This is a genomic window from Devosia sp. (assembly GCF_048261455.1).
GTDB lineage: Bacteria > Pseudomonadota > Alphaproteobacteria > Rhizobiales > Devosiaceae > Devosia_A.
On the sequence record NZ_JBLXGA010000008.1, the window covers coordinates 1 to 172,735 of the forward strand.

Annotated in this window: 174 protein-coding genes and 3 tRNA genes; 98 read left to right on the forward strand and 79 right to left on the reverse strand. The window is 64.0% G+C overall.

The window, feature by feature from the left end; all coding sequences use genetic code 11:
- Positions 1 to 95 precede the first annotated feature (95 nt).
- Both ACN0TK_RS10030 and ACN0TK_RS10035 read left to right on the forward strand, forming a co-directional pair.
- Entirely contained in the window at positions 96 to 692 is a 597-nt protein-coding gene (locus tag ACN0TK_RS10030) for a helix-turn-helix domain-containing protein (RefSeq protein ID WP_417309349.1), read from the forward strand.
- Between the two features lie 119 nt (positions 693 to 811).
- Positions 812 to 1,066, forward strand: a complete 255-nt coding sequence (locus tag ACN0TK_RS10035) for a hypothetical protein (RefSeq protein ID WP_417309350.1) — start codon at positions 812 to 814, stop codon at positions 1,064 to 1,066.
- Here the strand turns inward: ACN0TK_RS10035 and ACN0TK_RS10040 are convergent.
- Positions 1,063 to 2,256, reverse strand: a complete 1,194-nt coding sequence (locus tag ACN0TK_RS10040) for an ROK family transcriptional regulator (protein WP_417309351.1) — start codon at positions 2,254 to 2,256, stop codon at positions 1,063 to 1,065. The two genes, ACN0TK_RS10035 and ACN0TK_RS10040, sit on opposite strands and share 4 nt — an antisense overlap.
- A 309-nt stretch (positions 2,257 to 2,565) precedes the next feature.
- Here ACN0TK_RS10040 and ACN0TK_RS10045 point away from each other — a divergent pair, with 309 nt between their 5' ends.
- The 7 genes from ACN0TK_RS10045 to ACN0TK_RS10075 all read left to right on the forward strand — a co-directional run bounded on the left by ACN0TK_RS10045 (position 2,566) and on the right by ACN0TK_RS10075 (position 9,928).
- A complete protein-coding gene (locus ACN0TK_RS10045) occupies positions 2,566 to 3,519 on the forward strand; it encodes an NAD-dependent epimerase/dehydratase family protein (protein WP_417309352.1) in 954 nt (317 codons plus the stop codon).
- 56 nt (positions 3,520 to 3,575) lie between these two features.
- Positions 3,576 to 4,883, forward strand: coding sequence for a nicotinate phosphoribosyltransferase (gene pncB / locus ACN0TK_RS10050; protein ID WP_417309353.1), 1,308 nt, complete (start codon positions 3,576 to 3,578; stop codon positions 4,881 to 4,883).
- Between the two features lie 28 nt (positions 4,884 to 4,911).
- Positions 4,912 to 5,646 carry a TIM barrel protein gene (locus ACN0TK_RS10055; protein ID WP_417309518.1) on the forward strand — a complete coding sequence of 245 codons (735 nt, stop codon included), beginning with the start codon at positions 4,912 to 4,914 and terminating at the stop codon, positions 5,644 to 5,646.
- Positions 5,647 to 5,754: 108 nt separating this feature from the next.
- The gene (locus ACN0TK_RS10060) at positions 5,755 to 6,702 is read left to right on the forward strand and encodes a VOC family protein (RefSeq protein WP_417309354.1); all 948 of its coding nucleotides are present in this window, start codon (positions 5,755 to 5,757) and stop codon (positions 6,700 to 6,702) included.
- Positions 6,702 to 7,313, forward strand: coding sequence for an alpha/beta hydrolase (locus ACN0TK_RS10065; RefSeq protein WP_417309355.1), 612 nt, complete (start codon positions 6,702 to 6,704; stop codon positions 7,311 to 7,313). The genes ACN0TK_RS10060 and ACN0TK_RS10065 overlap by 1 nt, the downstream gene beginning before the upstream one ends.
- A gap of 199 nt (positions 7,314 to 7,512) precedes the next feature.
- A complete protein-coding gene (locus ACN0TK_RS10070; RefSeq protein WP_417309356.1) occupies positions 7,513 to 9,204 on the forward strand; it encodes a GGDEF domain-containing protein in 1,692 nt (563 codons plus the stop codon).
- A gap of 13 nt (positions 9,205 to 9,217) precedes the next feature.
- Positions 9,218 to 9,928 (forward strand): hypothetical protein, encoded by a 711-nt coding sequence (locus ACN0TK_RS10075; RefSeq protein WP_417309357.1) that lies wholly within the window; start codon positions 9,218 to 9,220, stop codon positions 9,926 to 9,928.
- A 5-nt stretch (positions 9,929 to 9,933) separates the two neighbouring features.
- On the opposite strand, the gene ACN0TK_RS10080 is transcribed toward ACN0TK_RS10075, so the two are convergent.
- Together ACN0TK_RS10080 and ACN0TK_RS10085 are read right to left on the reverse strand one after the other, a co-directional pair.
- Entirely contained in the window at positions 9,934 to 10,929 is a 996-nt protein-coding gene (locus ACN0TK_RS10080; protein ID WP_417309358.1) for a L,D-transpeptidase family protein, read from the reverse strand.
- 103 nt (positions 10,930 to 11,032) lie between these two features.
- Entirely contained in the window at positions 11,033 to 11,329 is a 297-nt protein-coding gene (locus ACN0TK_RS10085; protein ID WP_417309359.1) for a GNAT family N-acetyltransferase, read from the reverse strand.
- Positions 11,330 to 11,583: 254 nt separating this feature from the next.
- Between ACN0TK_RS10085 and ACN0TK_RS10090 the strand changes: the two genes are divergently transcribed.
- Positions 11,584 to 11,979, forward strand: coding sequence for a RidA family protein (locus ACN0TK_RS10090; RefSeq protein WP_417309360.1), 396 nt, complete (start codon positions 11,584 to 11,586; stop codon positions 11,977 to 11,979).
- Here the strand turns inward: ACN0TK_RS10090 and chrA are convergent.
- The 9 genes from chrA to ACN0TK_RS10135 form a co-directional block, all read right to left on the reverse strand.
- Positions 11,976 to 13,151, reverse strand: a complete 1,176-nt coding sequence (chrA, locus tag ACN0TK_RS10095) for a chromate efflux transporter (RefSeq protein ID WP_417309361.1) — start codon at positions 13,149 to 13,151, stop codon at positions 11,976 to 11,978. The genes ACN0TK_RS10090 and chrA overlap by 4 nt on opposite strands.
- Positions 13,152 to 13,229: 78 nt before the next feature.
- Positions 13,230 to 14,189, reverse strand: a complete 960-nt coding sequence (locus ACN0TK_RS10100; protein WP_417309362.1) for an ABC transporter permease — start codon at positions 14,187 to 14,189, stop codon at positions 13,230 to 13,232.
- A gap of 8 nt (positions 14,190 to 14,197) precedes the next feature.
- Entirely contained in the window at positions 14,198 to 15,247 is a 1,050-nt protein-coding gene (locus ACN0TK_RS10105; protein WP_417309363.1) for an ABC transporter permease, read from the reverse strand.
- Between the two features lie 11 nt (positions 15,248 to 15,258).
- Positions 15,259 to 16,791 (reverse strand): sugar ABC transporter ATP-binding protein, encoded by a 1,533-nt coding sequence (locus tag ACN0TK_RS10110; RefSeq protein ID WP_417309364.1) that lies wholly within the window; start codon positions 16,789 to 16,791, stop codon positions 15,259 to 15,261.
- A gap of 122 nt (positions 16,792 to 16,913) precedes the next feature.
- Complete coding sequence (locus ACN0TK_RS10115; protein WP_417309365.1) at positions 16,914 to 18,059, reverse strand: sugar ABC transporter substrate-binding protein; 1,146 nt, start codon at positions 18,057 to 18,059, stop codon at positions 16,914 to 16,916.
- Between the two features lie 150 nt (positions 18,060 to 18,209).
- Complete coding sequence (locus ACN0TK_RS10120; protein WP_417309366.1) at positions 18,210 to 18,929, reverse strand: FadR/GntR family transcriptional regulator; 720 nt, start codon at positions 18,927 to 18,929, stop codon at positions 18,210 to 18,212.
- A 299-nt stretch (positions 18,930 to 19,228) separates the two neighbouring features.
- Positions 19,229 to 20,080, reverse strand: coding sequence for a fumarylacetoacetate hydrolase family protein (locus ACN0TK_RS10125; protein WP_417309367.1), 852 nt, complete (start codon positions 20,078 to 20,080; stop codon positions 19,229 to 19,231).
- Between the two features lie 105 nt (positions 20,081 to 20,185).
- Positions 20,186 to 20,617, reverse strand: a complete 432-nt coding sequence (locus ACN0TK_RS10130) for an RbsD/FucU family protein (RefSeq protein ID WP_417309368.1) — start codon at positions 20,615 to 20,617, stop codon at positions 20,186 to 20,188.
- 26 nt (positions 20,618 to 20,643) lie between these two features.
- The gene (locus ACN0TK_RS10135; protein WP_417309369.1) at positions 20,644 to 21,399 is read right to left on the reverse strand and encodes a GntR family transcriptional regulator; all 756 of its coding nucleotides are present in this window, start codon (positions 21,397 to 21,399) and stop codon (positions 20,644 to 20,646) included.
- 144 nt (positions 21,400 to 21,543) lie between these two features.
- On the opposite strand from ACN0TK_RS10135, the gene ACN0TK_RS10140 reads away from it, so the two are divergent.
- Both ACN0TK_RS10140 and ACN0TK_RS10145 read left to right on the forward strand, forming a co-directional pair.
- Positions 21,544 to 23,094 carry a UxaA family hydrolase gene (locus ACN0TK_RS10140; protein ID WP_417309370.1) on the forward strand — a complete coding sequence of 517 codons (1,551 nt, stop codon included), beginning with the start codon at positions 21,544 to 21,546 and terminating at the stop codon, positions 23,092 to 23,094.
- Entirely contained in the window at positions 23,094 to 23,372 is a 279-nt protein-coding gene (locus ACN0TK_RS10145; protein WP_417309371.1) for an acylphosphatase, read from the forward strand. The genes ACN0TK_RS10140 and ACN0TK_RS10145 overlap by 1 nt, the downstream gene beginning before the upstream one ends.
- An 11-nt stretch (positions 23,373 to 23,383) precedes the next feature.
- On the opposite strand, the gene ACN0TK_RS10150 is transcribed toward ACN0TK_RS10145, so the two are convergent.
- On the reverse strand, positions 23,384 to 24,292 hold the full coding sequence (locus ACN0TK_RS10150) for an SMP-30/gluconolactonase/LRE family protein (protein ID WP_417309372.1): 909 nt from the start codon (positions 24,290 to 24,292) through the stop codon (positions 23,384 to 23,386).
- Positions 24,293 to 24,439: 147 nt separating this feature from the next.
- Here ACN0TK_RS10150 and ACN0TK_RS10155 point away from each other — a divergent pair, with 147 nt between their 5' ends.
- A complete protein-coding gene (locus ACN0TK_RS10155) occupies positions 24,440 to 25,912 on the forward strand; it encodes an NAD-dependent succinate-semialdehyde dehydrogenase (protein ID WP_417309373.1) in 1,473 nt (490 codons plus the stop codon).
- Here the strand turns inward: ACN0TK_RS10155 and ACN0TK_RS10160 are convergent.
- Positions 25,902 to 26,240 (reverse strand): GNAT family N-acetyltransferase, encoded by a 339-nt coding sequence (locus ACN0TK_RS10160; protein WP_417309374.1) that lies wholly within the window; start codon positions 26,238 to 26,240, stop codon positions 25,902 to 25,904. The two genes, ACN0TK_RS10155 and ACN0TK_RS10160, sit on opposite strands and share 11 nt — an antisense overlap.
- A gap of 49 nt (positions 26,241 to 26,289) precedes the next feature.
- Positions 26,290 to 26,694 carry a Cu(I)-responsive transcriptional regulator gene (gene cueR, locus ACN0TK_RS10165; protein ID WP_417309375.1) on the reverse strand — a complete coding sequence of 135 codons (405 nt, stop codon included), beginning with the start codon at positions 26,692 to 26,694 and terminating at the stop codon, positions 26,290 to 26,292.
- A 77-nt stretch (positions 26,695 to 26,771) separates the two neighbouring features.
- Between cueR and ACN0TK_RS10170 the strand changes: the two genes are divergently transcribed.
- Positions 26,772 to 29,279: a heavy metal translocating P-type ATPase gene (locus ACN0TK_RS10170; protein ID WP_417309376.1), complete on the forward strand. Its 2,508-nt coding sequence runs from the start codon at positions 26,772 to 26,774 to the stop codon at positions 29,277 to 29,279.
- Between the two features lie 14 nt (positions 29,280 to 29,293).
- Here ACN0TK_RS10170 and ACN0TK_RS10175 read toward each other — a convergent pair whose 3' ends face one another.
- Positions 29,294 to 30,466 carry an alpha-hydroxy acid oxidase gene (locus ACN0TK_RS10175; RefSeq protein ID WP_417309377.1) on the reverse strand — a complete coding sequence of 391 codons (1,173 nt, stop codon included), beginning with the start codon at positions 30,464 to 30,466 and terminating at the stop codon, positions 29,294 to 29,296.
- 303 nt (positions 30,467 to 30,769) lie between these two features.
- On the opposite strand from ACN0TK_RS10175, the gene ACN0TK_RS10180 reads away from it, so the two are divergent.
- The gene (locus ACN0TK_RS10180; RefSeq protein ID WP_417309378.1) at positions 30,770 to 31,504 is read left to right on the forward strand and encodes an SRPBCC family protein; all 735 of its coding nucleotides are present in this window, start codon (positions 30,770 to 30,772) and stop codon (positions 31,502 to 31,504) included.
- Positions 31,505 to 31,534: 30 nt separating this feature from the next.
- On the opposite strand, the gene ACN0TK_RS10185 is transcribed toward ACN0TK_RS10180, so the two are convergent.
- From ACN0TK_RS10185 to ACN0TK_RS10195, 3 genes are read right to left on the reverse strand one after another with little or no spacing between them, the layout of a single operon-like run.
- On the reverse strand, positions 31,535 to 32,350 hold the full coding sequence (locus ACN0TK_RS10185; RefSeq protein ID WP_417309379.1) for an anti-sigma factor family protein: 816 nt from the start codon (positions 32,348 to 32,350) through the stop codon (positions 31,535 to 31,537).
- Positions 32,347 to 32,856, reverse strand: a complete 510-nt coding sequence (locus tag ACN0TK_RS10190; RefSeq protein ID WP_417309380.1) for a sigma-70 family RNA polymerase sigma factor — start codon at positions 32,854 to 32,856, stop codon at positions 32,347 to 32,349. The genes ACN0TK_RS10185 and ACN0TK_RS10190 overlap by 4 nt, the downstream gene beginning before the upstream one ends.
- Positions 32,857 to 32,874: 18 nt before the next feature.
- On the reverse strand, positions 32,875 to 33,264 hold the full coding sequence (locus ACN0TK_RS10195; RefSeq protein WP_417309381.1) for a hypothetical protein: 390 nt from the start codon (positions 33,262 to 33,264) through the stop codon (positions 32,875 to 32,877).
- Between the two features lie 183 nt (positions 33,265 to 33,447).
- On the opposite strand from ACN0TK_RS10195, the gene ACN0TK_RS10200 reads away from it, so the two are divergent.
- The gene (locus ACN0TK_RS10200; protein ID WP_417309382.1) at positions 33,448 to 34,431 is read left to right on the forward strand and encodes a PfkB family carbohydrate kinase; all 984 of its coding nucleotides are present in this window, start codon (positions 33,448 to 33,450) and stop codon (positions 34,429 to 34,431) included.
- Between the two features lie 75 nt (positions 34,432 to 34,506).
- Positions 34,507 to 35,388 carry a c-type cytochrome gene (locus ACN0TK_RS10205; RefSeq protein WP_417309383.1) on the forward strand — a complete coding sequence of 294 codons (882 nt, stop codon included), beginning with the start codon at positions 34,507 to 34,509 and terminating at the stop codon, positions 35,386 to 35,388.
- 3 nt (positions 35,389 to 35,391) lie between these two features.
- Here ACN0TK_RS10205 and ACN0TK_RS10210 read toward each other — a convergent pair whose 3' ends face one another.
- Positions 35,392 to 35,757 carry a YegP family protein gene (locus tag ACN0TK_RS10210; protein ID WP_417309384.1) on the reverse strand — a complete coding sequence of 122 codons (366 nt, stop codon included), beginning with the start codon at positions 35,755 to 35,757 and terminating at the stop codon, positions 35,392 to 35,394.
- Between the two features lie 196 nt (positions 35,758 to 35,953).
- On the opposite strand from ACN0TK_RS10210, the gene ACN0TK_RS10215 reads away from it, so the two are divergent.
- Genes ACN0TK_RS10215 through modB form a run of 5 tightly spaced genes read left to right on the forward strand, consistent with a single transcriptional unit; the run spans position 35,954 to position 39,314 of the window.
- The gene (locus tag ACN0TK_RS10215) at positions 35,954 to 36,760 is read left to right on the forward strand and encodes a hypothetical protein (protein WP_417309385.1); all 807 of its coding nucleotides are present in this window, start codon (positions 35,954 to 35,956) and stop codon (positions 36,758 to 36,760) included.
- A 59-nt stretch (positions 36,761 to 36,819) separates the two neighbouring features.
- Positions 36,820 to 37,455, forward strand: a complete 636-nt coding sequence (gene eda, locus ACN0TK_RS10220) for a bifunctional 4-hydroxy-2-oxoglutarate aldolase/2-dehydro-3-deoxy-phosphogluconate aldolase (protein ID WP_417309386.1) — start codon at positions 36,820 to 36,822, stop codon at positions 37,453 to 37,455.
- A 7-nt stretch (positions 37,456 to 37,462) separates the two neighbouring features.
- Positions 37,463 to 37,843, forward strand: coding sequence for a winged helix-turn-helix domain-containing protein (locus tag ACN0TK_RS10225; RefSeq protein ID WP_417309387.1), 381 nt, complete (start codon positions 37,463 to 37,465; stop codon positions 37,841 to 37,843).
- A gap of 39 nt (positions 37,844 to 37,882) precedes the next feature.
- On the forward strand, positions 37,883 to 38,641 hold the full coding sequence (modA, locus tag ACN0TK_RS10230) for a molybdate ABC transporter substrate-binding protein (RefSeq protein ID WP_417309388.1): 759 nt from the start codon (positions 37,883 to 37,885) through the stop codon (positions 38,639 to 38,641).
- The gene (gene modB, locus ACN0TK_RS10235) at positions 38,616 to 39,314 is read left to right on the forward strand and encodes a molybdate ABC transporter permease subunit (protein WP_417309389.1); all 699 of its coding nucleotides are present in this window, start codon (positions 38,616 to 38,618) and stop codon (positions 39,312 to 39,314) included. Before modA ends, modB begins: the two co-directional genes overlap by 26 nt.
- Here the strand turns inward: modB and ACN0TK_RS10240 are convergent.
- A complete protein-coding gene (locus ACN0TK_RS10240; protein WP_417309390.1) occupies positions 39,300 to 39,728 on the reverse strand; it encodes a hypothetical protein in 429 nt (142 codons plus the stop codon). The genes modB and ACN0TK_RS10240 overlap by 15 nt on opposite strands.
- A 162-nt stretch (positions 39,729 to 39,890) precedes the next feature.
- Between ACN0TK_RS10240 and ACN0TK_RS10245 the strand changes: the two genes are divergently transcribed.
- From ACN0TK_RS10245 to hemH, 3 genes are all read left to right on the forward strand, one after another.
- Positions 39,891 to 40,790: a LysR family transcriptional regulator gene (locus ACN0TK_RS10245; protein ID WP_417309391.1), complete on the forward strand. Its 900-nt coding sequence runs from the start codon at positions 39,891 to 39,893 to the stop codon at positions 40,788 to 40,790.
- A 25-nt stretch (positions 40,791 to 40,815) separates the two neighbouring features.
- On the forward strand, positions 40,816 to 42,447 hold the full coding sequence (locus ACN0TK_RS10250; protein WP_417309519.1) for a DUF1007 family protein: 1,632 nt from the start codon (positions 40,816 to 40,818) through the stop codon (positions 42,445 to 42,447).
- Between the two features lie 82 nt (positions 42,448 to 42,529).
- On the forward strand, positions 42,530 to 43,549 hold the full coding sequence (hemH, locus tag ACN0TK_RS10255; RefSeq protein ID WP_417309392.1) for a ferrochelatase: 1,020 nt from the start codon (positions 42,530 to 42,532) through the stop codon (positions 43,547 to 43,549).
- Here the strand turns inward: hemH and ligD are convergent.
- Together ligD and ACN0TK_RS10265 are read right to left on the reverse strand one after the other, a co-directional pair.
- Complete coding sequence (gene ligD, locus ACN0TK_RS10260; protein WP_417309393.1) at positions 43,546 to 46,125, reverse strand: DNA ligase D; 2,580 nt, start codon at positions 46,123 to 46,125, stop codon at positions 43,546 to 43,548. The genes hemH and ligD overlap by 4 nt on opposite strands.
- 3 nt (positions 46,126 to 46,128) lie before the next feature.
- Positions 46,129 to 47,070 (reverse strand): Ku protein, encoded by a 942-nt coding sequence (locus tag ACN0TK_RS10265; RefSeq protein ID WP_417309394.1) that lies wholly within the window; start codon positions 47,068 to 47,070, stop codon positions 46,129 to 46,131.
- Positions 47,071 to 47,253: 183 nt separating this feature from the next.
- Here ACN0TK_RS10265 and ACN0TK_RS10270 point away from each other — a divergent pair, with 183 nt between their 5' ends.
- Both ACN0TK_RS10270 and ACN0TK_RS10275 read left to right on the forward strand, forming a co-directional pair.
- Positions 47,254 to 48,225 (forward strand): SPFH domain-containing protein, encoded by a 972-nt coding sequence (locus ACN0TK_RS10270; RefSeq protein ID WP_417309395.1) that lies wholly within the window; start codon positions 47,254 to 47,256, stop codon positions 48,223 to 48,225.
- Between the two features lie 9 nt (positions 48,226 to 48,234).
- On the forward strand, positions 48,235 to 48,681 hold the full coding sequence (locus ACN0TK_RS10275) for an NfeD family protein (RefSeq protein ID WP_417309396.1): 447 nt from the start codon (positions 48,235 to 48,237) through the stop codon (positions 48,679 to 48,681).
- Positions 48,682 to 48,748: 67 nt separating this feature from the next.
- Here the strand turns inward: ACN0TK_RS10275 and dps are convergent, their stop codons facing one another.
- A complete protein-coding gene (dps, locus tag ACN0TK_RS10280) occupies positions 48,749 to 49,222 on the reverse strand; it encodes a DNA starvation/stationary phase protection protein Dps (protein WP_417309397.1) in 474 nt (157 codons plus the stop codon).
- Between the two features lie 408 nt (positions 49,223 to 49,630).
- Here dps and ACN0TK_RS10285 point away from each other — a divergent pair, with 408 nt between their 5' ends.
- The gene (locus ACN0TK_RS10285; protein ID WP_417309398.1) at positions 49,631 to 50,644 is read left to right on the forward strand and encodes a MerR family transcriptional regulator; all 1,014 of its coding nucleotides are present in this window, start codon (positions 49,631 to 49,633) and stop codon (positions 50,642 to 50,644) included.
- Between the two features lie 115 nt (positions 50,645 to 50,759).
- Here ACN0TK_RS10285 and ACN0TK_RS10290 read toward each other — a convergent pair whose 3' ends face one another.
- Positions 50,760 to 51,218 (reverse strand): Hsp20 family protein, encoded by a 459-nt coding sequence (locus tag ACN0TK_RS10290; protein WP_417309399.1) that lies wholly within the window; start codon positions 51,216 to 51,218, stop codon positions 50,760 to 50,762.
- A gap of 388 nt (positions 51,219 to 51,606) precedes the next feature.
- On the opposite strand from ACN0TK_RS10290, the gene ACN0TK_RS10295 reads away from it, so the two are divergent.
- Entirely contained in the window at positions 51,607 to 52,581 is a 975-nt protein-coding gene (locus ACN0TK_RS10295) for an alpha/beta fold hydrolase (RefSeq protein WP_417309400.1), read from the forward strand.
- Positions 52,582 to 52,646: 65 nt separating this feature from the next.
- Here ACN0TK_RS10295 and ACN0TK_RS10300 read toward each other — a convergent pair whose 3' ends face one another.
- The 4 genes from ACN0TK_RS10300 to ACN0TK_RS10315 all read right to left on the reverse strand — a co-directional run bounded on the left by ACN0TK_RS10300 (position 52,647) and on the right by ACN0TK_RS10315 (position 55,216).
- Positions 52,647 to 52,850, reverse strand: a complete 204-nt coding sequence (locus ACN0TK_RS10300) for a GNAT family N-acetyltransferase (protein WP_417309520.1) — start codon at positions 52,848 to 52,850, stop codon at positions 52,647 to 52,649.
- 3 nt (positions 52,851 to 52,853) lie between these two features.
- Positions 52,854 to 53,123, reverse strand: a complete 270-nt coding sequence (locus ACN0TK_RS10305) for a hypothetical protein (protein ID WP_417309401.1) — start codon at positions 53,121 to 53,123, stop codon at positions 52,854 to 52,856.
- A 33-nt stretch (positions 53,124 to 53,156) separates the two neighbouring features.
- Positions 53,157 to 53,981: a histidinol-phosphatase gene (hisN, locus tag ACN0TK_RS10310; RefSeq protein WP_417309402.1), complete on the reverse strand. Its 825-nt coding sequence runs from the start codon at positions 53,979 to 53,981 to the stop codon at positions 53,157 to 53,159.
- Between the two features lie 326 nt (positions 53,982 to 54,307).
- Positions 54,308 to 55,216, reverse strand: coding sequence for an N-formylglutamate amidohydrolase (locus tag ACN0TK_RS10315; protein ID WP_417309403.1), 909 nt, complete (start codon positions 55,214 to 55,216; stop codon positions 54,308 to 54,310).
- Positions 55,217 to 55,402: 186 nt separating this feature from the next.
- Here ACN0TK_RS10315 and cpdR point away from each other — a divergent pair, with 186 nt between their 5' ends.
- The 3 genes from cpdR (at position 55,403) to ACN0TK_RS10330 (ending at position 56,112) form a co-directional block, all read left to right on the forward strand.
- A complete protein-coding gene (gene cpdR, locus ACN0TK_RS10320) occupies positions 55,403 to 55,762 on the forward strand; it encodes a cell cycle two-component system response regulator CpdR (RefSeq protein ID WP_417309404.1) in 360 nt (119 codons plus the stop codon).
- Between the two features lie 117 nt (positions 55,763 to 55,879).
- A tRNA-Val gene (locus ACN0TK_RS10325) sits at positions 55,880 to 55,954 on the forward strand.
- Positions 55,955 to 56,037: 83 nt separating this feature from the next.
- Positions 56,038 to 56,112 (forward strand) — tRNA-Val (locus tag ACN0TK_RS10330).
- Positions 56,113 to 56,131: 19 nt separating this feature from the next.
- On the opposite strand, the gene ACN0TK_RS10335 is transcribed toward ACN0TK_RS10330, so the two are convergent.
- A complete protein-coding gene (locus ACN0TK_RS10335; RefSeq protein ID WP_417309405.1) occupies positions 56,132 to 56,401 on the reverse strand; it encodes a putative quinol monooxygenase in 270 nt (89 codons plus the stop codon).
- A gap of 105 nt (positions 56,402 to 56,506) precedes the next feature.
- Between ACN0TK_RS10335 and ACN0TK_RS10340 the strand changes: the two genes are divergently transcribed.
- Genes ACN0TK_RS10340 through ACN0TK_RS10350 form a run of 3 tightly spaced genes read left to right on the forward strand, consistent with a single transcriptional unit; the run spans position 56,507 to position 59,490 of the window.
- Entirely contained in the window at positions 56,507 to 57,994 is a 1,488-nt protein-coding gene (locus ACN0TK_RS10340; protein ID WP_417309406.1) for a sensor histidine kinase, read from the forward strand.
- On the forward strand, positions 57,991 to 58,437 hold the full coding sequence (locus ACN0TK_RS10345; protein WP_417309407.1) for a response regulator: 447 nt from the start codon (positions 57,991 to 57,993) through the stop codon (positions 58,435 to 58,437). Before ACN0TK_RS10340 ends, ACN0TK_RS10345 begins: the two co-directional genes overlap by 4 nt.
- A complete protein-coding gene (locus ACN0TK_RS10350; RefSeq protein WP_417309408.1) occupies positions 58,438 to 59,490 on the forward strand; it encodes a sensor histidine kinase in 1,053 nt (350 codons plus the stop codon).
- 12 nt (positions 59,491 to 59,502) lie between these two features.
- Here ACN0TK_RS10350 and ACN0TK_RS10355 read toward each other — a convergent pair whose 3' ends face one another.
- The gene (locus ACN0TK_RS10355; protein ID WP_417309409.1) at positions 59,503 to 60,309 is read right to left on the reverse strand and encodes an IclR family transcriptional regulator; all 807 of its coding nucleotides are present in this window, start codon (positions 60,307 to 60,309) and stop codon (positions 59,503 to 59,505) included.
- 29 nt (positions 60,310 to 60,338) lie between these two features.
- Positions 60,339 to 63,017: a GNAT family N-acetyltransferase gene (locus ACN0TK_RS10360; protein WP_417309410.1), complete on the reverse strand. Its 2,679-nt coding sequence runs from the start codon at positions 63,015 to 63,017 to the stop codon at positions 60,339 to 60,341.
- Positions 63,018 to 63,434: 417 nt separating this feature from the next.
- On the opposite strand from ACN0TK_RS10360, the gene ACN0TK_RS10365 reads away from it, so the two are divergent.
- On the forward strand, positions 63,435 to 64,106 hold the full coding sequence (locus tag ACN0TK_RS10365; RefSeq protein ID WP_417309411.1) for an outer membrane protein: 672 nt from the start codon (positions 63,435 to 63,437) through the stop codon (positions 64,104 to 64,106).
- Here the strand turns inward: ACN0TK_RS10365 and ACN0TK_RS10370 are convergent.
- The gene (locus ACN0TK_RS10370) at positions 64,096 to 64,287 is read right to left on the reverse strand and encodes a hypothetical protein (RefSeq protein ID WP_417309412.1); all 192 of its coding nucleotides are present in this window, start codon (positions 64,285 to 64,287) and stop codon (positions 64,096 to 64,098) included. The genes ACN0TK_RS10365 and ACN0TK_RS10370 overlap by 11 nt on opposite strands.
- Positions 64,288 to 64,529: 242 nt before the next feature.
- Between ACN0TK_RS10370 and ACN0TK_RS10375 the strand changes: the two genes are divergently transcribed.
- On the forward strand, positions 64,530 to 66,125 hold the full coding sequence (locus ACN0TK_RS10375) for a peptide chain release factor 3 (protein WP_417309413.1): 1,596 nt from the start codon (positions 64,530 to 64,532) through the stop codon (positions 66,123 to 66,125).
- A 185-nt stretch (positions 66,126 to 66,310) separates the two neighbouring features.
- Here ACN0TK_RS10375 and ACN0TK_RS10380 read toward each other — a convergent pair whose 3' ends face one another.
- Positions 66,311 to 66,895, reverse strand: coding sequence for a TetR/AcrR family transcriptional regulator (locus ACN0TK_RS10380; RefSeq protein ID WP_417309414.1), 585 nt, complete (start codon positions 66,893 to 66,895; stop codon positions 66,311 to 66,313).
- 74 nt (positions 66,896 to 66,969) lie between these two features.
- Between ACN0TK_RS10380 and ACN0TK_RS10385 the strand changes: the two genes are divergently transcribed.
- Positions 66,970 to 67,599 carry an NAD(P)-dependent oxidoreductase gene (locus ACN0TK_RS10385; protein WP_417309415.1) on the forward strand — a complete coding sequence of 210 codons (630 nt, stop codon included), beginning with the start codon at positions 66,970 to 66,972 and terminating at the stop codon, positions 67,597 to 67,599.
- A gap of 20 nt (positions 67,600 to 67,619) precedes the next feature.
- A complete protein-coding gene (locus ACN0TK_RS10390; RefSeq protein WP_417309416.1) occupies positions 67,620 to 68,105 on the forward strand; it encodes a DUF1772 domain-containing protein in 486 nt (161 codons plus the stop codon).
- A gap of 56 nt (positions 68,106 to 68,161) precedes the next feature.
- Here the strand turns inward: ACN0TK_RS10390 and ACN0TK_RS10395 are convergent, their stop codons facing one another.
- Positions 68,162 to 68,566, reverse strand: a complete 405-nt coding sequence (locus ACN0TK_RS10395) for a hypothetical protein (RefSeq protein ID WP_417309417.1) — start codon at positions 68,564 to 68,566, stop codon at positions 68,162 to 68,164.
- A gap of 98 nt (positions 68,567 to 68,664) precedes the next feature.
- On the opposite strand from ACN0TK_RS10395, the gene ACN0TK_RS10400 reads away from it, so the two are divergent.
- Together ACN0TK_RS10400 and ACN0TK_RS10405 are read left to right on the forward strand one after the other, a co-directional pair.
- Positions 68,665 to 69,642 carry an aldo/keto reductase gene (locus tag ACN0TK_RS10400; protein WP_417309418.1) on the forward strand — a complete coding sequence of 326 codons (978 nt, stop codon included), beginning with the start codon at positions 68,665 to 68,667 and terminating at the stop codon, positions 69,640 to 69,642.
- A gap of 105 nt (positions 69,643 to 69,747) precedes the next feature.
- The gene (locus ACN0TK_RS10405) at positions 69,748 to 72,663 is read left to right on the forward strand and encodes an insulinase family protein (protein WP_417309419.1); all 2,916 of its coding nucleotides are present in this window, start codon (positions 69,748 to 69,750) and stop codon (positions 72,661 to 72,663) included.
- Between the two features lie 46 nt (positions 72,664 to 72,709).
- On the opposite strand, the gene ACN0TK_RS10410 is transcribed toward ACN0TK_RS10405, so the two are convergent.
- Positions 72,710 to 73,303 (reverse strand): YbjN domain-containing protein, encoded by a 594-nt coding sequence (locus ACN0TK_RS10410; RefSeq protein WP_417309420.1) that lies wholly within the window; start codon positions 73,301 to 73,303, stop codon positions 72,710 to 72,712.
- Positions 73,304 to 73,451: 148 nt separating this feature from the next.
- Positions 73,452 to 74,462 (reverse strand): alpha/beta hydrolase, encoded by a 1,011-nt coding sequence (locus ACN0TK_RS10415; RefSeq protein WP_417309421.1) that lies wholly within the window; start codon positions 74,460 to 74,462, stop codon positions 73,452 to 73,454.
- Between the two features lie 486 nt (positions 74,463 to 74,948).
- Here ACN0TK_RS10415 and ACN0TK_RS10420 point away from each other — a divergent pair, with 486 nt between their 5' ends.
- The 3 genes from ACN0TK_RS10420 to ACN0TK_RS10430 are packed head-to-tail and all read left to right on the forward strand — an operon-like array spanning position 74,949 to position 77,812.
- On the forward strand, positions 74,949 to 75,977 hold the full coding sequence (locus tag ACN0TK_RS10420) for a ligase-associated DNA damage response exonuclease (RefSeq protein WP_417309422.1): 1,029 nt from the start codon (positions 74,949 to 74,951) through the stop codon (positions 75,975 to 75,977).
- Entirely contained in the window at positions 75,974 to 77,551 is a 1,578-nt protein-coding gene (locus ACN0TK_RS10425) for a cisplatin damage response ATP-dependent DNA ligase (RefSeq protein WP_417309423.1), read from the forward strand. The genes ACN0TK_RS10420 and ACN0TK_RS10425 overlap by 4 nt, the downstream gene beginning before the upstream one ends.
- Positions 77,552 to 77,554: 3 nt before the next feature.
- Positions 77,555 to 77,812 (forward strand): UvrB/UvrC motif-containing protein, encoded by a 258-nt coding sequence (locus tag ACN0TK_RS10430; RefSeq protein ID WP_417309424.1) that lies wholly within the window; start codon positions 77,555 to 77,557, stop codon positions 77,810 to 77,812.
- 9 nt (positions 77,813 to 77,821) lie between these two features.
- Here the strand turns inward: ACN0TK_RS10430 and ACN0TK_RS10435 are convergent, their stop codons facing one another.
- From ACN0TK_RS10435 to ACN0TK_RS10445, 3 genes are read right to left on the reverse strand one after another with little or no spacing between them, the layout of a single operon-like run.
- Positions 77,822 to 78,421 (reverse strand): hypothetical protein, encoded by a 600-nt coding sequence (locus ACN0TK_RS10435; RefSeq protein WP_417309425.1) that lies wholly within the window; start codon positions 78,419 to 78,421, stop codon positions 77,822 to 77,824.
- A complete protein-coding gene (locus tag ACN0TK_RS10440; RefSeq protein ID WP_417309426.1) occupies positions 78,418 to 78,840 on the reverse strand; it encodes a MerR family transcriptional regulator in 423 nt (140 codons plus the stop codon). The genes ACN0TK_RS10435 and ACN0TK_RS10440 overlap by 4 nt, the downstream gene beginning before the upstream one ends.
- Positions 78,827 to 80,533 carry a long-chain-fatty-acid--CoA ligase gene (locus ACN0TK_RS10445; RefSeq protein ID WP_417309427.1) on the reverse strand — a complete coding sequence of 569 codons (1,707 nt, stop codon included), beginning with the start codon at positions 80,531 to 80,533 and terminating at the stop codon, positions 78,827 to 78,829. The genes ACN0TK_RS10440 and ACN0TK_RS10445 overlap by 14 nt, the downstream gene beginning before the upstream one ends.
- Positions 80,534 to 80,780: 247 nt before the next feature.
- On the opposite strand from ACN0TK_RS10445, the gene ACN0TK_RS10450 reads away from it, so the two are divergent.
- The 9 genes from ACN0TK_RS10450 (at position 80,781) to ACN0TK_RS10490 (ending at position 92,432) form a co-directional block, all read left to right on the forward strand.
- Complete coding sequence (locus tag ACN0TK_RS10450) at positions 80,781 to 83,255, forward strand: acyl-CoA dehydrogenase (protein ID WP_417309428.1); 2,475 nt, start codon at positions 80,781 to 80,783, stop codon at positions 83,253 to 83,255.
- A gap of 21 nt (positions 83,256 to 83,276) precedes the next feature.
- Positions 83,277 to 85,244 carry a 3-hydroxyacyl-CoA dehydrogenase NAD-binding domain-containing protein gene (locus ACN0TK_RS10455; protein WP_417309429.1) on the forward strand — a complete coding sequence of 656 codons (1,968 nt, stop codon included), beginning with the start codon at positions 83,277 to 83,279 and terminating at the stop codon, positions 85,242 to 85,244.
- A complete protein-coding gene (locus ACN0TK_RS10460; protein ID WP_417309430.1) occupies positions 85,244 to 86,527 on the forward strand; it encodes an acetyl-CoA C-acetyltransferase in 1,284 nt (427 codons plus the stop codon). Before ACN0TK_RS10455 ends, ACN0TK_RS10460 begins: the two co-directional genes overlap by 1 nt.
- 2 nt (positions 86,528 to 86,529) lie before the next feature.
- On the forward strand, positions 86,530 to 86,700 hold the full coding sequence (locus ACN0TK_RS10465; protein WP_417309431.1) for a hypothetical protein: 171 nt from the start codon (positions 86,530 to 86,532) through the stop codon (positions 86,698 to 86,700).
- Between the two features lie 198 nt (positions 86,701 to 86,898).
- Positions 86,899 to 88,491, forward strand: coding sequence for a peptide ABC transporter substrate-binding protein (locus ACN0TK_RS10470; protein ID WP_417309432.1), 1,593 nt, complete (start codon positions 86,899 to 86,901; stop codon positions 88,489 to 88,491).
- A gap of 96 nt (positions 88,492 to 88,587) precedes the next feature.
- The gene (locus tag ACN0TK_RS10475; RefSeq protein ID WP_417309433.1) at positions 88,588 to 89,514 is read left to right on the forward strand and encodes an ABC transporter permease; all 927 of its coding nucleotides are present in this window, start codon (positions 88,588 to 88,590) and stop codon (positions 89,512 to 89,514) included.
- Positions 89,514 to 90,434, forward strand: coding sequence for an ABC transporter permease (locus ACN0TK_RS10480; RefSeq protein ID WP_417309434.1), 921 nt, complete (start codon positions 89,514 to 89,516; stop codon positions 90,432 to 90,434). The genes ACN0TK_RS10475 and ACN0TK_RS10480 overlap by 1 nt, the downstream gene beginning before the upstream one ends.
- A 1-nt stretch (position 90,435) precedes the next feature.
- Positions 90,436 to 91,422: an ABC transporter ATP-binding protein gene (locus tag ACN0TK_RS10485; protein WP_417309435.1), complete on the forward strand. Its 987-nt coding sequence runs from the start codon at positions 90,436 to 90,438 to the stop codon at positions 91,420 to 91,422.
- A complete protein-coding gene (locus ACN0TK_RS10490; protein ID WP_417309521.1) occupies positions 91,422 to 92,432 on the forward strand; it encodes an ABC transporter ATP-binding protein in 1,011 nt (336 codons plus the stop codon). The genes ACN0TK_RS10485 and ACN0TK_RS10490 overlap by 1 nt, the downstream gene beginning before the upstream one ends.
- A 19-nt stretch (positions 92,433 to 92,451) precedes the next feature.
- On the opposite strand, the gene ACN0TK_RS10495 is transcribed toward ACN0TK_RS10490, so the two are convergent.
- Positions 92,452 to 92,940: a response regulator gene (locus ACN0TK_RS10495; protein WP_417309436.1), complete on the reverse strand. Its 489-nt coding sequence runs from the start codon at positions 92,938 to 92,940 to the stop codon at positions 92,452 to 92,454.
- 220 nt (positions 92,941 to 93,160) lie between these two features.
- Between ACN0TK_RS10495 and ykgO the strand changes: the two genes are divergently transcribed.
- Complete coding sequence (gene ykgO, locus ACN0TK_RS10500; protein ID WP_417309437.1) at positions 93,161 to 93,286, forward strand: type B 50S ribosomal protein L36; 126 nt, start codon at positions 93,161 to 93,163, stop codon at positions 93,284 to 93,286.
- Positions 93,287 to 93,392: 106 nt separating this feature from the next.
- Here the strand turns inward: ykgO and ACN0TK_RS10505 are convergent, their stop codons facing one another.
- From ACN0TK_RS10505 to ACN0TK_RS10515, 3 genes are all read right to left on the reverse strand, one after another.
- Positions 93,393 to 94,778 carry a M20/M25/M40 family metallo-hydrolase gene (locus ACN0TK_RS10505; protein ID WP_417309438.1) on the reverse strand — a complete coding sequence of 462 codons (1,386 nt, stop codon included), beginning with the start codon at positions 94,776 to 94,778 and terminating at the stop codon, positions 93,393 to 93,395.
- Positions 94,779 to 94,864: 86 nt separating this feature from the next.
- Positions 94,865 to 96,301, reverse strand: a complete 1,437-nt coding sequence (gene pyk, locus ACN0TK_RS10510; protein WP_417309439.1) for a pyruvate kinase — start codon at positions 96,299 to 96,301, stop codon at positions 94,865 to 94,867.
- 15 nt (positions 96,302 to 96,316) lie between these two features.
- The gene (locus ACN0TK_RS10515) at positions 96,317 to 96,934 is read right to left on the reverse strand and encodes a DUF1036 domain-containing protein (protein ID WP_417309440.1); all 618 of its coding nucleotides are present in this window, start codon (positions 96,932 to 96,934) and stop codon (positions 96,317 to 96,319) included.
- A gap of 201 nt (positions 96,935 to 97,135) precedes the next feature.
- Between ACN0TK_RS10515 and ACN0TK_RS10520 the strand changes: the two genes are divergently transcribed.
- From ACN0TK_RS10520 to ACN0TK_RS10545, 6 genes are all read left to right on the forward strand, one after another.
- The gene (locus ACN0TK_RS10520) at positions 97,136 to 97,408 is read left to right on the forward strand and encodes a DUF2312 domain-containing protein (protein ID WP_417309441.1); all 273 of its coding nucleotides are present in this window, start codon (positions 97,136 to 97,138) and stop codon (positions 97,406 to 97,408) included.
- A gap of 96 nt (positions 97,409 to 97,504) precedes the next feature.
- Positions 97,505 to 98,254 (forward strand): GntR family transcriptional regulator, encoded by a 750-nt coding sequence (locus tag ACN0TK_RS10525; RefSeq protein ID WP_417309442.1) that lies wholly within the window; start codon positions 97,505 to 97,507, stop codon positions 98,252 to 98,254.
- Positions 98,255 to 98,284: 30 nt separating this feature from the next.
- Positions 98,285 to 99,844: a putative N-acetylmannosamine-6-phosphate 2-epimerase gene (locus tag ACN0TK_RS10530; RefSeq protein ID WP_417309443.1), complete on the forward strand. Its 1,560-nt coding sequence runs from the start codon at positions 98,285 to 98,287 to the stop codon at positions 99,842 to 99,844.
- 30 nt (positions 99,845 to 99,874) lie between these two features.
- The gene (locus tag ACN0TK_RS10535; protein WP_417309444.1) at positions 99,875 to 101,197 is read left to right on the forward strand and encodes an ABC transporter substrate-binding protein; all 1,323 of its coding nucleotides are present in this window, start codon (positions 99,875 to 99,877) and stop codon (positions 101,195 to 101,197) included.
- Between the two features lie 70 nt (positions 101,198 to 101,267).
- Positions 101,268 to 102,161, forward strand: coding sequence for a carbohydrate ABC transporter permease (locus ACN0TK_RS10540; protein ID WP_417309445.1), 894 nt, complete (start codon positions 101,268 to 101,270; stop codon positions 102,159 to 102,161).
- Entirely contained in the window at positions 102,158 to 102,979 is an 822-nt protein-coding gene (locus tag ACN0TK_RS10545) for a carbohydrate ABC transporter permease (protein WP_417309522.1), read from the forward strand. The genes ACN0TK_RS10540 and ACN0TK_RS10545 overlap by 4 nt, the downstream gene beginning before the upstream one ends.
- A 153-nt stretch (positions 102,980 to 103,132) precedes the next feature.
- On the opposite strand, the gene ACN0TK_RS10550 is transcribed toward ACN0TK_RS10545, so the two are convergent.
- The 6 genes from ACN0TK_RS10550 to ACN0TK_RS10575 form a co-directional block, all read right to left on the reverse strand.
- Positions 103,133 to 104,629, reverse strand: a complete 1,497-nt coding sequence (locus tag ACN0TK_RS10550) for a helicase HerA domain-containing protein (protein WP_417309446.1) — start codon at positions 104,627 to 104,629, stop codon at positions 103,133 to 103,135.
- A 139-nt stretch (positions 104,630 to 104,768) separates the two neighbouring features.
- Positions 104,769 to 106,682, reverse strand: a complete 1,914-nt coding sequence (gene dxs, locus ACN0TK_RS10555; protein ID WP_417309447.1) for a 1-deoxy-D-xylulose-5-phosphate synthase — start codon at positions 106,680 to 106,682, stop codon at positions 104,769 to 104,771.
- Between the two features lie 74 nt (positions 106,683 to 106,756).
- A complete protein-coding gene (locus ACN0TK_RS10560) occupies positions 106,757 to 108,400 on the reverse strand; it encodes a DUF882 domain-containing protein (RefSeq protein WP_417309523.1) in 1,644 nt (547 codons plus the stop codon).
- A gap of 283 nt (positions 108,401 to 108,683) precedes the next feature.
- Complete coding sequence (locus ACN0TK_RS10565; protein WP_417309448.1) at positions 108,684 to 110,357, reverse strand: L,D-transpeptidase family protein; 1,674 nt, start codon at positions 110,355 to 110,357, stop codon at positions 108,684 to 108,686.
- Positions 110,358 to 110,529: 172 nt separating this feature from the next.
- Positions 110,530 to 111,987, reverse strand: a complete 1,458-nt coding sequence (locus ACN0TK_RS10570; protein WP_417309449.1) for a sigma-54-dependent transcriptional regulator — start codon at positions 111,985 to 111,987, stop codon at positions 110,530 to 110,532.
- A gap of 108 nt (positions 111,988 to 112,095) precedes the next feature.
- Positions 112,096 to 112,746 carry a carbonic anhydrase gene (locus ACN0TK_RS10575; protein WP_417309450.1) on the reverse strand — a complete coding sequence of 217 codons (651 nt, stop codon included), beginning with the start codon at positions 112,744 to 112,746 and terminating at the stop codon, positions 112,096 to 112,098.
- 73 nt (positions 112,747 to 112,819) lie between these two features.
- On the opposite strand from ACN0TK_RS10575, the gene ACN0TK_RS10580 reads away from it, so the two are divergent.
- Entirely contained in the window at positions 112,820 to 113,029 is a 210-nt protein-coding gene (locus ACN0TK_RS10580) for a DUF1737 domain-containing protein (protein ID WP_417309451.1), read from the forward strand.
- Here the strand turns inward: ACN0TK_RS10580 and ACN0TK_RS10585 are convergent.
- Together ACN0TK_RS10585 and ACN0TK_RS10590 are read right to left on the reverse strand one after the other, a co-directional pair.
- Entirely contained in the window at positions 113,020 to 113,277 is a 258-nt protein-coding gene (locus tag ACN0TK_RS10585) for a YdeI/OmpD-associated family protein (protein ID WP_417309453.1), read from the reverse strand. The genes ACN0TK_RS10580 and ACN0TK_RS10585 overlap by 10 nt on opposite strands.
- 133 nt (positions 113,278 to 113,410) lie before the next feature.
- The gene (locus ACN0TK_RS10590) at positions 113,411 to 113,986 is read right to left on the reverse strand and encodes an NUDIX domain-containing protein (protein WP_417309454.1); all 576 of its coding nucleotides are present in this window, start codon (positions 113,984 to 113,986) and stop codon (positions 113,411 to 113,413) included.
- Between the two features lie 149 nt (positions 113,987 to 114,135).
- Between ACN0TK_RS10590 and ACN0TK_RS10595 the strand changes: the two genes are divergently transcribed.
- The 24 genes from ACN0TK_RS10595 (at position 114,136) to lpdA (ending at position 135,199) form a co-directional block, all read left to right on the forward strand.
- Complete coding sequence (locus tag ACN0TK_RS10595; protein ID WP_417309455.1) at positions 114,136 to 114,372, forward strand: hypothetical protein; 237 nt, start codon at positions 114,136 to 114,138, stop codon at positions 114,370 to 114,372.
- A gap of 141 nt (positions 114,373 to 114,513) precedes the next feature.
- The gene (sdhC, locus tag ACN0TK_RS10600) at positions 114,514 to 114,900 is read left to right on the forward strand and encodes a succinate dehydrogenase, cytochrome b556 subunit (protein WP_417309456.1); all 387 of its coding nucleotides are present in this window, start codon (positions 114,514 to 114,516) and stop codon (positions 114,898 to 114,900) included.
- Positions 114,897 to 115,280 carry a succinate dehydrogenase, hydrophobic membrane anchor protein gene (gene sdhD / locus ACN0TK_RS10605; protein WP_417309457.1) on the forward strand — a complete coding sequence of 128 codons (384 nt, stop codon included), beginning with the start codon at positions 114,897 to 114,899 and terminating at the stop codon, positions 115,278 to 115,280. Before sdhC ends, sdhD begins: the two co-directional genes overlap by 4 nt.
- Positions 115,281 to 115,285: 5 nt before the next feature.
- On the forward strand, positions 115,286 to 117,094 hold the full coding sequence (sdhA, locus tag ACN0TK_RS10610) for a succinate dehydrogenase flavoprotein subunit (RefSeq protein ID WP_417309458.1): 1,809 nt from the start codon (positions 115,286 to 115,288) through the stop codon (positions 117,092 to 117,094).
- 10 nt (positions 117,095 to 117,104) lie between these two features.
- Positions 117,105 to 117,533 carry a DUF3052 domain-containing protein gene (locus ACN0TK_RS10615; protein WP_417309459.1) on the forward strand — a complete coding sequence of 143 codons (429 nt, stop codon included), beginning with the start codon at positions 117,105 to 117,107 and terminating at the stop codon, positions 117,531 to 117,533.
- On the forward strand, positions 117,533 to 117,820 hold the full coding sequence (locus ACN0TK_RS10620) for a hypothetical protein (RefSeq protein WP_417309460.1): 288 nt from the start codon (positions 117,533 to 117,535) through the stop codon (positions 117,818 to 117,820). Before ACN0TK_RS10615 ends, ACN0TK_RS10620 begins: the two co-directional genes overlap by 1 nt.
- Before the next feature lie 8 nt (positions 117,821 to 117,828).
- A complete protein-coding gene (locus ACN0TK_RS10625) occupies positions 117,829 to 118,077 on the forward strand; it encodes a DUF2164 domain-containing protein (protein WP_417309461.1) in 249 nt (82 codons plus the stop codon).
- A 21-nt stretch (positions 118,078 to 118,098) separates the two neighbouring features.
- Positions 118,099 to 118,878, forward strand: a complete 780-nt coding sequence (locus tag ACN0TK_RS10630; RefSeq protein WP_417309462.1) for a succinate dehydrogenase iron-sulfur subunit — start codon at positions 118,099 to 118,101, stop codon at positions 118,876 to 118,878.
- Position 118,879: 1 nt separating this feature from the next.
- Positions 118,880 to 119,107 carry a hypothetical protein gene (locus ACN0TK_RS10635; RefSeq protein ID WP_417309463.1) on the forward strand — a complete coding sequence of 76 codons (228 nt, stop codon included), beginning with the start codon at positions 118,880 to 118,882 and terminating at the stop codon, positions 119,105 to 119,107.
- Between the two features lie 171 nt (positions 119,108 to 119,278).
- Entirely contained in the window at positions 119,279 to 119,860 is a 582-nt protein-coding gene (locus ACN0TK_RS10640) for an AprI/Inh family metalloprotease inhibitor (RefSeq protein ID WP_417309464.1), read from the forward strand.
- A gap of 45 nt (positions 119,861 to 119,905) precedes the next feature.
- The gene (zapE, locus tag ACN0TK_RS10645; protein WP_417309465.1) at positions 119,906 to 121,039 is read left to right on the forward strand and encodes a cell division protein ZapE; all 1,134 of its coding nucleotides are present in this window, start codon (positions 119,906 to 119,908) and stop codon (positions 121,037 to 121,039) included.
- A 153-nt stretch (positions 121,040 to 121,192) separates the two neighbouring features.
- Positions 121,193 to 122,155: a malate dehydrogenase gene (mdh, locus tag ACN0TK_RS10650; RefSeq protein ID WP_417309466.1), complete on the forward strand. Its 963-nt coding sequence runs from the start codon at positions 121,193 to 121,195 to the stop codon at positions 122,153 to 122,155.
- 19 nt (positions 122,156 to 122,174) lie between these two features.
- Positions 122,175 to 122,732, forward strand: a complete 558-nt coding sequence (locus ACN0TK_RS10655) for a hypothetical protein (protein ID WP_417309467.1) — start codon at positions 122,175 to 122,177, stop codon at positions 122,730 to 122,732.
- A gap of 39 nt (positions 122,733 to 122,771) precedes the next feature.
- Positions 122,772 to 123,971 (forward strand): ADP-forming succinate--CoA ligase subunit beta, encoded by a 1,200-nt coding sequence (sucC, locus tag ACN0TK_RS10660; RefSeq protein WP_417309468.1) that lies wholly within the window; start codon positions 122,772 to 122,774, stop codon positions 123,969 to 123,971.
- The gene (locus ACN0TK_RS10665; RefSeq protein ID WP_417309469.1) at positions 123,971 to 124,636 is read left to right on the forward strand and encodes a hypothetical protein; all 666 of its coding nucleotides are present in this window, start codon (positions 123,971 to 123,973) and stop codon (positions 124,634 to 124,636) included. Before sucC ends, ACN0TK_RS10665 begins: the two co-directional genes overlap by 1 nt.
- Before the next feature lie 35 nt (positions 124,637 to 124,671).
- On the forward strand, positions 124,672 to 125,583 hold the full coding sequence (sucD, locus tag ACN0TK_RS10670; RefSeq protein WP_417309470.1) for a succinate--CoA ligase subunit alpha: 912 nt from the start codon (positions 124,672 to 124,674) through the stop codon (positions 125,581 to 125,583).
- A gap of 159 nt (positions 125,584 to 125,742) precedes the next feature.
- Positions 125,743 to 128,736 carry a 2-oxoglutarate dehydrogenase E1 component gene (locus tag ACN0TK_RS10675; RefSeq protein WP_417309471.1) on the forward strand — a complete coding sequence of 998 codons (2,994 nt, stop codon included), beginning with the start codon at positions 125,743 to 125,745 and terminating at the stop codon, positions 128,734 to 128,736.
- Between the two features lie 29 nt (positions 128,737 to 128,765).
- Positions 128,766 to 130,127: a 2-oxoglutarate dehydrogenase complex dihydrolipoyllysine-residue succinyltransferase gene (odhB, locus tag ACN0TK_RS10680; protein WP_417309472.1), complete on the forward strand. Its 1,362-nt coding sequence runs from the start codon at positions 128,766 to 128,768 to the stop codon at positions 130,125 to 130,127.
- 155 nt (positions 130,128 to 130,282) lie between these two features.
- On the forward strand, positions 130,283 to 130,897 hold the full coding sequence (locus ACN0TK_RS10685; protein WP_417309473.1) for a LysE family translocator: 615 nt from the start codon (positions 130,283 to 130,285) through the stop codon (positions 130,895 to 130,897).
- Between the two features lie 67 nt (positions 130,898 to 130,964).
- Positions 130,965 to 131,837 (forward strand): hypothetical protein, encoded by an 873-nt coding sequence (locus ACN0TK_RS10690; protein WP_417309474.1) that lies wholly within the window; start codon positions 130,965 to 130,967, stop codon positions 131,835 to 131,837.
- 21 nt (positions 131,838 to 131,858) lie between these two features.
- On the forward strand, positions 131,859 to 132,617 hold the full coding sequence (locus ACN0TK_RS10695; protein ID WP_417309475.1) for an SDR family oxidoreductase: 759 nt from the start codon (positions 131,859 to 131,861) through the stop codon (positions 132,615 to 132,617).
- Between the two features lie 53 nt (positions 132,618 to 132,670).
- Positions 132,671 to 133,177 carry a hypothetical protein gene (locus ACN0TK_RS10700; RefSeq protein WP_417309476.1) on the forward strand — a complete coding sequence of 169 codons (507 nt, stop codon included), beginning with the start codon at positions 132,671 to 132,673 and terminating at the stop codon, positions 133,175 to 133,177.
- A gap of 65 nt (positions 133,178 to 133,242) precedes the next feature.
- Entirely contained in the window at positions 133,243 to 133,632 is a 390-nt protein-coding gene (locus ACN0TK_RS10705) for an MAPEG family protein (protein ID WP_417309477.1), read from the forward strand.
- 160 nt (positions 133,633 to 133,792) lie between these two features.
- Positions 133,793 to 135,199 (forward strand): dihydrolipoyl dehydrogenase, encoded by a 1,407-nt coding sequence (gene lpdA, locus ACN0TK_RS10710; protein ID WP_417309478.1) that lies wholly within the window; start codon positions 133,793 to 133,795, stop codon positions 135,197 to 135,199.
- Positions 135,200 to 135,265: 66 nt separating this feature from the next.
- Here lpdA and ACN0TK_RS10715 read toward each other — a convergent pair whose 3' ends face one another.
- Positions 135,266 to 136,246: a DMT family transporter gene (locus ACN0TK_RS10715; RefSeq protein WP_417309479.1), complete on the reverse strand. Its 981-nt coding sequence runs from the start codon at positions 136,244 to 136,246 to the stop codon at positions 135,266 to 135,268.
- Positions 136,247 to 136,447: 201 nt separating this feature from the next.
- Positions 136,448 to 137,371 carry a tyrosine recombinase XerC gene (locus ACN0TK_RS10720; protein ID WP_417309480.1) on the reverse strand — a complete coding sequence of 308 codons (924 nt, stop codon included), beginning with the start codon at positions 137,369 to 137,371 and terminating at the stop codon, positions 136,448 to 136,450.
- Positions 137,372 to 137,503: 132 nt separating this feature from the next.
- Between ACN0TK_RS10720 and ACN0TK_RS10725 the strand changes: the two genes are divergently transcribed.
- From ACN0TK_RS10725 to ACN0TK_RS10740, 4 genes are all read left to right on the forward strand, one after another.
- Positions 137,504 to 137,818, forward strand: a complete 315-nt coding sequence (locus ACN0TK_RS10725; protein WP_417309481.1) for a hypothetical protein — start codon at positions 137,504 to 137,506, stop codon at positions 137,816 to 137,818.
- 61 nt (positions 137,819 to 137,879) lie between these two features.
- On the forward strand, positions 137,880 to 138,545 hold the full coding sequence (locus ACN0TK_RS10730; RefSeq protein WP_417309482.1) for a L,D-transpeptidase: 666 nt from the start codon (positions 137,880 to 137,882) through the stop codon (positions 138,543 to 138,545).
- 78 nt (positions 138,546 to 138,623) lie between these two features.
- A complete protein-coding gene (locus tag ACN0TK_RS10735; protein ID WP_417309483.1) occupies positions 138,624 to 140,792 on the forward strand; it encodes a primosomal protein N' in 2,169 nt (722 codons plus the stop codon).
- 138 nt (positions 140,793 to 140,930) lie between these two features.
- Positions 140,931 to 141,326: a hypothetical protein gene (locus tag ACN0TK_RS10740; protein ID WP_417309484.1), complete on the forward strand. Its 396-nt coding sequence runs from the start codon at positions 140,931 to 140,933 to the stop codon at positions 141,324 to 141,326.
- Here the strand turns inward: ACN0TK_RS10740 and ACN0TK_RS10745 are convergent.
- From ACN0TK_RS10745 to ACN0TK_RS10755, 3 genes are all read right to left on the reverse strand, one after another.
- Positions 141,323 to 142,573, reverse strand: coding sequence for an RNA polymerase sigma factor (locus ACN0TK_RS10745; RefSeq protein ID WP_417309485.1), 1,251 nt, complete (start codon positions 142,571 to 142,573; stop codon positions 141,323 to 141,325). The two genes, ACN0TK_RS10740 and ACN0TK_RS10745, sit on opposite strands and share 4 nt — an antisense overlap.
- Positions 142,573 to 142,926 carry a YciI family protein gene (locus tag ACN0TK_RS10750; RefSeq protein WP_417309486.1) on the reverse strand — a complete coding sequence of 118 codons (354 nt, stop codon included), beginning with the start codon at positions 142,924 to 142,926 and terminating at the stop codon, positions 142,573 to 142,575. Before ACN0TK_RS10750 ends, ACN0TK_RS10745 begins: the two co-directional genes overlap by 1 nt.
- Positions 142,927 to 143,015: 89 nt before the next feature.
- Positions 143,016 to 143,402, reverse strand: a complete 387-nt coding sequence (locus tag ACN0TK_RS10755; RefSeq protein ID WP_417309487.1) for an MAPEG family protein — start codon at positions 143,400 to 143,402, stop codon at positions 143,016 to 143,018.
- Between the two features lie 292 nt (positions 143,403 to 143,694).
- On the opposite strand from ACN0TK_RS10755, the gene ACN0TK_RS10760 reads away from it, so the two are divergent.
- The 8 genes from ACN0TK_RS10760 to ACN0TK_RS10795 all read left to right on the forward strand — a co-directional run bounded on the left by ACN0TK_RS10760 (position 143,695) and on the right by ACN0TK_RS10795 (position 153,805).
- Entirely contained in the window at positions 143,695 to 144,255 is a 561-nt protein-coding gene (locus ACN0TK_RS10760; RefSeq protein ID WP_417309488.1) for a F0F1 ATP synthase subunit delta, read from the forward strand.
- A complete protein-coding gene (gene atpA / locus ACN0TK_RS10765) occupies positions 144,255 to 145,790 on the forward strand; it encodes a F0F1 ATP synthase subunit alpha (RefSeq protein ID WP_417309489.1) in 1,536 nt (511 codons plus the stop codon). Before ACN0TK_RS10760 ends, atpA begins: the two co-directional genes overlap by 1 nt.
- 42 nt (positions 145,791 to 145,832) lie before the next feature.
- On the forward strand, positions 145,833 to 146,717 hold the full coding sequence (locus ACN0TK_RS10770) for a F0F1 ATP synthase subunit gamma (protein ID WP_417309490.1): 885 nt from the start codon (positions 145,833 to 145,835) through the stop codon (positions 146,715 to 146,717).
- Positions 146,718 to 146,791: 74 nt separating this feature from the next.
- Positions 146,792 to 148,333, forward strand: a complete 1,542-nt coding sequence (atpD, locus tag ACN0TK_RS10775; RefSeq protein WP_417309491.1) for a F0F1 ATP synthase subunit beta — start codon at positions 146,792 to 146,794, stop codon at positions 148,331 to 148,333.
- Between the two features lie 95 nt (positions 148,334 to 148,428).
- The gene (locus ACN0TK_RS10780) at positions 148,429 to 148,851 is read left to right on the forward strand and encodes a F0F1 ATP synthase subunit epsilon (RefSeq protein WP_417309492.1); all 423 of its coding nucleotides are present in this window, start codon (positions 148,429 to 148,431) and stop codon (positions 148,849 to 148,851) included.
- A gap of 267 nt (positions 148,852 to 149,118) precedes the next feature.
- On the forward strand, positions 149,119 to 151,164 hold the full coding sequence (locus ACN0TK_RS10785) for a methyl-accepting chemotaxis protein (RefSeq protein WP_417309493.1): 2,046 nt from the start codon (positions 149,119 to 149,121) through the stop codon (positions 151,162 to 151,164).
- A 43-nt stretch (positions 151,165 to 151,207) separates the two neighbouring features.
- Positions 151,208 to 151,789, forward strand: a complete 582-nt coding sequence (locus ACN0TK_RS10790; RefSeq protein ID WP_417309494.1) for a hypothetical protein — start codon at positions 151,208 to 151,210, stop codon at positions 151,787 to 151,789.
- A gap of 30 nt (positions 151,790 to 151,819) precedes the next feature.
- Positions 151,820 to 153,805 (forward strand): methyl-accepting chemotaxis protein, encoded by a 1,986-nt coding sequence (locus ACN0TK_RS10795; RefSeq protein ID WP_417309495.1) that lies wholly within the window; start codon positions 151,820 to 151,822, stop codon positions 153,803 to 153,805.
- A 118-nt stretch (positions 153,806 to 153,923) separates the two neighbouring features.
- On the opposite strand, the gene ACN0TK_RS10800 is transcribed toward ACN0TK_RS10795, so the two are convergent.
- The 18 genes from ACN0TK_RS10800 to ACN0TK_RS10885 form a co-directional block, all read right to left on the reverse strand.
- Complete coding sequence (locus tag ACN0TK_RS10800) at positions 153,924 to 154,616, reverse strand: aspartate/glutamate racemase family protein (protein ID WP_417309496.1); 693 nt, start codon at positions 154,614 to 154,616, stop codon at positions 153,924 to 153,926.
- A 2-nt stretch (positions 154,617 to 154,618) separates the two neighbouring features.
- A complete protein-coding gene (locus tag ACN0TK_RS10805; RefSeq protein WP_417309497.1) occupies positions 154,619 to 155,146 on the reverse strand; it encodes an RNA pyrophosphohydrolase in 528 nt (175 codons plus the stop codon).
- 2 nt (positions 155,147 to 155,148) lie between these two features.
- Positions 155,149 to 156,261, reverse strand: coding sequence for a divergent polysaccharide deacetylase family protein (locus ACN0TK_RS10810; RefSeq protein ID WP_417309498.1), 1,113 nt, complete (start codon positions 156,259 to 156,261; stop codon positions 155,149 to 155,151).
- A gap of 97 nt (positions 156,262 to 156,358) precedes the next feature.
- Positions 156,359 to 157,699: a S41 family peptidase gene (locus ACN0TK_RS10815; protein ID WP_417309499.1), complete on the reverse strand. Its 1,341-nt coding sequence runs from the start codon at positions 157,697 to 157,699 to the stop codon at positions 156,359 to 156,361.
- Between the two features lie 6 nt (positions 157,700 to 157,705).
- Positions 157,706 to 159,196, reverse strand: a complete 1,491-nt coding sequence (locus ACN0TK_RS10820) for a murein hydrolase activator EnvC family protein (protein ID WP_417309500.1) — start codon at positions 159,194 to 159,196, stop codon at positions 157,706 to 157,708.
- A 79-nt stretch (positions 159,197 to 159,275) separates the two neighbouring features.
- Positions 159,276 to 159,755 (reverse strand): 23S rRNA (pseudouridine(1915)-N(3))-methyltransferase RlmH, encoded by a 480-nt coding sequence (gene rlmH / locus ACN0TK_RS10825; RefSeq protein WP_417309501.1) that lies wholly within the window; start codon positions 159,753 to 159,755, stop codon positions 159,276 to 159,278.
- A 28-nt stretch (positions 159,756 to 159,783) separates the two neighbouring features.
- Positions 159,784 to 160,167 carry a ribosome silencing factor gene (rsfS, locus tag ACN0TK_RS10830; protein WP_417309502.1) on the reverse strand — a complete coding sequence of 128 codons (384 nt, stop codon included), beginning with the start codon at positions 160,165 to 160,167 and terminating at the stop codon, positions 159,784 to 159,786.
- 177 nt (positions 160,168 to 160,344) lie between these two features.
- On the reverse strand, positions 160,345 to 160,968 hold the full coding sequence (locus ACN0TK_RS10835; protein WP_417309503.1) for a nicotinate-nucleotide adenylyltransferase: 624 nt from the start codon (positions 160,966 to 160,968) through the stop codon (positions 160,345 to 160,347).
- Between the two features lie 19 nt (positions 160,969 to 160,987).
- A complete protein-coding gene (locus ACN0TK_RS10840) occupies positions 160,988 to 162,271 on the reverse strand; it encodes a glutamate-5-semialdehyde dehydrogenase (protein WP_417309504.1) in 1,284 nt (427 codons plus the stop codon).
- On the reverse strand, positions 162,271 to 163,413 hold the full coding sequence (proB, locus tag ACN0TK_RS10845) for a glutamate 5-kinase (protein WP_417309505.1): 1,143 nt from the start codon (positions 163,411 to 163,413) through the stop codon (positions 162,271 to 162,273). The genes ACN0TK_RS10840 and proB overlap by 1 nt, the downstream gene beginning before the upstream one ends.
- The gene (gene obgE, locus ACN0TK_RS10850) at positions 163,413 to 164,456 is read right to left on the reverse strand and encodes a GTPase ObgE (protein WP_417309506.1); all 1,044 of its coding nucleotides are present in this window, start codon (positions 164,454 to 164,456) and stop codon (positions 163,413 to 163,415) included. Before obgE ends, proB begins: the two co-directional genes overlap by 1 nt.
- Positions 164,453 to 165,031 carry a GNAT family N-acetyltransferase gene (locus tag ACN0TK_RS10855; RefSeq protein ID WP_417309507.1) on the reverse strand — a complete coding sequence of 193 codons (579 nt, stop codon included), beginning with the start codon at positions 165,029 to 165,031 and terminating at the stop codon, positions 164,453 to 164,455. The genes obgE and ACN0TK_RS10855 overlap by 4 nt, the downstream gene beginning before the upstream one ends.
- A gap of 31 nt (positions 165,032 to 165,062) precedes the next feature.
- Positions 165,063 to 165,686 (reverse strand): GNAT family N-acetyltransferase, encoded by a 624-nt coding sequence (locus ACN0TK_RS10860; RefSeq protein ID WP_417309508.1) that lies wholly within the window; start codon positions 165,684 to 165,686, stop codon positions 165,063 to 165,065.
- Positions 165,683 to 166,351 carry a Type 1 glutamine amidotransferase-like domain-containing protein gene (locus tag ACN0TK_RS10865; protein ID WP_417309509.1) on the reverse strand — a complete coding sequence of 223 codons (669 nt, stop codon included), beginning with the start codon at positions 166,349 to 166,351 and terminating at the stop codon, positions 165,683 to 165,685. Before ACN0TK_RS10865 ends, ACN0TK_RS10860 begins: the two co-directional genes overlap by 4 nt.
- Positions 166,352 to 166,488: 137 nt before the next feature.
- Positions 166,489 to 166,755, reverse strand: a complete 267-nt coding sequence (rpmA, locus tag ACN0TK_RS10870) for a 50S ribosomal protein L27 (protein WP_417309510.1) — start codon at positions 166,753 to 166,755, stop codon at positions 166,489 to 166,491.
- A 12-nt stretch (positions 166,756 to 166,767) separates the two neighbouring features.
- Entirely contained in the window at positions 166,768 to 167,541 is a 774-nt protein-coding gene (locus tag ACN0TK_RS10875; RefSeq protein WP_417309511.1) for a 50S ribosomal protein L21, read from the reverse strand.
- A 228-nt stretch (positions 167,542 to 167,769) separates the two neighbouring features.
- A complete protein-coding gene (locus ACN0TK_RS10880) occupies positions 167,770 to 168,513 on the reverse strand; it encodes an MBL fold metallo-hydrolase (RefSeq protein WP_417309512.1) in 744 nt (247 codons plus the stop codon).
- Positions 168,514 to 168,533: 20 nt separating this feature from the next.
- On the reverse strand, positions 168,534 to 168,980 hold the full coding sequence (locus tag ACN0TK_RS10885) for a gamma-glutamylcyclotransferase family protein (RefSeq protein ID WP_417309513.1): 447 nt from the start codon (positions 168,978 to 168,980) through the stop codon (positions 168,534 to 168,536).
- Between the two features lie 103 nt (positions 168,981 to 169,083).
- Between ACN0TK_RS10885 and ACN0TK_RS10890 the strand changes: the two genes are divergently transcribed.
- Positions 169,084 to 169,173: transfer RNA gene (locus ACN0TK_RS10890), tRNA-Ser, on the forward strand.
- A gap of 269 nt (positions 169,174 to 169,442) precedes the next feature.
- Here ACN0TK_RS10890 and ACN0TK_RS10895 read toward each other — a convergent pair.
- The 4 genes from ACN0TK_RS10895 to ACN0TK_RS10910 form a co-directional block, all read right to left on the reverse strand.
- Positions 169,443 to 170,147, reverse strand: coding sequence for an aspartate/glutamate racemase family protein (locus ACN0TK_RS10895; RefSeq protein WP_417309514.1), 705 nt, complete (start codon positions 170,145 to 170,147; stop codon positions 169,443 to 169,445).
- Positions 170,144 to 171,121 (reverse strand): ABC transporter ATP-binding protein, encoded by a 978-nt coding sequence (locus ACN0TK_RS10900; protein WP_417309515.1) that lies wholly within the window; start codon positions 171,119 to 171,121, stop codon positions 170,144 to 170,146. Before ACN0TK_RS10900 ends, ACN0TK_RS10895 begins: the two co-directional genes overlap by 4 nt.
- Entirely contained in the window at positions 171,118 to 172,143 is a 1,026-nt protein-coding gene (locus ACN0TK_RS10905) for an ABC transporter ATP-binding protein (RefSeq protein WP_417309516.1), read from the reverse strand. The genes ACN0TK_RS10900 and ACN0TK_RS10905 overlap by 4 nt, the downstream gene beginning before the upstream one ends.
- A partial coding sequence (locus ACN0TK_RS10910) for an ABC transporter permease (RefSeq protein ID WP_417309517.1) occupies positions 172,143 to 172,735 on the reverse strand: 593 nt, incomplete at its 5' end. The genes ACN0TK_RS10905 and ACN0TK_RS10910, both read right to left, overlap by 1 nt.

Sequence of the window (172,735 nt, forward strand, 5' to 3'; positions counted from 1 at the left end):
TACATTGACCTGCTGGCCATTCATTCGCCGAACGCCCACTCCGGCTCAGGCCTCCGTCAGCCCGAACGAGATTGATCGAAGAGGAGTGTTTTGCGATGGGATTGCACTGGATTCCCTCATTGCCCGCCGAAGGCGACGCGGCGGGACAACTGCCCGGCGCCGAGCCGGTCGTTGTTTCGCAGCGTCACGGTATCGGATTTGATCTTGCCGACCCCGCGCTTGAACGGCTTCTGCACGAGCTCGTGGTCGGGCGTGCGGACCTCACCATCTCGGATCATGAGGCTGCCGATGTCATTATCACCGATCGCCAGTCGACCGATGACCTGAAACCCCGCCACGGTCGCGTGTTGCGCCTCGGGGCAGAGCATGGCCGGCGCAATGCGCTGGACAGCGTCGAACCGCAAATGATCCTGGCAGCTGCCTCGCTGATGGCCGCAGGCTATTCGCTCGATCGCGACGCTGCCAACTCCGACGATCCGTCTTCAGTCGCAGCGCCACGTCTCAGTCAGCGTGAACGGCAAGTCGCTGAACTGCTTGTCGATGGGGCCTCGAACAAGGTGATTGCGAGGTCACTGGACATCTCGGTGCATACCGCGAAGTTCCACGTCACGGGAATTCTCGACAAGCTCGGAGCGCGCAATCGTGCGGACGCTGTCGCCATTCTGCTGAGGGGCGGACTCATCCAGAGCTGAGCCGCTTCAGACATTTGGGCTATTCGAGTGGATCCTCGGACTGGCCGCGTTGGGCGTCTATCGCGAAGCTCGGGCGGCTGCTAAGTGAAGGCCAATGGATTACATCGGGCTAGATCTGTATGGCGGATGACCGCAAGCTCAGCATTTGGCGACACCCCCGCCGGTTGGGGTTCATCCTGTTCAATCTGGCAGCTCTGAAGCTGCTGACCATGTGGTTTGAATGGCGCGCCGCGCCGATCGACCCCGATGTCGGGGGCGTGCTCGACACGGTGCTGATTTCAGCCGGCATGGCAGTGCTGGTAACGGTGTGGGTCGGCATGTGGGTGGCCTGGGGCGTGTTTCTTTACCTCAGGCACCGCCGACATAAGACCTAGCGGCCGAGTTCCGAAGCGTCCCTGGAGTAGAAGCGCGACGAAAAAGTCAGAACCGCGGCGCCGAGCGCAGGCGCCTTCTGACCTTGCGCGCCTGCAGTCAAAGCCGGCTGGGCGAAGGGACCGGCTGGCTTCATAGCGAGCTTTTGCTGTGTCGCACTGACCAGTCGCTCGAGGATGTCCCGTGGGATGGCACCATCAATCACTACAGTGGGTACGCCCAACGCCGCGCCGGCGTTGAGGACGAGTTCTGCGAACGCTTGGGCGCTGTCGTCCAGCCATTCGTCCACCTGCGGGGCGATAGCGTTCCAGTCCCAATCCATGGGATTACCATTCGGCATGGGTAGCCCGGCGTTCCCGATGCGATCGCTCAAGGCACAGAGCGAGGCAATATCGTGGCCATAGTGCTGCTGTCCGGAACTATCGCAAACGCGCATGAACCCGAGGTTTGACGCGACGTATGCCGGCGTCCCCCACAGTGAGTCCCCTGTGATGATGCCGGAAGAAATGCTGCAATCAATGAAGAAGTAGGCGAAGCTGTTCGGGGAGTTGGTGGGATTGGACAGCATTTCCGTCCACGCGGCCGCGTTGCCATCGTTGAACCAGAATGTCTCGAAGCCGGTGGTTTCAGCCAGATCCTTGCGCAGGTCGAGATCGCGCCACGGCAGCGGAAGATCGCTGGGCGTCATTGGGCGTTCTATGCCTTCCAGCGAGGCCATGGGCGAGGCGATGCCGATGCCAGCGAAGCGCTCACGCTCTTCCGGGGTCAGGCGATCGACCAGATCCGCAATGGCGCCAGCACACTCGGCAACCACGGTTTTGATGTCCGGCGCGTCATAGTCGCGTCGATAGTGACCGATCTGGCGCATGCCGAGGCTGACCAATACAATATCGATATGGTGCCACGACACCTCGCAGCCAATCGCGAACATCGCGTTGTGGTTGAGGTACAAAGGGGTTGCTGGCTGGCCGCGTCGACCGCGCAATACTTCGCCGCGGAGGATCATGCCCTCGTCTTCGAGCTCAGTTACAATCGCAGATGCTGTCTGTGGCGCGAGACCAGTGTGACGGGAGACATCAGCATTCGACATGCCGGGATTAAATGAAATGGTTGTCATAACCGCCCGTCGATTAGCGGCGCGCAGCGCTGCGTGCTGCACTCCTCGCTCCACTGGGGCGAAAAAGTTCGTCATTCAGCCTTTTCCTGTTTTGATCGGGTGGGGGGACTCGATCGGGCGGAACTCTACTCAGAGCTAACCCTCTTACTGAGTTGCAATAAGTTCAAGCCCTAGCAAGAACGTCAACCAAAAAGTTGCGTTTACCAGTCAGCTAAAGCCGCATACGCTTCTGATCAGCGATTCCGCCACCCCAGCCGGGCCGGTGTGCAAGGTGTGCGGCACATGTGCGGGCAACTTCTCAAGATCATCCTGCAAAACTGCAGATGTTGTCGTCAACTTGCCTAGGCCGCAGTGTTATTTGATCGCAACTATAGGCGGTGTTTGATGAGCGTCCTGGTCACCGGTGCGTCGGGATTCGTGGGTCGAGGGCTGACTGCGGCGCTTGCCGGTCGCGGAATGTCAGTTCGTCCGGCGAGCCGGCAGGCAAGCGAGGGTCACCTGGCCATGGCGCCGCTGTCGACGCAAGCCGATTGGCGTCCGCTGCTTGCGGGCTGTGACGCTGTTGTCCATCTGGCAGCACGCGTCCATCACCGAGGAGAGCGTGGTGATGCCGCAGAAGCGCTCTATGCCGAGGAGAATGCTGCAGCGACACTTGCCCTCGCCCGTCAATCCTTGGAGCAGGGCGTAAGAAGGTTCGTTTTCGTCTCGAGCGTCAAGGTGCACGGTGATCGATCGACGCGGGAAAAGCCCTTACGTGAGGATGATCCTCTGGCTCCTGAGGATGCCTATGGGCGTTCGAAACTGGCTGCGGAGCGGCAGCTGTTTGAATTTGGTGACAAGACCGGCCTGGAGATCGTTGTCGTGCGGCCGCCGCTGGTGCATGGACCGGGTGTCGGAGCCAATTTTCGGAGCCTGATGCAGGCTGTCACTCGCGGTATGCCTCTGCCGTTTGGCGCGGTCGACAATCGGCGCTCGTTGGTCGGGCTCGACAACCTGTGTGACTTTCTGGCGCTGACGCTCATTCATCCGGCAGCGCCAGGCGAGGCCTTTCTCGTTTCGGACGGGGAAGATGTCTCGACGGCGCGTTTGGTTCGGCTCATGGGAGACGCAGTGGGCCGAGAGGCGCGCCTGATGCCGGTCCCGAAAGGTGTGTTGTCAGCCGGACTGCACGCCATTGGTCGGGGCGGTATGGCGACACGTCTGCTCGGGGACCTGCAGGTCGACATCGGCAAGGCGCAACGTCATCTGGGCTGGGTTCCACCTGTCAGTCTGTTCGACGGGCTGCGTCAGGTTGCCAGCGCGCCGCTTGGTGCCGCGGACGGATCACGTCGCGCCTGAACTAGATTTTTCGGCTCAATCCGCATAAGTCACCCGGTGCGAGAGGGAGAGTTGCCATGCCCAAGACGGATATTGCCAGACGGGTTTACAATCATGCCTGGAAGCTGGACCCGATCGTCCGCAGCCTGCTCGACACCGATTTTTACAAGCTGCTGATGTTGCAGATGATCTGGGGACTGTACCCCAAGGTCAATGCCACATTCTCGCTTATCAACCGCAAGACCAGCGTCCGGCTTGCCGATGATATCGACGAGGGCGAGTTGCGCGAGCAGCTGGATCATACCCGCTCGCTGGGTTTCACGAAAAAAGAAATGATCTGGCTGGCGGGTAACAGCTTTTACGGGTCGAAGCAGATCTTCGCGCCTGAGTTCCTGCGCTGGCTCGAGGACTTCCGGCTGCCGGACTACCACCTCGAAAAGCGAGACGGGCAGTTTGAACTGAGCTTTTCCGGCCCCTGGATGGAAACCACGATGTGGGAGATTCCGGCGCTGGCGATCATCAACGAGTTGCGGTCCCGTACGGCGCTCCGGGAATATGGCCCGTTCGCGCTCGATGTTGTCTATGCTCGTGCCAAGGCCAAGATGTGGGAGAAGGTCGAGCGTCTGAAGCTCCTTCCCGACCTCAGGATTTCCGACTTCGGTACGCGTCGGCGGCACTCGTTCCTGTGGCAGCGCTGGTGCGTGGAAGCGCTAAAGGAAGGCCTCGGGCATGAGGTGTTTACCGGCACCTCTAACGTCCTGCTCGCCATGGATACCGATCTCGAAGCGTTGGGTACGAATGCCCATGAATTACCGATGGTCCTCGCCGCCATTGCCCCGAACGATGAGGCCTTGCGCGCTGCGCCCTACCAGGTCCTGCAGGACTGGGAGAGTTACTATGGCGGCAATCTGCTGATCGTTCTGCCAGACGCCTTCGGAACGGATTCCTTCCTGCGCAATGCGCCTGACTGGGTGGCTGACTGGACCGGTTTTCGCCCTGACAGTGCCCCGGCCATCGCCGGCGGTGAGCGGATCATCCAGTGGTGGCGTGAGCGGGGACGGGATCCGTCAGAGAAACTGCTGATCTTTTCGGACGGGTTGGACGTCGACATGATCGAGGAGGCCTATCACCACTTCCACGGGCGTGTGCGCATGGCCTTCGGCTGGGGCACGAACCTGACAAATGATTTCGCCGATTGCTCGCCTTGGCCGAATCCGCAACTTGATCCGATTTCGCTGGTTTGCAAGGTGAGTGTCGCGGATGGGCACCCGGCGGTGAAGCTGTCCGACAATCCGGAAAAGGCCACTGGCACGCCCGAAGAAATTGCGCGTTATGTGAAGATCTTTGGTGACAAGGGCCGCGTCTCGCACGCGGTAACGGTGTAGCGAAGTGCAGTATTCCGCCTGTATTGAAATGTTATTCACGGACGCGGGAGAGGATCTGCCTGATCGTATCCGCGCCGCGAAGGCCGCCGGATTCGACGCGGTCGAGTTCTGGCGCTGGTCGCACCGGGACCTTTCGGCCATTCGGTCCGTGCTGGATGAAGCGGCGATCGGCCTGGCAGGCATTCTATGCGAGCCGATCCTTCAGCTCGGCGATCCAGACACGCATGAGGCGTTCCTGGCTGGTGTCGGTCAGTCGATGCGGGCGGCGCAGCAATTGGGCGCGCCGGTGATCATCGCTCAGACCGGCAACGAGATCGTCGGCAGCTCGCGCGTTTCCCAGCATGCTGCAATCGCGCGCGCTTTCGCGCAGGCCGCGGAATTGCTGGTTGGCAGTGGGGTGACCCTGGCGATCGAGCCGCTGAACGACCGCGTCGACCATCCCGGTTATTACCTCACTTCGACGGAGGAGGGCCTGGATATTGTCGACGAGGTCAACCAGCCACAGGTTCGGCTTTTGTACGATATCTATCATTCTGCGGTGATGGGTGAGCAGACTGACGAGGTGCTTGCCGGCCGGGTCGATCGCTTGGTGCATGTGCATCTCGCCGATGCGCCCGGTCGTGGCGAGCCGGGGTCGGGCAGTATGGATTATCGCGAGCGGCTCGATTGGATCGTCGGTGCTGGCTATGACGGCCTCGTCGGTCTTGAATATCGTCCGACGGGAGCAACGCTGGATAGTCTACGTTTCCGCGAAACGCTCTAAATCGTTCGGCAATGTCGAACGATCCGTGCTCGTGCGGCGGCTTTAATGCTTGTATGAAGAACATATATACCTGCCTGGCACAGCGACACAGGTCGCAAGGAGGCAGTCATGCTCAAGCAGATTCAAGGATTGCACCACGTCACTGCGATGGCGCGTGATGCGGCCCTCAACAATGATTTCTTCACCCGGGTTCTTGGTCTACGCCGGGTCAAGCAGACGGTGAATTTCGACGAACCCAGCGTCTACCACCTCTATTACGGGGACGAAGCAGGCTCGCCGGGCACCGTGATGACCCATTTCCCGTTCCCCAACATCGTTCGCGGCCGGACCGGCACGGGTGAGGTGGGCACAACCGTGTTCTCGGTCCCGCAAGGTTCGCTTGCCTATTGGCAGGCCCGCCTGGCCAGTGAAAGCGTCGGCGATCTGGTCTTATCGGAGAGCTTCGGGCAGAAGCGGCTGAGCTTCCGGGCGCCCGAAGGTGATGCTCTGGCGCTGGTCGAGGTGGCGGACGACCCGCGTAAGCCGTGGACTGGCGGTGACATCGGGACTGATGAGGCCATCCGCGGTTTCCACTCCGCCTCGCTGCGGTTGCGGGACGGCGGGGCCACCAGCGAATTGCTGACCTATATGGGCTACGAAGGCGAAGAGACTCGCGACGGCATCAGCCGCTTCATTCGGCCTGATGGCAATGGTGCCGACCGGATCGATATCGAAGTCCTGCCGCAGGTCAGCCACGCTGATCTCGGATCCGGCTCCGTGCATCATATTGCTTTCGCCGTTGCAGACCGCGCGGCACAAGACGAAGTAAGATCAGCGCTGGTCGACACCGGCTATCAGGTCACTCCGCCGATTGATCGTGATTATTTCCATGCGATCTACTTTCGTACGCCGGGCGGTGTGCTGTTCGAGGTCGCGACAAACGAACCCGGTTTCGATAGGGACGAGGACACAGCGCATCTGGGCGAAGCGCTCAAGCTGCCGACGCAGCACGCGCATTTGCGGGCGCAGCTGGAGCGTGTGCTGCAGCCGCTCGAAGATGGAAAGAAGGTGGCGTAATGGCTTCGCATGAGGATTACCAGACCGCCGATATTCCTGGTGGGTCGGATGACGCTCCGCGGTTTTTCCTGCTGCATGGCACCGGCGGCGACGAGCATCAGTTCATTGATCTCGCTGCAGAGTTGAAACCGGGCGCACGCCGGATCGGCGTGCGTGGCGATGTGTCGGAATCCGGTGCCTTGCGCTATTTCAAGCGCACCGGCGAAGGCCAGTACGACATGGCAGATCTGGCACGCGCGACCGAGAAGCTGGCGGCTTTCGTGCGGCGGATCAACGCCGCCGCGTCAGGTGGCGAAAGCCTCGGCCTTGGCTATTCGAACGGCGCCAACATCCTTGCGTCCGTTCTGTTTGCGCAGCCGGATCAGTTTGACAGGTCGGTGCTGATGCATCCGCTCATCCCTTTCACGCCGCCGCCTCAGCCGGGGCTAAAGGGCAAGAGGATACTCGCAACGGCGGGGCGGAACGATCCGATCGCACCGGCTCAGTCAGCAGAAGCGCTTGCGGCATACTTCACCGCCCAAGGCGCCGATGTGGAGATATTCTGGCATGATGGCGGCCATGAAATCCGCCGCGAGGAATTGCTTGCGATACAGGCCTTTCTCGCCAAATAATTCTATTTGCCGCGAGGGTCAAACGTCTCGCGGCAAAGCATTTTTTGCTAAGGCTTAGCGGTATCTTTACCCGCGGATTGCTAGCTTTCCTCTGCAATTGAGGACGGCGCCGCAGGGTGTCGCAGATATCGTGTTTTTGTGGAGCAAGTTCAGGCGCGCCTTGGCGTCGAGCCTGCGCCTGAGATGGGCGCTGCTCATCATGGTCTCCCTCGCTGCCGTATCGGTGCCGGCCTATGTCGGGTTCGCCGCGGTGGTTCACGCGACGGCTGAAACGCTCGGCAAGTTGTTTGCCGAAAAGCAGATCCTCTACGACCGCTATCGCGGGCTCAATTCGCTGATGCAGGAGGTCAAGCTGGCGGAGACGCTGGCAAGCTCGGACCCAATCAGCGACTGGGCGAAGAACGAGTTCGACCCCGTTGCCAAGGCGCGCGGCATCGCGGCGCTCGAGCACTTCCGCGACGTCTTTGCGGATCACTCGTACTTTTTCGTCATCGACAAGTCTGCGAACTACTATTTCAACGACGCCGACAACTCCTACGCCGGCCGTCAGCTGAGCCACAGCCTCAGCGCCGACAACCCACGCGACAGCTGGTACTACTCCACCATCAAGCTTGATGGTGGTTGCCACCTGAATGTGGACCGTGACGATGTGCTGTCGGTCACCAAAGTCTGGATCAATTGCGTCATCCGTGAAGGTGATGCGGTTCTCGGCGTTCTTGGTACGGGCCTCGACCTGACCGCCTTTGTTCAGGATGTCGTCGACGTTCCGCAGCCCGGCGTCACGCCCATGTTCGTGGACAGAGCAGGTGCCATCCAGGCGCATCGTGACCGCAGCATGGTTGATTTTCATTCGATCACCAAGGCCGACGGCAGCAAGAAAACCGTCTTCTCGCTCCTTGACCGGCAGGCGGATCGGGACCGTCTGCGCGAGATGATGACGAATGTGGCCACCAAGGATGTACGGGTCGAGAGCCAGTTCATGCTCAGCCAAGGCCACGAGGTGCTCGTAGGCGTTGGCTATCTCGATCAGATCGGCTGGTTCAATGTCACCGTGATGGACATCAACACGATCATCGATCGCAGCGTCTTTATCCCGATTGCCATCCTGCTCGCTGTTGTCGTTGCCCTGTGTGTTCTGGTGCTAGGGGTGATCTTCAAGAAACAGGTGCTGGATCGGCTTGCGCGTATGGAGGTCAACTTCAAACGCCTGGAAGCGGGGGTGTTCGAAAAGGGACAGGTCGATACCGCGGATGACGAGATCGGCCGTATGTCGCGCTCTTTCGCAGCAATGGCATCTGCCGTCAGCGATCATACGCGCAAGCTGGAAAGCGCTGTGGCCGAGCGGACGGCCGAGCTGCACGCGCTAGCCTATCGCGATCAATTGACGGAAATCTCGAACCGGCGCGCCTTTGTCGACGACTTCCGTCGTATTGCGGCGGAAGCACGGATCAACGGTTCCCGTCTCGGCCTGCTGTTGGTCGATATCGACAACTTCAAGAGCATCAACGACGCCTTTGGCCACCGTGTCGGCGATCAGGTCGTGGTCGAGGTGGCCCGACGGCTCCAGGGGGTCTCGCGCGACACCGACCTTTGCGCGCGCTGGGGTGGCGACGAATTTATCGTTCTGATCAATGGCACCGGATCATATCGCTTGCGCCAGATTGCCGAAACTGTACTCGCCGCTATCGCAGGCCATCCCGTGATCACCAATGACGGTGCAGAGGTGCGGATGACCGTTAGTATCGGTGCGAGCATCGCCAGCCCCAGCGAGTCGATCGACTTTGCGGTCGAGCTTGCAGATGCGGCGCTCTATCGCGCCAAGGCCGAGGGCCGCAACCGGGTCATGGTACTTGACCCGGAAGAAACGCCGACTGTCCGAAAGAGTGCATAGGAACCGAAGCCGCATGAACTCGCCTGCAAGAGCACCGGGAACACTGAACCTGCGCGTTGGAAGCGAATTGTCCGGGTTGCCGGATCAGCGCATCGAGCAAATCTTCCGTGTCTCCGGTTCAGGTGCGCCTGCCGCTGTTGCTGTGGCGGATGCCACCACGGTGCGCATCCTGCTGCAGGACTCCGCATCCGATCTGGCCGTCGATCCGCGTTCCGAGCTGCGCTTTTTCAGTGAAATTGTTGCTTATGTTGCGCGGCACATAGTCGGTCATCGGATAGATGTCGTTGGTCCAGGTGCGACCGGCATTGCGGCCCGGCGGGTAATGGTGGAGCTGGCGAGAGAATTTCCGAACCTGCGCCGGCATCTGGTGCTGTGCGTCGAGCCCGGCGTTCAGTCCGACAGAGCCTTGTCGCCCGCGGCGCGCCAACTGCTGTCTCAGATTTCCCAAGTCCCTTTGGCGCCAGATGGACGCTCAGGGACTGGTGTGGCTCCGGCCGAAGCCCCGGCGCAACGGAACGAGCCAATATCCGAGCTTGGCCTGGAACTGCGCGATGCGCTGGAGGCGGTTCCGCATACTGCGGAACCGATCAGTGCGTTTGGCGAGATCACTCGGCTGGTGACCCCGCTGCCGGAGACACAATCGTCGTTCGTTCGCTTAGTCCGCACGATGCGCGAACGGCTGGCGGATGCCTTGACGTCTCGTACGGCAGCGCCGGGACGCTAGCGCCCTTAGTTCACGAAGACCACTTCGACGCCCGGCTTGACCATTTTGGCCAGCTCCGTGGCATCCCAGTTCGTCAGTCGGACGCAGCCATGGGAGTTGGTCTTGTCGATCAGGGCCGGCTCGGGGGTTCCGTGAATGCCGTATGTCGGCTCGGACAGATCGATCCACATCGAGCCGACAGGGCCGTTCGGTCCAGGGGGGATCACCAGCTTTTCGGCGTTGTCGCCCTGCTGGAAGTTCTCATCCGGATTGTAGGTGTAGTTCGGCATCTCAGCGACGCCCAGGACCTCGTGCGTACCGGAAGGCGAAGGGTTGCTGCTGGAACCGATCGTCGCGGGATAGGCGACGACGAGCTTGTCGTTGGCATCATAGGCGCGCACCTGGCGCAGGCCCTTGTCGGCCTCGATGCGGGCAACCTCGCCGCTCAGGTCGGGCCCGTAGGCGGTTACGACCACCTGCTCGCCCTCTGCGAAACTGGCGTCCGGATTGAGCTTTTTCAGCAGGTCGATGTCCATATGGAAGCGTTCGGCGATATCTTCCTGAATGGTGACGTAGCCAAGAAAATCGCGCTCGGACATATCCTCATAGTCGTCTGGTATCGGCTCACCGATTTCACCCAGGTCCTCGGCCGTGATCTGATAGGTGCCGGCTACAGGGTCGCCAGTGTTTTCCAAGGCTGCGACAACGTCCGCATCCAGAACGCCATCAGCGTTAAGGCCCTGCATGGTCTCAAATGCGCGGACCGCCTTGCTGACGTTTTCTCCATCATAGCCATCAATCACGCCGGGAGATGCGCCGGCCCTGTCCAGCAGCACCTGGAGCCGGATCATGGCGGGGTCGGGTGCATCTGTCTCCACCGGCGTCGTGCCGCTTTCCACGCTGGCGGAACCCGTCAGCCTGCTGAGGTCGGCACTATTTATCGCGTCTGCTGAGAGTTCAGTCTGAGCAAATGCCACAGATGGCGATACGGCGATGATGAATGCAGTCAGGGCGATGCGCATGATGTTTGTTCCTTTTGAGAACTAACGACGCTCAGCCGCTCAGGTTGCTCCGGCGAAGACAAAAGCGTGTTTTCGTCTTTGAGCCGGTCAGCACATCTTGTCGCTAACCGCGCAGATCTTGCCACTCGGGATGGCGGCGGAACTGCGCCTCGACATAGGAGCATTGGGGGACGATCTGATATCCACCGGCGCGCGCGTCTTCGACCGCCCGCAGGACCAACTGCAAAGCGATATTGCGGTTCCGATGCTGAGGGGGGACGCCTGTATGATCCGCCACGATGACATTGGTGTTGGGGCGGGAATAGGTGAGTTCGGCTTCGCTGCCGTCCTCAAACGGTATGAAGTAACGTCCGCGGCGATTGAATTCTTCGGTCTGGATTTCAGGGGTATCGGTCGTCATCAATGCCTCACGTCTCGGTGTCGCAGCCGATCAGGCACGACCACGCTTCTAGATACGGGTAACGTTGCGGGAAAGTTCCGGGAAAACGCAGCATGGACTGAAGTCGGTGAAACCCGACCGACTTAGGTCGGTAAACCCCTACCAACTGGGGGCTGTGCATTTGCGCCGTAGGGGCCAATCCGTGGGGCTATCTGCGGGCGGATTGCGTTGACTGTGTGGGGATGCTTTAGACGGTTCGAACCAGGAGACACTTCATGAGCTTGCCCGTCCACCACATGATTGCAAGCGGTCCGCAGCCGGTCGCCCCCTTCAGCCATGCCGTAGAGGCCGATGGCTGGGTGTTCGTGACCGGTCAGATGCCAACAGACCCTGAGGCGCCCGATGCGCCTTTGCCTGAGGGCATCGAGGCGCAAACGCGGCGCGTCATGGCGAACCTGAAGATCGTGCTGGACGGCGTCGGTCTGGGGTTCGAGCACATCACAATGGCCCGAATCTATCTCACCGAATTTCAGCGCGACTACGCGGGGCTCAACGCCCTGTGGCCGAGTTTCTTCGCGCCGGGCAAGCTGCCGGCACGGACGACGATCGGCGTTTCCGGTTTGGCAGTCGGTGCGCTGGTCGAGATCGATCTGGTCGCGCGACGCCCCTAGACCAGTGCAACACCGGCGCCGACCACTGCGCTGGCGATGACGACCAGCCATGGCGGCCAGCGCCAGAGCAGTAGTGCAAGCGCGATCGCTGCCCAGATCACGTGCCACCATTGCTCCACGGCGCCGGTGAAGACCGGGTTGTAGAGCGCCGCCAACAGCAGGCCGACCACTGCGGCATTGGCGAGGTTGAGCCCTGCGCGCAGCCGGGTATTGCCGCGCAGCGATTGCCAGATGGGCAGCAGGCCGAAGACCAGCAGAAAGCTCGGCACATAGATCGCAACAATGGCGAGGGTGGCGCCGGCGACGCCGCTGGGCTCGACATTCAACATGGCGCCGGCATAGGCGGCAAAGGAGAACAACGGCCCCGGCACGGCTTGTGCAGCGCCATAGCCGGCGAGGAAGGCATTCTCCGATATCAGGCCGGGGCGGACCAGTTCGGCATCGAGCAGGGGCAGGACGACGTGACCGCCGCCAAAAACCAGCGCGCCGGCGCGATAGAACTTCTCTGCGATCACCAGGGGTGACCACCCTGCGAGGGCGAGGAGCGGGAGACCGATCAGCAAGACGAAGAAGGCCCCAAGCCAAATGAGACTGGAGCGACCGGCTTTTCCTGGCGGCACGTCTGTGCCGGTGTTCGGTGTGCGCAGGTAGCCGGCCAGGGCCGCGGCGCCGATGATCAGCACCTGCGTCCAGCTGAACGGCAGCGCCAGCATGAGCCCAGCGGCCAAGAGCGCGATCGCCCGGCGCGTCCAGTCTGGTGTGAGGGATTGCGACATGGCCCAGACAGCCTGTGCCACGACGGCGAGCGCGGCGAGCTTCAGACCATGCAGCGCCCCTTCAGCTATTGGGCCTGACAGGCTGGCGGCTCCGAACGCCACGAGCAGCAGCGCAACCACCGAGGGTAGGGTGAAAGCAACCCAGGCCGCAAAGGCGCCGGGATATCCCGCGCGCAGTTTGCCTATGGCTATCCCGACCTGACTGGAGGCCGGGCCCGGCATGAACTGACAAAGCGCGACAAGATCGGCATAGGCCGGCTCATCGAGCCATTTGCGCCGCCCGACAAACTCGCTGCGGAAAAAGCCGATATGGGCGACTGGCCCCCCGAAGCTGGTGAGCCCCAGCTTGAGGAAGGCGAGGAAGACCTCGGCGGTTGTGCCCTGCGGCCGATCCATAGGTGCGTCCTGTCGGGCGAAAGGCCCATTCACACCGACGTGCCTCAGGCTTTTGTCACAATCAACCGGTTGAACTCATCAACTGGTGATGCGGGCCGTGCGGCCATAGACCAACAGCATCACGACGATGACCGCACCGTAGATGACCTGGCGGCCGGCCTCTGGCATCTGTGCGATCGACAGCACCGAGTTGAGCAGCACAATCAGGATGACGCCCACGAGGGTGCCGATATATCGCCCCTGGCCACCAAGGATGCGGGTGCCACCTAGTACTACCGCGGCGATGGCGGGCAGCAGATAGGCTGTACCCATGCCCTGATAGGCCTTGGCGGAGTAGCCGGCGAGCAGCACGCCGGCGATGGCCGCGCAGGTGCCGGAGGTCATGAACGCGCCGATGATGACGAGGCGGGTACGAATGCCCGACAGATAGGCGGCGCCCTCCCTGTTGCCCGTGGCATAGACCGCCCGGCCAAATGCCGTGCGCGTCAGCAGCACAGTGATGGCGATCGATACGGCCGCCCAGACATAGATGGCGACCGGAATGCCCAGCACCTTGTCGGCCGCCAGAAACCGCATCAGCGGCGTCGCCCTGTCCTGTGGTGCGAAGCCGCCGGTGTGCGCAACCATCAGTCCGCGCATCACCGAATCGACGCCAAGCGTGAAGATCATCGACGGAATGCGGAGCCAGGCAACGCCGAGGCCGTTGACCAGGCCCACCGCAAGGCCCACGGCGATCCCGGCTGGGAGCGCCATATCCCCGCCAACGGTGGTCGCCATCATGGCGGCCGCGGTCAGAGTCCAGGGGATCGACAGGTCGATATGGCCGAGCAGAATGACGACCATCATGCCCGCCGCGACGATGCCCAGAAACGAGCCGGTCTGCAGCTGCTGAAGGAGATAGTTCGGCGACAGCAAGGGTGCGCTGCCTTGGGTGGCCAAGGTGTAGACGGTGCCCACGCACAGGATCGCCAGCACGAATAGCGCCGCGATGATCACCGGCTTGTCTTCGGGCTTGATGGCTGAAAGGTAGCTTTTCATCTCATCCTCTACCGAAAGAGCTCAAGGCGGTTCTTGACGCGCAGGGTGCGGATCGCCCCAAGGCTGACAGCGGCCAGCAGGACAAAGCCCTCGATCAGCGGCTGCAGCAGGGGGTCGATTGAGACAATGCGAAAGTAGAACGAGATCACCCTGAGGATCAGCGCCCCGACCAGAGAGGCGATCGCTCCGCCGATCCCGCCAAGCAGCGAGCTGCCGCCGACGACCACGGCAGCGATGGAATTGAGCGTATAGGCGCCGGCCTGGGTGACGTCTGCATTGCCGGTCGATGTCTGGATCGCAAGATAGAGACCACCACAGCCCGCGAAGAAGCCGGCGAGGGTGAAGGCCGCGAGTTTCGCGCGGTTGATCGGCAGGCCAGACATGAAGGCGGCGCCTTCCGCCGACCCGACGGCGTAAACCGTCCGGCCGGTCACCGACTTTCGAAACGGGATCCAGACAAGAAAGGCGATGCCGAAGAGCAGGATCAGCGGGACGGGAATCCAGGCGAACGGGGCAAACCATGCCGCGTCCGGATCGAACAGCCCGTAGGTGTCGACGAAGTCCCATAGGCTGTTGGTCAGCGCCCAGTTGAGATTGCCATCGATATCGCCGCCCGGTTCCGGCCGGATGAACAGGGCGAGGCCGATGGCGATGGCGCCGGTCGCGAGTGTGGCGATGATCGGTTGCAGGCGCCCGTAGACCACGATGACGCCGTTGAGCAGGCCAAAGGCCGTGCCTGAGAGCACCGTGACGATCATGCCGAAGATGATCTGTGTCGGCGAGCCATTGACCAGCACCGAGGCGATGCATGCGGTCAGGGTCATTATCGCGCCGACGCTGAGATCGAGGCCGCCGATCAGTACGGGCACAGTTTGGGCCATGGCGATGAAGGCGATGGCGACCGCCTCGTTGGCGTTCTGCACGAGTACGGCGGAAGAAAATCCGCGCGGATGCATGATGTTGTAAACGAGATAGAGCACGATCAGCAGGAGCAGGGCGCCGTAAAAGCCCCGGCTGCGCCGCACTGTGCCCAGAACATTTTTGGTCAGGTTGTTCATCGGGCTCCCCGCTACGCGGCTGTCTGCGTGCTGATATTGAGCGAAGCGGCGACGATGGCCTCTTCACTGACGTCCGTGCCGGAGAACTGGGCGGTGATGGCGCCGTCATACATGATGGCGATCCGGTCACAGCACCCGATCAACTCGGCATAATCGGTCGAGTAGAACAGGATCGTTTTGCCTTTATCGGCCAGGTTGCGCATCAGCCGATAGAGTTCCTGCTTGGTGCCGACATCGATGCCGCGGGTCGGATCGTTCAGCAAAATGATGTCCGGATCGGTCATGAGCCATTTGGCGATCACCACCTTCTGCTGGTTGCCGCCGGACAGCGTCGCGACCGGATCGCTGACATGGCCCACCTTGATCTGCAACTGGCGAATGCCATCGGCGACCGCAGCACGTTCCTTGGTGGCGTCGATCAGTGGACCGTTGGACACGCGGTCGTAGGATGCGGCGAGCAGATTGTCGGAAATCGACATTGGCAGCATCAGGCCCTCGGTCTTGCGATCCTCGGGCACCAGCGCGATCCGCGACTTGCCGGTCTTGGCGGCAAAGGGTGAGCCGGGGCGGGAGCGGATGTCACCGGCGGTCACGTCGCCGGTGACCCCGCGCAGCACGCCGAACAAGGCGAGCAGCAGTTCTTTCTGGCCCTGACCATCAAGGCCCCCGAGCCCGACGATCTCGCCCTGTGAAATGTCGAGATCAACGCCGTTGAGCCGGTTCTCCCAGCTCAGATTGCGGATCGACAGATAGGGCGTTCGCTCGACAGGTTCAGGTTTTTCGGGAAAGTAGGCGTCGACATCCCGGCCGATCATCAGCCGGACGATGTCGCGGTCCGAGTGGGCTCCGGCCGCAAAGGTTTCGATGTGCTGGCCGCTGCGGAATACCGAAAGCGTATCGCAGAGCTTTTCGACTTCATGCATGCGGTGCGAAATGAACAGGGCTGCGACATTGTCGGCCTTCAACTGCCCCAGCAGCTCGTAGACGGTTTCGACATCGCGGCTGGTCAGCGCCGAAGTGGCTTCGTCGAGGATCAGTACCCTTGGCTGCTTGCCGAGCGCTTTGGCAATCTCGACCATCTGGCGACGGGACAGCGACAGGTCGCGCACTAGCGCGTTGGGGTCGACGTCCTCGCACTTGATCCGGGCAAGCAGTTCCTCGGCCCGCCGCCGCTGCGCGCGACCGTCGATCAGGCCGAACCGTCTTGGCGGATCGGCAATGCAGATATTGTCCGCCACCGTGAGGTCCGGCAGCAGCGAGAGTTCCTGAAAAATGCAGACGATCCCGTGGGCGGCGGCGTCAGATGGCGAGCTGAAATTCACCTCGCGACCATCGACCTGGATGGTGCCAGTGTCGGGGCGAAGCACGCCGGAGAGCATCTTGATCAGGGTCGATTTGCCGGCGCCATTTTCACCCAGGATGGCGTGAATGCTACCGCGGCGGCAGGCGAAGTCGACGTCCTGCAGCGCTCTTGTGCCGGCAAAGGCCTTCGAGACGCCGTTCAGTTGCACATAAGGCGCGCCGGACGGTGCGGCAGTGTCCACATCAACCCCCTTGGGGCGCGGCTCATGCCACGCCGCCAAATCTCAGATAGAAGAAGTGTCGCCGCGCCGGATCGCCCCACCGACGCAGCGACGGGGGCGCACCGCAGTGCGCCCCGTGACGGTCAGCTCAGGTCGGATTCATCCTGAGCCATAATGGCAGGACCCGAGATGTTCACGCCGCACGGCGGAAACTCGTTCACGGTGAAGAAATTGTCCGGCAGGTCAGACCAGTAGTTCTTGCCGTCCTCGAGATCCTTATAGGTCGCGACCGGCAGCGGGACCGAGATCAGCTGCGGCATCACATTGCCTTCGAGCGCGGAAATCGCCGCCTTCATCGCAATAGCGACGAGCCCGGGCGACTGCCCGATGGAAATGCCCTTGAGTCCTTCGTCGGAATACTCGGCAATCGCCTTGCGGAAGCCGTTCTCAGACTCGCCGGCAACCGGCACCCATGGGTGATCGGCGTCCATCAGTGCCTGGATGACACCGTTGGAACCGCCCTGGCCGACCACGGCGTCGAATTCGCCATGCACGGCGATGGCATCGGCGACGACCTTCTGTGTGGTGCCGTCATCCCAATTGCCGACCACCGAGACCATTTCCCAGTCGCCACCATCGGCTTCGAAGACCTCGTTGATGCCGATCGAGCGGTCGCGGTCAACGGAATTGCCCGGCAGGCCGCGCACTTCGAGGATCTTGCCGCTGGTGACGCCCTTCGCCTTGAGCTCGTCGAGGGCGAACTGGCCCCACATGCGCCCCATCTCCAACTGGTCTTCGTTGACCTGCATGACGGCATCGGTGTCGAGCACGTTGTCGAACGGCACCAGCACCACGTTCTCACGGTCGGCAAGGCGAATGACGCGATCGAAGCCATCCGGCGCCACCGCGATGGTGACGATGGCGTCATAACCCTGGTTGATGAAGTCCTCGATCGCGCCGAGCTGTGCCGGGGCATCGGTGCCGGTCGAGACCACCTTGAACTCAGCGATCTTGTCCTTGATCGCGGCATCCTCGGCGAAGGCCTTGGCGGTCTTGATCATCTGGATGCGCCAGGTATTGCCCACAAAGCCATTGACGATGGCGATACGGTACGGGCCTTCCTTGGCGGGCCACTGCATATACTTGGTGTCGGCATTCCAGGGTGCGAAGCAGCTGGGCTCGGCACCCGGGCCGGACACGACGTCCGGGCCGGCAAAGCTGGGTGTAGCAAAACTGGTCGTCATCATCAGGCCCGCGAGCGCGGCTGATGCAATGCGAGATAACGTCATTGTCTCCTCCCAGAGAACGTCTGTTGCAGTCCGTTCACGATCAAAACCGATCCCGACGCGCCGTCTTGTCCGCGGTCCTGTCCGGTGGTCGATCGTCCCTCCCGTGGCCATCGGCCACGACTGACACCCGATTCAGGTGCCAATTTCTCCCTAGTTGCTCTTTTCCTCGTCTGGCGCATCGACAAGGCCAAGGCCCGCCTGAAGATGCCGTGACATGCGATATTGATAGGCAATCCGGTCGGACGCCTCGAGCGCCTGGATGATCCCCAGATGCTCGGAGTGATTGTCCGCCCAGGATTTGCCGTGCAGCACCCGGTTTTCCATGATGCGCAGCATGACAGGCATCATGATCCGGTAGATTTCGGTGATCTGGCGGTTGTCGAGCACGGCGATCAGTCTGGCGTGAAAGCGATAGTCCTGAAGCGCGCAGCGTTCCGGTTCAGTCTCGGCCTGCATCGCGTCGTTGAGCGCATGCAGGTCCTCGATATCCGTCGAGGTGATCCGGTCCACAAGCGTATCGAAGCCGCCGGCCTCGATCAGGTTGCGGAACCCCTGGGTGTCGAGGAACGACTTGCGGTCGAGCTTGATCGTGCCGAACGAATAGAGATCGAACACCGTGTCCATGCGCCGGTCGATCAATACAGCCCCGACCTTGGGGCGGACATCAACGACGCCGTAGGTTTTCAACATGCGCATGGCTTCGCGTACCGTGTTGCGGCTTGACGAAAACATGTCGCAAAGCTCGCGCTCGGACGGCAGCCCGTCCCCCACGCCGAGGCCGCGCGTATCGATCAGACTCCGGATCTGCTGGACAAGGTTTTCGACGGCCGAACCGTTCAGATCCTCGTCGCGATGAGAATGATCGACCACGTCATCCGCCCGCGTTTGCAGGCAGGTCAGTTGCGTCAGTCATGCGCCTCCACCCGAATACGTATAGTATTGTAGTTCGTAGGTCCCATTCTTTATTTGTGGGACCAGATGAAGCGTATGAATTTATATTAATGAAGTCAAGCGGGCGCGTGACTTCATAGTTCGGCGCCCACTTCGCAATCCGAAAGGCGCGGGCCCTGCATGTACTGAGAGCTTTGTTGCCTGTCTTGGCGCAGCCCCAAAAAAAAGCGGCGCACCAAGAGGTGCGCCGCTGGAGATCTGTAGGGCTGATCGGGTGGTCAGGCAGACCAGGCCTTGGTGACCTGGGTCTGCTCGCCGAGACCTTCGATCGACAGCTTCATGGTCTGGCCCGGCTTCAGCCAGACGGGTTCCGGCTTGATGCCCATGCCGACGCCCGGGGGCGTGCCGGTGGAGATCACGTCGCCCGGCTGCAGGCTCATGAACTGGCTGAGATAGGAGATGACGTGGGCAACGCCAAAGATCATCGTCTTGGTCGAGCCGTCCTGGTAGCGATGACCGTCGACGTCGAGCCACATCTTGAGGTTCTGCGGGTCGGCGACTTCGTCGCGTGTCACCAGATAGGGGCCGATCGGTCCAAAGGTGTCGCAGGACTTGCCCTTGGTCCACTGGCCACCGCGCTCGGTCTGGAAGTGGCGTTCACTCAGGTCGTTGATGACGCAATAGCCGGCGACATAGTCGAGCGCGTCTTTTTCATCGACGTATTTGGCTTCCTTGCCGATGATGACGCCGAGTTCGACTTCCCAGTCGGGCTTCAGCGTGTTCTTGGGCAGGATGACGTCGTCGTTCGGGCCGATGATGGCACTGGTGGCCTTCATGAACAGGATCGGCTCTTCGGGGATCGGTGCGCCGGTTTCGGCCGCGTGATCGGCGTAGTTGAGACCGATGCACATGAACTTGCCCACCTGACCGACGCAGGGGCCGATGCGCTGGGACTTATCCAGCTCGGGCAACGCATCGATATTGGCAGCTGCGATCTTGGCCAGACCAGCGTCCGAAAGCGTTTCACCAGAGATGTCGTCGACCACGGAGGAAAGGTCGCGGTAGGTGCCGTCCGAATGCAGGATTGCCGGCTTTTCAGAGCCCTTGGCCCCGACGCGCAGAAGTTTCATGGATGATGTCTCCCGGAATTGTTGAGCGGGTGATAGCCGCGTAGGGCTGAGAAAGTCGAGGCCAACTTAGGTCTGAACCGTTCGGAGCGCTCGAGACTGAGTGAGCTATTGCGGGCGGATGATGCCCTTTTTCAGCAGGATGTTGCCGTAGAGGCGGCGTTCGCCTGTCTGTACGACCGCAAAGGCAGAATTGACGCGCTCGTAGAACGCGAAGCGTTCGAGCAGGGTCAGATGCATGTTGGGTTCGTACCGTTTCACGATCGCATCGAAATCGAGATGCGTCTGCTCGCGGCGCTCCGGGTCGTCGACCACTTCCATGCCGATGGCCTGTTCGTCGACGAAGGTGTCGAGCGGCATGAGGGTGAGGATGGCATCGAGCGCATCCGTCGCGCTGATGCCGTCGAGCCGCACCAGCTCGAGCCCTGACGTTTCGGCCGGGTAGTTGGCGTCAACGATGGCGATTTCGTCACCGTGACCCATGGCGCGCAGAATACGCAGAAGGTCTGGACCGAGGATCGGCGGGATGCCCTTGAGCATTGTAGGTTCTCCTTGAAGAAAGTCGGTCAGCCGAACGGGAAGGTTGCGTAGGCAGGGTCTTCACGCAGCATGGCGCCATCCGCGAAGAGTTCGCTGTGTGCGGAGGCGAACTCGATAAGTTCGGCCATGACGGAATCGATATGGCTGCGCATGGCGGCGGAAGCGCGGGGCGCGTCCCCCGCGATGATGCCGTCGAGGATCGCCTGGTGTTCGGCCAGCGTAACGCTCAGGCGGCGGGGGGTGAGGATCAGTCTGCGGGCACGGTCAAGATTGGCGCGTGTCTGCTCGATGACGCCCTTGACCTTGGCAAAGCGCATGTCGCCGAAGATGAAGTCGTGAAATTCGAGGTCGCGCTCGTGAAAGCCGTTCTGGTCATCGATCTCGACCGCGGCTTTCTGGTAGCTGACGGAACGCTGCAGCGCCTCGATCAGCTCGTCGGAATGATTGTCGGTCACGACCCGCACAGCCTCGGCCTCGAGCGCCTTGCGGATCAACATGTACTCGAGCACGTCAGCAATCTTGACCAGCGAAACGATCGAGCCGCGTTGCGGCAGGATATCGACCAGACCTTCGGTCTGCAGGCGCGCCAGAGCCTCGGAAACGGGGAAGCGCGACACGCCGAGCCGCTCGCAGATGGCGCCCTTGTCCAGCACCTCCCCGGGCTCGATATCGAGCGTCACAATGGCCTGGCGCAGCGCATCGGTCACGAACACGGTGACATTCCCGCGCGTGGGCGTGGCGGGGACACTCAGAAAGTGATAGGGACTTTCGCTCGGCTTCATGCTAACATGTTAGTTGGGCCGGCTAGGGAATTCAACCACGCAGGTTGTGCCTGTCGCCGCTCCTGCCCGCAAGCCGAACTTGAATCGCGCCAATCCGCCGGCGCCGACCTCAAGTTGCAGCAGCACCAGAATGAAGAGCTCTCAATGTCCGAAGTCATGACCCCACCCGCCGCCCGCACACTGCTGCTCAACCCCGATGACAATGTCGCCGTAGCGCTCACCACGCTTGATGTGGGCACCGATACGCCGCTTGGCGTGCGGACCGCCAAGCGCGTCCCCAAGGGGCACAAGTTCACCGTCAAGCCGATCGGCGCGGGCGAAGCGATCGTCAAGTTCGGGCAGATCATCGGTTTTGCGAAGGAAGCCATTCCCACCGGCGAGTGGGTGCATGAACATAATGCCGGCATCGGCGAGCAGCATGGCGCGTTCGAGCGCGACTATGCGTTCTGTGAAGGCGTGGTGCCGGTGGACTTCGTGCCGGAAGCGCAGCGCGCGACCTTTCAGGGCTTCAAGCGGGCGAACGGCCAGGTCGGGACGCGCAACTACATCGGCATTCTGACTTCTGTGAACTGCTCGACCACGGTTGCCGGGTTCATCGCAAAGGAAGTCGAGCGTTCCGGCATTCTGGACGACTATCCGAACATCGACGGCATCGTTGCGCTGAAGCAGGCCAATGGTTGCGTGATCGATTATCGTGGCGTCATCTTCGATACACTCAAAAAGACGACCTGGGGCTACGCCACCAACCCGAACATGGGCGGGGTGATCATGGTCGGGCTCGGGTGCGAAGGGTTCCAGATTCCCCGGCTGAAAGAAGCCTACGGGGTCACCGAGAACGAGACCTTCCGCACCATGACCATTCAGGAAGTCGGCGGGACGCGCAAGACGGTCGAAGCCGGCGTCGAGGCGGTCAGGCAGATGCTGCCCATCGTCAACCGTGCCGAGCGCACGACGCAGCCTGCATCCGAGCTGACGCTGGCCCTGCAGTGTGGCGGCTCGGACGGCTATTCGGGCATTACGGCAAACCCGGCGCTCGGCGTCGCAGCCGATATTCTGGTGCGCAACGGCGGTACGGCCATTCTGTCGGAAACGCCGGAAATCTACGGCGCAGAGCACCTTCTGACACGGCGCGCCAAGTCGCGCGAAGTCGGTGAGAAGCTGGTGGATATCATCCACTGGTGGGAAGACTATGCCGAGCGCAACAACATGGAAATGAACAACAATCCCTCGCCGGGCAACAAGCTGGGCGGGCTCACCACCATCCTTGAGAAGTCGCTGGGCGCCTCTGCCAAAGGCGGCACGACGCCGCTCAATGCGGTCTACAACTATGCCGAGCCGGTGACCGAGAAGGGGTTCGTGTTCATGGACACCCCCGGCTATGACCCGGTGTCGGCAACCGGTCAGGTTGCAGGCGGCGCAAACATGCTCTGCTTCACCACCGGCCGTGGTTCGGCCTATGGCTGCAAGCCGACCCCGTCCATCAAGATCGCCACCAATTCGGACATCTATCACAAGATGATCGACGACATGGACATCAACGGCGGTGACGTGCTGGACGGCAAGTCGCTGGAGGAAAAGGGCCAGGAGATCTTCGAAAAGATCCTGCGCGTCGCATCTGGCGAAAAGAGCAAATCCGAAGAGCTCGGCTATGGCGACAACGAGTTCGTGCCCTGGCAGATCGGCGCCACGTTCTGATGCAGTCGTCTGCCCGCGTCATCGTTACGGGCAAGGTGCAAGGTGTCGGTTATCGCGCCTTCGTCGTGCGCCAAGCGACGGCGCTGGGCATGGATGGCTGGGTGCGCAACCGGCGCGATGGCAGCGTTGAAGCTGTCATCGCTGGCGATCCCGCCAAACGCGCGCAGTTGCTGGCACGGTTGCGCGTGGGGCCATCCCATGCACGGGTCACCGACGTCCAGTCCTCCAGCGACGACGAAGAGGTCGTAGCCGGCTTCGAGGTGCGGCCGACCGCCTAGTCGCCCATTTCCTAGGGTCGGGCGCAGCCGTTGGCCGCAACGTAGATCGACATCAGCCGCTGCGTAGCACAGATGAACAGCCGGTTGTGGCGCGGGCCACCGAACTCGACATTGGCCACCGTATCCGGCGTCAGGATCTTGCCGAGCACGACACCCGAGGGCGTCAGGATGTGGACGCCGTCGGGCGCCGAGGTCCAGACATTGCCGTTGGTATCGAGACGGAAGCCATCCGGCACGCCGGTTTCCATCGTGTAATAGTCGCGCAGGTTGGACAGCGCGTTGTCACTGCCGACATCGAAAACGCGGATGTTCCGGCGCTCACCGCCGGTCGACTCGGTGGCGGAATCTGCGACATAGAGCAGCTTCTCATCGGGCGAGAAGGCGAGCCCGTTGGGGCGGATGAAGTCGTCGGTGACGACCTTCAGGTCACCGGTCGCCGGGTCGATACAGAAGACATATTGGCCGGCCTGCTCGAACTCGCCCTTGTAGCCCTCATAGTCCGACATGATGCCGTAGCCGGGGTCGGTGAACCAGATCGTACCATCGGACTTCACCACCACGTCGTTTGGCGCGTTGAGCTTCTTGCCCTCGTAGGAATCGGCCAGCACGGTGATCGACCCGTCGTGTTCGGTGCGCACGACATTGCGCCCGCCATGCGAGCAGGAGACCAGGCGACCTTCACGATCGCGCGTGTTGCCATTGACGTAGTTCGAGGGCGAGCGGAACTCGGACACATGTCCGTCCGGCGTCCAGCGCAGCATGCGGTTGTTCGGAATGTCGCTCCAAACGAGCTGGTTGGCGTCGCCGAACCAGCAGGGACCCTCGGCCCAGCGGCAGCCCTCGTACAGCGTTTCGAGTTTGGCGCTGCCCTGGATCAGCGACGCATATTCCTTTTCGAAGCTTTCATAGATGCCAGTCATCGACCGATCCCCCTTTTGGTGCGACTGATGTCGTCATTGCGTTTTGGCGCATCCAATAGCATGTCGCGGGAGGCGGCAAGCGGCCGATGCTGCTACGGTTGTGCCAAAGGCCAGTGTGGGCTGAGATCACGCACGAGGAGACCTGCCATGTCCATATTCGAACCCATGATCCGCCATCTCTCCGATCCGACGCTGCTGCGCCCTGCGGCGCGTATCGGCGACGCGTGGGTGGCGGCCGCAAGCTCCGGCGCCGTGTTCGAGGTCACCAATCCGGCGACTGGCGAAGTGCTGGCCAGTCTGCCCGATTGCGGCATGGTTGAAGCCAAAGCGGCGATCACCGCCGCCCATGCCGCGCAGGCAGAATGGAAAGCAAAAACCGGCAAGGCGCGGGCTTCCGTGCTGCGCAGACTGTACGATCTGATGGTCGAAAATGCCGACGATCTTGCAAAGATCATGACCGCCGAGCAGGGCAAGCCGGTCGCCGAGGCCAAGGGCGAAATCATGTATGGCGCGTCCTATGTCGAGTGGTTCGGCGAGGAAGCGAAGCGCGTCTATGGCGATACGATCCCGGGTCACCAGGAGGACAAGCGGATCATCGTCATCAAGCAGCCGGTCGGCGTGGTCGCGACCATAACGCCGTGGAATTTCCCCAATGCCATGCTGGCGCGCAAGATGGCCCCGGCGCTGGCGGCCGGATGTGCAGTCGTCAGCAAGCCGGCCGCTGAAACCCCCTTGTCTGCGATCGCGCTGGCGGTGCTGGCCGAGCGGGCCGGTTTGCCGGCCGGGTTGTTCAACCTGTTGCCGTCCACGCAGTCGTCAGATCTCGGCAAGGAATTCTGCGCCAACGATCTGGTGCGCAAGCTGAGCTTTACGGGCTCTACCGAGGTGGGTCGCATCCTGATGCGGCAAGGCGCGGACCAGATCATGCGGCTCAGCCTCGAACTCGGGGGCAATGCACCGTTCATCGTTTTCGACGATGCCGACCTCGATGCAGCCGTCGAAGGGGCAATGGTCTCGAAATACCGGAACAATGGTCAGACTTGCGTCTGCGCCAACCGGATCTACGTGCAGGCCGGGGTTTACGACGCGTTTGCCGAAAAACTGGCTGTCGCCGTTGGCAAGCTCAATGTCGGCGACGGGTTTGGCGACGGCATCACCACCGGGCCGTTGATCGACGAGAAGGCCGTCGAGAAGGTCGAGCGTCATTTGCAGGATGCGCTCGACAAGGGCGGTCAGGTCCTGACGGGCGGCAAGCGCAAGGAGGGGCTGTTCTTCGAGCCAACCATCGTCACGGGTGCGACCGCAGACATGCGGCTGGCCCGCGAGGAAACCTTCGGCCCGCTGGCGCCGCTGTTTCGCTTCGAAACCGAGGACGATGTCATCCGGCTGGCCAATGCGACCGAGTTCGGCCTCGCGAGCTATTTTTACGCGCGTGACATGAGCCGCGTGTTCAGGGTCGCCGAGGCGCTGGAATATGGCATGGTCGGCATCAATACAGGGCTGATTTCCACCGAGATGGCGCCATTTGGTGGAATCAAGCAGTCCGGTCATGGTCGCGAAGGCAGCAAGTACGGCATCGAGGATTACCTCGACATCAAGTACCTGTGCCTCAGCGTGTGAGGGCAATCAGACCGGCGGCTGTCGGGCGGAACCCGCAGGCCTCATAAAAAGGTCCGAGCCGCGCCTCGAAGTCGACATGCAGCCAGGACGCACCTCGCGCCTGAGCCGCCGCCGTCACCATCCGGACGAGAGCGGTGGCAATGCCGCGCCGCTGGTAGTCCGGATCGACGGTCGTATCGAGCAGGAAGGCGTGGGTGCCGCCATCCCAGGCGACGTTGACATAGCCGACCAACCGCCCTCCGTCATAGGCGCCGGCATGGACGAGGCTCCGTGAGAGGATCATTGCAAGATCGCCATGCCAGTCGCTCCCCCATGCGGCGCGCCACATCGGCGCAAACTGCTCTGGGCTCGGGAGGGAATCGAGGCGGTAGGTGATCTCAGTGCTGGTGATGGGTCTCTCCCGCGAGGCTCTCGATGATCGGGCAGTCCGGCCGATTGTCGCCGTCGCACGCACTGGAGAGGCCAGCCAGCGTCGCCCGCATTTCGCCGAGCAGTGCGATGCGGCGATCAAGTTCGGCAATGTGGTTTTCGGTCAGTGCCTTCACATCCGCGCTGGTGCGCTGCGTGTCGTCCCACAACCGCAGCAGGTCGCGGATCTCGTCGATCGAAAAGCCCAGATCGCGAGCGCGGCGGATAAAGCCGAGCCGATGCAGATCGTGGTGGCCGTAATCGCGATAGTTCGACTCGCGCCGGTCAGCGCTGGGTATCAATCCGATCGCTTCATAGTGGCGGATCATCTTCGCCGACACGCCGGTCAGCCGGCTGGCTTCACCAATCTGCATGGTCGTCTCCCGAAAGCACTTGACCTTGCCATGATGGGAAGGTGCACACACGGTTTCAATAGTGAAGGAGCATGACCATGGCGCAGCACACGCACCCCACCTCCGATGCCGCACCGACCCGCGATCCCGTTTGCGGCATGGTCGTCGATATGGACAAGACGGCGCACAAGAGCGCGTACGAGGGCCGCGCGTTCGGCTTTTGCTGCAATGGCTGCAAGACCAAGTTCGATGCCGATCCCGAGCTCTATCTCAGCGCGACCGATCCGGTTTGCGGCATGAAGGTGGACCGGGCGACGGCGCAGCACATGGTGAAACACGAGGGCACGCGGCAGTATTTCTGTTCGGCTGGCTGCAAAGCGAAGTTCGAAGCTGAACCCGCGAAGTTCCTGGCGCCTTCTGCAGGTAACGCGTCGGGGCACGGGGGACATGCCCATCATCATGGTGCCGGCGCGAGTGAGGACGTTCCGGACGACGCCAAGTGGACCTGTCCGATGCACCCGGAAATCGTAAAGGACAGCCCGGGGGATTGTCCGCTGTGTGGCATGGCGCTCGAACCCATGGTCGCCTCGCTTGATGACGGGCCGAACCCGGAACTTGTCGATTTCACCCGGCGATTGTGGGTTAGCGCGCTGCTGAGCGTGCCGCTGATGCTGATCTCGATGGGGCCGATGATCGGCCTGCCGTTCCGGACATGGCTGGGCGAAGGCGTGGCGCGCTGGGTCGAGTTCGCTCTCGCGACGCCAGTGGTGCTTTGGGCTGCGCTGCCGTTCTTCCGGCGCTTCTGGTCGTCGCTGCGCAACCGCTCGCCCAATATGTGGACGCTGATCGGGCTCGGCGTCGGTGCAGCTTATCTGTTCTCGGTCGTGTCGCTGCTCTTTCCGCAACTCATCCCGATGCAGTTCGGTCATGGTGGGCCGCCGCTCTATTTCGAGGCCGCATCGGTGATCATCACGCTGGTCTTCGTCGGCCAGGTGCTTGAACTGCGGGCCCGGGACGCGACAGGAAAAGCCATCCGCGCGCTGCTGGATCTGGCGCCGAAGACAGCCCTGCGGGTCTGGGAAGGCAAGGATCACGAAGTGCCGCTCGAAGAGGTGGAAGCCGGTGACTGGCTACGGGTCAAGCCGGGTGGGTCTGTGCCGGTCGATGGCGTTGTCGTCGAGGGCGAAAGCCATGTGGACGAGTCGATGCTGACGGGCGAAGCAGCGCCGGTCCGCAAGGGTGTCGACGACCCGGTGACGGGCGGCACGATCAACGGGCAGGGGGGCTTTGTGATGAAGGCGACCCATGTCGGCAGCTCCACCCGGTTGAGCCAGATCGTTGCGCTTGTCGGCAAGGCGCAGCGTAGCCGTGCACCGATCCAGGCTCTGGCCGATCAGGTTGCCGGCTGGTTCGTGCCGCTGGTTGTGGCCGTCGCTGTGCTCGCCTTTGGGGCATGGATGGTGTTCGGACCGGATCCGAAGCTCTCCTTTGCCACAGTCGCCGCGATCTCCGTGCTGATCATTGCGTGCCCCTGTGCGCTCGGCCTGGCGACGCCGATGTCGGTGATGGTTTCAATCGGTCGCGGTGCGCGCGACGGCGTCCTGGTCAAGGATGCCGCGGCGCTCGAGGCGCTGTCGCGCGTCGACACGCTTGTGATCGACAAGACTGGCACGCTGACCGAGGGCAAGCCGGAGCTCGGCCATGTCATCGGCATGCCGGGCGTCGACGAGGGTTTTGTGCTCGCCGTCGCGGCCGCGCTCGAACGGCATTCGGAGCACCCTATCGCCAGCGCGATCACCAAGGGCGCGGAAGCGCGCGGTGCGCGCGAATATGAAAGCACCGGCTTCAGTTCGGTTACCGGGCTCGGGATCAAGGGCGAGGTTGGCGGTCGGCCCGCGCTCGTCGGCAACCCGGCGCTGTTCAAGCAAGAAGGCGTCGCAGTCGAACCCAAGCTCGCCGAGTTGTTGCAGCAACAGGCCAGTCAGGGACGCACCGCCGTTCTGGTTGCGCATGAGGGACGGGCGATCGGTCTTGTCACAGTGGCGGACGCGGTCAAGGCCGGGGCCCGAGAGGCGCTGGAGGCGCTCGATCGCGAAGGCATCAGGGTGGTGATGGCGACCGGCGATGCGCCTGGCACTGCGGAGGCGGTCGGCAAGGAGCTCGGTCTCACCGATGTGCGGGCCGGGCTGTCGCCCGAGGACAAGCACGAGATGATCGAGGCCCTGCGGAAGGAAGGTCGCGTGGTTGCCTTTGCTGGTGACGGGATCAACGACGCGCCGGCGCTGGCTGCTGCAGATGTCGGCATCGCCATGGGCGGTGGGGCCGACGTAGCGATCGAGTCGGCGGGCATCACGCTGCTCGGCGGTGAACTGTCGGGGCTGTTGAAAGCGCGGCGGCTGGCCAAGGGTGCCATCCGCAACATCAAGCAAAACCTCGGCTTTGCCTTCGGCTACAATGCGCTGGGTATTCCGGTGGCGGCGGGCGTCCTCTACCCAGTGACCGGGTGGCTGCTGTCGCCGATGATCGGAGCTGCCGCGATGGCGCTCAGTTCGGTCAGCGTCATCGCCAATGCGCTGCGGCTCAATGCAGAAAAGCTGGACGGCTAGCGCGCTCGGCGCCGTCAGTAGCCCTGACGGCGCAGCAATTCGTTGGAATAGATGTTGTGCGGGCCGACATTGCGGATGTCGCGCTCGCCCATCAGCGCCATGGTGGTGTCCATCTCCTTGGTGATGATTTCGAGCGCGCGCGTCACGCCCTCTTCACCACCCGCGCCGAGACCATAGTTCATGGCGCGGCCGACGAATGTGCCGTGGGCACCGAGCGCCAGGGCCTTGATGACGTCCTGACCCGAGCGGATACCGGAATCCATCAGCACTTCGGTCTTATTGCCTACTGCATCCACAATCTCGGGCAGCACCCGGATCGATGACGGTGCCCCGTCGAGCTGCCGCCCACCATGGTTGGAGACGACGATCGCATCGGCGCCGTGATCGACTGCCAGTTGCGCGTCCTCGGGATCGAGAATGCCCTTGACCACGACCGGCCCGCCGAAGCGGTCCTTGATCCAGCCGATGTCCTTCCAGTTGAGCGTCAAGTCGAACTGCGTGCCGGTCCACTTGCTCAAGGACGCCAGATCGATCGCATCCTTCACGTGCCCGTGGATGTTGCCGAAGGTATAGCTCTTGGACCCCAGCATGCCGAAGGCCCAGGCGGGCTTGGTCGCGAGCTCAAACAGGAACTTCGGGGTGATTGGCGGCGGTGCACGCAAGCCATTGCGGAGGTCCTTGTGCCGCTGACCGAGGATCTGCAGGTCCATCGTCAGCACGAGCGCCGAACAGTTGGCGGCCTTGGCGCGGTCAATCAGGCGATTGATGAAATCGCGGTCCTTCATCACGTAGAGCTGGAACCAGAACGGCTTGGTGGTGCCTTCGGCAACCTGCTCGATCGAGCAAATGCTCATTGTGGACAGGGTAAAGGGAATGCCGAACTTTTCGGCGGCCCGTGCCGCCTTGATCTCGCCGTTGGCGCTCTGCATGCCGGTCGAGCCGACCGGGGCGATACCAACCGGAATCGAGACGGGTTGGCCAAGCATGGTGCTGGTGAGGTTGCGGTTCTCGAGATTGACCGCCACGCGCTGGCGCAGCTTGATCTTGTCGAAATCGGTCGTGTTCTCGCGATAGGTGCTCTCGGTGTAGGAGCCAGAATCCGCGTAGTCGAAGAACATCTTCGGCACACGGCGGCGCGCCGCCTTCATCAGGTCGTCGATCGTCAGGTATTTTTCGAGATTGGGCATAGGCGCCTCGCGGGGATACTGGCGTCGTTCTATGCAACTGACATGTCAGTGGTCAATGCGACGCTTGGGGGATGCGGTTAAAGGCGGAAGTTGTGCTAGAAGCGCAGCGGATGCGCGATGACGTGAGACATTCTCGGTTTCGCACTACGTCTGGTTGCCGTCGCGCAGATGGCAGTCGCTCATCACGGGCTCCGCGTTCAGGTTTCTGAGCGATCAGATGCAGCCGAAAGCCTAGTGTCGACTGCTGGCCATCCGGACTGCGCCGTGATCATAAAGCTGGAATTGAGTCGACGGGGCATGATGATGAGCAGTGAGCAGACGTCCGAAGCGGTGATTGTCGACATCACCATCGCCGCCCCGGTCGGAGAAGTGTGGCGGGCGTTGCGCGAGCCGGAACAGCTGAAGAACTGGTTCGGCTGGGATGCGGACACGCTGGAAGAGGAGATCCGTTTCATCTTCGAGCAGAGCGCGACCCCAAATGCCGAGCAAACCGTGTTGCAGTTCGGCGGGTACCAGGGCGTTTCGGATCGATTTGAACTGGCCCCAGAGGGTGCCGGAACGCGGTTGCGGGTGGTCCGTTCAGGGCCGGTTCCGACGGGCGGCTGGGGCAATGTCTATGACGACATGGTCGAGGGCTGGATCAGTTTCGTGGCGCAGCTTCGCCTGCTTCTGGAACACCATCCGGGAGAGCCGCGCCGGACGATCTATCTATCGGGGCAGAGGACGGATTCGGGGGCGTTGCCGCGCGCGGCGCTGCAGCTCGGCAAGACCGAGGTCGATGCCGGCTATGATGCTGCCTTGCCGACCGACGACTGGGTCGCAGGTGAAATCTGGCATCAGTCCAGGTTTCAGACGGGCGTGACCGTGTCGTCGTGGTATCTGGGGCTGATGATCGCTACCGACATTCCCGATGCCGGAGAGTATGGGGGCGGCTCACTCCTGGTGACGACTTTCGGTCTGCACGATGGCGCTTTTGACCAGCTCAAGGGTCGGTTGGAGAGCTGGTGGACCGCCAACTATCCCGAAAAGCGCGGCTAGCCTCGCGCTGGTCGCAATTCCAGAGGCTGATTAGCTGGCGCGCCAGTTGCCGGATGTGGAGTCGGGACGCCAGGACAGTTGCTGGTAGACCTTGCGGGCGACGGTCTTCATCTCGTCTTCGGGCAGATCACCGACCACGGTGCAGGTGATCAGGTCATTGCCCCAGAAGAAGGCGTCTAGCCTGTCGCGATTGGCAAACTTGGAGACGTCCTCTTCGCCGTTGACGGCGGCGGTGATGTAGACGGTGACGCGCTGGTCGGCAGCATTTTCATACATCAGCTGTGCCGCAGGCCCGGCGCCCACTTCGTCGGTCGCGGGCAACAGCCGGCCACCGACCAGCGTGAAGCCCTCCTGCGCCAGATCCGGTGTGCTGATCGGGCGCTCTATGCGGTTGGAGAGCCAGGACACGAGATGCTCGCGGTCCGTTGCGGCAACCTCGACGGCGTGACGGTTCTCGCGCACGAAGAGGGAATGGGCGGAAACCGCGCTGGCAATCAGCGCCTGGCTCGCGTCGGGACGCAAATATTCGCGTGTCGCCCAGCCCATGGCACCGCCGAGAGCAATGAGCACCATCGCCGCGGCCGCCAGTTGGGGCCAGGCAAATGCCGGTCCGCGCGGTCGGCGCGCCAGAGCGCGAACATCGAGGCGGCTCGGGATCGGTTCGGCGGCGACCGGCGCGAAGAGCGTCGCCAGCGCTTCGTTCTGCTGTGTCCAGCTGGCGATTTCAGCCGCCTTGTCGGGATTGGCGGCCAGCCAGGCTTCGACCTCGGCGGCGCGCTCAGCAGGCAGCTGCCCGTCGACAAAGGCGTGCAGATCGGTTTCCGAGATGGGCAGTGTTTCGCTCATTTCACCGATCTCAATCTGGGTTCGTTTCCATTGCCGGTCAACGATCGCAATGTCGCACGGGCCCGGCTCAACCGGGACATCACAGTTCCGACAGGGATGTCCAAAATGGTGGCGACTTCGCCGTAGCTGACGCCTTCGAGCGCGACCAGCAGCAGCACTTCGCGCTGGTCCGTGGGCAGCTTGTCGATCGCCCGAGACATCTCGCTAAGGGCGATCCGCCCATGCTGTGCGGCCGGCACCGAGGGTTCGACGAGCATTTCATCGAGCGCCATGTGGTCGCCGCGCCGCCGCTGGGAACGGGCCTGATTGCGCCAGTGGTTGACCAGGATGCGAAACAGCCAGCCCCGGACCGTGCCGGGGCTGGCAAAGAGACTGCGCTTGCGGATGGCCCGCTCGAGACAATCCTGGACGAGATCGTCGGCGCGATCAGCGTCGCGCGTCAGTGCTCTGGCGTAGCGGCGCAATGCCGGCACGCAGCTCTCGATCTCATCCAGCAGTTGCGTCATGGGCCCGCGCCGTCCGGCTTACTCAGTCGCGGTATGCCAGACTCCGCCCACCATGTCGCCCGTGGTGTCGCCCGGCTGGGAATCTTTAACCCAGTAATACAGCGGCCAGCCCTTGTAGGCCCAGACCTGGGCGCCGTCAGCACGGTCGACGAGGGTGAAATCACCTTCGGGGGTGGCACCGGCATCGGCAATGGCCGGCGGCCAGTTGGCGGCGCACTGTGCGTTGCAGTTGGACACGCCAGGCTCATCCTTGTCGAAGGTGTAGAGCGTCATGCCGTTGGCGCCGGTCAGCACCTCGACCCCATTGATCTCCATCGTCTTGATCGCCCCGCCGACATAGTCCTCGGCAAACGCAGCAGTCGACAGCACGGTCAGCGCAGCGGCGCCGGCAAGAATTGCGAGTTTCATTGTTTTCCCTTTCGCTTGAGCCGTCGAATGGCGGCCCTCGAAGGTGTCAACACCGCCAGACGGCGGTTATTCCCTGCCGGTCCGAAAAAACTTTCGTCGCTCTTTTTCGCCCGCGTGTGCTTCACGCTTGAACAGGGCGCGCCGCGCATTGTAACGGTCGCCACGGTTCGGGAGAATGTGCGCATGTTTGTGGTTGGTGGCGAGAGCCTGGTCGATCTGGTTCCGACGGGGGATGGGGACACACGGGCTGCGCATGCAGGGGGATCGCCATTCAACTGTGCGATCGCACTGGCCAAGCTGTCGAACCCGACGGGCTTTTTGTGCCCGATCAGCACCGATGACTATGGCGATCAGCTGCTGGGGCCGCTGCAGGCCGCCGGCGTCGAGCTGCTTTTGAAAGAGCGGGTCGAAGTGCCGACGACCAAGGCGATCGTGACCTACAATGCCCGTCGCGAGGCAAGTTACGAGTTTCAGCGCGGCGCAGATCGCGCGTTCTCGACCGAGGGGCTCATCGACGCTTTGCCCGAGCAGCTCGAGCTGTTCCAGATCGGCGGTTTCTGCCCGATCCTGCCCGAGGACGCCGAGGCCTGGCTGTCCGTGGCGAAAGATGCAGCGGCGCGCGGCGCGGTGCTGACGATGGATCCGAACGTGCGCCCGTCGCTCGTCGACGATTTTGCCGCCTATACGGCGCGGCTCAATCTCTTCCTCGATCAGGTCAATCTGGTGAAGCTGTCGATCGAGGATCTGGCTGCACTGGCGCTGGGGCGCGCCGTGAAGGTTGAAGAGCTCGCGCCGGCGCAGATCGAGCGGATCTTCAATGATGCGACACGCGATCTCTTGGGGCGGCCGCAGTGCAAACTGGTGATCGTCACCTTTGGAGAGGCCGGAAGTCGCGCGGTGACCCGCAGCGGCGCGGCGACGGCTGACGTCTTCGAGGCCGTGCCGTTTGGGGACACCGTTGGGGCTGGCGACAGCCTGATGGCCGGGGTGCTGACCTGGCTCTCCGACAATGGGGCGCTGTCGGCCGAGGGCCTCGGGGCTCTGGGAGACGAGGCGCTCGCAAAGATGTTGCGCTTCGGCGCCGTGGTCGCCGGTCTGAACTGCCGGCACGTCGGCTGCGTGCCGCCGACGCGTGCCGAGGTGGACGCGGTTCTATCCGCAAGCTGAGCACCGCCCAAAAGTCTATAGTTGCGCCGCGCGCCAGTGTCTGGCCCAATGGGTCGATCCGGCAGGGAGGCGAGCATGCGGACGTTCCTCATCTTGGTGGCGGTCGTGGTGGTCGTGGGGCTGGGCGTTGCCATTTACATGCTCAAACCGGTGACCGGCCCGGCGCGTGATCTGACGTTGACGGCGAACGCGGAGCGCGGCGCCTATCTGATCCGGCTTGGCGGATGCATCGGCTGCCACACCGATACTGCCAATGGCGGGGCCGAACTGGCCGGCGGTGAGGGGCTGGTCACGCCCTTCGGTACTTTCCATGCGCCCAACATCACTCCGGACCCAAATGCCGGTATCGGCAATTGGACACTGGCGGAATTCTCCAAGGCGATGAGCGATGGCGAGGGTCCGCAAGGCCATCTCTACCCGGCCTTCCCCTATGAGAACTACACGCTGATGAGCGATCAGGAGATCGTTGACCTGTTCGCGGCGCTGCAGGCGGTTCCGCCGGTATCGACACCGGCGCCGCCGCACGAGATCGGGTTCCCGTTCAATATCCGGCTGGCGCTGGCCGGCTGGAAGAACCTGTTTTTCCATCCGCATCGCTATGAGGCCGACACCAGCCGCTCTGAGCGGTGGAACCGCGGCCGCTATCTGGTCACAGGTCCCGGGCATTGCGTCATGTGCCACTCGCCGCGCAATGCGCTGGGGGCGATCGAGGCCGGACAGGAACTGACCGGCAATCCGGATGGCGGCACGGGCGGTCGGGCGCCATCATTGCTCGCAGCCTCGCTCGTCGACGAAGGCTATGACCTCGATACGCTGGCGCAGACGCTTGCGGATGGTTTCACGCCGGGCTTTGACGTGCTGGGCGGCGCCATGGGTGAGGTGATCTCGGAAAGCACGGCCTATTGGACGCAGGACGACCGCGAGGCCGCCGCTGCGTATCTGCTCGAAGAGGACTAGAGGTCAGCTCTCGTCTTCGACGGGCGCGTCCGGGCCATTCTTCTTGACCGATTCGATGCAGTTCTTGGCGCTGGCTTTCGAGGTGTAGGTTTCGGACCGCACCATGGTTTCGCCGTTGGAAGCCACAAAGCGCACGAAGAACTGGCCATCCTTGGAACCGGCGATCTCGAACCGGTAGCCCTTGCCGTCCTCGTCATTGGTCAAGTCGACAACCACCGCGTCCGGCGCGTTCTTTTTGATCGACTCAATGCAGTTCTTGGCGCTGGCCTTGGAGGCGTAGCTCTCCGACCAGACCATGGTCTCGGCGTTGTAGACGAATTTGGCGATGAACTGATCGTTCTTGGCGGCAGTGATCTTGAACTTGTGCATGACGCGGCGGTCTCCCCTATGCGAGGCGCCCTCCGCCTCGGTACCCGGACAGGTTAGTCGCAACTTTGTGCAAGGCAACAGGGCATTACTATTGGTCCGGAAGTTTCCCAATGGGAGAATTTCTTAGAGGTGACTCGTCAGCATCCGGATAGACCCTTATCCTGTGCTCCAGAACCTGATGAGGTTGGAGGCACGGTTGGCCAAGCTGGCGCTGGCGGTCGAGCAGGAAAACTGGATCGGTGCCGGGCAGGTTTCGGTGCCGATTGATCGGCGTACGCAATCGTCTGCAGCCCGTCAGTTGGCCAATTCCGTGCTGCTTTATCGCCGTCTCGACACTGCCGGCATTATATACGTCGGCGAAGGTCGCGTGGCGGCGCTGCACGCTCACGACGACGACCATGTTGAAGTGGTGCTGAACCCATATCGGGCGTTCGATGACGAAATACTGGCAGGATCGGAGGCCGGTGGTCCGGGCGCCCGGCGGTCGATAGAACTGACCAATGCAGAGTATGCGCGCATCGTCTCGGCGGCGCCACTTTCAGGGTCCGAGGGCGCGCTGGAAGACGCGGTGGCGCATTCCGACGGCGGATTGAGCGCTTACACGACCCTGCATGACGAAGTGCTGCGGCGATGGGACTATCGTTGCGCCATTACCGAACTGTCCTTTGCTCGCGAGGGGCGACCGCATCCGAACCTCAGAATCGTCGCCATACGGCCGCGCGAATGGGGTGGGCCGCTCGATCCCGCCAATTATCTGCCTCTGGTGCCGCTGGCCGAGCAGGCGTGGCGCAACGGGGTCATTTCGCTCACCGACAGCTTCGAGATCGTCACTGTGCTCAGCCAGTTGGGCGACGATCTGCGCGAGGCGCTGCCGCAGTCGCGCTGTTTGCTGCTGCCGGAGGATTCGGCCTTCTGGCCGGCGGTGGAACATGTGAGCTTTCATCGTCTGCACGTGTTCGGCGAAGACCCGCTGGCTGGCGATCGACAGGACTTTCCGGCTTGATCGTACGGCGACAACCGCCTAACCCTCAGCGCAAAGCCATGCCTGCCAAGGAGTGTTTCATGCCGCAAGATGTCGCCGCGCTGCGCCAGACCCTGTCCATCGCGCCGGTCATTCCGGTTATCGTCCTCGATGACGTCGAAAAGGCGCGGCCGCTTGCCGAGGCGCTGGTCGCTGGCGGGTTGCGGGTGCTGGAAGTGACCTTGCGCACGCCGAATGCGCTTCGTGTGATCGAGGAGATGGCCAAGGTCGAGGGTGCGATCGTCGGCTCGGGCACCGTACGCACGCCGCTGCAGATGGGCCATTCTGTCGACGCCGGTTGCCAGTTCATGGTGTCGCCGGGCGCATCGCCGCGCCTGCTCGAGGCCGCCGAAGCGCATGCCATTCCGCTGTTGCCGGGTATCGGGACACCGACCGAGGCAATGACGGCGTCCGAGCACGGCTACAGCTTTTTGAAGTTCTTCCCGGCCGAGGCGCTGGGTGGCGCCAAGGTGCTGAAGGCCTACGCCTCGCCGCTGTCCGACATAACCTTCTGCCCGACGGGCGGCATCGATCTCGAGAAGGCCAAGACCTATCTTTCGCTGCCCAATGTGATCTGCGTCGGCGGATCCTGGGTGATGCCGGCTGATGCGATCGAGGCGAGCGACTGGGCCCGTATCGAGAGCCTGTCGCGGGACGCGGCGGCGCTGAAATCCTAGGGCACCAATGGCGGGACAACGTCAGCGCAGGACCGAAACCGGGCTGACGCACCTGAGGATCACACTGTCCGAGAGCTTCTACATGGGGCCGGGGCGTGCCGATCTGATGAGCCTTGTGACCGAGACCGGCTCGATCTCCGAGGCCGCCAAACGCATGGGCATGAGCTACAAGCGCGCCTGGAGCCTGGTGCAGGCCCTGAACGAGGGGTTCGGCGCGCCGCTGATCGAGACCATGCGTGGCGGCAAGGAGCAGGGCGCAACGCTCAGCGCGGCCGGGCGCGAGGTGCTGGAGCGCTATCGCGGCATGCAGGCGACCGCCCGCCAGGCGATCGAGCGTGACTTCGATGCCCTGACGCGGCTTCACACGGATATGTCCGAACGGAAATAACGCTTGTTTGCCGCTGCCTGCAAAGGCAGGGTGAGCGTTATGAATGCGTGGATATATCGAGCGCTGATCCTGCTAACGCTGCTGGCCGGTGGCGGTAGTGTCCATGCGGGCGAGGTCAGCGTGGCGGTGGCGGCGAACTTCATCGCGCCAGCGCAGGAAATTGCCGACGCGTTCTCGGCCCAGAGCGGCGATGACGTGATCCTCAGCAGCGGCGCGACGGGCGGTCTGTTCGCCCAGATTTCACAGGGCGCGCCCTATGAAGTGTTTCTGGCGGCCGACGCCGCGCGGCCACAACTGGCGATCGACCAGGGCCTGGCGGTCGCTGGCAGTGCCTTCACCTATGCCGTCGGGCGGCTGGCGCTTTACGACCCGGCGATGCGCGACGGCGATGGAATGGCATGGCTTTCGGCTGTCGGCTTCGCCCATCTCGCCATCGCTGACCCGGTGTCCGCGCCCTATGGGACGGCCGCCTTTCAGGCGCTGGAGCGGCTGGGCCTGCTGGAGGCCGTGCGGCCCAGGCTGGTGACCGGGCAGAACATCAGTCAGGCGTTGCAGTTTGTCGAAAGCGGCAGTGCCGAACTGGGCATGGTGGCTCTGGGGCAGGTGCTCGACCGGGCCGAGGGTTCGGTCTGGCAAGTGCCGGAGACCCTGTATGACCTGATCCGTCAGGATGCCGTTCTGCTCACCGTCGGTGCCGACAATCCGGTCGCCAGCGCCTTTCTCGCCTATCTCGCCGGCCCCGAGGCGCGCGCCATCATCGTAAGCCATGGCTATGCGGAGGTGGCGAGCGGTGAGTGAGGATCTGCTGCAGCCGGTGTGGCTGACGCTGACGCTGGCGAGTGTGGTGACGGCAATCCTGCTCGTCGTCGCAACGCCGATCGCCTGGTGGCTGGCGCGCTCAGCGCGCGGCTGGAAGGAGGCGGTGGCGGCCGTCGTGGCGCTGCCACTGATCCTGCCGCCGACGGTGCTCGGGTTCTACCTGCTGATTGCCCTGGGGCCAAACGGACCCGGCGGTGCGCTTGCCGGAATGTTCGGGCTCAGAACGCTGGCTTTCTCGTTCCCGGGTCTGGTCATCGGCTCGGTGATCTATTCGCTGCCCTTCATGGTGCAGCCACTACGCGCTGCCTTTGCGGCGATCGGTGACGATCAGCTGGAGGCGGCGGCCTCTGTTGGCGCGGGGGCGTGGCAGAGGTTCTTCTGGATCGCCATGCCGATGGCGCGCGCCGGCTATCTCAGCGGCGCGGTGCTCAGTTTCGCGCATACGGTGGGCGAGTTCGGCGTGGTGCTGATGATCGGCGGCAATATCCCGGGCCAGACCAAGCTGGTGTCGGTGGCCATCTATGATCACGTCGAGCGGCTCGAATGGGGGCAGGCGCATATGCTATCCGCCGGCATGGTGGTTTTTGCTTTTATTGCGATCACCGCGACCATGCTGATTGACCGGCGTCTCGGCCGTTCAAGTCATCCGTAGCAGGTCGACCAGCCGTTTCAGCGCCTTGCGCAGGTGCTTTTGCTGCTTCTTCGGCAGGTCCGAAAAGAGCGCGTCTTCGAGCTGCTGCCAGTTGCCAGCCAGCAGTTCGCGAATGCGGTCGCCGCGTTCGGTAAGGGCGAGACCCGGGGCCAGTTCGGGGCCGATTGCCTGGCGGCCGATGATGTCGCGGTCCATGAGACGCGCCAGTCGCGGATCGAGCGCGGCGCGGTCGAGCCCGAGCGCTTCCGCCAGCGCATCCTCGGTGGCGCCGAGGCTCGCATGCAGCGCAAAGATCACGGCGTCGTCGCCGGGTTCGAGCCCCCGATCGCGCAATGGGACCAGCAGCGCCTGGTGCGCCAGCTGACCGGCCTCTATCAGCCGGTAGAGTGTCGAACGGGACTTGGGTTTGGTCATGGTCGGAAAATTCGTCCGTAGCAGCGGGTCCAACGACATCAAACGCATCCTATCGTTAAATGAGCTTTGACCAAGCCCCGGCATTGTTCACCCGGCACGAATGACATAAGCGTCGAGCGAACGGCCTGCACCTGTCGCCGTTCCCGGCGGCTGGAGGAAGCAATGAGCCAGGACCTGTCCCGCATCCGCGCCTTTGTGCAGGTGTTCGACGCCGGTGGCTTTTCCGCTGCGGCGCGGCAGCACGGCCGGTCCAAGGCCCTGTTGAGCAAGTATGTCACCGATCTCGAGGATTATCTCGGGGTGCGGCTGATGAACCGCACGACCCGCAAGCTGGGGCTGACCGAGGCGGGTGAAGCCTATTACCGCGAGGCCAGCCAGTTGCTGATGCAGCTCGACGAGCTCGACGCGACGATCTCGGATCAGACGGCGGAGCCGCGCGGGCTGGTGCGGGTTTCGGCGCCGCGCAATCTGGGGGAGACGACGCTGGCACCCGCCGTGTTCAGCTTCATGCAGTCCAATCCGATGATTTCTGTCGATCTCAGGCTGGAGGACCGGTTCGTCGATCTGGTGGAAGAAGGTATCGACGTCGCGCTGCGGATCACCACGCTGGCCGACTCCTCGCTGATCGCGCGGAAGATCAGTGACATCAAGCATCTCGTTTGTGCCTCTCCAGAGCTGGTGGCCAAGCATGGCATGCCGACGTCCGGAGAGGAATTGCGCAATATGCCCTGCATCGTCGATACCAACATGCCATCGCACAACAGCTGGCGGTTCATCGAAGACGGCAAGGTGATGTCGGTGCATGTGTCGGGGCCGGCGCGGGTCAATTCGCCCGTCGCCGCCATGCAGGCTGCCTTGCATGGTCTCGGGTTTGCCGTATTGCCGGTCTATCTGGCCGAACCGCATTTTGCGGCTGGCCGGCTGGTCTCGGTGCTGGAAGATCGTATGCCGGAAGGGCCCAGCCTGACGGCGGTCTATCCGCATCGCCGACACCTGGCCGGCAAGGTGCGTGCGCTGATCGACCATCTCGTGCACTGGTTCGAGACTCAACCGCTGCGTTGACCTGACGGAGATTTCCTTGCCCATCGTGCGATTTCTGACGCTGGTCGCGAGCCTTTTGCTCGCGCTGATTGGCCCAGTGATGGCGCATCCGCATATCTGGATAGATGCCAAGGCGACGCTGGTGTTCGACGACAACGGCACTCTGGTCGAGATCCGCAATGCGTGGACTTTCGACGAAGCGTTCTCGGTGTGGCAGGTGCAGGGGCTCGATGTCGATGGCGACGGGATCACGACCTCCGCCGAGATGCAGGAATTGGCAGACGAGAATGTCGCCGGCCTGGCCGAGTACAGGTTCTACTCCTCGCTGGTGGATGACGGCGAACAGATCGGTCTCAGCTATGCCGGCGGGGCAAAATTCGTTTACGAGCGCAATCGCTCGACCCTGAACTTCAACGTCGCGCCAGAAGCCCCGGTCAGCGGCGCGTTCTCGTTGGCCATTGCCGATCCCGAGTATTACGTCGCGATCAACTTTGCCGGTCCGCAGGACATCGTGCTCAAAAATGCCCCGGCTGACTGCACGGTCCGGCTGGATCCCGGACACGATGTTCCGCCGGACGTCCAGGAGCGGCTCGGTCAATTGCCGCCTGACGTGGTTGAACTGCCACCGGACCTCGCTGCGGCACTGCGTGGGGCGCAAGGCGCGATCGTCGTGTCGTGCCCGAGCCTTGGCGGTGCGGAGCCGGAGACGGCGCTGGAGGCCACGCAGCAGGTAGCGGAGTCCCGGCCATCTCTGCCATTTGGCGGACCGCCTGCCGAACCGGGGTTCAAGCTGCCGCGGACCGGCTTTCTGGGGTGGATCCAGATTACGCAGGAGAATTTCTACCGCTCACTCAGCGGCGCGCTATCGGCGATGAAGAGTGACTGGACCGGCTTCTGGTTGCTTGGCGGGCTGAGCTTTCTCTACGGTGTTTTCCACGCCGCCGGGCCGGGGCACGGCAAGGTGGTGATCGGCTCCTACATGCTGGCCAATGAGCGGCAGGCGAGGCGCGGCATAAGGCTGAGCGTCATGGCGGCGATGCTGCAATCGGTTGTGGCGATCGTTTTCGTCGGCATCGCTGCGGCGATACTCGGGCTGTCGGCGACGGTGATGGATCTGGCGGTCGGCTGGATCGAGATTGCGGCCTATGGCTTGCTGACGCTGCTCGGCCTGTGGCTGATCGCGCGCAAGCTGTTCGGCTGGGGCCACTCGCACACGCATGATGGTCACGGGCATGACCATGACCACCACCATGCGCATCACCACGAACACGACCACGCTCACGACCATGACCACGCGCCGCACGGACATGGTGCCGACGATGATCATGGGCACCACCATGTGGTGACGGCCGATCAGGTGCGTGGCGACTGGCGGGAGCAGTTGGGCGTGGTGCTGGGTGTCGGGTTGCGGCCCTGCTCAGGAGCGCTGCTGGTGCTGGTCTTCGCGCTGACACAGGGGATTTTCCTTGCCGGTGTCGGGGCCGTGTTCCTGATGGGGCTGGGCACGGCGCTGACCGTATCCGTTCTGGCAACCATGGCTGTCGGCGCCAAGGGCCTGGCGCGGCGTTTCGCCGGCGCGGACAATCCAAAGCTTGGTATTGCGCTGTGGTGGCTGGAGCTGGCGGGGGCCGTACTGGTCTTCGCTTTCGGGGTGCTGATGCTGCTCGCTGCATTGTGACGCAGAGGGGCTGCCCGCACTTGTGTTCAGGGCGCGCCGGACTATTTTGCGCCTCCTGGAATGTTTCCAAACTGGATATGCCATGACCACCGGTCTCCCCCCCGGCCATCCGCCGGTCAAAACCCCAAAGATCGGGGTGCTCGTGCTCAATCTGGGGACGCCTGACGCGACCGACTACTGGTCGATGCGCCGCTACCTGAGCGAGTTCCTGTCGGATACGCGGGTGATCGAGTCGCCCAAATGGATCTGGCAGCCGATCCTGCAGGGCGTCATCCTCAGCATTCGTCCGCAAAAGAGTGGCGCGAACTACAAGCGCATCTGGGACATGGAAACCAATGAGAGCCCGTTGCGGGTGATCACACGGCGCCAGACGGAAAAGCTGCAGGAGCAGCTGGGCGACGACGTCGTCGTCGAGTTCGCCATGCGCTACGGCAATCCTTCGACCAAGTCGGGCATCGAGAAGCTGCAGGCGGCGGGCTGCCAGAAGATCCTGCTCGCGCCGCTCTATCCGCAGTATTCTGCGACGACGACCGCTACGGCCAATGACAAGGCGTTCGACGCGCTGAAAAAGATGCGCTGGCAGCCGGCCGTTCGCACGCTGCCTGCCTATTTCGAAGATCCCACCTACATCAAGGCGCTGGCGACGAGCATTGAGCGGGGCGTAGCGGCGCTCGATTTCACGCCCGACGTGGTGCTGACCTCGTATCACGGGATGCCGGTCGAATATCTGGAAAAGGGCGACCCCTACCACTGCCAGTGTTTCAAGACGACGCGGCTGGTGCGCGAGTATCTCGGCTGGGCGCCCGAAAAGCTGAAGGTGACCTTCCAGAGCCGTTTCGGGCCGACCAAATGGTTGCAGCCCTATACGGACAAGACGCTGGAAGAGCTGGCGCATCAGGGCACCAAGCGGGTCGCCGTCGTGGCGCCGGCCTTTTCGGCCGACTGCATCGAAACGCTGGAAGAGATCGCCATCACCGGCCGCGAGCAGTTCGAGGAAGCGGGCGGCGAGCAATATGCCTATATCCCGTGCCTCAACGATTCCGAGCTCGGCATGGAAATGCTCGAAGCGGTGGTGCGGCGCGAACTGGCCGGCTGGATCTAGACACCTACCGCCTTAAGCATCTTGTCGGTCAGGGCCTGCTTCAGCTTGAAATAGTCGGGCCAGGGGTCCGGTCCGGCCGCGTGGGCCGCTGCGCCTTCGAGGCTAAAAAGGTTCGCCGCCTCGAGCGTTTCGAGTTCGTCCCAGGTCACCGGCACGGCGCAGGGCGCGCCTTCGCGCGAGCGCGTCGAAAAGGGCGCGATGGCGGTCGAGCCGCGCTCGTTGCGCAGATAGTCGATGAACATACGGCCCTTGCGCTTCGCCTTGCTCATCGTGGCGGTGAAGCGGTCGGGTTCGTCGCCGGCCAGGGACTGGGCGAAGCCCTTGCAGAAGGCCTTCACGTCGGGCCAGTCGCGGGTCGGGCGCAACGGGGCGATGACGTGGATGCCCTTGCCGCCGGTGACCAGCGGAAAGGTCTTGAGGCCAAGCTTTGCGAGCCGGTCACGGATATCGCGGGCAGCGTCGCGGACATTGCCGAAATCGAGACCCTCGTCGGGATCGATATCGAATATGATCCTGTCGGCTTTCTCGACATCGGCGATGCGGCTGCCCCAGATGTGAAATTCGAGGCTGTTCATCTGCACGCCGGCGATCACCCCCGCGAGGTCCTCGGCGTACATATAGTCTTCGGTCTTGCCGTCCTTTTCAGCGATCGGCACGTCCTTGAGCTGGGACGGAAAGCCGCCCGAGGCGTGCTTTTGAAAGAAGCAGTATTTGGCCCGGCCCTGCGGACAGCGGACGAGGCTGAGCGGACGATTGACCAGATGCGGGAGCATGCGCTCGGCGACGGCTTCGTAATAGGCGACGATTTCCGATTTGGTGACGCCCTGGTTGGGGAAGACGACGCGGTCGGGACTGGTAAGGCGGACGCCGAGACGCTCTGCGACGGCGATGCCGTCCTCGTCGGTCAGCGGCACGTCGGGGGTCTCTGCTGCTGACTTGCTGGCCGGCGTTTTTGCCTTCGATTTGTCGGTAGGCGCCGCCTTGGGCGTCTCCAGTTTGACCTGATTGGCGGGCTTATCCTCCCGCAGGCCAATGAAGCTGGGGTGCCGCAGGTGGCCGTCCGGGGTCAGCTCGGTGAAGGCGATTTCGGCGACCAGCTTCGGGGTGACCCAGTTCGCCTCGCGTTTGACGTCGCGGGGCACCTCACCAAAGGGGCTGGTTTTGCGGGAGAGTTTATCGAGCTGGCCCTGCAATGCTGCCGCATCATCCATCGAAAAGCCGGTGCCGACGCGACCGCGATAGACCAGTTCGTCTCCCTCAAACGCACCCAGCAGCAGGGACGCGAAGGTCTTCTTGCGGGTCGAGGGGCGCCAGCCGCCGATGACGAACTCCTGGCGCTTGAGGCACTTGATCTTCAGCCAGTTGCGACTGCGGGTATGGCGATAGGGCGCGTTGGCGCGCTTGGCGATGATGCCTTCCTGGCCGGACTGGCAGACCGATTTGAACACTTCCTCGCCATGGGCGCGGACATGTTCGGAAAACTGGATGAAGTCATCCTTCTTACGCTTGCCGAGCAGCGCTTCGAGCCGCTGCTTGCGCTCGATGGTCGGCAGCTTTTCGAGGTTCTCGCCATCCTGCTCGAGGATGTCGAAGACGAAGTAGACCAGTTGCCCGCCGTTCGACAGCGCGTCCTTGAGGGTCGAGAAATCGGTGCGGCCATCCTTGAAGGCGCAGATTTCACCGTCGAGCAGCACCGAGCCTTTAGTGAGTTTGGACAGCGGTTCGACCACGGCGCCGAACTGCTCGGTCCAGTCATTGGCGTTGCGGGTGAAGAGCTTGACCTCGCCGCCCGCGACCGCGGCGAGGCAGCGGTAGCCGTCGTATTTCAGCTCGAACAGCCAGTCGCTGCCGGTCGGAATCTCGTCCGTCAGGGTGGCGAGTTGCGGGGCGCGGAACTCCGGCAGGGTGGCGCTCGCATCGCTGTGCCAGACCTCTTTGGGCTTGTTCCTGGCGCTCTTCTTCTTCGGCTTGAGGCCCTTGGCGATACCCGCCATGTCGCGGTCGGAATCGACGCTGGTCGTATGTTTGTCGGTGAGGTCGCTGCCTTCGGTGGCGTAGCGGTCGCGGTGCTTGATCAGCAGCCAGTTTTCGCGCGTGCCGTTCCTGGTCTTGGTGTCGCGGCCCTTCATGTGGACCAGCACCCACTCGCCCTTCATCCGCTTGCCGGAGAGGCGGATTTTCAGATCGCCTGACTCAAGGCCCTCGTGCGGGTCGCCGATCGGCTCCCAGGTGCCTTCGTCCCACAGCATGACGGTGCCGCCGCCATATTCGCCTTCCGGGATGGTCCCTTCGAAGTCGCCGTAATCAAGCGGGTGATCCTCGACGCGGACGGCGAGGCGCTTGTCGGCGGGATCGGTCGATGGGCCCTTGGTGACGGCCCAGCTCTTGAGGACGCCATCGAGCTCGAGGCGGAAGTCATAATGCAGGCGGGTGGCGTCGTGCATCTGGACGACGAAGCGTGGTGGAGTGTCGGTGCCGGCGCCGTTCGCGGCCTTGTCACCCGAGGGTTCGGCGGTCTTGGCGAAGTCGCGCTTCTTGCGATAGTCGCGCAGCAGTTCGTCGGCAGAGACAGACATGGATCAGCTTGCCTTGCGGCGTGGCGTGGTTGTCTTGGCCGCCGGCTTCTTGGTTGTGCCGCGCGACGATGTCGACTTGGTGCTTGCGGATTTGGAGGAAGAGCGCGCCGTGCGGGCGCGGCTGGCCTTGGAGCCGGGCTTGGCGTCGCTGCCTTCGAGACTCTTTTTGAGCGCAGCCATCAGGTCGACGACATTTCCGCCGGTGGTTTCGCGCGGCTTGTCGTCCTCGTCGATGCTGACGCGCTGTTTCTTGGACTTCAGCTTTTCGGCCAGCAGTTCCTTGAGCGCGACCTGATAGTGATCCTTGAACTTGGCGGGATCGAATTCGGCGGTCTTTTTCTCGATCAGCGCCGTCGCGACATCCACGAGTTCGGCGTCCGGCGCCTTGGTGGAGATGTCGGAGAAGTAGGGGCCGGGCTCGCGCAGTTCGGTATCGTAATGCAGGGTTTCGAGCAGCAGGCCCTTGCCTGAGGGTTTGACGCAGACAAGGTATTCCTTGCCGCGCAGCGCCAGCTGGCCGAGACCGACGCGCTTGGTGGCGCGCAACGCATCACGGATGACGCAGAAAGCATCCTCGGCGAGATCGTCGGCCGGGGAGATGAAATAGGGCGAGTCGAAATAGAGCGGCGGGATCTCGCACTCTTCGACAAACTGCACCAGTTCCAGCGTTTTGCGGGTTTCGAGCTTGATGGCGTCCAGCTCTTCATCCTCGAGCAGGACGTATTCGCCCTTTTCGTATTCATACCCCTTCTTGATGTCGTCCTTATCCACCGGGCCGACGCCCTCTGCGACTTTTTCGTAGTGAACGCGCTTGCCGCTTGGGGCATGAATCTGCCGGAAAGACGGGCGGGCGCTGGCGCGGGTGGCGGTGAACAGTTCGACGGCGATCGACACCAGCGACAAGCGCAGCTGGCCTTTCCATATGGGTCGGCTGACGGCTGGCATGGCGTTTTACTCACGAACTGGTGGAACTGGCCGAGTCAACGAGTCTGTGGATCGAATGTTCCCAAAGGTCAGGCTTTCGGGAAACGTCGAATATTTTGTGCCAAACAGTGCATAATCACGATGATGGAGTCGCCGCGATGTTGTCGTGGGCGAAACAACGGCCGGGAGGCCACGGAGGACAGTATGGATCTCGACGGATTGAGCATCACGCTGATCGCGCTTGGCGTGCTGGCGATCATGGTGCTGTTTGCGGGGGCCAAGGTTGTCCCGCAGGGTTTCAACTACACGGTGGAGCGGTTCGGGCGCTATATCCGCACACTCAAACCCGGCCTCAACCTGATCATTCCGTTCGTCGATGGCATCGGCCAGAAGATGAACATGATGGAACAGGTGCTCGACGTGCCCCATCAGGAAGTGATCACGCGCGACAATGCCTCGGTGACCGCCAACGGTGTGACCTTCTACACGGTGCTGGACGCGGCGGCGGCGGCCTATGAGGTCTCCGGGCTCGAGAATGGCATTCTGAACCTGACGATGACCAATATCCGCTCGGTAATGGGGTCGATGGATCTCGACGAGTTGCTGTCGAACCGCGACGAGATCAACCTGCGTGTCCTGCGCGTCGTCGATGCGGCCGTTTCGCCCTGGGGCATCAAGATCACCCGCATCGAGATCAAGGACATCGATCCGCCCAAGGACCTGGTCGAGTCGATGGGCCGGCAGATGAAAGCCGAGCGTGAAAAGCGCGCGCTGATCCTCGAGGCCGAGGGCAAGCGGCAGGCGGCGATCCTGCAGGCCGAGGGCGAGAAGCAGAGCCAGGTGCTGGAATCGGAAGGGCGCAAGGAAGCCGCATTCCGCGACGCCGAGGCGCGAGAGCGGTCGGCCGAGGCCGAGGCCAAGGCAACGCAGGTGGTGTCGCAGGCCATCGCGGCCGGTGACGTGCAGGCGATCAACTACTTTGTCGCCAACAATTATATTAAGGCATTGGAGGGGCTGGCGAAATCGCCGAACCAGAAGGTGCTGATGCTGCCGGTGGAAGCGTCGAGTGTGATCGGCGCGATCGGCGGTATTGCCGAGATCGCCAAGGAAACCTTCGGCCCGGATCGCGCGGCGCGCAGCTCGACACGGCCACCCACCACTTCTCGCGGCAGTTAGGGGGCGGGGATGGAAGTCATCTCCTTTGTCGCGAGCTACGGGGCCTGGTCCTGGGTGGTGGCCGGGCTGATCCTGCTGGGGCTGGAACTGGTGCTGCCCGGTGGCGTGCTGGTGTGGCTCGGCGCGGCGGCGCTGGTGACCGGCGGGCTGGCGCTGACGCTGCCGATCTACTGGCCGCTTCAGTTCGTCATCTATGGCGTTCTGGCGCTGGGCAGCATCTGGCTGTGGCTGCGGTTTCGCGGCGAGGGCGTCGAAAGCGACCGGCCGCTGCTGAACCAGCGGGCGGCGCGGTTCATCGGGCAGGAGATCACGCTGGACGAGCCGATCCACGATGGCAGCGGGCGGTTGATGCTGGGCGACACCGTTTGGCGGATCGTCGGGCCGGACCTTGCGGCAGGGGCGCGGGTGCGGATCATTTCGGCCGATGGGGCAGTGCTGAAAGTCGAGCCGGTCTGAACGGACCGCGCAAAAAGGGCGGCCCCGAAGGACCGCCCTTTCCGACTACGCGACTGGGATATCGCGATTATTCGAGGTGGCTCTTCAAGAACCACAGGTTCTTGTCGAGCACCCGCGAATAGGCTGTGAAAATGTCGGCCGTGTCGGCATCGCCGGCTTCCTCGGCCGTATCGATGGCGTCGCGCACCGATTTGGCGGAGGCGCCGAAGCGCTCGACCAGGGCTTCGAGGTGGTCGGTGATCTTGCGGATGTCAGTGGGATAGGCCGGAAGGCTCGTGTCCTTTCCGACGGTCTGCACCGTGCCCATGGCAATGCCATCGAGCTGGGCGACGCGCTCGGCGACGATATCCACATGGGTGTCGATTTCGGCCCGCACCACATCAAGCAGTTCGTGCACGGCGATGAAGGTCGGGCCCTTCACGTTCCAGTGCGCCTGCTTGGTGACAAGGGCGAGGTCGATGGCATCGGCCAGACGGGCATTGAGCAGATCGATCATTGCCTTCTTGGTGTTGGACTTGATGCCGATATCGGGGGTCTTCATCGTCTACTCCTGACGCTGTCGTTCGGTATTGCCGACACAACGGCTGCCCCGTGCCCAAGTTCCGGTTGAGTCCGTGCGACACAGTGTTCGCTGATCGTGAAAGCTCGTTTCCCCATTTTCTGCTGCCGCCGGTTTGTGACGACCGAGAGGACTTTAGGCCGGTGGACGGGCGCGGGGACAAGTTTCTCAAAAGACGCGATGGATCAACGTGCTGCAGCGAGGCGATGTGCGAGGGGTGGGCGCGTGCCGAGCTGGTGGATTGGCGCGTGCTGCATTTTCGCCGCGAGAAAGCCGTGCCGATGAACGGCGATGAACGGCGGGCGGCTGGGCCACCGGCACGTTTTGGCTTGCACCGGCCCCCGGGTCCGGACTGATGAAGGGTGCGGTCAATACGCCAACAGGTGATTCATGAACGCATCAGATCGGTTTTACTCACCCGCCGAAGCGGCAGCGCGGCTCGGGATTTCGGGCAAGGCGCTGCGGCTTTACGAACAGCATGGGCTGCTGGCGCCAGTGCGCAGCGCTGCCGGGTGGCGCAGCTACGGGCCGGAGCAGATGGCACGGGCCGGTGAGATTGCTGCGCTGCGCGGCCTGGGGCTGAGCCTCAAACAGGTCGGGTGCGTGCGGGCCGGCGAGGGCGCGGCGCTGGAGCCGGCGCTGGCGGCGCATCAGACATTGCTGGAGCGCGAGGCGCAGCGGCTGGCGGCGTGCCTGACGCAGGTGCGCGGGTTGCGCAGTGCGCTGCTGGCCGGGCAGGCGCCCGAGCTCGAGGCGCTGGCCGGGGTGCTGCCCGCGCGCGGCACTGTGCAGGTGGCGTTCGAGCTGCCGTGGCCCTGGGGCGGCGAGCGGTTCGAACTGCGCGACATCCGGCCACTGACCTATCTGGTCGGCCCGCTGGGCAGCGGCAAGACGCAACTGGCGCGGCGGCTGGCGGCGGCGATCAGCGGCGCCGTGTTCATCGGGCTCGAGCGGACGAGCGCCGCGCTGGACACGGCCGATGATGCGCAGCGCCAGCGGGTCGAAGCGGCGCTGGAGTGGCTGGAGGGCGAAGGCGCGACGCCGTCGGACGCGCTGGTGGCGCTCCTCGTCGCGATGGAATGCGCGGCGACGGCGGTGGTCGTCGATCTAGTGGAGCAGGGGCTAGACCAGGCCACGCAGGAGGCGCTGGGCGCATGGCTGCGACGGCGCGCGACGGTGGAGCGGCCGCTGTTCGTCATGACCCGTTCCAGCACGCTGCTCGACATGACGGGGCTCAGCGATGACGAGGCCGTGCTGTTCTGCCCGGCCAATCACAGCCCGCCGGTGCTGGTGCCGGGCGTGCCGGGTGCGCCGGGATATGAGGCGGTGACGAGTTGCCTTGCGACGCCGGAGGTGCGGGCGCGCACGGAGGGCGTCGTTGTGATGCGGCAGGATCGCGCCTGATTTCGAAACGAATTCCAGACACGGAAAAGGGCGTGAACCCCGCGGTTCACGCCCTCGATTCCGTTCTCCGTTTGCCGCCGGAGGCCCGGCGGCACCCGGGCGTTCGTGAGCGGAATTAGTTGACCGTCTGATCCTCGATGGTCTTGGTGCTGCCCGAGTTGATCGGGATCTGCCGGGCCTTCTTGGACTCGGGCAGTTCGCGCTTCAGCTCGACATGCAGCAGGCCGTTCTCGAGGTTGGCGCCGGCGACTTCAACGTAGTCGGCGAGCTGGAAGCGCAGCTCGAAAGCGCGCTCGGCAATGCCGCGATGCAGGAACTCGCGCGACTTGTCCTCGCCTTCGGCGGCCTTGGCACCTTTCACCACAAGGTTGTTTTCCTTGCTCTCGATGGCGATGTCGCCATCCGAGAAGCCGGCGACGGCGATCGAGATGCGGTAGGCGTTCTCGCCCAGCTTCTCGATGTTGTAGGGCGGGTAGGACTTTGCTTCCTGCCCGACCATGCTGTCGAGGCGGGTGAAGAGCCGATCGAAACCGACGGTGGAACGATAGAAGGGCGAAAAATCGTAGGTTGCCATAGTCACATTCTCCTTTGAGCAACGTGTATTTCGGGTGTCCCATGAACGCTCCCCTGTTGGGCAAGCGACATTCCCGGGTGGCCCGGTTCCCGGCGTTTGCCGGCGAACAGCACTGATTTAGGTGCGCCAGATCGCGGTTCAAGAGGGGACGCTGCGATGAACCGAAAATGAACAGCACCCTCAATCGGGGTTCAGGCGGGGCAGCCTAAAAGGGGGAATGTGCTGACTGTCTGCTGCAGGGCACACACTGAAGGCGCCGCCTTCACCCGCCCCCCGCAAGGCGGCCTTCAATGGAAAGCCAGTGTCTCGCAAGAGATGCTGGCTTTTTCATTGCGCAGGGCGGCCGGCTCGTTCACGTTCGGCGCGAAATCCGCTATGGGCCGCTTTCATGAACGCCATCGTCGATCCCAATGCCCCAACGCTCGCGGTTGTCGAGTCCAACCCGGTGCCCGAGGGGGCGCAGGTCGGCTGGTTCGAAACCGCCGACCGGATGAAGCTGCGCTATGCGCGGTTTCCCAAAGGCGAGGGCGCGCCCAAGGGCACGGTATGCCTGTTGCATGGGCGGACGGAGTTCATCGAAAAATACTTCGAGACGATCGCGGATCTGCAGGCGCGCGGCTTTGCCGTCGCGACCTTCGATTTTCGCGGGCAGGGCGGCAGCCAGCGCGTCGGCGCCGAGCGCCGGCTGGGCCATGTCATTGCCTTCGACGATTACTGGGAGGACCTGAGGGCCTTCCACTCCTCGGTGCTGCTGCCCGATTGCCCGGCGCCCTATTATCTCGTGGGGCATTCGATGGGCGGGCTGGTGGCGCTGCTGGCCGGGGCGCGCGACCGGATGATGTTCGAGCGCATGCTGGTGAGTGCGCCGATGGTGGGGCTCGACAAGCAACCGTTCGGCCCGGTGGGCATGGCGCGGCTGACCGGGGTGGCCTCGATGCTCGGGCTGGGCCGGCTGCCGGTGGCGCGGCAGGAAGACAAGCCGCCCAGCGAAGCGAACTTTGCCGGCAATCCGCTGACCTCGGACCTGACCCGGTTCATGCGGCAGGTGGACGTGCTGAACGCGCGGCCGGAGCTGATGGTGGGGGCGCCGACGGTCCGCTGGGCACACGCAGCGTTTTCCGGCATGGCCGAAGCGCAGCGCGACAGCTTTCCCAATGCGGTGAAAATTCCCGTGCTGATGCTGGCGGCGGCGCGCGACGAGATCGTTTCGACCGGGGCGATCGAGCAACTGGGGCTCAGAATGCGCAGCGGCCGGCATGCGGTGATCCCCGGGGCGCGGCACGAGCTGTTCATGGAAAACGACGCCATCCGCGGCCAGGTGCTCGCGGCGTTCGACGCGTTCATCGGGACGGCGGGGGATTAGGGACGGGCCGGGCTGATCGCCTCGCCCTTCGACACGCTCAGGGTGAGGCGTGCCGGGTTCACCGTTCACAGGGCGCGGTGATAGCGAGAATAGGTGTCGAAGGTCTCGGTGCGGGTGAAGCCGGTGCGGCCTAGCAGGGCGGCGCTGCGGGTATTGCCGTGGGTGACGCCCGCGTAGATGTCGGTGGCCCTGAGGGTCGTGGTGGCAAAGCCGAGGAGGGCCTCGAGGGCGGCGGTGGCATGGCCCTGGCCCGTTGCCTCCTGCGCCAGCCATTAGCCGAGGCCGTAACGCGGCGGGGCAACCGGGACGAGGTCGATGCGGCCGATGAGCTGGCCATGGAGGACAATGCCGTAACGCAGCTCACGGACCTCGGGGCTGTCGAGTTCGGCGGCGAGGGCGGCCGGGGAGAGGGCGACGAGGTCGGCATAGTCCCCGTGCGCCGTCAGGTGAGCGCGATTGCGGGCGACGAGATGATGCAGCGCGATTGCATGATCGCGGGTGAGGGGGCGGAGCACCAATCCGGGTGTCGCGGTCTCGATCATCGCGTTCCCCCGCCCGTCGCTTCCGACGGCGCCTCAGCCTGCCAACAACTCCATCGTTGCGGCATGGAGTTGCGGGGTGGCGGCGGCGATGATGTTGCCGCCGTTTTCGGCCGGGCTGCCATCCCAGGTGGTGACGATGCCGCCGGCGTTGCGGATGATCGGGATCAGCGGGCAGATATCGACATCCTTCAAGCCGGCTTCGACGACGAGATCGATGTGGCCGGCGGCGAGCAGCGCATAGCCATAGCAATCGAGCCCGTAGCGGGTGGTCAGCGCCTGGCTGCTGACGGCTTTCCACTGCGCGGCGAGGCTGGTCCCGGGGCGGTCGAAGAGATCGGGCGAGGTGGAGGTGAGCTTGGCCTCGGCCAGATCGGTGACGGCCGAGGTGGCGAGCGGCAGATGCTGGCCGCCGCGGAAATAGCCGGCTTCGCCGGGCAGCGCGAGATAGACTTCGCCGGTGAAGGGTTGCGCCATCAGCCCGGCGACGGCGGCGCCGTTGACGGTGAGGCCGATCAGCGTGCCCCAGACCGGCACGCCGGTGATGAAGGCGCGGGTGCCGTCGATCGGGTCGATGATCCAGGCGAAGGTGCCCTCGCCGGCGGTGTCGTCGAACTCCTCGCCGATGATGGCGTGGGCGGGGAAGCGCTCGGCCAGCAGCTTGCGGATCGCCTGCTCGGCCTCGCGGTCGGCGTCGGTGACCGGGTCGAAGCCGTCGCTCAGCTTGTTGTCGACGGCAAGGCCGGAGCGGAAGCGCGGCAGGGTGTGGCTGGCGGCGAGGTCGGCGGCGTCGAGCAGGGCGGCGCGGACGGCGTCCGGGTCGAGACCACCGAGATGGCTGGCGTCCTGTGCGGCTGTCATGGCAAGTCCTTAGCGGCTAACAATAAGTTGGGATGCGTTGGGTAATAGGCACGCAATAGTGCGGGCAAAATTGATTCATTTTTGCAACATCCGGCGCTGTTTGCTTGTTGAATGCAGTCTGCCGACTTGTTGAAAGGCGCAAATCAGTTCACCCCGGTAAGTGCATGATGGATGGGTAGCTCGCGACTTTCTCTGCGGACCCGGGCAATTCTGGCCGAGACCTACGGGCACGTTTCTGGCTGCCAATCGTTTCCTCCCTTGACTGGGGCCGCTCCGGCGGCCCCTTTTCTGTGTGAGGGAACGGCTGGGCGCGGGGAAGGCTCCCGCTATTCGGCGGCGTAGCGCTCGTCGTATTTTTCGGCAGGCGTCGCCGGGGTGGCGAGCCGGCCGAGATCGAGCGAAATCAGCGATGCGACCAACTGGTCGACGAGCCGCCGCATGACATCGAAGCCCTCGTGTTTTTCCAGCGTGACCTCATTCATATAGAGGTGCCGGCTGATTTCGATCTGCAGGGCGTGCATGCCGTGCTGCGGGCGGCCATAGGCGCGGGTGGCGAAGCCGCCGGCATAGGGGCGGTTGCGGGTGACGCGCAGGCCGGCGCTGGTGAAGACGGTTTCGGCGAGATCGATGAGCGCCGGGGCGCAGGTGGTGCCGTAGCGATCGCCGAGGACGATATCGGGGCCGATGCGGTCGCCCGAGCGGCCGAGGCGCGGCATGGAGTGGCAATCGATCAGCACCGCGACGTCGAAGGCGGAATAGGCCTCGGTCAGCAGGCGCTGCAGGGTGGCGTGATAGGGCTGGTAGACGCCCTCGATGCGCATGCGCGCGTCATCCAGGGTCAGCCGGTTGCGATAGATCGGCTTGTTCTCGGCGACGACGCGGGCGATTGTCCCCAGCCCGGCGGCGACCCGCGGGCTATCGGTGTTGAACCGGTCCGACAGCGGCTCGACGAACATCTGCGGGTCGAGTTCCCAGGGTTCGCGATTGACGTCGAGATAGGCGCGGGGGAAATGGGCGCGCAACAGAGGCGTACCCATATGCGGCGCGCGGGCGAAGAGCTCATCGATCCAGGCATCCTCGGACTGGCGGATCGACAGATGGTCGAGCCGGGTCATCGCCAGAAAGCGCTCGGGATAGTCGCGGCCGGAATGGGGTGAGTTGAATACCAGCGGCGCCGTCAGCCGGCGGGGCCTGACGGTTTCAAATGCTGGCCTGTCCCAGTAATCGGACTGCACCGGACCTCCCATTGGCGGCGAAGCAAGCCGCTCATGACAATTTGCCGCGCGCCGCGGCGATTGTCCACATACCCAAAGGGTTGTGAGCAAAAGCGTGATAATCGCGCGGGGTTCTCGAATGCGCAAACATCCATTAAAGAAGCCCCACGTATTGTGCAGCGGACAGAAGACCGCCCAGAGGACCCCATGAAGCGCATTTTGCTTGCCGAAGACGATAACGATATGCGGCAGTTTCTGACGCGCGCATTGAAGCAGGCGGGGTTCGACGTGGTGTCGTTCGACAATGGCAAGTCGGCCTATGAGCGGCTGCGCGAGGAACCGTTCTCGCTGCTGCTCAGCGATATCGTCATGCCGGAGATGGATGGCATCGAGCTGGCGCGGCGCGCCACCGAGCTCGACCCGGACCTCAAGGTGATGTTCATCACCGGTTTCGCCGCCGTGGCGCTGAACCCCGATTCCGATGCGCCCAAGGATGCATCGGTGCTGTCCAAGCCCTTCCACCTCAAGGATCTGGTGGGCGAGGTGGAGCGGCTGCTGGCCGCCTGATCCACAGGCTGCGCAGCGTTCGTGCGACAAGCGCGATTGGCCTCTTGACCGGCAAACGGGTTTTATGGTCTATCGCGCGCACCGACGACCTTTCGGGTTATCGGCACACAGAGAGATGGGTGTATAGCTCAGCGGGAGAGCACTACCTTGACATGGTAGGGGTCACAGGTTCAATCCCTGTTACACCCACCATCTCTTTGATCTACCTCCGCTTTTCGCGGAAGAACGACCACCGCGGCGCGCCCTGAGGGGCACCCCGAGCCGCGGCGTGGAATGGGTGCGTAGCTCAGCGGGAGAGCATCGCCTTCACACGGCGGGGGTCACAGGTTCAATCCCTGTCGCACCCACCATTCCTTCTCCAAAGCTTCGTCAGCCGGCTTCGAGTTCGCGGATGTGATAGGCCGCGATCATGGCCGACAGGTCCTCGCCCGGCCCGGCGTCGCGAAATGCGTCGAGGGCGGCGCGGTCGTCCCACAGTTCGAAAATGTTGACGCGATCGGGCGCGACGAGGTCGTCGCTGACGGCGAAATCGCTGCATGCCGCATTTTCGCGGGCCGCGACTACTGCCGGCCGGGACGCGGCCAGGAAGGCGTCGCGCTGGCCGGGATGGATTTGCAGATGACCGCAGACGACAATCATGGGAGCCCCCTTGCTTTGCCAGCTGGATGGCGCCGGCGTCAGCCCTTTTAAAAAAGCAGTAGTCAAGCGCGCCTGGATAGGGCATTTCCGCTCGTTGGAGAGATCATGCCACAAACCCGTAAACGTGTATTCCGGAATACCCTGGCGCTGCTGGCCGTCGGGCTGCTTGCCCTGATCGCGATCGTGGGGACGGTCATCTATCTCGGTGAAGAGAGCCAGCGCTATTTCGATGACGTCATCGAGGCGGTCGATGCCCGCGCCGCGGCGGTCGATCTGCGCGATGCGATGCGCATGGCGGAAACCAATCAGCGCGGCTATCTGATCACCGGTGATTCCGGCTATCTCGACGACTATCAGCTCGCCAAGACATCGATGATGCCGCGGTTCGAGGATCTGAGGACGATCCTGAGCCGCTATGCAGAGGCCGAAGCACCGCTAGCGGCCTTGCAAGCCACGCTCGAAGCGAAACTGGCAGAGATGGACCAGACGATCTCGCTTTATGAGTCCGGACAGCAGGATGAGGCGACGGCGCTGGTGCGCACCGGGCGCGGCAGCAATCTTTCAGAAACGGTGATGGAGTTCGTCAACGGCGTGGTGGTTCGCGCCGACGGCCGGATGAAGGAGGGGGTGTCGCATCAGGTCAATACGGCGCAATGGCTGCGCGTCGTCTCGGTGATCGGCGGGTTGCTGATCATTGTCGTGGTGGGCGGCTCGGCGCTGACGGTGTGGCGCTATACCCAGGAAATCAGCGCGACCCGCGACCGGTTCGCCGCGTTCAATACCGAGCTCGAAAAGCGGGTGCAGGCGCGGACGGCCGATCTCGAGGAGGCGAACGAGGAGGTGCAGCGCTTCGCCTATATCGTAACGCATGATCTTCGGGCGCCGCTGGTCAATATCATGGGGTTCACCGCTGAACTCGAAGAGGGGATCAAGACGCTGCAGACGCTGATCTCGCCCGACGAAGCGGTGAGCGAGGACGGCATGGAACAGGCGCGGCTGGCGGCCACCGAGGATTTGCCGGAGGCAATCCAGTTCATCCGCTCGTCGACCAACAAGATGGACGGGCTGATCAACGCCATCCTGAAGCTGTCGCGCGAGGGCCGGCGCACGCTGAAGGCCGAGCCGATCGATCTCGAAGAGATGCTGGAGAATGCCGGCAGCGCCATTGCGCATCAGCTGGCCGACGGCGAAGGCGAAATGGTGACCGACGTTTCGGTGAAGCAGATCACCTCGGACCGGCTGTCACTGGAGCAGGCGATCGGCAATCTGCTCGACAATGCCTCTAAATATCGCTCGAAGTCGCGGCCACTGCGCATCGAGGTGCGTGTGGTCGAGGCGCCGGGCCAGATGGTGCGCATCGAAGTTGCCGATAATGGCCGCGGCATCGCCGACCAGGACAAGGCGCGCGTGTTCGAACCGTTCCGGCGCTCGGGCGTGCAGGATCAGGCGGGCGAGGGGATCGGGCTTGCCTATGTCCGCACCATAGTGCGAAACCTCGGCGGCGAAATCACCATGAGTTCGGTGCTCGGGGAAGGTACCACTTTCCGGATCACCCTTCCAAAAACCCTGCAGATTGTCGGGAGTACAGCATGAGCGACGGAATCAAGCCGGTCACGATCGTCATGGTCGAAGATGACGAGGGCCACGCCCGGCTCATCGAAAAGAACATTCGCCGTGCCGGGGTGAACAACGAGATCAAGGCGTTTACCGACGGCACGAGCGCGCTCGAGTTTCTGTTTGGCGAGGATGGTTCGGGTGCGGTGAGCGCCGGCCGGCAGCTGCTGGTGCTGCTCGATCTCAACCTGCCCGACATGACGGGCATCGACATCCTGGGCAAGATCAAGAGCAATGAGCATCTGAAGCGCTCGCCGGTCGTGGTGCTGACGACGACCGACGACACGCGCGAAATCCAGCGCTGCTATGATCTGGGGGCCAATGTCTACATCACCAAGCCGGTGAACTACGAAGGCTTCGCCAATGCCATTCGGCAGTTGGGGCTGTTCTTTTCCGTCATCCAGATTCCGGAAACCGACTGAGTGCGATCGCCTGGCGTTATCCTTTATGTCGACGATGATCCGGCGCTGCAGCGGCTGGTCGAGCGCACGCTCAAGCGGCGCGGGCACACGGTGGTGCTTGCCAGTGATGCCGAGCAGGGCCTGGCCGCGCTGAAGGCCGGTGGGATCGATGTCGTGGCGCTCGACCACAACCTGCCGACCGGCACGGGCATCGATCTGATGGCGGAACTGCCCCGCCTCAACCTGACGCCCACCGTTGTCTATGTGACGGCGTCGGCCGAGATGGCGACCGCGGTGGCGGCGCTGAAAGGTGGCGCATCGGATTTCGTTCTGAAAACGGTGGGCGAAGATTTCCTGTTGCTGCTGACCTCGGCGATCGAGGGCGCACTGGAAAAGACCCGGTTGCGCGCGGCGCGGGATGCGGCGGAACGTGAAATGCGGGTCGCCCGCGAGCGGGCCGAACTGCTGCTGGGCGAGGTCAATCATCGGGTGGCGAACAGCCTGGCCATGGTGTCGTCGCTTGTCGGGCTGCAGGCCAATGCCGTCAGTGACCAGGTGGCCAAGGACGCGCTGGCGGAAACCAAAGCGCGGATTTTCGCCATCGCCTCGGTGCATCAGCGGCTCTACAGCTCGGGCGAAGTGGGTGTGGTGGAATTGCGCGAGTATCTCGAGGCGCTGCTGAACCAACTCGACACGACCATGCGAGGCGAAGGGGCCGTGGCCTCGATCGTCAAGGCGATGGACCCGGTGAACGTGGCGACAGAGCAGGCGATTTCGCTCGGGATCATCGTCACCGAGCTGGTGACCAATGCCTTCAAATATGCCTATCCCGACGGCCACAAGGGCGAAATCCGGGTGCGCATGGAAGTCGACGGCAATGACGACAGATCGGTGCGGCTGAGTGTGGCCGATGACGGGCCGGGCTGGGACGGCGAAGGGCCGGCCAGGGGCACGGGCCTGGGGAGCAAGATCATCGCGGCCATGGCGCAGCAACTGGGCGGCACAGTGAGCTATTTCGCCGATGGTGGCACCACGGTCGTGGTGGCTTTCAGCCCAAGGCTGGCCCACACCTAGTCCGGCTCAGATTCAGGGCGCGTTCTGGCCGGGCATGCGACCACCCAGGGCATGGGTCAGATCGCGCGCCGTTTCGTTGAGCAGTTGGCCGATATTGGCGAGGCGTTCGGTCGTCAGCCGCTGGGCGAGACCCGAGACGGAAATGGCGCACAGCGCCTCGGCCTGGGCGTTGTAGACGACCGCAGCGACGCAGCGCAGGCCCGGCACGAAGTCCTCATCATCGAGCGCATAGCCGTCGCGGCGCACCGCGCGCAGCTGCCGGTCAAGTTCGGCGCGGCTGAGCGGCTGGGGCGCGGCGCGACGGTGCGGGCTGGCCGCGATAATGGCGTCGATATCGGCTTCGGCATAAGTGGCGAGGATGGCCTTGCCCATGCCCGAGGCGGCCATGGGCACCCGGCCGCCGACGCGGGTGATGGCGCGCATGATCTCGCGGCTTTCGATCTGGCTGAGCACCACCACCTCGCCATCGTCGACGACGCCGAGATTGGCGGTTTCGCGGGTGAGGTCGCGCAGACGCCGCAGATAGGGCAGGGCCGGGGCGACGAAATTGCGCTGGCGCACGAAGGCCGAGCCGATGGTGAAGACGGCGCGGCCGACATGCCACATGCCGTCGGACTGATCGAACTGCACGAAGCGGCGTTTTTCGAGCGTCGTCAGCATGCGGTGAACGGTGGAGGGCGGCAGGCCGGTGCGACTGGCGAGGTCGGTGAGGCGATAGCCCTCCTCGTCCTCCCCCAGCACTTCCAGAAGCGTCATGGCGCGTTCGACTGACTGGATGGAGCCGGAGCGCTGTTTCGCCTTGTCGTCGGAAGTGCTCATCGGATCCCGATCTGTCGCCATTGGCGCGTTCAGCTGGTTTCGGCGAGCGGCAGGACGACGCGGACCAGCCCCGGTTCGTCGGCGCGATCTTCGATGAAACCGAGTTCATGCGCCAGCCTCAGCATGCGGGCATTCTCGCGCAGGACGATGCCTTCGAGCGCCCCGATTCCCTCGGTACGGGCGTGGTCGATGAGGTGCTGCAGCAGGGTGGCGCCGAGACCGATGCCCTTGAGATCGGAGCGCACCAGAACGCCGAATTCGGCCTTGATGCGATCGGGATCGGCGGAATAGCGCGCCATGCCCATCAGCTCGTCGGTGGCTTCGTCAACCGCGATGAAGGCCATCTCGCGATCATAGTCGAGCTGGGTGAAGCGCACCATCATGTCGTCGGTCAGGTTGGTGATGGCCGAAAGGAAGCGCAGGCGCAGATCCTCGCGGTTGGTGCGCGCCATGAAGTCGGGGTAGAGCCGCGAGTCATAGGGGCGGATGGGCCGGATCAGCACGTCGCGGCCGCCCGGCGAGACATGCGCCTCGGCCTCGGACGGATAGGGGCGGATGGCGAGATCGGCTCTGAGCCCGGTCTGGCCGACGCGGGCCGGATCGATTTCGATGCGCGCGTCGAGCGCGACGACGCCGTCCTCATCGGCGAGCAGCGGGTTGATGTCGATGCCGGTGATGGCGGGGCAGTCGATGGCGAGCTGCGACAGCGAGACGAGGCTGCGCAGAATGGCGCGGCGGTTGGCCGGCTTCACGTCGCGATAGCCGGCCAGCAGCTTGCCGACGCGGGTGCGATTGATCAGTTCGCCGGCGAGCACCGTGTCGAGCGGCACGAGCCCGGTTGCGGTGTCGTCGACGACCTCGACCGAGGTGCCGCCGGCGCCGAACAGGATGGTCGGGCCAAAGACCGGATCGACGCTGAGCCCGGCGATGAGTTCCTGGGCATGCGGGCGGCGGATCATCGGCTGCACGGTGAAGCCGTCGATCTGTGCATCAGGATCGGCCGCGAGGATGGCGTCGCGCATTTTCGTCGCGGCTTCGGCGGCGGCAGCAGGCGTGGCGAGATTGAGCACCACGCCACCGACGTCGGACTTGTGGGTGATAGTGCGGCTGAGCAGTTTCAGCACCACGGCCTTGTGCTCCGAAAGCAGTTCGGTGGCGGCGGCACTGACTTCGGCTTCGTCGCGGCAGGAGAGGGTTTCGGGCACCGGGATGCCATAGGCGGCGAGCACGGCCTTGGCCTCGGGCTCTGTGAGGAGCGTTCGGTGATCCTCGGCCGCGACGTCGATCATCTTGCGCGCGGCGGCGCGATCGACGTGGAAATCGGGCCGGATGGCCGGGACGCGCTGCAGCGAGGCGCGCAGCTTGGACCATTTGGTGAGCAGTGCCACGGCGCGCGCCGCCTGGATTGGCGTATCGAAGCTGGCGATGCCGTGGCTGTGGAAGAGGTCGCGCGCACCGTCGGCGTGCTGCTTGCCGAGCCAGCAGGTGAGCATGGGCTTGCCGTTCACCAGCCCCTTCGTCGCCAGCGCCGCGACGCCTTCGGCGGCATCGCGCGAGGAGGCGAGTGCAGTTGGGCAGTTCATCACGAGGAGCGCATCGACGCCCGGATCGGCCGCGACGGCCTCGATGGCGGCGCAATAGCGCTCGGGCGGGGCGTCGCCGATGATGTCGACCGGGTTGGCGCGCGACCAGGCGCCGGGCAGGACCTTGTCGAGCGCGGCGATGGTTTCGGGTGCCAGTTCGGCCATGGTGGCGTGCTCGTCGATGAGGTGATCGACCGCCAGGACACCGGCACCGCCGCCATTGGTGACGATGGCTGTGCGGCCCGAATGCAGCGGCTTGAAGCGGGCGGTGATTTCGGCGGCGTTGAACAGATCCTCGAGATCGTCGACACGGATGACGCCGGCACGGCGCAGCGCCGCTTCGACCACGCGGTCAGCCCCGGCGAGGGCGCCGGTGTGGGTCTGGGCGGCCTGGGCCGCTTCCTGGTGACGGCCGGGCTTGACCGCGATCACCGGCTTGACGCGGCTGGCGGCGCGCGCGGCGGACATGAACTTGCGCGCTTCGGTGATCGACTCGAGATAGATCAGGATGGCCGAGGTTTCGGGATCGGCTGCCAGCATGTCGAGGCAATCGCCGACATCGACATCGGTCATGTCGCCGAGCGACAGCAGCTGCGAAAAGCCGATGCTTTCGGCGACGGCCCAATCGACCAGCGACGAGACGATGGCGCCAGATTGCGAGATCAGCCCGAGGCGGCCCCGCAGGGGCGTGAGGTGCACAAAGCTGGCGTTGAGAGACACGGTGGGCGCCAGCAGCCCGATGGTGTTGGGGCCGATGATGCGCAGCAGGTGCGGCCGGGCGGCATCGAGCATCTGCTGGCGCAGTTCGCCCGAGATACCCGCGGTGATGACGACCGCGGCCTTGCAGCCGACGGCGCCGAGCTCGGCGATGATGCCCGGCACGGTGGCGGGCGGGGTCATGATGACGGCGAGGTCGGGCGCGGCGGGCAGATCGGCGATGCGGCGATAGCAGGGGAGGCCGTGCACCTCTGCATATTTCGGGTTCACCGGGTAGGCGGGGCCGGTGAAGCCGCCGTCGATGATGTTGCGCATCACCACATGGCCGACGGCGCCGGCGCGGGTCGAGGCGCCGATGACGGCGACCGAGCGGGGGCGAAAGGCGAGATCGAGATTGCGCAGCGTCATGGCTTGGGGTTCCGAATGGTTTGAGATTCGAAGGTCTGGGGTCCGATATCGCGATAAAGCGCAGTGTGGGCCGTAACCTTGACCTCGATCAACGGTCCGCTTGAGTGAAGCGCATTTGCCTGTGGTTACGGCGCGCATGTCCTTATGCCGAGTCGGGCTGCTATCGGGGTGCCGGAGCGAGGCGGGACGATGGCGCGCTGGAGCAGTACGGCATCTGGGGACGCGGTTAACCGGGGGTAAACGCCCGGAGAGCCGCACGGTGCTTGGCTTTGCGCGCGCCTATGTGACGGGCGCCGATGGTTAAGCAAGCGCGGCCTGGCACGGTTGCCAGGACGTAAACGAGTTGTTTGCAATTTGGATTCGATTCATGCCGCTACAAGGCAATCTCTAAACCCCCTGTATTCCTTGGAGGCACACATGAACCGCATTTCTACACTTCTTACCGCGGGCGCCACCATTCTTATGACCGCTTCGGCCGCCTCTGCGGCTGACCTGCTCGTTAATGGTCCGGCTCCCAGCTACAACGACTACGGTGGCTATTCCACCAGCGTCGGCGCCTGGGACGGCGCCTATGTCGGCGCGTTCTTCGGCTACGGCTGGGGCACGCTGATGGACGACGACGCCGATCTGTTGGATTCCGACGAGCTCGGCCTGGACGGCTGGACGCTCGGCGCCACGCTCGGCGCGAATTTCACTGTCGGCGGCGGCTTCGTCCTCGGCGCTGCCGGTGACGTCGCCTGGTCCGGTATCGACGGCTATGATTCCGGTGAAGGCGTCGACTACGACATCAACTGGACGTCGTCGTTGCGCGGCCGTGCCGGCTATGATGCCGGCATGTTCCTGCCCTACCTGACCGCCGGTCTGGCTGTCGCTGGTGGGACGGCGAGCCAGGGCCCTGACGAAGACACCCAGGTCCACTTCGGCTGGACCGGTGGCGTGGGCGTCGAGGTTGCGGCGGCTGACAATGTCACGATCGATCTGCAGTACCGCTACTCGGACTACGGTCAGGCCACCTATGACGTCGACGGCGCATTCGATCTCGGCCTCGTGACGCATACCGTCACCGCCGGCGTGAACTTCAAGTTCTGATCCGCTGGCCGGCGCAGGCTGGCCCGTCGACCGCTTCTTCAGCCCCGCCCGGCACTTCGCCGTGGCGGGGTTGTTTGTTGTTGGGGCGAATTTTCTGCAATTTTTCCTCTTGCCAGATCAAACGAACGGTCACACGATACCTCATCGTCAACAGCGCAAAGGAGGTGATCCAGTGTCTCATCAGAAATCGTCGGTTTCGAAGGGTCTTGGAGTCTCCGTCAGTTTGGAGCAGCCTCTGGCCTGATCGAAGTTTCCTCGCCGTAACTGTCGTTTTGCGACAGGGTGGCAATGACATCTTCGAAGACCACGAAATCGAGAAGGGTCGCCTCCGGGCGGCCCTTCTTTTTTGTGCGCCGGTACGCCGCTTTTGCATTCGGGCGCAGGAGCGCCTAAAAGGCCGCCGAAACCTGCGGAAATCTCGACATGAACGCCCTGACCCCGGCCGCTGAGGCCACCAAACTGCTGCCCTACCAGTCGCGACGGACCTTTGCGATCATTTCGCACCCCGACGCGGGCAAGACCACGCTGACCGAGCGACTGCTGTCGTCGTCGGGCGCGATCCAGCAGGCGGGGCAGGTGCGGCACCGCGCCAACCAGCGCGCGACGCGGTCGGACTGGATGGCGATGGAGCGCCAGCGCGGCATTTCGATCACCTCGTCGGTGATGACCTTCGAGCATGAGGGGCTGACCTTCAACCTGCTCGATACGCCGGGCCACTCGGACTTTTCCGAGGATACCTATCGCACCCTGACGGCGGTCGACGCGGCGGTGATGGTGATCGACGTGGCGAAGGGCATCGAGGCGCAGACGCTTAAGCTGTTCGAGGTGTGCCGGCTGCGCGACATCCCGATCGTCACCTTTGCGAACAAGGTGGATCGCGAGGGCAAGGATCCGCTGGAAATTCTCGACGAGATTGCCGACACGCTGGCGCTGGATGTAACGCCGGTGGTTTGGCCGCTGGGTTCGGGTGTCGACTTCAAGGGCATCGTCGATCTGGTGGGCAAGCAGGTGCTGTCGCCCATGGGTGAGGTGATGGCGACCTTCGCCGATACCGATGCGCTGTTCGCCGATGCGGCGCTGAAGGCCGATCCGGTGATCAACACGGCGCTCGAAAATCTCGATCTGGCGCTCGATGGCTATCCGGCCTTCGATCTCGAGATCTATCGCGCCGGGCATCTGACGCCGGTGATCTTTGGGTCAGCGCTCAAATCCATCGCCGTGCCGCAGCTGTTGCGTTCGCTGGGAGACTGGGCGCCCGAGCCGCGGCCGCAGCCGGCCGAGCCGGCACCGATCGACCCGGGCAGCGGCAAGGTGTCGGGGTTCGTGTTCAAGGTGCAGGCGAACATGGACCAGAACCACCGCGACCGGATCGCCTTCGTGCGGCTGAGCTCCGGCACGTTCAAGCGCGGCATGAAGCTGAGGAACGTGCGCACGGGCAAGGACCTGGCGGTTTCGAACCCGATGTTCTTTTTCGGCCATGACCGCGAGCTGGCGGAAGAGGCGGTGGCGGGCGACATCGTCGGCATCCCCAACCATGGTGCGCTGAGCGTCGGCGACACGCTGACCGAAGGCGCCAGCATCAAGGTGACCGGCATTCCGAATTTCGCGCCGGAAATCATCCGCCGGGTGCGGCTATCCGACCCTATGAAGGCCAAGCAGCTGGCAAAGGCGCTGAGCGACCTCGCCGAGGAGGGCGTGGCGCAGGTGTTCCGCCGCATGGTCGGTGCCGACTATATCGTCGGCGTCGTCGGCCAGCTGCAGCTCGAAGTGCTGCAGTCGCGCATTCAGATCGAGTACAATGTGCCGATCGGTTTCGAGAGCATCAATTTCGAACTGGCGCGCTGGATTTCGTCCGAGGACAAGAAGGATCTCGACGCGTTCATTTCCAAGAACAAGCTGGAAATGGCCGAGGACAAATATGGCGACCCGGTTTATCTGGCGCAGTCGAGCTGGTGGCTCGACCGGGCCGGGCGGGACAATCCGAAGATCGTGTTCCACGCGACGAAGGAACGGCATTAGGCGCTCTGCGTAGACCCTCATCCGACTTCCGCCCACCTTCTCCCACGGAGGGAGAAGGCTTGGTCGCGGGTTCGGGAACCTGGTCCTCCCGTTCGTCATGCCCGGTCGATAGAATCTGGTCCCGTTTGAATCTGCAGCATCGACTGGGTCTCCGGGTCTTCGCCCGGGGATGACAGGATGGTTGGCTAGCCCTTCATCAGCATGTCGCGGGCCGATTGCTGCATTACGGCGAGGTAGTCTGCCTGGGACCAGCCACAGGTGTTGGTGAGATGCAGCCAGTTCTCGAGCTGCAGCAGCATCCAGAGCAGGTCGGTTGCCCTCGACTCGGTGAGGTGGGCGGCAAGAGCGCCGGCTGAGTGCAGCGCGGCGATGGCGGCGGCACAGCCTTCGCGATGGGCGGCCATGCGATCGGACCAGGCGAGGCGGGCGGCCTCGTCGGTGTCCGCGAGGGCGATCAGCGCCCGGCCGACCCCGGCGATCAGCGGCAGGTAATCGGCCCAGAAGGCGATATAGGCGTCGAGCCGGGCGGGACCGGTCGCGGCGCGGCTGGGGGCGAGGCGCGCGTCGAGGTCGTTGCGCTGGTCGATATGGCGCGTCGCGGCCACCAGCAGATCGGCCCGGTTGGGAAAATGCAGATAGAGCGCCTGTCGGCTGATGCCGGCAGAGCGGGCGATGTCGGCCATGCGGACGGCGGCAGGCCCCTGATCTTCCAGAAGTTTTACGGTGGCATCGAGCGCGCGGGCGCGGGTGGTGACGGATTCGCTTGACATGGTGTCAAGAAGCATGCGATTGGAGCACTGTCAACTTGACACGGTGTCAAGTTCGTTGGGGAAGGAGACTGATGATGAACGTGATCGTTTTTGGCGCCACCGGTAGTGTCGGTCGGCTCGCGGTCGAGACCATGCTCGAGGCCGGGCACGAAGTGACGGCTTTCGCCCGGCGTCCCGAAACGCTGGCGCTACGCCATGCCAATCTGCGTCTGCTGGCGGGCGATGCCGCGGATCGGGATGCCGTTGTGGCGGCGATGGCGGGGCAGGATGCGGCCGTGGTGACGCTGGGCGCGGGAATGGACCGCAAAAGCCGGATCCGCTCGGTGGGGACGCTCAATGTCATCGCCGCGATGCAGCAAAGGGGCGTGCCGCGGCTGATCGTACAATCGACGCTGGGCGCGCATGACAGCTGGGGTAATCTCAACTTTTTCTGGAAGCGGGTGATGTTCGGGGCGCTGCTGCGGCCGGTGTTCCGCGACCACGAGTTGCAGGAACAGCTGGTGCGGGCCTCGGGGCTGGACTGGACCATCGTGCGCCCGAGCGCCCTGTCGGACCAGACGCCCGAAGGCGCGCTGATCGAGGATGTGCCGGCCACCAGACGCGGGCTGGGGCTGACCATTTCGCGTGAGGAAGTGGCCGGTTTCCTGACCCGACAGCTGGGCGACATGCACTATCTCGGCCGGGCCGTCGGGCTGTCGCACTGAGCGCGCAGGGGAGACAGATGATGATGTCGACATTCGTGCCGGGGCTTGTCGCCCTGTCGCTCGCCAGCGGGCTGGTGGGCGGGGTGTTCCTGAGCTTTTCGGATTTCGTGATGCGCTCGCTGGGCGCCAGCCAGCCGGTGGCGGGGATCGAAGCGATGCAGCAGATCAATCGCAAGGTCTATCGGTCGGTATTCATGGTGCTGCTGCTCGGCACCGGGCCGGTGGCGATCGCGGCGTCGGTGCTGGCGGCGTTTGCCGTTGGCGGCGCGATGGCGCTGGCGGTCGGCGCCGGAGCGGCTGTCTATGTGCTCGGGGTGATGGCGGTCACCATCGCCGGCAATGTGCCGATGAACGAACGGCTCGACCGGATGGCGTTCGGGGCGGCGGAAACGCGGGCCTATTGGCCGGTCTATCTGAGGCGCTGGACCGGGTGGAACCACGTGCGGGTGCTCGCGTCGACCCTGTCGGCGGCACTCTTCGCCACCGGTGCCGTGCTGGCGGGGTAGGGCAGCCGACCGGGCGCCGCCGAACGGCGCCCGACGCCTCCGCAATCACTGGCCGCTTAGCGCCGGCCCCAGAGTTCGACGAAAGTTGCGCCGCGGCCGTTGCGGGGCTTGCCGTAGTGGAAGCGGACGTTGCGGATGAAGCGGCGGTTACCGTCGAGATCGATGGCACGGGTCTGGCCACCCTGACGGATGAAGTGGCGCACGCGGATGTCCTGGTTCCGCCCGTTGCCGAAGCGCACGTCGAGATCATACAGGAACAGATCGTTGCCGGTGACGGCCAGCCTGATCTTGCGGAAGCGGCCTTCGCCGCGACCAACGCGAATGCGGTCGAAATCCTCGTAGCCATTCACCTTGCGGCGACCCAGATAGACCCAGCCGCCGTGAGCGGCCTGCGATTCTGTGGCGAACAGCGTGCTGGCGGCGACGGCGGCGGTGCCAAACAGGAAGTTGCGACGGTCCATTTCAATTCTCCTCAGGTTCAGCCCCCCTGATGCGCAAAGACTTGCGTGTTGCGACTGAACCGGAAATGAATGCGCCAAACAGAAAACGGGAGAGAGACATGCAGCAGCGCAAACTGGGCAAGACGGGGTATGACGTCAGCGAGATCGGGCTCGGCACCTGGCAGCTGGGCGAGAGCTTCGGGCCGGTCAATGACGAGTCCGCCAGAACGATTCTGAAGACGGCGCGGTCGCTCGACGTCAATTTTTGGGATACGGCAGATGTTTATGGCATGGGCCAGTCGGAAAGCCGGATCGGCGGTTTCGACGACAAGGCCGGAGTGCGCGTCGCGACCAAGCTGGGGCGCAACGGCGATATCTTTCCGGGGCGCAGCGGCTTCACCCGCAAGGCGCTGAAGGAGAGCCTGACCGGATCGATCAAGCGGCTGGGCGTCGAGACGCTGGACCTGGCGCAATTGCACACGGTGCCGACCGAGGTGCTGCGCGATGGCGAGATCTTCAATCACATGGACGACCTGCGCGACGAGGGGCTGATGCGCCACTACGGCGCCAGCGTCGAAAACACCGAAGAGGCGCTGCTGGCCATGCGCCACGACGGTGTCGCGACGCTGCAGGTGATCTTCAACCTGTTCCGGCAGGACTATATCGACGAGGTGTTCCCCCAGGCGCTAGAAAAGAACGTCGGCATCATCGTGCGGCTGCCGCTCGCCTCGGGCCTGCTCAGCGGCAAGTGGACCAAGGACACGACCTTCGCCGAGACCGACCACCGGAACTTCAACGCCAATGGCGAAAAGTTCAACGTTGGCGAGACCTTCTCGGGCCTGCCGTTCAAGACGGGCGTCGAGCTGGCCGACCAGCTCAAGCAGATGGCGCCAAACTATCCGCTGAGCCAGTTCGCGCTGCGCTGGATTCTCGAACAGCCTGCGGTGTCGACCATCATCGCCGGGGTGACGCGGGCCGAACAGCTGAAGGGCAATGTCGAGGCGGCCGGCCGCGACCCTATCGAGCCGGCGCTGATGGACAAGCTCAAGGACTGGTACGCCGACAAGGTGCGCCCCGCGATCCGCGGCCGGATTTGAGCCGCGCATGTGTTCGCGTGGGCCGGGCGTGATCGCCCGGCCCCTTCCATAGGGGGCCACCGCTTCCTAGATTAGCCGTTCCCGCCATCGCCCAAGAGTCCTGACATGTCCGAACATCCCGCCTTCGAACTCGTGCGCGAGGAGCAGATCGACGAAATCAGTTCCCTGGCGAAGCTTTACCAGCACAAGGCGACCGGGGCGGAGGTGCTGAGCCTCGTCAACGAAGACGAGAACAAGGTGTTCGGCATCACCTTCAAGACGCCGCCGGAGGATTCGACCGGCGTGGCGCATATTCTCGAGCATTCGGTGCTGTGCGGTAGCCGGAAATATCCGGTCAAGAAGCCCTTCGTCGAGCTGTTGAAGGGCTCGCTGCAGACCTTCCTCAACGCCATGACGTTTTCGGACAAGACCGCCTATCCGGTGGCGAGCCAGAACCTCAAGGATTTCTACAATCTCGTCGATGTCTATCTCGACGCGGTGCTGTTTCCGCTGATCTCGGAAGACACGTTCCGCCAGGAGGGCTGGCACTACGAACTCGACAACACGCAGGGGCCGATGGTCTACAAGGGCGTGGTGTTCAACGAAATGAAGGGCGCCTATTCCTCGCCCGCCGCGGTGATGGGCAAGGCCAGCCGGCTGTCGCTTTATCCCGACACGACTTATGGCGTCGATTCAGGCGGCGACCCGCGCGCCATTCCCGATCTCACCTATGAATATTTCAAGGGCTTCCACGAGCGCTTCTATCATCCGTCGAATGCGCGGGTGGTGTTTTACGGCAATGACGATCCGGCAAAGCGGCTCGAACTGCTCGAAGGCTATTTCAGCCAGTTCGAGCGGATCGACCCCAAGTCGGATGTGGCGCTGCAGCCGCGCTGGGATGCGCCGCGCAAGCTGGTGCAGACCTATGCGGCGACCGAAGACGAGGCGGCCGGCAAGACATCCATGGTCACCGTCAACTGGATGCTTGACGATATCAAGGATCCGGGCACGCTGCTGGCGCTGAATGTGCTGGAGGCCATTCTGGTTGGCACGCCAGCGGCGCCGCTCAGGAAGGCGCTGATCGATTCCGGGCTGGGCGAAGGGCTGACCGGCTCGGGTTTTGCCGATGGCATGCAGCAGCCCTATTTCACCTTCGGGCTGAAGGGCATCGACGGGGCCGACGCTGACAAGGTCGAGGCGCTGATCATCGAGACGCTGGACGATCTGAGCAAGACCGGGCTCGACCCCAAGACGGTGGAGGCGGCGCTGAACTCGGCCGAGTTCGCGCTGCGCGAAAACAATACCGGATCGTTCCCGCGCGGCATCGCGCTGATGTTCCGCTCGCTGGGGACGTGGCTCTATGAGGGCGATCCGCTGTCGCCGCTGCAGTTCGAGGCGCCGCTTGCGGCGCTGAAGCAAAAGCTCGAGGCTGGCGAGCCGGTGTTCGAAACGCTGATCCGCACGCATCTGCTCGACAATACGCATCGCAGCACCGTGCTGCTCAAACCCGATCCCCAAAAGGCCGCGATCGAGGCGGAAGAAGAGCGGGCGCGGCTCGATGCGGCGCAGCAGGCGCTCGACCCCGAGGGTCTTGCCGCGGTGGCCGAGCAGACGCGGCACCTCAAGGCGCTGCAGGAAGAGGGCGACACGCCCGAGGCGCTGGCCAAGGTGCCGAGCCTCGAACTCGAAGACCTGCCGCGCACCAACCGGCCGATTCCGATTGCGCATGAGACGGTCGGAGAGACGCCGGTCTATACCCATGACCTGCCGACCAATGGCGTGGTCTATCTCGATCTCGGGTTCGACCTGAAAACGCTGCCCGGGCGGCTGTTGCCCTATCTGCCGATCTTCATCCGGGCGCTGACCCAGACGGGGACGAGCCAGGAAGATTTCGTGGCGCTGATGCAGCGCATCGGGCGGACGACCGGTGGCGTCGGCGCCAACCGCTGGATCGCCAGCCGGCATGACGGCGCGGGCACGGCGGCGTGGCTGTTCGTGCGCGGCAAGGCGACGCCCGACCATACCGGCGACATGCTCGACATCATGCATGACGTCTTGACCGATGCGCGGCTCGACAATCGCGACCGCATCCGGCAGATGGCGCTGGAGAGCAAGGCGGGCTTTGAAAGCTCGCTGGCCGGCATGGGCAATGGCATTGTGGCGATGCGGCTGCGCGCGGCGTTCAACGAGGCTGACTGGCTCAACGAAATGATGGGCGGCGTCACCCATTACGACTTCCTCAAGACGCTGACCAAGCAGATCGACGCGGACTGGCCGGCGGTGCAGGCGGCGCTGGAAGAGATCCGCAGCCTGTTGATCGGGCGGCGTGGGATGATCGCCAATGTGACGGCCGACAGCGAGTCCCTGGCGGCATTCCGCCCCGAGCTCGCGGCTTTCCTCGACCGGCTACCGGCCGGCGGGGCGCCTCATGGCGACTGGGGTTTTGCACAGAGCGGCACGTCGGAAGGACTGACCTTTCCGGGACAGGTCAACTACGTGGCCAAGGGCGCCAATCTCAAGGCGCTGGGCTTTGTGCCGACCGGCGCGACCTCGGTCGCGGTGAAGCATCTGAACACCACCTACATGTGGGACAAGGTGCGGGTGCAGGGCGGCGCCTATGGCGGCTCGGCGGGGTTCGACCCCTATTCGGGCACTTTCGCCTTCACCTCCTATCGCGATCCGAACCTGCTCGAGACGCTGGATGTCTATGACGGGGCGGCGAAGTTCCTCGCCAAGGGTGTCGGCCCGCAGGACCTGACGCGTTCGGTGATCGGGGTGATCGGTTCGGTCGATACCTATCGGCTGCCCGACGCCAAAGGGTTCACCTCGCTGATCTGGCAGCTCACCGGCGACACCGAGCAGTCACGGCAGAAGCGGCGCGACGAAATCCTTGCGACCAGCGACGCCGATTTCGAGGCGCTGGCCAATGCGCTCGGCCAGATGGCCGAGCAGGGTCAGGTGGTGGTGCTGGGGTCGGAAAAGGCGATCAAGGCTGCCAATGCCGAGCGCGGCGACTTTCTGAAGCTCACCAAGGTGATGTGAGACCGCGCTTTGCCCACACACACGGTGTGGGCAATCGGCGCGGCAGCTATCTGGCCAGGCGGCCCAGAAGATAGGGCACCACCGAGGCCCATGCGCTGAGCGAGGCCGGGCGCGTCTCAGAGGCAATTGCCGACGGTTCTGCGTCCGCGCTGTCGCTCGCCTCGGGCGCGGCCGCGATGACGGTCTGGCGGAAATCGCGCAGCACGATGTCCCAATAGGCGACGGTATCGTCGAAATTGCGCTGGCTGACGCCGAAGTCGAGATTGACGTCCATCTCCAGCGCAACGGTGCCGTCAGGGGTGAGGTAGGTCTTGCCGAAGCGGGCGTCGCGGTTCCAGGCGTTCAGCACATCGACGGCGACGTCGGCGCCGCTCCAGCCGGCGTAGAACTGGATCGACCGGCAGTGCTTGTTGTCGTCGTCGCAGCCGTAGAAATACACGTGGTACTTGGTGCCATCGATGCGGGCGAAGATTCTTGGGTCGCCAATGCTGTCGGTCTCGGTGACGGCCGAGCCGAAGCCACTGACCAGCGAGCGGATCAGTTCAGGGTCGGAACCATCGACGAGGTTGTCCGCCAGTGCGGGAGCGGCGGACAGAGTGAAGGTTGCGCTCAAAAGCAGCGCGGCAAATTTTCTCATCATGGCAAATCTCTTCGGTCTCGTGGCGCCAGGCACGTATTGGCGGCCGACGGTGTCGCGCCACATGATGGCGGCAAAGCGGCCCCGGGCGGGGTCAGCGCCCGCCGATCGCAATTTGTGGGACTGGACGTGCCCGGGGCCTCGCTTCCGGCTACTTCGAGAGTGCCTCGACCAGATAGGGCAGGCTGGTATCCATGCGATAATCGATGCCGGAGTGGTTGTCGTAGAACTCCTCATAGCGGTGGTCGATGCCGCGGGCCGTGAGGGTCTTGTGGATGCGGCGGGTGCCGTAAAGGATGTTGTACTGGTCCTCGGTGCCGCAATCGAGGAAGAAGCCCTTGAGCTTGCCGATGGCCTCGGCGTGGGTTTCGACCATCACCGCCGGGTCCCATTTCAGCCAGTTGGCCCAGCGCTCCTCGATCAGTTCGCAGGTGTCCATGGTGACCGGCAGGCGCAGGCCGAGGAAGGTGTCCGGGTCGGGATCGGGATCGTAGCTCGCGGCCTGGGCCAGCATGAGCAGCACCATGGTGTCGCTGCCATCGACCTTGTGCTTTTTCTCGAAGTGGTTGAACCAGGCCTCGATGCTGTCGTGGCGGGCGAGGGCACGCAGCGTGTTGGGGAATTCGGCGGCATAGAGCAGCTCGAACCCGGCGTCGCCGGAATGGCTCGCTGCGGCAGACCACACATCGGGGTGCAGCATGGCGTGCACCAGGGCGCCAAAGCCGCCCGAACTCTTGCCGAAAATGCCGCGCCGACCCTCGCCACCACAGCCGAAACGGGTTTCGACCGCCGGCAGCACCTCGGCAATGAGGAAATGTTCCCAGGGGCCCATGACGGTGCTGTTGACATATTGATTGCCGCCGAGCCGGGTGAAGCAATCGGGGAAGGCGACGACGGCCGGGGCCATAGTGCCCTCGCCGATCAGCCGGTCGAGGCGCTCGGGCAGATTCTCCTCAAAGCCCTTCCAGTTGGTGTGCGACGGGCCGCCGCCGGTGAAGCCGACGAGATCGACAAGCAGCGGCAGATCGGAGCCATCCTGACCATGCGGGACATAGACATCCACGCGCCGGGCCGCTTGCTCGCCGAGCCGGTTGCTGGCCAGCGCCGTGCTTTCGACAGTGAGCCGATGGACGGTTCCGGCGGGGTGGGGCGTGCGGCGCATAATGGATTCCTTCAATGCTGTGCACTGGTTGTGTCGCCCGCGTGCGGCTTTGGCAACCCGGTGCGTCGATGATCGCGGGTTCGGGCCAGAGGAACGAAACTCGCTCAGTGAAGTAATGGTAACGTCGTCATAAGTAACTGTTTTCGCTGCGAAAGAATCGGCTTAGTGATCGAGCTAGCACTCCACCATTGAGAGTGCCAACAGAAAGGTTCTGCGCAATGAGCAAGAAGTCTCCTACAACGCGGACTGGCTATCGCGACGCTCGCGATGGGCAGTTCATTTCGAAAGAGTCGTTCGATAGAAGATCTCCGGCTAACACTGTGAAGGAGCGTGTGCCCCTTCCTGGGCATGGGGACACTAAGAAGCGGTAGCCCCGAGCGGCCGACAAAGGACTCCATGCAGACTGCCCGTGGTCCGAAAGGATCACGGGCTTTTTGTTGGCAAGTCGTGTTGAACCGGCGGGCGCAAAGGCCGTTATGATGGGGCATGGCACCCTTTCTCACCCGTGACCTGAAGGTCATCCCGATCGAGGCCTATATCGATCCGCCCGTGCCGCGCGAGCGGGCGATCATCACGCATGGGCATGCCGATCACGCGCGGGCAGGGCATGGGAGCGTCCTGGCGACACCCGACACGATCGCCATCATGCAGACTCGCTATGGCGCCGATTGTGCGCAGCGGTTCGAGCCGCTGCCGTTCGGCCAAAAGCGTGAGATCGACGGGGTCACCGTCAGCCTGCATCCGGCGGGACATATCCTGGGTTCGGCGCAGGTGCTGCTGGAGTATAAGGGCCAGCGCATTGTCGTCACAGGGGACTACAAGCGGCTCGTGGACCGCACGGCACAGCCGTTCGAGCTGGTCAGATGCGACCTGCTGGTGACCGAGGCGACCTTCGGGCTGCCGGTGTTCCAGCATCCCGACCCCGCCGACGAGATGGCGCGCTTCCTGCGCTCGGTCGCCAGCTATCCCGAGCGCGCGCATGTGATCGGGTCGTATGCGCTGGGCAAGGCCCAGCGGGTGATCGCGCTGCTGCGCGATGCCGGATATGACGCGCCGATTTACCTCCATGGCGCGATGATCCGGCTGTGTGAACTCTATGAGAGCCAGGGGGTGGCGCTGGGCGATTTGCGGCCGTCGCTGGGCGTCGCAAAGGCCGAGCTGATGGGGCAGGTGGTGATTGCGCCGCCCTCGGCGATCAAGGATCGCTGGAGCCGGCGGCTGCCCGACCCGGTGCTGGCGGTGGCCTCTGGCTGGATGAGCGTCAAGCAGCGGGCACGCCAGAGCGGGGTGGAACTTCCGCTGGTGATTTCGGACCACGCCGACTGGAACGAGCTGCGCGCGACGATTGCCGATACCGGCGCCGAAACGGTGTGGGTGACACATGGGCGCGAGGATGCGCTGGTCTATCACTGCCGCCAGCAGGGGCTGGAGGCAGAGCCGCTGAGCATCCAGGCCTATGACGATGGCGAGGGTGGCGACGGAGCGGAGGACGTGGCCGAGGACAGCGCCGCATGAGAGCCTTTGCGCAATTGATGGAAGTGCTGGCGCTGACGCCGTCGCGCAATCGCAAGATCGAGGCGATGGCGAATTACTTCCGCACGACGCCGGACCCGGATCGGGGGATTGCGCTGGCGATCCTCACCGGCGGCATGAGCTTTCGCAACGTCAAGCCGGCGGGTCTGCGCGAGGTGGTGCTGGCCGAGGTCGACCCGCATCTGTTCGCGCTGAGCTATGATTATGTCGGGGATCTGGGCGAGACGATCGCGCTGATCTGGCCGCATCACGGCGACGAAGAACCGCTTCCATCGCTGAGCCAGCTGGTGGAACTGTTCAACACGACCAGCAAGGCCGAACTGCCCAAGCTGATCGGCGCGCTCTTGACCCGTGCCTCGATCAACGAGCGCTGGGCGCTGGTGAAGTTTGCGACGGGCGCGCTGCGGATCGGCGTGTCGGCGCGGCTGGCGAAGACGGCGCTGAGCGAGATGAGCGGCGTCCCGCTGCAAGATATCGAAGAAATCTGGAACGGGCTGAAGCCGCCCTATGCGGAGCTCTTCGCCTGGCTCGAGGGCAAGGCCACGCGGCCGGATATCGACCACGCAGCGCGGTTTCATCCGCTGATGCTCTCGAACCCGATCGACGAGGAAAAAGACCTCGCCAAGCTGGCGCCGGAGGATTTTTCGGCGGAATGGAAATGGGACGGCATCCGGGTGCAGCTGATCGCGGCCGAGGGGCAGGTGTCGCTGTTTTCGCGTACCGGCGACGATATCGCGGCGGCCTTTCCGGACGTCGTCGACAGCGTGTTCGGGGACGCGGTGCTGGATGGCGAACTGCTGGTCGGCGCAGATTTCGCGCCGGCGTCGTTCAACGATCTGCAGCAGCGGCTGAACCGCAAGGTGGCGGTGGCCAAGCATCTGACGGCCTATCCGGCCTTCATCCGGGTCTATGATATCCTGTTCGATGCGGGCGAGGATGTGCGCAAGCTAAGCTGGACTGAGCGGCGGCAGCGGCTCGAGGCCTGGTTCGCCCAGCACCCGCAGACGCGGCTCGACCTGTCGCCGGTGATCGATTTCACCGATTGGGAGGAGCTGGCGGAAATCCGCCGGCGTGGCGCAGACGAGCATGGCCATGAAGGGGTGATGGTGAAGCTGCGCAGCTCGCCCTATGTGCCCGGCCGGCCGAAGGGCTACTGGTTCAAATGGAAGCGCGACCCCAATATCGTCGATGCGGTGCTGATGTATGCGCAGCGCGGGCACGGCAAGCGCTCGTCGTTTTACTCCGACTACACATTCGGGGTGTGGAAGGGCAACGAGATCGTCCCCATCGGCAAGGCCTATTTCGGTTTCACCGATGAGGAGCTGAAGCAGCTCGACAAATGGGTGCGGGCCAATACGGTGCAAAGCTTCGGGCCGGTGCGCGAGGTGAAAAAGCAGCTGGTCTTTGAAGTGGCATTCGATTCCGCGCAGGTTTCCACCCGGCACAAATCCGGCGTGGCGCTGCGGTTTCCGCGGATCAACCGCATCCGCTGGGACAAGCCGGCCAATGAGGCGGCCAGCCTCGAGGACATGCAGATTTTCATCGGAGCAAGCTGACAGATGTCGCTAACCAATAATGAGCGCCGGATCGCGGCGCTGGAAAAGCAGATGGCCGAGGCCGTGGCGCGCGAGGACTACGAGGCGGCGGCCAAGCTGCGCGACGAGATCGTGGCGATGACCGATGGCGGGGTGCGCAAGCCGCCGCCGGGGGAGATGGGGCTCGGGACGCAGGTGCCGGTGGTGGCGCCACCGTCGGGCTGGGTGCGCCCGAAAAAGCCCGACCTCAAGACCAATACGCGGCCGCGCCGGCGGCCCTGACTTCTTCGCCTATTCGGCCGGAACGAGGCGACTGTCGCGCAGCACCAGCTGTTGCGGCGCCGGGGTGCCCTCGGTGCCGATCCAGGCAACGACCGGCTCGGTCTCGAGGGTGCCATCGGCGAAGCGCGCCAGCAGATAGTCGAGCGTTGCGCGGTTGGTGACGACGATGCCGCCGCGGGTCGACTCGATATCGGCGGCGATATCGGGTGGTGCGTCGTGGACGACCATGGCGAGGGCCTCGTCGGTCGAGGCGAAGACCATGCGGATCAGCAGCGCCTGCCCGTCGAGCCGCGCGATGCCGTAGAGCGGTCCCTCGGTCGCAGCGGTGGCGGCGAGCAGATAAAGATCGTCAGAGAGCGGTGCGAAGCGGGCAGTGAACGAACCATCGGCGACCACATAGGCCGTGCCGTCGCGCGTGAATATCGACGGTTCGTCGTCGGCGATTTCATAGCCGTCGGGGTGCGCCTCGTAGGGCGTCATCTCGAACGTGTCGGGCAGCGGCGTGACGGTTTCGGCGTCACTGACCAGCAGGGTGGGCGAGGTGATTGTGCAGGCCGTGAGCGCGACGGCGCATGCGGTGAGCAGCGCCAGACGCGGCAGCGTTGTCACTCGGCGGGCTCGCGCTGGTCCTGCGCGCTCTCCTGTCCGAGCCGTTCGGCGGCCAGTTTGCGGATCTGCCGCAACTCGCCAATGGTGGTTTCGAGGTCGCCCAATTGGCGTTCGAGCAGGTCGAGCCGTTCGTCGACCTTGCTGATCAGCAGGCTGACCTGGGCGGTCTGCGAATGCGCATCATACAGGCTGAGATAGTCCGAGATATCGCGCAGCGAAAAACCGAGCCGCTTGCCGCGCAGAATGAGGATCAGCCGGGCCCGGTCGCGGCGGCGGAAGACGCGGGTGCCGCCGACGCGCTCGGGACTGAGCAGGCCCTTCGACTCGTAAAAGCGGATAGCGCGAGTCGATATGTCGAACTCACGCGCCAGATCGGCGATCGCGTACAAATCCCGGTTGTCGGTCTCAGGCCGGTTCATCGTGGCTCTTTCGCTCCCCATATTCCTGCCGCAGCTCCTTTTTGGACAGCTTGCCAATCAGGGTCTTGGGCAGTTCGGCTTTGAAGATGATCTCGCGCGGCACTTCCAGCTTGCTCAGATGGTCCGAGGCGAAGGCCTTGAGTTCCGATTCCGTGGCTTCGGCGCCATCCTTGAGCTTGACGAAGGCGACTGGGGCTTCGCCGCGCCGCGGATCAGGAACGCCGATTACCGTGACCTCGTCTACCGCAGGGTGGTGCATCAATGCCTCCTCGACGTTGCGCGGATAGATGTTGAAGCCGGAGCAGATGATCAGGTCCTTGATGCGATCGACGATGAAGACATAGCCGTCCTCGTCCATGATCCCGACATCGCCGCTGCGCAGCCAGCCGTCGGTAAAGGCGTTTCGCGTCGCGTCATCGTCCCCGAAGTAGCCGCGCATGACCTGCGGGCCCTTCACCTGAAGTTCGCCGCGTTCCCCCGTCGGCACCACTTCACCGGTCTCGATGTCGACCATGCGGATGTCCGTGCCGGGGATCGGCAGGCCGATGGAATGGGGCTTCGAGGCGACCGCCAGCGCGGCGCAGCAGACGACCGGCGAGGATTCGGTGAGCCCGTAGCCCTCGGCGACACGGGCACGGGAGACCTTCGACCATGCTTCGACGACTTCCTCGGTCAGCGGCGCGCCGCCGCAGACGACGAGCTCCAGCGTATTGAGCGCGGCAGAGGCCTTCTCCCCGCCGCGGGCGAGGGTCTGCACCAGGGTCGGCACGGCGGGCATCACGTTGGCGCCAGTACGTACCAGCAGATCGAGCAGGCCCTTCATGTCGAAGCGCGGCATCATCACCACCTGCGCGCCGTGGCAGAGCGGCAGGTTCATGCAGGCGGTCATCGCGAAGATATGGAAGAAGGGCAGCACGGCCACGATGCGGGTCGGCGGGTTGAACAGGCCGTCGCCCCATATGCCGAGCTGGCTGACATTGGCCGACACGTTGGCGTGGCTCAGCATGGCGCCGCGCGGCAGCCCGGTGGTGCCGCCGGTATATTGCTGGATGGCGATGTCGTGTTCGGCGTCGATGCTGACCGGAGTCGGCTTGTGCCGCCCGGCGAGCAGCTTGTCGAACGGGGTGATCCTGTCGGCGATGGGCGAGTCGGCGGGTTTTGCCAAATCGCCGCTCTTTGCCACCTTGTAGAGCACCTTTTTCACCGCCGGCAGTACGTCGGGGAAGTGGCAGACGATGAGGTCGCGCAGGTGGCCCTCCCTGGCGACCGCCTCGGCCTTCTTGAAGACCTGGGCAACGTCCAGCGTCACCATCAGCTCGGCGCCGGAATTGCCGACGATGTGGCTCAGCTCACCGACGGTATAGAGCGGGTTACAGTTGACCACGGTGCCACCGGCCCGCAGCACGCCGTAATAGGCGATGACGTAGAAAGGCGTGTTGGGCAGCAGCATGGCGACCCGCGTGCCCTTCTTGACGCCGAACTTTTGCTGCAGGGCGCCGGCGAAGGCCTCGATGGCGGCGCCGAGCTCGCGGAAGCGGGTCTTGCGCCCGAGAAAGTCGAGCGCGTCGGCGTTGGGGGTCTTCTCGCACATGGCCAGCACGCGTTCATGCACCGGCGTCGTGTCGATCTCGACGTTCCAGTCGATACCTTCGGGATAACTGGCAAGCCAGGGGCGTTGCGTTACCTCAGCCATATCTTCCTCCCGGACAGTTCTCTGTCCTTTGCCAGGATTATTCCATCTCCTGTCGTTAACGTCAAAGCATGGACTTAACCGCTTTAAACACAACAGATGATTGCTCAAGGGCAATGCGTTCTCCTCTTCGGAAGTTGCAGCAGAAGCCCTCGGTTGACGTATACGTCAACCAGTCCTATCTTTGCTCCAATGCCCGAGGTCTGGCGGTTTGCCGCGCGACGTAATGGGCCTGCTGTGGGAGGCTGGCGTGGTATTTTTCCTGATCGCTCTCGGACTGGTCGCGTTTGCGGTGCTGGCGATGCGGCGTGCACCGATCTGGCAATGGGCCGTTGCGGCGCTGGTGCTGGGCCTCCTCAGCCGGATTTCGCCCGACGGGATTGCGACGGGAACGCTTGGCTGGGCGGTGGCGCTGTTGCCGGCGGTCCTCCTCGGTCTCATGGCGCTGACCCCGGTGCGGCGCATGGTGCTGATCGCGCCAGCCTATGGAGTGGTCAAATCCATCCTCCCCAAGGTCAGCCGCACGGAGCAGGAAGCGCTGGATGCGGGGACCGTGGGCTGGGATGCCGAACTGTTCTCGGGCCGGCCGCAATGGGACAAGCTGTTCGAGATCGAAAAGCCGACGCTGACGGCAGAGGAACAGGCGTTCCTCGACGGCCCGGTCGAGACCGTGTGCGCGATGATCGACGACTGGGACACGCGGCACAATCGCGCCGACCTGTCGCCCGAGGTCTGGCAGTATCTCAAGGATAACGGCTTTCTCGGCATGCTGATCGGCAAGGAACACGGCGGGTTGGGCTTTTCGGCCCAGGCGCAGAGCCAGGTGGTCTCCAAGATCGCCAGCCGCTCGGTTGCTGCGGGCATCACCGTGATGGTGCCGAACTCGTTGGGGCCGGGCGAACTGCTGGAAAAATACGGCACGCCGGCGCAGAAGGAGCAGTATCTCGGCCGCCTCGCCAAGGGGCAGGAGGTGCCGTGTTTTGCGCTGACCGGACCGCATGCCGGCTCGGACGCCGCGGGGATGCGCGATATCGGCGTCGTCTGCCACGACATGTACCAGGGCAAGAAGACGCTCGGGGTGAAGCTGAGCTGGGACAAGCGCTACATCACGCTGGCGCCGGTCGCGACGCTGCTGGGGCTCGCCTTCCACCTGCGCGATCCGGACCACCTGATCGGCGAGACCGAGAACGTGGGGATCACGCTGGCGCTGGTGCCGGCGGATTATCCGGGGGTGAAGATCGGGCGGCGGCATTATCCGGCGCGGTCGGCGTTCATGAACGGGCCGACCGAGGGGCGCAATGTCTTCATCCCGATGGAATTTCTGATCGGCGGCACCGATTATGCCGGCCAGGGCTGGCGCATGCTGATGGAGTGCCTTGCCACCGGGCGGGCGATCTCGCTGCCGGCGATCGGCACGGTGTCGATCAAGCACGCGCTGCGGGTGACTTCTGCCTATGCGCGGATCCGGCGCCAGTTCGCCATTCCGATCGGCGTCATGGAGGGCGTTGCCGAGCCGCTCGGCCGCATGGTGCGCTCGGCCTATGCCTATGAGGCGGCGCGCGGGCTGACGGCGGCGATGGTCGATGCCGGGCAGAAGCCGGCGGTGATCTCGGCGCTGCTCAAATATCGCACCACCGAGGCGATGCGCGACCGGATCAATGACGCGATGGATATCCATGGCGGCCGCGCCGTGCAGGATGGCCCGTCGAACTATCTGTTCGGCGGCTATGCGACGACGCCGGTGGCGATCACCGTCGAGGGCGCGAACATTCTGACGCGCACGCTGATCACCTTCGCGCAAGGCGCGCTCAGGGCGCATCCCTATCTCTACAAGGAGATCGCCGCGGCGCAGGATCCGAACCGCAAGGCCGGCATCGCCGCCTTCGACACGGCGTTCTGCGGCCATGTCAGTTTCATGCTGCGCAATATCTTGGGCAGTTTCCTCCATGCGATGAGTTTCGGCGCGTTTGCCTCGACACCGACCAAGGACGAGATGGCGCATTGGTATCGCCAGCTCAGCCGCTACAGCCAGAGCTTTGCGCTGGTCGGCGACTGGACGGTAGCGTTCCTCGGGGGTGACCTCAAGCGCAAGCAGAACCTCTCTGGCCGGATGGCGGATATCCTCAGCGATCTCTATCTGCTGAGCGCCGTGCTGAAGCGCTACGAGGACGAAGGGCGGATCGCCGAGGACCGGCCGCTGGTCGATGCGATCGCCCGCGACCTGATCTATTCGATGGAACAGAGCTTTGCCGGGGTATTCGCCAATTTCCCCAATGTCGTCTTGCGCTATCTGATGCGGTTCCTGGTGTTTCCGCTGGGACGGCACGCGCGGCCGGCGTCCGACAGTTCGGGCTATCGGCTGGCCAAGGCGATCATGCAGCCGGGCACATTTCGCGACCGAATGACGGCCGGCACCTTCGTTTCGATGGACCCAAAGGACGTGACAGGCGTTCTCGAAGACGCGCTGATCAAGGTGACCAATGCGGCCGAGATCGAAAAGACATTCGTCAAGGCGGTGAAAACCGGCAAGATCGCTCGCCGGCTGGATCGCGATGCGATTTCCGATGCCATAGAAGCGGGCGTCCTGACGGAGTCGGAAGCGGCGACGTTGCGGCTGGCTGATCAGGCGACAGACAAGGTGATCCGCGTCGACGATTTCGATCCGGACGAACTGGCGTCGCGTCAGGTGCCGCGCGCACCCGAGATGGGCGCAGCCGCCGAATAGACGCGGAAACGGGAGACGAGCATGGCGCAGCCAAACCTGCCGCACACCAAGCACTGGCGGTTCGAAATCGACATCGAGCAGATCGGCTGGCTGGTGATCGACACGCCGAAATCGTCGGTGAATACGCTCGGTCGCGAGGCGATCGGCGAGCTCGAGACGCTGGTGGTGCGGTTCGAGGAACTGGCGGCGGAGGGTGCGCTGAAGGGCGTGGTGCTGATGTCGGACAAGGACAGCGGCTTCATTGCCGGCGCCGATGTCGCCGAGTTCGACGACATGTCCGAGCCGGCGACGCTGACCGTGGCGCTGGAGCGCACGCACCGGCTGTTCGACCGCATCGAGGCGCTGAAGATTCCGATGGTCGCGGCGATCCATGGCTTCTGTCTCGGGGGCGGGCTGGAGCTGTCGCTCGCCTGCCGCTATCGCATCGCGGTCAATGACGAGCGCACGCGCATCGGCTTTCCCGAGGTCAATCTGGGGATTTTCCCCGGCTTCGGCGGCACCGGCAGGTCCGTCCGGCAGGCGGGACCGATCGATGCGATGCAGATCATGCTGACCGCCAAGATGCTGCGCGCCGGCGCGGCCAAGCGCCTTGGGCTGGTCGACAAGCTGGTACGGCATCGTGACAATCTGCGCTGGGAAGGCCGCAAGGCGGTGCTGCAGAAGCGCTCCAGCTCGCCCGCGTCGCTGCTGAAGCGGGTGATGGCGATGGGGCCGCTGCGCAGCTATGCGGCCAGGAAGATGCGTGAAGGGGCGGAAAAGAAGGCCAATCCCGCGTTCTATCCCGCACCCTATGCGCTGATCGATCTGTTCGAAGCGCATGGCGACGACTGGCAGGCGATGAAGCGGGGCGAGATCGAGCGCTTCGTGCCGCTGATGGCGACCGATACGGCGCGCAACCTGCGCCGGGTGTTCTTTTTGTCCGAGAGCCTGAAGCGGCAGGGTCTGCGCGGGAGCGAAAAGCCCACGTTCCGCCGGGTGCATGTGGTGGGCGCCGGCGTGATGGGCGGCGATATCGCAGCCTGGTGCGCCTATCGCGGGCTTGGCGTGACGCTGCAGGACCTCGATATGGAGCGGATCACCCCGGCACTGGAGCGCGCCAAGGGGCTGTTCAAGAAGCGGCTGAAGAGCAAGCGCGAGGTCGACGCGGCGGTGGCGCGGCTCGAGGCCGACCCCGAAGGCAAGGGCATGGCGCGGGCCGATGTGATCATCGAGGCCGTGGTCGAGAACCTAGAGATCAAGCACAAGATTTTCGTCGATGCCGAAGAGCGGACGAAGCCCGAAGCGATCCTTGCGACCAATACCTCGTCGATCGAGCTCGAACGGATCGCCGAGGGGCTGAAGAATCCCAGCCGGCTGATCGGGCTCCATTTCTTCAATCCGGTGGCGCAGCTGCCGCTGGTCGAGGTGATCCGCTCGCGGTTCAATACCGACCTCGATATCGCGCGGGGTGCGAGCTTTGCGCTGGCGATTTCCAAGAGCCCGGTGGTGGTGAAGTCGGCGCCGGGCTTCCTCGTGAACCGGGTGCTGATGCCCTATATGCTGGGCGCGGTGCAACGGCTCGAAAACGGCGCGCCGAAGGAAGATATCGACGCCGCCGCGGTGGCCTTCGGCATGCCGATGGGGCCGATCGAACTGATGGACACCGTCGGGCTGGATGTCGGCAAATCGGTGGCCGAAGAGCTCGGCCACGAGGTGCCCGAGGGCAGCCAGTTCGCGCGGCTGATTGCCGAGAACAAGCTGGGCCGCAAGACCGGCGAGGGCTTTTACAAATGGCAGAACGGCAAGCCGGTGAAGACCGGCACCGCGGCGCCAGGCGATGCCACACTGGGCGCCGAACTGGTGAAGCCGCTGGTCGATGCCACTGAGATCGCCGTCGGTGATGATGTGGTGGCGAGCGAAGACCTCGCCGATATCGGCGTGATCCTCGGCACGGGCTTTGCGCCGTTTCGCGGTGGTCCGCTGCAGGCGCGCAAGGAAGGAAGCGTATGATGACCGAATTGCGCAAGGTTGCCATTGTGGGCTCGGCCCGCATCCCGTTCACACGGGCCCATACCGGCTATGCCGAGGAGGGGAACCTGACGATGCTCGGCGCCACGCTGAAGGGGCTGGCTGAAAAGTACGGGCTGGTGGGCGAGAAGATCGACGAGGTGATGGCGGGCGCCGTGCTCAGCCATAGCCGGGACTTCAACCTGGCGCGCGAAGCGGCGCTGGACGCCGGGCTGTCACCGCGTACGCCCGGCACGAATATTCAGATCGCCTGTGGCACCTCGCTGCAGGCGGCGCTGATCCTCGGCGCCAAGATCGCCATCGGCGAGATCGACAGCGGCATCGCGGGAGGGACCGATACGGTGTCCGACGCGCCGGTGGTGTTCGGCAACCGGTTCCAGCATCGGGCCATTGCGCTCAGCCGGGCGCGGACGCTGGGCGAGCGCGCCGCGGCGTTCAAGGGTTTCAGTTTCGGCGAACTGGCGCCGGTGGCTCCGTCGACGCAGGAGATGCGGACGGGCCTCTCCATGGGCGAACATTGCGAGCTGATGGCCAAGCGCTGGGAGATTCCGCGCGAGGATCAGGACCGGCTGGCGCTCAGGAGCCACAGGAACGCCGCAGAAGCCTATGCCGAGGGCTTTCACGACGATCTCGTCGTGCCGTTTGCCGGTATCCTCAAGGACAACAATATCCGGCCCGACACGACGCTCGAAAAGATGAGCGGCATGAAGCCGGCTTTCGACAAGAGTTCGGGCAAGGGCACGCTGACCGCCGCCAATTCGACCCCGCTCACCGATGGCGCGGCCTCGGTGCTGCTCGCCAGCGAAGAGTGGGCCAAGGCCCGGGACCTGCCGATCCTCGCCTATCTGACGATGGGACAGGTGGCGGCGAACGACTATGCGCATGGCGACGGGCTGCTGATGGCCCCGACCATTGCGGTGTCGGACATGCTGCGGCGCGCCAATATGGGCTTCGAGGATATTGATCTGTTCGAACTGCACGAAGCCTTTGCGGCACAAGTTCTCGCGACGCTGAAGGCGTGGAAGGATCCCGACTACAGCCGCGAGGTGCTCGACCGCGACGTACCGCTGGGCGCGATCGAGGCGGACAGGATTAATGTCAAAGGCTCGAGCCTTGCCTATGGGCATCCATTCGCGGCGACTGGCGCGCGTATTCTCGGCTTGACGGCGAAACTGCTGAACACGCAGGACAAGCAGCGCGCGCTGATCTCGGTGTGCACGGCCGGCGGCATGGGTGTCGCGGCGCTTGTCGAAAGGGCAGCCTGACCATGGCAGACAATGTGATCAAGTTTCGCAAGATCGAAAAGAAGCCCGAAGAGCCCAAGAAGACGCCGGGCGGCGGGCCGCCGAACTGGCCAAGTTGGCTGCCTTTCGCCGTTCTGGTGGCGATTGCAGTGGCAATTGTCCTCGCACAGCAGAGCGGGCTGATTGGCGGCTGACGTCTGTATAGCTGCGCCGACCACATGTGTGTGAGCCGTTGACGCTTACGTCACGCTTTCGCTTGTCAACGTTACATTGGCCGTTCTAGGCTCATGTCTTCAAGGCCCGTGGGGAGACCCTCGGGCCTTACAACAAGACGCAACCGGGCCCGGTGAGGTCCGGCTAAATGAAACATCGATCAAGGAGATGGGACGAGTATGAAACATGCATCCATGCTGAAAGCAGCAGGGCTTGCGACGGCACTGGCGCTGTCCACCGCCTTCGGCGCGCAGGCACAGACCCTGCGCATGTTCAATGGCGGTGAGCCCGCTTCGATCGATCCTCACCGGGTGTCCGGTGACTGGGAAAACCGCATCGTCGGTGACTATCTCGAAGGTCTGATGACCGAAGACGCGAATGCCGAGCCGATTCTCGGTCAGGCCGCGTCCTACGAGGTCAATGACGACGGCACCGTCTATACATTCACGCTGCGCGACGACGTCACCTGGACCGACGGAACGCCCGTGACGGCGCAGGATTTCGAGTACGCCTTCAAGCGTCTGCTCGATCCCGAAATGGCGGCCGACTACGCCTATCTGCAGTATCCGATCAAGAACGCCGAAGCGGTCAACACCGGCGAGATGGAGATTGATGAGCTCGGCGTGAAGGTGATCGACGACAAGACGATCGAATTCACCCTCGAGGCTCCGGCGCCCTTCTTCCTCGACGCTCTGACCCACTACACCGCCTATCCGGTGCCGACGCATCTGGTCGAAGAGCTCGGCGAAGAGTGGATCCGCCCGGAAAACATCGTCGCCAACGGCCCGTACAAGATCGTCGAGTGGGTGCCGAACAGCTATATCCGCTCGGAAAAGAACGACGAATACTACGACGCCGAGAACGTGCAGATCGAGGAAGTCTACTACTACGCGATGGACGACATCGCGGCCGCGCTGCAGCGCTACCGTGCCGGCGAGTTCGACATCCTGACCGACTTCCCGACCGACCAGTACTCGCTGCTGCAGGAGCAGTATGAAGGCCAGGCGCATGTGGCGCCGTTCCTCGGCCTGTACTACTACGTGATCAACCACAACAAGGAAGAGCTTCAGGACATGGATGTCCTCGAAGCCATGTCCAAGGCGATCAACCGCGAAGTGATCGGGCCGGACATCCTGGGTACGGGCGAACTGCCGGCCTATGGCTGGGTGCCGCCGGGCACTGCCAACTACGACTTCGACGAGTACCGTCCGGATTGGGCCGATCTGCCCTATGACGAGCGCGTCGCCGAAGCCATCGCGACGATGGAAGAGGCCGGCTACAGCTCCGACAATCCGCTGAACCTGCAGCTCAAGTACAACACCAACGACAACCACCAGCGGATCGCCGTGGCGATCGCCGCCATGTGGGAGCCGCTGCATATCAATGTCGAGCTGTTCAACTCCGAAGTCGCGGTGCACTACGACGCGCTGCAGAACAACGACTTCGACGGTGTCGGCCGTGCCGGCTGGCTGATGGACTACAATGATGCCATCAACATGCTGGAGCTGCTGCGCTCCGACATCATCTACAACTATGGCCGCTACAAGAACGAAGAGTTCGACTCGCTGCTGCGTGAGAGCGCGACCATTCTCGACATGGAAGAGCGCGGCAAGGTGCTGCGTGACGCCGAAGTGATCGCGATGAGCGAAACCGCTGCATTCCCGATCTACTACTATGTGTCCAAGAATGTCGTGTCGCCTTCGATCGAAGGCTTCGAGGACAATGCCAAGGACATCCACCGCACCCGTTGGTTGACCAAGTCCGAAGACTAAGCTGACCGTTTGGGCCGCGATCCTTCATTGGGTCGCGGCCCTTACCAATCTGGCCGTTCCGCCCGGCGCAGCGGACGCCTCACAGGGTGCTCATAAATGCTTCGCTATACCTTGCGCCGCGTCTTGTCGGCGCTGCCCATTGCATTCATTGCAATCACCGTCTGCTTCTTCATCCTGCGTATGGCGCCAGGTGGTCCCTTCGACCGGGAACGCCCGCTGCCGCCGGCCGTGATGAAGAACGTGCTGGCGCACTACAATCTCGACAAGCCGCTGTACGAACAATACTGGCTCTATATCTCGGGCGTGCTGCAGGGCGATTTCGGCCCGTCGATGACGTCATATGATTTTTCGGTCAGCCAGCTGCTCTCGATCGGCCTGCCCTTCACGCTGATGCTGGGCGGCACGGCATTCGTCATCGCCACGTTGATCGGCATTGTCGCCGGAATGGTCGCGGCGGTGCAGCAGAACAAATGGCCGGACTATGTGCTGGTGCTGGTGGTGATGCTGGGCGTCATCGTGCCCAACTTCCTCATGGGGTCGCTGCTGCAGCTGCTGTTCGGCGTCTATCTGAAATGGTTGCCCGCGGGAGGCTGGCCCAGCGGGGGCAGCATCATCCATCTGATCCTGCCAGTCACCGTGCTGGCCTGGCCGCATGCGGCGCGCATTTCGCGGTTGATGCGCGGCTCGATGATCGAAGTGCTGGGCACCAACTACATCCGCACGGCGCAGGCCAAGGGGCTGGGCGACCGGCTGGTGCTGGCCCGACACGCGATCAAGCCGGCGCTGGTGCCGGTGGTCAGCTATCTGGGGCCGGGGCTCAGCTATCTGCTGACGGGTTCGCTGGTGGTCGAGAACATTTTCGGCCTGCCCGGAATCGGGCGCTACTTCATTCAGGCGGCACTCAACCGTGACTACGGCCTCGTGCTCGGCACGACGATCTTCTACGTGCTGCTGATCCTCGTACTCAATCTGATCGTCGACATGGTCTATGCCTGGCTCGATCCCAAGGTGAGGTACCGCTGATGGCCGGGATCACTGGAAAAGACGCCACGCTGACGCGCTATGCCGAGCAGCTGGAAGAGCTGGACGCGCCCAAGGGCCGTTCGCTGACCCAGGACGCCATGCGGCGCCTCATGCGCAACAAGGCGGCCATGGTGTCGCTGTTCATTCTCGCGGCGATCGTCATCATCGCGATCGTGGGGCCGTTCTTCGTGCCCTGGGAGGGGGGGAAGGTCGACTGGACTGCGATCCGCAAGCCGCCTGACTTCGAGAAGATGCACTATCTGGGCACCGACCAGAACGGGCGCGATCTGCTCGCCCGGCTGTTGCAGGGCACGCAGATGTCGCTGATGGTTGCCGGGGTGGCGACCTTCGTCTCGGTGTTCATCGGTGTCGTTTATGGCGCGGTTGCCGGCTACTTTGGCGGTCGGGTCGACGCATTGATGATGCGCTTTGTCGATATCATGTACGCGCTGCCCTACATCCTGTTCGTCATCATCCTGGTCGTGATCTTCGGGCGGTCGCCGATCCTGCTGTTCGTGGGCATCGGTGCGCTTGAGTGGCTGACCATGGCGCGGATCGTGCGCGGGCAAACGCTGACGCTGAAGGAACGCGAGTTCATCGAAGCGGCGAAGGCCGGCGGCGCCAAGCCATGGACCATCATCTGGCGGCATATCCTGCCGAACCTGACCGGGCCGGTGGTGATCTATGCCACGCTGACCATTCCCGAGATTATCATTACCGAGAGCTTCCTGAGCTATCTGGGGCTGGGTGTGCAGGAGCCGCAAACCTCGCTTGGTACGTTGATCTCGAACGGTGCGTCGGTTGCGGAAGTGATGCCCTGGCTGCTGGTCTTCCCGGCCATCGTGCTGATCACCATGCTGCTGTGCCTCACCTATGTCGGTGACGGCCTGCGCGATGCGCTCGACCCGAAGGATCGCTGAGATGAGCAACGTGTTTTCCGTCGAAAATCTCGGCGTCACATTCGAGTTGCACGAATCCGAGGTCGAGGCCGTGCGCGGCCTCAACTTCTCGCTGCAGGCCGGCGAAACCCTGGCCGTGGTGGGCGAGAGCGGGTCGGGCAAGTCGCAGGCCTTCCTCGCCATGATGGGGCTGCTCGCCCGCAACGGGCGGGCTACGGGCAAGGCAATGCTCGGCGATGTCGATCTGATCGGCCTCAAGAAAAGCCGGCTGAACGAAATTCGCGGCCGTGACATCGCGATGATCTTTCAGGATCCGATGACCTCGCTCAACCCCACGTTGCGGATCAAGAAGCAGCTCGCCGAAGTGCTGGTGCGCCACAAGGGGCAGGACCAGACGCAGGCCGAGCGGCAGGCGGTGGAGATGCTCGAGCGGGTCGGTATCCCCGAACCCGGCAAGCGTGCCAATTCCTATCCGCATGAGCTGTCGGGCGGTATGCGCCAGCGCGTCATGATCGCCATGGCGCTGCTGTGTCAGCCGAAAATCCTGATTGCGGACGAACCGACGACAGCGCTCGACGTGACCGTGCAGGCGCAGATGCTGGATCTGTTCAAGTCGCTGACCACTGATTTCGGCACTGCGCTGGTGCTGATCACCCATGACCTTGGCGTTGTTGCCGGTGTCGCCGACAAGATGATGGTCATGTATGGCGGGCGGTGCGTCGAAAAGGGCGCGGTGGACGAGCTGTTTTACGACCCGCGCCACCCATACACTTTGGGACTGCTGCATTCGACGCCACATGTGGCGGTGCGCGCCAAGCGGCTCGACCCGATCCAGGGGCTGCCACCCAGTCTCGAACACCTGCCCAAGGGATGTTCGTTCAATCCGCGCTGTGCCTTTCGCTTTGACAAGTGCCGGGCGGAGCGGCCGCCGCTGGCACCCATCGAGGACGGAACGCGCGAAAAGGCTTGCTGGTATGACGGCAAGCTCGACTATGAAGAGGTGGCATGATGCTGGATCAGCCTGACGATCTGCTGCGCATCGAAAACCTGTCCAAATCCTTCTCGGTCGGCTCCGGCCGGTTGTTCGGCGGTTCGCTGCAGCTGCGCGCCTTGCAGGACATCAGTTTCACGGTCCGCAAGGGCGAGACGCTTGGCATCGTGGGGGAAAGCGGCTGCGGCAAGTCGACCCTCGGCCGCTGCATCCTGCAGTTGCTGTCGCCGGACGAAGGCCGTGTGATGTGGCTGGGCCAGGACATCGCCAACCTGCCGCCCGAAGAGATGCGCAAGCATCGCAGCGACCTGCAGATCATCTTCCAGGATCCTCTGGCCTCGCTCAACCCGCGCATGACGGTGGGCGAGATCATTGCCGATCCGTTGCGGGCCCTGATGCCGGAGCTGAGTGCCAAGGAACGGCGCGGGCGCGTGTTGCGGATCATGGAGGCGGTAGGGTTGCTGCCCGAAATGATCAACCGCTATCCGCACGAATTCTCAGGCGGGCAGGCGCAGCGCATCGGTATCGCGCGGGCGCTGATCACCGAGCCGAAGCTCATCGTCTGCGACGAGCCCGTTTCGGCGCTCGACGTGTCGATCCAGGCGCAGATACTCAATCTGCTGGCCGACCTGAAGGACGAGTTCGGCCTGACGCTGGTGTTCATCTCGCACAATCTGAGCGTTGTCCGGCACGTGTCGGATCGTATCCTGGTGCTTTATCTGGGCCGGGTCGTCGAGCTCGCCGATGGCGACGACATCTACAACGACCCCAAGCATCCCTATACGCGCGCGCTGCTCACTGCGGTGCCGGTGCCAGATCCGAAAAAGGCACGGCAGCGGACGATCGACGGGCTCGCGGGTGAGATCCCGTCACCGATCAATCCACCGTCGGGCTGCACTTTCCGCACCCGCTGCCGGCATGCGCAGGACGTTTGCGCGCAAAAGCGGCCGCCGCTGGAAACCCTCGAGAACGGGCGGCTGGTGGCGTGTCATCGGTGGCGGGAACTGGAGCTGGCTGCGGGCGTCTGAGGCCCGCCGCTGTTTCGGCTCAGTTGACGGAGCGCCGGTCGGTTCCGGAAAAGCCGTCGCGATGGCGCCGGCGGTCGGGGCCGCTGTAGCCGCCGTCGTCGATGAAGCTGCGCGGCGCCTTGAGGATCGACAGCAGTCGCGACTCGATGTGGCGGGCAGAGAACGGCTTGCGCAGGAACTCGGTGATGCCCGCGTCACGCGCCAGAGCGATCTGGTTTGCATTGGGCACCGAGGACATCATGATCACCGGCGTGTCGCGGTTCTGGGCATTCTCGTTGGTCCGCAGCTTGCGGGTCAGGGCGATGCCATTGAGCGGCGCCAGGGTGTCGTCGACCATGATCACGCCGTACTCGGACCGTCCGAGCTCGGTCAATGCCTCAACCGAAGTGGCGCAGACGTGAATCTTGCGGATAGACAGATGCCGCAGCATCTGGACGATCAGGGTCTGCATGTGCGGGCTGGGTTCACACAGCAGGACGTCGAGCTTTTGAATCTGCGCGTTGGACATCTGGCCTCACGTCGCGGTCGGTTGCGGTAAGGTCAAACAACCTACCGGCAGGGACTTGCGAGGCGGTTAATTTCATTGGGGCCGACAATTGCTGTCCAGATCGCGGAAATGGCCGTGTGAGGCGTGTCTCGCCGTTGACACCGGCCGGTTTTGTCCTTATCTCACAGCCTCAATCGAGGGGCGCCGGCGCGCCTTTTTTATTTCGCCCAGAGGTTTCCGCATGAAAGTCACCAATTCGCTCAAGGCTTTGATGGGCCGGCACCGTGCAAATAAGCTGGTGCGCCGTCGTGGTCGTGTCTACATCATCAACAAGGTCGACAAGCGCTTCAAGGCCCGCCAGGGCTAAGCCGCTTTCAGATCATGTTCTGAATACAAAGGGCCCGCTGCGCGGGCCCTTTTGTTTTGCCTGACAGTGGACAGGGAAAGGGCCCGCTTGCGCGGGCCCTTTTCGTTTACTCGGCGAAGGCGGCGATGATGCGCAGCCAGGAGCGGATGCCCTTGTGGTAGCTGCGCACGTCGTATTTCTCGTTGGGCGAGTGGATGCGGTCGTCATCGCGGGCAAAGCCGATGAGCAGGGTGTCGAGGCCCAGCGTTTTCTTGAAATCGCCGGCGACGGGGATCGAGCCGCCGGACCCGATCAGTGCCGCCTCGTTCCCCCATTCGTCCTTCAGCGCCACTGCCGCCTTGCGTAGCAGTTCGCCATCGGTTGGCACGCTCACCGCCGGGCTGCCGCCATGCGGTGCGAAGGTGACGGTCGCGTCCGGGGGCAGGCGGGCTTCGACATGGGCGCGGAAGGCGGCGCGGATCTTGTCGGGCTGCATGTCGGAAACGAGGCGGAAGGAAATTTTGGCGCTGGCCTGGGCCGGGATGACGGTCTTGAAGCCGTCGCCGGTATAGCCGCCAGTGATGCCGTTGATCTCGCAGGTGGGGCGGGCGCGGGTCTGTTCGAGCACGGAGCGGCCTGCTTCGCCTGCGGCCTGGGTCAGGCCGGCGGCGCCGAGGAAACCAGCCTCGTCATAGTTGAGATCGTCCCACTGCTGCTTGATCTCTGCCGGCAGTTCGGCGACGTCGTCGTAGAACCCCTCGATGGCGACGCTACCATCGGGGTTGCGTAGGCTGGCGATGATCTCTGCCAGCACCTGGATAGGGTTGCGGGCGGCATTGCCGTACATGCCCGAGTGCAGGTCATGGCTGGCGCAGGTGATGGTCACTTCGTCGGCGACCATGCCGCGCAGCGTGGTGACGATCGACGGGGTGTCGCGGTCCCACATGTCGGTATCGCACACGAGCGCGATGTCGGCGGCGCCGAGCTCGGCCTTGTTGGCTTCAAGGAACGCCGGCAGGCTTTTCGAGCCTGATTCCTCTTCGCCCTCGAAGAAGATTGTCAGCTTGATCGGCAGCTCCCCATTGGCCGCCTTCCAGGCGCGGCAGGCTTCGACGAAGGTCAGCAGCTGGCCCTTGTCGTCCGAGGTGCCGCGGCCGACCAGCCGGGGACCGTCGGGTGCGTCGAGCAGCGTCATGTCGAAAGGGTCGGTGTGCCACAGCTTCAGCGGATCGACCGGCTGCACGTCGTAATGAGCATAGTAGAGCGCGTGTGTGCCGGTCTCGGTGCCGCCATGCGCGACGACCATGGGATGGCCGGGCGTGTCGCGCAAGCCGGCCTCAAAGCCGAGGCCGTTGAGTTCTGCGACCAGCCATTCGGCGGCCTTGCGGGTCTCGCTGTCGAAGGCCGGGTCGGTCGAGATCGACTTGATGGCGATCAGGGTCTTCAGGCGCGCGATGCTGCCATCGAGATTCTGATCGGCCTGGGCGAGGGCGGCGTCGAGCGCTGAGGTCATGGGGCGGTCCTGGGTGATCCTGGAGAAGGGATACGCGGACCACCCGCAGACGAGCCGCGTATAGCTGAACTAGAGGTGGCGGCGGCTCACGACGAGCCGGCGCCATCCTGACGGACAAAGGCGATGCGCAGCATATTGGTGGCGCCCGGTGTGCCGAGCGGCACGCCGGCGGTGATCGCAATGCGGTCACCGGGGCGGGCAAGGCCCTCCTGATAGGCGAGCACGCAGGCCCGATCGACCATGTCTTCGAGGTTCACCGCATCCGGGCTTTCGACGCAATGCACGCCCCACACGACCGACAGGCGGCGCACGGTGCGATGATTTGGCGAGAGCGCCAGGATCGGCTTGGAGGGGCGCTCGCGCGCCGCGCGGATCGCCGTCGAGCCCGACGAGGTGTAGGTGACGATGGCGGCCAGATCGAGCGTCTCGGCCACCTGCCGGGTTGCCGCGGAAATCGCGTCGGCGGCGGTGGCTTCGGGCTCGGCAGCCTGGGCGCGGATGATGTCGCGATAGTTGATGTCGTTTTCGACCGAGACGGCAACCTTGTCCATCATGGAGACGGCCTCGACCGGGTATTGGCCCGAGGCGCTCTCGGCCGACAGCATGACGGCGTCGGCACCTTCGAACACGGCGATCGAGACGTCAGACACTTCGGCGCGGGTCGGCACCGGCGAGGTGATCATCGATTCCAGCATCTGGGTGGCGACGACCACAGGCTTGCCGTAGCGGCGGGCGATACGCAGCATACGCTTTTGCAGGCCCGGTACCTGTTCGATCGGCATTTCGACGCCGAGATCGCCACGCGCCACCATGAAGGCGTCGCACAGCTTGATGATTTCCTCGAGCCGTTCGACGGCCTGAGGCTTTTCGATCTTGGCCATCACCCCGGCGCGGCCCTGGACGACCTTGCGGATGTCGATGATGTCCTCGGGGCGCTGCACGAAGCTGACGGCGATCCAGTCCGCTTCGGCTTCGAGGCCCTTGAGCAGATCGGCGTGATCCTTCTCGGTCAGGGCGCCCATGGGCAGCAGCGTATCGGGCAGGCTGACGCCCTTGCGATCAGAAAGCTTGCCGCCGTAGATGACTTCGGTCTCGACCGCGCCATTGCCGATCTTGGTGGCCTTGAGCTGCAGCTTGCCATCGTCGAGCAGCAGGCGGTCGCCCACGGACACGGAATCGAGGATTTCCGGATGCGGCAGGTAGACGCGGCTGGCGGTGCCCGGCTCGTCCTTGCTGTCGAGGGTGAAGCTCTCGCCCTGCACCAGTTCGACGGCACCGTCGGCGAAGCGACCGACGCGCAGCTTGGGGCCCTGCAGATCGACGAGCACGCCGAGCGGATGGCCGGTGCGCTTTTCAACGCTGCGAATATAGCCGACCGTCTGCATCAGCAGCTCGTGGCTCGCGTGGCTCATGTTGATACGGAACACGTCCGCACCGGCCCGCGCCAACTTTTCAATCATCGCCTCGTCGTGGGAGGCGGGACCCAGAGTGGCGACGATCTTCACGCGTCTCATGCGTTTCATTCGATTGAGCACCCTTTAATCGATGGAAATGTTCATGCCGTCCGAGGGGAGATCGCCTTCCAGCGGCCCTGTATCCACCCCGTCGGACCCACCGCTGACGACATCGCCGTCAATCAGCTGCAAGGTCCAGTTGCTTTTGTTCTGGGTGTCGACTTCGAAGAACCCGGTGCGTTCGTAGCCGCGTGCAAGGCAATCCTCAACCCCGAAGATGGTGAAGGTCTCGTCGCGCGTGCACATGAAGTTCGTGCCGTCCCAGACGCCACCGCCGATATCGTCGGCGGCGAAGATGTAATAATAGCGTGCATCGAGCCGTCCGTTATAGACGGTCTGGCACTCCCTCGGGCCAGCGACCCACCAGCCTTCCGACTGCCAGCCGCGCGGCGCCTTGTAGCCGAGCGCCACCGAAACGGCGTTGGCCGTCTCGTTGCAGACGCGCAGGCTGCCTTCGCCATTGTCATCGGCGCCAAGCTCGGGTGCCGGTGCAGGATCGGATACGGGTATCGTTTCGGGGGCGGGCTGTTCGACGACGGTCGCGGTCTCGCTGCCGGGTTCGGCGCGGGGCAGCAGCATCCAGACGGAGACTGCGATAATGATGGCGACCAGCAAGCCCGAAATGGCCAGAATGTAGCGCAAGGAACCGTCCGGCTATCGTGCGTGAAAACGTTTGCAGCGCGGTGGAGTTGTGCGCACCAGCCCCGCTGGCTGTCAACCGGTAAACGGTGGGTTTGACCGAAATGCGGGCGCGGCGAGCGCAGATGTGGATTGGAGCCGAAGGGTCTTGAACCGGAAGCGCCAAACCGGTTCAACGGGCGGAATCATCAAGAAGGTATCGTCATGTCCACCGTAAACTCCGATAGCGTCGCCCAGGATCAGCTGCGCGCCTTCATCGAGCGTATCGAACGGCTCGAGGAAGAAAAGCAGACCATCGCCGACGACATCAAGGAAGTGTATGCCGAAGCCAAGGGCAATGGTTTCGACACCAAGGTGCTGCGCCAGATCGTCAGGATCCGTAAGCAGGACCAGAACGAGCGCATGGAGCAGGAAGCGCTGCTCGAGCTCTATATGTCCGCGCTGGGCATGGCTGCGGCTCCGCCGGAAAGCGCCTGATCCGGGCTGCCGGAAGCGGCAATTTCCGGCTTTTCCATAGGACCAGTTCAAATCCAGTCAGAAAAATGTCATGGTCCGCCGCAGACGGGGGAGCTGATGGATTTCGTTGATCTGGTGGCCGATCTGAAGGCCCGGTTTGCCGCGGGTGACGCGACACTACCGCTGAACCGGCGGCTCCGCCTCGCGCTGGAAGCCGCGATTGCCGAGCATGTGCTGAAGCGCGGCGCGCTGCTGCCCGGCGAGCGGCTGCTGGCCGAAGGGCTGGGGCTGTCGCGCGTCACCGTGCGGCGAACGATCGAAGACATGGTCGCCGACGGGTTGTTGCGCCGGCGGCAGGGGGCGCGGACCGAGGTCAGCTCGCCGGTCGAGAAATCGCTCTCCAACCTCACCAGTTTTTCCGAGGATATGGTGTCGCGCGGGGTCGAGCCCGGCGCGGTCTGGCTGTCGCGCGAACTGACGCGGCCATCGCCCGCCGAGATGATGGCGCTGGGCATTCCCGCGACCGAAAACGTGATACGCCTCAAGCGCATCCGGACCGGCGACGGGGTGCCGATCGCGGTCGAAACCTCGACGGTGCCGGCGCGCTTCCTGCCCAGCCCCGACCTCGTGGCGGACTCGCTTTACGAGGTGCTGACGGCGCGCGACTGCCTGCCCGAACGCGCGTTGCAGCGCATGCGCTCGCGCCCGGCAACGGCCAATGATGCCGAATTGCTGCGCTGCGACGTCGGGGCGCCGCTGCTGGTGGTCGACCGGCGCTGCTTCCTGCCCGACGGGCAGATCGTCGAACTCAGCGAGACCCGCTATAGCGGCGACGCCTATGACTTCGTGATCGAGCTGAATCGATAATACCAGTTATTTAACTGGTTGCATTCTGGTATGGCGCCGATATCGTATTCCGGAACACGGGGAATACGATTGCTACTGGATACGCTCAAACAGGGTCTGCTGGTTTCGTGCCAACCGGTAACGGGTGGCCCGATGGATACGGCCGATGTCGTCGTCGGCTTCGCACGGGCTGCCGAACTGGGCGGGGCGCAGGCGCTGCGGATCGAGTCCGCGCCCTATCTGCGCGCCGTGCGGCCTGTCACCGAACTGCCGATCGTCGGCATCGTCAAACGTGACCTCGATAACAGCGAGGTGCGGATCACGCCGTTTCTCAGCGACGTCGCCGACCTGTGCGATGCGGGTGCCGATATCGTCGGGTTCGACGCGACCGACCGGGTGCGCCCGGTGCCGGTGGCCGAGCTGATTGCCGCCATCCACGCCCGCGGCAAGCTGGCGATGGCTGATTGTTCCAGCTTTGAAGACGCCGAGCGGGCGTTGGCAGCCGGCGCCGATTGCGTCGGGACGACGCTCTCGGGCTATGTCGGCGGGCCGATCCCCGATGCGCCCGATCTCGCGCTGATTTCCCGGATGCGGGAGCTGACGCCCTATGTGATCGCCGAGGGCCGGATCAAGACGACCGAGCATGCGGCCGAAGCGGTGCGGCGCGGCGCACATATGGTCGTCGTCGGCTCGGCCATCACCCGTACCGAGCACGTGACGGAGTGGTTCAAGGCCGCCGTCACCAAGGCCAAGGCGGAAATGACCGGGGAGGCAACGACGCTCGCCATCGATATCGGCGGCAGCAAAATCCTCGCGGCGCTGGTGAAGGGCGGCGAGGTGCTCGACGAAGTGCAGCGCGCCACCGACCCGCAGGCCGGGCCGGACGCCTGGCTGGCAACGATCGCCGAGGCGACCGCCGCATGGCGCGGCCGCTACCAGCGGGTGGGCGCTGCCGTTACTGGAATGATCCATGACGGCATCTGGATGGCGCTCAACCGGGTGACATTGCCGTTGCCCGACAACTACCGGCTGGCCGACCGGATGAGCGAGATTTTCGGCGTGCCCGCGCTGGCGCAGAACGATGCGCAGTCGGCGGCCTGGGGCGAATATCGCTTCGGCGCCGGGGCCGGCGAGGACATGGTGTTTCTGACCATTTCCACCGGCATCGGCGGCGGCATCGTGGTCAATGGCAAGCTGCTGGGCGGGCTCGCCGGGCACTACGGCATCCTGCGCGCCCCATCGACCGACCCGGCCTACCCGATAGAGGACGAAGTCTCCGGCCGCTGGATGGCGCGTCAGGCCGAACTGGCCGGGGCGCCGGGCGATGCGGCGCATGTTTTCGCGCGCGCCGCGGAGGGCGCGCCGTGGGCGGACGAGATTCTCTCCCGCTCGGCCGCACGCGTCGCACTGCTTTGCCAGGATATCCAGCTGACGCTCGATCCGCGCCGCATCGTCATCGGCGGCGGCATCGGCATGGCCGAGGGCTATCTGGCGCGGATCCGCGCGCAGCTGCCCGATCTGGGGCCGCGTCTCAAACCCGAAATCGTGGCGGCCCGCTGTGGCCGTCATGCCGGCGCGATCGGCGTTGCCGATCTCGCGACTTCGCAATGAAACCGACATTTGTGGAAGGGATGAATGTTCATGCATAGCAATACCAAGCTCACCGTGCTTGCGGCGCTCGCCGCAGGTCTGATGTCCACCACCGTCAGCCAGGCGGCCGTTACCGTCCTTGGCTGGCCGGGCGGCTCGGAAGAGACCGCGCTCAGGGCTGCGGCCGAGGCCTATAACGGGCTCGAAAGCACAGCCGAAGACGACAAGGTCGACCTGATCTTTTTCAATCGCGACGGCTTCTACGACAAGCTGCAGGCCGATATGGCCGCCGGCAGCGACGCGTTCGACATCAACCTGATCGCCACCTATTCGATCGGCAAGTTCGCGCCCTATATGGAGCCGGTGGATCTCGGCCCCGATGCCGTCAGCACCTATGGCGATGCCGTGCTGACCACAATGCAGTACGAAGGCGAGCAGTATGGCGTGCCGACCGACCTGTCGCTGCACTTCATGTATTATCGCAAGGACCTGATGGACGCGCTGATGGCCGATGATGCGGCCAAGGCGAAATATGCCGAGATCAGCGAAAAGGTGCTGGGCACGGCAATGGAGCCCAAGGCACCGGAAGAGTGGACCTGGGACGACTGGGCCGCGACGGCGCTCTATTTCTCCAAGTCGCAGAACCCGGACAGCCCGGTGCGCTACGGCACCGTGCTGCAGTTGAAGAACCTGCTGTTCAACATGATGGTGTTCCAGTCGCTGCCGCGCGCCTATGGCGCCGACTGGATGGATGCCGATGGCAATATCACCGTCGATTCCGACGCCTATCGCACCGGTCTCGAACTCTACAAGACGCTCTACGACGCCGGCGCTTCGCCCAAGGATTCGCTGAGCTATGAATATGCCGAGACCAATGCGGCGTTCATTGCCGGTCAGGTCGCGACGGCGCTGCAGTGGAACGCGGCGGCAGGTGAACTGACCAATCCGGAAACGGCACCGGCCGTCGCCGACTCGGTCGGCATCGTCGCGCCGCCCAGCGGGCCGGAAGGCCGGTTCGACCATATCCACGGCCTCGGGCTGGGGCTCAACAAGAATGCCGCGAACAAGGACGGCGCGATCAAGTTCCTGCGCTGGCTCGCTACCGAAGATGCGGCGCTGCTCTATGCCCGCAACGGTGGCTCGCCGGCGCTGACGCCCGATGTCGTCGCCAAGGTTGCCGAGGAGCGGCCGGATCTGGTCACGCTCGGTGAGTTCGCCGGATATGGCTATGTGATGAACGGCGCCACATCGGCCAACGCCCTGCCGGTTTATGAGCTGCAGGCCAAGGAGTTCACCGGCTACTGGTCGGGTCAGCAGGACCTCGACACGACGCTCGCCAACACGGCGGCGGGCATGGAAGAGCTGCTGAAATAAGCCACTGACGTCGGGGGCGGACGGTTCGCTGTCCGCCCTTTTTTCTTGTCCTTCAACGCCCGGAGCCGATGTGAGCGCTAACCGATCCACTGCCGGAACCCCGTTCGAATGGCGCGTGCTGCTGACGCCGCTGGTCGTTTTCCTGCTGCTGTTCCTCGGCTTTCCGGTGCTGGTCGACCTCGTCTATTCGGTGTCGCAGGTGACGTTTCAGACCCTGCGTAGCCCGCAGATTGCCGGGTTCGGCAATTATCTTGAGGTGCTGGGCGACGATGCATTCTGGCGGGCGGCCGGGTTTTCGCTGCGCTTCGGCATCCTGACGGCGCTGGCCGAATGCGGCATCGCGCTGTTCCTCGTCATCCTGCTGGCGCCTTTGCTCGAAAAGCACTCCTGGCTGCTGGCACCGCTGATGCTGCCGCTGATGGTGGCACCCGCCATGGTCGGCCTGATGTACCGGCTGGTGCTGCACGAATTTGCCGGGCCGCTGCCCTATTATCTCTATATGTGGTTCGGCGACACGCCGGCCTTTCTCGATGCCGACAGCGCGTTCTGGACCGTTTCGGTGGTCGAGACGCTGCAATGGACGCCGTTCGCCTTCCTCCTGCTCTATGTCGCCTATGAGGCCGTGCCCGAAGAGGTGCGGCAGGCGGCGGGCCTCGATGGCGCGGGCGGCTGGGATATCCTGCGCTATATCGATCTGCCGCTGATGGGGCCGACACTGGTCGTCGCCTTTTTCATCCGCTTCATCGACGGCTTCCGGGTGTTCGACAATGTCTACACGCTGGTCGGGGCCGGGCCGGGCGGCGTCACCGCCTCGCTGCCGATCTATATCTACGAGGCGTTTTTCAAGCAGGGCGCCATCGGCAAGGCAGTCGCCGCCTCGGTGCTGCTGTTCGTCGTGTCCTTCGCGGTGCTGTTTGCGCTCGACTGGGCCGGACGCCGGTTTTCGACGCGGGAGGCAAACTGATGCGGATCGTGCGCTGGATCGTCTATCTCGTCGCCATCGTGGCGCTCAATGCGCCGGTCATCGTCACGCTGGTCACCGCGTTCAAGAGCCCCAGGGAACTGTCGCTCAACCCCGGGCTGACCATCGCCCAGCCGGTGATCGACAACTTCGCCAAGGTGCTGCAGGTCACCGACCGGCTGAACATCTTCGCCTATCTCGGCAATTCGCTCGTGGTGGCGCTGATCGGTTCGGCGCTGGCGCTGGTGCTGGCCATTCCCGCGGCTTTTGCGATTTCGCGCGGCGGGCTGGGGCGGCGCTATCTGCTGCCGGCGGTGGTCAATCTCAGGGCCGTGCCGCTGATCATTTTCGCCATCCCGATCTACATGATGTTCCAGTGGGTCGGACTGCTCGACACGCAGATCGGGCTGGGGCTGATCCTCACCATCGTCAACCTGCCGCTGACGCTGGTGCTGATGGTCAACGGCATATCCGATGTGCCGATGGAGCTCGACGAGGCGGCGCGGATCGACGGCGCCAGCACCTGGCAGCTCATCGTGCGGGTCATCGTGCCGGTCTGCCGGCCGGCGATCATCACGGCCTTCATCTTCGGTTTTATCACCGCGTGGAACGAGTTCCTGTTCGGCCTGATGCTGACGACATCGAAAGCGGTACCGATGACGGTCGGCGCCTCGTTCTTTTTCGCGGCCTCCGGCGGCGGCGTACAATGGGGGCTGGCCTCGGCGGTGATGATCGTGGGCGCGCTGCCGCCGATGCTGCTCGGGCTCGTCATGTACAAGCAGATCTCGGGGTCGATGACGGCGGGTGCGGTGAAGGGCTGAGGTTCAGTCGGGAAGTGCCCAGCACTCGGTGTCATCCCGGGCTCGACCCGGGATCCAACCTGAGATGGAGCAACCATCTGCGCATGCTGAACGATCGCGGGATGGGGCCCGGCCTGCGCCGGGGGGACACCGAGTGTGGGGCTGGTCCGGTGCCTACTCGGCGGCCACGGCTTCCGGTGCATCGGGATCGCCGGGGGCGGTTTCGCTGCCGAGATCGGGGAAGGCGAGGATGCGGCCGGTCTTGCCTTCCATGCGGCTGACGATCAGGTCGCGTTCCTCGAAATAGGTAATCAGCCGGCGGGCGCGGCCCAGCGAATGCGTGCCATAGACCCGCGCGATGGCGGCGTCGGAGGGGCAGGGCTCGTTGGCGACAGCCGCGCGCGCGAGCATCAGGAAGACGCCCTGCAGGTCATCGGTGAGGCTCAGCGACAGCTCGAGCGCCGCCTTCCAGCCCTCGGTCTCGGCCAGTTCGCCATCGACGCCGGCCTTGGCGACGGCAATGTGGCGCCGAAACTCGGGCAGGCTCATCTGCTCGCCGCGCAGCCGGCGGATGCGGCAGCGGACGAGAAAATCCTGGTATAGCACCGCGGTCGACTTGAAGCCGGCGTTCGGATCGCCGAGCACTTCGGCCAGCACCTGATTGGTCATTGCAGTGCGCTCTTCAGGCGTCGTGGTATCGGGCACGCGTTCACGCGGGGCGGGCGACAGGTCGGGCTGGGGCCTGGCAAGTTGCGCCATGAGGTCGGCAGCGGGCACCGGCTGGGGGCGCGCCATGGGGCGTGGCGGGGTCTTGATCTCCTCGGGCGTGAAGGAGAAGACCAGGTCGTGGGTATCTTCTCCGACCTCGGGAAGCGGCATCAGCTTGGGACTGGTCGAGCGCGCCGAGGTTTCGACGGCGCCGATGGTCACCGGGATCGGCCGGCGGCTCAGTGCCGGGCCGAGCGCGATGAAGCGGCCGCGCTGCAGATCGCGGAACATTTCCGCCTGGCGGCGTTCCATGCCGAGCAGATCGGCGGCGCGGGCCATGTCGATATCGAGGAAGGTGCGGCCCATCAGGAAGTTCGACGCTTCCGCGGCGACGTTTTTAGCTAGTTTCGCAAGGCGCTGCGTGGCGATGACGCCGGCAAGGCCGCGCTTGCGGCCGCGGCACATCAGATTGGTCATGGCGCCCAGCGAGGCACGCCGGGCGGTCTCCGACACCTCGCCGCCACCGGCGGGGGCGAACAGCTGCGCTTCGTCGACCACAACGAGCACCGGATACCAATGGTCGCGATCGGCATCGAACAGCCCGTTGAGAAAGGTTGCGGCCGCAAGCATCTGCTGCTCGGCGTCGAGCCCTTCGAGATTAAGGACCGCCGAGACGCGGTGCTGGCGGATGCGGGTGGCGATGGCGATCAGTTCGCCTTCGGTGCGTTCGGCGTCGACGACGACATGGCCGAACCGGTCCGACAGGGTGACGAAATCGCCCTCGGGATCGATGATGATCTGCTGCACATGCGCGGCGGATTGCTCGAGCAGGCGCCGCAGCAGGTGCGACTTTCCCGAACCGGAATTGCCCTGCACGAGCAGCCGCGTCGCCAGCAATTCTTCAAGGTCGAGCGGCGTTGTGCGCCCGCCGTCGCCCATGCCCATGTCGATGGCTATCTGCATGGGTTCTGGGTACCAGATTCGCTGCCATGGCAAGTGGCGGATTCACAGCAGTGACCGGACAACCCGCAGCAATTGGTTGTTTTTGCCGGGTTCTTCATCGCAGGGTTGATCGCGCTGAGGCGTTGGCCGAGGTGGCGGGTTACCCCACCACCTTCTCGCTGGCGTCGATGCCGAGGGTGTCGAGCACGGTGGCGACGATGCCGGCGCGGTCGAGGCCGGCGTCGGCGTACATGTCGTTCATGCCGGCCTGCTCTATGAAGGTGTCGGGCATCATCAGCGGGCGGAAGCGCAGCTTGCCGTCGAGCTTGCCGTTAGCGGCGAGCCAGGTGGCGACATGGCTGCCGAAGCCGCCGATCCCCCCTTCCTCGACGGTGATCAGCACATCGTGCTCTTCGGCCAGCTTGGCCAGCATTCCGGTATCGAGCGGCTTCAAGAACCGCGCATCGGCGATGGTCGGGTTGAGGCCATAGGCGGCGAGCTTTTCGCCCGCGGCGAGCACCTCGCCCAGCCGGCTGCCGAGCGACAGGATGGCGACGGTCTTGCCCTGCTGCATGATGCGGCCCTTGCCGATCTCCAGCACGCTGCCGCGCTCGGGCAGGTCGACGCCGAGCCCTTCTCCGCGCGGATAGCGGAAGGCGATGGGGCCATCGTCATAGGCAGTGGCGGTCGCCACCATGTGGCGCAGTTCGGCTTCGTCGCCGGCGGCCATCACCACGATATTGGGAATGGCGCCGAGATAGGCGAGATCGTAATTGCCGGCGTGGGTCGGGCCGTCGGCGCCGACATAGCCAGCCCGATCGATGGCGAAACGCACGGGCAGGTTCTGCACCGCAACGTCGTGGATCACCTGATCATAGGCGCGCTGCAGGAAGGTCGAATATATGGCGCAGAAGGGGCGCATGCCCTCAGTTGCCATGCCCGCTGCGAAGGTCACCGCGTGCTGTTCGGCTATGCCCACGTCGAAGATGCGGGTGGGGAAGAGATCGGCGAACTTGTCGAGCCCGGTGCCGTTCGGCATGGCCGCGGTCACCGCGACCACCCGTTCGTCGTCCTTGGCTTCAGCGATCAGGCTCTGCGCGAAGATCGAGGTGTAGCTCGGGGCGTTGGACGGCGTCTTGGCCTGGGCGCCGGTGATGACGTTGAATTTCGACACGCCGTGATATTTGTCGGTCGAGTTCTCGGCCGGGGCGTAGCCCTTGCCCTTGGTGGTGACGGCGTGGATCAGCACGGGGCCGGTGTCGGATTCCTTGACGTTTTCGAGCACGTCGAGCAGGTCCGGCAGGTTATGGCCATCGATCGGGCCGACGTAGAAAAAGCCGAGCTCTTCGAACAGCGTGCCGCCGGTGATGAAGGAGCGGGCGAATTCCTCCGTCTTTCGCGCCGTCTCGTGGATAATCCGCGGCATCTTGCCGGTGATCGATTTGGCGGTGTCGCGCAGTCCACGATAGGTCGGGCCGGAGACCAGCTTGGCGAGATAGGAGCGCAGCGCGCCGGTGGGCGGCGCGATCGACATGTCGTTGTCGTTGAGGATGACGATCAGCCGCGCATCCCTGGCGCCGGCATTGTTCAGCGCTTCATAGGCCATGCCTGCCGACATGGCGCCATCGCCGATCACCGAGATGACGAAGCGCTCTTCGTTCTTCAGCTCGGAGGCGACGGCCATGCCGAGCCCGGCAGAAATCGACGTCGAGGAATGCCCAGCGCCGAATGGGTCGAATGGGCTTTCCTGGCGGCGAGTGAAACCGCTCAGACCGTCCTTCTGCCGCAGGGTGCGAATGCGGTCGCGGCGGCCGGTCAGCACCTTGTGCGGATAGCACTGGTGGCCAACGTCCCAGATGATTCGATCATCGGGTGTGTTGAACGTGGCGTGCAGCGCGACGGTCAGCTCGACCACGCCGAGCCCGGCGCCGAGATGCCCTCCGGTCACCGAAACGGCGTCGATCACCTCGTCGCGCAGTTCCCCCGCGAGCGTCGTAAGCTCCTCACGGCTGAGGGACTTGAGGTCAGCAGGGTCGTTGATACGATCGAGCAGTGGGGTTCTCGGCTTGGTCAAGAGGGCCGATCCTTGCGGCTGTTAAGTGGTTTAAACTTAGAGCCTGCCGCATTTTATTGCAATGTCGTGAGGGCTCAGCGCGAGGCGACGAGCAGATTTGTTCCGGTCACGAAGCGGTCGTAGCGCACGATGGGTGCGTTGACCGGAATGAACTCGACGCGGCCGGTCAGCGGACCGAGTTCGGTGCCCTTTTCCAGATAGCCCTCGGCCTCGTTCATGACGGCCCAGAATTCGGTCGACATCGGCACCGGCTGCACCAGCGTCTCGTTGACGTGGTTCAGTTCGGGGGCGACGAGCGCGATCTCGCGCCGCTCGATGCTGGGGTTGAGCTGGCGTTTCAACGCCACCTTGGCGAGAGCGTCGGCCATAGGCTGCGAGCCCGCATCATCGGACAGGGCGCTGAAGGTCATTTCAAACATGCCGCGCAGTGCGTCGGTATCTCCCAGCGACGCGGTTGCGAAGCTGTCGACGAGATCGGGGTTGGTGTCGCCCAGCGGTGCGTCAGGGTCGAGCGGTGCCGGCTTGGGCAGCAGGGTCGCGACGCTGGGTTCGGAGTCGATGATTGTCCGCAGCGCTTTTTCGGCGCGGCTGTCGGTGTTTTCCGGGGCGTAGGCAGTGACCAGCTCGTCACGCGGCGTCATCAGCACACGCGGCTTGGGCATGTCGTCGTCGAGGGCCGACAGCGCCGCGAGGGCCGTTTCGCCATCGGTCGAAAGCGGCGAGCGGGTGGCGAGCTTGAGCCTCGGAGACTTCACCGCCGGAATGGGGGCGCCGAGCGCGTCGAAAGTCGCTGTGCCGGTCTCGTCGCCGGAGGTATCCGCATCGGCGGTCTCGGTCTCACCGTAGCTGTCCGGACGCGGCAGCGGCACGGGTGCGGCGACCTGGACGGTCGATACCATGCGCTGGGCCGGTTCTTCGAGCGAGGCCATCATGATGGTGCCGTCGCGCTCGTAAAGATCCTTGGGTTTGGTCTGGGGGATGGGGGCAATGCCGCCATCGGCCTCGGCGATCATGATGCCCGGGCTGCTATCGAAGGTGATCCGGCCGTTGCATGGCACGGTGTGACAGCGGGTCCATTCGGCCTGCGCATAGGCGCGGCCCTTGGAGGACAACGGCTTGCCGTCGGTCGGCAGATGCAGCGTCTTGCCGTCGGGGAAGAGCTTTTTCAGCTGCGCGCGGGTCATGCGCGGCCAGGCGCGGACGCCGGCTGTGTCGAGATGGACGAAGGGGCTGCCGGACGTCGGATAGTAGCCGACGCCACCGACCTGATGCTTCATCGCCACTTCGCGCAGGCGGCTGAGATTGATGCCGGGAATGAAGAAGTCCATCGCCTTGCCCTGCGTATGCTGGGAATTCTTGGCGACGCCGGAGGACTTCGAGCGCAGCATCTCGTTGGTCTTGGGCGAGCGATAGGAGGAAACGATGTTGATCGGCTGGGTAGCGCCGACTTCGCGATAGACCGACCACAGCAGGTCGAACAGCGCGGGGTCCATCTTGGTCGGCTCTTTGGTGCGCCAGTCGGCGAGGAACACGTTCAGCTGGCGCAGTACCTTCTGGTCGTACTTGCCGTTGCGCTTGAAGGTGAATTTTCCTGAGGTGCCGTTGTGCGTGTAGTACAGGTTGAGTGTACGGGTGTCGCCGGCCGCCTGCGCCGGGATTACCGTCGCGGGCAGCAGCATGGTCCAGCACATCACGGCTGCAAGCAGCAGACGTGGCATAGCCCGCAAGAATTTGATGCTCTTTTCCGACACGCCCCGAACAGTCCGTAGCTACACAGTCAACGCGCTGATGTTAGCGGCAAAGTCCATAGGAATGGATTAACGCTAACAAGCTGTTGCTGCTTGTTTCGGCATCCCCTACCGCCTTCTAGGCAAAAAACGAGGCCGAACCAAGGCTAAATTCCTAAGCAGTCGTAAACGACTAGCTCAGCATAGCCAGGCGAAGCAGTTCGCCGCCGGGCAGTTTCGGGGTGTCGAGTCTATGCGCGGGGCGCCGACCTGCCTATTCGGCGAGCAGCGTTTTCAACCGCTCGTTCATCCCATAGACGTCGCCGTAGGAGCGGATCGTGCCGTCCTCGTCCACCCGCAGGGTGAAGTAGGAGATGTGCACGGGGATGTGGGTCTTCAGGTTCACCCAGCGCTCGGAACTGCCGAACATGGATTCGAGCGAGGCGAGCGATAGATCCGGCTCGGCATCCAGCAGGGCGCCGGCGAATTCCATCGGGTTCTGCACCCGAACACAGCCGTGGCTATAGGCGCGGAAGGTCCGCGCGAACAGCGACTTGGACGGCGTGTCGTGCAGATAGACATTGTGCTGGTTGGGGAACAGGAACTTGATCCGGCCCAGCGCATTGCCCCGGCCGGGGCGCTGACGCACGCGGAAATTGTTGATGTTGGTCTGCGTCCAGTCGATCGCCGAAGCGTTCACGACCTTGCCGCCGTAAAGCATTTCCATGTTCTGGTTGTTCAGATAGCCGGGGTTGGCCATCAGGTGCGGCTGGATCTCGTTGCGCGCGATCGAGGCCGGCACGTTCCAGTAGGGATTGACGACGATGTGCTCGATCTCGTCGTTGAACACCGGCGTCTGGTGCGCCGACGTGCCGACCACGACCCGGGTCGTGTAGTGGATTTCTTCCTTGTCCATGATCCACAGACGGAACTCGGGAATGTTCACCTGGACGTTGAAGTCGGCGAAGGTTTCCGGCTCCCAGCGCCAACGCTCCATGTTGGCGATGATGTCTTCCTTGGTCGTCGCGGCGCTGCCGTTGAGCGCGCCCAGCGTCGCCGGGCCGACGACACCGTCAGCGGGCAGGCCGAGACGGGTCTGGAAGGCTTCGACGGCGGCGATCAGCTCGGCATCGTAGGTGATATCGACTGCGACGTCCTCCCCGGAGGTCTCCGGGATCTCTGGCTCGGGAACGTCGAGGCGCTGGCGCAGCAGGGTGACACGCTCATCCTTCATGCCCGGCTTGAGCAGCGGGCCGTCGGGAATGGTGATGGCTTCATCGACGACATTGCCGTCGTAGAACTTGGCGAGAGCTGCCTTCAGGCCCAGGAACTCGCGATGGGTCGGAGACAGATCGTTCAGGATCCTCGCCGGATCGTCGCTCTGGGCGAGCTTGACCAGCATCTCGGCTTCATTGATGCGCTTGGGCGCGATTGTCCAGGAACTCGACACCCGGGTGGGTGCGACGCGGCCGCCATAGGCGTCCTGCGCGTAGCGGATCGCTGCATCGGAAAAAGCGGTCTCCAGGGCGGCGAGCTTTTCCGGATCGCTGCCAACGGCAGCCGGGTTCAGGTCGGGTGTTATATAGTCGGAGGGGCGAAAACCCTCGAGCTCGGAATCGCGGAAGACCTGAATGATGGCGTTGGCCTTGTCCGAGAAGGCGACCTTGCCATTGGCATCCTCGGTCAGCCACAGCGGCTCGAAATGGCGCGCGCCGTAGAAGAAATAGAGCCGCTGCGTCCGATCGTAGGCACGGGTGCCCTTTTGTGCCGACGAATAGGCGCTCGACAACCCATCCTTGATGATGCGGGCGAGTTCAGTCTGCGGCGGCGCGATGACGACGCGTGTCGCTTCGATGCCGGCGACCTTCACCACTTCCTGCGCGATGGCGCCATGGCCGGAGGCAAGAGCAACAGTGCCTGCCAGCAGCAGGGCCTTCAAACGCGACATGAAACCACTCCGTACCAAATATGGCTGGCGACCAGGGCGGGGCGCATCGGGAGGAGTCGCCGCCGCACTCCGCAAAGATGAACTGCTTACCTCGTAAAGCTTAACGGCTACAATTGCTCGCGACTTTGTGAGGCGCCATTGTGGATTTCCTGCAACGTGGGAATCCGTAGGCTCAAGCCGCGTCGCTCTGCAGGTTTTCGTCAAGTCCGTACTCCTTGAGCTTGCGATAGAGCGTCGAGCGCCCGATCCCCAGCGCACGGGCCACCCGCGACATCCTGTAGCCATGCAGTCGCAGCGCAAAAACGATCAGTTCACGCTCGATTTCGGCGAGCTTTTGCACGTTGCCGTCGTCAGCGAGGAATCTGTCGGCGACAGGCGCCGGATCTGCAGGCATCACGGCGACTATGCTGGCATCGTCGATATGAACCGGAGCTGAAGCGGTGCCCGGGCGCTGCATGCGCCGCAGTACGTCGTCGCGGCCCTGCTGCAAGGCCATCAGTTGCGGGAAATCCTCGGGCACGAGGGCAGTGCCCTCGCTCAGTGCCACCGCGCGATAAATGACGTTTTCGAGCTCGTGCACATTGCCCGGCCAGCTGTGCGCCGCAAGCAGCTCGATGGCAGGTTCGCTGATGCCGGTGATGCGGCGGCCGGTCTCGGCAGAAAGCCGGGCAACCAGGTGGCTGGCGAGTGTCGGCAGATCCTCGATCCGGTCGCGCAGCGGCGGCAGGTAGATCGGCAGGACGTTGAGCCGGTAATAGAGATCCTCGCGAAAGGCGCCTGAGCGCGCAAGGTTGAGCAGGCGCCGGCTGGTGGCGCCGATGATCCGCGCTGCGACCCGCTGGGCGCGCGGGGCACCGGTCGGCGTGACCTCGCCGGTTTCGAGAACCTGAGCAAGCCGGTGCTGCAGCTCGAGCGGCAGGTTGCCGATCTCGTCGAGATAGAGTGTGCCGGTGCCGGCTTCGATCAGACGCCCCGGCTGATCGGCGGTGCCGAACAGCATGGCTTCGAGCTGGGTCGCGGGCAGCGCGCCGATGCGTAACACGAGGAAGGGCTTGCCGGCGCGGTCGCTCATGCCGTGGATGACGCGGGCCAGCATTTCCTTGCCGGTGCCTGTCTCGCCTTCGAGCAGGGCCGGCAACGGACTGCGGGCGGCCTTGGCGGCGAGGGTCAGCGGGCGCTCCATCGCTGCCGAGCGGGTGACGATGTCCTTGAGTGCCATGGTGTTGTCCTGGCGGTGCCGCTCGGTGCGCAGCACAGCCTCGAGCTCGCCGAGTTTGGCGGCATTGCTCAGCGACACCATCAGGCGTTCGGGCGCGACCGGTTTTTCGAAGAAGTCGAAGGCGCCATGGCGGGTCGCGGTCATCACTGTTTCGAGCGAGGAATGCGCGGTCTGAACGATAACCGGGGTCGTCAGTCCTTCGCGCTTCATGGTTTCGAGCACGGCCATGCCATCGACGTCGGGCATCACCAGATCGAGCACCACGGCGGCGAGAGACGGATCGGCGCGCAGCAGGTCGAGTGCCTGGCTGCCTCCGGTGGCGAGGACCGGTTCGAAACCGGCCCGGGTGGCCTGTTCAGCGGTCAGCTTCAGCTGCACCGCGTCATCATCAACTACAAGAACGCGCGTCATTTGCCCCCAAATGCGTAGTCAGGCGCGGTTCCCGGAATCGGCGAATCGCGCTGTGCCGTTTTGGGGCAGGATGATGGCGGGTGGTTAAGCGCGACTTAACCGCGTCGGTCAGGCCGGTTCATCATGGTCGGGACGATAAAAATCGCCCTCGGCGTCCATCACCCACAGCTCGCCCGAGGAAATGTCGAACCAGGCGCCGTGCACGCTGAGTTCGCCGGTTGCCTCGAGGTCGCGCACATAGGGAAAGGTGCGCAGGTTGGCGATCGAATTGCGGATCGAGAAGCGCTCCAGCATGGTCTGGCGCTCATTGCCGGTCAGCAGTTCGTATTGCGACACCTTGGCCGAAACCGGCGCCAGCATGCTCATCCACTTGCCGATGAAATCGCCCTCGGCAATCGGCCCGGCACTGGGATCGAGCGCCGCTTGGATGCCGCCGCAGCGGCCATGGCCCATGATGACGATGTTGCGGATGCCGAGGCCGTTGACGGCGAATTCGATCGCTGCGGACGTGCCGTGCTGGCCGCCATCCGGCTGAAAGGGTGGCACCAGATTTGCCACGTTGCGCAAGACGAAGAGTTCGCCCGGCTTGGCGTTGAAGATCATCTCCGGGGCCGCGCGGCTGTCGCAGCAGGCGATGACCATGGTGTCCGGTGATTGTCCGACCTCGGCCAGTTCACGATAGCGCACCTGCTCGGAAGCATAGCGCCCCGCCATGAACGACTTGTAGCCTTCGACTAAAAATGCTGGAAAACTGCTCATGCCGCAGCGATTAGCGGCACGGGGCTATAATTACAATCTTACGAGGCACGTGCCTCATTCATTGGGGGTGAATATGCAGGTCTACAGGTTTCTCACGGGGGACGATGATTCCAGCTTTTGTCACAAGGTGACGAAGGCGCTGACCGAAGGCTGGGCGCTGCACGGTACGACGGCTTACGCCTATGACGCCGTGAGCAAGAAAATGCAGTGCGGACAAGCAGTTGTCCGGACCGTCTCGGATCAGCCCTATGATCCGGACAAGAAGATCGTCGACTACGTCTGACGCTCGGCAGCGCGCCACGCCATGTTCATGTAGCGTGTGCCCTCGCCAAGCTCTCTGAGCATTTGCGCTATGCGTTTTTCGCGTGTCTCGACACGCTTTGCGCGCGCGATCCAGCCAAGATAGTCGTTCCGCTGATAGGCGGGGCGGCTATCGAATTTCTGGCGCAGGCCATCGGCTTCAAGCCGCTCGGCAATGTCCTGCGGCATGGGCTGCAGGGGGCGCTTAAGGCGGCTGCTGTCATCTGTCATTCCGACGTCCTCCCGCTCAATCCTCTTCAGTCAGTACAACGACGCCACATTGCGAGTCGCCGGGCGATGATAGACCGCCTCGATGTTGCCGCTGAGGCGCGGCCCGGAGACGGCGACGCCTGAGCGGTGCCGTTCACAGCAGCCGGTTCAGCGCCAGATGCTGCAGCAGGATGATGGTTTTTGCGTCGGCGATTTCGCCGCGTGCCAACATGGCCATGGCCTCGCCGAAGGGCAGTTCCAGCACTTCGATGTCTTCGCCCTCGTCTTCCAGCCCGCCACCAGCGGAGACGCGCGCCGCCGCATCATACTCCGCCACATAGAGCCAGAGCCGCTCGGTCGCCGAACCGGGGCTGGTGTAGCAGGTGCAAACGAGGGTCGGCGGGGCGACGCGGTAGCCGGTTTCTTCTTCGGCTTCGCGCTGCGCGCAGATGGCCGGGTCGTCGCCATCGAGCTTGCCGGCGGCCACTTCGATCATCTGGCCCGAATCATCACGGGTGAAAACCGGAAAGCGGAACTGGCGGACGAGGACCACCGTGCCCTGTTCCTTATTGTAGAGCAGGATGCCCGCGCCGTTGCCGCTGTCATAGGTTTCGCGCGAGACGCGCTGCCAGCTGCCGTCGCGGCGCTGCATCTCGAGCGTGGTCTTTTTGAAAGTGCCCCAGTTCTCGGCCAGCAGTTCCTCGCCGAGGATACGCAGTTTTTCAGACACAGACGAACTCCGGGAACCTCTAGGGGCGTGAGCGCATTTCATGAACGCAATCTGAATGGGCGCTTCACGCTCCCGCCAGATCAGGTTTGTTAGCAGTGCCGTCAAGCAGCGGAAACCCATCCCGGGTCGACCGCACAGGGACAGGACAGATGGACAGACTGGCTATCGGGCTCATGACCGCACTTTTCGCGCTCCTGGTGCATGGTGGCTTCGTAAAGGACGTCCTCGCCGAGGATACGTCGCGGCTTTCGCTCTCGCATGGGCAAGCCGTTCCCTCCCTGACCAATCCGCCGGCGACGACAGGCTCTCGCAGCGCGCGTGTGATGAGCTTGCTGCTCACGCTCGAGGCGCTGCGGGCCGCGCCGGAGCTAAGCGTCAGCAAGTAGTTCACCGTCGCGAAGCAGCGCAAACTTGATGCGCAGGTGGCAATCCGGCTTTGACCTCGCCGGAATGCGCGGCTAGAAGTCTCGAACAATTCCAAACTGGAACGCCCATTGCGAATGCGCATGGGCACTTAGCGAGACGACATGGCTTCATCTTCACGGCCCGTTTCCCCGCATCTGTCGATCTATCGTTGGACGCTGACGATGTGGACCTCGATTTCGCAGCGAGCGACGGGCGTTGCGCTTTATGCCGGCACGGCGCTGCTGGCGCTGTGGCTGGTCGCTGCGGCGATCGGGGGCGATTTCTTCGCCGGAGTCGACTGGCTGGTTGGCAGCTGGTTTGGCCTCCTGGTGCTGTTCGGCTTCACCTGGGCGCTGCTGCATCACATGTTCGGCGGCATCCGCCACTTCATCTGGGATCGCATCATCGGCATGGACCCGGCGAGCCGCGAGATGATCGTGCGCGTGCAGCTGGCCGCCTCGATCGGCTTCACCCTGCTCCTGTGGGCATTCTTCGTGTGGTTCAAATGATCGATCGCTCCACCATCGCCAATCCGAAGTCGCATTACGGCGATCCGAAAAAAGCGACCAAGCACTTCATCTGGCAGCGTGCCACCGGGGCGCTGAACATCGTGTTCGCGATCTTCGTCATCTGGCTGACGCTGAGCCTTGCCGGGGCCGATGCGGCCGGAAAGATCGCGCTGGTGCGCAATCCGCTGGTCGCCGCCGGGCTGATCCTGCTGTTCATCAGCGTTGCCGTCCACATGCGCATCGGCATGCATGAGATCATCGACGACTATGTCGATGCCGGGCCGCGCCACACGATGGCGAGTGCTGCCAATACCATCTTTGCCGCGCTGGTCGCGGTCGTGGCGATCCTGGCGATCGTCAAGCTCGTCTTCTGGGGTTAACCGCTATGGCCGCTTACGAACTCATAGACCACGAATTCGACGTGGTGATCGTGGGGGCCGGCGGCGCGGGGCTGCGCGCCACGCTCGGCATGGCCGAGCAGGGGCTCAACACCGCCTGCATCACCAAGGTCTTCCCCACGCGTTCGCACACCGTCGCGGCGCAGGGCGGCATCGCCGCCTCGCTGGGCAATATGGGTCCGGATTCGTGGCAGTGGCACATGTACGACACCGTTAAGGGGTCGGACTGGCTGGGCGACAATGACGCGATGGAATATCTGGCCCGCGAGGCGCCGGCCGCCATCTACGAGCTCGAGCACTACGGCGTGCCGTTCTCGCGCACCGACGAGGGCAAGATCTACCAGCGGCCCTTCGGCGGGCACATGACCGAATATGGCGACGGCCCCCCGGTGCAGCGCACCTGCGCGGCGGCCGACCGCACTGGCCACGCCATGCTGCATACGCTCTATGGCCAGTCGGTGCGCAACAAGGCGCAGTTCTTCATCGAGTATTTCGCGCTCGACCTGATCATGGGCGAAGACGGCTCGTGCCAGGGTGTGATCGCTTGGAAGCTCGATGACGGCACGCTGCATCGCTTCCGCTCGAAGCTCGTCGTGCTGGCGACCGGCGGCTATGGCCGGTCCTATTTCTCGGCCACGTCCGCCCATACCTGTACCGGTGACGGCAATGGCATGGTTGCCCGCGCCGGCCTGCCGCTGCAGGACATGGAATTCGTGCAGTTCCACCCGACCGGCATTTACGGTGCCGGGTGCCTCATCACCGAGGGTGCGCGCGGCGAGGGTGGCTATCTGGTCAATTCCGAAGGCGAGCGCTTCATGGAGCGCTATGCGCCTAACGCCAAGGATCTCGCCTCACGCGACGTGGTTTCGCGCTGCATGACGATGGAAATCCGCGAAGGTCGCGGCGTCGGCAAGAACAAAGACCACATTTTCCTCCATCTCGATCATCTCGATCCCAAGGTGTTGCACGAGCGGCTGCCGGGCATTTCCGAGAGCGCCAAGATCTTTGCCGGCGTCGACCTGACGCGCGAGCCGATCCCGGTGCTGCCGACGGTGCACTACAATATGGGCGGTATTCCCGCGAACTACCATGGCGAGGTGCTGAACCCGACGCCCGAGGATCCCGATCGCATCGTGCCGGGCCTGATGGCGGCGGGCGAAGCGGCCTGTGCCTCGGTGCATGGCGCCAACCGGCTGGGCTCGAACTCGCTGACCGATCTCGTGGTGTTCGGCCGCGCTGCGGCGCTCAGGGCAGCGAAGACCGTCGACAAGAATGCGGCCGTGGCGCCGATCCGCAAATCCGAGGACGAGCGCATTCTGGCGCGCTTCGACAAGCTGCGGAACGCCAATGGCGGCTCGCCCACCGCGCAGGTGCGCGAAAAGATGCAGCGCATCATGCAGGAAGACGCCGCGGTGTTCCGTACGTCGGAGACCCTGCAGTCGGGCGTCAAGCGGATGAGCGAGCTCTATGGTGCGCTCGAAGACCTGCATGTCACCGACCGCTCGATGATCTGGAATTCCGATCTCGTCGAGACGCTGGAACTCGAAAACCTGATGGCCTGTGCCGCGACCACCGTGGTGTCGGCCGAAGCCCGGCACGAGAGCCGAGGCGCGCATGCGCATGAGGACTACCCGGACCGTGACGACGTCAACTGGCGCAAGCACTCGTTGAGCTGGATCGACGACAAGGGCGGGGTGACGATGGGCTATCGTCCGGTGCATGTCGATCCGCTGACCAAGGAAGCCGACGGCGGCATCGACCTCAAGAAGATCGCGCCGAAAGCGCGGGTGTACTGAGGCCGCTGGCATGACCTCAACCCCAGGCTATTCCGGCACGCCTTTGCCGAAAAAGCTTGGGCTGAAGGACGGGCAGCGGGTGCTGTTTGTCGATCTGCCTGATGCGCTCGATGATCTGCCGCAATCACGCGATTTCGCCGAGGTGCGGCAGGCGGGGTGGGATGACTGGGTCGCCGACACGCCTTGGGATGTGGTTCACGGCTTCACCAGGGCGCGCGAGACGCTCGCGGCCAATGCGAAGCCGCTGATGGACGCCATCGCGCGCGATGGGATGATCTGGGTGAGCTGGCCCAAAAAGGCCAGCAAGGTTGCGACCGACATCACCGAGGACACGATCCGCGAGGTGGTACTGCCGCTCGGTCTGGTGGATGTTAAGGTCGCGGCAGTCAGCGACATCTGGTCGGGGCTGAAACTGGTGATCCGCAAGGAGTTGCGCTGATGAAACGGACGATGGGCGCGCTGCTGGCGCTGGGACTGATGGCCGGGACAGCGCAGGCGGCGCCGACAGCGGCGCAAAAGAGCGAATTTTACGCGGTGTGCATGGGCATCGCCCAGAATGCCGAGCTGTGTGGCTGCAAGGCCGATGCGGCGATGGACCTGATTGACGAGCGCTTCATGGGCGTGGTGATTGCCTCGATGAAGGGCGCCGCCCCGAAATCGGCGGACTACCAGGCCTATAACCAATATGTCGCGCGCTCGAACCAGATTTGCAAACCGAACTATTAGGCTTTGACGTGCATAAAATCCGCTTCGAGAAAGAGCAGCGCACCGCGATCGTCTCGCTGGTCCAGCGCTATTTCGTCGAGGAGCTCGACAGTTCGATCGGGGCCATTCCGGCGGAACTGCTGGTCGAATTCTTCGCCGAGCACATCGGGCCGCACTACTATAACCAGGGGCTGGCGGACGCGCAGGCGGTGTTCGCGAAATCACTGGACGACGTCAATGATGCGATCTACGGGCTGGAGCAACGCGATGCCCGCTAGATCAGATAACCGGAGGTCGAGATGGCCGAGCTAGTCCTTCCCAAGAATTCCCGTGTCCAGAAGGGCAAGACCTGGCCGAAACCGGCCGGATCGAACATCCGGGAATTCCGGGTCTATCGCTATGACCCGGACAGCGGCGACAATCCGCGGCTCGACACCTATTTCGTCGATCTCGACGATTGCGGCCCGATGATCCTCGACGCGCTGCTGTGGATCAAGAGCACGGTCGATCCGACGCTGACGCTGCGCCGCTCGTGCCGCGAGGGCATCTGCGGCAGCTGCGCCATGAACATCGGCGGCGCCAATACGCTGGCCTGCACCAAGGGCATGGCCGATTTCAGCGGTCCGATCAGCGTCTATCCGCTGCCGCACATGCCGATCGTCAAGGATCTCGTGCCGGACCTGACGACGTTTTACGAACAGCACCGCTCGATCGAGCCGTGGCTCAAGACCACCTCGCCGACGCCGGAAAAAGAATGGCTGCAATCGAAGCCCGAGCGCGAAAAGCTGGACGGGCTCTACGAGTGCATCCTGTGCGCCTGCTGCTCGACCTCGTGCCCGAGCTACTGGTGGAACGGCGAGAAATATCTCGGCCCGGCCGTGCTGCTGCAGGCTTATCGCTGGCTGATCGACAGCCGCGACGAGGCGACCACCGAGCGGCTCGACAATCTTGAGGATCCGTTCAAGCTCTATCGCTGCCACACGATCATGAACTGCGCCAAGGTCTGCCCCAAGGGGCTGAACCCGGCCAAGGCCATCGCCGAGATCAAGAAGCTGATGGTCGAGCGGGAACTGGCCTGAGGTGGCCTTTGAAACCGTCCTCGAGGTCGAAGATCCCTCCATCGCCCTGGTGCTGATCACGGCGCTCAAGGCGCATGGGTTTCATCCGCGCGAGGGCGGTGAGGCCGGCTTGCCCGGCCTGCCGGGCGTGTTCTTTTCGAAGGGCATCCCGATCGATCTGCCCGAAGAAGAGGCCCGCGACGGCCGGCAGCTCGCCGAAGCGCTGGTGAAGGAAATGCGGGCCCGCTGAGCGCCGATTCAAAGTCTGGCCACATTGGACGGGGATTAGGAACCGCTGACCGTGCTGGGCGGTTGAATGCCGTGTAGCGACGACGCTATATCGCTAACCCTTGGTTAACCGTTTTCAGGAGCTGGCCCTATGTGGACTGGTGGACGCGCTGGTGTAGCAGTGGCGATGGTAATGTGTGTGGGCCTCGCCGGCTGCGCTTCGAGCGGCGTTTCGCCGACCCAGGAGGCGAGCGCCGAGCAGATCGCGCCGATCCAGAACGCTCCGGTGGCGACGACCGATCTGCCGGCGGTGGGCGAGGATGGCACCATCACCACCGCCACGCTCGGTCAGCCGGCCACGCTGGATACCCTGAGCCCGCCGTCGCCGCTCGACCCCAATGCGCCGGTCGCGGCCAATGCCAACGGCAATTTCGTGACCCTCGATTCCGTCGGCAGCGTGCCCAGCGCGCCGGGGCGGGATCTGTCGGGTGGCGTGACCATCGAAAAGCTGCTCGGCGGCTGGACCGTGGTCTCCGGGGCCACCCAGTGCAAGCTCAACCTGACCTATACCAAAAAGACCGGCACGGACCGTTACCGCGCCTCGACGCCGGGCTGCCCGCTGCCGGGACTCAATGTCGTCGTCTCGTGGCAGCTGGTCGGCAGCCAGGTGCAGCTGTTCGACGAGGCCAATGACATCATCGCCTCGCTCATTCTCAGCGGCAATCGCTTCATCGGCACGCTTGCCGGCGGTCAGGGCATCTCGATGGTGGGCTGACGCCCGGCGTGTGGCGGAGCCCGATCTCACAATGACAGCTATCGCATGAGCGCGGGAAAGCCCGGCAAGGTCTCCGCAGCGCTCAAGGCGCGCGTCGAGGCCGGAACGCTCGATGCCGATCCGTTGCAGGCGAATGCGGCAGCTGCGCTCGACCGGGTCAGTGCCGAGCTGAGCCAGACCAAGAAATCGCGCGGCTTGTTGTCGGGCCTGTTCTCGAGCGCGCCGGAGGCGGTGCGCGGCGCTTATCTCGTTGGGCAGGTCGGGCGCGGCAAGACCATGCTGATGGACCTGTTCTTCGATCAGGTTTCGATCCGCGAAAAGCGGCGAGTGCACTACCACGAGTTCATGGACGATATGCACCAGGCGATTGCGGCCTTCCGCAAGAGCGCGCACGGGCAGGGGGATCGCGATCCCGTCGCCGCGGTGGTCAAGCCCGTCCTGGCCGAAACGCGGCTGCTCTGCCTCGATGAATTCCAGGTGCAGGACATCACCAATGCCATGCTGCTTGGCCGGCTGTTCGAAAAGCTCTGGGCCGGCGGTGTCACGGTTGTCGCGACGTCCAACACGGCGCCGGACCATCTCTATGAAAACGGGCTCAACCGGCAATTGGTGCTGCCCTTCATCTCGGCCCTGAAGGCGCATGTCGAGGTGGTCGAACTCGATGGTCCGACCGACTATCGCCGGCTGAAATTCGAGGGCGAGGCGGTCTATCAGTTCGGCACCGGCCCCGAGGTCGATGCGGCGATGGACCGGCTGTGGCTCAAGCTCACCGGGGGGGAGCAGGGCGAGGCGACGGTGCTCAGTTCACTGGGGCGGTCTATCGCAGTGCCGCAGGCGGCGATGGGTGCGGCGCGCTTCGGATTTGCGGATCTGTGCGAAAAGCCGCTCGGCGCGCGGGACTATGTGCGGCTGAGCCACGCCTATGATGCGGTAATGCTCGATCACGTGCCGCAGTTCGACCGCGTGCGCAGCGATGCGTCCAAGCGCTTCATCCAGCTCGTCGACACGCTCTACGACCGGGGCGTCAAGCTCGCCGCCAGTTTTGCCGTGCCGCTCGACGAACTGGCGCAGGACAGCAAGACGAAGGCCGAGTTCGCCCGCTGCGTGTCGCGGCTGGTCGAGATGCAGTCCGCCGAATATCTGGCTGCCGGACACCGCGAAACACCTGTCGAAACCTGACACTGGGGCAATGATTCGGGCGCCTTGCTCGTGCCGGACGCCTCCGCCCATCCGACCGCCGAATACTGAATACGCCCAACGGCTCACTTGCAGTGATGGGGCGGGAGGGTTAATAGGGGCGCGAATTTTCAGCTAGTTGAACAGGGGCTTTGGATGGCGCGCAAGAAGATCGCTCTGATCGGTGCAGGTCAGATCGGAGGGACGCTGGCGTTGCTGGCAGCGACCAAGGAATTGGGCGATGTCGTGCTGTTCGACATCCAGGATGGTGTGGCGGCGGGCAAGGCCCTCGATCTGAGCCAGTCCGGTCCGGTCGAAGGCTTCAATGCCACCCTCAAGGGCACCACCGAATACAAGGACATCGAAGGCGCCGACGTGGTGATCGTCACCGCCGGTGTGCCGCGCAAGCCCGGCATGAGCCGCGATGACCTGCTCGAAATCAACCTCAAGGTGATGGAGCAGGTGGGCGCCGGCCTTGCCAAATATGCGCCCGACGCCTTCGTCATCTGCATCACCAACCCGCTCGATGCGATGGTCTGGGCGCTGCAGAAGTTCTCCGGCCTGCCCGCCAACAAGGTTGTCGGCATGGCTGGCGTGCTCGACTCGGGCCGCTTCCGCTATTTCATCGCCGAAGAGCTGAACATTTCGGTCGAAGACGTGACGGCCTTCGTGCTGGGCGGCCATGGCGACACCATGGTGCCGCTGCCGCGCTATTCGACGGTCGGCGGCATTCCGCTGACGGATCTGGTCAAGATGGGCTGGCTCACCAAGGAGCGGCTCGAGCAGATCGTGCAGCGCACCCGTGATGGTGGCGCCGAGATCGTGGGCCTTCTGAAGACCGGTTCGGCGTTCTACGCGCCCGCCGCTTCCGCCATCGAGATGGCCGAGGCCTATCTCAAGGACAAGAAGCGCATCCTGCCCGTCGCCGCCTTCCTTAAGGGCGAGTTCGGCGTCAAGGGCACCTATGTCGGCGTGCCGGCGGTGCTCGGTGCCGATGGCGTCGAAAAGATCGTCGAGATTTCGCTGTCCGGCAGCGAGAAGAAGGCATTCGACAGTTCCGTACAGTCGGTTCTGGGCCTGGTCGAAGCGTGCAAGAAGATCGCGCCGAAGCTTGCCTGACAGATCGAAGGGGGGCGTGATGCCCATTCGTCCGATCGTTCCATTGCTCGCCGTCGCGCTCAGTTGCGCGATGGCTCCGGCCTATGCCGAGAGCTTTTACACCTCGCTCGATCTCGATCAGTGCGTGGTGCTGTCTGTCGATAATGAAATCGGCGGTGCCGAACTGCGCTGCGACGGCCATGGCGGGTTCGACGTCTACGTCAGCGATTTCGATGCGCGCATGAGCGCCGATTTCGGCACGCGGGATTCCTACTCACAGACCTTTGCGGCCTTCAACAGCGTCGGCGAAACCATCGAATGGCTGACCGATGATGACGGCGTGCAGGCCGCGATCCTGCGCTATTTCATCGATGTCGATGGCCGCAAGGCGCAGGCACTTGTGGTCAGCAAGGTCGGCGTGCCCGATCAGCCCGGCTGTGTCATCGGCGTTGTCGATGCCGCGGTCGATCAATCCAATGGCGTTGCCCGAGGTATCGGCGCGATGGCACCCGTGGTCGCGTGCGACCCCGAGGGTGTTGTCGTTGTTCCGGGACCCGGCGGCGCCCTCGTCACCGAATTTAGCGGCGCCCGACGTTAGGGTCGTTCGCAAGGCCAACACGGTCATAGGAGAGCTCAGGTGAATATCCACGAACACCAAGCCAAGGCGCTGCTGGCGACTTACGGTTTGCCGGTTGCCAAGGGTGTGGCGATCTATTCGGCCGATGAGGCCGGAGATGCAGCGGCACAGCTGCCGGGGCCGCTTTATGTGGTGAAAAGCCAGATCCACGCCGGCGGGCGCGGCAAGGGCAAGTTCAAGGAACTCGGTCCCGACGCCAAGGGCGGGGTGCGCCTCGCCAAGTCGGTCGACGAGGTCAAGGCATTCGTCGGCGAGATGCTCGGCAACACGCTGGTGACCAAGCAGACCGGACCGGCCGGCAAGCAGGTCAACCGGCTCTATATCGAAGACGGCGCCGATATCGCGCGTGAGCTCTACTGCTCGCTGCTGGTCGATCGCTCGACCGGTCTGGTGGCCTTTGTCGTTTCGACCGAAGGCGGCATGGACATCGAGGCGGTTGCCGAGAACACGCCCGAAAAGATCGTCACCATCGGCATCGATCCGACGGCCGGCGTCACCGACGCCGATGTCGCGGCGATCGTGAAGGCCTACGGGCTCGAGGGGGATGCTGCGGAGGACGCCAAGACGGTGTTCCCGGCGCTCTACAAGGCGTTCGTCGATACCGACATGAGCCTGCTCGAAGTGAACCCGCTGATCGTCATGGACAATGGCCACCTGCGGGTGCTCGATGCCAAGGTGAGCTTCGACAACAATGCCGCCTTCCGGCATGCCGAGCTGCAGGGCCTGCGTGACCTGTCCGAAGAGGACGAGAAAGAGATCGAGGCCTCGAAGTTCGATCTCGCCTATGTGGCGCTCGACGGCAATATCGGCTGCATGGTCAATGGCGCCGGTCTCGCCATGGCGACGATGGACATCATCAAGCTGTATGGTGCCGAGCCGGCGAACTTCCTCGACGTGGGTGGCGGCGCCACCACCGAGAAGGTGACGGCCGCGTTCAAGATCATCACCGCCGATCCGAACGTCCAGGGCATCCTGGTCAACATCTTCGGCGGCATCATGCGCTGCGACGTCATTGCCGAGGGCGTGATCGCCGCCGTCAAGGAAGTCGGCCTCGAAGTGCCGCTGGTCGTGCGCCTCGAAGGTACCAATGTCCAGGAAGGCAAGGCCATCCTCGACTCGTCCGGTCTCGACGTCATCAGCGCCGACGATCTCGACGATGCGGCCCAGAAGGTCGTGGCTGCGGTCAAGGCGCGCGGCTGATGCATCATGCGGCGGCAGGTATCGGGGTGATCGCGGCGGGGCTTGCCCTGCCGGCGTGCGCCCAGCCGGCCGCCTATGACGTCACCTTCGTGTCCGAATTCGCCGAAGCCTGTGTGCCGGGGCGGCTGACCTATGCCGCAACGAAGCAGGCCGTTGTGGACAATGGCTGGGAGGCGGTCGCGCCTTCGGTCAATCCGGAGCTCGCGGCGATGATGGTGCTGTCGGAAGCTGCAGCCGAAGATCCCGAACTGCAGGCGACCTTCGAATACCAGACCTACAGCAAGCAGATTGCCGGGCAGGCGCATTTCCTCGTCGCCAGTCGCGCCTCCGCGATGATCGGCGATCCGGATGACCCGGAGGATACGCTGAACCCGTGGGTGTCTGTCGGCTGCTATTTGTACAATCTGGATGCCGAGGCGGCGATCGATCCCGAGCCGGTGACGGCGCTGGTCGGCAATCCGATCTCCAACAGCCATACCGACGACTCGCTGGTCGGCTATGTGTGGGGACCGCCGTGTCCGATGCCGCGCACCGGTGACACCTATCTGACCTTCATTCCCGAAGGCAGCTCCTATGTCGACCAGACCGGATTTTCCGGGCTGGTGCTGAAATTCGATACCTCCGAACTCGATCCGGGCGCTGCGGTGCCGGATCCCTATTGCTGAACCCCTGAACGCCCCTAGCTAAGAGCGGATAACCCATGTCGATTCTCGTCAACAACGACACCAAGGTCCTGGTGCAGGGACTGACCGGTGCGTCCGGCACGCTGCACACCCAGTACGCGCTTGGCTATTTCGGTACCAAGATGGTGGGTGGCACGCACCCCAAGAAGGGCGGCCAGAAATGGCAGGGCAAGGTCGAGGGCAAGGATGTCGAGCTGCCGATCTTCGCTTCGGTTGCCGAGGGCAAGGAACAGACCGGCGCCACCGCTTCGGTGATCTATGTGCCGCCGGCGGGTGCCGGTGCCGCCATTCTCGAAGCCATTGAGGCCGAGATCGAGCTGATCGTGTGCATCACCGAGGGTGTGCCGGTGCTCGACATGGTCAAGGTGAAGGCCGCGCTCGAAAAGTCGAAGTCGCGGCTGATCGGGCCGAACTGCCCGGGCGTCGTCACCGCCGGCGAATGCAAGATCGGCATCATGCCGGGCAACATCTTCTCGCAGGGCTCGGTGGGCATCGTCTCGCGCTCAGGCACGCTGACCTATGAAGCCGTGTTCCAGACCACCAACGAAGGTCTCGGCCAGACGACGGCCGTGGGCATCGGTGGCGATCCGGTCAAGGGCACCGAATTCATCGACATGCTGGAAATGTTCCTCGCCGATGAAGAGACCAAATCGATCATCATGATCGGCGAAATCGGCGGTTCGGCCGAAGAAGACGCCGCGCAGTTCCTGATCGATGAGGCCAAGCGCGGCCGCAAGAAGCCGATGGCCGGGTTCATTGCCGGGCTGACGGCCCCCAAGGGCCGCACCATGGGTCATGCTGGTGCCGTAATTTCGGGCGGTAAAGGCGGCGCGGAAGACAAGATTGCGGCCATGGAAGCGGCCGGGATCAAGGTGTCGCGTTCTCCCGCACGAATTGGTCATACCCTGGCGGAAGTGCTCAAGGGCTGACCGTATGTATGTTAATGACGATAAGGCGCGGAACGCTATCCGCGTCTTAACGTCAGTAAAAGACTGAGTGGGCATTGTGGGCCCGCACGCAACGGGCCCGGTCGAGCGCATCCCGGGCAATCATAAGGGTGACGGGGCAAGCGCCCCGCAAAGCTGGACATGACCCGACAGGAAAAGAACGAACAGTTCTTGCTCTCCTCCTTCCTCTATGGCGGCAATGCCGCCTATATCGAGGAACTTTACGCCCGCTACGCGGACGATCCCAACTCGATTGATGAGACCTGGGCCGGCTTTTTCAGCCGACTCGAGGACGAGAAGGGCGATGTCACCAAGAACAACGACGGACCGAGTTGGCAGCGTCGCGACTGGCCGCAGGCCGCCAATGGCGATCTGGTGTCGGCGCTCGACGGCAACTGGGGCGAGATCCAGGTCCGCGCCCACAAGGCGCTGAAGGAAAAGGCCAAGGCCGAAGGCGCGCCGGCGCCGAGCACGGTCGACGTGCTGCAGGCGACGCGCGATTCGATCCGCGCCATCATGATGATCCGCGCCTACCGTATGCGCGGGCATCTGCATGCCGATCTCGATCCGCTCAAGCTCAAGGCCGATGGCGAAGCCACCGAGCTCGACCCCAAGAACTACGGCTTCACCGAGGCCGATTACGATCGCAAGATCTTCATCGACAATGTCTTGGGTCTCGAATACGCGACCATTCCCGAGATGCTCGACATCCTGCGGCGCACCTATTGCTCCACGGTCGGCATCGAGTTCATGCATATCTCCGATCCCGAGGCCAAGCAGTGGCTGCAGGAGCGGATCGAGGGGCCGGACAAGTCGATCACCTTCACCCCCGAGGGAAAGAAGGCGATCCTCAACAAGCTGATCGAGTCCGAGGGCTTCGAAAAGTTCCTGGACGTCAAGTACACCGGCACCAAGCGCTTTGGTCTCGATGGCGCGGAATCGCTGATTCCGGCGCTCGAGCAGATCATCAAGCGCGGTGGCGCGCTGGGCGTGAAGGATGTCGTGCTCGGCATGGCACATCGCGGCCGTCTGAACGTTCTTACCCAGGTGCTGGGCAAGCCGCACCGGGCGCTGTTCCACGAGTTCAAGGGCGGTTCGTTCTACCCTGAAGAGGTCGAGGGTTCGGGCGATGTGAAGTACCACCTCGGTGCCTCGTCCGACCGGGACTTCGACGGCAATACCGTGCATCTGTCGCTGACCGCGAACCCGAGCCACCTCGAGATCGTCGATCCCGTCGTTTTGGGCAAGTCCCGCGCCAAGCAGGACCAGCGTTCGGCGGTCGAGGGCCGGTTCCTCGCCGATACGCGCCAGACCGACCGTTCGGTCGTCATGCCGTTGCTGATCCATGGCGATGCGGCCTTTGCCGGCCAGGGCGTCGTTGCCGAGTGTCTGGGGCTTTCCGGCCTCAAGGGGCACCGCACGGGCGGCTCGATCCATTTCGTCGTCAACAACCAGATCGGCTTCACCACCTCGCCGATCTACTCGCGCTCTTCGCCGTACCCCACCGATGTCGCCAAGATGATCGAGGCGCCGGTGTTCCATGTGAACGGCGATGATCCGGAAGCCGTGGTCTATGCCACCAAGGTGGCGGTCGAGTACCGGCAGCGCTTCGGCCAGCCGGTCGTCATCGACATGTTCTGCTATCGCCGCTTCGGCCACAACGAAGGCGACGAGCCCAGCTTCACCCAGCCGCTGATGTATTCCAGGATCCGGAAGCATGAGACGACGCTGGATATCTATTCGCGCCGCCTCGTCGAAGAGGGCCTGGTGAGCAGCGAAGAGGTCGACCAGATGAAGGCCGACTGGCGCGCCAACCTCGAAAAGGAATTCGAGGCCGGCCAGGACTTCCGTCCGAACAAGACGGACTGGCTCGATGGCGTGTGGAAGGATTTCAAGCGCGCCGATATCGACGGGCCGCGCCGTGGCGACACTGGTGTCGCGATGGACGAGCTGACCCGGCTGGGCCAGAAGCTCGGCCATGTGCCCGAGGATTTCGAGGCGCACCGCACCGTCAAGCGCTTCATGAACAACCGGCTGTCGGCGATCGAATCCGGCGAGGGCATCGACTGGGCGACCGGCGAGGCCCTGGCCTTCGCGACGCTGCTTGCCGAGGGCCATCCTGTCCGCCTCAGCGGTCAGGACGTCGAACGCGGCACGTTCAGCCAGCGCCATTCGGTGCTCTATGATCAGCAGAACGACGAGACCTATACGCCGCTCAACAATCTGCAGGACGGCCAGGCCCGCTACGAAGTCATCAACTCGATGCTGTCGGAAGAAGCGGTGCTCGGGTTCGAATATGGCTATTCGCTGGCCGAACCGAACACCCTCACCCTGTGGGAAGCGCAGTTCGGCGATTTCGCCAATGGCGCGCAGGTGGTCATCGACCAGTTCATTTCCTCGGGCGAGCGCAAGTGGTTCCGCATGTCGGGCCTCGTGATGCTGCTGCCGCATGGCTACGAAGGGCAGGGGCCGGAGCATTCCTCGGCCCGGCTCGAGCGCTATCTGCAGCTGTGCGCCGAAGACAACATGCAGGTCGCGAACTGCACGACGCCGGCAAATTATTATCACAGCCTGCGCCGGCAGCTGGTGCGCGACTTCCGCAAGCCGCTGATCCTGATGACGCCCAAGTCGCTGCTGCGGCACAAGAAGGCGACCTCTTCGCTGAACGAATTCGGGCCGCAATCGACCTTCCATCGCCTGCTGTGGGACGATGCGGAAGCGCCGGGCGTGCCGAAGACGACGATCAAGCTGGCGCCGGACGAAGAGATCCGTCGCGTCGTCTTGTGTTCGGGCAAGGTCTATTATGACCTGCTCGAAGAGCGCGAGAAGCGCGGCATCAACGATGTCTATCTGCTGCGTCTTGAACAGCTGTATCCGTTCCCGGCCAAGGCCTTGCTGGACGAGCTGACGCGCTTCAATGGCGCCGAGGTCTTCTGGTGCCAGGAAGAACCCAAGAACATGGGTGCATGGGCCTTCGTCCAGCCCTATATCGACTGGGTGCTGGAGCAGATGGGACGGGCAGGCGAGCGCCCGCACTACGTCGGACGCTCGGCGTCGGCCTCCACGGCCACAGGGCTGATGCGGACACACCTGCAGCAGCTGCAAAGCTTCTTGGATGAAGCGTTTGCCAATTAAGAACACGGGCCCAGGGCAGAGGATTTGAGATGGCGGTAGATATCAAGGTGCCGACGCTCGGTGAAAGCGTCACCGAGGCAACGATCGGGCAGTGGTTCAAGAAGGTGGGCGACACGGTCGCGGCCGATGAACCCGTGGTCGAGCTCGAAACCGACAAGGTGACGATCGAAGTGCCGGCGCCCAGCGCGGGCGTGATCGAGTCGATTTCCGCCAATCCGGGCGACACGGTCAATGTCGGCGCGCTGATCGGCGCCATCGGCGAAGGCGGCGGTGCCGCTGCAGAAGCGCCCAAGGCCGAAAGCAAATCAGAGCCGGCCGCCACCACGGCGCCCCCGGAAAACGTCGCCGAAAAGCCCGAGCCGAAGGCCGAGCCCGAAGCCGCGAGCGGCAATGGCAGCGACATGTCGCCGGCCCCGGCGGCGCAAAAGCTGATGGCCGAGAACGGGCTGAGCGAAGCCGACGTCAATGGTTCAGGCAAGCGCGGTCAGATCCTCAAGGAAGACGTGCTGTCGGCGATCGGCAACAAGCCGGCAAACGACACCTCGGCTGGCAACATGCCGACGGCGATGACCGGCAGTGCCGCCGCGCCCGTGCCGCAGGCCAAATCCGAGAGCAAGCCGGCCGAGAGTGCACCGGCGGAATCGAAGCCGGCGCCGGCCCAGGCCCGCAGCTCGGTCTCCGATGAAGACCAGTCGCGCGAAGAGCGGGTGAAGATGACCCGGCTGCGCCAGACCATCGCGCGCCGCCTCAAGGACGCACAGTCCAACGCCGCCATGCTGACCACCTTCAACGAGGTGGACATGAAGCCGGTGATGGAGCTCAGGAGCCAGTACAAGGAACTGTTCGAGAAAAAGCACGGCGTGAAGCTCGGCTTCATGGGCTTTTTCACCAAGGCCGTGACGCATGCGCTCAAGGAGATCCCGGCGGTCAATGCCGAGATCGACGGCGACTCGATCATCTACAAGAACTACGCCCATATCGGCGTGGCCGTCGGCACCGAGAAGGGTCTCGTCGTTCCGGTGGTGCGCGATGCCGATCAGATGTCGATTGCCGAGATCGAAAAGGACATCGGCCGGCTCGGGCGCCTGGCGCGCGACGGGCAGCTGTCGATGGCCGACATGCAGGGCGGCACGTTCACGCTGTCGAACGGCGGCGTCTATGGTTCGCTGATGTCGACGCCGATTCTCAATGCCCCGCAGTCGGGTATTCTGGGCATGCACAAGATCCAGGAGCGTCCGGTCGTCGTCGGTGGCGAGATCGTCATCCGTCCAATGATGTATCTGGCGCTCAGCTACGATCACCGGATCGTTGACGGCAAAGAAGCCGTGACCTTCCTCGTCCGCGTCAAGGAAAGCCTCGAGGATCCGCAGCGCCTGGTGCTCGATCTCTAAGCGGCGCTAAAGCACTCAATTCACGAACGGCGGGTCCTCGGGCCCGCCGTTTTCATTGCGGGGTGCACTCGGGACGACGACCAGGTGGCTTGCCTCCCGGCTTGCCGCCCCCCGACACCCCGCTATAGTTCGGGTCCCACCGGAGACCCGCATCGATGCTTTCACCTGAGTTCCTGCTCACTGCCCTGATCATCGTCGTCGCGCCGGGGACGGGGGTGATCTACACCATCGCCACGGGGCTCGGGCGCGGGCGGCTCGCCAGCATCGCGGCGGCGACCGGGTGCACCTTCGCGACCGTGCTGCACCTCATGGCGGCACTGGCCGGGATCGCGGCGATCCTCCACACCTCGGCACTGCTGTTCCAGCTGATCAAATATGCCGGTGCGGCCTATCTCATCTATCTGGCGATCCAGACGCTGCGCGATCGCGGTCCGGTGCGCTTCGAGGCGGATGCCGCGCCGAAGACGCTGGTCCGCACGGCCTGGACGGGCTTTGTGATCAACATCCTCAACCCCAAGGTCTCGATCTTCTTTCTCGCCTTTCTGCCGCAGTTCATGTCGGCCGACGCGAGCCGCGCTTTGGGCGAGATCCTGACGCTTGGCGGAGTGTTCGTGGGGCTGACCTTCGTGGTCTTCGTGCTTTATGGGCAGTTGGCCGGGCTGATGCGCGACCGCATCCTGTCGAGCCGGCGGGCAATGGACTGGATGCGACGGGTCACCGCCGGTGCCTTTGGCCTGATGGGTGCGCGGCTGGCCTTCGAGCGCAGCTGAGCCGATTTCTGACCAAAGCCTTTCCTCGCGCCGCGCGTCCTGTAGAGTGCGCCGCGGAGGAGACCTGATGAAACGCCATGCTGCAGCCCTTGCCTGCCTGCTTGCGCTCGGCACGAGCGTGCCGGCCCGCGCCCAGACCGACGACCGCATTCTCAACGACGTGGTCGAGGTCGTTGCGACGGTGTCGGCGCTGCAGGCGATGGGGGAGCGCTGCGCGGCCTTCGTCGATGAAGCGCCCGAGCTGGTCGAGGGACTGAGCGAGGTCAGCCGGCTCAACACGGCCTGGGTGGAGATCGCCATCGAGGTGATTGCGGCGCGCGGCGGATTGCCCGACGGTGTGCTGGAGGCCGAGAGCGCCCGGCAGAAGGCCGCCTATATCGCGCGCTACGACAGCGACAGCCAGCCGATCACGTCGTGCCTGCAATATGCGGCGGGCGATCCCGTTCTGCATGTCGGCGAACTGCTGCCCGAACAGACCCGGCGGCTGATGGGGGCCCATGACGGTGGCTATCCGGTGCTCGATGTCGATGCGTCCGTCGAGGTCGCCGATGCGCTCGAGATGATGCGGATGTTCCGCTTCACCGATCTGCTGCTGGGCGAATGCAACAGGCGCGCGCCAGATCTCGAGACCTATTCGGCTGCGTGGGACGAGTGGTACGCGCGCAATGAATGGGGCGACACGCTCGCCAAGCGCGTTCTGAAGACCTGGGGCGTACAGGACCCGGCCCGCTTCGAAGCGATCGACGAAGAGGTCGCGTCAGAGGTCGACGCGCTGTTCGCGCGCGGGGAGGGCCAGTCCCGTTGTGCGGCGTTCGTCGCCAATGTCATGGCGGGATCAGACGCCGAGGATGTGACGACAATTGCACCAGGCCTGCTGGAGCGGCTACAGGACGCCAAAGGGCCGGATGTGGCCGCGGACCAGGCAGCGGCGTCCCGATAAGAACAGTCAAGCGGAGGAAATATGACGAACAAGGTACTCTTGGTCACCGGTGGCAGCCGGGGCATTGGAGCGGCAACCGCGAAACTGGCGGCGCAGCGCGGCTATGCCGTGGTGGTCAATTACGCTGGCAATCGCGATGCGGCCGAAGCGGTCTGCAAATCCATCGCTGATGACGGCGGCACGGCGGTCGCGGTGCAGGGCGATGTCGGCGTTCCCGAAGATATCGCGCGTATTTTCGCCGCCGCCGATGAGCTCGGACCGCTGGGCGGGCTGGTCAACAATGCCGGGATTATCGGGACGGCCGAACCGGTCGAGCAGATGTCCGTCGATCGGCTGACCCGGATGTTTGCGGTCAACATCACCGGCAGTTTCCTGTGCGCCAAGGAAGCCATCAAGCGGATGTCGACCCGCCATGGCGGGCAGGGTGGCGGCATCGTCAATCTGTCCTCGGCCGCCGCCAAGCTCGGCGCCCCGAACAATTACGTCGATTATGCTGCCTCGAAGGGCGCAATCGACACGTTCACCGTGGGGCTGGCGCAAGAGCAGGCCGAGGCGGGGATTCGCGTCAACGGCGTCCGGCCCGGCATCATCGATACTGATATTCACTCGTCGGGCGGCGACCCTGACCGGGCGCAGAAGATGTCATCCGTGGTGCCGATGAAGCGCCCAGGCACGGCCGATGAAGTGGCCAATGCCATCATGTGGTTGCTCTCCGACGAAGCCTCCTATGTCACCGGCACGACGCTCACCGTCAGCGGTGGCCGCGCCATTCTGCCGTGACCCAAGGTGCGCGGCCCGGTGGGCGTCTCATCTCAAGTGTGAGGAGAGATGCAATGCAGGCAATGACGATTGCGGCGCTGCTGGCCGCGGCCGCGAGCACTGCCAGCGCCGCCGAATGCCAGATGGCCAAGGCGGTCTATGGTCAGGCGGGCAGCAACTGGACGCTGCAGTTCACGCCGATACCGCGCGATGCGGCCGCCAATCAGGTGGCCGCCTTCACCGTCGAACTGCCGAATTCGGGTGACGCGCTGGTGGGCGCAGTGCATGTGCCCAATGGCTTCGGTTCGTCGTCCGGCTGGATCGACGAGCCGGCCTGCACGGCCAGTGCAGACGAGGTACGGGACGATCCCGAGGTCTGTGCGCTGTGGCATGCGACGGTCTATGCGCTCGATGGCGAGGTGCTGGGGCAATTGCCGCAGGACGACAGCGTACCGGCGCCGGCGCAGATCCTCTTGCCGGAATTTGCGGAGGCAGTGTGGTATTCGCTGCGGCGCGATGCCGAGTGGGCCGGCGACCAGGCACCGGGCGATGCGTTCACATTCGCCCGCTGCGCCGATTAATTGTTTGATCTTGAAACAGAATTGCCGGTTTCGCCGTTGCTTCGTGTGAACCACACGGAGCGGACATGTCTATTGAACTGACGCTTTTGATCTGGAGCCCGGTGCTGGTCGGGCTGTACGTGCTCGTCCAGTCGACACTCTATCGCCTGCAGCATGGCATCAAGTTCGCAGCGTCCGGCCGCGACGGCGAGGCGCCGCCCGATGCGATGAACAGCCGTGCCGAGAAGGCGCTGCGCAATCTGCTCGAGACCTACGCGGTGTTCGTGGCGCTCGCGGTGGCAACGGAGCTGTCAGGCCGGTCGGACGTGCTGACGGTCTGGGGCGCGCAGCTCTATTTCTGGGCGCGCATCGTCTATCTGCCGCTCTACATGTTCGCCGTGCCCTATGTGCGCAGCCTCGTGTGGCTGGTCAGCGCGCTGGGGCTTGGCCTGATGTTCATCGGGGTGGCATTCTAGCGGCAATTGCTGGGCAATCCGGTGCCCGCAAAAAACGGCGGAACACGCCGGTTCGGACTTTCCTCTGCGTTAAGGGTGGTTTAACCCCGGGGGTAAGCCTATATCGGCATGTAACGGCGCCCGGTGCTGGAGGCGCCCGAAATAGCGGCTCGGAGACATCATGGCGGACACTTTCGACCTTACGGTAATCGGCACGGGTCCGGGCGGCTACGTCGCGGCAATTCGCGCGGCGCAGCTCGGCATGAAGGTTGCGGTGGTCGAGAAATGGCCAACCTACGGTGGCACCTGCCTCAACATCGGCTGCATCCCGTCCAAGGCGCTGCTGCATGCGTCGGAAATGTACGAGCAGTCGCGCCACCAGTTCAGCCAGCTCGGCATCGACGTGTCGCCGTCGCTCAATCTCGAGCAGATGCTGACGCATAAGGACGACACGGTTACCTCCAACGTCACCGGCATCGAGTTCCTGTTCAAAAAGAACAAGATCACCGCCTTCCGGGGCACCGGTTCGATCGCCGATACCGGCAAGGTTCTGGTCAAGCCCGACGAGGGGCAGGGCCAGACTATTGAGACCAAGAACATCATCATTGCCACCGGCTCCGAGCCGGTCGGCCTCAAGGGCATTACCATCGACGAAGACAAGGTGGTGAGCTCCACCGGCGCCCTGAGCTTCAAGCAGGTGCCCGAGCGGCTGCTGGTCATCGGCGGCGGCATCATCGGGCTGGAACTCGGCTCGGTCTGGTCGCGTCTGGGGTCCAAGGTGACGGTCGTCGAATTCCTCGACCGCATCCTGCCTGGCCTCGACAGCGAAGCGGCGCGGCAGATGCAGCGCACGCTGCAAAAGCAGGGTCTCGAATTCAAGCTGGGGACCAAGGTCACCGGCGTTGAAGCCTCCGAGAACGGCACGCAGATCGCCACCATGGAACCGGCGGCGGGCGGCGAAGCCACACAGTTCGAAGCCGATGCCGTTCTGGTGGCGGTGGGCCGCAAGCCCTACACGGACGGGCTCGGTCTCGACGGTGTGGGCGTTGCGACGGACGAGCGCGGCCGGGTCCGCGTCGACGCGCAGTACCGCACCAACGTCAAGGGCATCTATGCCATCGGCGACGTCATCGCCGGCCCGATGCTGGCGCACAAGGCGATGGACGAGGGCCATGCCGTCGCCGAAATCATCGCCGGGCAGAAGCCGCATGTGAACTACGCCACCGTGCCGTCGGTGATGTACACGAGCCCGGAAATTGCCTGGATCGGCAAGTCAGAGGACGAGCTCAAGGCCGCCGATGTCGAGTATAAGGTAGGCAAGTTCCCCTACACCGCCAACGGCCGCGCCAAGGCGATGCTGGCGACGCAGGGCTATGTGAAGATCCTCGCCGATGTCACCACGGACCGGGTGCTGGGCGCGCAGATCATCGCCCACAATGCCGGCGAGATGCTGCACGAGATTGCTGTGCTGATGGAGTTCACCGGCAGCGCCGAGGATCTGGGCCGCACCATGCACGCGCATCCGACGATGAGCGAGGCGATCAAGGAAGCCGCGCTGATGTGCGGCGACGGCGCCATCCACATCTGACCGGCTGCAGGCCGGACATATTGAAAAGGCGGTCCTTGCGGGCCGCCCTTTTCGTTTGCGCCTGCCTCAGGCCGAGGTCACTTCCTCAAGCACCTTGGTCTTCGGCTTCTGCTTGCGGGTGAAGAGCCAGACGCCGAAGACGACCAGTGCCGTGCCCGCGGCGTGCCATATGGTGAAGGGCTCGCCGAGGATGAAGATCGCCAGCGCCACCGTGACGAGCGGCGAGATATTGCCGATGATGGCCGTACGCTCCGGCCCGATCAGCCCGATGGCACCGGAGATGCAGTAGGCCGGGACCACGGTCGACATGGTGCCGATGGCCAGCATCAGCGCAAAGCCATTGCCGCTCACTGCGAGATCGCTCATCGGATGCGTGAGCAGGAAATGGATGATCACCGCCGGACCAGCGCCACTCATGGCGATCGAGGTGAAGAGCTGCGGGCCCATGCGGTCGATCAGCGGCTTGGCCAGCAGCTGGTAGACCGCATAGGCGAGGGCCGCGCCGAAGACCAGGAGCGAACCGAGAAGCACGTCCTCACCCTCGATGGTCAGGTCATGGGCAAAGATCAGCGCGATACCGACATAGGAGAGCACCAGCGCGGTCACCATCTGCACGGTGATCTTGCGGCGAAAGAAGATCGCCCCCAGCAAGACGACGAAGAAGGGGTAGGTCAAAAGGATCAGCCGGTCGAGCTGGGCAGTGATGTACTCGAGCGCCTGAAAGTCGAGAAAGCTCGCGACATAGTAGCCGAGGACGCCGACGCCCAGGACCTGCAGCAGGCTGCCAAGCGTGAGGCGCGTCCGCGTGCCGGTCGGCGCGGTGGTCAGCTGCCGGCGGTAGTAGATGATGCCGACGGCAACGAAGATCGGCACCGCGACAATCATCCGCCAGGTCAGCGTCGTCACCGAGTCGATGCCTTCGGCGAGCGCCAGCTTGATGACAATGCCCTTGGTGGCGAAAAAGCCGGCGCCGGCGATGGCGAGCACGATGCCCGCCAGGGCGAGCGGTCGAACGGCGGGCGGTGTCAGAGCGGGTTTGGTGGGCATGTCAGGCGGGTCCATATTGGGCCCTGCCATCAGATCACCGGATCACCCGCGCCTGATGGCGGGGCCGGTGAAGCGTCGAGGGTCAATAGCCGCGCGCGTCCCGATCCCCGAATGGGGCGAGAATAATAATCCATAGATTGGCGCGGCGCGTCTGCATGTCGCTTCGATAGCTCGCAGCACATGGCCTTGTAAAGCGCTGGTTCAGGCGCGCGGGTGCGCCGCGCGATAGGCGTCGAGCAGACGCTCGGTGTCGACGGCCGTGTAGATTTGCGTGGTCGACAGCGAAGCGTGACCGAGCAATTCCTGGATGGCGCGCAGGTCGCCGCCGCGTCCGAGCAGGTGCGTGGCGAAGGAATGGCGCAGGGCATGCGGCGTCGCCGAGGGCGGCAGGCCGAGGGCGCCGCGCAATTGCGCCAGCCGCAACTGGATCAGGCGCGGCGACAGCGGCCCGCCCTTCTTGCCGCGAAAGATCGGCTCGCTCGGGCTCAGATGCATAGGGCAGAGGTCGAGATAGGTGCCGATGGCCTGACGGACCTGCGGGATCAGCGGCACCATGCGGGTCTTGCCGCCCTTGCCGGTGACGCGCAAAGTTTCGGCCTCGAGGTCGAGCCGGGTGAGCGCCAGTGCTTCGGAAATGCGAAGCCCGGCGCCATAGAGCAGCGAGATCACGGCCATATCGCGCGCTGCGATCCATGGCGTGTCCTCGAGCTCATCAGTGGCGGTGATGGCGGAGCGGGCCTCGAGAATGGTCAGGGCCTTGGGCAGGCCCCGGCTCTGCTTCGGTGTGCGGATGGCATTCAGCGCCTCGGTGCGGGCAATGCCGTGCCGCTCCAGATAGCCGAAAAAGCTGCGGATGGCGCTCAGGCTGCGGGCCAGCGAACGCGAGCCGACGTCGCCCGCCCGGCGCTCGGAGAAAAAGGCGCGGATATCGGCAGCGCGCAGCTCGCCGAGCGTTTTCAGGCCGACAAGACCCCCGGTATGCCCGGACAGGAAGGTCAGGAACTGGCTGAGATCGCGCTGATAGGCTTCGAGCGTTTTCGGCGCGAGCCGGCGCACCGATCCGAGATCGCGCAACCAGGCGCTCAGGTGCTGTTGCAGTTCGGGTGTGGTGATCAGCGCGGTCATGGTGCCAGTCTAGGCCAACCGGGTTAGCGGCGGGTATAGAGCTGTGGCCCCAAGGCACCGGTTTTCGCAGGCAGGCTACACGGACGCGTGAGGGCGCTGGCGCCGCGGCGCGCCGCGGTCTAGGCAGGGGGTATGGCCACTTTGCGCACATTCCTGCTGGCGATCGTCGCGTTGTTCGCGCTGCTGACGCCGAGCCTTGCCACCGGCGTCTGCGTCGCCAGTGGTGTGCCACAGGTCAGTGTCGCCAGCGATAGCGCGCATCTGCCGACGCCGTGCGAGGTGCAGGGCGGCAAGCGCATCGCGGCACAGTCGCAGCAGGTTGCGGCACCGCGACCGGTCGAACTGCCGAATGCCGTGGCGCTGCTGTGGGCCGCCGGACTGCGCGATGATCCGGCGCTCGATGGGCGCACTCCGGGAACCGAAACGCCGCCGCCCCGTTTGGGTTGAGCGCAGCTTTCGCCATCCGAGTAGACCCAGCGGCCCAGGCCGCGCAGTGAGACTTTTAGACATGACCGAATTTCGTATTGCCCGCCGCCAGTTGCTTGCGGGCGCAGCAAGCCTTGCGGCCCTTTCCCTCGCCGGTTGCGCGACCTCCGGCAGCACCTCGCGGCTCGATGAGCCGGCTGGCGTGCCCGCCGATGTGCTGGCGCTCTATGCGGCGCGGCCGAACGAGCCCTATCCCATTCCGGCCGCGCGGATCGACCTCGTGCCGCCGCAGTACTGGCGCCAGGTGGTTGCCGACCCGACGGGCGAGAAGCCCGGCACCATCGTCGTCGATACCGCCAACCGCTATCTCTATCTGGTGCTGCCCGCCGGGCAGGCCATGCGCTATGGCGTCGGCATCGGCCGCGACGGCTTCGCCTGGTCGGGCCGGGCGCGTATCGCCTACAAGAAGGCCTGGCCGACCTGGACCCCGCCGAGCGAGATGATCGCCCGCGAGCCCGAACTGGAACAGTACCGCAATGGCATGGAGCCGGGGCTGCAGAACCCGCTCGGTGCGCGCGCGCTCTATATTTTCCAGGACGGCAAGGACACGCTCTATCGCCTGCACGGCAATCCCGATGTCCGTTCGATAGGCAAGGCGGTGTCGAGCGGCTGCGTGCGGCTGATCAATCAGGACGTGATCGATCTTTATGAGCGCGTGCCGTCGGGGGCGCTGATCGTCGTCATGTGATCCGAGACAGGCGCTGGCTGTGCGCGAAAGCAGAATTGCCTTGCTTTTGTGCCAGCCAGCGTGAACAAAACGGGCACAATGGAGCCCTTGCCCGATATAGTCGCCGTCATGGTCTGCGTTGCGGTGGACGTGCCCTATTCGTACCGGGTGCCGCACGGCATGCAGGTGGTGCGAGGCTCGATCGTCGCGGTGCCGCTGATCGGGCGCACGACGCTGGGCGTCGTCATGGGCGTGCCCAAGGACAATTACGCGCATAACCGGCTCAAGGACATCGAGCAGGTGTTCGATGTACCGCCGGTCTCCGAGGAACTGCTGCGGACCGTCGAGTGGGTCAGCCGCTATACGCTGGCGCCGCCCGGGCTGGTGCTGCGTTCGGTGGTGCGCTCGAAAGAGGCGCTGGAACCCGAGCGCCCGATCACCGCTTTTCGCGCCACGGGCGTCATCCCGCCGAAGATGACCGCCGCCCGTCAGCGGGTGCTCGATCTGCTTGCCGACGGCGAGGATTGGGCCAAGGCGGCGCTGGTGGGCGCCAGCGGCGTCTCCGCATCGGTCATCGACGGGCTGGAACGGGCCGGGTCGGTCAGCCGGATTTCTGTGGCGCCGCCGCCGATCGTCCAGCCGCCGGATCCCGATGCCGCGCCGCCGGTACTCAACGCCGCGCAGGCCGAAGCGCTCGAAGCGATCCGCGCGCTGCCGGACGGCGGCTTCGGCGTCGCGCTGCTCGATGGCGTCACCGGTAGCGGCAAGACCGAAGTGTTCTTCGAAGCCGTTGCCGATACGCTCAGGGCCGGGCGTCAGGCGCTGATCCTGCTGCCCGAGATCGCGCTCACCCATACTTTCCTCGAACGCTTCACCCGGCGCTTTGGCACGCGGCCCGGCGAATGGCATTCCGACATGACGCCGGTGCAGCGCTCGCGCACCTGGCGCGCCGTGATGGATGGCACGGTGCGCGCCGTCGTCGGCGCACGCTCGGCGCTGTTCCTGCCCTTCCACGAGCTCGGCCTCATCGTTCTCGATGAAGAGCATGACGGCGCTTACAAGCAGTCCGAGGGGGTGAACTATCACGCCCGCGACATGGCGGTGGTGCGGGCGAAGTTCGCCGATGCCCGGGTCATTCTGAGTTCGGCGACGCCCTCGGTCGAAAGCCGCAACAATGCGAACCTGGGGCGCTATGCCCATGTGGTGCTGCACGCGCGTTTCGCCGAAGCGGCGATGCCCGATATCTCGCCGGTCGACATGCGCGAGGAGCCGCCGGAAAAGGGGACGTGGATCGCGCCCCGGCTGGCCCGCGAGATCTTCGCGACGCTCGACCGGGGCGAGCAGGCGCTGCTGTTCCTCAACCGGCGTGGCTATGCCCCGCTGACGCTCTGCCGCGCCTGCGGCCATCAATATCAGTGCCCGGACTGTTCCGCCTGGCTGGTCGAGCACCGGTTCCGCGGCGTGTTGATGTGCCACCATTGCGGGCATGAAGTGCGCACGCCGCAGGCCTGCACCGAATGCGGCGCGGTCGATTCGCTGGTACCGGTCGGGCCGGGGATCGAGCGGGTGGCGGAGGAGGCGGCGGCGCGGTTCCCCGATGCACGCACCGTGGTGCTCAGTTCCGACATGGGCAGCCACGACCAGTTGCGCGAGCGCTTCCAAGAGATCGAGCAGGGGGCGTACGATCTGGTGATCGGCACGCAGCTGGTGACCAAGGGCCATCATTTCGAAAAGCTGACGCTGGTCGGCGTGCTGGATGCGGATCTCGGTCTCGACAAGGGCGATCCGCGCGCGGCAGAGCGCACGTTCCAGATCCTTACCCAGGTGACGGGGCGCGCGGGCCGCGCCAACCGGGCCGGCAAGGCGCTGCTCCAGACCTATCACCCCACCCATCCGGTGATGACCGCGATGGTGAAGGGCGATCGCGAGGCGTTTTATGCGCATGAGATGGCGGCGCGCGAAGCCGGTGGCCTGCCGCCGTTCGGGCGTCTGGCAGCGCTGATCGTTTCCGCCAACGAACACGAGCCGGCCTTCACGCATGCCAAGCAGCTGCTGTCGGCGGCACCAATGGCTGAGGGGCTGAAGCTGTTCGGCCCGGCCGATGCGCCGATCGCCATGGTGCGCGGCCGCCACCGGGTGCGGCTCCTGGCGCAGTCGGGCAAGGATTTCGACCTGTCCGGCTATGTGCGCTTCTGGCTCGAAAACGGCCCGAAACCCACCGGCAATATCCGCGTGCAGGTCGACGTCGACCCGCAAAGCTTCATGTGAGAGACGGGCCGGTCCCAACCGGCCAGGCCGCGCGCCCATCACCACCACACGGTACTTTCCGATCGGGTCTCTCCCTAATTGCTGGAGAGGCCTGCACCGCGTGTAGTGCCTGCACGAGCGTGGAGAGGAGATTCGGCAATGAACAGTTCGAGCTGGGTCGCGGGCAGTGCGGGCCTCGTGATGTGGCTGGCACTCATCGTTTTCAACCTCGGGGTCATCGTGTTGCTTCGGCACGTGCTGGCGGAAGGCAACATGCGCGAGGCGCTGGAAGAGAAGCACCCAGGGCCGAATACTCAACCCGCAGACGGCCAGCCTCCGGCCAGCTACAGCCGGACTGCTGGCGCGGTGGGGGCGATGGTGCTTGCATGCTTCGTCTGGGGTCTTGGTAACGTCTTGCTCTACAAGGGTTTCGCTAGTCCCGGGACGATCGATGAACTGGTCTCCGGGCTTGGTGGGTTCTTCCTCGGTACCTCGGCACTGTTTGCGCCCTATGCCTTCAACCAGCTCGGCATTGCCTTCAAGCCGCGGTCCTAGGCCAGACTGGCGCGCTGCCGTGCCAGATAGTTTCGCTCCGTCGCGCTGGTCGCGAGCGCGATGGCGAGGTTGTAGGCCTTCGCGGCAGCTTCGGTGTTTCCGAGCCGCGCGTTGAGGTCCGCCAGGGCCGCCTGATAGGGCTGATAGCGCGAGAGATGCTTGCCGAGCGGCTCCGCCAGGCGCAGGGCTTCACCCGGTCCTGCGACATAGCTGACCGCGACGGCCCGGTTCACCTCGTAGACGGGGTTCGGGCTGCGGCGGATCAGCTCCGAATAGATCAGGACGATCTCCTGCCAGTCCGTCTGCGAAAAACTCGGCGCCTCGGCATGCACGGCGGCAATTGCGGCCTGCAACTGGTAGAGGCCGGGCCTGCCACGTCGCAGGGCGCGGACCAGGGCCTCCTTGTGCGCCGCGATGGCGGCGTGGTCCCACACCGTCCGGTCCTGATGCTCCAGCGGGACGAGGTCACCTTCTGCCGTCAGGCGTGCCGCACGGCGCGCGTGGTGGAGGCCGAGCAGTGCCCCAAGGCCCTCGATTTCGGGTTCGTGGGGCACCAGAGTGTCGAGCAGCTGCGCGAGGCGGATCGCCTCCTCGGCGAAGCTGACGCGCAGATAGGTATCGGATGCGCCGGCATAGCCCGCGTTGAAGATCAGATAGATGACATTGAGCACGGCCTCGAGCCGCGCGGCGAAGCCCTCCGGGCCCGGCACCTCGTAGCCGATTCCGGCGCGGGCGATCTTGTGGCGGGCGCGAACCAGCCGCTGCGCCATGGCGTCGGTGCCGACCAGATAGGCGCGGGCGATCTCTTCGGTGGTGAGGCCGCAGATCGAGCGCAGGGTGAGCGCCACGCTGACCTGCCGGTCGAGCGCCGGATGGCAACAGGCAAAGATCAGCTTCAGGCGCTCGTCGGGAATGGACTCGGGCGTTTCGTCGGGTTCTGCGCGGTCCTCGAGGGCCAGCAGCGCCTCGAGTTCCTTGGCCTTGTGCCGGAAGTTGACGGCGCGGCGGATGCGGTCGATCGCCTTGCGCCGGGCGGTCCGCATCAGCCATGCGGACGGTGCGCTCGGCAGTCCGGAGCGCCCCCAGTGGATGAGGGCGCTCTCGATGGCGTCCTGCAGGCAGTCCTCTACCAGTTGCAGGTCGCGCAGGTTGACCGCGAGGACCGACAGCAGGCGCCCGCCGTCGCTGCGGATCAGCGAATCGATCTCGCTGGCGATGGCGTCTGCGGTCGCCGGTCCTGCGCTCATCAGCGTCCGAGGTTCTGCAGCGGCCGCACTTCCACCGATCCATAGGTGGCGGTGGGGATCATCGCCGCATAGCGCAGCGCGTCGTCGAGAGTCGGGCACTCGAAGATATAAAAGCCGCCTAGCTGTTCCTTGGTCTCGGCGAAGGGCCCGTCCATGGTTTCGGTATGGCCGTCGCGGATGCGCAGCGTCGTTGCGGTGCTGGTGTCCTCAAGGGCTTCACCGGACACCAGGACGCCATCGCGGAGGAAGGCGGCGTTGGCGGCCTCGTAGCTTGCCATGAAGGCCTCGAATTCCGGCGTGCCGTAGGCAGGGGAGGAGCCGGGAGGCGAATAGATCAAAGCCATATATTTCATTGTCAGTCTCCATCTTGAAGCCACGCGCACTGGGCGTGGCAGGCAATGACGAATGGCGGGCGCCGGATCGACACCCTAGACTGCATTTTTTACAACAGCGACCAGATCAGCCATGCGGCGGCCGCGAGCATCAGCAACTGTGTAAGCGCGCCACCGGCGATGCGTAGGGGCGCCGTGGGCCGGTCGACGCTCAGCCCGATGAGATGGGCGAGGCGCGCGGCGAGCAGCCCGATCCCGAAGGCGTTGAGCCAGAGGGCCGGCAGCTGCGCCGCTTCGCACAGCGCCATGAGGAGCAGCGCCAGAGGAAGGGTTTCGAGCAGATTGCCATGGCGGCGGATCCACAGGGCGAGATTCATGTCGTCGCCATGCAGGATCGAGATGCCTGTCTTGCCGCGCCTGGCGGAGACGATGTTGGCCAGTACGATCACCAGAACGGTAAAGATAGCGGCGTATATAGAGGTTACGGGAAAGCTCATGGTTCGTTTCCTTCGCGTTGAGGGTTTGCGCGGAAATGACGAACGGAAGTCCGGCAATCGACAGCCACTCGTGGAAATTTTCTCGGGGTGGCCGGAGGGCGACGTGCCCTGCGACAAATCTGTCGCATGAGTCCGGTCGAGTCGCCTTGCGCGGGCGACTTTGCACGTGTTAGACGGAGCGCGAATTCCGGGAACCGTTCGGTTTGGCCGGACAAGAAATCATAAGCTGATGCGGCCAACCCCGTGGATGTTCATCCGGGGTCAGGTACGCGCAACACGAGGGTGACGGGGCTTGGCAGCGCAGAACTCAGTGCTTTCCCAGATCGCGCGACCATATGCGTCCGCGCTGTTCGATCTCGCCGAGGAGCAGAGTTCGCTCTCCGAAGTCGAGGCGGGTCTGGTTTCCATTACGACGCTGGCCGGCGAAAGCGCCGATTTCTCGCGTTTCCTGCGCTCTCCCGTCATCAATGCAGATGAAAAGGCCGAGGCTGTCGAGGCTGTTCTAGCCAAGGCGAACGCGCATCCGGTGGTTGCCAATTTCGTCAAGGTCGTTGCCCGCAATGGCCGGCTGTTTGCCCTGTCGGCCATCATCGCCGCGTTCCGCGAGCGCGCTGCAGAAGCGCGCGGCGAGATTGCCGCGGAAGTGACGTCGGCCTCGTCGCTGTCAGCGGCCCAGGTCAAGACGCTGGGCGATACGCTCAAGGCGAAGATCGGCAAGGCCGTCACGCTTACCCAATATGTCGATCCGTCGCTGATCGGTGGCCTTGTGGTCAAGGTCGGCAGCCAGATGATCGACTCTTCGCTTAAAACCAAGCTCACGGCGATGAAGATCGCGATGAAAGAGGTCTCATAATGGATATCAAAGCCGCGGAAATCTCTGCGATCCTCAAAGAGCAGATCAAGAATTTCGGCCAGGAAGCCGAGGTATCCGAGGTCGGGCAGGTGCTGAGCGTCGGTGACGGCATCGCGCGTGTCTATGGCCTCGACAATGTGCAGGCCGGTGAGCTCGTCGAGTTTCCGGGCGGCATCAAGGGCATGGCGCTGAACCTCGAAGCCGACAATGTCGGTGTCGTGCTGTTCGGTGCCGACCGTGAGATCAAGGAAGGCGACACCGTCAAGCGTACGGGTTCGATCGTCGATACCCCGGTTGGCAAGGAGCTGCTCGGCCGCGTGGTCGATGCGCTGGGCAACCCGATCGACGGCAAGGGCCCGCTGAAGACCAAGGAGCGTCGCCAGGTCGACGTGAAGGCCCCGGGCATTCTGCCGCGCAAATCGGTGCATGAGCCGATGTCGACCGGCATCAAGGCCATCGACGCGCTGATCCCGATCGGCCGTGGCCAGCGCGAGCTCATCATTGGTGACCGCCAGACCGGCAAGACCGCGATCATTCTCGACACCTTCCTGAACCAGAAGCCGGCCCATGCTGCCAATGCTTCGGAGACCGAGAAGCTTTACTGCATCTACGTCGCCGTCGGTCAGAAGCGCTCGACCGTCGCCCAGTTCGTCAAGGTGCTCGAAGACGCCGGCGCCATGGAGTACTCGATCGTCATCGCGGCGACCGCCTCCGACCCGGCCCCGATGCAGTTCCTCGCGCCGATGACCGGCGCCGCCATCGGCGAATATTTCCGCGACAACGGCATGCATGCCGTGATCGCCTTCGACGATCTGACCAAGCAGGCCGTGGCCTACCGCCAGATGTCGCTGCTGCTGCGTCGTCCGCCGGGGCGTGAAGCTTACCCGGGTGACGTGTTCTACCTGCATTCGCGTCTGCTCGAGCGCGCCGCCAAGCTCAACGAAGAGCATGGTCTGGGCTCGCTGACCGCTCTGCCGGTGATCGAGACGCAGGCGAACGACGTGTCCGCCTATATTCCGACCAACGTGATTTCGATCACCGACGGCCAGATCTTCCTCGAGACCAACCTGTTCTTCCAGGGTATCCGTCCGGCCGTGAACGTTGGTCTGTCGGTGTCGCGCGTGGGTGGTTCGGCGCAGATCAAGGCGATGAAGCAGGTTGCCGGTTCGCTGAAGGGCGAGCTCAGCCAGTATCGCGAAATGGCGGCTTTCGCCCAGTTCGGTTCCGACCTCGATGCTGCCACGCAGCGTCTGCTGAACCGTGGTGCGCGCCTGACCGAGCTGCTGAAGCAGCCGCAGTTCTCGCCGCTGAAGCCGGAAGAAGAAGTTGCGGTGATCTTTGCCGGTGGGCAGGGCTATCTCGACGATCTGCCGGTCAACAAGGTTGGTGATTTCGAAAAGGGCCTGCTGGGTGCGCTGCGCTCGCGTCATGCGGACCTGCTCGCCACGATCGCCAAGGAGAAGGCGCTGTCGGACGACCTGCGCGCCCAGCTCAAGTCGGCAATCGACGGGTTCAAGAAGACCTACACCGCCTAAATCAAAAAGCGGTACTGCCGCGTCACGGAGTAGAGTGGCCCTATGGCTTCGCTAAAGGACCTCAAGAACCGGATCTCTTCGGTCAAATCGACCCAGAAGATCACCAAGGCCATGCAGATGGTGGCCGCCGCAAAGCTGCGGCGGGCACAGGAAGCTGCCGAGGCTGCGCGCCCCTATGCCGAGCGCATGGGTGAAGTGCTGAACGCGCTGGGCGCGGCCTATGCCGGTCGCCCCGATGCGCCGGCGCTGCTGGGCGGCACGGGCGACGACAAGGTGCACCTGCTGGTCGTTGCGACCGGCGAACGCGGCCTTGCCGGTGGCTTCAACTCATCCATCGCTCGTATGGCGCGCGATCATGCGCGCAAGCTGCTTGCCGAAGGCAAGACGGTCAAGTTCCTGACTGTCGGACGCAAGGGCAATGACATTTTGAAGCGCATCTATTCGGACATGATTGTCGATACGATCTCGTTCCGCGAAGTGCGCCAGATCGGCTACGAGAACGCGGCCACCGTGGGCGAAAAAGTCCTCGAGATGTACGAGGCCGGCGAGTTCGACGTCGCGACGCTGTTCTTTGCGCGCTTCCGTTCGGTGATCGCCCAGGTCCCGACGGCGCAGCAGCTGATCCCGGCGCAGTTCGAGGCGCCCGAAGACGGCGCTGCCGTTGCCCCTTCGGTCGATTACGAATACGAGCCCGACGAGGAAGCGATCCTCAAGGATCTGCTGCCGCGCAATATCTCGGTGCAAATCTTCAAGGCGCTGCTCGAGAACAATGCTTCGTTCTTCGGTGCGCAGATGAGCGCCATGGACAACGCGACGCGCAATGCGGGCGAGATGATCAAGAAGCTGACACTGGTGTACAACCGCCAGCGTCAGGCGCAGATCACCAAGGAACTGATCGAAATCATTTCGGGCGCGGAAGCGCTCTAGCGACAGGCGCGGTGCTTCAACGCCGCCACACAGCAGCACAGGGCTCCGCGCCCGCAGAGAAAACGAGGTAGAACATGGCCAGAGCAGCGACTGCAGCTAAAGCCCCGGCGGCCGAAAAGGCGCCTGCCGCCCGCAAGGCGCCAGCCCGCAAGGCCGCCTCCACCACCACCACAAAGGCAGCTTCGGAAATGGTTCACGGCAAGATCAGCCAGGTTATTGGCGCCGTCGTCGACGTGACCTTCGATGGTCACCTTCCCGCTATTCTGAACGCGCTCGAGACCGAGAACAACGGCAACCGCCTCGTGCTCGAGGTTGCCCAGCACCTCGGCGAGAACACGGTTCGCACGATCGCCATGGACACGACCGAAGGTCTGGTTCGCGGTGGCGCTGTCACCGACACCGGTGCGCCGATCTCCGTGCCGGTCGGCGACGAGACCCTCGGCCGCATCATGAACGTGATCGGCGAGCCCGTCGATGAAGCCGGTCCGGTCGCGACCGCATCGCGCCGCGGCATCCATCAGGAGGCTCCGAGCTTCGTCGAGCAGAGCTCCGAAGCTCAGATCCTCGTCACCGGCATCAAGGTTGTCGATCTGATCGCTCCGTATGCCCGAGGCGGCAAGATCGGCCTGTTCGGCGGCGCTGGCGTGGGCAAGACCGTGCTGATCCAGGAACTGATCAACAACGTCGCCAAGGCGCATGGTGGTTACTCGGTGTTCGCCGGTGTTGGCGAGCGCACCCGTGAAGGCAACGACCTTTACTACGAGATGATCGAATCCGGCGTGAACAAGGACCCCAAGGAAAATGGCGGTTCGACTGCCGGGTCCAAGTGCGCGCTGGTGTTCGGCCAGATGAACGAGCCTCCGGGGGCCCGTGCCCGCGTGGCGCTGAGCGGCCTGACCGTCGCCGAGCATTTCCGCGACGAAGGCCAGGACGTGCTGTTCTTCGTGGACAACATCTTCCGCTTCACCCAGGCCGGTTCGGAAGTGTCGGCGCTGCTGGGCCGTATCCCGTCCGCTGTGGGCTATCAGCCGACGCTCGCGACCGACATGGGCGCGATGCAGGAGCGCATCACCTCGACCACCAAGGGCTCGATCACCTCGATCCAGGCCGTGTACGTGCCGGCTGACGACTTCACCGATCCGGCCCCGGCCTCGACCTTCGCGCACCTTGACGCGACGACCGCGCTGAACCGCGCGATCTCGGAAAAGGGCATCTACCCGGCCGTGGATCCGCTGGACTCCACCTCGCGCATGCTCGACGCCTCGATCGTCGGCGAGGAGCACTACGCTGTTGCCCGCCAGGTGCAGGAAATCCTGCAGCGCTACAAGGCGCTCCAGGACATCATCGCGATCTTGGGCATGGACGAGCTGAGTGAAGAAGACAAGCTGACCGTGGCCCGCGCCCGTAAGGTCGAGCGCTTCATGAGCCAGCCGTTCCACGTGGCCGAAGGCTTCACCGGCGCACCGGGCGTGTTCGTCGATCTCGAAGACACGATCAAGGGCTTCAAGGGTCTGGTGGACGGCGAGTACGATCACCTTCCCGAGGCGGCCTTCTACATGGTCGGCACCATCGAAGACGCCGTCAACAAGGCCAAGAAGCTGGCTGAAGCGGCGTAAGGTACGCGTAGAGCGAAAGGAAGTAGCGAACCTCAATCCCGAAACTGGCGGCCTATGGCCGCCTCTCACCGGGTTTGCTGTTTGTGAACTGAGCGATGGCTGAAGGCATTAAACTTGAAATCGTCTCGCCGGAGCGGCTGGTGCTGTCCGAGACCGTTCGTTCGGTCACGGTACCGGGCACCAACGGCTACTTCACCGTGTTGGGCGACCATTCGCCGATGATGTCCACCCTGCGTCCGGGGTTTATCACGGTGACGGATACGGCTGGCATCAGCCATGTCTACTATGTGCGTGGTGGGTTCTCGGACATTTCGGGCGAAGGCCTGACCATCCTCGCCGAAGAGGCCAAGCCGGTGGCCGAGTTCGATCAGGGGCAGATCGAAGCCCTGATTACAGCCGGTCTGACGGCGCAGGAAGCGGCCGCGACTTCGGAAGAAGAGACACATCTCCAGCACGAGATCGACGCCTGGCGCAACCTGCTGCTCGAAGCAGCATCGACGGATGGGCCGGCACACTAAACCGGCCAAATCTGCAGCACAAATTCAGGGCGTCCCCTCAACGGGGCGCCCTTTGCTTTTTGTTAGTCAATTCAAAGACCTGTCGCGCCCCGTTCGATACTAACGTTTTCACGTAGTCGGCAGTTTTGTCAAAGTTTAACTCCCCGCGATAACGATCACACAGGGAACGCGATCGGTTTCCTGGTGCAGGGCGTGACAACGCCTGGTGGCCCGCGAGTTCGCCGGAAGGGCTGCTCCGGCCACTGTTTGGTTTCGGTGGAGTTGACGGTGGGTATTAAGGCTAGAATTTTTTCAATTGTTGGCGTGATGGGGGTGCTCATCTGCCTGGTGGGCGGTGCGGCGGTTTTCGCGTCACTGCAGTATTCCGACAAGCTGTCGGCTATCGAGAACGCGACTGAACGCGCTTATGACGGCGAGCGTCTCAACCGCATCGTGACTGCGGTGGTGATGGACTCTCGCGGCATCTACGCCTCCGATACTGTCGAACAGGCGGCACCTTTTGCAGAAAAGATTGTCAACCGCCTCGCCGAGATGGATGCGCATCTTGCTGCGTGGCGCGAGCTGGTACCGGCAAGTGAACTTGAAGACTTCGACCGGATGGTCGCGAACGCCGCCGAATTCAAGGCTTTCCGCTCCGAAACTGCGCGGCTAGGCCTGATCGATCCCGAACTCGCCAACGCGCAGGGCAACAACGCCGACAACCGCGCCAATCGTCGGGCCTTTCAGGACGAGATCGACCTTGTGGTCGCGGAAGATCAGCAGCGCTCCGACGCGGTCTCGGCCGACATGGAGCAGTTCCAGGCGTTCGTGATCCCGGCCGTCATCGGCATTACCGCGTTTGGTTTGCTGGCGGGTCTCGCCAGTGCCTGGTTCGTCGCCACGCACTACATCACACGTCCGCTGTCTCGTATGACGCAGACAATGGCGACGCTGGCGGAAGGCAATTTCACTGTCGATGTTCCGTTCGCTGGGCGCTCGGATGAAATCGGGCACATGGCCAACGCCGTGCAGGTCTTCAAGGACAATGGCATCCGCGTTGCTCAGATGAACGAGGACGAGCGGATCCAGAACGAGAAAGCCGTGGAACGGGCGCAGACCATGACGCAGTTCCAGGCCGAATTCGATGAGGTGGTCGACTCCACACTCAGAGGCGACCTCAGTAAGCGCGTTGAAGGTCCGTTCTCCGACCAGGACATCACGCGTGTCGCCAGCAATTTCAATGGCCTGATGGATACGGTCGACAGCGTCATGCAGCGCGCCGGCGACGTGCTTGAAGCGCTCGCAGAAGCCGACCTGACGCGCCGGATGGAAGGCGACTACCAAGGCGATTTTGCGCGGCTCAAGGACAGCACCAATACGGTGGCGACCAAGCTTGCAGATATCGTGACGCAGTTGCGCAGCACATCTGGTGGTCTCAAGACCGCTACAGGCGAAATCCTTGCGGGCGCCAACGACCTGAGCGAGCGGACCACGAAGCAGGCCGCGACCATCGAGGAAACTTCGGCGGCGATGGAGCAGCTGTCGCAGACCGTCATGGCCAACGCCGAGCGCGCCAGCAGCGCCTCCGAGAACGCCGCAGAAGTCACCACCGCCGCGGAGGCGGGTGGTTCGGTGATGATGCAGGCCAACGAGGCCATGGAGCGCATCACCCAGTCGTCCTCAAAGATCTCGAACATCATCGGCATGATCGACGACATCGCCTTCCAGACCAACCTGCTGGCGCTGAACGCGTCGGTGGAAGCAGCGCGCGCCGGTGAAGCCGGCAAGGGCTTTGCGGTCGTGGCCGTCGAAGTGCGCCGTCTGGCGCAGTCGGCCGCCGAGGCCTCGAGCGAGGTCAAGGCGCTGATCGAGCAGTCGGCCAATGAGGTCGGTTCGGGTTCGCGCCTTGTGGCGCAGGCCGCCGAAAAGCTCGGCGAGATGCAGGAAGCGGTCAAGCGCAACCGCGATCTGCTCGACGGCATCGCCCGCGAGAGCCGTGAGCAGGCATCCTCGATCGACGAGGTGAACACTGCCGTGCGCCAGATGGACGAGATGACCCAGCACAATGCGGCGCTCGTCGAACAAACCAATGCCGCGATCGAGCAGACCGAGTCTCAGGCGACTGAGCTCGACCGCATCGTCGCCGTGTTCCGGGTTGGCAACAGCCACGTTTCGCACGCCGCAGAAGGCGCGCGACAGGCACCTGCCAACTCGAATCCAACCGCCAAGCCAGGCGGGATAAAGGCCTTGCAGAAAAAGGTCACCACCGCTGCAAAGGCCTATCTCAACAGGGGTAGCGCTGCGGTCCAGACTGACGAATGGGCCGAATTCTAGGAGGACGTTCCAGAACGGAACGGCAAAAAAGGAGACTACGACGATGACTATTCGCAAGTTCGTATTGGCTGCCACCGCAATGGGGCTGCTCTCAGGGCCCGCCCTTGCTCAGGACAATGAGTACGCGGATGCGCTCAACGAGATCGCCAACGGTCAGCTGCGCACGATCGCCGAAAATCCGGCACTGGTCGCTGCCATCAAGGCACAGAATGCCGAGACCGCCGGCTATGACGCCGCCAAGATCGAGGAACTCGATCAGCAGTGGCGGGCAGAAGTCGATGCAGGTTCCAAGCCGCTGATCGACGAGGTCATGGGCACCGAGGCATCGCAGATGCTGATGGCCGAACAGGAAAGCGCCGAGGGTCTGTTCAGCGAGATGTTCGCGACCGACGCCATGGGGCTGAACGTCGCGCAGTCGACCATCACCTCCGACTACTGGCAGGGCGACGAGGAAAAGTTCACCGAAACCTATTCGGTCGGCCCGGATGCCATCTATCTCGGCGAGATCGAGCAGGATGAAAGCACCCAGACGTACCAGAGCCAGGTGAGCATCACCATCGTCGATCCCGACAGCGGCGAGCCGATCGGCTCGATCACTGCCGGCGTCGATCTGTCGATGCTCTGATTTCATCTAGACAAACGGGAGGCCTGAACCATGCGGCTCAAACTCGCTCCGGCAATTCTGATACCGGCAGCCCTGGCAATGTTCTTTGCCATCGGCATCGGTATGACGTTGTCTGCATTGAGCAACATGCAGATGGTCTCCCGCCTGTTAAGCGCTCAGCAGAACGAACTTCTGCAAGCGATTGGCACGGTCCAGGCCGGCAGCATCAAGTTCGCCAAGGTCGAACCGATCGTCGAGCAGCTCGATGACTTCGCCAGCACGCCTGAGAACGGTCTGGCGGATGCGTTGGTCGTCGATGCGCAGCAAGCTGTCGTCCTCGACTATCCGGGTCTCACCGAGGCAAACCAGCAGCTGCAAGCCCTCGCCGCGGAAGCGATCTCCACGGAACAGCAGGTTTCACGGATCGACGGCGATCTTCACTTGTCCGTCGTGCCGGTGCGTTTCGGCAAGGACAATGCGCTGGTCGGCGCCTTCGGCATGGCGTGGGATCTCGGCGTCCACACAGAAGAAATTCTGGCTGAGCAGACCAAGAACATGTTGATCGGCCTTGGCATCGGCGCGCTGGCGCTCATCGGGCTCGGCGTGCTGATCATGCTGCACGTGATCCGGCCGATCGGACGGCTCACCAACTTTGCTACCGAACTGTCGAAGAATAATCTCGATGTCACCCAGTCCGATACCGGGAGGCGTGATGAGATCGGCGACCTGGTGTCGGCGATGGGCGTCTTCCATGAGAATGCGCTGAAGATGCGCGACATGACCGCCGCAGAAGCGCAGCGGATCATCGACGACGAGGCCAAACGCCGCGAAACGATGGCCGAACTGCAGCGCGCCTTCGGCGATGTGGTGCGGGCGGCCGGCGATGGCGACCTGACCCAGCGGGTCAAATCGGACTTCGCCGACGATGAACTCAACACGCTATCGGGAAGCGTCAACGAGCTGCTCGGCACCGTCGACACGGCGCTCAGCGAGACCGGCGACATGCTGGAAGCGCTCGCTGCAGCCGATCTCACCCAGCGCATGCGCGGCAATTACAGCGGCGCCTTCGCGCGGCTGCAGACCAGTGCAAACGGCGTGGCCGATCGACTCAGCGATATTGTCGGCCAGATCCGGACGACCTCCGGCGGGCTCAAGTCGGCAACCGGCGAAATCCTGGCTGGGGCGAATGATCTGAGTGATCGCACGACCAAGCAGGCGGCGACGATCGAAGAGACGTCCGCGGCGATGGAACAGTTGTCGCAGACGGTGATGGCCAATGCCGAGCGCGCCAGCAATGCCTCTGAGAATGCCGCCGAGGTGACGACGGCTGCCGAGGACGGCGGCGCGGTGATGCTGAAGGCCAATGACGCCATGGAGCGCATCACCCAGTCCTCGTCGAAGATTTCCAACATCATCGGTATGATCGACGACATCGCCTTCCAGACCAACTTGCTGGCGCTCAACGCCTCGGTCGAAGCGGCGCGTGCCGGCGAAGCGGGCAAGGGCTTTGCCGTGGTTGCCATCGAAGTGCGCCGCCTGGCCCAGTCGGCCGCCGAGGCCTCAAGTGAGGTCAAGGCGTTGATCGAACAGTCGGCGAACGAAGTTGGTTCCGGCTCGCGCCTCGTCGCGCAGGCAGCCGAAAAACTCGGCGCGATGCAGGAGGCGGTCAAGCGCAACCGCGACCTGCTGGATGGCATTGCGCGGGAAAGCCGCGTGCAGGCGTCGTCTATCGACGAGGTCAGCTCCGCCATCCGCCAGATGGACGAAATGACCCAGCACAACGCGGCGCTGGTGGAAGAGACCAATGCGGCCATCGAGCAGACGGAATCTCAGGCGACCGATCTCGACCGGATCGTCAGCGTGTTCAATGTCGGTGGTTACGCTCAGGACACCGCAGCCGAGCCGGCGGCAGCCCCTGCGCCGGCCAGAAAGCCAGGCGGGGTGAGAGCCCTGCAGCAAAAGGTCAAATCGGCGGCGCAGTCGTACCTGTCGAAGGGCAATACCGCGATCAAGACCGACGACTGGGCGGAGTTCTAGCCCAAGCCCGTCGGCCGCGGCGCACGCAAGGCGTTGCCGGGGCACGGTTGTATAGACTGCCAATGCCGTCCGCAGCAGACCTCGATGGTCGCGCGGACGGCATTGTTTTGCGTGAGGGCTAGGCGTCGTCCATGGCGGCGCTCACGAGGGCGCGGGCATGCAGATCGGTGGTGTCATAGGTCGGGATCGGGCTGACGTCGTCGGTGATGAGCATGCCGATCTCGGTGCAGCCCAAAATGACGGCGTCGGCGCCCCGCGCTGCCAGCATCTCGATCGCCTCGACATAGATGCGCCGCGACCCCTCGCGCACGATGCCGTGGCAGAGCTCCTCGTAGATGATGCCGTTGAGGTTGGTGATCCCGACCTCGGGCACCAGCACCTCAAGTCCAAGCCGCTCCAGTTCGTCGATATAGAAGCGCTGCTCCATCGTGAAGCGTGTGCCGAGCAGACCGACCCGGGTGATGCCGTCGGCCAGCAGGGCTTCTGCCGTGGGTGTCGCGATATGCAGGAAGGGCACGGTGATCGCCGCAGTGATCTGCGGGGCGCAGATGTGCATGGTATTGGTCGCGAGCCCGATGACGCCGCACCCCTGACGTTCCAGCGCGGCCGCGATGTCGGCCAGTTGCGCGCCGGCCGCGTCCCAGTCGCCGGCCCGCTGCAGGGCCTCGATCGGCGCGAAATCCACCGAATGGACGATCACTGGCGCGGAGTGCAGTCCGCCGCGGCGTTTGGCGGTCTCACGATTGAGGATGGCGTAGTAGTGGGCCGTCGACTCCCAGCTCATCCCACCGATGAGGCCAATCGTGTGCATCTTCAGCCCTGTCCAAGCTGGACGGGAATCTCGGCGAAAGCGGCGACCACCTGTTCATAGGCGGCGCGCTTGAAGGGCACGACGAGTTCGGGCAGCGCCGCGAGCTGTTCCCAGCGCCAGGCGTCGAACTCGGCTTTGTACTTGCCACCGGCGGGCTTCAGCACGTCGATCTCGCTTTCGTCGCCATCAAAGCGGAAGGCAAACCAGCGCTGGCGCTGACCCCGATATTTGCCGTGGAGGGCAATGCCGAGGGCCTCGTCGGGCAGATCATAGTGGATCCAGTCCGGCGCCTCTGCCAGCAGACTGACGGAGCGGACCGAGGTTTCCTCGAACAGTTCGCGATAGGCTGTGTCGAGCGGCGTTTCGCCCTTGTCCATGCCGCCCTGCGGCATCTGCCAGGGCGAGCCCATCTCGCTCGAATCCTCGGGATCGTCCTCGGGGATGCGGCGGGCAATGAAGACCTCGCCGCGGGCATTGAAAAGCGTGACGCCCACGCAATCGCGGTAGGGCATCGTTTCGCGGTCCGGCATATCTACTCCTGCTGCATCAAGGCGCTGGCGGGCACCAGCGTGACGCCGCGCGATTCCAGCTCCTTGCTCCATTCTGCCACGGTGGTGACGGAGACCGGAAGGGCGGAAATGATGCCGATGGCCCGGCCGGACTGGCGGGCGCGCGCTTCCAGGGCGTTGAGCTGCTCGAGGATTGCCGCGCGCTGTGGCTTGGCGTCGAGCATCAGATCGACCTTGGCAAAGGGGACGGCATTGGCGGTTGCCAGTTGTGGCGCCAGGGAGCGATTGGACGAACCGTCGTCGAGATAGCCCAGGCCGCGCGAGCCCAGTTCTTCCATCATCGGCGAGAAGTCGGCGCCGGAGGCGGTGAAGCGGGCGCCCATATTGTTGATCAGTCCGGCATAGCCGCTGAAGCTGCCCATCACCGTATACAGCCGGGCGAGATTGTCGCGTGGCGGCTGGCCCGTCAGCAGCGTGTCCGGGCCGGGATCATTGTCGGGGTAATCGAAGGGCTCGAGCGGGACCTCCAGGAAGAGCTCATGCCCTTCCGCCTGCGCTGCGCTGACGCCACGCTCCAGTGACTTGCCATAGGGTGCGAAGGCGAGGGTGACGTCGTCCGGCAGCTGCTGGATTGCCTCCAGCGTGCCGGTGAGGTTGAGCCCCATGCCGGAAACGATCACCGCGACCATCGGTGTCTGGCCATCAGGGGTCACCGAAGCGCGGGCATAGGTCGAGAACGGGGTGGCGCCCGAGGACGAGACCCGGGGCAGGGGGCCATATTCGCTCTGCTCGACCAGTTCGGTCGGCGCGGCACTCGTTTCCACGGTTTCCTCGGGCAATTGCACGAAGGATGGCGAGTCGACGGGAAATTCCGGTCCGACCTCGAAGCCATCGTCGGAGGGCGACACGGCATCGACCAGCGGATTGCTGTTGCGGGTCGACTGGATTTCGGCCGTGGCGGTGGGGCGGCCCCCGTCGGGGTCCTCGGTAAAGGCGACCCAGCCGCCGATGAACAGACCCAGAGCGACCAGCACCGCGATCGTCACGCGGGCAACCGGGAAATGTCGACGCAGCGGCGCCGGCACAGCGGCATGCCGTTGGGATCGGCGCTTCAGCGGGGCGCTCAGCTCATTCATCTGATCGGTCGGCGCAGCTCCGGATGGAATCGAAAGGGGCGACGAATCAGCCGCCCCATTCAGTGTTACTTATCCCAGCAGGTGAGGTAAGAAAGTGTTAACCGGCTTCGTTTGGCGGATAAGCCTCGTTCTCTTCGTCGCCATTGATCAGGCCAATGGCATACTGCAGCTGGTTATCCGCTTCCCTGTCCGAGGGGACATAGACCGACGAGCCCACGGTGGCGCGCTCTTCGGTGCCGCCGCCGATCTCGCCGGGCAGGGCGGCCTCGCCGAGGATTTCGTCACGGCCCTTGAACTCTTCGGGCACGTCCTGGGTGATCAGGATGTCGGGCTGGATGCCGGCAGCCTGGATCGAGCGATTGTTCGGCGTGTAGTAGCGCGCCGTGGTGAGGCGCATGGCGCCATCGGCGCCGAGCGGAATGATTGACTGCACCGAGCCCTTGCCGAAGGACCGCGTGCCGACGACCGTGGCGCGGCGATGGTCCTGCAGCGCACCGGCGACGATTTCTGCAGCGGAGGCAGAGCCACCGTTGATCAGCACCACCAGCGGCACGTCGGCAATGCGGCTGTCGACATCATCGGGCCGCGCGTCGTAGCGGGCGCTTTCCTGGGCGATACGGCCACGGGTCAGCACCACGGCGCCCTGCTTGAGGAAGGCGTCGGAGACGAGCACGGCCTGGTCGACCAGTCCGCCCGGGTTGTTGCGCAGGTCGAGGATGATGCCCTTGGGCGCCTTGCCGTCGAGTTCGGCATACATGTCGTCGATGGCCTTGGTGATCCCGACATAGGCCTGCTCGGAGAAGCGGGCCAGACGGATGACGCCGATGTCGCCTTCCATCGTCAGACGGGCAGCACGGGTCGAGATGATGTCGCGGGTCAGCTCGAATTCGAGCGGCTCGTCGACGCCTTCGCGAATGACGGTGATAGTGATCTTGGTGCCGACTTCGCCGCGCATCATGTCCACGGCGGCGTCGAGGGTCATGCCCTGCACCGGCGTGCCGTCGAGCTCGACGATGAAGTCGTTGGCGAGGATGCCGGCCTTGGCGGCGGGGGTATCGTCGATGGGGGAGACGACCTTGATGACGCCCTCTTCCATCTGCACCTCGATGCCCAGACCGCCGAAGCGCCCGGAGGTGTCTTCCTGCACGTCGGCGTAGTCGATTGGCTCCATATAGCCCGAGTGCGGATCGAGCGAGGTGAGCATGCCCTGCAGCGCGGCATGGATCAGCGCGCGCTCATCGGGGGGCTCGACATATTCGGCCCGGATCCGGTCGAACACCTCGCCGAACAGGGACAGGTCCGAATAGATCTCGTCGGACGAGCGGGTGACAGGCTCTTCCACCGTTTCTTCCTGCGCGGTCAGCGCGGGGACAAAGGCGAAGCCGATCGACATCACGGCGGCAACCGACACGGCAACCTTTAGGGGCGTCAAGCGCATGAAATCCTATCCACTCTGGCTTTGGTTGGGGGCACTCGCCCACCATCCGGTGGGGTCGACGGGCGCATCGTTTTTTCGCATTTCAATATAAAGGGTCGGCCGGGATACACCAGCATTGGTGGCCACGGTCCGGCCAATTGTCCGTGATCCCATCGCGCCAATCGGCTCTCCCATCATGACAAACTGGCCGAGATCCACATCGATGCGCTCAAGTCCGGCGAGCAGCATCGTGTAGCCCTGTCCTGTATTGAGAATGACGATTTGGCCATAATTGAGGAAGGGGCCCTTGTAGAGTACGCGGCCGTCGGCCGGGGCCACTACCTGGGCGTCGGCGCGGGTCACGACCGACAGGCCCTTGGAAATGCCGCCGAAGCCGTCGCTGGCGCCATACTCGATTACCGTCACCCCCGAAGACGGGCGGATGAGATAGCCCTTGGCCTGGGCAAAGGGCACGGCGGGCTCGGTGCGCTCGGTATTGGCCAGCGCCAGCTCGATCGTTTCCGCCGAGAGCTTTGGCGCGTTCTCGCCGGAGTTCGCCTTCGCCGTGGCATCGGCGGCGCTGGAGACGGCATTGGCCCGGCGCGCCAGCTCGTCAACGAGTTCCTTGAGCGAACCGGCCTTGGCCGCCAGCGCATTGGCCTCGGCCTCTTCGGCCTCGAGATCGGCGGTGACCCGGCTTTCGTTCTGCTTGCGGGCTGCGATCAGGGTGGCGATGCGCAGCTGCTCTTCCTCGAGAATCTCGAAATTGGCTTCCAGCTTTTCCTGTTCGGCCAGCGCCGCCTGCTTGATTTCGGTCAGCCGGTTGAGATCGGTCATCACCGCGTCGGCCTTCTCGCGCAGCGAGGGCAAGATGGCCGAAATCAGGATGGCGGAGCGGGCCGAGCCCAAGGCATCAGATGGATTGACGATCAGCGCCGGCGGCGGATTGCGCGAAATGCGCTCCAGCGCGGCGAGGACACTCGAGATCGACTGGTCGGCGCCATCGAGGCGGCCGCGCACTTCGAGCTCCTGCACGATCAGTTCGCCGAGCCGGTCTTCCATCTTGACGATATCGGCTTCGGCAAGCTTCACCCGTTCGGCAGCGGCGATCAGCGCGGCGTTCTGCCGGGCGCGGTCGCCCTGCATCTGCTCGATCTCGCGCTTCAGCTCCTCTGCCCGTTCCTTGGACATGGAGAGTGCCGCTTCCACTTCTGCGAGTTCGGCGGCGGGGTCGTCCGTTTCGGGGGGAAGCTCGGCTTCGGTCGCAGCGCCATCGGCGTCGGCCGCGGCGTCCCCTGCGTCCGGCGCTGCGGTTGGCGTCGCTGGGGCAGCCGCCGCTGGGTCAGCGGTCTCCGGTGCCGGTGTTTCCGGTACGGCGTCGACGCCGGGGCGCAGCTCGAGATCGGGCGCAGCTTCGGGGGCCGGTGTCGTCTGGGCGAGCAGAAGCGTCGGGCTGGCCAGCAAGGCCGCTGCCGCGCCGGCGCCCATCAGTTTCTGCCTCCAGCTCAGTGCCGGCATGCGTCTTCCCGCTTACGAATCACTCGGTGAACGATAGCGCACATGCCGCATGGTTCCGGCAAGAGCATGGCAGACAGTGTTACTCGCGGTGATAGGGATGGCCGGAGAGGATCGTCGTTGCGCGATAGAGCTGTTCGGCCAGCATGATCCGCACCATCTGGTGCGGCCAGGTCAGCGGCGAAAAGCTCAGCGTCAGGTCGGATTCGGCAATCAGGTCCGGGTGCAGCCCATCGGCGCCGCCGATCACGAAGCTAACCGCGGGGCGGCCGTCGTCGCGCCAGCGGGACAGTTCGCGAGTCAGCGCCATGGAGCCGAGCGACTTGCCGTGTTCGTCGAGCGTAACGACCACGCCGTCGGGGAGCGCCGATTTGAGGGTGCGCATTTCCTCATCCTTGCGCGCAGCAGCGGATGAGGCGCGGGACTCGGTCGACTCGAGAACATCGAAGCCGGTCAGCGCGAGCGGCTTGCCGCCGGCGCGTGCGCGGTCGAGATAGCGAGCCACGAGCTCGCTCTCCGGCCCCTTTTTCATGCGGCCGATAGCGGCGATAGCGATACGCATCGGCCTATCCTACAACTGGGCCAAGGGCTCAGTTGCCGCTTTCGGCGAAGTCCACGGACCACATCTTTTCGATGTTGTAGAACTCGCGCACTTCGGGCCGGAAGATATGGACGATCACGTCACCGGCATCGACCAGAACCCAGTCGGCGTGCGGCAGGCCTTCGACCCGCGGCTTGCTCATGCCGCTTTCGCGCAGCACCTTGACCAGCTGGTCGGCGACTGCGGAGACGTGGCGGTTCGAGCGGCCAGACGTCACGACCATATGGTCGGTCAGCGAGGACTTGCCGGTGATGTCGATCGACACGGTCTGTTCTGCCTTGGCTTCTTCGAGGCAGTTCAAGACCAGCGCGATCATGTCGGGATCCGGCGTCGTGGTTGCCGGGGCGGAGGTATTCGGGGCGGGTGAAGCCATCAAATGGCCTCAGCCCATGCGCAGGCACGGGTCATGCTTGTTTCAGCTGTCCTTGGTTGATCGGGTTGAGCGCTCGCAGGTGCGTAGCTATTGCCATAGTCCCATTCTGAGTGGGTCATACCACTACAGAGGCAATATGGCGCTTCGTGGTCCGAATCGCAAGATTTGCGGTTCAGATCAATTTGCAGCATCAGATCTGGCTGCGCGCAGCGCCGTCGAAGACTGGCTCGAGGTGATGCCGTGCAGGTAGACCCAGGCCGGCGGCGGGCGCGTCGCGAGGGCCTCGGCTTCGGCTTCCGGGATGCGATCCGCCTTCAGCGTGATGGCCGCGCGCGAGACCGTGGCGCGGAAGGCCGAACCGGGCCGGGCATAGATTGCCATGGGCATCAGCTCGGCAATGCGGCGCCAGCGTTCCCACAAGTGGAACTGGCCGAGATTGTCCGCCCCCATGATCCACACGAAGCGCGTGTCGGCGCAGGTGCGCACCAGGTATTCGAGCGTATCGACGGTGTAGGCGAAATCATGGGCCGCCTCGAGGCCCGTTACCTGGATGCGCGGATGATTGGTCAGCTCCCGGGCGGCGCGGACGCGGGTTTCGAGCGGGGCGAGTTCCGTATGGTCCTTCAGCGGGTTACCGGGCGACACCAGCAGCCACACGGCATCGAGCGCCAGGCGCCTGAGGCATTGCTCCGCCACCAGACGGTGGCCCTCGTGCACCGGGTTGAAGCTGCCGCCGAACAGGCCGATGCGGAGGCCCGAGCCATGTGGTGGCAGCGCGGTGATATCGGCGGGCAAGCTCATCGCTGCGATGCCGGCAGGGTCACGGCCGCGTCTGGCCGGTGCCGCGCACCAGATATTTGAAGGTGCACAGCTGCTCGACGCCGACCGGACCGCGGGCGTGGAATTTTCCCGTCGCAATGCCGATCTCGCCGCCGAAGCCGAATTCGCCACCATCGGCGAACTGGGTCGAGACATTGTGCATCAGGATGGCGGAATCGACCTCGTTGAAGAAGCGTGCAACGGCCTTCGGGTCCTCGGCGATGATCGCCTCGGTATGGTGCGACGAATATTTGCCGATATGGGCAATCGCCGCGCCGACGTCCTCGACGACCTTCACGGAAATGATCGAGTCCTCATATTCGGTGCGCCAATCCTCTTCGGTGGCGGCCACCGCCTCGGGAATCATGGACTGAACGCGCGCATCGCCGCGGATCTCGCAGCCCTTGTCGATCAGTGCGGCGATTACCGGTTTGAGATGCGTGTCGACTGCGTCGCCGTGGACCAGCAGGGTTTCGGTGGCGCCGCAGATGCCGGTGCGGCGCATCTTGGCGTTGAGCGTCACCGCCACGGCCATGTCGCGGTCGGCCGAGGCATCGATATAGGTGTGGCAGATGCCTTCGAGGTGGGCGAAGACCGGCACGCGGGCCTCGGCTTCCACGCGCGCCACCAGCGTCTTGCCGCCGCGCGGCACGATGACGTCGATGGTCCCGCCAAGGCCCTGCAGCATCTCGCCCACGGCGGCGCGGTCGGTGGTCGGGACGATCTGGATGGCGTGCTCGGGCAGGCCGGCCGATTTCAGCCCCTCGACGAGGCAGGCGTGAATGGCACGCGACGAGTTCACGCTGTCCGAGCCGCCGCGCAGAATGACGGCATTGCCCGATTTCAGCGTCAGCGCGCCGGCATCGGCCGTGACATTGGGGCGGCTTTCAAAGATCACGCCGATGACGCCCAAAGGCGTGCGGACGCGGGACATGACGAGGCCATTGGGGCGCGTCCATTCCGCCATGACCGCGCCCACCGGGTCCGGCAGGGCGGCGATGGTGCGCAGCCCCTCGATCATGGCGTCGATGCGCTGGTCGGTGAGCTTCAGGCGGTCGAGAAAGGCCTTGGAAATGCCCTTGGTCTCGGCGGCCTGCATGTCGAGTGCATTGGCAGACAGCAGATCGTCGCGGCGCGTATCAAGCGCATCGGCTGCGGCGACGAGCGCGGCGGTCTTTTTTTCGGGTTCGGCAAAGGCGAGCGTATCGGCTGCTGCGCGGGCCTTGCGGCCCAGCTCCAGCATCGTTGCGCTCAGATCGGTCTCGAGGGCGGTCACAGCACTCATCAAACTTTCGCCTCCTGGCCCAGCAGCACCACCATATTGTCGCGGTGCACCAGTTCGGATCGCGTGCCGACGCCCAGAAGCTCGGCAACGCGATCGGATTTCTTGCCCTTGACCATATCGGCCTGTTCACGTCCGAGGCCAGCCAGTCCACGGGCAATCTCGCGGCCCTCGGGGTCGATGATGGCGACGGCATCGCCGCGGATGAAGTCGCCCGTGGCCCGGGTCAGGCCGATCGGCAGCAGGCTCTTGCCGTTCAGCAGGGCCCGCGCCGCGCCGGCATCTACGTGAAAGGCGCCGGCGAGTTCCAGCGTCCCCATGATCCAGCGTTTCCGGGCCTGGGCGCGCGAGTCCGCCGCGGCAAACAGGGTATGGGCCTCGCCTTCGGCCAGCCGACGCAGCGGGTGCAGATCATTGCCTTTGGCGATGATCATCGCCGTCCCCGCCTGGGTGGCGATCTTGCCGGCCTCGATCTTGGTCGTCATGCCGCCGCGGCTCAGGTGACTGGCGGCGCCACCGGCCATGGCCTCGATCTCCGGGGTGATGGCAGGCACATAGGGCAGGTGTTGCGCGTCGGGCGCGCGGCCCGGCGGCGCTGTATAGAGCCCGTCGACATCGGAGAGCAGCACCAGGCAATCGGCCTCGACCATGGTCGCGACGCGGGCGGACAGGCGGTCGTTGTCGCCATAGCGGATTTCGGCCGTCGCAACGGAGTCGTTCTCGTTGATGATCGGAATGGCGCCGAGCCCGAGCAGCGTCGCGATGGTGGTGCGCGCATTGAGGAAGTAGCGGCGTTCCTCGGTGATATTGGGCGTCAGCAGGATCTGTCCGGTGACGATGTCGTGCCGGCCGAGCGCCGTGGCCCAGGCCTGGCTGAGCGCAATCTGCCCGGCGCTGGCCGCGGCCTGGCTCTGTTCGAGCGACAGCGCCAGCGCGTTGAGATTGAGCAGCCGGCGGCCGAGTGCAATCGCCCCCGACGACACCACCACCAGCGACACGCCATCGCGCTGCAGGGCCGCCAGATCGTCGGCCATCGAATCCAGCCAGTCGGTGCGCAGCCGGCCGGTGTCGGCGTCGACCAGGAGGGCCGACCCGATCTTGATGGTGATCCGGCGGTAGGGCGCGAGCGGCGCGAGCCCGGTCATCACGGCACCCAGGTCGGCTCGATCTTGCGGCGTTCGGTCTCGTCGCGTTCGGCCTTTTCGGCGTCGATCGCCGCGAGCAGCCGAAACAGGACCTTGTCTACATTGGTGCCAGTGGCGCCCGACGCGGCCATCACCTCGCCGTCGCTGAGGCTTTTCAGCAGCGCCAGCTTTTCGGCGATCTCGTCTTCATCGAGCGCATCGATCTTGTTGAGCACCAGCACCTCGGGCTTGTCGGCCAGCGGAATGCTGTAGGCGTTCAACTCGGTGCGGATGGTGCGATAGGCGGTCTCGATGTCCTCGGCGGTGCCGTCGATCAGATGCAGCAGCACGGCGCAGCGCTCGACATGGCCGAGGAACCGCGTGCCGAGGCCGTGGCCATCGCTGGCGCCTTCGATCAGGCCGGGAATATCGGCCATGACGAATTCGCGGTCGCCGACGCCGACCACCCCCAGATTTGGATGGAGCGTCGTGAAGGGATAATCGGCGATCTTCGGTTTCGCTGCCGAGACGGCGGCGAGGAAGGTCGATTTTCCGGCATTGGGCAGACCCACGAGCCCCGCATCGGCGATCAGCTTGAGCCGCAGCCAGATGGTTTTTTCGCGGCCTTCCTGGCCGGGGTTGGCGCGGCGTGGCGCCTGGTTGGCGCTGGTCTTGAAATAGGCATTGCCGAAGCCGCCATTGCCGCCCGACAGCAGCACCACCTCCTGGCCGACCTCGGTCAGGTCGGCGATCAGCGTCTCGCCGTCTTCCTCGAAGATCTGCGTGCCGACCGGCACTTTCAGGATGGCGTCGGCGCCATCGGCACCGGTGCGGTTGCGGCCCATGCCGTGAACGCCGGTCTGCGCCTTGAAATGCTGCTGAAAGCGATAGTCGATGAGCGTGTTCAGCCCATCGACGCATTTGACGACGACATTGCCGCCGCGTCCGCCGCTGCCGCCATCGGGGCCGCCGAACTCGCGGAATTTTTCGCGCAGAAACGAGACCGAGCCGGCACCGCCATTGCCCGAGCGGATATAGACCTTGGCCTGATCGAGGAATTTCATCGGTTTTCCTTTTGCGCGCCGGTTGTCGCCGCAGTCGCCAAAGCCTGGCGTGTGGTCCACGCCGTGCGTGTCAGTTGGGTGTCGATATGGCGCACCTCCTCGCCGCGCGCAAGGCACAGCCGGGTTGAGGTGCCGATCTCGGTAAAGCCGAGCTTGCGCTGAATGGCCAGGGACGCCTTGTTGAAATGGAAGGCGCCGCAGTGCAGCGCGTCGGCGTCTGTGGTCCCCATATACCAGTCGACACAGGCAGCGGCGGCCTCGCTCATGAAGCCTCGGTTCCAGTAGGGCTCGCCCAGCCAGTAGCCGATGACCGTGCCCGGTGTGTCGGCGTGGAGCCCGACAATGCCGATCAGTCCCTCACCGGGCAGTTCGACGACGAAGTTGGTGTCTGCCGCCGGGCTGTCGGCGCGCCATAGCCGCAGCCACCATTTGGCGTCGCTGAGCCGATAGGGATAGGGCACGCGGCTGAGATTGCCGGCCACGGCAAAATTGTCGAGCAGGCGCGACAACCTCGGCGCGTCCGCCATTACCGGCTGGCGCAATACCAGCCGCCCGGTCGTCAACGTCGCGTCCACGGCAGCCTCCTGCCGTGGATTTCACAATCAGTCAGAGCCATCTCGGGGGCTCCGCTCTGAGCAGCACCAGCGCCTTGCCGGCGTGCGTGCCAACACCTTCGATCTCTTCGCCGGTGCGCACGAAGCCGCTCTTTTCCAGCACCCGCAGCGAGCCGGCGTTATCGGCCAGGGCCCGGGCCTGCAGTTCGGGAAACAGCTTGGTTTCGAACGCGGCCGTGAGCAGCGCCTTCACCGCCTCAGACATATAGCCCTTACCCCAATAGGGTTCGCCCAGCCAGTAGCCGAGCTCGGCCGGCTCGTCGCTGCTCAGCGTCAGGCCCACCACGCCAATCATCCGGTCGCCCAGGGTGATCGCGTAGGGGCGTTGATCGGCGCGCTGTGCGAAAATCTCGACGAAGGCCACACCGTCGGCCCGCGTATAGGGGCTGGGCAGCCGCGACAGTTTTGCGGCGATCGCCTTGTTGTTGGCGAGCGCCACCAGATCGGGCACGTCGCCACGGATCGGGGCGCGCAGCACCAGCCGGGGCGTGTTGATGCGGTGGGGCAGGGCATCGCGCTGGCGCCGGGCCGCCAGCCGTGCCGCTGCATCGGCGATCTGACGCGCCTGGGCCTCGGTGCCAACCACGCGCGTGGATGTGCGGTCATTGTCCTTCATGCGATCCTCCGCGAGTCGGTCAGTTCACTGTGCCGGGTTTCGGTCCAGCGCAAAACCTCGCCATCGCTCAAGGCGCGGCAGCGCAGGCCGCGGGCGGCCAGATGGCGCAGGGTGCGTTCCGCGGCGGCGCTGGCCGGGTGGTGCGAGCGATAGTGCGGCACCAGCACATGGTCGATGAGCCCCAGCCCGTCGCGCACGGGTGCTGGGTCATAGCCTTGCGGGATGTCTTCGGGGTCGCCCATGGCTTCGAGCCCGCCGAGGCAGGGGGCGACGACCATCGCGCCGGCGCCGCTGCCGCCATAGACCAGACGGTCCTCGTCAAGCAGCTCCACGATCAAGTCGTCAAAGCCAGACTGACGCATGGCGCGCCTGAGCACAAAGACATCGCCGTCTGCCGCCCAGACGAGGTCGATGCCCTCGAGTGCGCGGCGCAGCGCCTCGGGGCGGCCGAAATAGTGCCGCAGATCGAGCGCTATCGTGTCGATGCCCAGGGCATGAAGGTCCGCCCCCGGGTCTTCCGGTGGCTGGACCAGGCGATGCGGCCGGCGCTGGGCGCTGCCATCCATCGCATTGGCGATGAGTGCGGCACGCCCGCCGCTACCCAGCATCGCCAACAGGGATCCGGCATGATCGCCGATCCGCCGTGAACTCAAATACAGTCTCATTTTCATCGCCCCCACAGCGAAATGACAAAAGGGGAGCCGGATTCCGGCTCCCCTTTCGGAAATTTCGTGCAGGGCCGATGGTCTTGGCGCCTTGCCGGGGAGCTGGTCTCCGGCAGGGTCGCAAAGGCCTCACCGGATTATTCTGCGGCTTCTGCCGGCATTACCGACACGAAGGTTTTGTTGTTGGCGCGGGTTTTGAACGCCACGGTGCCCGGGACAAGCGCGTAGATGGTGTGGTCAACACCAATGCCCACGCCCGTGCCGGGGTGCCATTTGGTGCCGCGCTGGCGGATGATGATGTTGCCCGGAATCACGACTTCGCCGCCGAACTTCTTGACGCCGAGACGGCGACCAGCTGTATCGCGACCGTTGCGGGAGGAACCGCCTGCCTTCTTATGTGCCATCGGTAAGTCTCCTTATTCCTGATCGGACTTCTTGGAAGCGGCCTTCTTGGCCGGCTTCTTTTCGGTTGCGGCCTGGTCGGACTTGCCAGCAACCAGATCCTGGGCCTGCTTCACCCATTCGTCACGCTCGATGCGGCCCTTGAAGTCCAGCTTATCGTCAAAGCTGGCGACATCCTCGGCGGTCCACTCGGCAATCTGCTTCAGGCTGGTGATGCCAATGCCATTGAGCTTCTTCTCGAGCGCCGGGCCCACGCCGCCGATCAACTTCAGATCGTCGACGAAACCGTCGGCCGCAGCCTTGGGCTCTGCCTTGGTCTTGGTTTCGGTCTTCTTGGCAGCGGTCTTCTTGGCCGGAGCAGCCTTCTTGGCGGCCGGGGCCTCCGAAACGCTCTCGGATGCGCCAGAGGCGGCAGCTGCCTTCTCGTAGCGGGCTTTGGCAACTTCATCGACCTTGGTCGAGTGCTTCTTGCCGCCGGTCAGGATCTCGGAGATGCGCACGGTCGACAGCAGCTGACGATGGCCATTGCGGCGATCGTAATGCTGGCGGCGCTCCTTTTTCAGGATGATAACGGTGCGCTGCTTCTTGGTGCTGACGAAGTGGGCGGCAACCGATGCGCCTTCCACCAGCGGGGCGCCAACGGTCACGTCGTCGCCTTCGCCAACCATGAGGATTTCGTCGAAGGTCACGACATCGCCGGGCTCGCCCGCGATCTTTTCGATCTTGATAACGTCGTTGGGGGCAACCTTGTACTGCTTGCCGCCCGTCTTGATCACTGCAAACGTCATTCGCGTACCAGCGTAACGCCGGTCTCCTTGTTGTCGCGCCCTGTGGCGCCGCAGGCGATTGCCTGATCCTGCGGACTTCGGGACATGGCCAACCTCAGGTTGGCGGCAGCCTCGGACAGCGTTTTCAAAAGCTAAAAATGCGCGCAGGAATCCCGGCACGCAAGTCGATGGGGCTTATGGCGGCAATGGCCCGGCGAGTCAAGCGCCGGGCCGGGTTTGAGATGGTGGTCAGCCGGCCGGATACCAGGCCAGCAGACGCACCTCGGCGGTGTCGCCGACCATGGACTTGAAGGCTTCAACGTCGCTTTCGCCATAATGGTAGGGAATGACGATCTCCGGCGTGAAGGTTTTCACCGCCTCGGCAGCCTGTTCGATATCCATCGTATAGGGCAGGTTCATTGGCAGGAAGGCGACCGAAATGCCGGTCATTGCCAGCATTTCCGGCGTCGGTTCGGTATCGCCGGCGACATAGACCTTCTTGTCGCCCAGGGTCAGCACATAGCCGTTGCCGACCCCCTCGGGGTGATATTTCAGCCGGTCCTCGGTGACATTATAGGCAGGGACCGCCTCGACCGGGATGCCATTCACCTCGGTGGTGTCGCCATTCTTGAGGGCTGTGGCCTGTGCCTTCAGGCCCTCGGGCAGTTTCGAATAGACGTCTTCGTTGGTGTAGATCGGCGCATCGCCGGCGACGGCGGGCAGCGCTTCGGCGTTGAAATGGTCGCCATGCGCATGGGTGATGAACACGGCCGTCGGCTTGGGCTGGCCCTCGAACGACACATCCGAGGGGTCGAAATAAAAGACCTGGTCGCCATAGGTCATGACGAAGCTGGCGTGTTGCAGCGGATGAATGCCGATTTCGCCATCGGCAGTCATCACAGTGTCGGACGCGGCCTGGGCGAAGACGGAGCGTGTTCCGGCGACGAAGGGGAGGGCGCCCAGCCCCACGAGCACGGTACGGCGTTTGAACATCTTGGTATCCCTTTGGCTGATCAATGCGGTCTGAGGGCCAGCAGGCGCAGGCGGAGCTGCGCGGCACTGCCTGCATGAGCATGCAACACCTGGGGCTTATGTTCCGCCTGCCAACGCGAAAGTGACCAGTCGTGAGCCAGCGTGACGGGCGCCACGGGCAGGTAGGTGTCGGCCTCAAACAGCTCGGAATCGACCATGACGGGCAGTGGGGCGCGGCGGTAGTCCTCGCCCTCGAAGGCATCGAGCAGGTCGCGCTCGAAGGGGGTCACGTCGGTGATCAGCAGGCCTTCTGCAGTGGCGCCCGGCTGGCGGATGACCACGGGATAGGTGCGGCCGGGAAAGAACACGGTGCGAGACCCCGGCGCGGTGGCGGCATGGGTATGCGCGGGCGTCAGCGGGCGCCCCAGCACGGTGGCGGCAACGTCCGGATCGCGCAGCGTTCCGTAGAAGAAAAGCGGCAGCGTCATTCCGACCTCGTGATGCTGGGAAAGACTGTTGCAGGGGCGTCCATGCTATGCCATAAGCCCGCCGTTCCCGACCAGCCGCTTATGCGGTCCAGGACGACCTCGCGGAGAGGTGGCAGAGTGGTCGAATGCACCGCACTCGAAATGCGGCATGGGGGCAACTCCATCGGGGGTTCAAATCCCTCCCTCTCCGCCACTTCCTTTCACTAAACATATGTAATGCATCGATATTTTGCGATGTCGATTAATGTCGCCCAACATTACTGCCCATTCAGCTCGGCTGTCGCTGGACGTCATTGGACATGTTTTGGGAAGATATTGACCCTGGGAGCGCGTACCAACGCGTTTCGGCTTCGCGCCCCATTCCAGAAATCGGCCGTGCGTCCTCCGCGCCTGACAGTTGCCGCGAAGTGCCTTGTCCCTCGGTGAGAATAAACGAGGGCGTCAGCAGCTTTCAGCACATGCTCATCTAGATGCTCTCGGGGTGTATGCCGTCTGGCCATCTGAGCGGACGATCCCTGCTCGGGCGCAAGCCAGCTTTGCGCCGGCTATGACCGGATTAATGAGCGACACCGGCAATTCGCTGGCGATTGTCTCGGCAGCGAGCGCGAGGGGCCCGCCGCCGATTATGATGATCTCGGCACGGTCTAGGCGGATCGATTCCAGGCAGGCGCTGTGCAACGCCTGGGCAAGCCGCTCGGGTTCGGCCATCACGACTTCCGGGGCGCCTGGCGTTATGCGGACGCTGACGAGGTTCTCGCCATAGCCGTAACGCGAAGCCGTGTCGTGGATCGAGGCCTTAAGATCAGGCGTCGTCGTTACAACCGAATACTTGCCCCCATGCTGTGTCGCTTCGGCAAAAGCAGCCTCTGCGATGCCGGTAACCGGGGTCGAGATGATCTCGCGCAGGCAGTGCAGACCCGGGTCCCCGAATCCGGCGACCAAGATTCCATCAAACCCTTCCCGGTGCAGGATCTTTCCTGAACTCACGACCTGTTCTCCGGCGCGGTGCAGTCCGGCTTCGGTTGTGATGATGGGCGGGCCGAAGGGCACTGTACGCGCGTCGAAAAACGCGTCTTCCACTGCGTCACTTGCGATGCGGGCCATCACGCGGGTCGTCTCAGCATTCGTGTTGGGATTGAGGAGCGCTATGCGCGGCGTCGGCGTCATTGCGGCACCACACCGGCATGTATGCAGGCGACCCGCCGGTCGCCGGGCATTGGGGTCAGTGGGGGCGGGGCGCGATGACACGCCTCGGTAACGGCGTTGCAACGGGGTGCAAAACTGCAGCCTTTCGGAAGGTTTTGCAGGTCAGGTGGCATGCCAGGGATGGCATAGACACGCGCCTTGCCCAGGCCGCCATACACTGTGGATGCGAGCAGGCCTTGCGTGTAGGGATGCAGCGGCGTCTTGAGCACCTGTGTGGCGCTACCGTATTCGACGATGCGCCCCGCGTACATCACAGCGATCTGGTCAGAGACCTCTGCGGCTACACCCACATCATGGGTGACGAACATCGCAGCCATGCCAAGCTCGCGCTGCAGTTCGCGCAGCAGCAGGATGATCTGGATTTGCACCGTCGCATCGAGCGCGGTGGTGGGCTCATCGGCAAGCAGCAATTTCGGAGAACAGGACAGCGCGAGGGCGATCATGGCGCGCTGCCGCATGCCGCCTGACATCTCGTGGGGATAGGTGTCCATTCGGCTGCGCGCCGACGGGATCTTGACGCGCTCGAGCATTTCGAGGGCACGGGACCTTGCCGCCTGTCGATCACATCCCGTATGCCGCTGCACCGTCTCGGCGATCTGGTGGCCAATAGTGAATACCGGGTCGAGCGACAACGCCGGTTCCTGGAAGATCATCGACACGTCGCTGCCGCGATAGCGAGACAGGGCTTTTGCCGACAGTGAGAGCACATCGGTTCCTTCGAGCCGGATCGATCCGGTTACCGTGCTGCGCTTTTCCGGGAGTATGCGCAGGATCGCCTGCATGGTGACGCTCTTGCCGCTGCCGGACTCGCCAATAATTCCCAGAACATCCCCGCCGCGCAGGGAAAAGCTCACACCGTTCACCGCAGTGACGGGTCCACGTGGCGTCCGGAAGCGGACCTGCAGGTCGTCGACCTGAAGCAAGGGATCGCTCATTGTTCGATGCTCCCGGCCCGGCTGTGACCTGATGTGCCGTCCGCCATGTGGCACGCAACGTCATGATCTGCACCGATCCTTTGCTGGTCCGGTTGTGATGCCTCGCAGACGGCTTCCGCGAACGGACAGCGCGTGTGGAAGCGGCAACCGGAGGGCGGGTCTATGGGGCTGGGAGGGTCTCCGAACACGGGCGCGGTCTCAGTACGCGTTTCCGGGTCCGGGTTCGGCATGGCGGCGAGAAGGGCGCGGGTATAGGGATGGCCCGGGTGCGCATAGATCAGGTCAGCCGGGCCGCGTTCAACGATCTGGCCGAGATACATGACGACAAGATCGTCCGAGATGTAGTGCACAACGTTCAGATCATGTGAGATGAACAGGTAGCTGAGATCGAACTCTTTCTTGAGATCGAGCAGCAGATTGAGCACCTGCGCCTCCACGGACTTGTCGAGTGCCGACACCGCCTCGTCGAAAATGATCAGTTCTGGACGCAGCGCCAAAGCGCGCGCGATGTTCACCCGCTGACGCTGTCCGCCGGAGAGTTCGTGCGGATAGCGGCCCGCGAACTGCGCCGGGTCCAGTCCTGTTCGTTCGAGCAAATGATGGGCGTGCGTGCGGGCCTCGTCCCGCGAGGTGCCGTTGACCATTGGCGCGAACATAATGGACGCTTCGATGTTCAGCCGCGGGTTGAGAGACGCTGAACTGTCCTGAAACACCATCTGCACGATGCGGCGGCGCTTCTTCAGGCTGGCGGGGAGGTGGTCGCTCGGCTGGCCATGCAGGCGGATTATCCCGTCATCCTGCCGGATCAAGCCCATAATCACGCGAGCAACAGTCGACTTGCCGCAACCGCTTTCGCCAACAATGCCAACGGTCTGTCCTTTTCGCACGCTGAGCGAGACTTCAGACAAGGCATGCACGGTTTTTGCGTTGCGCCCGAAAGTACCGCGCACGGCGAACCGCTTTTCAAGGCCCTCCACGGTGAGAACAGGCGCCGTGACCGGGTGGGTGGCGGGCGCGGACATCAGGATATCTCCATGGCGGAGCGCAGGCCGTCCGACAGCAGGTTGAAGCACAGTGACACGGCGAAGATGAACACGCCGGGAAGGGCGCAGATAAGCGGCTGGCTGTAGATCGCGGAGCGCAGCGAGTTGAGCATCAGGCCCCATTCGGGGGTGGGCGGGCGTGCGCCCAGGCCGATGAATGACAGACCGGCCGACATGATGATGGCGACGGACAAGAGGCTCGCCGCATAGACCAGAATCGGCCCGAGGATATTGCCCAGGACGTGGACGCGAATAATGGAAATCGTATCAGCGCCGCTGGCTCGTGCCGCCTCGACGTAATCAAGCGCGCGCACCTGCGTGGTAGCGCTCTCCGCCACGCGCACGAGAGGAGGGATTAATACGATGGTCAGCGCGAGAATCGAGTTGGCGAGGCCCGGGCCGAGCGCGCCGGCCACGGCGACGGCAAGCAGCACGGAAGGGAAGGCGAAAAAGACGTCGGTTGTGCGCATGATCGCGGCATTCACCCATCCACCAGCGAAGCCCGCTAGAGTGCCGAGACTGCCTCCGATGAGAAGTGCGAGGCCGACTGGCGCCAGCCCCATGATCAGGG

What these genes read in the sequence shown, in the direction of transcription:
- ACN0TK_RS10030 (WP_417309349.1), top strand. Translation starts at nt 96, where the DNA reads ATGGGATTGCACTGGATTCCCTCATTGCCCGCCGAAGGCGACGCGGCG.
- ACN0TK_RS10035 (WP_417309350.1), top strand. Translation starts at nt 812, where the DNA reads ATGGCGGATGACCGCAAGCTCAGCATTTGGCGACACCCCCGCCGGTTG.
- ACN0TK_RS10040 (WP_417309351.1), bottom strand. Translation starts at nt 2,256, where the DNA reads ATGACGAACTTTTTCGCCCCAGTGGAGCGAGGAGTGCAGCACGCAGCG.
- ACN0TK_RS10045 (WP_417309352.1), top strand. Translation starts at nt 2,566, where the DNA reads ATGAGCGTCCTGGTCACCGGTGCGTCGGGATTCGTGGGTCGAGGGCTG.
- pncB (WP_417309353.1), top strand. Translation starts at nt 3,576, where the DNA reads ATGCCCAAGACGGATATTGCCAGACGGGTTTACAATCATGCCTGGAAG.
- ACN0TK_RS10055 (WP_417309518.1), top strand. Translation starts at nt 4,912, where the DNA reads ATGTTATTCACGGACGCGGGAGAGGATCTGCCTGATCGTATCCGCGCC.
- ACN0TK_RS10060 (WP_417309354.1), top strand. Translation starts at nt 5,755, where the DNA reads ATGCTCAAGCAGATTCAAGGATTGCACCACGTCACTGCGATGGCGCGT.
- ACN0TK_RS10065 (WP_417309355.1), top strand. Translation starts at nt 6,702, where the DNA reads ATGGCTTCGCATGAGGATTACCAGACCGCCGATATTCCTGGTGGGTCG.
- ACN0TK_RS10070 (WP_417309356.1), top strand. Translation starts at nt 7,513, where the DNA reads ATGGTCTCCCTCGCTGCCGTATCGGTGCCGGCCTATGTCGGGTTCGCC.
- ACN0TK_RS10075 (WP_417309357.1), top strand. Translation starts at nt 9,218, where the DNA reads ATGAACTCGCCTGCAAGAGCACCGGGAACACTGAACCTGCGCGTTGGA.
- ACN0TK_RS10080 (WP_417309358.1), bottom strand. Translation starts at nt 10,929, where the DNA reads ATGCGCATCGCCCTGACTGCATTCATCATCGCCGTATCGCCATCTGTG.
- ACN0TK_RS10085 (WP_417309359.1), bottom strand. Translation starts at nt 11,329, where the DNA reads ATGACGACCGATACCCCTGAAATCCAGACCGAAGAATTCAATCGCCGC.
- ACN0TK_RS10090 (WP_417309360.1), top strand. Translation starts at nt 11,584, where the DNA reads ATGAGCTTGCCCGTCCACCACATGATTGCAAGCGGTCCGCAGCCGGTC.
- chrA (WP_417309361.1), bottom strand. Translation starts at nt 13,151, where the DNA reads ATGGATCGGCCGCAGGGCACAACCGCCGAGGTCTTCCTCGCCTTCCTC.
- ACN0TK_RS10100 (WP_417309362.1), bottom strand. Translation starts at nt 14,189, where the DNA reads ATGAAAAGCTACCTTTCAGCCATCAAGCCCGAAGACAAGCCGGTGATC.
- ACN0TK_RS10105 (WP_417309363.1), bottom strand. Translation starts at nt 15,247, where the DNA reads ATGAACAACCTGACCAAAAATGTTCTGGGCACAGTGCGGCGCAGCCGG.
- ACN0TK_RS10115 (WP_417309365.1), bottom strand. Translation starts at nt 18,059, where the DNA reads ATGACGTTATCTCGCATTGCATCAGCCGCGCTCGCGGGCCTGATGATG.
- ACN0TK_RS10125 (WP_417309367.1), bottom strand. Translation starts at nt 20,080, where the DNA reads ATGAAACTTCTGCGCGTCGGGGCCAAGGGCTCTGAAAAGCCGGCAATC.
- ACN0TK_RS10130 (WP_417309368.1), bottom strand. Translation starts at nt 20,617, where the DNA reads ATGCTCAAGGGCATCCCGCCGATCCTCGGTCCAGACCTTCTGCGTATT.
- ACN0TK_RS10135 (WP_417309369.1), bottom strand. Translation starts at nt 21,399, where the DNA reads ATGAAGCCGAGCGAAAGTCCCTATCACTTTCTGAGTGTCCCCGCCACG.
- ACN0TK_RS10140 (WP_417309370.1), top strand. Translation starts at nt 21,544, where the DNA reads ATGTCCGAAGTCATGACCCCACCCGCCGCCCGCACACTGCTGCTCAAC.
- ACN0TK_RS10145 (WP_417309371.1), top strand. Translation starts at nt 23,094, where the DNA reads ATGCAGTCGTCTGCCCGCGTCATCGTTACGGGCAAGGTGCAAGGTGTC.
- ACN0TK_RS10150 (WP_417309372.1), bottom strand. Translation starts at nt 24,292, where the DNA reads ATGACTGGCATCTATGAAAGCTTCGAAAAGGAATATGCGTCGCTGATC.
- ACN0TK_RS10155 (WP_417309373.1), top strand. Translation starts at nt 24,440, where the DNA reads ATGTCCATATTCGAACCCATGATCCGCCATCTCTCCGATCCGACGCTG.
- ACN0TK_RS10160 (WP_417309374.1), bottom strand. Translation starts at nt 26,240, where the DNA reads ATGTGGCGCGCCGCATGGGGGAGCGACTGGCATGGCGATCTTGCAATG.
- cueR (WP_417309375.1), bottom strand. Translation starts at nt 26,694, where the DNA reads ATGCAGATTGGTGAAGCCAGCCGGCTGACCGGCGTGTCGGCGAAGATG.
- ACN0TK_RS10170 (WP_417309376.1), top strand. Translation starts at nt 26,772, where the DNA reads ATGGCGCAGCACACGCACCCCACCTCCGATGCCGCACCGACCCGCGAT.
- ACN0TK_RS10175 (WP_417309377.1), bottom strand. Translation starts at nt 30,466, where the DNA reads ATGCCCAATCTCGAAAAATACCTGACGATCGACGACCTGATGAAGGCG.
- ACN0TK_RS10180 (WP_417309378.1), top strand. Translation starts at nt 30,770, where the DNA reads ATGAGCAGTGAGCAGACGTCCGAAGCGGTGATTGTCGACATCACCATC.
- ACN0TK_RS10185 (WP_417309379.1), bottom strand. Translation starts at nt 32,350, where the DNA reads ATGAGCGAAACACTGCCCATCTCGGAAACCGATCTGCACGCCTTTGTC.
- ACN0TK_RS10190 (WP_417309380.1), bottom strand. Translation starts at nt 32,856, where the DNA reads ATGACGCAACTGCTGGATGAGATCGAGAGCTGCGTGCCGGCATTGCGC.
- ACN0TK_RS10195 (WP_417309381.1), bottom strand. Translation starts at nt 33,264, where the DNA reads ATGAAACTCGCAATTCTTGCCGGCGCCGCTGCGCTGACCGTGCTGTCG.
- ACN0TK_RS10200 (WP_417309382.1), top strand. Translation starts at nt 33,448, where the DNA reads ATGTTTGTGGTTGGTGGCGAGAGCCTGGTCGATCTGGTTCCGACGGGG.
- ACN0TK_RS10205 (WP_417309383.1), top strand. Translation starts at nt 34,507, where the DNA reads ATGCGGACGTTCCTCATCTTGGTGGCGGTCGTGGTGGTCGTGGGGCTG.
- ACN0TK_RS10210 (WP_417309384.1), bottom strand. Translation starts at nt 35,757, where the DNA reads ATGCACAAGTTCAAGATCACTGCCGCCAAGAACGATCAGTTCATCGCC.
- eda (WP_417309386.1), top strand. Translation starts at nt 36,820, where the DNA reads ATGCCGCAAGATGTCGCCGCGCTGCGCCAGACCCTGTCCATCGCGCCG.
- ACN0TK_RS10225 (WP_417309387.1), top strand. Translation starts at nt 37,463, where the DNA reads ATGGCGGGACAACGTCAGCGCAGGACCGAAACCGGGCTGACGCACCTG.
- modA (WP_417309388.1), top strand. Translation starts at nt 37,883, where the DNA reads ATGAATGCGTGGATATATCGAGCGCTGATCCTGCTAACGCTGCTGGCC.
- modB (WP_417309389.1), top strand. Translation starts at nt 38,616, where the DNA reads ATGCGGAGGTGGCGAGCGGTGAGTGAGGATCTGCTGCAGCCGGTGTGG.
- ACN0TK_RS10240 (WP_417309390.1), bottom strand. Translation starts at nt 39,728, where the DNA reads ATGACCAAACCCAAGTCCCGTTCGACACTCTACCGGCTGATAGAGGCC.
- ACN0TK_RS10245 (WP_417309391.1), top strand. Translation starts at nt 39,891, where the DNA reads ATGAGCCAGGACCTGTCCCGCATCCGCGCCTTTGTGCAGGTGTTCGAC.
- hemH (WP_417309392.1), top strand. Translation starts at nt 42,530, where the DNA reads ATGACCACCGGTCTCCCCCCCGGCCATCCGCCGGTCAAAACCCCAAAG.
- ligD (WP_417309393.1), bottom strand. Translation starts at nt 46,125, where the DNA reads ATGTCTGTCTCTGCCGACGAACTGCTGCGCGACTATCGCAAGAAGCGC.
- ACN0TK_RS10265 (WP_417309394.1), bottom strand. Translation starts at nt 47,070, where the DNA reads ATGCCAGCCGTCAGCCGACCCATATGGAAAGGCCAGCTGCGCTTGTCG.
- ACN0TK_RS10270 (WP_417309395.1), top strand. Translation starts at nt 47,254, where the DNA reads ATGGATCTCGACGGATTGAGCATCACGCTGATCGCGCTTGGCGTGCTG.
- ACN0TK_RS10275 (WP_417309396.1), top strand. Translation starts at nt 48,235, where the DNA reads ATGGAAGTCATCTCCTTTGTCGCGAGCTACGGGGCCTGGTCCTGGGTG.
- dps (WP_417309397.1), bottom strand. Translation starts at nt 49,222, where the DNA reads ATGAAGACCCCCGATATCGGCATCAAGTCCAACACCAAGAAGGCAATG.
- ACN0TK_RS10285 (WP_417309398.1), top strand. Translation starts at nt 49,631, where the DNA reads ATGAACGCATCAGATCGGTTTTACTCACCCGCCGAAGCGGCAGCGCGG.
- ACN0TK_RS10290 (WP_417309399.1), bottom strand. Translation starts at nt 51,218, where the DNA reads ATGGCAACCTACGATTTTTCGCCCTTCTATCGTTCCACCGTCGGTTTC.
- ACN0TK_RS10295 (WP_417309400.1), top strand. Translation starts at nt 51,607, where the DNA reads ATGAACGCCATCGTCGATCCCAATGCCCCAACGCTCGCGGTTGTCGAG.
- ACN0TK_RS10305 (WP_417309401.1), bottom strand. Translation starts at nt 53,123, where the DNA reads ATGATCGAGACCGCGACACCCGGATTGGTGCTCCGCCCCCTCACCCGC.
- hisN (WP_417309402.1), bottom strand. Translation starts at nt 53,981, where the DNA reads ATGACAGCCGCACAGGACGCCAGCCATCTCGGTGGTCTCGACCCGGAC.
- cpdR (WP_417309404.1), top strand. Translation starts at nt 55,403, where the DNA reads ATGAAGCGCATTTTGCTTGCCGAAGACGATAACGATATGCGGCAGTTT.
- ACN0TK_RS10335 (WP_417309405.1), bottom strand. Translation starts at nt 56,401, where the DNA reads ATGATTGTCGTCTGCGGTCATCTGCAAATCCATCCCGGCCAGCGCGAC.
- ACN0TK_RS10340 (WP_417309406.1), top strand. Translation starts at nt 56,507, where the DNA reads ATGCCACAAACCCGTAAACGTGTATTCCGGAATACCCTGGCGCTGCTG.
- ACN0TK_RS10345 (WP_417309407.1), top strand. Translation starts at nt 57,991, where the DNA reads ATGAGCGACGGAATCAAGCCGGTCACGATCGTCATGGTCGAAGATGAC.
- ACN0TK_RS10355 (WP_417309409.1), bottom strand. Translation starts at nt 60,309, where the DNA reads ATGAGCACTTCCGACGACAAGGCGAAACAGCGCTCCGGCTCCATCCAG.
- ACN0TK_RS10360 (WP_417309410.1), bottom strand. Translation starts at nt 63,017, where the DNA reads ATGACGCTGCGCAATCTCGATCTCGCCTTTCGCCCCCGCTCGGTCGCC.
- ACN0TK_RS10365 (WP_417309411.1), top strand. Translation starts at nt 63,435, where the DNA reads ATGAACCGCATTTCTACACTTCTTACCGCGGGCGCCACCATTCTTATG.
- ACN0TK_RS10370 (WP_417309412.1), bottom strand. Translation starts at nt 64,287, where the DNA reads ATGAGACACTGGATCACCTCCTTTGCGCTGTTGACGATGAGGTATCGT.
- ACN0TK_RS10375 (WP_417309413.1), top strand. Translation starts at nt 64,530, where the DNA reads ATGAACGCCCTGACCCCGGCCGCTGAGGCCACCAAACTGCTGCCCTAC.
- ACN0TK_RS10380 (WP_417309414.1), bottom strand. Translation starts at nt 66,895, where the DNA reads ATGTCAAGCGAATCCGTCACCACCCGCGCCCGCGCGCTCGATGCCACC.
- ACN0TK_RS10385 (WP_417309415.1), top strand. Translation starts at nt 66,970, where the DNA reads ATGAACGTGATCGTTTTTGGCGCCACCGGTAGTGTCGGTCGGCTCGCG.
- ACN0TK_RS10390 (WP_417309416.1), top strand. Translation starts at nt 67,620, where the DNA reads ATGATGTCGACATTCGTGCCGGGGCTTGTCGCCCTGTCGCTCGCCAGC.
- ACN0TK_RS10395 (WP_417309417.1), bottom strand. Translation starts at nt 68,566, where the DNA reads ATGGACCGTCGCAACTTCCTGTTTGGCACCGCCGCCGTCGCCGCCAGC.
- ACN0TK_RS10400 (WP_417309418.1), top strand. Translation starts at nt 68,665, where the DNA reads ATGCAGCAGCGCAAACTGGGCAAGACGGGGTATGACGTCAGCGAGATC.
- ACN0TK_RS10405 (WP_417309419.1), top strand. Translation starts at nt 69,748, where the DNA reads ATGTCCGAACATCCCGCCTTCGAACTCGTGCGCGAGGAGCAGATCGAC.
- ACN0TK_RS10410 (WP_417309420.1), bottom strand. Translation starts at nt 73,303, where the DNA reads ATGATGAGAAAATTTGCCGCGCTGCTTTTGAGCGCAACCTTCACTCTG.
- ACN0TK_RS10415 (WP_417309421.1), bottom strand. Translation starts at nt 74,462, where the DNA reads ATGCGCCGCACGCCCCACCCCGCCGGAACCGTCCATCGGCTCACTGTC.
- ACN0TK_RS10420 (WP_417309422.1), top strand. Translation starts at nt 74,949, where the DNA reads ATGGCACCCTTTCTCACCCGTGACCTGAAGGTCATCCCGATCGAGGCC.
- ACN0TK_RS10425 (WP_417309423.1), top strand. Translation starts at nt 75,974, where the DNA reads ATGAGAGCCTTTGCGCAATTGATGGAAGTGCTGGCGCTGACGCCGTCG.
- ACN0TK_RS10430 (WP_417309424.1), top strand. Translation starts at nt 77,555, where the DNA reads ATGTCGCTAACCAATAATGAGCGCCGGATCGCGGCGCTGGAAAAGCAG.
- ACN0TK_RS10440 (WP_417309426.1), bottom strand. Translation starts at nt 78,840, where the DNA reads ATGAACCGGCCTGAGACCGACAACCGGGATTTGTACGCGATCGCCGAT.
- ACN0TK_RS10445 (WP_417309427.1), bottom strand. Translation starts at nt 80,533, where the DNA reads ATGGCTGAGGTAACGCAACGCCCCTGGCTTGCCAGTTATCCCGAAGGT.
- ACN0TK_RS10455 (WP_417309429.1), top strand. Translation starts at nt 83,277, where the DNA reads ATGGCGCAGCCAAACCTGCCGCACACCAAGCACTGGCGGTTCGAAATC.
- ACN0TK_RS10460 (WP_417309430.1), top strand. Translation starts at nt 85,244, where the DNA reads ATGACCGAATTGCGCAAGGTTGCCATTGTGGGCTCGGCCCGCATCCCG.
- ACN0TK_RS10465 (WP_417309431.1), top strand. Translation starts at nt 86,530, where the DNA reads ATGGCAGACAATGTGATCAAGTTTCGCAAGATCGAAAAGAAGCCCGAA.
- ACN0TK_RS10470 (WP_417309432.1), top strand. Translation starts at nt 86,899, where the DNA reads ATGAAACATGCATCCATGCTGAAAGCAGCAGGGCTTGCGACGGCACTG.
- ACN0TK_RS10475 (WP_417309433.1), top strand. Translation starts at nt 88,588, where the DNA reads ATGCTTCGCTATACCTTGCGCCGCGTCTTGTCGGCGCTGCCCATTGCA.
- ACN0TK_RS10480 (WP_417309434.1), top strand. Translation starts at nt 89,514, where the DNA reads ATGGCCGGGATCACTGGAAAAGACGCCACGCTGACGCGCTATGCCGAG.
- ACN0TK_RS10485 (WP_417309435.1), top strand. Translation starts at nt 90,436, where the DNA reads ATGAGCAACGTGTTTTCCGTCGAAAATCTCGGCGTCACATTCGAGTTG.
- ACN0TK_RS10490 (WP_417309521.1), top strand. Translation starts at nt 91,422, where the DNA reads ATGCTGGATCAGCCTGACGATCTGCTGCGCATCGAAAACCTGTCCAAA.
- ACN0TK_RS10495 (WP_417309436.1), bottom strand. Translation starts at nt 92,940, where the DNA reads ATGTCCAACGCGCAGATTCAAAAGCTCGACGTCCTGCTGTGTGAACCC.
- ykgO (WP_417309437.1), top strand. Translation starts at nt 93,161, where the DNA reads ATGAAAGTCACCAATTCGCTCAAGGCTTTGATGGGCCGGCACCGTGCA.
- ACN0TK_RS10505 (WP_417309438.1), bottom strand. Translation starts at nt 94,778, where the DNA reads ATGACCTCAGCGCTCGACGCCGCCCTCGCCCAGGCCGATCAGAATCTC.
- pyk (WP_417309439.1), bottom strand. Translation starts at nt 96,301, where the DNA reads ATGAAACGCATGAGACGCGTGAAGATCGTCGCCACTCTGGGTCCCGCC.
- ACN0TK_RS10520 (WP_417309441.1), top strand. Translation starts at nt 97,136, where the DNA reads ATGTCCACCGTAAACTCCGATAGCGTCGCCCAGGATCAGCTGCGCGCC.
- ACN0TK_RS10525 (WP_417309442.1), top strand. Translation starts at nt 97,505, where the DNA reads ATGGATTTCGTTGATCTGGTGGCCGATCTGAAGGCCCGGTTTGCCGCG.
- ACN0TK_RS10530 (WP_417309443.1), top strand. Translation starts at nt 98,285, where the DNA reads ATGGCGCCGATATCGTATTCCGGAACACGGGGAATACGATTGCTACTG.
- ACN0TK_RS10535 (WP_417309444.1), top strand. Translation starts at nt 99,875, where the DNA reads ATGCATAGCAATACCAAGCTCACCGTGCTTGCGGCGCTCGCCGCAGGT.
- ACN0TK_RS10550 (WP_417309446.1), bottom strand. Translation starts at nt 104,629, where the DNA reads ATGCAGATAGCCATCGACATGGGCATGGGCGACGGCGGGCGCACAACG.
- ACN0TK_RS10560 (WP_417309523.1), bottom strand. Translation starts at nt 108,400, where the DNA reads ATGCCACGTCTGCTGCTTGCAGCCGTGATGTGCTGGACCATGCTGCTG.
- ACN0TK_RS10565 (WP_417309448.1), bottom strand. Translation starts at nt 110,357, where the DNA reads ATGTCGCGTTTGAAGGCCCTGCTGCTGGCAGGCACTGTTGCTCTTGCC.
- ACN0TK_RS10570 (WP_417309449.1), bottom strand. Translation starts at nt 111,987, where the DNA reads ATGACGCGCGTTCTTGTAGTTGATGATGACGCGGTGCAGCTGAAGCTG.
- ACN0TK_RS10575 (WP_417309450.1), bottom strand. Translation starts at nt 112,746, where the DNA reads ATGAGCAGTTTTCCAGCATTTTTAGTCGAAGGCTACAAGTCGTTCATG.
- ACN0TK_RS10580 (WP_417309451.1), top strand. Translation starts at nt 112,820, where the DNA reads ATGCAGGTCTACAGGTTTCTCACGGGGGACGATGATTCCAGCTTTTGT.
- ACN0TK_RS10585 (WP_417309453.1), bottom strand. Translation starts at nt 113,277, where the DNA reads ATGACAGATGACAGCAGCCGCCTTAAGCGCCCCCTGCAGCCCATGCCG.
- ACN0TK_RS10595 (WP_417309455.1), top strand. Translation starts at nt 114,136, where the DNA reads ATGGACAGACTGGCTATCGGGCTCATGACCGCACTTTTCGCGCTCCTG.
- sdhC (WP_417309456.1), top strand. Translation starts at nt 114,514, where the DNA reads ATGGCTTCATCTTCACGGCCCGTTTCCCCGCATCTGTCGATCTATCGT.
- sdhD (WP_417309457.1), top strand. Translation starts at nt 114,897, where the DNA reads ATGATCGATCGCTCCACCATCGCCAATCCGAAGTCGCATTACGGCGAT.
- sdhA (WP_417309458.1), top strand. Translation starts at nt 115,286, where the DNA reads ATGGCCGCTTACGAACTCATAGACCACGAATTCGACGTGGTGATCGTG.
- ACN0TK_RS10615 (WP_417309459.1), top strand. Translation starts at nt 117,105, where the DNA reads ATGACCTCAACCCCAGGCTATTCCGGCACGCCTTTGCCGAAAAAGCTT.
- ACN0TK_RS10620 (WP_417309460.1), top strand. Translation starts at nt 117,533, where the DNA reads ATGAAACGGACGATGGGCGCGCTGCTGGCGCTGGGACTGATGGCCGGG.
- ACN0TK_RS10630 (WP_417309462.1), top strand. Translation starts at nt 118,099, where the DNA reads ATGGCCGAGCTAGTCCTTCCCAAGAATTCCCGTGTCCAGAAGGGCAAG.
- ACN0TK_RS10640 (WP_417309464.1), top strand. Translation starts at nt 119,279, where the DNA reads ATGTGTGTGGGCCTCGCCGGCTGCGCTTCGAGCGGCGTTTCGCCGACC.
- zapE (WP_417309465.1), top strand. Translation starts at nt 119,906, where the DNA reads ATGAGCGCGGGAAAGCCCGGCAAGGTCTCCGCAGCGCTCAAGGCGCGC.
- mdh (WP_417309466.1), top strand. Translation starts at nt 121,193, where the DNA reads ATGGCGCGCAAGAAGATCGCTCTGATCGGTGCAGGTCAGATCGGAGGG.
- ACN0TK_RS10655 (WP_417309467.1), top strand. Translation starts at nt 122,175, where the DNA reads ATGCCCATTCGTCCGATCGTTCCATTGCTCGCCGTCGCGCTCAGTTGC.
- ACN0TK_RS10665 (WP_417309469.1), top strand. Translation starts at nt 123,971, where the DNA reads ATGCATCATGCGGCGGCAGGTATCGGGGTGATCGCGGCGGGGCTTGCC.
- sucD (WP_417309470.1), top strand. Translation starts at nt 124,672, where the DNA reads ATGTCGATTCTCGTCAACAACGACACCAAGGTCCTGGTGCAGGGACTG.
- ACN0TK_RS10675 (WP_417309471.1), top strand. Translation starts at nt 125,743, where the DNA reads ATGACCCGACAGGAAAAGAACGAACAGTTCTTGCTCTCCTCCTTCCTC.
- odhB (WP_417309472.1), top strand. Translation starts at nt 128,766, where the DNA reads ATGGCGGTAGATATCAAGGTGCCGACGCTCGGTGAAAGCGTCACCGAG.
- ACN0TK_RS10685 (WP_417309473.1), top strand. Translation starts at nt 130,283, where the DNA reads ATGCTTTCACCTGAGTTCCTGCTCACTGCCCTGATCATCGTCGTCGCG.
- ACN0TK_RS10690 (WP_417309474.1), top strand. Translation starts at nt 130,965, where the DNA reads ATGAAACGCCATGCTGCAGCCCTTGCCTGCCTGCTTGCGCTCGGCACG.
- ACN0TK_RS10695 (WP_417309475.1), top strand. Translation starts at nt 131,859, where the DNA reads ATGACGAACAAGGTACTCTTGGTCACCGGTGGCAGCCGGGGCATTGGA.
- ACN0TK_RS10700 (WP_417309476.1), top strand. Translation starts at nt 132,671, where the DNA reads ATGCAGGCAATGACGATTGCGGCGCTGCTGGCCGCGGCCGCGAGCACT.
- ACN0TK_RS10705 (WP_417309477.1), top strand. Translation starts at nt 133,243, where the DNA reads ATGTCTATTGAACTGACGCTTTTGATCTGGAGCCCGGTGCTGGTCGGG.
- lpdA (WP_417309478.1), top strand. Translation starts at nt 133,793, where the DNA reads ATGGCGGACACTTTCGACCTTACGGTAATCGGCACGGGTCCGGGCGGC.
- ACN0TK_RS10715 (WP_417309479.1), bottom strand. Translation starts at nt 136,246, where the DNA reads ATGCCCACCAAACCCGCTCTGACACCGCCCGCCGTTCGACCGCTCGCC.
- ACN0TK_RS10720 (WP_417309480.1), bottom strand. Translation starts at nt 137,371, where the DNA reads ATGACCGCGCTGATCACCACACCCGAACTGCAACAGCACCTGAGCGCC.
- ACN0TK_RS10725 (WP_417309481.1), top strand. Translation starts at nt 137,504, where the DNA reads ATGGCCACTTTGCGCACATTCCTGCTGGCGATCGTCGCGTTGTTCGCG.
- ACN0TK_RS10730 (WP_417309482.1), top strand. Translation starts at nt 137,880, where the DNA reads ATGACCGAATTTCGTATTGCCCGCCGCCAGTTGCTTGCGGGCGCAGCA.
- ACN0TK_RS10735 (WP_417309483.1), top strand. Translation starts at nt 138,624, where the DNA reads ATGGAGCCCTTGCCCGATATAGTCGCCGTCATGGTCTGCGTTGCGGTG.
- ACN0TK_RS10740 (WP_417309484.1), top strand. Translation starts at nt 140,931, where the DNA reads ATGAACAGTTCGAGCTGGGTCGCGGGCAGTGCGGGCCTCGTGATGTGG.
- ACN0TK_RS10745 (WP_417309485.1), bottom strand. Translation starts at nt 142,573, where the DNA reads ATGAGCGCAGGACCGGCGACCGCAGACGCCATCGCCAGCGAGATCGAT.
- ACN0TK_RS10750 (WP_417309486.1), bottom strand. Translation starts at nt 142,926, where the DNA reads ATGAAATATATGGCTTTGATCTATTCGCCTCCCGGCTCCTCCCCTGCC.
- ACN0TK_RS10755 (WP_417309487.1), bottom strand. Translation starts at nt 143,402, where the DNA reads ATGAGCTTTCCCGTAACCTCTATATACGCCGCTATCTTTACCGTTCTG.
- atpA (WP_417309489.1), top strand. Translation starts at nt 144,255, where the DNA reads ATGGATATCAAAGCCGCGGAAATCTCTGCGATCCTCAAAGAGCAGATC.
- ACN0TK_RS10770 (WP_417309490.1), top strand. Translation starts at nt 145,833, where the DNA reads ATGGCTTCGCTAAAGGACCTCAAGAACCGGATCTCTTCGGTCAAATCG.
- atpD (WP_417309491.1), top strand. Translation starts at nt 146,792, where the DNA reads ATGGCCAGAGCAGCGACTGCAGCTAAAGCCCCGGCGGCCGAAAAGGCG.
- ACN0TK_RS10780 (WP_417309492.1), top strand. Translation starts at nt 148,429, where the DNA reads ATGGCTGAAGGCATTAAACTTGAAATCGTCTCGCCGGAGCGGCTGGTG.
- ACN0TK_RS10790 (WP_417309494.1), top strand. Translation starts at nt 151,208, where the DNA reads ATGACTATTCGCAAGTTCGTATTGGCTGCCACCGCAATGGGGCTGCTC.
- ACN0TK_RS10795 (WP_417309495.1), top strand. Translation starts at nt 151,820, where the DNA reads ATGCGGCTCAAACTCGCTCCGGCAATTCTGATACCGGCAGCCCTGGCA.
- ACN0TK_RS10800 (WP_417309496.1), bottom strand. Translation starts at nt 154,616, where the DNA reads ATGCACACGATTGGCCTCATCGGTGGGATGAGCTGGGAGTCGACGGCC.
- ACN0TK_RS10805 (WP_417309497.1), bottom strand. Translation starts at nt 155,146, where the DNA reads ATGCCGGACCGCGAAACGATGCCCTACCGCGATTGCGTGGGCGTCACG.
- ACN0TK_RS10810 (WP_417309498.1), bottom strand. Translation starts at nt 156,261, where the DNA reads ATGAATGAGCTGAGCGCCCCGCTGAAGCGCCGATCCCAACGGCATGCC.
- ACN0TK_RS10815 (WP_417309499.1), bottom strand. Translation starts at nt 157,699, where the DNA reads ATGCGCTTGACGCCCCTAAAGGTTGCCGTGTCGGTTGCCGCCGTGATG.
- ACN0TK_RS10820 (WP_417309500.1), bottom strand. Translation starts at nt 159,196, where the DNA reads ATGCCGGCACTGAGCTGGAGGCAGAAACTGATGGGCGCCGGCGCGGCA.
- rlmH (WP_417309501.1), bottom strand. Translation starts at nt 159,755, where the DNA reads ATGCGTATCGCTATCGCCGCTATCGGCCGCATGAAAAAGGGGCCGGAG.
- rsfS (WP_417309502.1), bottom strand. Translation starts at nt 160,167, where the DNA reads ATGGCTTCACCCGCCCCGAATACCTCCGCCCCGGCAACCACGACGCCG.
- ACN0TK_RS10835 (WP_417309503.1), bottom strand. Translation starts at nt 160,968, where the DNA reads ATGAGCTTGCCCGCCGATATCACCGCGCTGCCACCACATGGCTCGGGC.
- ACN0TK_RS10840 (WP_417309504.1), bottom strand. Translation starts at nt 162,271, where the DNA reads ATGAGTGCTGTGACCGCCCTCGAGACCGATCTGAGCGCAACGATGCTG.
- proB (WP_417309505.1), bottom strand. Translation starts at nt 163,413, where the DNA reads ATGACCGGGCTCGCGCCGCTCGCGCCCTACCGCCGGATCACCATCAAG.
- obgE (WP_417309506.1), bottom strand. Translation starts at nt 164,456, where the DNA reads ATGAAATTCCTCGATCAGGCCAAGGTCTATATCCGCTCGGGCAATGGC.
- ACN0TK_RS10860 (WP_417309508.1), bottom strand. Translation starts at nt 165,686, where the DNA reads ATGAAGGACAATGACCGCACATCCACGCGCGTGGTTGGCACCGAGGCC.
- ACN0TK_RS10865 (WP_417309509.1), bottom strand. Translation starts at nt 166,351, where the DNA reads ATGAGACTGTATTTGAGTTCACGGCGGATCGGCGATCATGCCGGATCC.
- rpmA (WP_417309510.1), bottom strand. Translation starts at nt 166,755, where the DNA reads ATGGCACATAAGAAGGCAGGCGGTTCCTCCCGCAACGGTCGCGATACA.
- ACN0TK_RS10875 (WP_417309511.1), bottom strand. Translation starts at nt 167,541, where the DNA reads ATGACGTTTGCAGTGATCAAGACGGGCGGCAAGCAGTACAAGGTTGCC.
- ACN0TK_RS10880 (WP_417309512.1), bottom strand. Translation starts at nt 168,513, where the DNA reads ATGTTCAAACGCCGTACCGTGCTCGTGGGGCTGGGCGCCCTCCCCTTC.
- ACN0TK_RS10885 (WP_417309513.1), bottom strand. Translation starts at nt 168,980, where the DNA reads ATGACGCTGCCGCTTTTCTTCTACGGAACGCTGCGCGATCCGGACGTT.
- ACN0TK_RS10895 (WP_417309514.1), bottom strand. Translation starts at nt 170,147, where the DNA reads ATGACGCCGACGCCGCGCATAGCGCTCCTCAATCCCAACACGAATGCT.
- ACN0TK_RS10900 (WP_417309515.1), bottom strand. Translation starts at nt 171,121, where the DNA reads ATGAGCGATCCCTTGCTTCAGGTCGACGACCTGCAGGTCCGCTTCCGG.
- ACN0TK_RS10905 (WP_417309516.1), bottom strand. Translation starts at nt 172,143, where the DNA reads ATGTCCGCGCCCGCCACCCACCCGGTCACGGCGCCTGTTCTCACCGTG.